We start from the raw sequence: 223790 nt of genomic DNA on the forward strand, positions 1-223790 counted from the left end.
AATAGATTTTTAACCCTCCAAAACTGACAACCAAAAAACGTACAAGACCCATTGTATAGCTTTTTTAGGACGGGTCATGCTGTTTCGAAATCGAACGTCAGCCCGTTCGCTTCTAACACATGTGGCTATTCAAGGACAATGTAACAATCTGTATATTAGGAAAATATGCTTTTGGCTCATTTATTGAGCCGATGTATTTGAGTTGAAACAATATACATTCCATATCACAATCTATGACCTGACTTTCGTCGCCCTGGTTTTTGTTGCACTCACAGTTGCAACCCAATTGTGGGTCAGTAAAAGCGACAGTAGGTCCCCTAACCGTTTTTTAGCATCAATATTAGGGATAGTTGTTTTGTGGATAGCACGACAATTGGCCATTGATATTGGGCTATCTGCTAATCTTCCTCAATGGAGTCGTTTACCCCTGGACTATTCTCTGGCTTTAGGTCCCCTTATTTACTTTTATGTGCGAAAAATAGCCCGCCCGGATTCAAGGTTTCAATATGTTGACCTATTGCATTTTGCTCCTTTACTGATGCAACTAACTGTTTTCGTCCTTGAAACTATTCAAGGTATAAAAACAGGCCGGGAGAATTTTGACACATCAGCATTTCAACGGTTAAACCCGGTATTACATTTATTAGTGTTCATTTCGGTGGCCATTTACTTATACCTCTCACGCGAACTTATTGCGAATTATTACCGGCAATTAAAGTTTATCGAAGGCGACCGGTACAGGAACGAGTTCCGGTCGCTTAGCAGGTTTCTGACAGGTCTTGGTCTTTTGTGGCTGTTATGGATACCATATTCCATTGTTGATTATTTTTTCTACAATTACCGGCTAAGAGCAGAGAGCAGCTATCCGTTATATATCCTTTTAACAACGATGTCCATCTGGATGGCCGCGCGCGGTTTTCTCAAGCATAGTATTGTCGTTACCAACGAGGCGATGAGGGTATCGAAACCTTCACTTCCGTCAGAGCTTCGGAAGAAAGCAGTTTGGCTCAGGAAAACCGTTAAAGAAAAACGATATTTTGAGGATCCCGGATTAAGTCTAGTAACCCTTGCCGAAAAACTAGAGCTGACTACGCACGAGCTATCAAGGATGCTCAATACCGCGCTCAAAAAAAGCTTTAACGATTTCATCAACGAATACCGCGTCGTGATAGTGGTCCAAAAAATGCAGGACCCCGCATTTGATCATTTAACGCTGCTTGGCATAGCTTACGACTCTGGGTTTAATTCCCAAAGCACGTTTCATCGTGCATTTAAAGAATTGATGGGCAAAACGCCGGCAGAATACAAAAAAGAACTCCCATCTTATAAATTGACAGTTGCTAAAAGCTTCTCAGCGGTAATTTCGAATCAAGAAACCATCCCGAGATGGTCTTTTGAGAAATTAAACCGCAATTATATGTTTAGAAATTATTTAAAGATCGCCTGGCGCAACCTGCTGCGTAACAAAGTTTACAGCGCACTGAATATTACCGGGCTGGCTTCAGGCATGGCCGTCGCCCTGCTCATTGGCTTATGGGTATACAGCCAGGTTTCCTACGACCGTTTTCTGCCCGGCTACGAACTGGCCTATAAAGTGCGGTATAATACGAATAACAATGGCGAGATCAATACGGGGGGGGCCACGAACCTGCCTTTGGCGGAGGTACTGAAAAAAGATTTCCCGGAGATCCGGTATGTCGCGCAAACCGATTGGATGGGCTCACATCCGCTCAGTGTCGGCGATAAGAGGATCAACGTGAACGGCACGATGGCTGGGGGAGACTTCCTGAAAATATTCCAGTATCCGCTCGTGCAGGGCAATCCAGGCGCCGTACTCCGTGATCCTTATTCCATCGTATTGTCCCAGGCTACCGCTACCGCTTTATTCGGCAGCGCTGACCCGATGGGCAAAATGGTGAAGATCGATAATTTTCATGACCTGCGGGTTACCGGTATCCTCCAGGACGTACCCGCCAATTCCACCCTCCAGTTCAGCTTTATCGTCCCTTTTGCCTATTATGCGGCAACGGATGATGAGGTTAAACGTTCGATGAACGACTGGAACAACAATTCCTTCCAGACCTTCGTCGGCTTACAGCCAAGCGCCTCTTATACCGAACTGGCGCCCAAGCTGAAAGGAACGCTGGTGAAATACAGCTCGAAATATTTTGCGCAGACCAAAGCAGAGCTGTTCCTGGAGCCCCTAAAAAACTGGCATTTGTATGCGGAGTACCGGAACGGCACCGTAGCTGGCGGCTTAATCGATTATGTGCGGTTGTTTGCCCTCATCGGCATCCTGATCCTGGTCATCGCCTGCATTAACTTTACCAACCTGGCTACCGCGCGTTCGGAGCAAAGGGCACGCGAAGTGGGTGTCCGTAAAGCCATCGGTTCCAGCCGTAAGGACCTGATCCTGCAGTTCCTGACCGAATCCATGGCCTTAACCAGCATCGCCTTTTTGCTTTCCCTGCTGCTGGTCATCCTGGCCCTTCCGGCCTTTAACAACCTGACCCATGCCGCGATCAGTATCCCTTTTGCCAGCGGCCTGTTCTGGCTGATCATGCTGAGCTTCGTCTTGTTTACCGGCCTTCTTTCCGGGAGCAGGCCCGCCTTTTACCTGTCTTCCTTTAACCCGGTGAAAGTCTTAAAAGGAACTTTTCAAACGGGGAAAACCGCCAACCGGCCCCGGGAGATCCTGGTCGTGCTGCAATTCAGTTGCTCGATCGCGCTGATCATCAGCACCATCGTTATTTACCAGCAGATACAGCATGCTAAGGACCGCCCGGTAGGCTACGATGCCAGCCGCCTGGTCATGAGCGACGCCACGGGCGACCTGACGCGCAACTACGACGCCTTTAAAAGCGAAATGGTGGCCACGGGCCTGGTGAGCAGTATCACCAAATCGTCCAGCCCGGTTACCGACCTTTGGGCCAGTAATAGCGTCACCAGCTGGTCAGGCCAGCTGCCCGGCGAAACGCTGAGCCTGGCCATCATCGGCGTATCCGATGCGGATTATTTCAGGACCCTGGGCATGCGAATGGCAGCAGGCCGAAACTTCACCGGTAATCTGGGGGCAGATTCCCTGAGCGTCGTCCTTAATGAAGCGGCCGTCAAACGCATGCGCTACAAAGACCCGATTGGCCAGGTGATCACCTGGCACACCGTGCAGCAGCGGGCCACCGTCGTTGGTGTGGTTAAAGACGCGCTCATGGCGTCCCCATTTTCCAGTTCTGTACCGACTATATTTATTTACCAGCCTAGCTGGTCAAGCGTCGTGACCTACCGCCTGTCGCCAAAGGTAAATACCCGGGCAGCGCTGGCCAAACTGGCGCCGATATTCACACGTTATAACCCGGCCATACCTTTTCAGTATCATTTTGTGGATGAAAGCTATGCCTCCAAATTCAACTTCGAATCCCTGATCGGCACATTGGCCGGATTGTTTGCTTCCCTCGCCATCATCATATCCTGCATCGGCCTGTTCGGATTAGCAGCTTACATGGCCGAAAAACGCACCAAAGAAATCGGCATACGAAAAGTATTAGGGGCCACCGTCCCGCAGGTCTGGTTACTACTGTCCAGGGAATTTGTGATCCTGGTTCTCATCAGCTGCCTGATCGCCAGCCCCGTTTCCTGGTACTATCTCCATGACTGGCTCTTAAAATATTCCTACCGGATCACAATCGGGCCGGGGGTGTTTGTAGCAGCCGGCGCGGGAGCTATAGCGCTGACCTTACTCACCGTCAGCTTCCAGGCGATCAAAGCGGCGCTGATCAATCCTGCGAAAAGTTTAAGGACGGAATAAACATTATCTATCTTTTAGAGCAAACAAGGTACTGTATAAGACGATTATCTTCCGAAATGTCTGGAGTGCAGCCGTCTTTGCATTTTTTACCATCGACAAGCTGTTTATGCAGGGCAAGCAGGTCAAATATTTTAACAACGAGTAACGAATGGTAAGACACGCAGGCGAATTTGTAAACAATAACTTATTGACAATAAATGCTGTATGATGATTCAGGAAACGGCTAAGTGTCATTTTAGGATATTTTTCACAAATTCTGTCAAAATCAATTTTAGGAATTTCCCAAATTTCACAATCTTCCAATGCTTCCAGTTTCGGGAACACTTTGACCATATTACTCCTTGTATGTAAATTGAGATTAGGGAATTATTTTTACCTTTGCATTCCACTTGTCACGAATGAAAAAAATACTAAACCTGTCATTATTCCTGGTGATCATAATGTCTGCTTGCAGTAAGCAACAGTCCGTCCAACCAAAAGATACACTGATGAACCGGGTGAAAATAGAGCGGCTGAACAGTGCTTATACCTGGGGACAAGAAGTAAAACTGACGATTGATTCTCTGAATGTTCGTGGCCCCGGCGATGTTACTATTGATTTTGGTTCCGGCTTGACCCTTCACCCCACACGCACCGATACAAACAGCGTTTATTTCAACGTGCCTTATACATTGGTGAACAACACAAATATCTTTAATGTGATCATTGGCGAGTTAAAGAGTAATGACGACTACTTAACTTTGATGCAACCCCATGTGTCTGCCGTAAATAGTTCTTCCGTGCAGCCTGGCAGGACAATGACTATAACGGGGCAATATTTTAACCCGGTGTTAGCCAATAACCAGGTACAAATCAATACTACTTTCGTCACGGTCGTTTCGGCTACACCGACCCAACTCGTAGTAAAAGCAGATAATTCAATCATTTCGGATCAGGGAAATCTGACGATCATTACAGGCAACGGGCTGCAAACCATGGCCTACGGCAATTATACAGTTTATCGGTACCTGACGCCCAGGAGTGATTTTCCAGGACCGGCACGTTTCGGCGCGACTGCCGTTACCATTAACGGAAATATTTACTTTGGTTTGGGTAAATCGAAGACAACGAACCTGGGACTGGACGACTGGTGGAAATATGACCCGAACGCAGATAAATGGACACAAATAGCCAATTGCCCGATGGCTACCTTTATTGCGAGCTCCTTTAGCATTGGTTCAAAAGTCTATGTCGGTGTAAGCGCGGGGCTTATGTACTACAATGCTTTCTTTTGTTACGACACTGTCACGGACACCTGGAAACCGGTGGCTTCATTCCCCGGTAAGTATGCCTTATTCCCAATGAGTTTCAGTTCAGGCCAATATGGTTACCTCGTAGGCGGGACCCAGGTGTCGTCCGGAAGCAATGGAGGAAATACAAACGATGTTTGGCGATACGATCCGGCAAGCGACAGTTGGCAGCAATTGGCGCCTTTTCCGGGTTTGGCGCGCGATGAAGCGATAGTATTTACATTGAACAACAAGGGCTATGTCATCGGCGGGGGCGCTGCAAACGGAGGGTCGAACCCTTATCAAGCAGATGCTTGGTCGTTTGACTTCGCGACAGAAACCTGGAGGCAGTTAGCTGCCCCGCCGCAGAACGTGCCCCGGAGCGAGGGTTTTGCATTTTCTCTTCAAAATAAAGCATATGTCGGCGGCGGAAAAATTAAAGACGGCAATGTTGAACCATATGTATATGAATATGATCCCATGACAGATACCTGGAGCATAAAGGAAAAAATATTTGACCCCATCAACCTTTTTTCTGCTGCTGCGAGTGTCAACGGTACCGGTTACGTGATCACCGGTGAAGGCTATTTCAACTTCGACTTTGCCGGCTCGCAGCGCTTTTTCCAATTTAAACCTTAAGCGAATCTATTTGAGCCAAAATAGGCCGTATTGACTAAGAAAAGATTTAAAATTATTCCCAACGGGAATCGAATTTTACGTCCATTCAATCGAAATCTAATCACCTGGTTTTTTTACTATCTTAACCTCACACCTCGGGTAATTCGAACACCCATAAAACTCCCTAAAACCACCTTTTCTCTTGACCATCACCCCCTGGCACTTCGGGCACCGCGGCGCTGATTCTTCCTCACTTTTACCATACCCGCAAACCTCCCGCAACTCGCTGAGAAACTTACCCGGCCGCGTCGAGCTATACATCAAATAATTCTTATGCCTGGCCCTGGTTATCGCCACATAAAAAACCCGCCGCTCCTCCGCATTCTCAAACGAATCCCCTTCATGCAAAAGACAATCCAGCAAAGGATCATCCGCGATCTCCGACGGGAAACCCATCGTCCCCGAATCCACATCAAGCAAAATCGCATAATCACAAGTCATCCCCTTTACCCGGTGAGCCGTATAATACGAAATCGACAGCCCCGGAAACTCCCTGCAAATTTCTTCCAGGCTGACCGGCACATTATGATGATACCGGCCAATCAAAAAAACACTTGCATCCGGCTGCTGGGACTCCACATCACGCAACAGCCGCCTGATATGATCTGCCTTCGCCTGCTGCATCGCCTCAAAACCACCCTGCACATCCAAAGCCACAAACTCGAAACTATTCGTAATTGCTACACGCCCAGCCGACAAACTCTTTCTAAGCTGGGCAGGATTCTTCTGAATAAACTCACTCGACACCCTTAATATCTCATCATTAAAACGATAAGTTTTCAGAATAGAGGTCTTATTGGTAAACCCAAAATGCTTTTCAAATTCCGTAATAATCGAAATATCGCTACCCGTAAACCTGAAAATAGATTGCCAGTCATCGCCAACGGCATACAACTTCACCCCTGGATTTTGCTTTCTGATACTTTTTAATAAAGCATAACGTCCCATCGACATGTCCTGGAACTCATCGACCAGGATATATTTATAAGGCTTTTTAAAATCGCCCTGCTCAAAATGCGCACCCGCATGATTGATCATATCATTATAATCGATCTCTGATTTCCCGGCAAGCTGCCTTTCATATTCCTGGTAGATCGGGGTAAAAACATCCATAAATACTTTGAACCGCTTTTTGTTCTGCCTCCCTGATACTTCCGCAGGCGTATTATTATTGGACTTCATCAGTGTAAGGAAAGTATGAATCAGGCCAATAAAGTCCTCGAACTGCTCCGATTTTTTAACCAAAGCGAGCACCTCCTCCGGACTACGCTGCGTTAACGTGACGCCATGTTCCACCAATTTCTTTTTCAGGTTTGACAGCAAGGTCCCATTCCGGTTTTCAAATGAATAAGTTTTGATCAGTGTCGTGTTATATTTCTTATGGATGCCGTCCTTCCACTGTATCCCGGCATGATAGGTCTCTTTTGCGCCTGCAAAACCATTTTTGGAGGAAAACCACTCCGGCACATTACCTTGTTGATCTATTCCATAATGCTCATGCCAGATATGATAGTCCGTTAGATAAAAGTCCGGGTGATAAGAAGCGTAATTCGGCGCACGATCTTCTGGCCTGAGCGGGTAATGTTTTTGATACTCATAATTCACGCTCCACAAACAAAAGAAATTCCCGATTTCCATTTCCTCCTTGCTATTCACCTTAATGCCATCGAGCGTGACATTCTTAAAACTCTCCTCATGCTTGATGTATTCGTCCCTGGTTTTAAAAGCGAATTCATCGCGCTCCGGCCGGTTAAAAAATGCCAGGAAATTGATTGCCTTCTTTTGAAAACCATCATCTTCTACAAACAATCTATAAAATGTCTCTTGAATAAATTTCTTTGCTGCCTGGTTATCCCCATCAAAAGCCAGATGCAATTCATCCTTAGAACAATCCCGTTTCACAAAATAACCAAAGCTATTGAAAGTCTTTACCTCCATCTTTTCGGCATCCGGGATCTCCTGGCAAAAGCGAAGACACCTTTCCCGCATTTCCTTTACCGCATTATTGGTAAAGGAGATGATCAAAAGATCCTCAGGCCTGGCCAATCCTTTTTTCAGCAGATAGGCCACCTTACCCGCAATTGTTGTAGTCTTACCTGTACCCGCGCCAGCGATAACCAGGTTGTTATCCTCATCCCGGATGATCGCCTCTACCTGGTCAGCCGATAGGGGATATTTTTCCAGCATATGAAAGAAATCAGCATACCGATCGCTTTCCAGTTTGACAAAATCATCGTTATATTTTTTTCGAATAGCTTTTATATCATCATACGTAGCAACGAAGCGTGCAATATGTCCCGTGAGCGCCTCTGTCAGTCCTAAACGATCAAAACCCGACGGAACAAGTTTTCTGAGTTCGCTATACTTAGTCGTAAATAGAATTTCATCGCGAAAAGAAAAGTAAAAATCATTGGAAAATAACTTGTCGATTTCATCGGCCGCCGCGATAAATTGCTCCTCCAGCAATGGGATTTGCTTCCTGAATTTTTTCCGGGCCTGCCAATCATAATAAACCTTCCAGATTCCCCATATTGACAGGCAAATCAGGAAAACCTCCCAGAGCATCATGATATCCAATTGGCTATGATGGGACATGGATTTGTGGGTGATGAAGTTTTGGTTGGGGTATTAGATATAAATATAAGAATTCTTGTTCGTATTGGTAACTGGGGGCCAGACGTAATTGTCCAAACAAGCTCTTGAAGGGACAATAAAAAATAATTCTATACCAAACTAAAAAATAGGGGTGTAGAAAACGCTAAGGACCGGTAGCGTGTATTATTTATTAATTAAAATCATTTCAATTTGTTTAGGATTTTCTTTAGAATAATAAATATTTATACTGCCGATTTTAAAACCTCCTACCGCGTCAATTGTATCTTAGAAAAAATCAGTATTTGATAACAGATGGAAAATAAAATTGCCGTTTGCAGCCGCCTGATAGCCGAAAAAGGTTTTACAATTTCATTTGCTGAAAGTGCGACAGCGGGCTGGCTTTGCTCCGAATTTGCCCTCACGGAACAATCGGGACAGGTATTAAAAGGAGGCATTGCCTGTTATGATGCAGATTTGAAAGTATCCCTGCTCGGGGTACCCCAAAGTCTCATTGACCAGTTCACACCGGAATCCATGGAAGTGACGCGTGAAATGGCATATCGTCTGGCGAAATTGATACCGGCTGATATTTATGTTACCGTTACCGGGCTAACGACTCCAGGAGGAAGCGAAACGCCTGACAAGCCGGTCGGTACAATGTTCGTTTTTGCTTTGATCAATGGTCACCCGGCAAGTTTTCGGAAAGTTTTTGCCGGCTCTTGCGAGGAAATCATCCGGCAGACCATCAGTGCTACTGCCGAGTTGCTGATCGGCGAATTAAGTTGATGAAATCGACGAATAAAAAACTAATATAGAGTAACTCCGCTTATTTAAGCAGCTGTTTGCTGATCAAGAAAAAAAAGGAGATGTAATATGAACGCAATTATTGTAACAAACAAGGATGCGGGATTGGCCGGAATGAAACTGGTGGAGGCCCCTCAGCCATCGCCGGCGATAAACGATGTTATCGTTCAAGTATTTGCAGCCAGTATTACCGGAGACGAGTTGTCGTGGCCGTCGACCTGGACAGATCGTGCAGGCGTTGACCGGACGCCGTCTATCCCCGGTCACGAACTGGCTGGTGTGGTAACCGCGTTGGGCTATGGCACAACGGGATTATTTGTTGGACAACGGGTGTTTGGTCTTCAGGATTGGTACCGCAATGGTTCCTTGGCAGAGTACGTGGCCATTGAGGCGCGTAATCTGGCCCCATTGCCGGACGATGCCGACTTCAATGATGGTAATGCGCTCGTGATGCCCGGCTTAACCGCCTGGCAGGGGCTTTTCGATCATGGTCAGCTCCAGGCAGGGCAAAGAGCCCTGGTGCACGGGGCGGCTGGCATTGTCGGTTCAATGGCCGTTCAACTCGCGCGTGATGCCGGGGCTCACGTGGTCGGCACCGGGCGCTCTAATCACCGCGAAGAGGCACTTGGTTTCGGCGCAAATGAATTCATTGACCTCGAAAGAGAAGCACTTGAAAATATTAGCCAGGTCGACCTGGTTTTTGATGTTATCGGCGGCGATGTCGCCAAGCGATCTTTAGCTTTAATTCGCCCCGGCGGAAAGTTCATTACTATCGCGGGACCCATTGAAGAGCAGGCCAGAGGCGTTCAGAATATCGACTTTGTTGTGGAAGCGGACCGATCTCAGTTAATTGAAATCGTGAAGAGGCTCCGGGAGGGGCGTTTGAAAACGAACGCGGGCAGCGTTGTTACACTCGAAGACGCAGTCGCAACTTATAACTCGGCTGGTCAGCTTAAGGGCAAAACAATAGTCCGCGTACGTCAATAAAAATCCGGGGAGGCCGAATATTTTATATTAAATGGTCCGACGTGGAATTCTTGGAGGATTATCTGACATAAAATGGGAGGGGAGCGGTTCGGATTTAGTCCGATTGGGGCTCTAATTCAGCGATGCTCCTTGCAATTCGTTCAAAGCTCATTTAATAGGACTTGCTTTTGGTTCGAGGGGGGCAATTTTCCGTTTAATCGCTTTTTTACAGCTATTCTCCTCGGCGTAGCGCTGCATCACGCCAGATTGCGTATGAGCTCGTCACGGAATATCAAATCAACAACCTCCCATACCGCCTTACTGCCTGCTAAATTCCAATTCAGCTGGTATCGGCCCGGCGTCCATGTGGGCGATTTTTGAAGGTGGTATATAACCGGTTTCCAGCCTGAAATCCTGCCGCTGGTGCAGGTATTCGATACGGAAGGGATAAAAGCCTTTTTTTAGCGGAACGATATAGGAAAAGGTTGGCTTATTATAGTCTCCATCCCATTCAATAACAGGCTTATTTGCGAGCAAGAGCCTGGAGCCTTTATCAGCGTTGATGAAGAAAATATAATACCCATCTTCTTTTGCCTCGAACATACCATCTATGGCCAAAGCGAAATGGGTTTTGCGCGGCAGGCTATCCAAATTAAAGTCTTTATTGAAGATGCCTGATTTTGCTGGCTTTATGGTTTTCAGATCCGGCCAGGCAGACCAGTTGCCCTCATAATAGGTGTAAGCAAACCCACCGCTATGCCAGTTTCCTGAAATCTTTGCAGGTACAGGCGGCTTTTCCTCAGTGAAGGTTCCGGTGGTAATCTTATCATAGCGCGGGCGGTTGCTCATGGCTCTGTAAGTAACAATACCAGGCCTGTTGATAACTTGTTGTTGTACAACCAACGGCGATCCGGCCGTCGGCATCGAAGCATCTAGCGTGTAATGCACACCGGTTGTGTCACCATCGATATATAACTTAATCGGCTTATCTTTTTCGACAATTCCATTCATCGGATGAAAAAGCAGCGTCGGGGTTAAGCCTTCGTAGGTATATTTTAAACCATCGTAAGTTGCCTTAAACCGCAAAGAGCTATGCGTCTCCCTGTCGTATGGCTGGACCTTCCACTTAAAGCCTGTTGGGGCATACTGTTTCAGAATGCTTTCAAGGGTGTCTATTTTCATTCCGTTCAAAGCTTCCCCGTTCCGGCCTGCCACGTATAGTGTACTATTGGTGAGTGGCAGCGATCCGAGTCTTGCGGCAGCCATTTTCGCTACCAGCGAATGATCCCACCACATACTTGGATCAACCGCAATAAACGATTTGAATAGCATTGGTTCATTCAGCATAGCATAAATTGCAAACATAGCGCTGAGCGAATGCCCCCATAATGTATTATCACCGTTCGACGGATAGTGCTGATTGATAAAGGGAATCAATTCGTTTTTTATGAACGCCAGGAACTGCGGTGCGCCCCCCGAACCTTTCCATTCAGCTAGGTGCGTTGGCGTGAGTTCCACATTCCGGTCAATCCCCATTATGCTTACAATAATGGTTTGCGGCATAAAACCCTGGTCCTGAACAAAACGTTGTACTTGCGATACAAGTCCTGTGTTCCAGTTACCGCCATCCAGCACATAAAGCACGTCATACTTTTTATTTTCCTCCGGTTTGAAGTCGTACGGCAAAAACACCTGGAACAATCGCACCTGGTTTAGTACGGTTGAATGCAGCGAATCCAGCTTACCGTGAATGGGTGAACGCAGTACCGTATCCTGCGCATGACTGGCATTAACTGACGTAAAAAGGGTAAGCAGAGCGAGAAAAAGTTTTTGTTTCATGGTGCCGATAAGACGTGGAATTTGCGTCTTCCGTTACAGTAATCGAGACAAAAGTACCCGCTGTCCAAAGTTTTAACAAGCTGATGGGATGGTTTCAATTTGATTTTGATGAATATTGATTCGACAATTTATATTTGCATCGATGTAAGGTTTAAGCCCCCGACGCGTAATGCAAATGGGGGTTTTTCGTTTATATTGAGGTATACCAAGAGGCGGCCTTGCGGGGGTAAATATTAACTATGAGAAGCAGGAATCCCGTAACTAAAAAACCCTTAAATAAGTTGTAAACAGAACATTAAACCTCGTAAAAAGAAATATAATCGCTGTTTTAATCCTATTCATACTCATTCACGCTGTTGTTATCAAGGCAGATGCCCAGATTGAAATCCGGGCACCAGGCGTGGAAAAGATATCATCGGGTGCCGCCGATCAATTTACACCATATCGTTTTTGCGAGAAATTGCCCTTTAGAGCTGCACTAGGTGAACTGCCGGCAGGCAAACTGCCATTTAAAATTAATGAGATCAAAATAAAAATAAATACCTGTTTTGCCTGCTGTTCCTTGGCTGCAATTGAACTTAATGTCAGCGATGGAATTGTATTGATTATAACGTCGAATCGAACGCACATTTTTGGAATGCGCATATTTTTTGCGGTTAATGTCACTTTCAACTACCACTTAAACCTAATATTCCCAATTTACCCCTCAAAAACAATGAATTTGCCCCTTGTTGAATAATTCATTAATGGTACTTTTATAAAAAACGAAGCAACTCAACCAGTTGCGCTGGTTGCTGACCCTATACTAATTATAACACCTATCCCTTTTTTATGAAAGACCATAAACTTAAAACATCATCAAAGTTTGCAAAACAATCAGGCGAATTTCTGATTCGAAAAGCCCTGGCAGGTAAACGAACTATCCTAGCAGTTGCAGTCGAACAATCCTCAACATTCCCTTACATTACCTCAATTGGAGATATCTGACGTTATTTAATGGGCGCGGTCTCCCTTACCTGAAATCCTGAAAAATAAACTATTTGCAATAAATAGTCAGTGCAATGAAATTGTCTCGCTAACAATAAGTTGCGTGTCTTCAGTAAAACCGGATAGGGAAAAGCCGCAACCCGAGACACTCATTTAAAAAAATTATAATGAAAAAGGTAAAATTAACTCTTGATGAAACAACCAAATGCTGACAAAGGAAAAAATGAAAAGTGTTTTGACCGAAGATCACAGCGTTGACGTAACATGGATATAGTCATAGAGATTATACCTAATCTTAACAAAGAGGTACATTAATTAAAAAAACGGATGCCTGTTCAGGCAATAGCCTAATGAAGACAATACCTATCCCAACTTTTATCATCAACTTAAAAAGCCGGGTCGATCGCAGGCATCACATTTTAAACGAGTTTGCCGGACATTCAGAGTTTAATGTAAATATTATTGAAGCTCACGAACATCAAATAGGCTCGGTTGGTTTATGGTACACTATAAAAAATATTTTGCAAAAGACAGCCGATAGTGACTGCGAATATGTCCTTATTTGTGAAGACGATCATCAGTTTACCCCATTTTATTCAAAGGAATTGCTTTTTAAAAGCATAAGCCAGGTAAAAGAACAAAATGCAGATATCCTGATAGGCGGCGTTAACTGGTTTGACGGAGTGGCGCCGGTGAGCGATAGCTTGCTTTGGTCGTATATCTTTAACGGCACCCAGTTTATAATTGTATTTAAGAAATTTTTCAACACCATATTACAGGCAGATTTTGATAACTACGATGCTGCAGATTTTAAAATATCCACGCTTACGCAAAATAAATTTATAATTTACCCTTTTGTTTCGGTACAAAAAGATTTTGGTTATTCGGATGCTACGCCACACAACAACTTGCCGGGCCGGGCTGATGAGTTATTTTCAAAAAGCTCAGAGTGGTTGCAAAACTTAAAAAACGTAGCGTCCCATTATAAAAACTTTCCTCAGCCCGACGAAGCGGATGTTGAATTATACAGCACCCTAACCATACCAACCTATATTATTAATTTACCGGAACGAGGAGAAAGGCTGGCCCATATAAAACAACAATTTGAAAACAAACCCGAATTTGATGTCACCATCGTCGAGGCCTGCAAACATGAAATTAATTCGGTTGGATTATGGCAAAGCATCCGGAAAATTATTCAGATGGCTATTGACGCGGATGATGATGTGATCATTATTTGTGAAGATAACCACGAGTTTACCGAACATTATTCAAAAGCATATTTATTGAAAAACATCATCAGTGCTCACGCAAGCGGGATAAATTACTTATCGGGTGGTAGTAGTTTTACCGAGAATGAAGTCTTGATTACACCTAACCGGTTTTGGATTGCCCGTTGCCTGTCCATCCAATTTATTGTTTTATATAAGCCGTTATTTCAACAAATATTAGATGAACCTTTTGACAATAATGTTATTGCGGATGACTTGCTTTCGGAAATGACCAGCCAAAAAACAGTTTTATACCCTTTTGTTTCTGTACAAAAATATTTTGACCATTCGGATACAGTTACTGTTCGCAGTGATCAGGACATAACAGCACAAAACGTATTTGCAGTTTCGGCAAAAAAATTAGAAAGTATTAAACAGGCATATATCAGGTTCAATGTTTAAGGAATATTAACAACAAAGAAATTGTCTCGCGAACAATAAGTTGCCTGTCTTCGGTAAAACAGGATAGGGAAATGCCGGAACCCGAAAATAGAGGCACCAGTTTTAATAAATTGTAATGAAAAAACTAAAGCTCAAAGCGTTTGAAATAAGCGCCACAGGTTTGCTTACAAGAGAACAGCTCAGAAATGTGATGGGAAAAGGCAGCATAGGCGCCAATTGCTATCCGGACGGCCCGAACAACCCCATTTGTGGTTCCGACATTTGCCTCAATGGTCATTGTGCTCCGGCTCCTGATAATTGCACTTACAACGGATGTCCCTGGAGTTATTATTGTCTCAACGGTGTTTGTGTAAGATAAAGTTGATGGAATCGACACGGATAAATTTCCCGTAGAACAGTAAACATCCTACGCAACCATCGTTTACTTGTGAATGCCAGACACTCTTATGGCTGCTTTTACTTGATAAACGATGGTTGCGTTACTAATGTTTGTCTACCTGAGCGGAAAGCGATTGGATGGATTTTATCGTTCCTGTTTCGCGAACCGCTGTAACCTGGCTAATTATTTTGACATCAATACTTGTATTATTGACATATATAAATTATGTTTGAAATAGCCAATTGGTATTCCTAAGTATCAGTTTTATCGGACCTTATTATGAAAAACAATCTGGATTACGTCTTAACCTGTCTTACACGGCAACTTGATTTACTTAATAGTATTGATATAGGATTAATGGAAACTTCCTGATCATTTAAGTTTGTCCCAGGGCAGATATTCAAGCAATACCCCGCCGAATTTATTAAAGGGCGCGGCTTCCGAACACTATAAACCAAATATTTCCATATAAAATATTAACAGCAAAGAAATTGTCTCGCGAACAATAAGTTGCCTGTCTACGGTAAAACAGGATAGGGAAAAGCCGCAACCCGATAATAGAGGCGCAATTTAAATAAATTATAATGAAAAAGCTGAAGCTAAAAGCGTTTGAAATTAGCGCTACAGGGGTGCTTACCAGAGAACAACTCAGAAATGTGATGGGAAAAGGTAGCATAGGCGCCAATTGCTATCCAGATGGCCCAAACAATCCTATTTGTGGTAATGATTACTGCACTAACGGTCATTGCACCTCGACTCCTCCTTGCCCACCGGGTTATTGGTATGGGGGAGGGTTTTGCCATCCCAATTAAACCTGCGAACACCCTACGCAGCCAAGATTATTTGTGAGTCGCCAAACATTTTTATGGCTGCATTTACTTGCTGAAACATGGTTGCATTACTAATGTCATTAACTTAAGCGGAGATCGACTGGCAAAACTTTGTACTGACAAGAAGGTTGTTGTATTTTTTATTTTGTTGATCACTCTCCCTAAAGTTAATGGCATTTTCTTACCCTCAATTTATTAGTAATTCTTTTATAACGATAGCATATGTTTAATCTCATTGAAAGACTATTTTATCCTAAAAGCAACGGACCCGAAACTGTAAAATTATTGACTGATATTTTGCAGGTAAAAATAACACAGACTACACTCACTAATGAATTAGAAACCCACCCGGACTATCCAAGTCTGCTAAGCATCAGCGACGTGTTGAATAATTACGGTATAGAAAACGTAGCTATTCAATTAGACCCGTCTAGACTTGCCGAAGCCCCCACTCCTTTTATCACAACAATTAAAAATGAAAATGACAGTGCTGAACTTTGTACTGTAGTTAAAGAAATAGCAAAAAATACTGTTTTATTTTTTGATCCCGTAAAACACCTATGGACCACGGTATCCAGGGAAGCTTTTTTGAGCATGTTGTCAGGCCCAATCCTGCTCGTCGAAGCTGACGAAGGGGCAGGTGAGAAGGATTACCATGAGAATGCTACACAAGAAAGGAAAAGACGCATAACGCTTCAACTTAGCCTGTTCTTTCTTCCCGGTGTCGCGCTCGGGTCCGGAGTTCTCGCTTTAATGCAAAACGGGGTAACATCTTTTTTGCCATTTTTATTTTTAATGCTCACAATTGTAGGGGTATTGCTCGGTGTGGTGCTTATCTGGCACGAGGTAGATCAGCACAACCCGGTTTTGTCGCAGATATGTAAGGCCGGAAAAAAAATTAACTGTAATGCTATTCTTCATTCAAAAGCAGCCAAAATAGCGGGGATTAGTTGGAGCGCGATTGGCTTAAGTTATTTTATAGGGCAATTGCTGTTATTGATGTTCACAGGAATTACAAACGCGAACACCCTATTTGCCTTAAGCTGGATTAGTGTTATAGCATTGCCCTATATCTTTTACTCGTTATATTACCAATACAGCATAGCTAAGCAATGGTGTGTGCTGTGCCTTTGCGTGCAGGGTGTATTGTTATTACAATTTTTAACAGTACTTGCAGCAGGTGGTCTAACACCCCTTAGCTCTTTATTACATAATTTGAGTTGGGCGTTAACTATATTAATTGCCTTTATTTCACCGCTTATTGCCACTGTATGGCTTATGCCGGTAATACTAAGGGCAAAAGAAAGCAAGAGTTCGCAAAACAAATTGCAACAGCTGAAACACAATCCTCAAATATTCGAGTCATTGCTTGCCAGGCAAAAAGCAGTCACCGAATCTACTGAAGGGCTTGGCATTACATTAGGCAATCCGGCAGCAAAATATAAACTGATAAAAGTTTGCAACCCTTATTGCGGCCCATGCGCAAAAGCGCATCGGCCAATAGAAGAATTACTGGCGAATAATCCCGACGTGCAGGTACAAATTATTTTTACGAGTACCAATAAAGACGGGGATTACAGAACACCTCCGGTGAAACACTTAATGGCCATAGCTGAGCAAAACGATACAGGATTGACAAAACAAGCCCTGGACGATTGGTATCTCGCCGAAAAAACCGACTACACGGTTTTTGCTGCTAAATATCCCGTAAACGGTGCCTTAAATAGACAGGATGCGCAGATAGAGGCAATGAGTAATTGGTGCAACAAAACCGGCATCAGTTTTACGCCTACATTTTTTGTATCACTTCAGCCCGTCAAAAACGGAGAATCCCAAACTATGGAAGAGGAGTTTTATCAATTGCCCGAAATATACAGTGTAACCGATTTGAAGTATTTTTTAAGTTATTAATGTTAAATCCATAAAACACCTATTCTCCGGCCGTTGAAATGCCTATGCTTAAGCACATTGGGCTTCACCGTCCGCACTCGCGATTTGAAACAACATTCATTCGCAGTACTGAGAGAGTTGACGGTTAATAGTCAAGCGGTGTAAAAAGAATAAGAGATTATCGATGCTCCTAAAATGACAGAAAAGTAAAATTTAATTAAGGCTTAATTTGAAAAAATTTATTAACTATAAACAGTTAGACGCTATGGACTGCGGCCCTTCCTGTTTAAGGATGATTGCCAAACATTATGGGCGTAGCTATAGCCTGCGTACCCTCAGCAGGCTCTGCGGATTTAACCGGGAAGGAGTATCGTTGTTAGGGTTGAGCGACGCCGCTGAAAAAATAGGATTCCGGTCCATTGGCGTTAAGTTAACCAGCGAACAATTAAAGGAAGTTGAGTTGCCTTGTATTTTACACTGGCGGCAATCTCATTTTGTGGTTTTATATAAGGTCAGGAAAAACAAATATTGGATAGCCGACCCTGCTGCTGGCCTGGTTGTTTTGGATGAACCCACTTTCAACAGCAGTTGGGCAAGTGATAGTGGCTCAGGCATCGCTTTATTGTTAAGTCCTACACCACAATTTTATGAGCAGGACGACGAAAAGGGAAGCGAGGTGCGATGGGCATTTCTTTTACGCTACCTGATCACCTACCGCAAACTGGTTGTCCAACTGCTGCTTGCTCTGGGTGTGGGAAGCATTCTCCAGCTTATTACCCCATTTTTAACCCAATCGGTGATTGATATCGGTATTAATACCCGGAACCTGAACTTCATCTATATCATTCTGATTGCCCAGGCTATGCTGATCGTCGGCCGGGTAAGCGTGGAGTTTATCCGGTCATGGATATTGCTCCATATAAGTACCAGGGTCAACATTTCCATTCTCACCGATTTTCTGATCAAGCTTATGAAATTGCCTATAAGCTTTTTCGATACGAAAATGACGGGAGATATCATGCAGCGCATGAGTGATCAGAAGAAGATCGAAAGTTTTTTGACCGGTTCAACTTTAAGTACATTGTTTTCGATGGTCAACCTTCTGGTTTTCTCGGCCGTGCTGGCCTACTATAACACGGCCATATTCTCTGTTTTCGTAATAAGCAGCATCCTGTATACAAGCTGGATAGTCATATTCCTGAAACGGCGCCGTATGCTTAATTACAAGAGTTTTGAGGTAGCATCCAAAAATCAAAGCAGCATAGTACAACTCGTAAACGGCATGCAGGAAATTAAGCTGAATAATTGTGAACAGCAAAAACGATGGGAATGGGAGCACATCCAGGCGCGTTTGTTTAAGTTTAATGTAAAAAACCTGGCCCTAAGCCAGTATCAGCAGGGCGGCTCGACCTTTATTAATGAAGGCACCAATCTTTTGATCACATTTTTAAGCGCCAAAGCTGTAATTGATGGGAATCTTACCCTGGGTGCAATGATGGCTGTGCAATATATTATCGGGCAATTGAATAGCCCGATACAGCAATTTTTAGGCTTTATTCAGGGTTATCAGGATGCCAAAATAAGCCTGGAGCGATTAAACGAGATTCACCAGATGGAGGATGAAGAGCCCGCAAGCAGAGATTGGAACCAAAGTTTACCTCAAAACAAAAGCATCTCCATTAATAATCTTACTTTCAGATATCCCGGTGCAGGAAACGAACCGGTGCTCGGGAAAATTGATTTGCACATTCCGCAGGGAAAAACGACCGCCATAGTGGGCATGAGCGGTAGCGGCAAAACAACCATTCTGAAGTTACTGCTCCGGTTTTACGAACCTGAAGAAGGAGAAATAAAAGTGGGTGATCAATTGCTGGATAATTTTAGTTTTAAAGTCTGGAGAAGTCAATGCGGTGTGGTCATGCAGGACGGTTTTATATTTTCGGACACTATAGAACGCAATATTGCCGTAGGTGATGATTACCCCGACAGGGAAAAACTAAAACACGCCATCAAGGTGGCCAACATCCAGGATTATATAGATGGGTTGCCTTTGGGCTTAAATACAAAAATAGGTGCCGAAGGCAACGGAATAAGCCAAGGACAGCGCCAACGGATGCTTATTGCAAGGGCCGTTTATAAAAATCCTCATTATATTTTCTTTGACGAGGCAACAAACGCTCTTGATGCCAACAATGAACAGACGATAATGAACAACCTGGACGAATTCTTCGCAGGACGTACGGTGGTAATTGTCGCACACCGGTTAAGCACGGTCAGTAATGCCGATAATATCGTTGTATTGGATAAGGGGCAAATCATCGAACAAGGTAGTCATTACGAGTTAACAGCCCTTAAAGGCGACTATTATCGTTTAGTTAAAAATCAATTGGAATTGGGAACATGAGCATGCCGGAAGTTTATATAAAACAGCCTGAAGAAATTCGTCATAGCGAAGAAATGGAGGATATTATAGCAGTTCCCCCATCGTGGATGCTACGATGGGGAGTTACGTTATTTATTGGAGTGCTGATTTTGATCATCGCTCTTTCTACCATCATTAAATATCCTGACGTTGTGGATACCACTTTAAAAATCGAGTCGCCCAATGCCCCTAAGCCGATAGTGACCAAGGTACAAGGCAAACTGGTTAAAATATTGGTGAAAGAAAACCAACAAGTTGATGCCGGTCAGCCGCTGGCTTATATTGAAAGTACAGCTAATCATAACGAAGTGCTGAAACTGATCAATCAACTTAAATACCTTCAGAAGATTGTATTATCAAATAAATCCGACAACGGGATTTCCCTGGATAAAACAGACAACTCGCAGTTGGGCGAGTTGCAAGCGTCTTTCCAATCTTTCTCACAGGAATATTTATCGTATCGTTCCGCTGTTGAAAACGGCTTTTATATCAAAAAGAAGGCATACCTGCAAAAGGACCTTATTGATCTGAATAAACAGGAAGTGCAATTAAAAGCACAGAAATCGATCCAGGAAAAAGATCTTAGCCTGGCTGAAGAAGAATACAGGATGCACCAGAAGCTGGCAAAGGAGAGAGTAGAAACATCAGCCGAACTGAGACAGGAAGAAAGTAAATACCTGGCCAAAAAGGCGCCATTGATCCAAACAGCCACATCGCTGGTTGCAGCGAGTACTAATTACTCGGCTAAGGAAAAGGAGATACTGGAACTGGACAACCAAATAAATGAAGAAAAATCTAAATTTTCACAGGCATTAAATAGCTTGATTAGTCAGGCTGACGATTGGGTAAGCAAGTATGTCCTAATCGCTTCCCAACCGGGCAAATTGGCCTACGTCGGCATCCTCCAGGAAAGTCAGGTTTTGAACACTAATCAGGAAGTGTTTTACGTCAACCCGGGTAATGAGGCTTTCTTCGGGGAAATGGCGATACCACAAAATAGTATGGGTAAGGTTAAAGAAGGGCAGGAAGTTTTAATAAGACTGAAAAGTTATCCGTTTGAGGAATATGGCATGCTAAAAGGGAAGCTCAGTCATATAGCTGAGGTTCCGTACAAAGACAGTGTTTTTTTATCTAAGGTTGATTTTAAGATAAGAAATGCATCTGATATGAAGCGCCCTATTCATCTGAAACAAGGTATGACAGCAGATGCAGAGATTATAACCCAGGACGCCACGCTTTTAGAGCGAATCGGCAGAAATATCGTTAAGTTGATTGACAGCAGATAATAATTTACGAATATCGGTCAAGAAGGACCAAGTTTATCAACTCGTATGGAGAAATTAGAGGAATAACTTAGGCGGGTGCAAGATTTGGTTCGTATTCTGTCCGGTCCGGGCGTAAAGAAGAATTAAATAGACAATTCGACTAAATAAATAATCGTAGTTTATGCTCATGAAATTACCTAAAGCGATCTTATTGCCCACTTTGTTGTTGTTGTCGAACCTTATTTACGCACAAAAAGATTCCATTGTGTTTAAGATCCCAACGGAGGGGGATAAAGTAGTGTATAGCGGAACGGTCCCTGTCAATAATAAAAACCGTTTCACACTCGAAGCAGCTTCAAAGGCATGGCTGGTCAACTATTTTAAATCTTACCGTTCTGCCGGCCCGGCCGATAGCCAGGACACCAGCAGCGTGTTTAGCCAGGGTTTGCTGGAGTATAAAGTGCGACCGGGCATGGTCAATATCCCTTTCTCCTGCCAAATAACACTGCGCATTACCTGCAAGGACGACACCTATGCCTACCGTATCTCTAACATCTTTTTCAGGCCGAAAAGTGATTTTCTCGATGCTGCAGGTTACCAGAACAGCCCGGATTATTTAGTGAAGGTTGGCAGGCGGAAACACCTGGGTTTTGGAACCGCCTGGAAGGTGAGCCGGGGCCAGATCAGGGAATATCTTACACAAATGAATACTGCAATACTAGCTTGTATCGCTTCCCTGAATAAAGCAATGATTGAGTAAAGGAAAAGCCAGCAACGCGATTAATTGGGTTCCAACCCCCCGGCTGGCTATTTTAAATTATACTTAATTAGCATCAAAATAGTCGAAAGAAACAGACTTTGAGACCCCAAAGTATTCAAATATTTTAATTATTTTTAGGTTAGTTCTCACCCGTCCATTCCGCTAAAAGGGTATCACTGCTAAATTTAACTTTTAGCACCAAGCATCGCGGACCTGACACGACAATTTTGGGTTTCCCTGAATTTTGGCAAGGGTGTCACTATTGTAATCCCCATTAATGAACCGTCTGCGCAAAATATCCGCTTTGCCGATTGAAAGTTGATAGCGATGCATGGCCAGCCAAAAAAGATATTTATAAAATTACAAATTGTCTTTTGCTCTTGATCGCCGGCCTGCGTTTATTCACAGTGGTGTATTGCAGTTAATTAATTAAAAATTAGTAAATTAGTTAGGTCGAAAAAACGCTCAAGCGCCGCCCTCAAATTGGATTATTCTATGATCGAAAAAACATTAAAAACCTTCGATGGGAGCTTAAGGGTGCGCATACCTACTATCCTCAACGAGATTACACTCGGCCAAATGATCGGGATGCAGGAAAAACATTACCTCAATGACCTCGATGCCATCAGCATTCTCTCCGGTGTATCGAAAGATGAACTCAACAACGTCATTAATTTTGACGAGTTTAACTTTTTCGGCGAATGTGTCCAATCACTGGTCCGGCAAATAAAATACCTGTATAATAGTGATGCGGTGCCGCATCATGTGACCTTTTTACTTGGCAAACGCAAAGTAGTCGTTAAAGTGTCCCATCACCTATCGATTGAACCTGCCGGTGCATTTCTGGCAGCCCGGGATCTTATTGCCGACGAGATCAATTACCACATCCTCCTGTATGGCGAAGAAAACTGGAAGGAGCATTTTCAGCCATCCCTCAAAGCCTGTTGCAACGTACTGGCACAATACTTTTTTTGCAGGGCAACAGGCAAAAAATACAATGAATACGAAGCCTACGATTTTAACGAAGAAGTTAAGAAATTACAGGTAACGGAGGTGTTACCCATAGCCAAGCATTTTTTTACCAGTTATCCCGACTTATTAAAACAGAACATCGGGTTCTTTCAGCGCCTGCACCTGTACTGGAGAAGAAGGCAGGTATTAAGGCGTTTGAAAAATCTAAATGGATAAACCAAACGATATTCTAATCATATGGCCGTACTAAAACAAAAATACAGCGCATCTTAATTATCCTATTGCGGGTGCCAATGAGGCATCTTGAAGACTTTCTGGATTTGTAATTTCCCGTCCTATAACAATTATCCCGGCCCAACGCTTTTACATAAAACAATAGTTACCTTGCCATTAATCGACTATATAAAAACCAATGCCCTGATTCTTGCCGTCCTGATCGGGTTATATCCAAATCAATGTTTCAAATTTTGTAAGCCGGTAATTTGCCTGTTTAAGCGATTTATCGCCTGCTGTATATTGTGCAGATAAACCGATGAATAAATCCTTGAATCGATACCAAGAGGCCCTGGATCTCCGGGATTGATATACAGCGGTGGCCGGAACCGATGGGCAATTTCCTGAAGAAGTTTGCAAATAGCTTCTTCTTTAGCCGCAAATCCTGGATAAATGCCAGTTAAATTAAAGGATCTGATTACCATATTACCCTCCAAGTCTGTTACCGTTACTGATAAGACTGTCGATTGCCCCGGCGGAGGAACATTGACTTGCACTCTCTTAGTTGTTGAAGTTGGCTGAACCACAAAAGTGGCAGTGCCCGCGTTCCATTGAAAAGTATAGGGAGGCACTCCATCTTTAGGCAAAATACGGAATGCCCAGACACTACCTGCAACCGGCCCGGGATTGCATTCATCGCCGTTCGGTTTTATGTAACTAAGTGTGGCATCCAACGTAACCGGCTTCTGATCTATCAGAGCGTCTATCAGGTTGATCCCGGCTAAACAGGCTGCACCGGATCATCGTTTCAGTTCCCGGAGTTGGGCCCACCACAGCGGCGCAAATTATCCTTTGCACCAATGAATTTCTGAATATTGATGATCCCAAAAAATTTCCCTCTTACTCTGGTGTCGCCCCTTTCTTACGGGAATCGGGCATGAAGTACAGGAAAGCAAGGTTTTCTAAACATGCCAATAAGCGGATGAAAGCGCTCTTGCGGCTTGGCACCTTACTGCTTTCTTTTATCATTCCAAAGATAGCCGTCACGGCGCTTCATACATTACATACTTATCGCTTAGCATAGAGCCGTACCAGCCTTTATAATTAGGGAAGCTTTTTAGGAGGAATTTTTCTTTTGGGCCGGCGTAATTATCGGGCAGAATAATATAGAGCGGACCCGCATGACCATCATATTGATAATCGTTCATATCGATTTTTAGATCCTCTCCGATTGGCTCCAAACCGAGAGTCCGGTTATGTTGGATTTCGAGTCCCAATTCTTTATTGACGAACACAAATGTTGCGTTACGCACCCGCTGATCAATTGCTATTACCTTGTTTAAAGCAGTTTGATCTATAGTTTGTTGCGCAATGCCCGATACGCCGTGTGCACTTTTATTCTTATTATATAAGTAACCCTTAACCAGGTAAAATATACTGGTAAATGCGATGCCTGCCCAAACGATGCATAAAAGATGGCGGTAAGGGCTTTTAAGCTGACTAAATAAATAGATAGCACCCGGTATCACCAGTAACCCGATGACCCTGAAATGCCTTGCCTCATAGGATATAGCTTTCTGCATCAGGTACACGTAACTGAAGAAGATAAACGATGCGGTATAAAAAATGATCATTAATAAACGGTAATTCTGATCCGGTATTTTTTTAAGGATACCCCGCACCAGCCACAAACTCGATATCGCCAAAAGTATTAAGATGACCGTTGCCTGCCAGTCATTAAAGATCGCCTTGCCGGTATGATAAATCAATCCGTGAGAAATATCGTCAATTGAAAAACCCGAAAGGAGGGGAGATGCGAGCGGAAAGGCAAATGTTTTCAAGGTCAGTTTAAGCCCAGCCGACGCAGATGCCGGATTTTGCCCTTTGGAAAGGAAGAATACATAAATAGTACCCATGGCTACTATTGCCGGTATAGCTATCCATATGCCGTTTTTTATCCAACCCGTTAATGCTGTAGCTGATGATAACCTGATCCACATAAATAGCAGACCTGCTGCATAAACCCACATCGTTGACGATTTGCAGAAGAAGCCAACCCAACCAGAAAGTAAAATAAAGAGAAGCATTTGCCATGAAGCCCCTTTGAAGGCTACACAGCCATAAAGAAACCAGCCTGTAAACGCGAATGACAAGATTTCGCCTCCGTTATAAAACACATACGGCACGACAAAAAACTGTTGACAGGCAATGAACAACATACTCAAAGCAGCAATAAAAGGGGTAAAGCCAACCTTTTTAAAAAAAACATAAAATCCGGCCAGACCCAATAGCTGACACAACAGAACCGTTAAGGCTGATGCTTGTCCGCTGTTTACGCTGAATAGTAATTTGAATGCATAAGGCACAAGATATTGCCCAGGCGACCACCACGTTAGAAATTCGGAAGTGTTTTTAGAAAAATCATCCTGGTCGGGGGTTACCATCATATTGAATTTTCCTCCCATTTCCATGGAGCGCATTACTAAAAAACCATTAGCGGGATCGGGAAACAACGATGGTGGAGCAACAAACGACAGGATACCCAAAATCACCACCAGGGTGAACAGACCACCGATGATAATTTTAGCAATATAGCGGTTGTTCGGCTTTATCATTTATTTGGCCACCAATATTATGTTTGAATTTAACAATGTATTTTTCGATCAGTAATTGTAAAAAAATAGAAAAAACAATAGTTAAAATTAAAGCGGTAAAGCCGATGCCAAATATCTTTGGAAATGCCTTTATCGAAATAATTCTTATAATCAGGAATTGGGATATGTATACGGGGTAGGCAATATCGCCAATAAGCCTGTCAAATCTGGAATTTTTTGTCAGATCAAAAATGAACGGAACAAACAGGGTCGTGGCTCCGAAAAGAATCAAGTTTTTATAATACGATTCTTTGAAAAATTGGAAATATAATAAAAGTAAACCGATGAACAAGACGTAAATGGCCCAATTGACTTTTTTGCTGATCCTTTGTCTTTTTAAATATAGATAACCACGGTAAGACAATATTCCAGCTATAAAGAACATGAACTGTGAGGGGAAAAACATGTAATTCCAGGGCGGCCCGTCAAAAAAAAATTGTGCGGTGATGATCCTTATAAGCACGCTAATTGTAAAAATCATGACAAGAACATATATTTTTCTTTTAGCAAGCCATGGTGCCGCTAAATAAAAGAGCAATTCGATACCTATCGTCCAGGCAATCGGATTAAAAGCAAAATTATATACATTAGGACTGGTTCTATTAAAATCGGGTGTAAAATATAGATTTCCATTCTTATGGATTGCTAACAGGAAAAGCGTTTCCAGCCCGAACAAAAATAAATTAACGATAATCAAGTAAATAATCGAGGTAGCAGAGGGAGACGCATATTTCGTGTAAAAATCAAGGGTACCGGGATAGTTCAAATGAAAGACGAGTAGCGCCCAGATGACTAAAAGGACCAACACTATTAAATAGGGAGGATAAATTTTTAAAGCTCTGTTGCGATAGAAGCTTTTTCGGCCGGTTTTGAAATTATATTTCTCTGTTAAAACCATCGCCATGTAAAAGCCGGAAATGACGTAGAACACCTGTACTGCAAGATTTCCATTGAGAGGAGTATAACCATAGATAGTGGAGGAATGCCCCAGGATTACACCGCATGCTAATAATAAACGAATCAGGCCCATTATAAAAATACTTAAATGATTCTAAAATTAACCTATATGTCTTGTCCGCGTTTTAACTGCGGGATTGCCCTGATATATGGTATACGCTTCCATGTCTCTCGTTGCCACCGAGCCACTGGTGAGTACAGCATGCGATGCAATTGTAATGCCCTGATTTACGATGGCTCCAGCGCCTATCCACACACCATCCTCTAAAGTTACCGGGGCAGTAATCAGGTCGAAGGTAGCCTTTTTATAATTGTGGCTGCCCGTGAGTATGGTTGCGCCCTGCGAGATACAGGCATTAGCACCAATGGTGATCATTTCCAAACTATCCAGCCAAACGTTTTCACCTATCCAAGCATTGTCGCCGATAGTAAGGTTCCAGGGGTATTTTATGTTGACATAAGGCTTTATGGTGACGCTTATGCCCAGTTTTGCACCGAACGTTCTTAGTAAAAATCGTTTTATCCCATAAACCGGCAATAGGCCCGATTTGAAAACAAGAAAGTTAGTATAATGCCACAAGAATCGCGTAAATGCGTTACCGCCGGGATGATACGGGTGGTTGTTATATAATGAAAGGTCAGTTTTTTGCACGGATAAATTTAAAGTATTCTACTTAATAGTTTAGATGCCATATATTTAAAGATTAAACCGACTTTATGTCCACATTTGCAAAGATCGCCAGCAGGATCAGGCATTCCTCGCTTCTTGAGAGCTCGGAATGGTTATGGAACTGTTTAAGAAAACCCTATCATTCGCTTTTGAATATTAAAGGTAACGGCGTCACCGTCCGAGTAAATGATCATATTTCTTACAAAATTCCGCCCTTGTATTATCATGTTGGACTGGAAGAGTATGAAAAATGCAATATCGAGCAACTTGCAGACTGGATTGTGGCTCATCCTGAGTGTCTCATTTTGGACATCGGTTGTTCGATCGGTATCATGACAACAGTCAGTTTGTTCGCCTCACCAAAAGCACAGGTAATCAGTTTCGATTCCGATCTTTCCAGCTTAAAATCTACATTAAACATGGCCAATTATGCCTCGGGAAACCGACTTCAGATTGTTTGGGGATTTATTAATGAACAATCTGATATAAAAAGAAGTATCGATGAGGTCATAAGTTATAGTTTTCAAACGCTCAATGCATCGAATGTTACCGGTCATCCCAGTACGACGAGGTACATCAATATTGATCACGGTGTAAAAAATATACCAACTTATTCGCTCGATGACTTATTCGAAGGAAAGCCGGCTTCGTCGCCGGTACTTTTAAAATGTGATATTGAGGGTGCTGAATTACTCGCCCTAAAAGGAAGCAAAAACTTTATTAAAGCGCACCGACCGGTAGTGCTTTTAAGTGTTCATCCGGAAATATTGCCTGTATTTAATGCTTCGGTAAAAAGCGTATATGACTTTTTCAGATCGGTAGACTACGAAGTGGAGGTTATTGGAACCGACCATGAGGAACATTGGTGGTGCTATCCCAGGTAATAGCTTTAATTTTGTATGCTTTTTCTTGCCTTAGGTTGTTTATCATCATGTTTTACCCAAAAGAATAGACCTATTGCAATAATCACGTAGATTACGATATTAAAAATGGTGTGGTGGTCGATAATCAAATGCGATTTTTTATCCCAAAATATGCCCAGTAATACAAAACGCAATACATTTAATACCTGGATACTAATTAACCCGGTAAACAAAAAGATCAATTTAGGCTTTGTGCTTTTAGGATAGGCAATCACAAATGCTGCAAAAAAGCTCATCACGCCTAAGCCCAGACAGGAATACACCACATCAAGCGTCCTGTGCCCCGCAACCAGTAACTGGAAGTCGTTGCTGATGGCCGTGTAACCAAACAAATTGATGATAAATTGAGACGTGAGGAGCAGTAGCCTCCGCAATAAACGGATATAGTTTAGATGCTCATCGAAAAATGCAAAATAATACTCGCCGTGCGAGGTTACGCTGAAGAAGAAAATATTAAAATAGTAAAAGAACAGGAAAAGTGCCAAAAACACCAATAAAAACCGTAATGGCGAATCTTTATGAAGTCTTTTCATGATTTTGCTGTTTAATAATCTCGTCTATTTTGATATCCACGATCAGCCTAAACCAAAAGCCCTGGAGGAAATGAAAAATGACTCCGCTTCGACCATCAAGGATACCCAGTTGAAAAATCATCCGTTGCGTAAAATAGATCATGGGCCGTACATAGCGAGGTAGTTTCCACCACAGTTGTTTGCGCCAGGCGGTCCGCTCATCCGGTGAGCCAAAGAATCGGGGTTTTATTGTTTGAGTGCGCATCAGCTTCATGCGCTCCACTTCTTCCTGTGCCACCAGGTCACTGTAACGGTTATGCTTCTCTATCCAGAAACGGATGTTATTCTCTTTCAGGTTCTCTTCCAGGATGATTCCGTCTTTCCATACCTCCAGCTTGCCAGGAACAATAAAACGGTGATCCATATTTTCATTGATATCCGAATAGCCGATCCCGTACCTGAACATCTTTAACAAGTAGAATGGGTAGTAGCCGCCGTGTTTAATCCAGCGTCCCTTAAAGAAATTTTTACGGTTAAAATAGATGCCGTTTATGCCTGCATGGTCTTCGGCGTTGAAGTTAATTAGCCGTGTTTTCAGTTCGGAGGTGACGGTTTGGTCAGCATCCAAACAAACTACCCATGGTGTCGTAATAGAAAAGTTTTTAAGTGCATAATCCCATTGCCTGGGATGATTTTCAAATTTGTGCTGTAAGAAGGAAGCACCATATTGTTCGCCAATGGCAAGGGTATTATCCGTACTGCCGGAGTCGAGGATAAATATAGGGGCGTTCAAATCGCTGATAGATTGGAGCAATCGGCCTAAGTGCAATTCCTCGTTAAAGGTTAGTATGATAAACGAAAACTGTGTATTCAAACCAATTTTGCTTTTATGATCATCGATTTCCAAAAATAAGGAGCCCGCCCGCAACCTTTAAATCCCTTAACTGTAAAACCTTTGTCGGTCAGAAGATTACTTAACGTATTCTTTGACCAGAATTTAATATGTCCCCCATGCCAGGTCGGATCATGATGCGAATCCCATTTGCCCAAAATTGCTAGTATCAGGTTTTTCCAGTAGCCATGGTAGGGAGTAGAAAGGATGAGTTCGCCACCTGTTGGAAGTAGATTTTTACAAAAATCGATGAAGCCTTCCGGGTCGTACAGATGCTCAATCACTTCCGTTGAAATTATCGTATCAAACTTCAAATTACCCAATTCCGCGGGTAGTTGGCCCGTCGACAGATCCTGAACGAAAAAGCGCTCGGGGTATTCTTTTTTTGCAATTGCAATGCCCTTTTCTGAAGCATCCGTTCCATACGCAAGGTATCCCTGTTGGATCAGGTAACTCACCAAATGCCCATTGCCGCAGCCAAGATCGAGTATACAGCGGTTATTAGCTTTATTCAACATAGATAACAACGCGTTATGCAAATAGAAAAAAGTGTGGCTTGGTTCGTTGGTGGTATAGCCATAATCTTTGTATTCAGCCATTATTGATAATTTGATTGTACATGCTGATATATTTTTCCGTCAAATTTTTTTCATCAAAATCATTACGGATAATGTCAGGTGCAGTCTTTCGTATTTCCATTAATTTATTCTTCTGATCAAATATGATGTTAATGTGGGCACTAATGTCGTTTTCATTCAATTCGCATACCCAGCCCAGACAATTTCCTGTCACATAATCGGCCAAGCCGACATTTCTGCTCACTAGGACGGGGGTGCCGACACTAAGGCATTCAATCACCACATTCCCAAAATTTTCATCATGGGAGGGAAGCACCATCAAGTCATGCTTTTGCATTATTTCAAATTTGTTTGGCCCCTGGAATCCTATCCAATCGACCACGCCGGATAGTCCGGTGTTTTTTGCGAGCTGTTTCAGCGAATCCAGGTAAATGGGGGCACCGTCCCCAGCGACAGTTAAGTGATAGGGGACTTGAACCATAGCCAGAGCTTTGAAGAGAATATCCAATCCCTTCTTTTCTTCTATTCTCGAAAAAAATAAAAGTTTCAGGATTTTGTCATTCGTTTCCGGCTTAGCCGTCATTTTTTTGGGGAAGTTAACAAAGTTGAAAATATTGATAATACGTTTATGAGAAATGATTTCCTCTACCGCCTGCTTTTCCCGTTTTGATGTCACGTGAAACCACGATCTTTCCAACAAATATTTCCCCAAAATTACATGGATGAGCCGCTTGGGTATACCATTCCGGTTACGAAACGAATAGGCGCTCAAAGTACCGCGCGGCGATATCACCACCGGTACCCCGCGTTTGACAGCTATCCAACAGGAAAGAACAGATACAAGGTTCCACCAGGCATGGATATGGACAACATCGTACTGCTTGATTTCTTTCCACAAACATTTTAATAATGCGGGCGAAAAATGGGTATGGTCCTTAGTCAATCTTTTAAAGTATGTTATCGGCACCCCTTCGACCATCACCGTTGCTCCCGGTGTCACATCAAGCTCATTGGCGCCGTTTGCAGTGGTAGTCAACACTTCTACCAGGATCCCGGCTCCGACTAACAGCTCGGAAAGTTTTGAGACGGACATCGTAGGTCCGCCGTAAATGAAAGCCGGCTTATACGATGCATTTATTTGGAGTATCTTCACTTTGGCTTCAGGACGTGGGCTGCTATTAGTATCTTTTGAAAGATAATCATAGTTATATAGCTCCAGAACATGGTGTTAATTATAAACTCGAAGCTGAGGCCTCTCCACATGATTTGAAACAAGCCGCTGAATATCAGCGCTGTTCCTAATATATAGCCACCAAACAGCTTTTCCGCTTTTACAGATATCCACTGAGCTGCAATCCCATACAGCAAAAGGAAAACAAATACGCCTACACCTCCATATGACAAATAGGCATCAACGATATATGCAGGTTTTGCTGAAACGGTCGAATTACGATTAACAACACCCGCTGCGTAAACACGCTCCATGACCATGTTTTCTGTTATTGGTTTTGACGGCCAAAAGACGCGGGGGACAATCGCTACTGCAGATTGCTTTAATAAATCGGCTCTGTAAAAATCTACTTTCTCAGGCGTCGATTGTACAAAACGGGTAAACATATCGATTTCACTTAAACGATAAGCCAAAAAGCTCCAATTACTATCGTCACTCCCGGGCACCTCATCCTTGTTTAATGTCGCATTTAAGGCCAGCTCTGTGGCATCGCCGGTATTCAGATCACCACTCCAGGCGTTTTCCCTGAAGATTCTGTTATAAGTCGGTAATACAACAAATAACAGGATTATTGCCGGGATGAAGGTGAGGAGTACTAGCTTTTTGTAGTATGGATACAGGAAAATGCCTAGAACCATTATGCTGATAATAATGGGCTCCTTAAAACCGGAAACCAGGCCCTGGTAAAAGTTAAACAAAAATAAAAGAATGCAGATCAGCGTATTCCATATCTTTTTTTTGGGAATCGCGAACGCGAGCGCCAGGGTGCCGGCGATAAAGTTTAATGCTGTAAACTGATTTGCAAATTGCGATAGGCCCGGTATCTTTATAAAGAGATAAGACAGTGGCAAAGTAATGATCGCGGTTATAAATAGGAGATTAGCGATTTTTTCTGAAGGGATATAATATTTGTGATCATTTTTGTCCGGGTAATTCATAAACATCAGTATTCCGGTTACGAATGCTGCATGCCCTAAACAATAATATCGCTGACATTCTGCCGTTCGCTGCAGCAAGTCATTATCGACCAAATAATAGTCGCTGGTTTTTTGAAAGTCAACATAACCTAAAACATCCAGATAAAAGAAGATGGTTGTCAGGCACATATAGCCGGCGAAAATGATTTGTACGAGCAATATCGGGCGCATCAATTGCTCGCCTAGTGAAAGATCGCGCGGCAGTGGTCTTATGGCCCCGCTTAAGGTCAAGTAAAAAATTAAAAATGAACCTAGCCAGGCAATCATATACGACAGCTGGGGGTCCGACTTGAATATCATCGCAAGTCCCCACGGGATATAAAGCAATAGGTAATTTTCGAGTGAGAAGTTTTTTTTCATTTAGCTCAAACGCCTTTCGGTCAACGTGTTTTCAATTGCTCCTGCAATTTTTGAAATGCTCCACTCGTCTATTATTATCTTACTGCAATGACCATATTCTTTCAGCATTTTTTTTGAGATACTTAGTTTTTTTAATTTGGCAGTTATGTCCAGTAAGTCATTGCTTTTGAATGTCATTCCGTTGCACCCTGACTTAACAAGATCGGGTCCGCACCCCACCATATCTGATATCAATACCGCCTTGCCACACGCCATCGCTTCGTTGACAGAGAGCCCCCATGTTTCGCTCAGCGAAGGCAGGCAGAAAATATCGGCCGCCTGGTACAAAACGGGCATATAGCTTTGATTCTTAAAATTTAAAAAATGGACCCGCTCTCCGTTTGCGCACGCTTCCGCCAGCTTTTTTAATTGCATTTCTTTAACGCCATTACCAGTTAGAAGTAAATGAACGTTTGTTTGTTCCAGCTGACCAAAGGAATGTAAAAGTAATTCTACATTTTTAACGTCCTCAAATTTCCCCGCATACAAGATCAGAATATCATTGTCGCTAATCTTCAACGAGGACCTGAGCGAACGGGCTTCTTCGCTGCAATCCTCTGAAAAACGGTCGTTATCGATGGCGTGTGGCGCAAATACCAATTGCCGATCTTTCATACCGAATCTTTTAAAATAAGCCTTATTATTGCTTCCGACATAGAAGGCAACATCCACATGACGGTAGACCCACCGTAAAAATAAAAGCCGGGCGATACTTTTCCAGCCTTTTTCGTGGTTTAATAGTGTTGAGTCACCCCGAAAATAAACAGGCACTTTTCCTTTAAAATGGCGGATAACGCTAAGGTGGCTGTGGTACGCCCAACCAAATACGAGTATCCCATCTGGACTCCATTCTTTTATCTCCCTGATCAAATTCGGATTAATGATTCCCTTATAATGGTGTGACCCCGGATCAGAAGATGTATTTTGCACAAACTCATAGGCGTATCCCGTTAACAACGGTATGTCCCAGTCTATAGTTTTATCAAACCCCGGATCAAACTTCCTTTGATCAACAGAACCCCAGGTATAAAAAACTTTAATCGCTATTTTCCTACGTTCAGTAAGCAACCTGAAAATGGGGGCATAATACTGTATAGGGTGCGTTGTAACGATAGCAAGTTTTTTCATTTTTTAATAACAACCTGGTCAAACAACATCGTTTGCCTGCGGGTTAACTCGAGTGCGTCAAACTGTCCGAAACTTTCCTGCAATGTCACCGGAATAAATTTTCTTTGTGCCCACTGAAACAGTAATGAAGCAAGTTCACTGACAGCCTTTTCGCGGTCCGGCGACGGAAAAATAGTGAGATGAACATTCTTGGTGTGTTGCTTTAAAACATCGATAATATTGCTGTCTTTATTAAAGATAACTGCCAACGGTTTCTGGGTCAGAAGGTATGGATATATTTTTGAAGCAGAATAGGCAGGGTCTTCCGAACCCGGTACTACAAGGGCGTCTGCGTGTTGAAGCGTTGCCAGCGCATGATAGTAACCGATCCGGTCCGTGATTTCAGTAATATATTCTTCCAATCCAAATTCCCGGGCAAGTGGCATTATCGATTGCTTACCTTGTCCTTTAGGCGCATAACTGGTTCCTGCAAAACATAATCGCATTCTGCTGACGGGCATTTCATTGTCTTGAAGTGCTCTTTTGAATGCTTCAAAAAGCAAGCGCAGTGCAGTATACAGGTCGTGCCCTCCGCGTCCTATATAAACAATATTTATAAAATGCGTATCCAATATAGGTTCGAATAAACCTGAATTTGCCGCGGCAATTTCCATGTCCGGATTAAATGCGCCAAACGTGATCGTTGCAGATGGAACGTGCTCGAGCCTCGGGTACCGGCTGGCAAGTACATCGATGTATTTTTGGGATACACTCACCAAGCCGCTCACCTTGCTCATGGCTAATGGTTCAAGGTATTTATTCAGGCGGTACGAAAACCAGTATTTCGGAGGACGCTCGCTTTTTTTCTTGGTCTTGTAATGATCGGAGTGCCATGGATCTTGCATATCGATCACATAAGGCACACCAAATTTAATTTTCCAGTAGGCGCCCAAAATGCACACGGGAAACATGGTTGTTGAAAAATAGATCAGGTCAAAATGCGATTTTTTCAGCAATCCATTGACCTTTTTACGGTAATACCACAAAGACCTGATTCCCAGATTGCCCAAACCCAGCTTGCCAGTCCATTTTTTTTTAAAAGCTTTAACTATGTGGAGACTGAGGTCAGGGGGAAGGCTTTTCACCAGAAGTTGGTCTTGGACCATTTCGGATTCCACTGGATCCACGGTGACAACTTCTACATCCCACCCAAAATCGTTGAAATATGGAAGACTCATTCTGATTCGTTGCATATCTGCCGCATTGGAAGGAGGAAAATAGGGCGATATGATCAGAAGTTTGCGGTTCATTTGGATTTCAAAGTTTGTTTGACCAACTGTAAATAAGTTTTACTTTCGTTTTCCCAGTTCAGTTCTTGTCTTGCCAATTGAAGCGCCTTTTTTTTAGCTTCCAACAGCTCGTATCTGTTCAGGTGATAGCTTAGCAACACATCTGCGAGCAAGGCTGCGTCACCCTTTTTGTACGCTTTTCCAACTGCCGGATAATCGTTCAAAAATTGCAACTGTGCATCCGTATCGCTTGCGACTACCGCCAACCCGCCCTGTAAATAGGTGAATATTTTATTGCTTAGAGCCATATTGTTGTTATTGCTGAAGGCCGGCTCTAAAGCAAGCCCAATATCGAACTGAGAGGAAAAAACTGCCAGATTATCGGAAGGGATGGGTTGATGAAGATGGATCTGATCCTCTTTGCCGCCAACAAGACCATCCACATAATTGGTTTTCGTTGCCTCTGAAAGATGACCAAGTAAATGAAGTTGGAACGGATATTCTTTGAGCAGTTCCAGCGCAGCAATAATATCTTCAAGCCCTCGATTTATTCCGATAGTTTGTGAAAACCAGAATAGCCGGATCGGCTGATCTAAGTTAGGAACGGCTTCGGGAACCCTTGCGTCAGCAGGAAATACGTTGAGTAAAACGGTAGGTTTAATATCCGGGAATATTTTTTGGTATGCCGACGCAATTAAAGGGCTGCTTGTAGATAAATAATCGAGCTGGGGGAAATAGCGGTTTTCAATATTTGTTTTCAAGATGACGTCTTGTACAGACTTGTTGTTGCTCATTTCATTCCGGTGAAAATCTTCGGCATCGAAACCACAAGGCTTTCTGTTTTTTTTGCTGGCTTTTATCACTGCCGGCAAAGCGCCTGGGTTGTGAGCGACATAAAGATCCGCATTAAGTCTTCTAGTTGCTTTGTTTAGAAAATAACTTGCACGGGCAATTGCAATATCTGTAAATAATTTTCCGCCCGATTTCCGATGAAAGATCAAGGCCAGATTATGAATAACTCTGCTTATGTAGTATAGCCGTGGCGACAATAACGGATCGCCGCCCACACAGATTGCCCTCCATTTTTTTTGGGGCAACAAAAGTTGGTCGTACTCATAGCCCCATTTGTTCCAGTAAGCATATATAACGGTGACCGTGTAACCAGCATCAGTCAAAGCATCCGCCTCCTTTACCAGCCTCGGATTTAAGGAAAGCTGCGTCGTAGTGACCAATAAGATGTTCTGATCACGGCTTGTCATTTGTTTCCGTCGCAACAAGGTGATAAATATCAAGGTAGGATCGCGCGCACTTTTCAAGCGTTAGGTTTTCGGTAATATAGGATCTGGGGTTGAACAAAGAAATCTGACTGAGAAAAGTCTTTAATTGTTTTGGAAAATCCGCGGTTCCCGTAAACTTCATACCGCATCGGTCGTCCCAATATGGCACTGCGCTTACCGGTTGGTATTTGATACCAGGGTAATAAGAAGGATCCTGCCAGTAGCCTCCTCGTTCCCAAGCAAGAATCGGTGTTCCTGTAGCCAGGATTTGCTGATATGCCAGTCCTTGCGTTTCATGTTCACATAAAAAAATCACAGCCTTTGCGCCACGCAGCATATTTTTTAGCTGATTCGGTTTGTAACTCCCATATTTTATAAATTCATAAGATTGCGCGTTCTCTTCTAAAGTACGACAGATCGGATCAATTAATGTCTTTTGATATTTTTCATGGTCCCATCGGACTTTGTCATAGATCAAAAAATCAACCTCGGGTACGCCTTTTATGGAACCAGACCAATCATCTGTATCGATTCCCACAGGCCAAGCCACCACCTTCTCGTGGTAATAAGGCTCAAACATGTCCCTGATCCACTCGCCGGGGACAAGTATTCTTTTTACATTTGGGTATTTGCTGAGCAACTCCGGGCAGTCGGCAGGGTGAGAATAAACCCCTGCGCCAAAGATAGTTGGGTTCCTCCACTCATGGTTAAATAGAACATGGGGTTTGCCGATGATACAGGCAATCTCTTCCGGATGGTTTCTAATGTATTTAAAATCATTTAACCGGTATGGTACCCCTAACAGATCAAGCCCCTTCATCAGGTTGATCGCAACCATCGCCACTCCACCCGGACGTTCCTTCCCCCGTAGGATACGCCGGATAAGTTTTCGCGGGTACCGGTCATATTTGAACCACCTGTCCGGATCCGGTTCCAGGTAAAAAAGATTCAAAAAGGGCTTATCTTGATTGCTGCTATTTAAAAAACTCAAGGCTGTACCTGATTCAAAAATGGTTTTTCCTCTTCTTTCGTCTTATAATGTAGTTTATGAGAAACATTGATCGACGGCTTTTCTATAAATCTGTAAAGTATATATGCACATAAAATGGAAAAAGTCAGCCCTGCGATCAATCTGATCGTTTCGGAACCACCTATGACCGGAAAACGCCTGCATACGGACACGACTGCTCTTCCCAGTTCCCAATGGGTTAAGTAAAGTGAGTAACTGATCGTTCCCAGCCAGAGCAATGCCCTGGGAACACCTGATCTAAATAGCTCGGGCTTTACAAAAAGAATAAACAGCACCGCAGCACTGCTTGCGATGGCCTCGGGTATTCCCGCAGTTTGGACAATAATAATTAAAATCGCAACCGAAAGCAGCAAAAAGAATATGGTCTTTAATCCGGTAAAATGTTTGTGATAGATTAGTATGCCTAAAGCGAAAAATGGAAAGAATGGGATGAAGGGCATATGCCTATTGATCAGCAAAAAGCTGAGCAGGATCATAATCAGAAGGATTGACCTGTAATTATTTATAAACAAATGCTGGAATAACAGCCCAAGCAATATATAAAACTGGAACTCCACAACCAACGTCCAGAATACAGGGGAAATGAATTTATAGCCAAACACATCATTTAAAAATAGGATATGCAGAGTTAATCCTTGCCATGGCATGACCGGGCTTCCGGCCATTAGCGTGACGACTATGCTGATTACAATCGCAACAATATAAGCCGGATAGATCCTCAGTATACGTTTAAATAGAAACGTTGGGAAGTCCTTCAACTGATATTGAGCCTTGTGCAGGCTATAGGGGAGGACGAAACCACTGATAACAAAAAAGACTTCAACCCCCAGGTAACCGTATTGCCCGAGGGCTGCGGTTTGCTTTAAGAGACCGGTATTTCCTGTGAGATGGAAAAAAGTCACCATTAGGGCGGCTATACCCCGTAATGCATCGATATGTCTAATCCGCATTTTTAAATGGATTGTGATATTGAAGTTGCCTCGCCACTTTCCAGCCAAATATGGTTTTGATCCATTCCAAAGCTCTCCCTCCCAGCACAGGAGCAATGCACGGTCCACCAATATCTATGATCCTTTGTTCGGCTTTGGCCGCGATTTCCGGCACCTCAGGGTATGCCCGGACCAGTAACTCGAAGAGCATGCGTTTGACTGCAAGGTCTATCCGTTTATCCTGTTGATAACACCTTAGGTGGTTCTCAATCAATTCGAGCGACAAAAGCTGACTTTCAAAAGCGTGCAGGCTCTTTTGTGCCGACAAGGAGCCGGAGTGATTCGGCTTGCGGTAGTAACAAAAGGTGTCCGGCCGGAATAGTATGCCGTCGGAGGCTAAAACCACCCGGCTGAAAAACTCTCCGTCGTCATTGATAGAAAGTTTTTCGTTCCATTCGCCTGCCTTTTTGATCACCGATGCCGGAACCAGCCAGGAATGTATAGTTATCATGCCTCCCTTATTATCTTCCCCCCCATATAATTTCATAAGGAATTCAAATGGGTTTTCGTTTCCTTGGTAAAAATGCCTATCGTAGGGGTCAGGCACCAAGTCCTTGATATCTTCGTCCGACTCAAAATAAATATTCATGCAGATTGATAGCTTTGACGGTAACCCGATCAATTGTATCACCTGTTTTTCTATTTTGTCTGGCATCAACAAGTCGTCCGCATCAAGAAACTGAATATATTCGCCTTTTGCGGCACGTAAGCCGGCGTTCCTTGCGGACGATGCGCCGCCGTTCGACTGATGTATGACGATTATTTCGGAATGAGCGGCAGCATGCTCCCGGGCAATATTCAGCGAATCGTCGGTCGAACCATCGTCGACCAAGATGATTTCTTTACTTGACCAGGATTGGGCCAGCGCTGAACGTATGGTCTTGTCCAGATATTTTTCAGCGTTATAAAGCGGTATGATGATCGAGACTAGTGGCTCCGTCATATTTTTTTTCCGTGGTTGAATATCTCAATCCAGCGGTCTCTAAGCGAGGTGCCTATTGGCGGCTGACCATTTTTGAACCACTGTCGTTCCAGCACTTCAGTATATTTTTCGGGACTCTCATCCAACTCGATGATCCGATCAATTAAAGGCGAAAAATCCAGGTTCCCGAACTGACGCCGCATCTTGAGCTCCCTGCCAATTGACTTTAGTTTGCGCTTGATTCGATGTTGCGGCGCGCGGTAAAAGGACGGACGCATATCCGTAAAATCAGGTTGTGCATGTTTTTCCAGCCAGTTCACCAGCGCCCCGTCATTTACATTCAGATAGTCGGCACTATTGATAAAGCTCCGGGTGTCAAAAATATCCCCGATCAGTGGGTCCCCACAGTAGACAGGCAAACTATCCGCCTGCATAGCATCATATAACTTTTCAGTTTGGTACCCGGGATAAACATAGTTCTCGAAAGCGATGGTAAATTTATAGGAGCTTAAAAAAAGCTTCTTCCTTTCCCAAATACCGCCGGAGTAGCGGGCATCAATACCAGGCATATTGTTCATAGATTTGCCCGGTGCGTCGACTTTTTTATATCGGGATAGCTGTTGGAAAAACTCTTCCCGGTAAGGGACCGGGTGGGAATATAAAAAATTGCAGAACAGGGTCTTACCCTCGGCAATTTTCTGTGCGTCATATTCTTGAGGCTTGATCAGTTTTTCTGGCTCCAGACCATGCCATTGAATTCTTTTATACTTAGGATGATTTACCGTGTTTTCATGAGGGACCCCAAAGGCCCAGTCACAAACCGACATCTCTGGCAAAAAATTTTCGCAGAAATAACCGATCCTCGAATAATCTCCCGCCGGGGGGATGTCATTTCCGTAAGGGCCGAAAATGATAAAATCAGGCTCCGTTGATTCTTCGAATAAGTAAAGTTCATCCAGGCGGTCTATATCGAAGACCTCTGTCTTAAAGTCCGTAAAATTAAGACCGTTCCGAAAACCGAGTTTTATTATTTTTTGTTTCAAAAATCAATCCTAAGCCTTCTCCTTGCGGATAAAGGTAAATTTTTCCGAGTCGTTTATCTCGTTAAGACGCTGGTAGTAGTGCTCATAGATCAGTGCAGCGTCCGGAATTAACTCCGGGCCGATCGTTTGGGAATTCTTTTTTTTCAGATGTTTACCAACAAATATTTTAATTCTTGACCATAGGCTTATTTCTGCCTGGTCGCCTTTATATTCATAAAACGCCGCGGCCCTTCTTCCTTGTTTTTCGATTTGCTTTTGGTCCTTAAGCGAACTCACCGTTTGCGAATGAAACACATTTAGGGCATTGTATCCTGTGTAAAAAACAATATTGGCGTTAAGGTAGCTGATGCGTAAAGCATATTCCCAGTCCATCATGGTGAAGGAGACATTATATAGGCCCAGGTATGCCAGGGAACTCTTCCTGATGAGCATATGTACGTCACCGAACGTAAACGACGGTACTATGCCTTTGCTCCATTTTTCAAATTGTGGATATCTGCTGTGCCGGTCTATTTTGCCATGATCGTTTAATGCACTGCTGAGGTCATTTGATATTAAGGCGTCGGCCTCCGGATGATCCAGCATATATTGCTTGCAACGTCGTATTGCATAATAGCAAAATACATCGTCATCCATGATCTTTTTTAGAATCTTTCCCCTGGCCATTAACATCGCCTTGTTCCAGGCATTGGCCTGGTTCCGGTCAGGTTCGGACAGGTATTGGTGTATCTTATTTTTTTCGAACAACTCCATCAGATATTCTTTCGATCCGTCACTGCTATCGCCATCCACTACCACAATTTCTTCGTCAGCATGAAGGCTACGGAGTAAATTTTCCAGGGTAATTTTAAGGAAGGAAAGCCTATTTCTCGTGGCGATGATATAGGAAAGATTAAATTGATCCACCAAGCTTATTTTATAAAGTTCCTTTTATAGAACTTTCGTTTTTTGATATAAAATAATGCCTCGAAGAAGGCCGAAAAGGCATTCTTAAGATCGAGAACATAACTTCCGATCTTGTATTTTGAATTGAGTAATCTGAATGACTTCTTATCTTTGGTATACAGGCAATCTTTGCCCTCCACTGTCTCACTGATAGCTTTTAGCAGGCGTGTATAAGGTCGATATACGCTATCGAGTACCCGTAGGGGGATATCATAACCGCCGGTAAACCAGGTACCGTCGGAGAAATATTGCAAGTCGTGAAAATGATAAAATATAATATTGTCAATATCATTTTGCGAAGGATAATTGCCCGCGTTCCAGGGTGCTGCTCCGGCGTTGATATCCCTGCATATATAAACACCTTCAAAAACGTAGGGCCAGCAGTCAAGGTATTTTTGGTCACCCATTTTACCATCTTCATACCGGGCGTAGCACCATTTTAAACAGGCTCGTGTCCACCAATCCAGCACCCGATTTCCATCCGGCGTATTCTTTATCGTCAAAAACTGGACACAGTATATACCAGCTATCGCGGATTGATCATATCCTTGACCATAGTTATGTGGGGTGATTAATACTGAATTTTCACCCATATCCTGGACTAGACGGGAAGGGTCCTTGTAAAAATACATATCGGCATCCAGGTAGGTACAATGATCCAGTTTAAAATGTTCCAGGCAATATTTTATCGTAAAAGATGTACAGGTCCAGCAATATTCACCAACAGACCTTTCTGTTTTGACCTTTAATAATTCTGGGGACTCGAATTCTCGGAGCGAAATAATCGTAGCATTTGCAAGATTTCTTGCAGTCAATTCAAGGTAACTGGCTTCGTCAAACGCAAAAATATAAAGGTGGAAATCTGGGCATACCTGAAGCAATGAGGCGTGCAAAGCCAGGCCTTTAGCCAGATAGTTGATATTGAATAGTGTGCTGAAAGTTAATCGCATTTATCTTTTCTAAACAGTCCTTTTTAAAATAAAACCTTTCCAATAGGCTGGAATTTGATTATCTAAGTTGATTGGGGTATCGATTTCACTGTTAAACTCATGAATAATTTCATAGTGTTTCTTGATAAAACTTTTAAAATGATCGTAGCAAAAAAACCATGCCGGATAACTTGCTTTATATATTGATTCAGGGACTGTTTGTGCAGTGATAAGGTCTTGTGGCCCATCTATAAATGCAGTTCTGTCAATTATAATATTTGTAAACCCATAGTTCAGTATTTCGTCCAAAAACTCATAAGGCTTTTCAAGATATTGCAATACGCTTGAAAGTAATATGGTGTCCGCCTGACTCTGTTCATATGCCTGATTGATGGAGCTGAAAAAATGTAACTGGTTATCAGCGATTTCTGCATTGCCGATCTTAACATATTCGTCCTGTTCGACAACATTCCATGATAAGATCACATTTGCTGGTATCATCGCTCTGTTTTGAAAGTAGGACGACCCCAGTGACCCGCCAAAATCGATAATTCTTAACCGGCCATTATTCTCTAAGATAATTTTTAACAAATGAGCGGTGACTGGCCAGACTTGCTGGACTTCTTCAAATAGAACGGAATCCCGTTCACCTTTCGCTTCGCCTTTTTTTACCTTTAATACAGCTTTCCTGGTTATTTCGAATATATTGGGATCATTATATCCGCCGGTTGCTTCTTTTGCCTCTTCCCAGGTTTGATAATTGCCTTGCCATTGGAGACGGACCAGTTTTGATGGCCTGAATTTGCGGTAGATACTAGCTAACACCGGCGGAAGGATAAAGAATAATTTTCTTTTGATTTGCGCTTTTATCTTGGTTTTTCGTTGTGGTTGAGTTACCTTGAAATACCCTTGCATCATTCTTTTTGTTATTTCCGGCCTTTCTTGCACGGGTATTTTTTCAACCTTGATCCGATGGGTTGCAAATCTTATAACATTCGAATACTTATCATCCCCACCATGAGTACCTTCTGAGTCAAATCCAATATTTTTCGTAACTGAGAATTTGGGGTACAATGTTAGCTTATTATATAAATAAGCGACAGCTTGCCATCTGATTGCCCACGAGCTTATGTTACCCCTTATTTGGTCGATAAGCATTTTCTCGAAATTGTAGGCGCCATACAAATTAAATTTTTCTATTAGACTACATTGGCGCAGTTTGTCCAATAATTTTTGTGGATTGGGTTCAAAAAGCGCCCATTGGTCTTTCCAGGTCGCCCAGCCCCAACAGTCTGGGATCGGAATAAAAAAAGTTTCACCGACTTCACTATCGGTTGCAAAAAAGTTAAACGCACCGATACTGAGAACTTTTTCGTCATGCTGGTAAATGTTAAGGGCATCGTTCATGAACTGAAGGAAATATTTAGATGGAATAATATCGTCTTCCAAAACGATCACCTTGCCATATTTATTTACAACTTCAGTCACTCCATCAATTACAGACGTAGCTAAACCCTTATTAACGGATGATTCCGAAATGTAAACATTTTTGCACCATTTTTTTTTCTTGATGATTTCCCGAGTTTTAACAATATTCTCGATGTCCCCTGATGGCGCATTATCTTTGGGACCATCACAGAAAATATATAGCTCCGATGCGTCCGCAAGAATATTCTCTGCAAGGGCAGTCAGGACCTTTTCGGTGTGAGTTGGTCTTTTGTAAACAAAAAGTATGATCGGCGCTGTTTGCATGCTATATTTCTAGACAATTGCTGCCTCTATAAAATAAAGTGGTGCATTTCAGATAGTTCACCGCTGGAGCCATTCCCCAGAAGTCAATTTTTTTAAATCCAGTATTTGTCAAAAAATTTATTCCTTCTAAATATTCAACCCTTTCGGAGTCATCCAGTACAATTATACCATCGGGTTTTAAAGCATAAATACTTTCTTTGCAGCAATTTACCCGGTCGCGGCCATCAACAATGATCATATCATAAGTCTTACCGGTCTTCTGTGAATACTTGCAATAATCGCCTCCGTATACTAGCTGCTTATAAAATAGATTTGCATTTGCCGGCATTTCATTTCTTATTTTATTATACCATAGCTGGTCATTTTCTACACTATCAACGCTTGCGACCCGTTCGCTGTAATAAAGAGTTGAATTACCGCTGCCATATTCAAATATCGCATGCCTTCGGTTAAGCTTACCTTCCATAAATGCTATGAATGGATAGGTGACCCATGGAATGGGGCGACCTGCATGATCGACGATATTATTTGTGCCAACCGACCGGATCCAGCCAATATCATTCAAATACCCAGAAGATTTAAGCCCAAGCAGTTCACGTTCAATTTTATCGGAAAATAAAAACAATAGTTTTTCCCTTTTTATGAAAAGGGTCATCAGGTGATACAATAGTTTTCTGAAAAAAGACTTCATGCGCTGATCCAGGTAACTTTCAAATTATCTGAGATCCCTTTCGGGTATTCGTCAGACTGGCCATAGCTCAACCAATTTTTAGGTGCATAAACAACCTTATTTGGATTAGCATTCAGCCAGGCACCCCACCAACTGAATGAACTATTTGATAATATACAGATATCGGCGTTTATCAAAAACTGCAGATCAATTATTTCATGTTGCATTGATATATATTTGTTAGGGATATGTTTGAATGTGTCTTCTACATATGTAGGGTCATCTGAAATAAAGATATAATCCACTTCTGAAGAATTTATAAATTCAATGGCTTTTTCGTAGTAACTTAACGGCAATGAGCAGTTTAAATTCACATAATCAGTTCTGCGAATATGTATCACGACCATTTTTCTTGATGAAAGCCGATGCTTTTGCATATCCTTGAACGCCTTCAAATGTTGCTTCCGGATTTGATAAAGGGCTCTGATTTCCCTCTCGAATTCTTTAAAATAACTTTCTGATTGAAAATAACCCTCATACTCGCAGTTGTTTTTGAGCACTTTGAGGACGTCTTCACTGCGCAGGTGGTTGCTGATCGTTGTTTTTTCACCGGATAACAATAGCCGGTTTAAAGTTGTATAAAAGGTTTGTCTTAAGTTTTTCCTAAAGAAATTTTTAAACCCTGGTATCGAGAATAATGTTTTGTCCAATAAAACGCTCCAATTATTTTTAACCTCGAAGTATTCTGGCAGTAGAAAATTGTCACTGCTTTTGTCCAGGTAAAAAGAGGTACGGAGTCTTCTTGCAGCGGCGTAAATAAAAGCATACTGAAATAGCTGGTTACCCAACCGTCCTTCTAGCTTAACTGCGATCATTTTTAAACACTTTGGTTAGCTTATTTATTCCTCTCTTGATCAGGGTAGGTTTCGGATAAAGGCGTTTAACTATTTTTTGATGAAGATTTTTATAAAAAAGATCTTTTGAACCCTTGCCCACAAGTCTGATAGGCCGGGCTTTCCTATTATGAAACCATGTATATTTTCCGGGACCTAATATGTAGTTGAGGTACTCCTCTTCAATCATATCATAAAAAGGAAACAGAGCATAAGAAGCTTTTAAAGATACGGACCACAGGTTGGCTTCCGCATCCCGCATCCAATAGGAAGTTTCGTGATCAACACGATGAAAATACCAGGTATCTTTTAACACAACCATCTTGGCACCAGTTATCGCTTGCCGAAGACCAAATGTCCAGGTATCAAGGGCCCCCGTTCCTTCAGCATATCCCTGTGCTTTCATCCAGCTCTCCTTGGTGAAAAGATAATTGCCATGTTGACCGGGTGCATTTTCACCGGTTAAATAGCAATCGATAGGCAATTCACCTGGCGGCAACTTCCAAATATCTACCGGAGATGACATATCTTCTTTAAATAGGCGCTGTTGTTCAAATGACGCGACGTCAGCGTTGAGCAACAATAAATATTCCTTCAAAGCGCCAATGCTGAAAGGAGCTAGAACGTTATCTGAATCGAGGCAAAACAGGAGCGGGTTTGTTGCACTTTCTACTGCTGTATTCCTTGCTGCCGCTCCGCCTTTATTCCTGATATGAGTGATAATGCGAATAACGGGATAGGTTTTTTGCACTTCCGACAGAACCTCACCAGTTTGATCCGAAGAGTGGTCATTCACTACAATCAATTCATCGCCTGGCACAAAATTGGTTTTCATTATGGAATCAACTGACTCAATGATCGTGCTGGCACAATTATACGCGGGGATGAAAAAGCTAATATTGGACAATGGGCGATAGTTTCTTAATAGGAACAGTTTTATATTTTAAAAATCGCTTTTCAAAGTATTGGTAGCTAAGGTGAGCAACAATAAGTGTGATAGCGATGTATATCATGTATGCGCAGATTTCTGGGAATGGGCGATTAGTTAGATTATACCAACCGCCCAATTTTGTATTTCCAATAAAAATCAAAATCGAAAGTATCGGGTAATGAAAAACATAAATACCGTACGAAATTTTACCCAAATAGGCGATCCCTTTATTTTGGAATATCAAAAGGAACAACGGCCGGCCCTTGATCGCCGGTAATATTAGTGAAACAGCTAACAGATTAACTATTGTATATTGGTAAAATGGTCGAATATTTATAAGCCAATATTTAGTTGATTCTAGAAACCAATTACTGGGAGGGTCATAACCTAAACTTTTAATTGCTGCTAAAGAATTCCAGCCCGCCTGCCGTATAAATACTAAACAAGTAACGCCGGTCAAAAGCCAAAGTAACAACACGATAACAAACGTAAGATAAGGTTTTATGATCTTGACATCAAAGATAGCTAAGCCAACTCCCATAAATAAGGCGTCGGCCTGACAGAAGATATTTGTATAAAAAGTTTCGCCCAGCCAATAATGGTCTGTAAAATGAGGTTCACCATATAAAACTCCCCACAGCCGTAACAATGGGCAAGAAATGAGTATAGAAATGGTCGTAATTTTTAAGTTTTTTAGCGATAGGAAATAAACCAGGAACGGGAAGATCAAATAAAATTGCTCTTCAAGGCATAGCGACCATAAGTGACCGTCGAGTTTATCTGAACTGGTTGGTACATGGATTAAAGGCGAAAGGTTAGCTCTTAAATTATAAGTGTACGTAAAACAATAGGGAAAATCATGTATTGTGCCCCAGTAAATATCTTTCCACTCGTTTAAACTTAATAAAAAAGGGGCAGAATACGTGATAAAAAGTACCAGCAATAAGGAGAGCGTCAAAAATCCATAGTATAAAGGGAATATTCTTAAAGCTCGTTTAAAATAGAAGCTGGAGATATATTTTTTAAAACTTTGTTGTCTATTATTGATCAAAATCCGCGCGATTAAAAAACCCGACAATACAAAAAATATATTTACACCAATCCAGCCAAAAGGCAAAGAAAGTAAACTGTTTGGCCAGTGCGATGAAATGACCAGGAAAGCGGAGAGCGCACGGATACCATCCAGACCTGGTATGTAGTTGAGGTTTTTACTTGTCATTAAGTTCCATCAGGGCATATCTGCACCATTTTTGATAGTATAATTCGTTTTTCCAATACTGGAAAGCTTTTTTGCCTTTTTCAAGCGCTTCTTCCTTATCAAAGGTATGAAGCAGTTCATCCAAGCTTTCTACAGACGATACGTAATAACTCATATCATCCCATGGAATATAATTTTTAAAGGGCCTAACATCCAAATCGCCAATAAGACACGGTGCGACTCCCAATTGCATGGCTTCGAAGAATCGGAATGAGTTGCAACTGGTCCCACGCGGGCATAGTGCGATATAAGACCTTAACGTGTTTAAGTTATAATTCTTTGCCCAAAACCATCTTTTCCAAAAACGCGTCGGTAAACCACCCTGGACTAAAATTTCGTCCGTGTTCGTGTATTTTTTTTTCATCTCAACACGTACCGGATGAGTGTCAAACGATCCGTTAAATGTTGCCAGATACTTTTTTTTAATCGGGAAAAGTGGTTTGCGGTGGCGGCTGCACAATATCGGTACATCAATGCCTTCGTTAATCGTCCGAGCAGCGGTAAATACCGTGGCTTTGCCGATGTTAACCAACGTTCCTCCGTCAAATTGTGATACGGTGAAGGTCTTTGCATCGTCTGAAATAAGGTCACCTGTACGATCTTGCAACTCCTCGAGTCCCTCGCCGTTTGCTGCAAAATTGTGGTTAATGTGCCAACGCGTCCAGTAAATAGGCAAATAATGCCAGTCAGCTTCTTCTGGATTCATGGTAAGTAAGTGCTTTTGCCGCTTTATCCAAATTAAGAAGTCCTGTTCTATACCATAGTCTTTGTTGTGTGCCGGGTATCTGAAGTTTTGTTTTTTAGGCTGAAGTACTGCAGGCGGCTCTAAAATATAAATTTTCACGTCGATGTGCTTTTATATAGGTGTCGCAGAGGTGAACTAGGGCCTCAAAATTCGAAAAATCCTTTTCGTTTATAGAAAACCGTGTTCCCTGTTTTCGCAAAAAAAACAAAGGAGTGACCGCTTAAAAAATTATGAACCTCGGTTTCAAGTACCTCTTTTATGTTAGTATCAATTATTTCCACTAGCAGTACGTCCGGCATATATTTTGTCCAATTATTGGATTTTAAGACCGCCATCTCTGCACCCTCCACATCAATACTCATGAAGTCTATTTTTCGATCATCAGCCAGATACTGATCCAATATTTTCTCCAAGGGCATCGCCATGACCAACTCAACTGATTTGAATGTACACCACTCGAACTTTTTATTCTGTTCTGCCTGATCTTTCGACATTGTGTTCATCAGGGAAGGTTCAAACATGTAAAATTCGGTTAAACCCTGATCCTCGCAAATAATCAATTCAAGGTTCGTGTCATTTGGTCTTTCCTCATCAAATTTTTTTTTGCTGCCCGGGATGGGTTCTACATTTATTCCCGTCCACCCCTTCAAATAAAAATACTTGGTGTTAGAAAATATAGTGGGATGGTGAGCGCCGATGTCAACATAAGTGCCAATTTGTTTATTAGAAAAGATCCTTCGCAAAACCATGTCTTCGCCTTCTTGCGAAAATGAGATGTTGCCGGCGACCGTTTTTTTATACTCTCTGTGATTGTAGTAGATAAGATCGGCAATAAAGTGAGGAATTGCCCTAAAAAAGATATTCTTGATCGTCTTTTTCATTTTTTTGGGCACCAATTAATTTTCTTCCATTTTTAGTATTAGGTATGTTGACCAATCCTTTATTATTAAAATCATAGATGGCACTCCATGCTTCCAGTATTTCAAAAGAACTCAGGTCCCTTGCAAAAAACCATTCAACAGTTCCAACCGAATAATTCGAATGGTTGGTGTTATGTCCGCCGACCGAGATCATATATGTCCCAGGTCTTAAAAAGTAAGCCGGAATTATGATCCTTGATTCATATCTGCCAGGTGCGATAGGAAGACATTCTTCCAAGTCCTGTACAGTCAAGACCGGAATCCCGTCTTTATGTAATGAGCACGATATTCTGAACTCGTTCATGTATTGAAGACATTCATAGGTGATACAAACTTCGACCCGATCATGCGGTAAGATTACGATATCAACCACACTGCCATTGATCGCGAGAGAGTTTAATTTGATTATATCTTTTAACGTTCCAACCGATGACAGTTCTCGTTGCTTCGAACTGACGGAGTTACTCATATATGTTTTTATACATGACTCTATTTCACCACTAAACGCAATTTGGCCGTTGTTTAACAACAAACCCCTATTACAGAGTTGGCGTACGCTGCCCATATTGTGGCTCACAAAGAGTATGGTGCGTCCTTCACCTTTTCCTACATCGCCCATCTTCCCGATGCATTTCTTTTGAAATTCCGCATCGCCTACGGCCAGGACCTCATCCACGATCAGTATCTCCGACTCCAAATGAGCAGCCACCGCGAAGGCCAGCCGCACGTACATTCCCGAAGAATAGCGTTTTACTGGAGTGTCGATATAACGCTCTACGCCTGCAAAGTCAACTATCTCATCGAATTTGCGCTTTATTTCCATCCTGCGCATACCCAGAATAGCGCCATTTAAAAAAATATTTTCTCTACCGGTTAGCTCCGGATGGAAACCTGTTCCCACTTCCAGTAGGCTGGCTACTCGGCCCTTTATTTTAACAGACCCTATTGTCGGCGATGTTACGCGGCTCAGTATTTTTAGCAAAGTGCTTTTACCTGCACCATTGCGTCCAATGATTCCCACAGCGTCTCCCTGTTCAATTTGAAAGTATAAGTCGTTTAGGCTCCAGACGATATCACTTTTGCTCTTGATTGTCCGGTCATTAACCTCACCGATCTTCAAAAATGGGTCCTCCTTTCCTCTCACCCTCGCCCAAAAACGCTCAAGGTCGCGCGAAATCGTTCCGGTACCAAAATCACCTAGCTGGTACGCCTTTGAAAGGTTTTGTACTTCGATCGCTTTAGCCATTATACAGTATCAACAAATGTTCTTTCAACCTTATTAAATATGATGGTCCCCAATAATAGGATAACAGCGGCGACGGCAGTACTATAGCCTAATAATCCCCAACTAAAGCTCCCTTTTCCTAAGAACCCATATCGGAAGGTCTCTATTATAGCAGTTATGGGATTGTATTTTATGATCCAACTGTATTGAGGATATTTATTTATAGCTTCAGAAAGAGGGTAGATAACCGTGGTGGTATACATTAACAGCGGCACACCAAAAGTTATTACAAAGGCCAGGTCGCGGTATTTAGTCGTGACCGCGGATATAATCATACCCAAACCTAATCCAAGTCCAGCGATAAGCAGGATTAACAGGGGGAAAAGAAAAACCACTGAATTGGGAGCTATAGCAAAACCTTTCATCCAAAAGAAGATCATCATAATAAAGAAGAGTGTAAACTGGACTGCAAATCTCACCAGGTTAGATAGGATAATGCTCAGCGGCATGATCAGTCTCGGAAAATAAACTTTGCCAAGCATAGCGGCATTATCTTTAAACACTGTGGATGTTTTAGTAAGGCATTCCGAAAAATAATTCCACATAATCGTGCCTGCCAGATAAAAAAGAGGCGCGGGCACATCGTCAGTAGGTATTCTGGCCAGATTATTGAAAACAAGGTTATAGATTACTATAGTGATAAGAGGTTGCAGAAAGAACCAGATTGGGCCCAAAACGGTTTGCTTGTAAAAAGAGACAAAATCACGCCTTACCAGCAACAATAATAGGTCGCGATAGTGCCAGGTTTCTTTCAGCCGAAGGTTAAATAATCTATGGCGGGGAGTTATCTCTATATCCCAGCTTTCGTCAGGCTGTTTGCTCATCAATTAATAATTTATGCAGTTTTTCCCGATAATGGTTTTCATCGAAATACAATAGGCATTCCGTCTGTAAATGTTTTCTTTTTTCAAATGTCAAGGGTTTATTTAAATACTCGACAATAGTGTTTTGCAATTCATTCAAATCATCGACATCTATAGCGGTGCCTAATTTCCCATCTTTAATAGCGTCCGTACTTCCATCGGCGTTCCCGCAAATCACAGGCAATCCACAAGCAAGCGCTTCAACAAACACAATTCCAAAGCCTTCCTTTTTGCTCGGCAAAACAAAAAGGTCAGCAAGCAAAAAATGATCAGATAACTCATTGTCGTCCAAGAATCCTGTCAATATAACTTCGTTATTTACATCATATTTCTCAATGAGTTTTCTGATTCTAATTTCTTCAATTGAATCGTATTGCCCCGAAAGGATGTATTTTATATTAGGGAACGCTTGTTTCAATCCGCTAACCGCTTTTATAACCTGTTCATGACCTTTATATTGCTCGGACGACGCCAATCTGGTCAACGTGAAAATCACCTGGCTTGAGTGCCTGAGTCCGTACCGGTTTAGTAAGTATTCTGGTTTATCGAATGTCTCAGGCAATTTTATGAACGGATCTATTGCATTATTCAATACTTTGCATTTATCAGGATGACATTGATGACGGGCCATCATTTGTTCCCGCGTAAAATTGCTTACGCAAATTATTTTATCGCAGTAGTCCCTTAAAAAGATTCTTTTTATGAAGCTTAACGGGCGCCATACTTCTATACCATGTGTTATCAGCCACATCTGGCACCGAGGATTTAGAAATTTAATTACAATGCCGATCAGTGAAAAATTGATATGGTTTAATATAACAATGTCTGAATTCGATGATTTGGTCATTGATGTCAGCCCTAATTTTATCCGATTATTGTTGAATGCGGTATAATTTTCGGACGGCAGGTACTCACTCATCAAATCGTATCTGGTATCATATAGCGAAAAAAGTCTGAAGTTCCAATTTTCATCCTTCGAAATATGAAACAACGCATGCGCCATTGTACGGGTCATCTTTTGTATACCACCGGTAGTACTGAATGTCTGCAAGCTAAATAAAAGAATATTCTTAGGCATTCTACTGGATTTGAAACAATGCAAATGCTTTCGACCAATGCACCGAATTGTTTTTAAAAGCCTTTATGATGTTTCTTGACCTTTTACGCTTGTACAGGCTTTCATTTGTGATCTCCTTGTTTTCTTTCATCCAATCCTGTAATGGGAATGTAAATCCCATTTTCGTTCTGTTCCAGATTGCTTCAGGTAAAATATCACCAAAACTGTCAATGAGTAGCTTTTTTGGCCGGCTTTTGTCGAATCTGATGGCAGCTTTAATGCGCTGAGCGGTTCGGACAAAGTCCTCATCTAAAAATGGCACCCTTACTTCAAGACCATGGCTCATTCCCATAACGTCCGTATCCCGTAATAGCTGATTTTGCATATAAAGATTTATCTCAAACCATGCGGCATCCTGTGTATCATAATTTAGGACGTAGGGCAGCTTCCTGTTTGCAAATAACACGTCCTCAACCTCCGTAATGTCAACATCTAGTATTGCTGAGATATCCGCGGGCGAGTAAAGCCCTCTTAAGAATAGGTAGTCAGCAATCGGGTGATTGTAGGTTAAGAAAGCGATTTTCCTATAGGCGTCAAATGCTGAGTAATTCGCAATCTTGAACAGTGAAGACGGATATTTCCTGGCAGTCTTAATATAGTTGATGCGTGTAAATGACGGGTAACCGCCAAATAGTTCGTCGGCTCCCAAACCAGATAATACAGCTTTTAGACCGTCGTCATGAGCAAATTTACTGATGCACCAAGTATTGATCCCATCAGTTGTGGGCAGGTCCATATCGCTGATTATCCGCGGCAAAAAATCCTCAAAATCGTTCTGCTTTACAAGGTGGCTAAATTTTTCGCCTCTAATCTGTTTTAATACTAAATTTTGGTACCTGCTCTCGTCGTATGTTTTTTCATTAAAATAAATCGATATTGTTTTTAGCTTTGTTTTTCTTTCTTTTTCTGCCAGCAGTGTCAATAAGCTGGAGTCGATCCCGCCGCTCAAAAATACCCCAATCGGTGCATCGGCTATTAGTTGACGATGTACAGCTAGTCCAAGGGCCTTTTTTATTGATTCTTTTGCCGTTATGGAGTCCTCGATAGTAGATTCATTAAAGATCACGTGATAAGAATGAATATCATACGAAGCTTTTCTGTGATTCCAGCACAAAAATTTACCTTTAGGCAGACTATAAACGTTTTTTAAGGTAGTGTAGGGCTCTGGTATGTGGCCGTACGCCAAAAATCTGATTTGCCAGGCGGGGTCGGTTTCAGCCGCGACGCCTCCTGCTTTCAATGCTTTTACTTCCGATGCAAAGCTTAGTTGGCCGTCCTCGGCATAATAATAGATAGGCTTTATTCCCGAACTATCACGTACAAGATAAGTCAATGCCTTTTCTTTGTCGTACAGCGCAAATGCAAATATGCCCCTCAATTTTGCAAAGGCAGCGATGCCCCACTGTAAATATGCTGCTATAATTACTTCTGTATCAGAGCTTGAGTTAAACCGGGCGCCAAACTTAAGCAACTCTTCTTTTAATTCAAGATAGTTGTATATCTCCCCATTGAACGTTATCCAAGCTTTTTGGTCGGAATCTGACATGGGCTGGTGGCCACTGGAACTAAGATCAATTATGGCCAATCTTCTATGTCCGAAAGTCAGACCGGCTTCGGCATCACTAAAAATACCTTCGTCGTCTGGGCCGCCATGCTGGAGTGCCCCACACATACATTTCACGACTGTGTTCCTGTAAGATAAGTCCTGAAAGTTGGATATCATTCCCGAGATTCGGCACATAATTATTGTACGGGTATTTCCATAGCTTCGCCTCGTAAGTCACATGGAAATTGTGTAACTAATTTATTTAAAACAACTTAATGCGTTTCAAAGACGCATTAATTAAAGGCCGCTGTCAAACTCTGTCTATTAGTGATGCGGACGCATGTATAATCAGCGACACTCCCAAGTTCTCTAATCGCAGGGCCAATTGTTTTTGCGAGCGGTAAGAAACGATCTCACCAACCATGCCCTTTAGCGGACCGGCCTTTAATTTTATTTTTTCTCCGGGCAATAGGTTCTGTTCTGTGATCTCCAGGTCAAGTGCACTTGCCAACAATAACTTAAGATCTTGAATCTGTTTATCAGGCATTGATGCAATCTTGCCGCCGAAATAGATAAAACGGCTAATCCCCCGGGTCATCAGCACATCAGTTTGTTGCTTTTGCGTAATATGCACGAACAAATATGATCTCATTAAAGGTTCATCAACCCATTTTTTCCGGTCACTCCATTGTTTTAACTGGCGCCTCAAAGGGAGGTAGGCCTCAATCCCTTTGCTTAACAGGGTCTGATGCGCTTTTTTTTCACCTTTGGGGTGTGTATAAACCGGATACCAGCTAAGCTTATCGGTTCCTGACTTTCCGTTCATGGAGTACCTGAGTATTATTTGATCCAACGCCTAATATCCCACCACTTATACTCTTTCTTATCGACATAATAATCTGAGCCCTCATAACCACTATAATCTGAATAATAATAATAGTGGGCGCCGTGATATTCACTTGTAAATTTAGTCGTGTAATATCTGGAATGTAACAAATCTTCTGCAAATGCATTTAAAATAATAACGGTATTATCCAAATGATATTCATTGGCGATTCGCTGCGGAACCGTTGCTGCGTAAAATTTAGATTTGCCTGCGCGAATAACAAAAATATTAATATCGCTCATACGGATAAGAGGGATCGAATCTGAAACCAAGCCGATAGGCGCGGTATCAACCATGATAATATCATATTTCTTTCTTAATTCAGTCAATAAGATCTTCATTTTCGGACTGTGAAGCAATTCCGCCGGGTTAGGGGGGACCGGTCCGGAGACGATGATATCAAAGTTGTTCTGAACATCACTAATTAAAATATCGTCCAACTCGCATTGGTTTGCAAGATAGTTGCTAAGGCCTCTATCATTGGAGACGTGGAAAGTTTTATGAAGACGGGAACGCCTCAAATCTGCTCCGATGAGGACTACTTTTTTATCAATCAGCGAGAGCGTACTCGACAAATTGACTGCGATAAACGATTTTCCTTCGCCCGCCACTTCTGATGTGATACAGATAACTTTGCTTTTTTTTTCGGATGAAATGAAGCTCAAATTCGTACGCACGGACCTTACTGACTCCGCGAAGACTGATTTGGGACGACTAATTGCCAGAACTTGTGTGTTGTTTTCATCGATCTCTCCCGGAAACTTTCGGATAACGCCAATTATAGGAATGGAAGTTAAACTCTCAACCGTTTCTTTATCATATATATAAGGGTTAATTACTCTTATAATAATAATCATGCCCAGTCCTATGGCAAGGCCGATAATTAAAGCAGTTCGGTGAATCGTATGTTCATCAGGCGAAATAGGTGCAAAGTTGGGTTGGGCAGTTTCGATAATGGTTGCACCTGGCAAAATCGCGGAACGGCTGATCTGTGCATCAAGCCTTTTTTCTGAAAGAAAAGAATAAACTTTGTCGTTAATATCAAAATCTCTTTTTAAACTGATCAGATCCCTTTCTTTGGCTGGCAATGCAGCTATTTTTTGATTCACAAGCACAATCTCACTATCTAGATAATCCGTGCTTTTATTTATCCGGTTTATCGTGGCAGCAATATTGTCAATAGCGGCATTTTTAATAATCAGAATTTGTTGATTAATATCTTTTATAGTTTGTGATTCGGCATTATAAGTCTTTAATAGTGAATGTTTTTCAACCAATAGGTTGTTCAAATTGGTGATCAGTCCTGTTAACAGCGCATCGATATTACCTTCCAGGTTCAGATTCAAATTGATATTGTCCTTTTCATTGGTAATCTGATTTTTTAACTGATTGATGGCAAGAAGCTGCAGTTTCAGCAGAGAACGTTGCGATTCCAGGTCTTTTATTTTATTATATTGAATTTCTGAAGCAGAGTTGATGTCCATCAAGTTTGCTTTCTGTTTATATTGTTCAATTTGTTTTTCCGAACCTTTGACCTGATCGGACAAAGACTCCAGTTGCTCGTCTATAAATTTAATTATCTGAGAGGCAGATTGTGTTTTTTGATTTTTATCATAATTCAGATACTCCCTCATTATTGCATTTAATATGTCTGCAGCAAATTGAGGGTTGGAGTCCGTTTCCTGGACGGAAACAATGTTTGAATTTTTAATCAGTTCGCTCGCGCGCAGACCACCCTTTACTCTTCCCACGAAATCTTCCGGAATATTGAATTTGAAAATAAAATTTGATGTCGCGGGTAATTCCCCTGGGTATTTTATACTAAAAGCTGTATTGTCGATGCTTATTGGTTGGTCATATTTGTATATCTTTTCAACATCTTTACCCTTTTGCTTATAATCAAGTTTAAACGAAGTTTTGTTAAGCGGCTGAAAAGTGATATTGGACCGATAAAAATTAAGGCTATCGAATTTAATGAGCTGAATATCGAGCATCTTCTGAGGATAAGCGTCCGTCGTACGGGCACGACCCGATATATAAAAACTTATCCGGTAATCGATATCCTTAATCGCGCTTAGGATTAATGCACGGCTTTGCAGTACGAAGATTTCACTTTGTATTTTTGAAGGCCCGCGATCGTTATAGCTGATAATAGACACCAAATCCGAAAATTCTGACTTCTTTTCCTCAATCTTCAGGGTAGCTACGGTCGAGTAGGTTTTTGGTTCATACCACAAATAAGTATAAGATATTAACATACAGGTTACAGCGGACCCGGCGATCCAATACCACCTGCTCAAAAGTATTCTGGCAATCTTAAAATAATCGATCTCCTGGTGAGGCAATTTTCGGGATATCTTCTCCGTCTCTTCCATTAGCGATGAATAAGCGTATAAATGATCAAGGCTGTGTTCAGAATGATCAGAGCCGGTTGTAACGTCGTATTTAAGTTTTGCAGCTGCTCGTTCTTGACTGCGCGTTTATTCTGGGCTATATAGATGATATCGTTATTCTGCAGGATCAGGCGGGGGTCCGCAAGCGTAGCAGTTCTACTCAGGTCAACCTCAGTAATCTGGGGGTTTTTAGGATCCCCGCGTATAATCTTAATATTTTTCTCATTTGCTTTGTCTGTAAGCCCTCCAGCTTCACCAATCATTTCAATCAAATTTGTTTTGTCTTTTATTAGCGGATAATTCCCCTGAGCACGTATTTCCCCAAGAACCGTTACCTTCAAGTTGATAATTTTCAATTCAATAATAGGGTCCTTCAGTACATCTTTACGATAAAGATCCTCAATCTGTTTCGTTGCTTCATTCCTGGTCATGCCCGCCACGTGAACGCGACCGATCACAGGTAAGGCTACAGTCCCGTCGTCTTCTACCTGATAGGTCATGCCCTGTGTAGAAACGCCCGAACCTCCGTTATTAGCTGCTGCGGGGGTTTCGTCGACCACATATTTAATATTTTGGAGGTTCCTGATCTGGAGGATATCTTGAGAGCGTATCCTGTAATCACTAGTCCCGTTGCCGTTACTTAGCGCAGCTAGTCTTAAAGTATCAGGAATGCTGCCGCGTTCCTTAAATAGTAATTGAGGCTGTTGCGTTGAACATGAGGCAAATGCAAAAGCAAACAGTACTCCGATAGAAATAATTAGGTTTTTAAAATAACGCATAGAACAGTCGGTCGTGCATAAAATAATCCTTTCTCACACGACATCCCCAAAAGTACCATAATTTGACAATTTAAAAAGTCTATTTTTTTTGAGATTTCCACTGTTTTGTTCACATAATAACAGATGGAGATCAGCGAACTTTTAAGTGGCAATAAGATTTGATCATGTGGCTTAACAAGATTCAAGCGTCAAAAATGCTTGATCTTTAAAAACAATTTTAGAAGCCGGGCATGAAGGCCCCAGAATGGTTGGTCAAGGCTAATCTTCTGATCTTACGAATCTCAACAATAAGTTCACGCTGCGGTGCTTTTAACATCTAATTTGGGCCTTCTTAGGTAAATGAAACTCTTGGAAAGTCTGATAGCGGGCCTTTCAAAGAATATGTAAAATAGCCATGCGAATAAAATTGCCACGACCAGCTCCATACTAAAGCACAAAAACTGAAGGTGTATAATTCCCATTCGCTTAAATATACCGTTGCAAATCTCAAATACCAAGAAGTGAGTCAAGTACAGTGAATAGGAGATGTTACCCAAAAAATATAACGCATTTAATCGAAAATTAACAAAAATGACGGCAACAGAAGAGATCAGTAATACGGCTGCAGTCGCAAATCCGTGCCGATATAAAATAAGCGTAATAAAAATAATGGGCAACACAATATTATGTAGCGTTCGATTGTTGTAAAATACCATAAACGAAATCCCTAAAGCAAATATGGAAGTGTAATTCAATATCAGGGCGTCGCCACCGAAGTGGAATAAATTTATCACGCCGAAGGCCAAGAGAAATATTACCTTGTAGGCTTTACTTTTAAACAGAAAATACAAAAGACCAATTAGTAGGTAGAATTGAAATTCTACGCATAGTGTCCAAAATATATGATTGTAAAACGAATACCGGGTAAACGGTACTGCATAAAATATATGTGCAATAAATTGGGCAAAATCGTACCGGAATACTACACCCCTGTAGGCCGACAGATGGTTCAAAGTAAATCCGAGCAGGATATAAAGGGCAATTACAACCCAATAAGGAGGATCGATACGAATTGACCTTTTTATAAGGAAAGTAAAAAAATGACTTGTTTTATATCCATTCTTTTCAAGTGAATAGGCGATAATAAAACCGCTAATAAAAAAGAAAACAGGGACACCGATCTGGCCCAAGTTAAAAACTGAAGATATGACTGGATAATTGGTCAATGCAAATCCAAAGTGACAAAATACCACGCCTAAAGCGGCTAGTCCGCGGAGATACTGAATGCTTAATAGTTTATAAGGTTCATTTAACATTGAATTGAATATAAGAACAAATAAATATGAAAGAAGAATATAAGACGAAAATTGAGCAGTTGCATTGAGCGTCACTTTCCAAATTGGATATTCCGAAACCATTGATCACCTCATTCCGAAAACCGCAAACAGGCATTTCCGGGACACTTTGACCATAGCAACTTCTTAGGTATCAAAAGCGATTTTCCTTCGTATCAAAGCGACTCGGTGTTCTAAAGGGCACGGAATAGCTTGGTCAAGCATGCCGTAATATTCACGGAATAGGCTGATCAAGGCTTCCGGAATATCGATTCAGTCGGTGAAACTTTTGGCCTTTCCATATCAACCGAAGAAAGGTTGTAAAAATTGGGCGCCTGCTTTGGTCATGAGCCGGCGATTCCTAAACAAATGCCTATCGTTAAAAAAAGTAACAGAAGAAAATGCGGGGCTAGTCTGGCTCTTAATATTTTTAAAGAGTTATTAACTTGCTTTCTAACCGTTAACGGACTTATTTCTAATTTCTCGGCAATTTCGTTATGAGACAAATTCGAATCCCTGCTCAATTCGAACACCAGTCTCATTTTTGGAGGAAGAGTGCTCACCTCAGCGTTGACCAGCGCAATAAGCTCTTTGTTTCTTAAATTTTCATCTGTTGTAGAGTGGCAGGTCTCCTCAAAATTAATGAACGAGGTGATGTAGTTGGACTTGACTTTCTCGTGCTTAAAGACATTTAAAACTTTATTTCTGATTGCAGTACATAAATAAGCCTGTAAGGTGCCTTTAATCTCAATTGATCTTCTTTGGTCCCAAAGATAAATGAAAAGCTCCTGTAGAATATCCTTGACCGTATCTCTGTCTGACAATCTTTTATAGGCATGCAGATATAAGACGCCGTAATAACGGGAATGAATCGCCGTAAATGCGGAAATATCATCTTGCCTTAATAGCCTTATTAAGTCATCGTCGCTATATTGGCTGTACAGGGTCATCAGGGTTTATATTGATTCTAAGTTTGTCTGTGAAATCTCTTATTTTTTAACCTGGTCGAATCTGAGATAAACGACTCGCCTGAAATTGGGCACGCGTTACCTCTTATATTTATAATTGTATATACAAATAAATAAGAACCTAATAATTTTGAACATTGGAGTTCAACACAAACGTTTGCGTTGAATATCGAAAAACCGGATTAAGTAAGGCATTAAAGGCAGTCGGCGAGCGCGCAAAAGACCTTTAACCTGCCGCTTGCAGGAATTACTTTTAATAGATTGGTTATGAATTTTCTGTGCAGGTAATTTTATTGCTGGCTTTCAATAATAATATTTATTTATGACCGAACGCAAAGAATATATTAACGGGCTTTACGACAGCAAACAAACGTTTGCGCATAATTTGCTGATGCTCAAAATGCTGTGTAATTAAAGCGCCGCATAGCAATCACACATTAGTGAGTTTTTTTGTTTTTTTAAATTTCATCTACTCCCTCCCCCCATTGTCAGTTGTATAGCAGATAATAAGGATAATATATCCTTTACATATCATGCAACCACAAGATATAGAAGATTTAATAGAACGGTATAACAAGGGCCTGACTACTCCTGAAGAGAATGCCTTGGTCGAATCCTGGTATTTAAAATATAGACACGATGATCCTTACCTGTCTCATTTTCAGTTGGAAGATGATCAAAAGGAGAGCCTCGGTAGACTGTTAAATGAAATAGGGGGCAGTTCGAAAAAGATCCGGGTATCACACTTTGCCATAGCAGCTTCAATACTTATTTTTCTGGTAGCAGGTATATATTTTCTGGTTACAAATAATAAACCCCCGCAACGTATAGCAATTAATAAGCCAAAGAAACAAGATGTGGCCCCGGGCGGGAACAAAGCCATATTAACTTTGGGAGACGGCAGCACTATCGCATTAAATAGCGCAAAAATTGGAAAACTAGCCCGTCAGGGTAATATAATTATAAAGAAGGCGGCTGACGGTCAAATCAGTTACCAGGATGTTGTTGTCACCTTCCACGGCTCCAAAGACATTATTTATAACACTGCCGCCACTCCGCAGGGCGGACAGTATCAATTTATTTTATCTGATGGCACCAAAGTATGGTTAAATGCGGCATCATCAATAAAATATCCGGTAGTGTTTGATGGCAGCGAGCGTAGGGTAGAGCTTACCGGTGAGGCTTATTTCGAAGTTGCGCACAACGCAAAAAAGCCATTCAAAGTAATTTCAAATGGTCAGACAGTAGAGGTATTGGGTACCCATTTTGATATCAATGCTTACAATGACGAGCAGGGCATCAAAACCACCTTGCTCGAAGGAAGTGTAAAAGTATCAGCCGAAGGAATGAGCAATATCATTAAACCGGGTGAACAGGCAAGATTTGAGCATGGCGCCATCAATGTGACAAATGTTGATTTGGATGCCGTTGTGGCCTGGAAAAATGGGTTCTTCTTTTTTGACGATAACAATATTCAGGAAGTAATGCGGCAGCTTGCCCGTTGGTATGGTGTGGAGATAAAATATGAGGGGCAATTACCTTCAAGGAGGTTCTCAGGCGAAATCTCCAGAAATGTCAATTTATCCCAAATACTAGATATTCTGAGCTTTAAAAAAATACATTACAAAATAGAAGGGAAGACAATAGTTGTAATGAATTAAAGCCGGTATTTAATCAATTATTCACTTAAAAAAAGAACGGAACCACATGGAAAAATAACTACTAATCCGGCCTCAAAATGCAGGCCCCATCCCATTATGGTTAGCTCAAAAAAAACGCACCCCGACGGTAATCGGAATGCGGAAATATATTGAGTTAACCCTCCCGAAAAACGGGAATAAGTTTAGTGTCTCTAACTATCTGTTAACCCAACACAACAAAAGTATGAAATTAAATGCTTTTTCAATGGTCATGCACTTTCCATGGCTACGCAAAATGTTATTAGTTATGAAATTGACTACCTTGATCATGTTAGTTGCCCTTCTGGAATGTAGCGCAAAAGGGTATAGTCAAAAAGTTAATCTGGATGAAACAAATTCATCATTAAAAAAAGTCCTTCACCAGATAAATAAACAAACAGGATATGTATTTTTTTATGACTCAAAAGATGTACTGAATAAAAGCGTAACTATTCATCTTAAAGGCGCCTCAGTAGATGAAGCCTTAAAAGAATGCCTGAAAGATCAGTCATTAACGTACAAAGTCATTAATAACAACATTGTTCTTCAACAAATTGACAAGGTTGCTAATAATATAGTGACCAAATCGGATTTAATTCCTGTGGCGATAAGCGGGCAGGTTTTTGATAACAAAAATGTCCCGTTAGCCGGAGTGACGATCAGGGTAAAGGGCAGCCCGGTCTTCACCATTTCCGATGCTAACGGAAAATTCAGCATAGATGTTCCGGATGATAAGACGATACTCGTTTTTTCCTTCGTTGGCTACGCTAAAAAGGAACTGCAGGTTACGCCGGGAAGCGCGATGCTGGTAAAACTGGAAACTGACGTAAGCGGGCTTGGCGAATTAGTGGTGGTTGGCTATGGCAATCAGAAAAAAGAAAATCTAACCGGTGCAGTAGGTGTAATTAAATCATCTGCACTTGAGGACCGCCCTACATCTTCACCGGCCAATTTGTTGCAAGGATTGTCTCCGGGTGTTACCGTTGTTACGCAAGGCAGCTACCCTGGTGCGAGTGCCAATATTAAAATCAGGGAATCCTCTACCTGGCAGGGTGGAACAGATCCATTGTTCGTGATCGATGGTTTTGTAAGGGATGCAGCAACATTTGCCACAATAAACCCAGCTGATATTGATAATATCAGTATCCTGAAAGATGCCGCATCAACCGCAATTTATGGGATCAGGGGCGGTAACGGCGTTGTTTTGGTCACAACAAAACATGGAGTTGCTAACAAGACATCCATATCCTACAACGCTTCTTATACAATGAACAACCGTGAAATTACACCACGCCGGATGAATGCTTTCGATGCGTATACTTTTGCCAATGAGGCATTTGCACAAAAAGACCTGCCGGCTACTGACCCCAGCTACTATACACCAGACGAGTTAGATTATTTCAAAACGCATTCTTACGACTGGTTAAAGGACACTTGGCATAATCCGTGGAATACTTCGCATAACTTATCAGTAAGTGGTGGTTCAGAAGCAGCCAGATATTATATATCAGCAGGATATTTTCACCAGGATGGGGCAACATCAAATTCCTTTGGTAAATACAATTTAACCGCAAAGCTGGACGGGCGCATTACAGACCGATGGAGTTATAGTTTGAATATCCTGAGCGAATGGGATAATGGCAGCCGTCCATTCTGGGCCTACGATGGTGGAGATTTTAATTTGTCTAACATGTACAACAGGCTCCTGATGGTAACCCCGGGCCGCCCATCTTTTATTAATGGCCTTCCTGTGGGCAATTTTGACAATACCAATACTGCTAACCTGGCAAAAGGAAACGGCGGTTACACCAAACCGACGAACAATAATATTACGCCAACTTTTCAATTGAAATATGATATTCCCGGGATAACCGGACTATCGGCAAAGGGTACTTTCGCCTACAATACGACCAATAACTACACCAAGGCGTGGCGAAATGCTCCTTATATTTATTATTTTCAGACAGCTGGTGCCCACAATCATATTGTTACCGATCAATTGGATCTAGCACGATCAGGTGGATACCAGGTACTGGACCAGGCTCAGATTTCAGGAGTAGGGGCCCCTACCGAATTGAAAGAATCATATTTACAGTCCTCCAACTACCAATTGGATTTAATGCTTAATTATGACCGTTCTTTTGGTCAGCATAACATTAACGCATTTGCCGGGTACGAGCAATCTGCATTTCGGGGCCATTTTTCAACTATTTGGGACGATAACTATAGTAACCCTAATTATCAGCAAATTAATGGAGGGTCAACCAACAGTACTGACTGGTACATCAGAGGCGACGAAAATCAGCCAACGGGTTTTGCCTCCTATTTTGGCAGGATCGATTACAACTATGCATCAAAATACCTGGTTGGCTTTACCATGAGGGCCGATGGGTCTTATATCTTCCCTGAAAATAAACGATGGGGATATTTCCCGGCTGTTTCAGCAGGTTGGAATATCGCTAAAGAAGATTTCTTTGCAGATTATACCAAGTATCTTGAGGTCCTTAAACTGCGGGTTTCTTATGGAATAACCGGCACAGATAATACTGCTCCATGGCAGTGGCAACAGACTTATAACTTTAATTCAAACTCCGGAATTTATCTCGGGTCTGCACTTCCCCCATCAACCACATTGGGTTCTACTATCAATCCGAACATTACATGGGAAAGGAATCACAATTACAACCTGGGTTTAGATTTTGGCATGCCGAAAAAATTACTTACAGGTACTGTTGATTTATGGTACAAAAAAACCACCGATATCCTCGGCGCGCGCACAGCCTCAGTTCCAAGCACCGTTGGAGCAAGCTTGCCGGCAGTTAATTATGGAATCGCCTCAGCACATGGTATTGAGTTATCTCTTAGTCACGAAAGACACATAAGTGATTTTTTCTATCGTGTGTCGGCTAACTGGGCATATTCTGATAATAAATATCTGAAGGTTGACCAGGCCGCGTCGGTACGTGGTTACCAGAACTTAATAGGACAACCAATTAACGGCCTTATATGGGGTTATGTATCCGATGGGATTATCAGGACGCAGCAGGATGTCGATAATATTTTAAGCACCCACGGAGCTAATTTCACCATATTCGGTAATAAGCCGCAACCCGGAATGTTGATGTACAAAGATATCCGCGGACCGTTAGGTACGGATTCTCCTGACGGAAAAATCGATGGGAACGACATGCAAATCATTTCAAAAAATGGAATACCACGTGTCAACTATGGTTTCAACTTAACATTTGGCTTGAAGGGGGTTAACCTTAGTGCCATATTCTCCGGCTTGGGCAAATATGACATCATGCCTACTGATGTATATTACAGGCGACCTCTGCCTGGCAACGATAATTTAACCATTTGGAAAAATGCATGGACGCCGCAAACGGCAGCTTCCGCTACGATGCCGAGCCCTATTATGACTGATTGGCAAGGCACAAGCAATAGCGAAGTGGCTTCCACCTTCTGGCTAAAGAATGGCGCTTTCCTGAAGTTGAAGTCCTTAATTGTTGATTATAGTTTGCCGGCCAGCGTGTTGGCAAAATCAAAGATCAAAGCTGTAAAAGTTTATCTAAGCGGCGAAAACCTGTTTGAATGGAACCATGTAACAGATTGGGATCCTGAATTGGGTGGCGACTTCAGAATGTACCCGGTATTAAGAGGCTTTACCTACGGCTTAAATGTAACATTTTAAAAAATTAAACTATTAGATCATGAAACTTAAATTCAATATACTATTGGTTTTACTTGGGGTAATTGTTTTATCAACGTCCTGTAAAAAGGTATTTGAGGTTGATCACCCGGGTGGCCCGATCACACCTCAGCAAGAATGGGGCAATCCGGATTTTGCAAAAGGATATGTAACCGATTTCTATAATATTTTACCTGCCTGGAACAGGAATGAAGAGCTCGCCGGAGAGGCTTTTTCCGGGGGCGGTGGCGCAAATAGCCTTAATTCTTTTCTTAAAGGCACCTATACAAGTCAAAGTGGTTATCCTGACAGGGTTTGGGACTGGGGAAAGGTAAGAGCAATTAATAATTTTTTTGCAAATATCGATAAAAGCAAATCTGCATTGTCCCCTGCTGATTACCAAAGTCTGAAAGGACAAGCCTACTTTTTTCGTGCCTATATCTACTACAGGATGGTAAAAGTATTGGGCGGGGTGCCGATTATTACCACCGTTCAGGACCCAACAGCCGATATGAATACCCTGCTGGTAAAAAGAAACTCATCGCTTGAGTGTTTTGATTTTATTGGCAAGCAGTTGGATAGTGCAATTAATTTGCTGCCTGTTACCTGGGGTTCAAACGATATTGGACGGGTTACCAAAGGGGCGGCCATGGCAGTAAAGGGAGAAGCCCTTTTATTAAAAGCAAGTCCGTTGTTTTGCAAAACACCCAATGCAACCTATTGGACTGATGCTTACAATGCCCTGCTGGCAGCCAAAAACGAGTTAGATGCCGACGGGTATGGTTTATACACCGACAATACCGCAAAGCCAAACGAAAATATGTGGTACGATAAAGCCGGGGCAGCTAAAGAAATGATTTTGAGTGTGCGGTACCATTATCCAGAAAAAACAAATGGCTTTCAGCAAGGCCAAAGGCCATTAACTGAAACTTCCGGTTTGGCTGGAGTCTGCGACCCAACCTGGGAAATGGTTAAGGCTTATCCGATGAACAATGGTCTTTCGATCTCAGATCCGGCTTCCGGGTATGATTCTACCCAATTCTGGAAGAATAGGGACCCGCGGTTTTATCAGGCCATTGTATATAATGGGGCCCGGTATGATTTTGCAGATATAACACCCCGTGTTCAATGGATATTAAATACAATAGCAGGCGATGACGCCTATAAAGCCACACCTAATTATAATATTACCGGCTTTTATTGTCGTAAAGGCATAGACACCACGCTGGGTTCAACCGTTTGGAGTCACCAGGCTTTTGATTGGCCGATCATCAGGTATGCTGAAGTTTTACTTAACCTTGCCGAGGCTGCCAATGAAGCAGGTCATTCTTCGGACGCAAGAAACTATATTATCCAGGTACGTCAAAGGGCTCATATCACGCCAGGTGCAGGAAATTATGGACTGGCAGCGTCAGTTGGTACGGATTATCAGGCTACTTTGAACGCTGTTATGACCGAAAGAGCAATAGAGTTTGCTTTTGAAGGAAAGCGGTTCTGGGACCTGAGGCGCAGGCGCATGTTTAGTGTATTGAACAATATGGTTACCCTGCATGCTTACGGACCTTACTTTAATAGTGCCGCAGCATCCTCTCAATATGGTATTGATGTTACACAAAGCAACAGCGGAATAGCTTCACAGCTTTCTAACCGCATTGTAAATTCACCGGCTTCGTTTGACCGTAATGCCTTTCTTAAGAACATTACTCACTATGTATATGAGCCAATAGATCCAAGCTCAACCAATAAGATCAATATACCGGATACTTATTACTTCGGCCCAATTGATCCGCAATATATTTTACAAAACAAAAATTTACAGCAAAATATAGGCTGGGATAATGGAACCTTTAATCCGGTGATTCAATAAGTCCTCGATTCGTTTTTATGTTGATATATCAGTGAATAAGAGAGTATTGTTATTAATAGTACAATTTGCAGTTTATGCAAAAAGAGCACTTCTGGTAGTGAGATCACCTGAGGTTTAGTTGATGAAGCGCCCTGTGCTGTACGGGGCGCTCTTTTATGATTTTTAGTAGAAGTAAGGCTTGAATAATAAAATGAATCTTAATAAAAAAAACTGTCTTATCGTATTTATTATATGGCAATCCTTGACGAGATTTACCTATGCGCAAGCACCTGAAAAGCTTATAATTTCAGACTTTTTAAAAGCGGTGTATGGCCATATGCGCGTAAATGCGATTCAATATGATGGTACTAAAGAACTGAATGAATTTGAGTTTAGGAAGAATATGCTGAAAACAGACAGCGCTCAGTGGTTGCTTAATTTAACTGCCAGGCAGAGCGCAAATCATGAAACGCTGGACATGACAGCAGATGTTATATTAAAGGAAGGACACGCTTCTTCCACCGCGTTGGCGGTATCTTTTGACTTCAGTAGCTGGAGCCGAAAAAATTATGTTCTGGTGCCTGCCAGTATGTACAACGGAAACCGGTATCCTGCTATTGGCAATGAATACAATCCGCCTTACACGAAGGACATGTATTATAACCCCAAAGTGCCGCTGACAATTTCTAACAACCCCAGGTTGTCGGCCGAGCTTAACAAAGCATCACTGGTGGAGTTGCAAACCGGAAATGCGGCAACGCCGGCAATGTGCTTTTTCTCACCAGGTGCAAAGAAAGGCTTTATCCTGTTGACTACCCAGCAGACAAAATTTGGCAATAGCGGCCTTACAATTGCAGAAAACGCAAAGCAGGACAGTTGCAGCTTCCGTATTTCGGCGCCCGCGGTGCGGAAATTGGCAGCCGGTTTTGGTGACTTTCATGAAAGTGGTGACAAAGGCTATGACTGGAAGCCTGGCGACCGGGTAGCCATAAACATGAGGTTATATGTATTTGATGCAAACAGCATTCCGGATTTACTGACGAGATTTATGCAGGTGCGCAAAGAGGTTACTGGGCCTAATCGGCCCCGTAATATAATGCCTATGAGCAAAGAACTTGCCGTTGAAACGGCTATATGCAGCAACAACTTTATACATGCCCCCGCCGGCAGTTATTATAAGCCCGAGAACAACGACGATTTTCAATTGGGCTGGGTGAGCGGGATGATGAATACCTACCCGATGCTGGCGCTTAATAACGCAAAGGAGCGTGAACGGGTGGCCGAAGAGATTGACTTTGTAGTGAATAAACTTCAGGGCAAAAGCGGCTTTTTTTATGGCGGAATAGAAGCAAATGGCAACCTCCGTTTTGAGAAAATGCATGCTGATTTTCCGCAAGGCCAGGCGATGGTACGTAAAAACAGTGACGCCTTGCTCTGGCTGATGAAACATCTCATGTTGTTGAAGGCTCAGGGTTATGGCAATATAATTAAGCCGGAATGGGAATTAGCAGCGGAGAAATTGGCTGATGCTTTTGCGATTACCTGGAAAAAATACGGCGAATTTGGGCAGTACATCGCGCCTGAAACAGGGCAGATCGCGGTGTTCAATTCTACGGCGGGAGCCGTAGCGCCTGGCGGACTCGCTATTGCTGCAAGCTATTTTAATCGTCCCGAGTGGCTCCGTACAGCCAGGGAAGCCGCCGATTATTATTACGAACGTGACGTCGTAAAGCAGGGGCTGACGGGCGGCGACTGCGGCGATATCAGCATGGATGCCAATTCGGAATCAGCATTTGGTTTCTTAGAATCGCTAATGGCCTTATACAATGTTACCGGCGACAGAGCCTGGTTGCAAAAGGCTCAGGAGGAAGCGGCGCTTTGTTCAACCTGGGTTTTGTCTTATGACCCTGTTTTTCCCGCCACCAGCCAAATTGCAAAATTGCAGAGCCACATGGCCGGCGCGGTCTGGGCGAGCATTCAAAATAAACATGCGGCACCGGGTATTTGTGATGCCTCGGGCGATTACCTGTTTAAGTTGTACCGGGCAACGGGTAATAAATTATATGCAAATTTAATCAGGGATATTCAACACGCGCATGCCGAGGCGGTAAATATGCCTGGCCATTTTACCACCAACAACCTTATCGGGTCAAGCATGGAACGAATTCAGCCCAGTGATGCCGAGGGCAAAGGCAGTATTGGCAATTTTATAAATACCCGCAATTCGTGGACAGAAACCAACGGCATGCTAATGGCGATTGAATTACCAGGTATTTACCTGCAAACAAATAAGAATGAGATTTATGTGTTTGATCACGTTGAAGCAAAAATTGTGAAACATGTTAAAGACGGTGTTGTACTGTCAATAACAAACCCCACAAAGTACGATGCTGAGGTGTCAATCCTGGCCGAAACATTGGCTCAAACGAACAAACCGCTTGGTTATACATCATTTTTGAAATGGCCGAAAGTGGACATAAAAGCGGGTAAGAGTGCCTTATTCCATATTAGCAGTGACGGGAAGACCATAAAAGGGTTGAGCAAATGATGCTAAACATTAATTGATACTAAACAGCATGAAAAAAACATCAATAATAAATGCAACATTGCTGGTATTATTATTACTGCTTGTGCGTCTCTCTGCAGAAGCACAATATAATTTTAGTACTAACTACTTAAAAATCCATCTGGATGGCAAAGGCTTTATTACCAGTATGAAAAACATTACGGTGAGACCAGGCCGTGAATACAGTTCAAGCGACAAGCCTTCACCATTACTATGTCTTTACGATAGCAAGAAAAAGGTTTATTACGAACCGCATAGGGCCAGTTACAATAGCGCGGGCAAAATCATCACCCTGAGCTTTCGTAATGGCTCAGTTGCTAAAGTAAGCCTGGTTCCGCATCAAAAATATCTTAAGCTAACGCTTCAATCGCTTTTTCCCCGCAACGGCGTTGATGACATTCAATGGGGACCGTATCGCACTAATATCAACAATCTATTTGGCGAAGTCATTGGTGTAGCACGAGATACCAGCGACGCCAATAATTATGCAATAGGCGTATTGGCTTTAAATGACATAACAACCGGGGGAACTTCAAACTTAGAGGGCGATGCTGCCCCTTTCCAATATGTCATTCATAGCCCCGATAAAGTCCGTTTCCCGCTGCCGTCCAATTTACATGAAGGGCAGGTATTTCCCATCGGGGGGGATGGTATAAGCGATGTTGCCTTTTATTCTCATCATGAGGAGTACTATCGCATTTTGTATGGAAATGCAGCCTCAATTGACGACCAGGGAGGGATTTTTCTTACCTATCATGCAAGGGATAGAAGGACAAAAAAGAATATCTCGTTTTCCCTTATCCCGCTAATGGCTGCTAATATACCAAACCATCAGGAAGTGCAACCGTTGCCGGGAGTCGACTTTACAGGCTCCTCCATTGCTGTGTGGGGAAGCCCGGACAGCACCGCTCTTATGGATGTGATTCAAAATATAGTCTTATCAGAAAAACTCCCTTATCCGAAAGTAAATGGCAAATGGATAAAGGACCCTGCGCGGTATATTCCCGATGTAACCACTTCCGGAAATTTATCAGATAGCACTATTGCCTATGTTTCCAAGTTAGGCTTTAAAGCTATTGAGGCAAATGACTTGCCTTACTTCAAAGTAGATCGTGGAAACCGTGGTTTTATTGACGGCCGAAATTTTGAAAAAAAACCTTTTCATTTCACCTCAGGAGATAAATCGCACAAAGAGTTTACCGACCTTTCAAACCCTCTCGGCATTTTGCTGGGAAGACACACGATTGCTACTTCACTCGCTCAGGGAACAAAGGACGCAAGTCCAATACCAGGCGATAGTTTATGTTACCAGCAAAAAAGGATCTTAACCAAAGGGGTAGGTGCCGCAGATACGGTAATTGAGGTTAATGATCCCACTTATTTGAATGAGATAGCAAGCTGGGAGGGGCACTGCGCCGATTTGAATATGATAAAAATCGGGAAAGAGCTCATTCACTATATTGGGGTTTCAACAACCAAACCTTATACCCTTCAAAAGGTGAAAAGGGGCTATTGGGGTACAAAGGCTGCCAGTCATCGGGCCAATGACACGATTTATAAATTGCAGGTTACCATCAATTATGGTTATGATGGGCTTATACCTGATATTTATTTACAGGATAAAATAGCGGAATATTATGCCGATGTTAGTCATATCAACGGGATCGGGTTTATGGACCTTGACGGCCAGGAATTTCTTTTTAACACCGGGCATGGTTATTACGGTGTAAAACGATTTTTCAGAAAGATGTTTGATAGAGCGGCGGTACTGCAAATCCCCTACCTGCGTGTATCCGGAGCCACTCTTTCCGAAGGCTCCTGGCATTATCAGAGCGTTTGGAATGTAGGCGGCGGCACAAACATGTACGATCTTAAAACCAGGCAATGGGGCAGCACAACAAGTGAAGGGAAAGATCTTAGAAACGTTGCCTTCGCTAACTATTTTCCGGCATCGTTTGGCGGTAATTTTCCAATAGGCTCAGCTTCAACGGTAGAACAATATGAACATATAGAGGCCATTTCAGTTGGAGTTGGTGCGACATATATCATGGAACTCAACCAAAAGTCAGTAGAGAGCTGCCCTCAAAAAGATGCGATATTCAAAACGATCCGAACATGGGAGGATGCCCGGGCTGCTAACGCCTTTCCAAGGGATGTAAAAAAACGGTTAGCCGACTCATCTAAAAACTGGACTTTGGAAAAAGGCGATAATAATGACAGCTGGAAACTATATGAAAAGACGAACGGCCTGAAAACTAATCCCATTACCCTTACAAGAGCCAAGGGTTATTAAGCTGCGCGAACGGGATTAAGGAGCGATATAAAAAAAGATTGCAAAGTAAACGCTAAATAAGTGCTAAATAACGGTAAAGAATGATGAACCTTAAATTACTATGTACCATGTGTGTGTTGCTGGCGGCCAGTACAGTGAATGCAACAGGCAGTAAACCTATTAAATTGTGGTATAAACAACCTGCAAACAAATGGGATGCAGAGGCTCTGCCTGTAGGAAATGGCAGGATGGGGGCGATGCTATTTGGCGGTATTAAGCATGAACGCATACAATTCAACGAACAAAGTCTTTGGAGTGGTGACAATAATTGGGATGGTGTTTATGAAACGGACGATCATGGCTTTGGTTCGTACCGCAACTTCGGCGAGGTTGCGGTTAACTTTGATCACGCCGACAAAGCGGCGACCTATCGGCGGGCGTTGAATATCTCTACGGGTGTTCATACCACGTCGTTTGTTATCAACGGGATACATTTTGAGCGGGACGCGTTCGCGAGTAACCCCGATCAAATGATGGTTTTCAGGTATACCGCCAGTAAAAAGGCAGCGCTGTCAGGCAGCATTGCTATGACCTCGGCTCAGGGAGCCATCAGTATTGCAAAAAATGGGGAGTTGAGTTTTAGTGGTGAGATGCCCAACCACCTGAAGTATGCGGCAAGCTTAATGGTTAAACACCAGGGTGGTTCGGTAACGAGCGAAGGCAATACTTTAATTTTTAAAAACTGCAGTTCGTTGCTGATTTTCCTGGATGCCCGAACAAATTATAAGCCTGACTATAGATTTGATTGGCGCGGTACTGATCCTATGCCATTAATTCAACAGGAACAAAAGATCGCATCTCAGGTTGGTTATAAAAAACTACTGAGCCGTCACATAAACGATGTAAGCCGTTTAACAGGAGCGGCCTCCATCGTAGTTGGCAAAACAAACCCTGTGCTGCTGTCGCTCCCTACGGATATCCGGTTAAAAAAATATGCATCCGGTGGTGATGATCCTGATTTGGAAGAAACCATGTTTCAGTATGGCCGATATTTGCTGATAAGTTGCTCCAGACCAGGCGGATTGCCGGCTAACCTCCAGGGATTGTGGAACGACAGCAACTCGCCGCCGTGGGCAGGTGATTACCACAATAATATAAATATCCAGATGAATTATTGGGCTGCTGAAACCACCAATCTTTCAGAATGCCATATCCCGCTTATCGATTTTATTGTTGCCGCCGAGGAGCCGTGCCGCGTTGCTACCCGTAAAGCTTTTGGAAAGGACATTCGCGGTTGGACAGCGCGGACCAGTCAGAATATTTTTGGTGGCAATGGCTGGGAATGGAATATCCCATCCAGCGCCTGGTATGCGAAACATGTTTTTGATCATTGGGATTTCACCCGTGATCATGACTATTTACGCAAGACGGCTTACCCTATGATTAAGGAGATATGTCAATTTTGGGAAGATCGACTCAAACAAATGCCAGATGGTTCGTTAATGGTACCTAATGGCTGGTCGCCCGAACATGGCCCGCGTGAAGATGGGGTGATGATGGATCAGCAGTTAGTTTGGGATCTTTTCCAAAATTATCTGGAAGCAGCCAAAGCGTTAAATATTGACACCGGCTATCAAATGAAAATTGCCGGTGAACAAGCTCGTTTGGCCCCCAATAAAATAGGTAGCTGGGGGCAGTTGCAGGAATGGCAGGCAGATCGGGACGATCCCAATGATGACCATCGCCACACCTCGCACCTATTCGCGGTATATCCGGGTCGTCAGATCAATTTAACCCAAACGCCAGCGCTTGCAGCTGCGGCGATTATTTCTTTGAGAAGCCGTAGCGGTAATTACGGAACTAAAATTAATACGCCTTTTACCGTTGAATCGACTGTTGGCGACAGCCGCCGCTCCTGGACATGGCCCTGGCGATGCGCAATTTGGGCACGTTTGGGTGAAGGCGAACGCGCGGGAGTTATGATCAGGGGATTGCTCACTTATAACACATTGCCCAATTTATTCTGCAGCCACCCGCCGTTTCAAATGGATGGCAATTTTGGAATAAGCGGGGCAATTGCCGAGATGCTTTTGCAGAGCCAGACAGGCGAGATACAACTGCTGCCTGCTGTTCCTAAAAGTTGGGCAGCCGAAGGAGCTTTTTATGGGCTTAAAGCACGCGGAGGATTTACGGTTGATTGCAAATGGCTCAATGGGAAAATAACCTCCTATCAAATTTATTCTGAAAAACCCATGAAAGTAAAGCTCCGTGTTAATAGTCAAATCAAAGAAGTTTTTTCAGCACGCCTAAAATGAAAATACTTTCCTACGTGTGCAGTTCTATACCAAAAACAATTTCACTAACAAACAGACTAAATTATGTTGCAAAAAAATCTATTGCTGTTCACTTTTATTCTGATGGCGAATTTTTTATTCGCCCAAAGCACATTTCAAACAAAGTGGTTAAAGATAAATATCAATAAAACCGGCTTTGTTACGGGCGTTTCCGCAATTAAAAGCCAAAAAGAATATTCTCCGAAAAATTATACATCGCCTTTCATGTCATTGTATGCGGGAAAGGAAAAAATATTTGAGCCGGTATCATTTTCCTATAATAAACAAAACAAGAAAATCAAACTTGCATTTTCCAATGGTTCGGTAGCAAGTATTGCAGTAGTTGACAAAAAGGACTATCTGCGATTCACTTTGCTTTCATTGACCAACCGCAGTCATATTACAAATATCGTTTGGGGGCCATATAAAACTACGATCTCGAGATACATCGGCGATATGCTTGGCGTGGTGCATGATGGCAATTTTGCTTTTGGCATTTTTTCATTGACCGATAATACTACCGGTGGCCTGCCTTGCGAGGGCGATTTGTCGCAGGGCTATTATTATGTCCATACCACAGATCCTGTTACAAATCCTTTGCCTGCGGGTTTACGCGAAGGGCAGCGTACCCGTTTTGGCGGCGACGGCATCAGCGATGTGGCGATGTCTTCGCATCCGGAAGATTATTATAAGACCAATAGCGGGATAGCGGCGCAACTTGCGCCGGAGTATGGCTCGTATGTGGCTTTGCAATCAAGGGACAGAAGAATCAGGCATCTGGATTTTTTCACCTTGTTGCCGGGGTACGAGCACATGAACCTGCCCCGCCATCAATGGGTGGACGCTATTCCCGTTGACTTTATCGGGTCATCTATTGCCATGTATGCCTGTCCTGATAGCGCGGTAATTGCCACGTTGGAAAAAATTACGAAAAATGAAAAGCTACCTTATATCACCACTTTGGATAATAAATGGATTCGCAACCCACAATCATTCAAGGCCGATTTGGCATGGGAAGGCAAGCACGATAGCCTGGTGAGTTATGCAAGACAGCTTGGTGTTTATGGCGTGCAGGACGAAGGTTTGGGAGAATATTATCCTAACCCCGCCGACCGCTGGGGCACAAAAAGAATTACCCTCAATGATCAAAAAATTCCCATTGCCGATTTTACAAAGCAAACCAACCGATACAATATTGCATATGGCCTGCATACCTTATGCGAATTTCTACAACCCAATTGCAGCGATGTTTCACCTGTTCCGAGCGATAGCTTAGAAACGTTATATTCAACCTACCTCGCAAAGAATATTTCTGCCGCCGATACAATTATCGTGGTAAGAGATACGACGTTCTTAAATGAGTATGGCGGCTGGGAAGGTAATCATACCAACGTGCTGAAATTGGGTAAAGAACTCATAGCGTACAATGGTGTAACCACTGCGCAGCCTTATACTTTGCTGCATGTACAACGCGGATTTTATAAAACATATGCTGCAGCCCATTCTGCGGGGGATAAGATCGATAAGCTGCAGCCCAATTGTTACCATGGTTTTGCGCCCAATATTCTTTTGCAGGATAAGTATGCTGAATACTATGCCAGGTTCCTGGTTGATGGCGGTATGAATTATATCGATTTTGACGGATTGGAAAGTTGTGTGTATCAGGCGCAGGGAACTTATTCTGAAAAACGTTTTTACAGAGAACTGTTCGATGCCTATCAACGTTTTGGTGGAAAATATCTAAGAGTAATGGGCTCTGGCATTTCAGAAGGCGGTTGGTTATTTATGAGTACAAATAATGTTGGGGGCAACAGTAATATGTACAACCCTGTCACCGACACCTGGGGCATTGAAGGGAAAGATATTCGCAACGGAAGCCAAAGCAATTATTTGCCCTGTACTTTTGGTATTCAGAATTTTTCTTCAGGCTGGACACATTTGCAGGCAGATAATCTGCAATCACGTGCTATTGGCTGGGATGCAATGTTTATGCTGGGCTTAACTGAGCATGATGTTGAAAAATGCAAAGACAAGGCGGCTTTCTTCGCTACTTTCAGTGCCTGGGAACATGCAAGAAATGCCGGTGTTTTTTCATCCGCCATAAAAAAAGAACTACGCAGCCCTGGCAAACATTGGCACTTGAGGGAACTGGATAAAAGCACCTGGTCATTGCAGGAGACGGGCATACAGGGAGAAAAGGTAGGCAAAGCAATAACGCTCAACAAAAGATGAACAAATTCAAAAGAAATAAATGAAAGGGAAACTGTTTTTTTCGGCGATTATTTTTTGGAGCATCCTCCATTCTGCCCGCTCACAAGAGCCGAATACCAAGCTACCTGCTTGGAAGGAAAGCAATAGGCCGGCATTTTCTCAGGATTGGTTAGTAAACCCTGTTGAACAAAAGGCAAATGTTTATGCTGATGGCAAGAATATTATCCTCAGTAATGGTTTAGTAAAAAGGGCCTTCCGTATTCAGCAAAATATCGCTTGCATTGATTACAGCAACCTGAGCAACGGCCAGCAATTGTTAAGGGCCGTAAAACCGGAAGCGCGGTTAACTATAGATGGCAAGGACTTCAATATCGGAGGCCTTTACGGACAAAAAGAGAACGCCTATCTGCTGCCGGAATGGGTGAGCGGATTTAAAGGCAATGACAATGATTTTCAGTATCAATCCTTTTCAGTAACAGATATTCCCCCATACATCCGTTGGAAACCGCGGGGTTGGGCTTTGAATACCGTTCCGGCTGCTGGAAAAATGCTCTCATTTGCCTACAAAAGCAATATTGATAACTTAAAGGACCTGCGTGTTACCGTGCATTATGAATTGTACAATAACATCCCGCTTATGGTGAAATGGCTTTCGGTTGAGAATAAAGGGAATAATACGATAACATTGAACAGGGTGGTAAATGAGCTACTGGCAACGGTAGAAGAAGAAAGCGCGGTAGTTGGATCCCCCGCTCAAATGGAAAAACAGCATGGGCTTTATCTGGAGACCAACTATGCCTTCAATAACTCCATGCGATATGATCTCAGTGACCAAACCACCCATTGGAAAGCCGATAGCAGTTATACGTCCCAGGTGAATTATGACTATAAGACGCCATGCTTGCTGGAAGTATACCCTGAAAAAGCTACCGGCATAGAATTAGGCAAGGGGCAAACTTTCAATTCGGTTCGCACCTATGAGTTGCTGATGGACAGTTATGACCGTGAAAGGCGCGGATTAGCCATTCGGAAAATGTACCGCACGGTAGCACCGTGGACAACAGAAAATCCCATTTTTATGCATTTGGTAAGCCGTAATGATCAAGATGTAAAAAGCGCTGTGGACCAATGCGCGGCAACAGGCTATGAAGCCTTGATCCTCAGCTTTGGCAGTCATTGCAATATGGAAGATAGCTCCGCCTCCAATATACAGCGGTGGAAAGCATTGTCTGATTACGCACATAGTAAACACATCATGATAGGAGGGTACTCCTTATTCAGTTCAAGGCGGATCAGTGACGAAGACGATGTGATCGATCCGGTAACAAAAAAACCGGACGCTGCAGCCTTTTTTGGCCACGCACCGTGTTTGGGCAGCAAATGGGGATTGGCTTACCTGGATAAATTAAAATACTTTATCAGCAAAACCGGGTTCGATATTTTCGAAAACGACGGGCCCTATCCTGGCGATGTTTGTTCGTCAACTACTCACCCCGGCCATAAAAACCTGGATGACAGCCAATGGCAGCAAATGGAATTGCAAAAGGGTTTATATCGTTGGTGCAACGAACATGGCGTTTATGTAAACGCGCCGGACTGGTATTTTCTGGATGGCACCAATAAAATTGCTTTAGGGTATAGGGAAGTTAATTTCTCTTTGCCGCGTGATCAGCAAATGATATTGAACCGTCAGAATATATTTGACGGCACATGGGAAAAGACCTCTGCTATGGGCTGGGGTTTCGTTCCGCTCACCCGGTACCAGGGCGGTGGTCCTGAAGCGGTGCTGGAACCTCTCTCAGACCATTTGAAAGACTATGAACAATTGATGATGCAATACTATGGAGCCGGTGTTCAGGCTTGTTACCGTGGACCACGGTTGTACGACACGGAGGTTACCCGAAAGAGGGTAGTAGGTGTCATCAATTGGTATAAAAACTACCGTGCTATCCTCAATTCTGATGTTATCCACCTTCGCCGGGCAGATGGCAGAGATTGGGATGGTTTACTGCATGTGAATCCACAGCTTAGTACAAAAGGCATGCTCATGCTGTATAATCCACTTAAAGTGGCTATTACAAGAACCATTAAAGTACCGCTCTACTATACGGGATTGACAAATTTGGCAACGGTTCGCCAGAAAGAGGGGATGGCAAAAAAGTATCTTATTGACAGAAAATATGAGATAGAATTAACCTTTACCATCGCTGCTGAGAGTTACACTTGGTTTTCCATTGAGTAATACGAGCTAAGCAAATATTAATCGTACCATAATTTCAAAATGAAAATTTTTCTATTAACCGGGGTAGCGCTGTTGGCTTGCATTGGGCGGGCCGAGACCGCCTTCGGACAGGTTAAAACAGCAAAGCAGTCGCCTGGCAATACTTCTGCTATTGCAACGATAGGGGCATCCGCTACCCGGTCATTTGATAACGATTGGCTTTTTTCAAGGTTTGGGTTACAGCCTGATGGAGCAACGAAACCCGAACCGCAGGGGTTGGAGCAGGTTGCCCTGGACGATGCATCCTGGCAAAAACTGGATTTACCACATGACTGGGCAATTCAGGGCCCATTTCGTATAGACCTGGCCGGTGAAACCGGCAAATTGCCGTGGAAAGGTATTGGCTGGTACCGCAAACATTTTATTATTCCGCAAACCGATCGTGGCAAAAGGATATTTATAGATTTTGACGGGGCAATGGCTTATGCGAAGGTTTGGCTTAATGGTCATTATCTGGGCACATGGCCCTACGGCTACAGCTCCTTCCGCATGGACTTGACCCCCTATTTGAAATTTGGCGGAAAGAATGTTTTGGCAGTTAGCCTGAATACGGAGAAATGGGACTCAAGGTGGTATCCAGGCGCCGGTATTTACAGACATGTTTGGTTGGTAAAAACCAACCAGGTGCACGTCGGGCATTGGGGAACTTCTATTACTACGCCTGAAATTACTAAAAAAGAAGCGAGAGTGAAGTTAGCCATCTCCGTGGATAACCAGGGAACAACACTGGTGAACGCACAGATCAGTACCAATATCTATGAACTCAGTGCCGGCAATAAACGGGGCGCGATGGTGGCCTCTGTAAAAGGAACAGCAATAAAAATAGGCAGCGCATCCAGCGTTACGATGAACTCGGAGACCCTTATATCCCATCCTAAACTATGGGATATCGTTTCTCCAAACCGGTATCTTGCTGAAACATCAGTAATGGTGAACGGGAAAGTGGTGGATTCTTATAATACCCCCTTTGGTATCCGCACCCTTGAGTTTACAGCAGACAAAGGCTTTCTGCTCAATGGCAGACGGGTAGCCGTACAAGGCACCTGCAACCATCATGACCTGGGGTCACTGGGGGCCGCCGTTAACACCAGTGCGTTAACACGCCAGCTTAAAATACTTAAAGAAATGGGTTGTAACACATTACGTACCTCCCACAACCCTCCCGCACCTGAATTACTCGAATTAGCAGATCAGATGGGCTTTCTGGTTTGGGACGAAGCCTTCGATTGCTGGAAACATGGGAAAAAGAAACTCGACTACAATCAACTTTATGATGAGTGGAACGAAAAGGACCTGCAAGCCATGGTCCATCGTGACCGGAACCACCCTTCTGTATTTATTTGGTCTATTGGTAATGAGGTAATGGATCAGCGGGATGTTGAAATGACTAAGCATCTTGCCGGGGTAGTGCGGGCGGAAGACTCTACGCGTCCAATTTCCAACGGCTACAACGACCCGGATGGGGGCCGCGAATCCGGCGCTGTTGTCGCATTAGATGTGATGGGGGTCAATTACTTTTTTAGTCAGCAGCCCAAATGGGACGCAGACCCGCGTTACAAGAACAAGCCTACTATCGGGAGTGAAACATCTTCCTGCGTGTCCTCAAGAGGGGAGTATTTTTGGGATAAGGCGTATCAGAACTGGCAGATATCCTCCTACGATACTGCAAAACCGGGCTGGGGATGCAGCCCCGATGAACAATTTCGTACCAATGCAAAATTTGCCAACCTTTTGGGCGAATTCGTCTGGACAGGCTTTGATTGCCTGGGCGAACCAACACCTTATGGCTCTGATGAAACAAACTTGCTAAACTTCAGGAATGATCCCTCAAAAAAGGCTGAATTGGAAAAGAAGCTGGAGGAAATGAGGAGTCACAACCCGCCTTCACGCAGCAGCTATTTCGGCATCGTTGACCTGGCCGGGTTTCCTAAAGACAGATTTTATCTGTATCAATCACACTGGAGGCCGGAATTGCCGATGGCACATATCCTGCCGCATTGGAACTGGGCAGAAAAAATCGGAGAAAATATACCGGTACACGTTTATACCTCCGGCAACGAGGCGGAGCTGTTTGTCAATGGTAAAAGCATGGGGCGCAGGAAAAAGAAACCTGACACTGATTTTCGCCTGATTTGGGATAGCGTAAAATATGAGCCGGGAATTGTTAAAGTCATTGCTTACAAAAACGGGAAGGTGTGGGCTACGGATAGGGTTAAAACTACCGGCGAGGCGGCAAAACTATCACTCTGTGCCGACAGGTCTGTTATTGGCTCCGATGGCTCCGACCTTGCTTACATCACTGTAAAGGTGGAAGACAAAGAAGGGTTAACCGTGCCGAGGTCTCATCCTCTGATAAAATTCTCGGTGGACGGGCCCGGCGAAATTGTCTCTACAGACAACGGCGATGCTACCAGTTTTGTATCCTTTCAAAGCCATGCTCGTCCGGCATTCAACGGTTTGGCATTGGTTGTTGTCCGTGCAAAAAAAGGAAGGAGAGGTAATTTCACCGTGAAGGCAAATAGCGATGGCTTGGAAAAAGGCAATGTTACAATCGAGTCAAAATAAAGCTAAAGCTTGACAATTACCCAATGGTTATTTAAAAATCAACACCTAAGTTCATTTCAATAATCGCCATGAAAAAAATAATTTCATACGTTACGCTCTTTTTTTTAATGCAATCTGCGCTGCATGCACAGGCGAATGATGTTGCTCCCAACATTATACCGGCCGTTCGTCAATGGCGGGCAGGTCGTGGCTATTTTATTATCAGTGCCTCAACGGAATTCCGGTTCAGGTCATCCGTTGCAACACAAAGGACCATTACCCTATTCCGCGAAGACTTAAATACATTGCAGGGCAGAAAACAACACGCCCGCACAAAATTAAAAGGAGCCAAAAATTACATCGTGATAAAGATCACACCTGAACACCAGGCATCCCAAGTACAAAAGGAATCTTATCAGCTGGAAATAAAACCAGGGCGAATTATTATAAAGGCGAATGATGATGCCGGCGTTTTTTATGCGACCAGGACATTGCTGCAATTAATTGAACAGGGCGTTGATAAACGGACTATTCCATGTTATACTATTTCTGACACCCCCGCTTATCGTTTCAGAGGATTTATGCTGGATGTTGGGCGCAAATTTTTCCCAATATCGCAATTGAAAGATTACATATGCCGCATGAGTTGGTATAAAATGAATCAATTACAACTGCATTTCAACGACCAGGCTTTTCACGGTGAACACTACTCGGCGTTTAGGATCGAAAGCAAAACGTACCCTCAACTAACAGCAAAGGATGGATTTTACACGCAGCGGGAAATTAAAGAATTAATACAATACGCTGCAGAACGGGGTATTAACATCATTCCGGAAATTGACGCGCCCGCCCATGCCATGAGCATTTTGGATATTGCCCCTGAATTAAAGAATGAGAAACTGCAAGACGGGCAATTAGATGTGTTAAACCCCCAAACCATCAATATGATGGAAAAGATATATGACGAATTTGTACCGTTGTTTCCATCGCCCTATTTTCACATTGGAACCGACGAATACAGATTTAAAAAAGCGGCAACAACGGAAGATCGCAAGGCTTTTGCGGCTGGCTTTTGTGATTATATCAACCATTTCAACAAATACATACGCGGTAAAGGAAAACAGGTGATGATATGGTCAGGATACAACCAAATGGCAGGGTTTACGCCTATTGACAGCAACATCGTAATTGATATGTGGTTGGGCAAGGACGCTAAAGAACAGATTAACGAAGGGCATCAAATAATCCACTCCACGGATGAATGGTTATATATTGTTCCGGGCGCAAATTATTATGGGGTGGACAACAAATTTTTATATGAAAAATGGATGCCTAATGATTTTGGGCCGAACCAGCAACTCAATCCAGGCGAATCTAATTTATTAGGCGCGAAGTTACATGTGTGGAATGATCTTGGGCCAATGGGTTTTACTTACCATGAAACGGCGGACGAGATTGCCATAACTTTACCGGTTATAGCCCAGAAATTGTGGGGCAACAAAATGTCACTTACTTTTAATGACTTTATAAAAAGGGCTGATCGCTTAAAAAATGTGCCACAGGTGCATGATGCAAGGTTATTGGAGAATTCAAAAAGTTCCGATCCCATCATAGACATTGATTTCAAAAAAAATAGTTTACCCGATGCCGTGGATAAGCAATTAATAAAGCTTTTGACGGGTGTTGACTCAAAACCGCTGTTGGCGCTTGACAAACATGATTTTGTTCAGTTAAATTTAAAAGCAGATGAACTGGAACAGCCATGGACATTGAGCTTTTGCGTTAAAAGAATGGACGATAGTGATACAACGATGGTGCTGTTCGAATCTCCCTATGGAACAATTTTCCTGAATCTCAGGGATAAGAAATCCTCAAACGCCGGATTTGGTATTGCCCGGACTGTTGGTTATAAAGAGTATGCAGGTGATGATGGGGATTTTTACTATCAAATATTTAATCGTGTTATTCCTGTAAATAAATGGACGCAAGTAACGTTAACCGGCGGCCACAATTCCTGCACCTTGTATATCAATGGCAGCGAAATACAATCTGTTGAAAAGCAGTTCGTATGTCCGCTAAAAACAATTGGAAGCAATAGCGGTCATCTTTCCGCTTCGGTGTTATTAGCTAATTTAAAGGTATACAGCCGGGTGTTAAATAAGGAAGAAATAAAAGCACTGTCTTTAAATTCTGCCCCATTTTTAACAGATTGATTATTGATGCGATAAACCAAAACTGCTTCTTGCTTTTAAAAGCTGTATGGAATGCATAGGAGCCAATAACAATAAAACGACTGCAATACGGTAAGCTGAATGGTCAAATCATTAAAAGAATAGTATTAAACAAGCTGGGCGTAAGCGACAATTAAATGGTACGATGAAACAAATTATATTAACAAGCATTGGCTGGCTCGGTGTGGTTTTGTGCACCACAGGCTATTTATTATTGAGTACAAAAGTGATAAGGGCAGAATCGCGGATTTTTCAGTTATTGAACATTCTGGGGGGGCTCTGCCTGGTGGCAGTAGCTGTTGATGCTAATGATATGCCAAATGCGGCAGCTAACCTGTTATGGATGTTTATTGGTGTATATGCATTGGGGCGTAGATTAAGAACGCAAAGGAATGTTAGAACTGATTGAACTATCGATCCCCAAAATCTCATAAGCTCTATTCTTATAATATTCAAGCCGTTCAGCATATGCCTTTTTGTCGCTTTCCAAAGAAAGGTAAAAATAAGCGCCATCTACCAGTACAAAAATCAAATCGGCCGCGGTTTTGGGGGCCGGAACATTTATAAGCTGTTTTTCATTACAGTGTTCTATCATTGATGTAAGCGCTTGACGAAGGGAATCGAGTATGAGCTTATATTTCGTTTTAATCTTTTTCTCTCTGAAAGCCAGAGCATAAAAAGTATAAAATAAGCCATCGTCAAATAACAGGTTCCATTTCTTCGAAAAAAGCATTTCAATCGTTTTCTGTAAGTCTGCAAGCGAAATGGCTTCGTTACTATTAATCGTGTAGATCAACAGATACCTTTCGAGAATATAATCTATCAGCGCATAGGTAAGATCTTCTTTTGTTTCAAAATAATGACTGATCAGGCTCGGGTTTATATCCATCACCTTCGCTATTTTGGCTATCGACGTGTTCTCATAACCCTCCTTTTTGGCAACAGTGTAAAAGGTTTTTATGATCTCTAGTTGTCTTTTTTCTTTAAGACTTTTTCTGCCCATGGTTTACGATATGAGGCGACCAAACTACGCAAAAGTACTTTCATAAAAAAATTAATAAATTGATTGGTCATTCAATTAATTTATTAATATTGTGCTAACCAATTAATAACATGCGAATCAGAGCTTTGCCGGGCCTCAGATAGCACGGCATGCGAAAATCAAACACGTTAAACCTTTATTCAATTATGAAAAGAAAACTACTATTGATCTGCTTCATTTTTTTTGCAGCAAAGGGTTTTGCCCAAAATATCACCGTAAGGGGTGAAGTTTTGGATGGCCAAACCAAAGGACCCATCCCCTCGGTAAACGTAAGGGTAAAGGGAACAGGCAAGGGTGTCACCACAAATGTAAATGGCGTTTACTCCCTTGCCAATGTGAATCCAAATGCGATTCTTGTCTTCTCTTTTACGGGGTACAAACAACAAGAGATTGATCTGAACGGGCGCACCCAATTGAATGTGACCCTTATGCCTGACTACGGTAACCTGAACGAGGTTGTCGTTGTTGGTTTTGGTACAAAGAAAAAAATTGACATCACCGGAGCAATTGATCAGATTTCAGGGAAACAGCTGGAGTCACGACCTATTGCCAACGTAGTGCAAGGGTTGCAGGGGCTTAGTCCGGGATTAAACATTACCTACCCCGGAGGCGCGCCAGGCACGGTGCCAACCATTAATATCAGGGGATTCACCTCTATTAACGGCGGCTCGCCGTTAATCGTAATTGACGGTATCCCGGCAGCCGGCAACGATGATATGTTGAGATTGAGCCCTTCAGATATCGCATCCATCTCCATCTTACGTGATGCTGCATCAGCAGCTATTTATGGAGCAAGGGCCTCGTTCGGCGTTATACTAATTACCACTAAACAGGGTGTTGCTGGTCATCAAACCATTAGCTACAATGCGCTTACATCGTGGGGAAAGCCAACCGTACTGCCGCAACCGGTCACGGATCCTTATATCTACACCAGGGTGCTCGAAACGTCTACAAATAACACACCCTGGACTTATGTGAATTATACCGATGAACAATTCCAATGGGCTAAAGACAGATCGGATAATCCATCCCTTGCAGACACCAGGCTAAACCCATCCGATCCAACCAAATGGGATTACATGGGAAGCAACAACTGGTACAAATACTTTTTTAATGATGCCAGTTTATCCCAAAACCATACGTTAGCTCTTACAGGTGGCGTCAATGTAAATCAAACACCTTTAACTTATTATTTGTCGGGAGATTATACCAAAGAAAACGGTCTGAATAAACTTTCACCCGACTACTGGGACCGGTATGGTCTGAGATCAAGGCTGGGATTTTCTCCTTTAAAATGGCTTAAAATAGATAACAACCTTAATATTTACCAAACCAAACGTGCGCAGCCGGCAGCCAGCATTACCGATATTTATTACCTGCAGCCAACTGATGTAGCCAAAAACCCGGATGGTACCTGGGCCAATACCGGCGCCGGAAGGCTGGCAGCCAGCTTGGTTGATGGTGGTGATAATCTTCAGACGATGTTTGGTTTTCAAAACATAGCCAGTGCAACTGCTACATTTTTAAATGGAGATTTACAGATAAAAGGCGATGCTTCTGTTAAAAGAGAGATGTGGAAGTATCACGCTGATACGAAGCCGTACAGTATTGGATATGGGCCAAATGACGTCAGGGATCAGGGCGGTATCGGAAGCGTAACCGAAAATAACAGCTATCTCTATAATAATGCATTCAACCTGTATACCACTTATCAGAAAACCATAGGCAAACATTTTATCAGCGCAATGATAGGGTATAACGCTGAAGATTATAATTATTCAACAATCGGCGCCTCCAATGGCGGGCTCATATCATCGTCATTGCCTTATCTTGCACTTACCAACGGTACTACCCCATCAATAAGTTCACAATATACAGCTTACGCTACTTCCAGTGTTTTTGGCAGGGTAAACTACACCTATAAAGGACGTTATATTTTGGAAGGCACAGGCAGGTACGATGGTTCATCACGTTTCCCTTCAGAGCGACGCTGGGGCTTTTTCCCATCGGCGTCAGCGGCATGGATAGCAAGTAATGAGGATTTTTTTAAACCCCTGACCCCAGCAGTATCTACATTAAAATTGCGCGCATCGTATGGCGATCTGGGTAATCAAAATGTGAGCGACTTTGGGTATATACAAACATTACACACCGGTGTGTCACCCTACTTAATAGGAGGGAACAATCAAAGCCCGATTATTAACGGCGCTCCGGCGTTAACCGTTGACCCTAATTCATATACCTGGGAAAGGGTCTCTACTTTTAACGTGGGTGGAGATATCGGTTTGTTTGATGACAGGTTCCTGGCAGGGTTTGATTATTATATCCGAAATACTAAGGGCATGCTTACCGCCGGGCAGACATGGCCGGGCGTGCTTGGAACTGCATCACCACAACAAAATGCGGCCGATGTAAGAACCAAAGGCTGGGAGTTATCAGTAACCTATCAGGACAAATTTATGCTGGCAGAAAAAACCTTTAGTTTTTCTGCCAAGGTGTCCCTGGCCAACTCTGATGCCGTAATCACCAAATTCAAAAATGATCAGAATCTTTTTTCTAACTATAGGGTAGGACAGAAGATCGGCGACATATGGGGATTGGTAAGCGATGGTTTTTTTCAGAATCAGGCGCAAATAAACGCGCTTGATGAATCGGCTATCGTTCCCTGGGGAGCCCTCAATATTGTCCCAGGCTGGCCCAGATATAAAGACCTGAACGGGGATGGCAAAATAGAAACAGGCTTAAGTTCGAACGATCCAAAAGATTTGAAAATTATTGGCAACAGTGCTGATCATTATAGCATCGGCACCAATTTGAATATGAATTGGAATGGCATTGATCTTTCAGTCTTCCTGCAGGGTGTATTAAAAAAGGCTTATTACCCACACCACTATTTGTTTTGGGGCCCCTATCAGCAGCCTTATGCCAATATATACCCATGGCTTCTTAATTATTATCGTCCAACAGCTGAGACAGCCGCGCAAAGAGCCCAGGATTCGAAATCTTATATTGCAGCAGGGCTCGCCGATGCCAATACCAATTCTTATTATCCTGTACTGCAGGCATGGCTGGCCGATGCCAATTATGGTGCCGGTTTGGATATCCCACAAACTAAGTACCTGTTAAATGCCGCTTATTTAAGAATTAAAAACGTTTCATTGGGTTATTCTTTCCCCGTCAATTTGACAAAACGAGCCGGTATCAGCCGTCTTCGCATTTTTGTAAGCGGCGACAATCTTTATGAGTTTTCGGCAATTAAGAAATATATAGATCCTGAGGCCGTCAATCAAGGTTACAGTGCCTGGGCCTATCCATTTCAGCGGAAATACGCTATTGGCTTAAACCTGGATCTTTAATTTTTAAGCGATTTAACAATTATAAAAAAATTAGTCATGAAGAAATATATTATATATATCCTGTTTATTGCAATCGCATTTACTGCCTGCAAGAAAAGTGATCTTGACCGTTTCCCGCAAACGTCCATTTCACCCAATCTTTTCTTTAATACTGAAAATGACCTGTCTTCATACGTTAATGGTCTGCTTTCAATGCCGGATAGATACAGCTATCTGAATGATCAAAGCAGTGATAATGTTTCAACTACCGCCAATTTAGAAGTAAAAAATGTGATGATAGGTAATGCAACCGCGCAAAATATTACATCCGGTTGGGATTGGGGCAGGCTACGTGATATTAACTACTTTTTAGAAAACTACAATAAGGCCAAAGTTAGTGCAGACATAAAAAACCATTACGCAGGATTGGCCAAATATTACAGGGCCATGTTTTACATGGATAAAATTAAACGTTTTTCGGATGTTCCCTGGTACTCTGGCACTTTAAATCCAGGAGATAAAGCACTATATAAGGCACGCGACCCCAGGGCTTTAGTTATAGATAGCGTAATGGCCGACCTGGATTTTGCCTATCGGCATGTAAATGAAAGCGTCCCTTCCGGAACACCCGGAAAATGGGCAGTAGCTGCATTTTATGTCCGCTCGGCATTATATGAGGGTACTTACCGTAAATATCACGCAGAACTAAATTTAGCAGCCAGCGCAAATGCTTTCCTGCAAACCGCCGTAAATATAGCCGGCGACATGATGACTTCGGGGAAATTCGCTATTTATAATACCGGAAATCCTAATCAGGATTATGCTGCTTTGTTCAGCAGCCAGGATTTAACTGCAAATTCGGAAGTTATTTTGGCTAATATTTTTGACATGAGCAAGAATAGGAGCGAAAACGTAAATGGGGTGGTTTTTGGCGATTATGAGCAGGCCCCTGCTAAAGACCTGATCCAGGCTTACCTGATGAAGGATGGCAGCCGTTTTACTGATCAGCCGAATTACGATACGACGGGTTTTGTACAGGAATTCAAAAATCGCGACCCGCGACTGCGCCAAACCATTGCTTACCCCGGATGGATCCAGGCTCCCAATACAACCCCGTACATTCAGAAGCTAAACAAAAATTTTACCGGCTACCATCAATTGAAAGGGTATGTGAACAGCACCGATCAAGCTACCTTAAATGGTGTTGATTTCCCGGTATACCGCTATGCAGAAGTATTGCTGAGCTATGCCGAAGCGCTTGCTGAACTGGGTACTTTAACTCAACAGCAACTTGATGCATCCGTAAACCTGATCAGAAGACGAGCTGGTATGCCGGATTTGAATCTGGCGCAGGCAAATTCATCTCCCGACCTAATCTTACAACAAAAATATGGTAATATCGGTTCAAACGCCGGGGTGATAATTGAGATCAGAAGAGAGCGCCGGGTGGAATTTGCATTTGAAAACCTGAGATATGATGACGTTATGAGATGGCATGCCGGAAAATTACTGGCTCAAAGCCCTCGAGGAATTTATTTCCCAGGCCTTGGAAAATATGATTTAACAGGCGATGGTATACCGGACATTATTTTGATTGATGAATCTCAAACTATCCCGCCTGCCGACCAAAAGGAAAAAAATTCTTTGGGAGTGCCTTTGATTTATTACCGTACGGGTACTGTTGGCTCTGATGCCACTGTATACTTACAAAATGTTAACACCGGTAGCGCTATCGTGACTGAATCGATCGTGCGTGATTTTAAGGAACCTAAATATTACTATCGCCCTATACCGCAACAACAGGTATTGTTAAATCCTAACCTTAAGCAAATATTCGGCTGGTAACGGACGATCAATAATTTCTATGGACAAAAAGATGAAACTAGACAGAAGATCTTTATTAAAAACAGCCGGGTTAGCCACCGGTCTAATGATGACCGGTGGCCTGCCGGCCCTGGCTTCTACAGATACACAGCAAGACAGCAAACGAAAAAAATTGGCACTTAAGGTGGCTCATATTACCGATGTGCACATTACAGACGGGAATAATGCACCAGAACGATTCAAAAATTGTTTAAAGCATATTATAGCCGAGCACAAGCCCGATTTTTTCTTAAACGGGGGGGACTCCATTATGGATGCATCCTACGATAATGTAAAATACGATCAGGTGATTCAGCAATGGCGTATTTGGGATGAATGCATAGCGCAGCTGGATAACTATGAAGTGCATAGCTGTATCGGTAACCATGATCCGTGGTGGAAGGCACCCTCTAAAGAGGATGAAATGTACGGGAAAGAATACGTCGTTAAACGATTGAAAATTCCGCATCGTTATTATAGCTTTCACAAAAAAAACTGGCACTTTATCGTGCTTGATGGGAATAATGGCAATATTTCACTTGATCCTGAACAGTTCAATTGGCTGCAGGATGAGCTGGAGAAATTACCGGCATCTACCCCCACATTGCTGATGTCTCATTTCCCAATTTTGGGCGCCACACAGGTGCTGGTTGGCGGCGGTCATTCTGATTGCAAGAAGTTAAAAGATTTGTTTTACAAACACCGCGACAAAGTGAAGATCTGTTTAAGCGGTCACAATCATTTGTCGGACCACACAGCATATAATAATGTTTTATATTGCTGCAATGGCGCTATGAGCGGTTTTTGGTGGGGTAAGGGCGATGCAGAATCGGCGGGCCCGGGTTGTTACCTGGAAACCCCGCCAGGTTATGCGCTATTAAATCTGTATGATGACGGAACCGTTGAAAATGAATATTTCCCCCATACTTTTTGATGAGATTCGCCTATTTGTGTCCGCCTTTTAGCGTTCGCAGTAGCTCTTTTATCATTAGTCCCCAAGGCAGGTTACAACTGTCCTGGGGATTTTATGCTACCAGGGCATTGTTTAGTTTTGATGACCAATTTCTAATTTTATAACATCCATTTATTAGCTATGAAAGTTCTACAATCAACAAGTATATTTTTGCCCTTTTTGCTCTTGGTTAGTCAAGTCATACAAGCCCAGGCACCCAAAGATCCTGAACGGAGAAAGGACGTTAAAGCCCCCGTTGATACTTCATGGTACCAGCGTTCCGCAGGTGACAAAATGTTTGTAAACAGCCAGATATACAGCCCTGCCGGGCAAAGTCTTGACCTGGCCAAAGGCACCAGGGTATTGAACCTGGCGTTGGCCCGGCAAAAGAAATTTCTCGTTTCAAAAAACCTCGATGGGCTGTCTGTTATCGATGCGGACGGCTTTAAGGTGCTTAACCAGTTCGAGTATGAAAAAGGCGAATCAGGTTCCATGTATGGCCTGACCCTTGACAGCAACGATTCCACCGTTTACTTTACCGGTGCAGAAAGAAACCTGTACATCGGAAATATTAGTCAATCGGGCGGATTCAAACTTGCAAAAAAGATTGATCTATCTGTTAATAAAAAAACATCAACACCTTTAGGTATAGGGCTGGTTGACAGGGACATTGCTTATGTGGCCCTTGCTATTGCTAACCAGGTAGCAGTTGTGGCTGTTACCAAAGGTAAAGTATTGAAAAAAATTCCGGTTGGCGTTTGCCCTTATGCTGTAATTATCAGCAAAGACAAAAGGTTCGCGTTTGTGAGTAATTTCGGCGGCCCCCAGGCAAAAAAGGGAGACAGAACAGAGGTATCTGCCGGAACAAAAGTCGCTGTGGACGACCGTTCTATAGCATTGCGCGGTTCGGTTACCGTAATCGATATTCAATCAGGGAAAGTGATTGATGAGATCCCAACCCGCATATACCCCGAATCAATGGCGCTGTCGCCCGACGGCAACCTGCTTTATGTCAGCGATGATAGCGGCGACGGTATCAGTGTGGTGGATACCAAAACTTTTAAAGTTGTACAAACCATTAATACAAAACCTGATCCGTCTCTGCCTTATGGAAGCCTTACCACAGCGGTAACATTTAGCCCGGACGGGAGCGTATTATATGCCGCCAACGCAGGCAATAATGCCATCGCGCTTATTGACCCTAAGCAACCGCAAAAAGGCCCATACGGCTTTATTGCGGGCGGCGGATTTCCCGGGGCAGTGTGCGCTGCCGGGCATGATCTGTTTATTGGTAACGTTACCCCGCTTAAGCAGGGGGCCTTACAAAAGGTGGTACTGCCCCGCACTAAATCACAACTGGATGCATATACTGCGGAAGCTGAAAAGGGATTTCATTTTATAGAGTTGCTCAGGGCGCAGGCCGAAGCGGATTTAAATGCCAGGCCTAAACCGGTTCCGGCAAATGTGGGTGAACCTTCCTCTATAAAACATGTTGTCTATATCATCAGGGAAAATAAAAAATTCGACCAGGAATTAGGCGATTTTGGAAAAGGAAATTGTGACTCTACGCTTGTTGAATATTCAAAACGGGTAACCCCCAATTCGCACAGCCTTGCCGCCCAATTTGTTTTACTGGACAATTATTATTGTAACGGCGTTAACTCAAGCGATGGGCACCAATGGGCGACCCAGGGCATTACTACGCCATACCACGAAAAAGACTTTTCAGCCGGACGTTGTGCTTATGATTTTGGCACAGATCCCTTATGCTATGCCGCATGCGGTTTTATTTGGGATCACCTGTTGCGCAAAGGTATTTCTTTCAGAAATTTTGGCGAGTTTGATTTAGCTGAAGTGACAAAAGGTAAAACCTGGAGAGATTTATACAATGCATGGAAAGACAAAAGCGATTCGATCTGGTACAAATGCAGTTATCAGGCAAAAAGCCTGGAAAAATATAGCGATTTGCGTTACCCGGGTTGGAATTTAACTATTCCGGAACAAATCAGAGCTGATTTATTTATTAAAGCACTACAGGAATATCAGGCAAAAGCTAGCTTCCCTGATTTTACTGTTATTTACCTGCCTAACGACCACACCAGCGGGTATGACGAAAATCTACCCTCTCCGCGCGCTTACGTGGCCGATAATGACCTGGCAACAGGTAGAGTAATCGAAGCGCTTTCGAAAAGCCCTTTTTGGAAAGATATGGTCATATTTGTGAATGAAGACGACGCGCAAAGCGGCGCAGATCATATTGATGGTCACCGGTCGGTTTGCTTTGTAGCAGGTCCTTACGTAAAGCGTAATGCCATAGTTAGCAAATTTTACAACCAGGCATCAGTGCTGCATACGATTTGCCAGATATTTGGCGTGCAGCCTATGAATCAAATAGTGGCAATGGCGCCTTTGATGACAGACTGTTTCAAGGAAGATCCCGATTATATGGGCTATTCGTCATTAACGCCTGGTGTCGCTATAAATGAAATGAACCCGCCAAAGAAAAAGATAGCCAATAAAACAACGGCAAGGCTGGCGCCTTTAACCCAGAAAATGGATTTTTCTAAGCCCGATCTGATCGATCGAGATGCTTTGATATTCAGTGAATATATTTGGTCCACAATTTATGGTGATAAACCTTTTCCCAAAGAATACTTTGGGGCGCATGGAAAAGGTTTAAAAGCGCTTGGCCTGAAAGCAGACCCTAAATTAAAGGATGACGATGACTAATATATTGGTTGCCTGGATTTGATCCTCAAGGCCGCTCAAAACTGCCTTGAGGATTTTATGCTACCGGAGAATGTTCCCGATAAACCGGCTTCCCCTATTCCGTTAGTCAGAATCGGGTGCGCAACGTAGCGCCATACACACGCGGATTGCCTAAATGCGAAGCGCCAAAATCATAAGCGTAATCTATATAATGCTTATCCGCTAAATTGCTTCCCCACAAAAACAGATCGAATCTTTTAGTACTTACGCCAAGCCGCGCATTAAATATACTGTACGCTTTTTGCTCAATTTGATTGGCCAGGTCGAAATACTGGTCGCCTAAATACCGCCATTCGCCCCGTACCACCAGTTTAACACCTTGGTTCAACGGACAGGAGTATTGTAATGCCAGCATAGAGGTTACGTCCGGCGTATAGATCTGGTGATTGCCTTTTAAGTTTACTGCTGCGCCGTTGTTTGGCAGTTCAAGTGAGGTGTACCGCGCATGGGTGTATCCAAAATTGTAGTAGACATCCAGCCCTTTCAAAAGGGTGGCTGCTACTTCCGCTTCGGCGCCCTTGCTGTTGAGTTTGCCCGCATTTTTTGTAACCGTAATAGCATCTGGCAATATTAGCGTAGGAACCTGGGCGTTATTAATCAATGTATAGAATATACAAAGATTTACCCGCAGCCTGTTATTGAAATAACTATTTTTTGACCCGATCTCGTAATTGTCACTATATTCAGGTTTGTAGGCAAACAAGGGTGGCTCGGAAGGATCCGAAGAGATCTGGCTGATGCCACCGGCTCTGAAGCCGCGGCTGTAGCTGGCGTAAACATTGTTGCGGTCAGTAACGTGATACGACAGGCTTATTTTGGGAGTAAATGCATGGAAGGTTGCAGTTGACGAGGTATCATTTTGTGTAAGCTCTGCAGCACCTCCGTCTGGTTGAAACTCTCCCTTCACCTCTTCTTTTTTATGCTCGTAATCATAACGTATACCCGCGGTGACGTCCCATTGCGCATTGAAGCTATAGGTCGCCTGGCCGTAAACAGCAGCACCATAATTACGTTCTACATTGGTATTTATACTGGTAAAGTCATTCATTGGCGAACCAACAGCAGCAGCATCGTCACCAAAGTGAGTGCCTACTTTAGTTGGGGCGTAACGATAGAACCCATATAACCCTGTAGCCCATTTGAAATTACTTTCAGACGCAGGTGACGAGAATTTGAATTCCTGCGTGCCCACCTTAACTTTATTAAATGCATGACCATAATTATTGATCACAGACACGGCGTCAAGAGGGGAGAAGTCACCGTCTATGGGCTTAGTGTAATACCGGTAGTTTTCCTGGTAGGTGCTTACCGAGGTGAAATTAAAAGCACGACCGGCGTAATTAGCCGCCAATGATGCATTGAAGATATTATCGATCATGGTGGTCGTCGCGTTCTGATCTAGCTTAAAAGGCTGGGATAATGCATCCGCCGGACTTCCGGCTAAAGTGAACGGCCCGTTGTTGCGGTTTATATAATTCTTTACGTTTAAAGTAAGAGAGAACTTTTCCGAAGCCAGGTATTTCAGATAATAATTACCCAAAATAGAATGCTGTTTATCCAGTTTGGTATTGTTGAAAAGGTTAGTATAAAATCCGCCAAGACTGTTATAAAGTCCTGCTGCACCGAAAAACAATTTATCTGTCACTAAGGGGCCGGTTATGCCGATTGTATAACGTTGCTGCCCGTAATTACCCGCGCTGGCTTCGGCAAATCCCCTAAACTCATTGGTGGGTTGCCTGGTGACCACATTGATCACCCCGCCCATGGCATTGCGGCCATACAACGTTCCCTGCGGCCCGCGCAAAACTTCCACCCGTTCTACGTCAAAAAGCTGCGGTATATAGGTGTCCAGGCTGAACTGGCTTACGCCATCTAGGTAGGTGGTAACAGCCGGGTCATACGATGTGGTTGTTATGCCACGGATGCCGGTTACATTGCGGTTATCACCGGGACTGGCCGAATACAGGTTGGGAACGATTGCGGTGATATCTTTTAGGTTCCAGACCCTGTAGTCCTGGATCTGTTTAGCCGATAAGGTAGAAATACCGACAGGCACATGCTGCACTTCTTCCTCTCTTTTTTGGGCGGTCACCACAACCTCATCCAGCCTCTTGCTACTTTCAATAAGCTGAATAGTAATTTCCTGGTCCCGGTCGCTTATCGTTACTTCTGTATTCACCTCAGCAAAATGTTGATCGATAATGTTTACGGTGTATTTACCCGCCGGTACCCGGGCAAAATGGAATTTTCCGTTTTTACCAGAACTGGAAATATAATTCGTGTTCAAAAGCTTCACAGTTGCGCCCGGCACAGGTTGCCCATGGATATCGGTAATAGTGCCCGACAGTTGATAGCCAGACTGTGCATATGCTGAACAAAAACAAGTCAGCGTTAAAATAAGAATGATTATTTTTTTCATTATAATAGAACCGGTGAAAACGGTGTGAACCGCATTCACCAGTGGGGATTTTAGTTATTTTATTTAAGAGAGTATATCCAGTTGATGATCTTTTTAGCGTCCTCGGGTTTTAAATTGGGATGAGCCGGCATATCTACATCCCCCCAGTTGCCGTGGCCGCCTTTAGCAATCTTTTGGGTTAGCTTCTCTGTTGTTGCATCGCTCTTGTTGTATTTTTTGGCTACATCGGAAAATGCCGGGCCGACGGACTTTTCGTTCACTTTGTGGCAAGCCTTGCAATCAAGCGACATCATCAGTGCCTGCCCCGCCCCATTTGCCTTTTCCATCGCAAGCTTGTTTTTTAGCAGTTCTGAATCACTGCCCGCCAGTACAGATACTATTTTACTTTTTGCGCTCGCTCCCTGCTCATCAGTCACCTCAACAGATATATTATATTTTGCTTTTTTAGTAAAGGTGTGCGCCAGGGCAGGCTTCAGCGTATGTTTTTTTACACCATTACCCAGGTCCCAGGTATACGTTAGTTTATCGTGTTCAGGGTCAGAGGCGAATACTTTAAATACCACCGGCAGCGGCAACTTTCCGTAAGCCTTACTGGCGGTGATATTGGTTATCTCAGGCGCCCGGTTTCCGGTGTTATAATCAATTCTGGCTAAACCCGCATCCTTATTTTTAGAAAACCAGCCTGAGCCATATTCCAGCACATATATCCTTCCGTCTGGCCCGGTCTCCATGTCAATTGCCGAATTAAACTTGGTCCCTGCCATAAAGGGTTCCATTTTGTCCAGGTCCCCATTAGGAAGCAAGGTCAATACTTTAATCCAACCGCGTATCCAGTCATAAAAGAAAACCTTTTTATCATAGTACCCCGGCAAACGGGTTGCTTTTGGATACATATCAGTGTAGTAAGCCGGACCGGCCATCGCTGTGCGGCCACCTGTGCCTACCTGTGGGAAATCATTGGATGGCCCGTAAGGATACCAGATAAGCGCAGACTGTGCTGGAGGGAGTTCCTTTAGCCCTGTATTGTTACGTGAATTATTAACAGGGTGCTGCGGGTCAAACGCTTCTCCGGATATGCCTGTTTCATAATCGTATCGGCGATAAGGGATGTTTGGTCCGATAAATAGTGGCCATCCGAAAAAGCCTGCAGCGCGTGCCTGATTAAATTCGTCGTATCCACGTGGACCGCGGGTATCAAGACTATCAGCATTGGCATCCGGGCCAACCTCGCCCCAATAAAGGAACCCATTCTTTCGGTCAACTGAAATTCTATAAGGGTTCCTGTCGCCCATCACATAGATTTCAGCGCGTGTGCCTGCTGTTCCGGGTTTAAACAAATTTCCCTCGGGGATGGTGTAGCTGCCATCCGTGTTCATTTTTATTCGTAATATTTTTCCGCGCAAGTCATTCGTATTACCTGCTGATCTCCGTGCGTCATACTGGAGATGACCAGGATGATCATCCAATGGAGCAAAGGCATGGGTATCATATCTGGCATGGTTGCCCTCATCAAAAGGCGTGGAATTATCACCCGTAGATAGAAAGAGCTGGCGATCATTGCCGAAGGCAATAGACCCGCCGGTGTGGCAGCAGATCTCCCGCTGCGAATAAAGCTGCAACACCACCTTTTCTGTCTTAACATCGACGGTATCGTTTACAAAAGTAAACCGCGACAGGCGATTGACCGACGTGTCTTCTGGGCTGTAATAAATATAAACGTAATGGTTGTTCTTGAAATCAGGATCGGCTTGTATTCCCATCACACCCTCTTCGGCATTAACACCAGGGGTATGCGATTTCCAGTACGCATCTAAATAGCCTACCTGTTTTACGGTCTTTGTATCGTTTTTGTAAAGTAATATCTCACCGCGGCGTTGCACCACCAGTATGTCAAAGTTGGGCAGGATCGTCATTTCTGTCGGCTCAAAAAAAGTGCCGGTTACCAGTTGCGTTTTTACAAACCGGTTCTCTTCCGGTACACGTAAAGTAGTGCAATTGGCATAATTTAACCTTTTCTGCGTACCCATTGCATACTGAATCCCCCCCAGTAAATGTTTTAAATAAGCCGGGTCGCTGTAGGATTCGTCGGTGTGGCCTAGTTCAGTATAAAAAGCACGGCCTCCCTCAAAATTATGGTACCAGGCCATCGGATGCCCGGCACCGTTAGTGCCGCCTTTATAACTGCTCTCATCGATGGTGATCAGCACATGAATATCTTTGCTGATATTCTTAAAATTATACCATTCGTCCGTTCTTTTCCACTCATCGGGCAGTGCCTGGGTTGAAGGGTGATTTTTATCGGTCACGTGTAATGTAGCGGGCTGAATGGCTGGGTGATTGTCAAAGTAAGCTCCAATAAGCCTGCCATACCAACGCCAGTCATATTCCGCATCGGCCGCAGCGTGTATGCCGACAAAACCGCCGCCCGCCTGAATATATCTTTCCAGGTCTGCCTGCTGGTAGTTGTTAAGCATATAACCAGTCGTATTCAGGAAAATAAGCGCATCATATTTTTTGAGATTGGTCTCAGTGATCTTTGCTGCATCTGAAGTGGTGTCCACCTCAAAATTATGGGCATTTCCTAACTGCAGGATGGCGGCAGCACCTGTAATGATGGAACTGTGGTGAAAGCCCTGGGTCTTGGTGAAAACCAATACGCGGCGTTTTGTAGCGGCATTACTAAAGTTAAACAAGGCCGGCAGGGCAACGAGTAACAGTAGGGTAAATTTTAATTTCATGAGCGATCTTTAAATAATTATATCATACTTTTTATCCATTATACAATTGAAAATGGGGGAGGGGGTAGATGAAAATATAAAAATAAGGGGAAAAGTGATAACACCAGGGAGCCGGTGATATTTTGGGTTGATTTGTTGCCTTATTTCCGTCATAAAAAGGTATAACTAAAAATAAAGTAATAGCAGGGCGATTTTTAATCTCATCAGTAGCGGGTACAGCTTAAATTGCAAAAATGATACAAGTTAATAACTGCTGTGAATCTATTGCAAATGAGACGCTAATTAGCTTTGGCCCACTGCTTCAACAATTCAATAGTCCGGGCTAATTCACCCGCCGAGCGCTTAAAGTCAGAATAGCCTCGGTTTTAAGTGATCTTTAGCAAAAAGAAACAAAGTGCCCCCTCCGGGCCCATGTTTTCGAGGCTTATTAATTCAGCACATTGATCATCATGTTTTCATGTTTCATTGTTTAAGCCCCAATGCAAACGTTTGCGCTTAGTATTCTTCCAATGACATTTTTTTTTGATAATGTTTTGTTGCTCTCCCGGGAGAAGAAAGGATTTAAGACAAAAAAAATTAATAATATGAAAAATATGTTGAAATGTACAGGTATGTTATGTGTTCAAATTGTCTCAAAGACAAACGTTTGCGTGGCTATTTGCTATTTAATAATTATCTACTCAATACTTGTAATGCTACATTTACGATAAACTGCCGATCACGCGTTGGCAGGTATAAATCTCAATAACGAACCTTTAGGATTATGATCATAAATGTCCCGATTGGCAGGATAAGATGGTTGATCAATGCCTTTATGTACCAGTAACAAAACATCCGGTAACTGGCCAGTGGGAGTAAATTAATTTGACGAACCTCTTAGATCAGATATAGGAAATAATAGATTATCAGATTTAATATAGTTAATGAAAAACATCGAAAATATAGCAGCTATCCTTGCACAATTCAAATGCAAGGCAGATGAACGGAGTGTGAGAGCCTACGGTTCCGGTCATATCAACGATACCTATTTTTTAAAAGGCCGGGACCGCGCTCATACTGACTATTTACTTCAGCGCATTAACCATAACGTTTTTAGGGATGTCGAAAAGCTGAGTGAAAATACATGCTTCGTAATAAATCACCTTAAAAACAAAGTGAAAAACAACGGGAAAGGCGACGCTGAAAAGGAGGTGGTAACGTTGGTACCGACCACCGGGGGGAAATACTTTTTTAAGGATCAATATGGCAATTTCTGGCGGATGTGCTATTTTCTTGTCAACACTAAAAGCTATGATGTCGTTCAAACAGCAAAGCAGGCTTATGAAGGCGGCAAAGCGTTTGGAAGGTTTCATGCCATGTTATCGGATGTATCGCCCCATGCTATTTACGATGTGATACCCAATTTTCATAATGTTCAAATAAGGTTGGAGCAATTGGCTAGCGCTGTATTTTTTGATAATTGCGGACGGGCAATATTGGTTGAGGAGGAGTTGATAGCCATAAAAAAATATGCCCAGTTTATGCAATACTTTCAGCAGCCCAAACAGTTACTGTCGCTTCCTAAGCGGGTAATTCACAATGACGCCAAATTCAACAATGTATTGCTTAGCCAAAATGATGAATCTCAGTGTGTGATTGATCTGGACACGGTAATGGCAGGTTATGTCGCTTTTGATTTTGGAGATGCTATTCGCACCATCATTAATAAGGCTCCCGAAGATGAAGCGGATATAAATAAAATAGGACTAAATATTCCGCTTTTTGCAGCTTACACTGAAGGATACTTCCACGAAGCAGGAGCTTTTTTAACAAGCAACGAAATAGATTCACTTTTGATGGGGGTTTTATTATTTCCTTATATGCAGGCGGTGAGGTTCCTTGCCGATCATATAAACGGTGATAAATATTATAAAACAGAGTTTGAAGGCCATAATCTCCAACGCGCCAGGGCGCAATTCAACCTTTTCGAAAAACTTTACAGTAATCAGCAATTATTGCAGGATATTATAACGGAAAAATCAGGTATGCTGAAACTGGGAGTGTCTAATTAAAAGCCATGAAAAAGCAACTAATCCTTTTGGTTATGTCATTTTTCACGACACTGCGGGCGGCAAGCCAGCTTTGGCGGAAACATCAAATTATGGTCAATAACTTAAATCGCCTCGATGTTAATTAAAAAGATTTGCGCTGTTTTCCTGCTATTATGCACACAGCATGCCTTGAGCCAAACTGTTGTTAAAGCTTCTGATTATGGAGTAAAATCAAACAGTTTTCAAGATGCCGCCTCGGGCATTCGCAAGGCCATTGAAACTTGTAATGCAAAAAAGAGTGCTGTTTTGTTATTGCCGGGCGGCCGAATAGATATATGGCCTGAAAAGGCAGTTAAACGCGAACTGTATATATCAAACTGTACTGAAAATGATACGTTGCCAAAAGTTAAAAGCATTGCATTCCTGTTTGAGCATTGCCGGAATTTAACCCTTGACGGCAACAATACCCTGGTGGTATTGCACGGCAAAATGGTGTCATTTGCCCTTCTGAATAGTGTGAATGTTAAACTTAAGGATATCAGCTTTGATTACGAGCGGCCGACCATGTCAGAGTTAACCATTCAATCGGTAACTGATACTGTGATTGAAGCAAAGATTCACCCTGATTCAAAATTTTCTATTGATAGCGGCCGCATCAGTTTTTATGGTGAGGGTTGGAAGGCCAGGGCATATCATGCTATTTTGTTTGATCCGCAAAATGAAACATTGTGTTATAGCAGCTTTAGCCCTTTTATGCGGGCCAGGGCTGTCCAAACCGGCCCTTTTCAGGTAAGGTTTGAAGGGAAGTTTGCTGGCACAGGTTTTCACGGAGGAGATGTGCTGACCGTAAGAGACCCCTACCGCGATAATTGCGGGGGTTTTATCTCGCTGAGTAAAAACATTGCGCTAGAAAATGTGAAAATGCATTATATGCACGGATTGGGTATTGTCTCCCAGTTTTCAGAAAATATTTCTCTGGTTAAAGTCAGGGTTGTGCCGCGCGAAAGCAGCGGCCGTGTCATAGCCTCTTTTGCTGATTGCTTTCATTTTTCCGGATGTAAGGGACTGGTAAAGATAGACAGTTGTGTGACTTCCGGCTCCCACGACGATCCGGTGAATGTGCATGGTACCCATTTGCAGATTATAGCCGTCGATTCAGCAAAAAAAATAAAAGTTCGCTTTATGCATGATCAAACGTACGGTTTTGAAGCATTCTTTGCAGGAGATAGCATAGCGTTTATTGATCCGAAAACTTTAATGCCTTTGGGTACAGCGAAGTTAAAAACTGCAAAATTGATCAGTCACAGAGAAATGGAAATTGAAGTGAAGGGGGACCTGGGTTGTTTCGTAAAAGCAGGGCTTTGCATTGAGAATCTTACCTGGACTCCGGAAGTGATCATTCGTAATAGTCGCTTTGAACGAACAGATACCCGGGGCTTGCTCATTACAACACGTGGCAAGGTATTAATTGAAAATAATGTTTTTTATCATACGGGTATGTTTCCAATATTAATTGCCGATGATGCATCCAGTTGGTACGAATCAGGAGCTGTTCAGGATGTTACCATTCGAAATAATTTATTTGAAAGCTGTGGTTATAATTCAGGCAGCGGAGCAATAAATATAGCTCCTGAGAACCATGAACTGGTTGTAGGCAATATGGTGCATCGGAATATCCGTATTATCAACAACACCTTTAATTTATGTACAGATGGGGTGCTTTCGGCCCGAAGCGTTGACCACCTCTTGTTTTCAGAAAATAAAATAAGAGGAGCTGATTTATCTGCAAAAGGGAATAATAAAGCAACAATAAAGTTAACGGCCTGTAAAAATGTGAGAGTGGACAAGAATCGGTTTTATTCGCTTGAAACACCATCGGTGGATGTTGTAAAAATGGGATATAGCGATGTCAAAACAGATTTGAAAGTGGATTTGGAAGAATAAAGGAAACGGAACCGCAAGTTAAACGCAACACCAAATAAATTAAAGAATGAAATATTTGACGTTTTGATACTATGGAAGCCCTTATCTATTATTCAACACTATTTACAGATGGCCTTCTTTATATTTCTGAAGAATTTAGAGCAATAGATATTATAGATAAGGTAGGTAGTGGTAGGCTCCTCTTGTCCTTTATGGATTAGATGATTCACGCAATCTGGCGCACTTTATAATTTATTAAAATTTGTTCACAATATAAAACCTACAGATGAAGGACAAGGAAAATACCAAAAGGAAGTTGGTTCTTGCAGTTGGCAAAATCATCAAAGAAGAGGGTTTTACCAATTTAAAAATCAGCCGAATCGCAAAAATTGCCGAAGTAGACCGTAAACTCATTTACCGGTATTTCGGCAGTTTAGATTATCTGGTGGAGGCCTATATCCTTGAGAACGATTATTGGATGGTATTTAGAGATCAGATGAAAGAGATGCTGCTTAATAAAGAATTTGCCGGGAGTGAAGATATGATTATTGAGATTTTGCAAAATCAATTCAAATTCTTTTCCTCCCAGAAAGATATGCAACGATTGATTCTTTGGGAACTTTCCGTGAAGAGCCCGCTAATGCGAAGTATCCATAATACAAGAGAGTCGATGGGGCAGGAGTTTTTGGAACTGGCGGATCCGCATTTTGCAGATGGCAAAGTTAACTTTCGGGCTATCGCCGCCCTCCTGGTCGGCGGCATTTATTATACTATCCTTCATACCCTTAACAATGGGGGCAACTTTGCCGGAATCGATTTGAATACAGAATCCGGCAAAGAAAATATATTAAAGGCCATAGGCCAGATCGTGGGTTGGGCCTACAAAGAAGCTTAATTGAAATAGCTTTACCCTTTTGATTTTCTCGCCGTCCTTCCGGGCAAAATTTAAATAACACAACGTGCACTAAAGTTGTCATTTCCTGATTCTGGCATTCACCAACTTCGAAGCCCGATAAATCAGATTGTTATGGATAAAACAACAGTACAACGGTCAAGGATGTCCGGCATTGTCCCATCAAGAGACCAGATTCTCACCCAGGGAGACCTGGTAGATTTCAAGGAAGATATACTGCTGGAGTTGAAGCGTATCATGAAAGAATGCATCAACGGCCAACCCGGAAAGAAGTGGCTCAAATCCGCCGAGGTCAAGAAACTACTCGGCATCTCCCATGGCTTCCTGCAATCCTTAAGAGATAGCGGTGTCCTCCCGTTTACCAAAATAGGCGGTTCTATTTATTATGATTATGAGGATATCACCTTTATGATGTCCGCCAACAACAGTCGGCCGCGGTCCAGGTAAAAACCCTCCGCAGCCGGATTATTTAAGATAACGAACATGAGTGAAAAGGAAGAAAACAGATCAATAGGGTACACTCTCCAGCTCAAACCGGACGAGTACCGATTGCTGAAAGCCAGGTTTCAAAAAACGCAATTCAGGAAAATGAGCGAGTATATGCGCAGTGTGCTCCTGGAAGAACCGGTGACGGTTAACTACCGGGATAAAGCCATGGATGATGTCCTGGAAGAACTGGTTTTATTGCGCCGGGAATTGAATGCCATCGGTAACAACCTGAACCAGGCGATGCACACTATCAAGGCAGCGCCTGACTGCGCGGATACACGTTTATGGATGAACTTAATGAGCATCATCAATAGCAAACTGGAGCCGTCTATCGCCCAGATCAAGGAACGGATGAACCAATACGCGGATATATGGTCGCAAAAATTAAGAGCGGTAAAAGCTTGATAGGGGCGCTCAACTACAACGAAAACAAAGTAAAACTCGGGAAAGCCGTATTGATAGCAGCGGCCGGCTATCCTAAGGACCCGGAGGATTTATCTTTTAACGACAAGCTTTTCAGGCTGACCGACCTGGCTGCGATGAACCAGCGCGCAAAAATCAATACGGTACATATCTCCCTGAATTTTCCGAACGGTGAATATTTACCCGACGAGACCTTACGCATGATCGTAAGTGATTACCTGGATGGTATTGGCTTCAAAACACAACCTCATCTGGTTTACCGGCATGAAGATGCCGGGCACCCTCATATTCATATTGTAACCACCAATATCAAGCGCGACGGCGAGCAGATCAGCCTGCACTACCTGGGGCAAAATGAATCTGAAAAAACACGCAAGGCTATCGAAATTAAATATGGTCTGATTAAAGCGGAACAACAACCCACACAAAAGCCCGATCTGAAAGCGGATATAGCTCCGGCGGAATATGGCAAGGCCGAAACCCAACGCGCGATCACCAATATCCTGGGCTTTACATTAAGAGCTTATAAGTTTACCAGCCTACCCGAGCTTAATGCGGTTTTACAACAATATCATATCCAGGCTGACCGGGGTTCCAAAGACTCCCGGATGTATGCCCGCGGAGGGTTGGTCTACCGGATAACAGATCAACAGGGCAATAAGGTTGGCGTGGCAATTAAAGCCAGTGCGATATATGGTAAGCCGACCTTAAAAGCTTTGGAAGAAAAATTCCGGCTGAACGAGCAACTGCGCAAACCTTTCAAAGCTGAGATGATTAAAATACTGGATGCCGTACTGGCCAAACCACAAAGCAAAAGCAGTTTTCAAAAAGTGCTTTACGAAAATGGTATCCAGGTTATCCTGCGGCAAAACGATGAAGGACGCCTTTTTGGCGTGACCTTTATCAATCATAAAAACAAGGCCGTTTTCAACGGCAGTGACCTTGGCAAAGCATACAGCGCCAATCTGCTCAGCGGCCGGTTCCTGCCCGAACCGCCGACTAAGACCTCCCGTCAGCAGCATGATCATGATGTTTTTCTCAATAAAACAACCGGCGAAATAGCTGCGCGCACTGATGAGCTGATCGACATTCTGTTTGCGGCGGAACGCGAAGACCTGGCGGCACTTCACAAATTCAAAAAGAAAAAACGGAAAGGACTGAATTTATAATTATGCAAACCGGAGAAAATGAACAGGCCTTGCGTAAGATCATTGATTTTACCCGGCTTTTAAGTATTACCCTGTTGGTCATTCACTGTTATCTATGCTGTTACCCGGCGTTCCGGGAATTAAAATTAACGCACAAGGTCCTTGACCATCTTTTATTGCCGCTTGCTAAAATGGCGGTCTTCAAAACGGTGTTCATCGCTAAATTAAGCGCTTTGCTTTTGCTGGTCGTTTCCCTTATCGGCAGCAGGGGTAAACGGGACGAAAAGATCAGGCCCAAAACGATCCTGACCTATTGCATGACCGGGTTGGTGGTTTATTTTATCAGCGGCTTGTTTTTGGCGTTGCCGTTGTCTTACACGATGATCGCGGCGGTTTATGTAGCAAGCACCGCCTTCGGATACCTTTTGTTTATGACCGGCGGCGGCATGTTGTTTCGGATGCTGAAACTCAAATTAGGTAGCGATATCTTTAATAAAGAGAATGAAACCTTCCCGCAGGAAGAAAGGCTGTTGGCAAATGAATATTCCGTCAATCTCCCTGCCAAATACCAGTTAAAAGGTAAAACAAGAGATAGCTGGATCAACATCATCAATCCTTTTCGCGGCACCTTGGTTGGCGGCAGCCCGGGAGCAGGGAAATCCTACTTTGTCATCCGGCACATCATTACACAGCATATCCGGAAGGGCTTCAGTATGCTGATTTATGATTTTAAATACGATGATCTTTCCAGGATCGCCTATAACGCATTGAGGGAAAACGGCGGGCGAGCGTTTTATGTGATCAATTTTGAAAATATCATGCATCGCAGCAATCCGCTGGAACCGGAAACCATGTTGGATATTACCGATGCCATCGAATCTGCCCGAACGATCATGCTCGGTTTGAACCGCGAATGGATCAAAAGGCAAGGCGATTTTTTCGTGGAATCGCCCATCAATTTTGTAACCGCCCTGATCTGGTTTCTTAAAAAATACGAAGGCGGTAAATACTGTACCTTACCACATGTCATCGAGTTATCCCTGGCCGACTACAAAGACTTGTTCGCGGTGTTAAGCACGGAACCAGAAATCGAAGTATTGATCAACCCGTTTATTTCGGCATGGAAGAATGAAGCTTATGAGCAATTGGAGGGACAGATCGCAAGCGCCAAGATCAGTTTGGCCAGGCTGTCCTCACCGCAGTTGTACTATGTACTCAGCGGAAACGATTTCTCACTGGACATCAACAATCCTGCCAATCCCAAAATTGTTTGCCTGGCGAATAACCCACAGAAGGCGCAGGTTTATGGTGCCGTGCTTTCCCTTTATGTCAATCGCATCAACAAACTGGTCAACCGGAAGCAGCAGCAGAAATGCAGCCTTATCTTTGACGAATTTCCGACGATCTATTTTAACGGTATTGACAACCTGATTGCTACGGCCCGTTCCAATAAGGTCGCCGTTACCTTAGTTGTTCAGGATTACAGCCAGCTCAAAAAAGACTATGGCCGGGAACAGGCGGAGGTGATTATCAATATTGTCGGCAATATCATTTGCGGGCAGGTTACCGGTGATACCGCTAAACAATTGTCTGAACGTTTCGGCAAGATCAACCAAGTCAAAGAAAGTATATCGGTCAATGCGATGGACACATCCGTCAGTCGTTCCACCCAACTTGATTACGCCATCCCGGCCTCGAGGATCGCTACGCTTTCTTCCGGCGAATTCGTCGGTATGGTAGCTGATGACCCCACCGATAAGATAGAACTTAAGGTTTTTCATAACGAAGTACAGAATGACCATAACGTCATCCGGCAGGAAGAAGACACTTATCAGCCTATACCTGAAGTCCGTAACGTAAGTACCAATGAAATAATGATCAATTACCAACGTATAAAAGCGAATATACTGGCGTTAATCTCAGCTGTAGTTGCCGATTAGTGCGTTCAGCAGGCAGCAAAGTGTATATTTGTATGTACAAAACATGAACGAGCCATTTAATTTACCTATAATTTACCAGGGCGCAGAACAGGAACTCAAAGCCCGTTTTGAGCGTTGGGGTTATACCCATCGCTTTGCAGTACTTATTGGTGAAACGACAGTAACTTTTGAACCTGATGAAGAAGGCTGCTACCGGGCACTTGCTGATCAGCCTGTACCAGCCGAGTTACTATGCATTGTGGCCAAAAAGCTCGCAACACTCAGTAAAAGAGCTTAATTTTAGATTTATTTACCAGGACAAGTCCGGGTTTTTCAGGGACGGCATTTTCATGAGAACATTTGCCCAGCCGGCTTTTCGAATATATTAACAGGGGCATTGACCCGGGTTTATGGGTAAGGTCAATTTCTATAAGTTTAAGGTAAACCATTTAACCATAAAAATGCCCGATCTTTTCGCCGATTTCGTGTATAATAGATTGAGGCAATATGATACCTGAGGCCTGCATCCACCTGCCGTGTCCGTTCATTTCTATTGCGGCTATCCAGTTCCCGTTAAACAGCACTTCATAATGGTTTTCGTGCATCACAACTTCACAATAAATCAGTTCTTCGTTGTACGATAGTCCGAACCCTTTAACGGGATTTTCTGCCATATCCCAAAAGTAAATAATATTTTCGGCCTTGACAATGCTAAAAATATTAGCAAATTTTGCAGGAATGAACAGTGGAGCTGAAGATAGGGGATTTATGCTTTATTGGGTTTGCGGTGAGCATCGTGTGCCACTCTGGGTTACCCAAATAGGGGGGGCAGGCGACAGTTGGCATGTGTACGGTGCCGGGTATAACATTTTGAATTTAATTCCCGATTGTAATGGTGGTATTTATTATTTCGGCAATGATTTTGACCTTGAAGATATTCAAGCTCTTGTTGGCGTTATCACAGAAATTACTTCGATCACCTATACAGAGGTTTATATCAAACATGATCCTTATCCTGGTAACATATGTCGTCTGCCGCCATACTTTGAACCGAAGTTTCGCAGCAAACTGCAGGAGGTGAGTTATTACCGGACAAAATTACGACAAGCAAAAGTGGAACTGGACTTACAATCAGAAAGGGAGCTCAAGGTTATTTGGCGGCGGTAATTTCTTTTTGTCAAAAGGGTCGTATTCCTCCCGTTTCATGCGACTATCCGGCCATGTTTGTAACAGGTCAAGATATTCTTGTGGTTGTAATTGCATACTTAGCCATTCATCACGCTGGTTTACATCCAAAATTGCCGGCATGCGCCCTTTCTCGTGTACTTCTCCCACCTGCTCATTTGAGGGAACAGTTATGATTGCGAAGGATCCGAATTTGTCTTTTGTATAAGGAGCATACCACCACGCATAAAGTCCTGCAAAGGTGATCAATTCCTGGCCGGGTACTGTAAAGCGATAGTGCTGGGTTTTCCCTTTAACTTTTTGCGGCTCGGTGAACCCGTCTGCCAGTACTAAGCATCGCATGTGGCCAAGAAATAACGGCGCCCAAAGCCTGCTGCTTAATAAGTTCTCCTTTTTTGCATTAAAGGTGGAGTATTCCGATTTAAACGTTGGCGACTGGGTCGCAACCAAACCAAAATGCATGTATTGAATCGTGTTCGGCTCATCTGCCGTGATCACCATCGTCTCTTCAGTGATCCGGACATTATTGCTTTGGCGCTGAGCACTGCCCCGGATTTCCTGTGCAAAATATTTTCCAACTAGCGAGGGATTAGTACTTACTGTATAGATCGAACACATGAAATAAAATTACAGTTATCCGGCGGATGTCCAAAACCCATTGTTTAATTTGCAACATAGAATTTGGTACCGTACACAGGAAGAATTGCCAGGAATCGATTTTACCCTACCGCCAGATGAGTAATGGAAGTACAAAATCGGGCGAAATAGGCTAACATGAAGAAATACGTAATTAATAATTTGTTAATGTCATCTATCGAAATGTTGGCAGCGACCTCAGACAATCAACGTGAATATTTAAAGAAACCGGGTTCATTTCCGTGCTTAGATGAATTGGCCCTTAAGTTCGATGATGTTTACCCAGCTTTTAAAGCTCAAACTCAAAATGATTCTTCAATACCAGAAAGCATTCGTGAAAAATTTGCCAGGATAGATTCGGCGTTGAATCTTTTGAGTAATTCAGGTGATAAAAGCGTCTGGGATGAACGAGCACTTGATACAGATCCTTGGACCGAGATAAGAAATATTGCGAATTCAGTCTTACAAGAAATTGAGTAATATAGCAATCCTGTTGCTCAGCAGCAGAAGTCAAGTCCAATCACTATGTTGGGCTTTACTTTTTATAGGCTTGCCTGATCTTAGCATGCTATGTGATGTTATCTATGGGGTTTGGACAGAACGTCTCGGCAATAGGCCACATCTATTACCAATAGGGTTGCCCATTATTCGGCCACAATGCGGTTCTTTATTGAGTAAATGACAGCGTCGATCAAATGTTGGGCCATTGCAAAATTATTTGAATGATGGTTCTCCCAGTTTTCGCCATTCTTAATTAATGTATACGGCGTGTTATACATCGTGATATTGATTTCATTGTCTCCTTGATTGGTGATGTAAAAGTAAAAAATACGGTTTTCCGTATGTGCAGCATATTTGTGAGTTGCCATTTCGCGCAAAGATATTATCGTACTTGTAATTGGCGTAAATAAAAATTAGGAAAATATCCTTGCTTTAGCTAGCTTAGTTTTAATCAAAAACCAAATTCATGAAAAAATTCTTAGCTATGGTAATGATTGCCGCAATGAGTTTCGGCGCTGTTACCTCTTCTTATGCTTTACCTCAACAAAAAGCCAAACACACCAAAAAAGATGGCACTCCTGACATGCGTTATAAGGAGAACAAGCAACATTTGAAAAAGGACGGTACACCGGACATGAGGTACAAAGAAAACAAGAAGAAGAAAACGAAATAGTGATCTTACACAACGCCAGGCCCTCCAGTTTGGCGTTGTTGTTTTGATCACGGTTCCAGTATGAATCCGTTAGGATCAGTGATCACAATTTCAGGTCTGCCTTTATATATCACGAGATGGCCGATAGCAGCCAGCGTTTTGTCTTTTAAATATTGCGAGGCGTTTTTACCTTGACCGTGCTGTTCAACCAAAGCGTTGAAAAACTGTAATGCCATGCCCTTTAGAACTACGGTTAGCTTCTGATTGGGGTATTCGGCGCCCAGATCGATCAGCATCATTCCGCCAATGTCCTTACTGCCATAAACTTTTTCGTTTACCTTGACGGTATCACCAATGTGTTTGCTTAGTTCGTCTAAACCGACAGCTCTGACATGATCGCCCCAATGATGGGCACCCGGGGGAGGTGTCAACACGACACGGGTAAGGACTACTTTCTTTGTTTGCACGCCATCAAAGAGCTTGTTTAACAGTCCGGCTAACCTGATACCGGCCCGATCTATACGTTCATGCACGATCCCTATATGAGTGCGATAGTATTCGTCGTCGAGTTTGTTTGTCTTTTCTGCTTCAGCATAAAGTTTGGTGCTGATCTGATAACTTTCCCATAGCCACTGAACCGGACTGTCGTTCTGCCAGGCTTTGATTTGTCCGGGGCTTGCCGTATCATATTCCTTTACCATCTGAGTATCACTTAAGCCCTCATGATCTATGAGCCTGCTATCCCAAATACTATGAAGGTTCGTGCCCTTGTCGTCAAACCTCACCTGGATGGTGTTACCACCTTTATCCTCAGCACGGCTAATATGCATGGGTTGGTGCGCATCACCTACCAAATGGATTAAAAATTTCAGCGCTTCTTGTTTTTTGTTTTGGTCCGGTTCGTGAACGTTAGCTATCACGGCCTCACAGTTCATTATGGCGGTATAGATATTAGGTTGCTGTTGGTTTATCACCGCCTGCTCAAATTGCTGTCGGTTCAAGCCCAAAGGCAGGTTCAGAAAGTGCCAGGACGCAGTATACTTATACTTTGGGTCATTTCGTACTTCATCCGCCCAGGAAGCGACATCCCCCATGGGCTGTTTGTCCAGGAGTACGTCAATAGCGTCTTTAACATTCTTGTTAAGGTGGTATTCAGCTATCGTTGCTACTGCTTTATGCCCCTTAAATCCCCAAGAGATAAGGGTCATACTCCATATTGCAGCAATGGATAAACAGATGTATCGTTTCATAAAAGTGAAAGTAGTAAGTCCCGGATGAACCTCAAATCTATTCTTTGGGTTGTAAAAAAAATGTCACTAAAGCTGACGCTGATTACTCATATAAGACCTGGCCCTCTGTGTAGTACGTTTTCCGCTTATCGATCTCGGCTGTTTTGATAGGCTCGCCCGACAACGTTTGTTTTTGCTTTGGCCGGTGCACCTGTAGAAAGTCACGTTCTTTTTCCGTAATCGTATCAGGGAATATGCTTGAAATATGGTTCTCTGCGTCTGTCAGAACAGTCGGTATTACTTTAATCAACATTTCAATCTTATCATCTGGAATTTTGTCGGCTTTGGAAAATGGTGATATTCCTGCCGCGTAAAGGATCTCATCGACATAAGCATTGCCGATACCCCGAACGACTTTTCCTTCTGTCAAAGCTGTTTTGATAGGATGAGATTTCCCCTTTAATGCGGTGACCAGGTAACCTTCCGGCATGGCCATGGCATCAGGCACCTTTGAGGGTTTCGGATCGAGCGTTAATATCACTGCTTTCTGCCAATCAGTTATAGCTAAACCGGTACCATCCGCGAAGAGGAGCTCAGCAATGGTAAATCTTTGCCCATTCTTTCCTTCATACCAGTACATCGTTCCGTGCAGCATTAAATGCACGCTCAGCACATGGCCGTTTTTAAAAATGAAATACAGTTCTTTACCTTCTCTGGTAATAGCCGTTAATTCTTGCCCTTCTAAGGCTTCTTTTAAGGCGGTTTCCGGCACTTTTAGCTTTCTGGGTATAACGACGTTGATTTCTGTCAACTTCTGGCCAACAAGTCGTTTTGATAGATTTCTACTGAAGATATTCAGGTCTGGTATTTCGGGCATGAACAAAGATAAATGAACGCCCCACTCTTGGCAAATATTTATGAAACACGGGTGCAGCGATGTCTTCTGCCGCCATGTCTTTTGAGTCCTATCTCTGAAAATTTAGGTGTTGATAATCAAGTGTAAGTTTTAAAGTCGGCGAGACCGGAATCATAAACATAATTGCAAGGTCCGCCCCGAAGGTATCAAAAACAGGCCTTCAAAAAACTTGAAGGCCTGTTCATTTTAAATCGTCATCTTATTGTTTCGGCCGCGCTTTTTTTTTGTGCCGTTATCGTCTGCCTCTTGTTCCTGCGTTTGTTTTTGATCCTTTTTATGGTCATTCTTAAACTCCGGCTTTTTATAATGTTCCAGTTGCTGCGCTTCGCCCTTCCAGTTCGTTAGGTTGACGCGGTGTTCCGCGGGATTGGCTTCTAAATACAATTTTACTTCCTTGCCATCTTTCATTGCCGTAACCTGGTGACGGTTACCTTTTTCCAGCGATTTCATCAACTTTTCACGGGCACCTTCCTCATCTATGCCGACAATGTCTAATTTATCAATAGTACGTTCAGGTTTGTAGTTCCAGCCTTCGGTAAATGGCCTGAGCTTATAATTGCCGTTTTCAGTTTTGTTTTCCTTGTCGATGACGATCCAGGCATGATACTTTTCTCCTTCGAGATTCTCTAACTGCTTATGAACCGCCCGCCCTTCCATGAGGTTATAAGCCTCTTTCGCGGTAATGCCGCTGCCTTTATTGATATAAAATGTTTGCTGCATCTGTTTATCCGGTAACGAGGCATCGTAGCTATTGAAAAAGTACATGTCATTTTGATCCCCTGCCTTAAAATGCAAGGTATAATCGACGTATTGCTTGTTGTACTCCTGGCCGGTGGCCAGCGTAAACTCTTTTTTGCCCGACTTAATGTTTTTCTCGAGGTCTTCATTTAGTTTCTCGCCGAACCCCAGGTTCAGCAATTGCTTTTGCAGGTAACTTAAATTTTCGGTGTTCATCTGATTTTGATTTATGTTTAAAAAATATGTTTCCATGGTTTGGCGCCTCATCGGCCAGTATAAGGTCAGATCAGGTTTCCCGCGCATCAGTTCGGTTCGCAATATTTTTAGCGTTGAATCGGTGAAGCCCAGGTCCGCGAGCTGGCTTTTGAGTTCGTAAAAATAAATGGCCGGAGGCCCGTCATAATCGTCTAAATAATCCGTTTCCCGGGGGGCTATATTCAGTTCGCCATCCATGATCGTCTATTGATTGATTTTTAATAACACAGGGTATTCATCACTCAACTTCACTTTGATCTTTCGGACTTTTTTGCTGAACAGGCCTTTCGCAGCATTAATGCCACCGGCAGCGGCCTGGGCTCCGAGACTTTGATCCATGGTCAGAAATTGCATGCTTTGGATGGCATTGTCGGCCCCGTTGCCCGCCGCACCACCGAGTTCGGCTTCAGGCGCCGGTATGCCGGGCATGCCGTCCAAACTGAAAACGGTTAAGTTTACAGGGATGATTTGCTTGTCTAGTCTGATATTTTGAATGGTTAATAGCAGTCTTTGGTTAGTCACCTGGCAAACCCCGAAGATTTCCTGTCCTTTGGATAACAATTGGTGTTGCAGGGTTGCCGTGTCAGTCAGTTTTAGCTTAACCGCGCCGCCGTCCATTACTTTTTGCTTACCGTCAATTACCGCAGGTATCGCACGGAATGGTTTGGGGGGCTCTGTAGCTGCTGGCTTTGGTTGGACTGATGCAGGATTTTGGATGGTCTGTATTTTATCCAGCATATTGTTCAATTGCTGCATTTCCGGATCGGGGGCATTATTACCGCTGTTCATGTTGCGCATCATTTTCTTAAGCTGCTTTACTTGCTGCGGTTCTGGTTCTTCATAACTATCTGACTGTCTGCTTACTGTCTGTGGTTGGTTAAGCTGTTTGTTTAATCGCGCCAGTTTTGCCTGTATCTTTTGTGCCTGGTCGTCCGTGGTAACTAAAGAATCGGCCTTTTGCGGCGATGTTTTGATCAGGCCCATGGATTTTAAAAAGGCCGGGCTTATGCCGTCCTGCGTAGAATCATCGTGTGCCGCCTCGTAAACGGCCATTTTATCGGTCTTATGTTTGTCCTTGAATTGTGCTTCCGGCAGGTCAGTGTCCAGGCCTTTTCTATTGCTTAAAGGCTTGCTCCCAGCGTTGCCTCCGCCCAATGCCCAAAAGGCCATCGTCAGGAACGGCAGGATAAGTAGCGGCAATACCAGCAGAAATTTTCGTTGCTTTTCCATATCAGTGTTTTTTAAGGGTTAATGAATCTTTGAATTGCAGGCCGGAAGGCTGGCCGATGTGCTGCGGCAGGCCAGTCGTATACACCTTTGTGTCGAAGCGGATATAATGTATACTCAGCCATAGCAGCCCGATGAACAGGAAGCAAAATGCAAAGTAGTAGTAGACTTGCCTGTCCCAATGGAGGTCGTTATACCAGCAGCTGAACCGGTCGATGATGTTTCGTATCATGGCTGGTTATTAATGGTTGTGTCACGGTTGGCCAAAGTTTCCCAATGCTCAATCAGGAATCCGTGCGGGTTATTATCTGACCTGCTGACATTACGCAGGTAGCCTTGCGTAACCAGCAGTTTATTGATCGTAGAACTCGCCCGGATCAGCTTTTCAGTCGCAAAGCATTTGAAAGCATACGGGTAGATGTTCATGTTCAACTGGATACTATCGACCGTTAAGGTCTGGCTGATGTTTCCCGAAATCAGGTTGTTGTAATAGCTCTTCTCCTTCAGATCATTGTACTGGTTGCGCGCGCTTTCATCTGCGAGGTATAAAGCTTTGCTGATATTGCCTTCAATGACTTTTTCATCAGGATCGAGCGTAAAGAAGTAATGATGAAACATTTTAATGTGGTCGCGCGCTTCGACGGGAATATTATCCTTGCGGTCAGCAGCAATAGCTTCCAGCGCTTTGCCGTTGGCTAATACATAGATATGCGCAGATGCATTCTGGTATGCAGAGAATGCAAAATAAATGGCGGCAACGGAAATAGCCGCGCTGGTTAAAATGACCAGCGCCACAATACGTTTATTCTGCTGGAAAACGGTTTCGATATTTTTAAGGTGCGTGAACATGATTATTGTTTTTTAGGGTTGCCATTCAGTTTTTCTGCCTGCACGTCATTTGAACCAGCCGAGCGGTCGCCATCGGCAATATGCCCGGGAGTGTTGACTATATTTTTGGCTCCTTCAGCCATCCGGCCGCCTGCCGCCATTCCGGCCGCATAGGAACTTGACTTGACCGAACTCAGGCTGATGGAGGTCAGGTTGGTGACTTTGTTTAATAATCCGTTACTGCCACCAGGATTGATGATATAACCTGCAACAGCGGGTACGGTGAAGTAACCGACGATACCGATCAGTAAAAAAATGAGATAGGCGGTATCGGTGGAACTAAAGAAAGTATCGCCAGCGCTTTGCACTTGCTGGATATCCAGCTTCAGCATATTTTCCTGTACTTTCCCGATGATGCTGCCGAAAATATTGGCTACCGGCAGCCATAAAAAAACGTTCAGGTATTTAGCCAGCCAGGTCGTCAGCGTATGCTGAAAGCCGTCAAAGACGGAAAGACCGAATACCAAGGGGCCAAGGATGGCCAGTACCACAAGATAAAACGTCCGGATCGTATTAATGCACAAAGCCGCAGCTTCGTAGACCACTTGCAGCACCTCACTCATCCACTGTTTCACGCTGTTGCGGAATTTGTAACTCGCTTTGTCCATTGCGAATTTCATATCATTGCCGAGGCCGGACAGAACCCCCTCGTTTTCGTGGTATGGGTCACCTAGATGGGTGTATTTATACCATTTATCGCGGTCACCTTCACCTGTATCGCCTACGTACATTTGCCAGGTATTCGTTTTTTCAATAGCAGCCTCTTTCTGTGCCAGGAGTTGGGCGATGGCAGCATCTGAATGTTTGACCATGCCGCCGGTAGTGGTCACAACCGGGTTCATGACACCGTTGATCACGGCAATGACTGTGGGAAATAAAAGAATCGCCATTCCTAACGCGAATGGCCGCATCAGCGGGTAAAAATCAACGGGTTCGGCATTGGCCAGCTGCCGCCAGACGCGGGCGGCGATGTACCAAAGCGCCCCGAATCCGGCGATGCCACGTGCGACACCGATCAGCTGGCTGCACATCGGCAGCATCTCGGAATACACTTTATCCAACACGCCTTGCAGCCCCTGAATATCACCCGCCAGCCCGTCAGCCCGGGAAAATAGAGGAATGAAGATCCCCGTCAGCGCCAAGGCGCCACTTAATAGCAGCTTCTTTTTCATAAAATTGGTTTAGTTTTTTCGCACTATATTGTTTTTTCAACGGTGCTCAAGAGCGTTTCACTGAGATATCCCGTAAAGTCGTTTAAGCGTTTTCGTATCATTCAGATCTTTACTCCGCTGCAGACTCAGCATAACTGCCTGCCGGTTAAAATAGCGCAGGAACTGCAACTGGTCAGAACTGCTGTTATAAATACGGTCGACGGCCCTTAAGCGGTCATCATCAGACATGCGCAGTTTTCCGGCAGTGGTGGCATTAGCCAGGTCATCCACGTTCGCATTGCTTTGTTTGACCAACTGGTTATAAACATTGTCCATATAACTGAGTTCAGCCAGACTGAATGAGCCGCTTTGCCGGAACAAACTGGCATAGCGTTTATATTCACTGATGATGTCACTTTGCTGGCTCATGATCTGGCCGACCCTGGGATTATTCAATACCACAGGATTAACCGCCATCAGCCCCGCCAGGTAAACATGGTGCAGATCGAAATTACCTTTTGATAAATTGGAAATGGTGCCGTAACCCTGCTGGTAGATCAGATAGCCCTTTTTCATGTCCGAAAGAATGGCCTTGAACTGGGTCAGCTTTTCGATGTTCAGCAATAATTGCTGCAATTCATCGCTTTGGGCATTGGCCCGCATGGCGAAGCATAACATCACCAACAATAGAACTGCCGGACGGCTGATTGTTTTAACGACTTGCATACAAATGATTTAAAGTGTTGATATCCCGAACCTGTTGTTGTTTATTGCGGACATAGAGTTGCAGCTGGGCCCGGAAACCGGCCGCGAAACGGTAATTGTCCTGCATAGCCTGGTGCAACCTTGCGATCTGACGGATACGCTCTTCGTCACTCATTTCGGTTTTTTGATCAGCCAGGACGGTTTGAAGATCGTTTAACCGGGCATCGCAATCGCTTAGCAAGGCATCACATACCTTACTGACATATAGGGCTTCATTGCCAGTGAGTCCTTTTTGAGTTTTTAGTTTATTAGTCTGCGTTAAAACATCCTGCTGCCAGCGAAGGATATCATCAACCTGCGGGCCGCTTTTAACCGGGGCGTTTACAGTTTTCCGGTGGGTATAATAACTGCTGTGCAAACTGTATTCATTCCCGATATAACCGCCGATAGAACCCAGTCCGCTTTTGGCGATGTGATAACCTTTCTGGAGGTAGCCGCCATAAATTTGCAGGGCGGCGATCTGCTGATAGAGGTACTTCTTTTGCGTACTCTTTTGGTTAAACCATTCTGCAAATGTTTGTGCCCGGACAGTAATGCCGAACAGCAGGAAAATACAGGTGAATTTAATGCAGGCCATAGTAGTTTTTGATGGTTTGTACTTCGTTCAGATCCTTGCTGCGGTGCAGGCTCAGGATCATGTTCTGGTTATTGTATTGTTTAAGATCAACGTAGTTCTCATCCAGCTGGTCACCGGCCTGATTGATCACTTCCAGTCTTTGCTGGTCGGTCATTTGGGTTTTTCCGGGGTTCAGCACCAACATGATTTGATCGAGGTTCCTAGAACTGGCATCAAGGATGCCCAGGTAAACGCGCTGCATTTCAGTGATTTCTTCAGGCTTGAAATGTTTGTCGGACTGGAAAAGCCGCCAGGCCCGCTGATATTCACCAACCATAGCCACCTGTTGTATGGTAAGGGCCTTGACGCGCTGATAATAGGTAATCGTCGATTTGACCTGCCACAATTCCTGATAGTATTCTTCATATAGTGACCGCTGCTTTTCAGACCAATTGGAGATTTCATTTAGCCTGAATCTGGATAATTCGTTTTCCAATGTTTTCTGTGCGTTTTGCAGCCAGATGGTTTTGTTTTGCATACGCTGCACCTTCAAATCAATAGCTTTGATTACCTTTTTGACGACTGTAGTAATGATCTGGTATTGGGCAAAACTTTGAGAACTGAATCCCAGTAACATTGTCAGTGTGATAATTCGGATCTTTTTCATGGCAGTGGAGTGTAAATGGTCGGGCCTAATTGCACAGTTCTATTCTTAAACTGTAGGACCGGCGCATCCGGGCTGTTCATTGTCCAAATGTGTGTTTCGAAGTTTTTTGGCAATGCTTTGCCATCCCTGATTATTTGATAGCCAGTTTTTTTTGTAATAACCGTATCCCTAATTATTAATGTATCATCGGCAGTGGAGTATTGGCCAACTTTATGATTTACATAAGTCCCATCATGATTCGCTTTTTGACAAGCTGCTAGTGACAAAATTGCCACCCCGAGTTTGATTGTTGTTTTCATGCGGCGTTATTTTTGGTTTGTTGTTCTTCCTGTACGATAACCGCGATGGCTTTGCGGATATCACCATATTTCTTTTTGTAGGCTTTCACTTTTGCTTTTTCAGCGGACTCGGTGGTGTATGTCCAGTATTCTTCGCGGCTCACTTCGGTACGGTAAACCCTGGATAACTGGCCATTCAGGCTGATAAACACTTCCTTGTATTTATACTGCTCATCGTTGGCCCGGTTCATGCTCATGATCAGCGCGGTTTCCTTGTCCGTAATGCCCAGGAGTTGCTGTATTTTTGGAAAGTCGTTCTGGTATTTGCGCTGGTCAAGCAGGATCTTACAATCGCTGTTATTGATGATAGCTTGCTTGACCACAGGTGAACTGATGATGTCTTCAATGTCCTGGGTAACGACCAGCGCTTCTCCGAAATATTTTCTGACCGTCTTGAAAAGGTATTTGATGTACTCCGCCATACCTTCCCGTGCAATGGCTTTCCAGGCTTCTTCGATCAGGATCATTTTACGGGTCTCCTTCGGCAACTTCCTCATTTTACTCACGAATGTTTCCATGATAATGAGCGTCACCACCGGGAACAGGATCGGATGGTCTTTGATATTGTCCAGCTCAAAAACAATAAAGCGGCGGTGCAGCAGGTCGAGATTTTCAGTGGCATTGAGCAGGTAATCGTACTCACCGCCTTTATAATAAGGCCGTAAAACAAATAGCAAATTGTCAATATCAAAGTGCAGGTCTTTGACCTTGCTTTGTTTCATTATTTCGTAGAAATCGCCTTTCAGGAATTCATAGAAAGTATCAAAGCAGGCAAAGCCGTCGAGATGCTCGTAGTAATGGTATAGGGCGTCTGATATCGCGATATATTCCGAACGCTGCACGCCTTCATCTTCCTTCTTCCAAAGTGCGAGGATCATCGCCTTGATGCTTTCGCGTTTTTCGGTATCCAGCGTATCTCCTTCACCCACATAAAAGGGATTAAAACTGATCGGCTTGTCTTCAGAATAGGTAAAATAGTAGCCGTCCACAAATTCGCACAGCCCTTCATAACTATGCCCCACATCAACCAATACGATATGGGAACCCTGTTCATAATAGCTGCGCAACAGGTGGTTAGTAAAAAAAGACTTGCCGCTGCCCGAGGGGCCTAAAATAAACTTGTTGCGATTGGTGGTAATGCCGCTTTTCATGGGTTCGTCGCTCAGATCGACGTGCAGCGGCTTGCCCGATAACCGGTCGCCTAAGCGGATGCCACAGGGCGACAAAGAGGACCGGTAATTGGTTTCCAGATTGAAAAAGCAGGCAGCATGTTCGGCGAACGTATCGAAAGTATCGTTCATCGGGAAGTTACCGCTGTTGCCGGGCAGGCCGGCCCACCAAATCTGCGGGGCGCCATCCGTTTCCTGTTTGGGTTGCGCGTCTAAAGCGGCCAGCGCCGAACTGACTTTATTTTTCACATCCTTGAGTTGGGCTTTATCGTCCGTCCAGGCCAGGATATTAAAATGTGCCTTAACCGGAAGCCGCTGCTGGCTGATCGCTTCGTCAACAAACGCCGCCGTGGCATCACGGCCGATTGCGTTTTCGCGGGAGTAGGCCGACAACGATTGCAGGCGCAGCTTCTTGGCTTCCAGTTTTTTAAGGGTTTTGGCACTATCTTCAATAAATAAATACTGGTTATAGATATGGTTGCAGTTCAGCAGCGCGCCAACGGGGCTGGCAAAACCAGTACTGAATTTCGTTTTCTCCGTGCTGTACTGGTCATAGGTAATGCGCGGTCCGCAAAGTGCGGGTAAGTGTTCGGCATCCGCCAATGTATACAACTGGCAGTGATTATCGCCGATCCGTAATTCGTCTTTTAAATGAATGTCTTTCAATGCGGGCGCATCATCTTTACTAATCAGAAAGCAGTATTGTTCCAGGATGCCTGGTGTGACCAGTGTCCCGGCAATTTCGTTATCCGGTAACCGGCGCATGGCGACCAGGCCACTGTCCTCCATTACCCGTTTGAACTGTCCTGCGTTGTCCAGGAACTCCCGGAACAGCTCCCCGTCGGTCGTTTGCGCCGGGACAAGGTGCTTACGCATCAGTCCGCTAACGGCGCTGGTGACCGGCCTGAAGTTTTCCGGCCGCTTGGTCAGGATGACCAGGCAATGGTGCGCCAGGTAGGGCCGTTCGTTGAAAAAGCGTTCGCTGGCATGGCTCAAAAATGTTTGCTCACCGAATGCTGCCTGATAGCGTGCTTCTACGAACCAGTCCTGTTTATGAAAGATGCTATTCTTTGGCAGGAGCTTAATGGCTTTTACCCAGGCCTGGTGAAAGGCCATATACTCGTCATTCGACAACGTGAACAATTCAGGCAGCCGGATCTCATAGGCAACGCTCAACTCTCCCTGTGCCGATAGTAAGGTATTGTGCTCAACCTTATAGATCGGGAATACCTGTTCAGCGTTTTTCATAAAATAGCCTCCTTGACTTGAATTTTAAATAGGTTGGCAGGTACCTCCGGGCGTTCCTTTTCATCAGGCCGTGCTCGCCATACTTGTGGCTCAGGCCAAAGACTTTGTAAAACAGGGTGCTGCCTAAACCTGCAATGATGAGCAGGCACAGGTATATCGCCATTCCGATCAGGTATAGGATGGCGAACAGCACCAGCAGTGCAACAAGGCCTGCTCCTAAATAGCCAATGTATTGTGCCTTCAGACCCTTGAACTCGACCGGACGGTTAATGCCTTTGTTGATGATATAACTCATATCTTTTCTTATTTGCGCCCTCCATTCCCGGCAGGGCAGGGCTTCATACGCCGAAAAATGATTTAAGGACAGTAGCCACAACGACCAGGAAAATACAGCTGCCAAACCAACTGGAGGCGACCTTGCCGGTATCATGCTCTCCGTCATTCCACTTTTTATAAACCTTGATAGCGCCGACCAGGCCGACGATGGCACCGATGGCATACATCAGGTTGGTGCCGGTAGAAAAATAACTTTTGACCTGGGTGGTAGCCTGGTTAATGCCGGCGTTGCCGTCCTGGGCGTAGGCGCCGATGGCCAGCAACATGATGCCTGTTATTAATTGGACTTGTTTTTTCATGACGTTGCGTTTAAAATGTTAATGGCCATTCCGTTTCATCTACAGCGAAAGGAAGCCGGGAGTCTGCGAATTCGCGCAATGACCGGATAATTACAGGCAGGCTGATCTCGTCCCTGAACACTTCATAATTGTCCAGTAATAGCTTAAACAGCGAAAGGAATTCAGATTTGTTATCACTGCAGGCGTAGGCCGCTATTAATACTTTTCCTTCTGCCAGCAGGTCATCTGCGGGGCCCGGGGGCAGGGTCTGCTCGCCGACCTCGTCGGGTTCAGCAACAGAAAATAACAGTTCTTCTGCGGCGTACAGCCCGGTGTCTGCTTCGGGTTTGGCTTCGCCCATAATCACCGGTAATTTATTGTTTACCGGGGGTACTACCGTTTGAACTGCGGGCCTGATCTTTAACAGCACAGCGAGTTCGGTACGGTAATAGCGCAGGCCGACATAAATATACCAAGTAACGCTAAGTAAAAGGGTGGCAGTCCGGTATTGCTGCCAGGAGATCACATTTAACATATCTCTTCAAGTTTAAACCGGCGGCACCATGCCGCCGGACAAAACAAATGTGGTGGCGTTCTTATTTTTTATTTCACCATATCGCCGCACGTTGTGTATTTTCTGCTGAATCATAGACTGTTATGGTCTTAGATAGATTGCTATACTAAAGCAACAAGAGCAGTCCGATGACGATAGAAAGGCTCAGCTTGTCGTTTAAATACCGGAGCAATCCCTCCGTAAGCTTATTAAGGAAAATGGGAATTGTCTTCTTTCTTCTTCCGATATCAATGATTTTATGGTAAGACTCTTTGATCTCCATCCCAAAGACAAACTCAAAGATCCCGACCAGTTCGCTCACCTCGATATTGCCATTGTTTACAGAACCTGATGCTTTAAGGGAATAGATCAATTCAATAGCGTCGGTCGGGCTGGCGGTCCAGTTCGGGTGCGAAAATGTGAAGATGTCCGCTCCTGCAGCCGGTAAAACCTGCTCTGTTCCGATCTTAAGGTATTCGAGCTGGAGATAATCCTGGAATTTTTCATTCGCTATGATCTTTGATAATTTGTAGTCATGGCTGGTGCTGTATTGTTCATCTTCTTCAAAATCTTCCAGTTCCATCTGGACATCAAAGGCGCCACGGGTAAAATAAACCTGGTCCATCAGTGAGCTGCCCGACCGGTAGTATTGATAAAATGCTTTGTTATGGTCGAAAAACCGTTGCAAATCGGTCAGGTGGAAGTTGATATAAGCGCGGACGGCATCTTCTCCGCCGGGTGGCAACTGCATCAGGAAGTTGTAGACATTGATAAAGTAGATATACTTGCTGTAAATAAGCGGTTTTACCTCTTTGAAAAAGTGAATTTCTTCGGCAATGTCCCGGAAGGCATAATTGGAAATATAACGCTTCATTTTGTTCATCGCTTTTTTGCAGATCAGTATGGAACACCGGTATTGTTCCATCGCCGACTGGCCATTTAGCGTAATTGCTGCCAGCTGGCTCTCCAAAGCCGTATGAAAACGCGCTGCTTTGCTATTCATGGTCTTTAGAGATTTTTAGTTTAGCGTCAATGTGCGCAAATGCATTAAGTACCTTATCCAGATGCTGAAAAGAATGGGTGGCCATGACGTTCATGCGGATGCGGGCATTCTTTTTAGATACTGCCGGATACATGATCGGGTTGGTATATATCCCCGCCCTCAATAGTAGTTTCCCTGCCTCCAGCGTCTTGGAGATATCGCCGACTTTGACGGGAATCACGGCAGATTCGGTGGTTCCTATATCGAACCCCAAACCTAAAAGTCCATTTTTCAGGTACGTTATATTCTCCCAGAGTTTATCCCGCCAATGCGGCTCCTCGTCAACCAACTCAATTGCCCGGATGATCCCCATAATCGCCGGGGTAGCCGTGGTCGAGAACAAGTGTTGTTTGGATTGGTACTTCAGGTAGTTGATAAGCTCCGGATGAGCGATCACATAGCCGCCGATATTACCCAGCGCCTTGCTGAAAGTTCCGGTAATGATGTCGACCTCTTCGAACGCGTCATGCAGTTCAATTACGCCTCTGCCGGTCTTTCCCACGACGCCGATGCCATGGGCATCGTCAACAACCAGGTAACCGCCATAACGGTGGGTCAATTCAGCAATTCGTCTTATCGGGGCAAGATCACCGTCCTGACTGTACACGCCGTCAATGATGACCATTTTCGTGCGGTATTGGTGCTGCGCCATTTTGAGCACCTGCTCCAGCATTTCCAGGTTATTGTGCAGAAATGTTTTGACGTTCGTCGTTAACACACCTTCATAAACGCTGGCGTGAACGGCCATATCCAGGATAGCCAGGTCTTCCTTGTGGAGCAGGCATTGCAGCGTGGCGCTGTTGGCGGTATAGCCGGTAGTGTAAAGGATGGCGCCCTTACGCCGGTAGAATTCTGCGATCCTTTTTTCCAGCTGGCGATGATAAACGAAATGCCCGCCGATAGCAGGCGAGGCGCCGGAACCGGTGCCGAACAGTTCGGTTCCCCTAACAACGGCCTCCTTGACCTTTCCGTGCTGGCTGAATCCCAGATAGTCATTGGAAACCAGGCACACCGCCCAGGTAGGGTGGGCGTCGCCGGGTAATATCAGGTTCATTTCAGGCCCTGCCGGGGATAAGGATTCGATCCGGTAATTGAGGTGACCATTGCTTTTAAGGAAATTTAAATAGCGTTGAAATTCAGCGGCAGTAGCAAAGGCATCCTGCCCGGCAATGTTTTCAAAATCTTTGAAACTTGCATTGTTATAGTCGATGTTCATACAAGGTAGGGGGTTAGTTTCCCTAAAAGTATGTCTCAAAAAAATCTAAAGTTGGGACATGATGGTTTAGGTTAAACAATTTATTAACTGTTAAGAAATATATCTCCATGTCCCATTTTTCCCGAAAATGTCCACTTAATTTTGCATCCCTGAATCTCGCCCGCTCAAAATTAACGGTCAAAGCAACCCTTTCTAGCGGACTGGATGGATGGATCACCCAATTTATCGCCAATGAAATCAGAAATTTTAATGAAGCTTCTGGAAGAAAAGACAAAGCTATCCTGCGGGTTTATGGAAGCACTGGAAGCAAAATTGCAATTGGAACGCTATAAGCCCCATCAAATCCTGAATGCTGCCGGACATATAGAGAACAGATTATATTTTATGGAAGCAGGCTTTGCAAGGAGCTATTTTTATGACCAGCATGGCCAGCAGCACATTGTTAAGTTTTGGGATAAAGGGAACATCCTGTTTTCTTTTGAGGGTTATTACAAAGTGCCTTCGCATTATTATATAGAAATCATGGCGGAAAGCGAGGTGATCACGATGAGCTATGCCAGCCTTTATGAATTAGAGGTTGTTTTTCCGGAAACTTCACTGCTGATTAAAACCCTGCTGCTCCAATACCTGGAAGAAGAATTTCAGAGACAACTGCTTATTTCCCTGCCAGCGGAAGAACGCTATATTTTTATCCGGAAAAATTATAATTCCCTTTTTACCAAAGTGCCTTCTAAAATGATTGCCTCCTACCTGCACATGTCCCGTGAAACCCTGGGCCGTTACATGGCCAGGCGGTGACTACCCAAAAACATTAGGCACAGGTTACCTTAAGATCGCTTTCTGCGTGGTCAATTGACCTGTAAAAACGCATTAAAAGCGGGTCTATCCGGTGGTTATGCATCATCGTCCCTCAGCTGCCGCGCGCTACCTTTATCCCATTATTCTACTGATATGAAAAGCAACCGTTGGAAGGAAATCATCACGTTCCTGTTAATCATACTGTTTGCCTACACGGCAACAAGTAAATTTCTCGACTATTACAGGTTTGTTTTCCAGATGCGCTTAGCACCATTTCCACTGATAAAAATGTTTGCCCCGGCAATCGGCTGGATAATGCCCTTATTGGAATGGATGCTCGTTATTGCCTTGGGGATCGGCATCATCTATCCGCGGCGCCTCCTAAGACCTCTCTGGATGTCGCTCTTCCTGTTCTTATTATTTGAAGTATACATTTCCGTTATGCTTTTGTCAGGCTTACGGCTTCCCTGTACCTGCGGTGGAGTTATTTCGGAAATGAGTTGGAGCGGGCATCTGATTTTCAATGCAGTATTTCTGTTGCTAAATGGCATAGCCCTATGGCTTCATAAAAAAGATATCCAACACGACCTTTCTTCTGAAAAAAGGTAATCAGGCAAGATTTTCACGCGCGTAGAAACAGGCGAGCCGTTGCCTGTCTATAAAACGGATGGTAAAACACTTTAATTTTTAATCTTATGAAAAAAGTAAAATTGGGCTTTATCGCCGCTGCACTGACTTTAAGCGTCGGCGTGGCCTTTGCAACCAGTAAAGAAGCTGCCGGGAACCGTGCAAATTTTAACTGGCAGACTTCGGATGCTTCGGGAAATATCGTCACCGTTGCGAATGGCGGGGTATATGACCCGAACAGAACCGTAGGGCAGGCAAAAAGTGATTACGGCTGTTCAGGTACCGCCGCAGATTGCGCGGTAACTGTGCCCAGCCAGGATACGCCTCCAGGTCCCGGGGCGACTTATATCCATCACAATTAAGTAATTAAGGAATGACGCCATCGCAATGGCGTCATTCCTTAATTATACTGCTCGGGGGCTCAAGCCTAAACCTTACCAATTAAAAATTTAAAAGCTGTAAGGCATTCGTATATTAGTTTACTTTGTTAGTAAAACGACAGCACCTTTAATATTTGCAAGTGAAAATTACCCTAATATTATGGTTAGCGTTAGTCCCCGTTTCCGGCTTCTGCCAGCATAAAATACCTGTTATTCATGCCACCTCAAACCAGGCTAAGATCTACGAACAGCATAATGTATTATCAGATTGGCATATCAACCCCAAACTCAAACCGGATATCTTTTTAACCGGAAAATTGACCCGGTCGGAAACTATAAAGTTCAGAACGGATGTAGATTCTCTCAGCTTTCGTATCGGACCTGGGCAGCATAAGGATTTTGTTGTGCTGCTCAATGGTAAAGATTCCTGTTTGACCAGGATTGAATGTCCGGAGTTGAAAGATCTCAGCAAATTATCGGTGGAGGTTCACGATACCATTGCCTTTTTTATTAATAAATTTAACACTAACTATTTGCCTGTTGTACTTAACGGCACCGACTCCTTAATCCTGAATTTCGATAGCGGTGCAACTGAAATTTGTATTACCAATGACGCCTTAAAGCAAAAGGTAAAATCACACCGTAAGCTTTACAATACAGCCTATGATATTAAAGTTGGGAACCAAACTTTTAAAAGCAAGCTTTATGATATAGCGATAGCAGGTAACGAAGTTGACGGGCTGTTGGGTTGGAACCTGTTTGATGGAATGATAGTAGAGCTGGACTATGATCACAACAGGATGATTGTTCATTCTAAAATGCCGGGACTACTGTTGCATGATGTCGGTTATTCCAGATTCAAACTGACTTTTATCAAAAACAAACCTTTTATCGAAAGTACCATCAACCAGGGCAACCACACGGACAAAAGCCTGTTCTTTTTTGACTTAGGCTATCAACGGACCGTGATGCTGGATAATGATGTACTGACGGCGTCAAAATTTCCGACCGGGAAAATGCGGGTTATTAAAAAAATAATCATGCACGGCACCAAGGGGAATGAGGTACCGGTGATAACAGCCAACTTGGAAAGTCTGAAGATTGGAAAATTCGAGCTCAAAGATGTTCCGGCACAGATTATGACACAGGGTAAGCCAATGGCAGGGGTGAAGGTTCATTATTTAGGAACCGATGTATTAAAAAGATTCAACACCGTGTTAGATTTTCAGAAAAATGTGATCTACCTGAAACCGAATAAGCTTTATGATACTGAATATGCCGACCAGAAGAAGGACGGTGCTTAAATAATGGCTGAAGTTTACTGATAAACAGATTTTATATCATATCATCGACCGCTTTTCTTATCCAAAGTAAACCGTTATCAAAAGTAGCACCTCTTTGCAATATGTAAATATTTGTAAATCATATTTTACTTGTGATAATATCGTTGTGATAACATTTTTGCTATCTTTTTTATTGGGTGTAATACTGCATCTATAAAAAATATTCGATAGTCAATTTATGATGCGGTATCGGCAGACACCTCTCTACCCTTGCCTCAGAATAGGGGGCCTTAAACCCTCCATTCCACTGTCAGACCATCGGTCTGCACATTAAATTTTCTGCCCGGCAAACCATTCAATATACTGCGGCAGTGCGGTGCCTGCATAATAAGGTAAATTCATGAGCAGGTATGGCTTTTTATTTGGAGTGACAGCTTTCTCTACCTTAAAAGCACCGCCGTACATTCGGACGGCGTATGGATGGTCAGCAGCCTCAATGAACTGATGAAGCGATTTTAAAGTGCCGGTACTTCCTGATTTTATTTCGATAGGAATAACCAGTTTATTATAAACATAAAGTAAATCGACTTCTGCATCGGACTGGGCTTTTTCCCTTACCCAAAAATTCGGCGTATGCGCTGAAATACTTTGTAGGGATATCAACTCCTGCGTCACCAAATGGGGTATAACCGCCCCTTTGTAGGCGCTGCTCAAATCATCCATAGCCAGCATCTCTGCCTGGATTCCTAGTGAATAATTGACCAGGCCGGTATCCAGGAACTGTAGGTGCGGTGATTTCTTTAAATCAGCCTTCAAGGGGGGGTGCAAATCTGTCGTAGGGTAGATCAAACGTACAATCTTCGTATCGTCAAGAGTTCTGAATGCTTCTCCTACCTCTCTTGACCGGTAGCTGGAATTTCCAAAGCCTTGAAACTTGATGCGTTCATCCAGGTACTGCGGTGCGGTATCCATTAAATGTTTGATGATCTTCCTTTCTGTGTCGTTGGATGTATATTTTTCTACATCGTTCTTATAAGTACTCCAAATACTTTCATAGATGATAGACAAATCAGAAAGGCAATGTTGCTGAACGTCGGTTTTTACTACTTCAGGCATCCCACCGATAATCGCATAACGATGAAAGGCATCCATTAAGGTTTGATGCGCAAACGCTTTTAACGGGACCTGCAGTAATTGCTTTAGCAACGCTTGTTTTCCTGTGGCTTCCAGGTATTCCTGAAAATTCAATGGGTGGAGATATAAAAATTCCACCCTGCCTACCGGGAAGCTATGTACTTTCTGCATGGCAAATTCCAATAAGGAACCTGCGCTGATGACATGAAGCGCTGGTATTTCTTCATAAAAATAGCGCAGTAGTTGGATGGCTTTAGGGCTCTCCTGTATTTCATCGATGAACAAAAGAGTATTTGAGACAGCAGATGAAGGAATATCATGCGTTAAAAACAAAGCTTCAAAAATCGTTTGGACGTCATCAAAATCATCAAAATAACGACGGTCAGCTGGTTTCTCCAGGTTGAGCGCAATGGTATGTGCATACGTTCCGGCAAAATCACGTATTAGGGTTGTTTTACCAACCTGACGCGCGCCTCTTATAATAAGCGGCTTACGAACGGTACTTAATTTCCAGCGATTAAGATAATTTTCAATACTTCTTTTAAAGGCCATGATAACGAATATCGCAGTAAATGTAACAGAATAAAGGCAAATTTACATTATTTATGTAACAAAATAAACCCTGTTGTTGCATTATTTTGTAACAAAATAAAGGCAGTTAAAAAATATCAATCCGAAATATTTAAAGATGAGTTGATAGTCTCAGGGACAGTATGGCTATTCAAGGTTTGGATAAAAATCGTTAAAATAAATTTGCGCAAGTAAAACCTTGCGCATATATTTGCAAGCAATTACTTGCGCATTATGATGCAAACAAGAGACATCTTTCAAGCAATAGCAGATCCGACTCGTAGACAAATTATAGGTATGCTGGCTCAGAAGTCACTCAATGTTAATGCTATTGCCCAGGAGTTTGATATCACCCGGCAAGCAGTTTCATTACATGTCCAATACCTTGATGATTGCGGTCTTATTGTGATCAAAAAGCAAGGCAGGGAAAGATATTGCGAAGCTAAACTCGAAAAATTAAGTGAAGTCACGGATTGGGTAGATCAATACCGAAAATTTTGTGACAATAAACTGGACTCATTGGAAAGCTATCTGGCTAAAATTAAACAGAAGGGTTAAGGCCATTGAAGGCGCCAAGCAGACTTTAGATCGACTTGAAAACTAAATTAAAATATTAGCAAGTAACAAACCCAGTAATAACCAAAAAAAATAGAAAATATGAGAAAGATAATTTCATTTATGCACATATCGCTTGACGGTTTTGTGGCAGGACCGAACGGAGAAATGAACTGGATCAAACTTGGTCAAGATATTTTTGATCATGTCGGTAAGCGGATAGGCGAAACCGATACGGCATTATATGGACGCGTGACTTACCAGATGATGGAAAATTACTGGCCCACAGCGGCAGACAAACCGGATGCGAGCAGGCACGACATGGAACATTCAAAGTGGTATAACAAAGCTCACAAGGTTGTTTTATCGAAAACAATGAAAGACGCGGGATTGACCGATACAACAATTATCAGCGGCAACGTTTCGGATAAAATAAACGAAATAAAACAACAGGGAGGTGGAGAAATTCTGCTTTTTGGCAGCCCGGCAGCCACACATGCACTTATGCAACAGAACTTAATTGATGGCTACTGGCTATTTGTTAATTCAATTATTCTTGGACAAGGGATTCCATTGTTTACTGACATCAAAGACAAAATAAAACTAAACCTGTTGACTACCCGACAATTTACTTGCGGGGTAACTGAACTGAATTACACAGTGGACAGGCAATAACAACGAACCGCTGACAGGATGTTAACGGTCACCGAAACTGACGAATTAAGTTTTTGAAATTTCCTTAACAAATCATCAATAGATTAATGATCCGGGACGATATATAAAAGCTGAGGGTCGGCAAATTCAAATCCACTATATGAAAAGTGTAACAATCATTATGTTATTTATAACACAGGCTTTCTCTGTAAAATCGCAGTCAGTCCCGGATTCCGTAAGGCAACTAAATTCAAATGAATTCAGAAATTACATGGCTATACGCCAGTTAGTTGACAGTTTTGCCTATTATGCGGACAGGACCAATGCTCAGCGGCAGGCGGCACTTTTTGTTGAAAATGGTACGCTGGAAATTTATAGGTCAGAGCCCGATACAAGTAAGCCTATTTTTGTGTTGAAAGGGCGCAAACAATTAGAAGAAGTGTTCAATGGCCTAAAAAAATATGATATGACGTTTCATCTTAACGGACAGAACTCGATCAAATTCGGGGATGATACAACCGGGACCGTCCAATGTCTTGCCCATCATATCTTTTTTGAAGACGGGAAAAGGAAATTACAAACAGAAGCTATCCGCTATTATGATACTTATACCCGTCAAAATAACCGATGGCTGTTCGTAAAAAGAAAACTGGTTATTTATTGGGAAGACAAAAGATTGTCAACGTCGTAAATCCCCTGTTTAGATGAGATACATTGAGTGAATTACCCAGGCTAGCTAACGACCCGAAAGGAAATAACTCTGAATCGGCGATGGGTCAGTTTAATGTACAGTAATCGAAAGCACCCGAAATACAACAAACTGGGATTTAGTGTCCGATATTTGTCCGAAATGAAACAATAAACGCTGTAAGCATCTGACTTACAGTGTTTATTGTTAAAATTGAGAAGCCGTAGGGGAAGCTTTTCGAGCCCCTTTTTGGCCGAGTTAAGGTTATTGGTAGCCTGGTAAATTATAAACAGATTTAAGCAATAACCATTTAATATTTTCGCATGTTTGGTCACCTTTAATTTATTCAACATAATAGTCCGATTTAAAGATCTTTTCACACTTGTTATTTCAAGTTGCCTGATGGTTATGCGAACCTCAGGTGCGCTGAACAATCAAGCTTCAAAATGTCGCCTTTAGGAGCGAATATGTCTAATTCGGTATTATTTCACTGATTGTGTGGAGCCTCTTCAGATACTTTTGATCAAATCATAGATCAAAAAGTAATGAATATTATGAAAATTTCAGCAATCAGCGCCTTCGCAGCAATCCTCCTTTCTTCGGTCATATGGGTAAGCCAATGCTCAGCCTCTAATAGAAAGACTTTTCGTTTGAATGAAGGCCCGGGTTTTGCAGTACTCGAGTTATTTACATCCGAAGGCTGTTCCAGTTGCCCGCCGGCTGACGAGTTGATAGCCCGTATCCAAAAAGAAGCAGGTAGTAAACCAGTGTATGTATTAGCCTTCCATGTAGATTATTGGAATCGCTTGGGATGGAAAGACGTATTCAGTCAACCCGAGTTTTCCAAAAGGCAATATCAATATCAGCGTTTGTTTTCCAGCCAGGTTTATACGCCGCAGTTGATCATCAATGGTAACAGCGAGTTTGTAGGATCGGATGAGCATGAGATCAGGGATGCAGTGAAGCAAAACCTTAACGGAACGCCGTCAACTACTTTGCGCATAAAAGCACAACAACAGAATGGCGGTCTTAAACTGGATTACGAGGTAAAAGGCAAAACCAGCGGCAATCAGTTAGTAATTGCGATAGTGCAAAAACATGCCACAAGTAAAGTGAACGCTGGTGAAAATGAAGGCCGTGTTTTGTCTCATGTACAAATAGTGCGCAGCCTGCAAACTGTTGAATTGAAGCAAAACGGCACCCAAAACATACAACTTCCGGCAGGTTTTAATCCAGATGGCTGGGAAATCATCGGATTAATTCAGAACGCTGAGACAGGCATCATATCTGCAGCAACAAGGGCTACATCAACCTCAACTTCTTTATAAACAACACATCAACCTTTAAATCAATAGACTCATGAAAACACAATTGAATTTTTTAAATGGCTTTAAAATGATAGCCATAATCGCACTGTTTATTATCTCACAATTTATGCTGAATGTGAGATCAGCGAATGCCCAGCAGAAACCTGTAAGAAATATTGTATTGGTACACGGCGCTTTTGCTGATGGCTCCGGTTGGAAAGCAGTATATGACATCCTAGTCAAAAAAGGGTATCATGTCAGCATCGTGCAAAACCCACTCACTTCACTAGATGATGACGTTAATTCAACCAACAGTGTGATTAACGCGCAGGATGGCCCGGTTATCCTTGTAGGGCACTCATGGGGTGGTACAGTGATCACCCAAGCCGGTGTAAATCCGAAAGTAGTAGGGCTGGTTTATGTTGCCGCTTTTATTCCGGACAAGGGCGAAAATACTGTTAAATGGGTTGCCGCCGCTCCGCCGGCACCAGAAGCAGGGTTTACCAAACCTGATCAGTTTGGCTTTGTTTACTTTGATCCTGCAAAATTTCATGGTGGATTTGCAGGCGATCTTAGCCAGGTGCAAAGCGACTTTATGCGCGACTCGCAAGTACCTATTATCGCTAAATGTTTTGATGAACTGGTAACCGAAGTCGCATGGAAAAATAAACCAAGCTACGCCATAGTACCCACCGAAGATAAAGCACTTAACCCTGAAACGGAACGCGCCATGTACAAACGAGCAGGCGCCAAAGTAACCGAGATAAAAGGAAGCCATGTGATCTTTATTTCTCAACCCGAAGCTGTTGCCCGTGTAATTATGGATGCAACAGAGCTGAAATAAATTAACTTTATAAACAAGATAGGAGATGGTGTAAGAATGCATATGCTTTCTTACACCATCTCGCATTTCATTAAAATGAACCCTATGAAAAAGCTATTGCCCACGATAGTCATAGCCTCCTTTATGATCAAGGCTAACGCGCAAATCCCACTAACAAAAGAATTAACCTGTACTGAAGAAGCATTTACAGTGAGATTGAACCTGCACTCAGGACGGCATCCGGGTATGGTAAGAATAGGGAACGCTCAATTAGCGAGTTATGCTGTGACGCCCGCAATTGATTATCTCCCCATCAACGACAATATTTCAAAATCTAAAATGTTAGGATCATCTTTCTTTCATTCAGATAGCAAGCCGGCTTTAGAGATGCATAGTTTATTATTCGATGAAAAACTACTATCGGACTTTGGTTTATTTACCAAACCCGTTTATAAATATCGCGACAGCACGAGCTTCCTCCATAACTACAAATAAAAACCCTCTGTTTTTAGTTTTTATGCCAAGGCCTTTCAGAAATGAAGGGCCTTGGTTTTATAGCCTTATACCGCCCAACACTGTTATTGTCTAATTCCCCCATCTATATGTCCGGTTTAGCTATTATTCACTCAGCCAAGGGGCGTTTTTGAGGCAAATTTGTGTCATCAAATAAAAACAACAACGCCATGAACACAAAAACAACAAAAGTAATTTACTGGACCGGAGCCGCATTAACATCATTATGGTTTGGAGCAAGCAGCTTTGGTGAATTGACTAAAAGCCCTATTGTATGGGATATCACTCTGAAACTGGGTTACCCTCCACACTTTATCTATTTGCTCGGTGTTGCCAAGCTTTTAGGAGTAGCTGTGCTTTTAACTCCAAACAAGCTGCTGAGATTAAAAGAATGGGTTTTTGCTGGTCTTTTTTTCGACATCATTTTCGCTTTCTTTTCTAAACTGGCAGTATTAAACTTCGCCGCAGGTATCGACGCAATTGTAGCATCAATCATGGTAGGCGTAACCTACGTTATGTTCAGAAAGCTTTATGCTGCAAAATACGGGAACGGTGCTACAGCTGAAGTAAGCCAGATACTGGTTAAAGCTTGATATTTCCTGCTCTGTGAAGAAAAGATGGTGAAAACAGATTATCTCAATGATCATGGAAAACAATGCAACTCCCGACCGGCTCATCTTTTTGCAACTTGCCGCCCTTACCGACGCAACGATAGAATTCGGGGGATTGAGTAGTTATGCCACCGACCGTGTAGATATTGTGATGTACAGTTTTCGCCGGCGCATAGCTATTGCCGGGATTAAAGCAAATAACAATAAGCACGGGGAACAGCTGGCAGTTTCCGCAGAAACAGTTACCTCTGGAATGACCGATTATTAATTAAAAAACATCGCACAAACACATTAACTTTTAATATAATACAATGAGAATAAACAGAAAAACCATGGCAGGCGCTATCATAACCGGGGTGCTCGCATTATGGTCCATCCAGGGATTTTCCCAAACCAAAGCGTTCGATTCGAAATCTTCAGAACAGATCAAGCCTTTTAAAATACATATACCACAGCCTCAACTGAACGATCTGCGCCACCGCATCAATGAAACCCGTTGGCCTGATAAAGAGACCGTCACTGACGGCTCCCAGGGGATCAAACTTGCTAACCTGCAGGAACTGGTGCGTTATTGGGGAACAGATTATGACTGGCGCAAAGCAGAAGCTAAACTTAACGCCTTGCCACAGTATGTAACCAATATCGAAGGCGTTGACATCCATTTTATTTGGGTGCGTTCAAAAAGCCCTAATGCACTGCCATTGATCATGACCCATGGCTGGCCGGGGTCAATACTTGAATTTGTCAAGACGATTGGCCCGCTTACAGATCCTGCAGCCTATGGAGGAAAAGCCGAAGATTCCTTTGATGTGGTAATACCTTCCATTCCGGGCTTCGGTTTTTCGGGTAAACCAACTGAAACCGGCTGGGACCCAGACCACATTGCGCGGGTATGGGCGATATTAATGAAGCGCCTTGGCTATACACGCTACGTTGCCCAGGGTGGTGACTTCGGGGCCCCGATATCCCAGTCATTGGCTCGTCAAAAGCCAGCTGGCTTATTGGGTATCCACCTCAATTTGCCTGCCGTAGTACCTCCAGATGTAGCAACTGCACTCGCTGCGGGCGGGTCTGCGCCTGCAGGATTATCCGACCAGGAACATGCTGTATTTGATGCACTGTCCACAAACTTAAAAAAGGGAAATTTGGCCTATTTATCGCTGATGTCGGCAAGGCCACAAGCTGTTGGTTATGGATTGACTGACTCTCCTGTCGGTCTCGTCGGCTGGATGCTTCAGCACCCAGGTTTTGCAAAGTGGAATTATGCATCCGACGCTGAAAGGGATCCTGGGAAAGATGAAGTACTTGATGACTTTACTTTATATTGGCTTACCAACACTGCAACATCTGCAGCCAGGTTGTACTGGGAGAACATGGGACGGGGTGTTACCAGTTCTGCTGCGCAGAAAACTACCGAGATAACCCTTCCTGTAGCTATTACAGTTTTCCCGGAAGACGTTTATAAGGCACCTGAATCATGGGCACGCCGGGCTTATCCTAACCTTACCTACTTCCACGAAGTGGATAAAGGCGGGCACTTTGCCGCATGGGAGCAACCACAACTTTTTGTTGAAGAAATGAGAGCTGCTTTTAAATCATTGCGCTAATTAAAAACGGAATACTCGTTGAAAATTTAAGAAGATGAAAACGACAAAGAATATCCTGACCGGCATCTTAGCTATTATCGGATTTGTAGCAAATATTAACCCGGTTGCTGCACAATCTGCGGCAAGCGGAAGGACCGAACTACAGCGCCATAATCTTAGTATACCGGGCCGCGAGGTAGTACAGGTACGCGTTGAGATCAACTCGGGAGCTGGTTACCCGAAACATACACATCCTGGAGAAGAGATTATATATATACTTGAAGGTGTGCTGGAATACACCGTGGGCGATCAACCACCGGTGACGCTTAAGCCAGGTAACGTATTATTTATACCAGCCGGAACGGTTCACTCAGTAAGAAATGTCGGCGGTACTAAGGGGGCCGAATTAGCTACTTATATACTCGAAAAAGCAAAACAACAAGTGACCCTCGTTAAATAACCCGATATCTGATAGTCATGGAATGCTTAATCCTTCCCTGAATCTCAATACTTAAAATAATTAAAAGAATACTTAAAAATTAAAAAAATGGAAATGCTAACTGCAATTAATAGCACAAACAACGCACAAATAACTATTAATAAAATACTATATACCGGTAAAGTACATGTTACCGGCGGCCGTGATGGCGCTGCCAAAAGCGAGGACGGACGTTTAAATATTAATCTGTCTTTACCCGCAGGTCCCGGTGCAGGCACTAATCCTGAGCAATTATTTGCCGCCGGATGGTCAGCCTGTTTTACCAGTGCCATGAGGCATAATGCTGGCGCTTTACAAATTCCGCTACCAGCCGACACTGCGATCGATGCTGAAGTAGACCTTGGCACGGGCGAAGGCGGTTTCTACCTGCAGGCGCGTCTTAATGTGAACCTTCCGGGCTTAACAGCTGAGCAGGCTAAGAAAGTAGTAGAAGCAGCTCACCAAACCTGCCCATACTCAAAAGCTACACGCGGTAATATAAACGTTGCCATAAATGTAGCTGTGTAATGTCCCTTAACAATAATAATCAAGAAGCAAAGGCAATGCGTGGTAAAGCGTTGCCTTTGCTTTGCATTAAAGAACGCACTACAGCATGGTTGATTCGGTAGTACGAGTATTTTAAATAGCTTTGCTATGCCGTTGTTCCGAACAATGAAAGGAACTATTATCAATGAAAAACTCTCAATTAAAAATATCCCACGCAACCATCTGGATCAGTTCCATTATTCTGGGATTACTGTCTTCGATACCACAACTGGCTTCGCGCCAGTTCGTTCTTGCTGAGGCTGTGGTTAACGCCGCACTGACGGGTACGTTTGCGCTGTTAATGTGGTATTTTAATATTTTCATATTACGGCGTAAACCCACAAAGAGACGCAGACAAACCATATCCTACTCCGAATTGCTAAGCTCTTTACTTTTCGGTTTGGTCGTAATGTTTGGGCTTTCATGGGTGCAACAGCTGATATTGTCGCATATCAACTTTGGACCCACCATGCTGATGGTGGAAGTACGCGGTATATTGATCAACCTGGTGTTTTATATGTTCCTTAATCTGCTGCAGCAGAATTACGAGAATCAGCATGTGAACATGGAGCTGGAACGCATTAAAAATGATAACCTGGCAGCGCAATACGAAATGCTTAAACAACAAATCAACCCGCATTTCCTTTTCAATAGTCTTAATACATTAAAGGCAATGGTCGAATCTGGTGAGCCGGAAGCGGTGGATTTTATCATCAAACTCTCTAATTTTTACCGCTTCACGCTCGAAAGCCGCAAGCTTGACCTTATTCATGTTAACGAAGAAATGGAAATTGTCAATGCCTATTTGTTTCTTCAAAAAGCCCGCTTTGAGGACGGGATCACTTTTGCCAATAGACTTACGGAGAAAACCCTAACAACGCTGGTGCCACCATTCACCCTGCAATTGCTTGTCGAAAATTGTATTAAACATAACGTAATATCGTTGCAGCGACCGTTGCATATCAGCATTTATGAAGAGAGGGAGTTTATTATTATTGAAAATCAGATACAGCTAAAAACCGGCGATAATGGTTCCCTGGGAGTTGGGCTAAAGAATATCGATCTCCGTTATAGGCATCTTCTTGAGAAACATGTGGAGATCATCGACGACCAGAAAAACTTTAAAGTAAAACTTCCGCTTATTTATGAACATCATCATCATTGAAGACGAACTTAAGACAGCCAAATCACTTGAAAATATCATCATAAGTCTTAGGCCCGAAGCCAAACTGATCGGCCAGTACCAGGGTATTGAAGATTCTGTAGCTGCCCTGACAGAGGGTCCGCAGCCAGATCTTATTTTTATGGATATTCAGCTTGCTGATGGTCTTTGCTTTGAGATCTTCAAATCAGTGAAAATAACCTGTCCGGTAGTATTCTGTACTGCCTATGATGAATATTCATTGGAGGCATTTAAAAGTAACGGTGTGGATTATATTCTGAAGCCATTCTCAAAGGATGATATCAAAGTAGCACTTAGAAAGGTAGATGAACTCAAAAATTTCTTTCAGCAAAAAACATCTTCCGATCTCGATGCTTTGCTGTCGCGGCTCAATCCTTCAAGCGGAAAAACCAGCTTCCTCGTTTTCAAAAATCAAAAATATACTACGATACAAACCGATAATATTGCCTTCTTTTACATTCGTAATGATGCCACATCGATCATGGCTTTTGATAAGCAGGAGTTTGCGTTAAGCCAGTCACTTGATCAGATTGCTGCTTCAGTTTCATCAAAACAATTCTTTCGGGTTAACAGGCAGTACCTGGTAAACTTTAAGGCTATAAAAGAAGTTGAACATTATTTTCTTCGCAAACTTTATGTAAAACTTATCATCGAAACACCGGATAAACTCCTTATTAACAAAGAAAAATCACATAGCTTTTTAAGTTGGATGGAGGATCGTTAAACAGTTGAAAATTGTGAATGAATTTCATGTAACAAATTGTCCGGTTTGAACTCACGCTTGTCCGGTTTACACTAAAATATGTTCTCATTGCTTGTCTGATGGGGTACTTTTGTTATGTCTGATGGGAGAAGAACATCAGGAAAATCAACTGATTGACAATTTATCCAAACTACAATGAAAAGTAACAAAAGAATGAGCCGTCACCTGATGAGTGTCGCCCTTTTAATTTTTGCCGTAATACCACTTACCAATGTTAGTCCTGTAAAAGCCGCTGATCTTATTAGTGGCGATAACAAAATTGATACTCCGGCTCATGTACAGTTTAACCAGATCAAACAAATCAATGCAGGTGTTTTGAATGTGGGTTACGCCGAACAAGGTCCGGCAGATGGTCAGGCAGTCATCCTCCTGCATGGCTGGCCATACGATATTAACAGCTATACCGAAGTATCTGCATTGCTTGCCGCTAAAGGATACCACGTTATTATACCATATCTGAGAGGTTATGGAACTACAAGATTCCTGTCTGACAAAACTCCACGAAATGGTCAGCAATCTGTTTTCGCTGTAGATATAATAGCTTTAATGGACGCCCTGAAGATTAAAAAAGCCATCATTGGTGGATTTGACTGGGGCGCCCGCACTGCCGATATCATTGCTGCCTTGTGGCCCGACCGTTGCGAAGCCCTTGTATCTGTAAGTGGTTATCTCATTGGCAATCAACAAGCCAATAAAGCACCGTTGCCTCCAAAAGCTGAGCAAGCCTGGTGGTATCAGTTCTATTTTGCTACTGAACGTGGCCGGATAGGCTATCAATCCAATACACACGATTTTAACAAACTTATCTGGCAAACGGCATCGCCTCAATGGCATTTTGAAGACGCTACTTACGAACAATCAGCCAAATCATTTAATAATCCCGATCATGTTGCTATAGTGATAGACAATTATCGCTGGCGTCTCGGCCTTGTTGATGGCGAAGAAAAATACAATGAACTTGAAAAAAGACTGGCAGCAGGTCCTGTTATAACCGTTCCGACAGTTACCCTTGAAGGTGAAGCCAATGGTGCACCACATCCTGATCCATCTGTCTATGCCGCAAAATTTAAAGGTAAATATGCGCACCATACTATTACAGGTGATGTAGGTCATAACCTACCGCAGGAGGCACCAAAAGCGTTTGCCGACGCCATTGTTGAGGCGGCCAGCTTTACAAAATAATATAATAAAAAGCCCAAGTAAAAACCAGCGACTTTCTGGGTAGGCTTTGTGTTTCAGAATATCGAGACCTTTTGTTTTATGCTACTTTTATTGACAGTATAATCAAAAAACCCTCGTAAGTTCCACACTTACAAGGGTTTTTTGATAATTCAGTAGTAGGAGAAGCTTTTCAAACCCCTTTTTGCAAGAGTTGCAACTACCGGCCTTCTAATTAAATGCCTTAAATCATCAAGCTATATGTCGATAATTAGCCAACAAAAACAGTAATTGTTTCTGCAACGAGGGCTTCAGTTAGCTGGTTAATTGTGTCAACTTTGTTCGATGTGATTATTGAATCGACAAACGGGATGGGCATTAGGAACAAATATATATTGTTACAGCCACGTCGATGCTTTAGAGTTGGAGATTAACAGATGGCGCCTTTATTTTAAGAGTTACTTCTTTGCACGGGAAAATATCCTGCTGGATACGGGAAATATCCCGTACCAAATACGGGATTTTCAACATGAGACAACATGCTGTACCTCAATAGCTTTGGCTAACAAAAAAATCAAAGCCATGGAACCACTACGCATTTGTACCATCGTCGCAGTCGCCATTATTATTTTCATCCTTTACCTGGTGCGCGACCATCTCTCGGGACTTTTGAAGGATCAAAGCTCCCAATCGGCCGATCTGAAGCCCTACAGCCTTTCAAGAGTGCTGTTTTCCTTTTGGACACTCCTCGTATTTTTTTCGATCTGCTACATCATTTTCGTAACCGGCGAATTGCCTGATATTAAATCAAGTACCCTGGCGCTGATGGGAATCGCGGCAGGCACTACGGTAGCCGGGAGGGCCATTGACAATATCCAGGCCGGAAACCCAAACCTCGTCCGGATACAGGACTTAAAAGATGAGGGTTTTTTGACCGATATCTTGTCCGATGCCAACGGCGTAAGCATATCGCGATTTCAAACTTTATGCTTTAACCTCATTTATGGGGGCTTTTTCTTGAGCACAGTATTTGCGAAAAATGAACTTTTCAACTTCAAGCCCGAAACGTTGACCTTGCTTGGCCTGAGCTCTGGAGCCTATGCATTATTGAAGATCCCGGAAAGCCAGCCTAAACCATCAAAATAATTCACTTTAAAATCTTTTCAATCATGAACGTAAAAACTAAGATCGCAGATCCTGTTGACATCGCCGTATCAGATGAGGACGAGGTTAAATTAACAGTAGTCATCGGTAACGCGCAAAATGGCGGTAGTATCGTCCGCTTCGACGGCAACCCAAAGATCATCGCAAAAGGTCAGGTTGAGGGCCTTGCATTAGGACAAGGTGGCCAACTGAAGGGTAAAAAACTTCTTGTTACAACCAACGTGCTGGACCATAATCCGGCCACCATGCGAATCACCATAAAACATCAATTCGAAAATGGAACACCGCCCGAAACGCGGCTGAGTGATAAAGTTGATAATCCCGGCGATATTTTCTCCTGGGTAACTACTTACAATTTCAAATAAGCATAGCCATGAAAAGAGTTATCATTATCCTTTTGATGCTTGTGGCATCTCGGGCATTCGCGCAGGACGCGCCATCCTTGTCTGATCTGACTATCTCCAACGCTCCGGGCCTGATTTTGGCCGGCAAATCTACAATCTCTGTAGATAAACCGACAACGCCGAGAGCTTTCGCCATAAGCCTTGTCAACCTGCAACAGGGCGGTGCAGTTGAGATTAGCCCGTACTGGTGGTTTGACCGGCCCAATTTGACTTACGAAGCATTTATCAGGAGGAAGTTTTTGGTCCTGGAGACCTTTAGTTTGTCATTGGCCAACGTTAAATCGGATAGCTCCTCTACATTCGCACCGGGATTCCGTACACAGGTCCTCCGGATCTATTCAAAGAGCAGGCTCAAAGCAATGATTGCCAAAAATAAAGAGCTGGCTGCGGTACTCGCAGTTGATCCGGCATCTAAAATTAATTTGGACAGCGTAAAACTCCTCAGCGGTCAGCTGGATAAACTGGCTATGACAGGAAAGGTATCCCTTGAGCTGGCCGGAGCGCTCCTGACCGACCCCACCGGGAGCCGGCTGAAAAACTTGGATATCAATAAATCGGGTGTTTGGGCGAACCTTAGCTGGGCCCCCACAAAGTTCCCCCTGGAGTTTGTTGGCTTAGCCCGTTATGCATGGACAAATAACACCGTTAATAACATAAAAACTTCGTCTAGGTTTGCTGAATTCGGAGCGCAGACAAATTACACGACAACAAAATTTTCGATAGAGGCTGAATACCTGAACAGGAGGGATCTGTACGCGGCTCAGAATTATTCGCACCTGTCGGCATCGCTGACTTATCACATAACCGACAATTTAGCAGCAGTCGCGGCTTATGGAAAGGACCTCAAAGTAGGCGAAGCCCTCACGGCCCTGTTCGGGATAAATTTCGGATTTGAGCGCAGTAAATAAATTTTGAAACGCATTGAAAATTACCGGTTTAATATATTTAAATTTAACCATGCAAGTTGGTTGATCCCCATAAACCGGTGATTTACCGAAGCCTTATTAAAGAAACCCATTCATTCATTCACTATTTAAATCACCAGTATTATGAACAAGAATCAGATCATGAAGCTAAAGGGATACGACAAAGACAGTACCCTTTGTGAATTACAGAGAGATCAGCCATTCTCAGATCTCACCGATGGTAAACATTTCGGTATGCCGATCTCGACCTGCAAATTCCTGCAAATGCTTTACCTCTTTTGGCTGCAGAATAAACCGACCGCCGATAATCCGTTTAAAGACGTTTGGTGGGTTAACTTTAGCAAGGCATCGATCTTCCGTATACTCGCCCAGGAGGATTGCGAATATATCAGGTTTTATTTTGCCATCCCTGATAAGGACTTTTTCCAGGCCAGCCTGGCCCTGGAGGGTATAAAATCTGATGGCAGCCCCATTAAATTAACAGAAATACTTGCTGTGGCAAACACGATGACGGGAAAGGATGACGTGGACAGAGAATCGCCTGGTAAGGATGTTTTCGCCGTAACCAGCGGAGCGGCTACTCCAAGTAATGAGGAAAAAGGAAATGGAGGGCCTCCGCTAGAAAATCAGATCCCGAATATTTCATCCCTCAAAATGTTCGCTGATCAGTTGGAAAAGGACCTTTCCCAGAAAACTTTTAAACAATTTATAGCGGAATATTACCTGCACGCTCAAAAGGAATTTTAGCTGATGTGAAGTTAACCTACATTTATTACGCCTTATTGGTTGCCTGCTTTATCTATAGCCTTTACTTTTTACAGGATTACAAAGTAAAAGTACTGGCTATTTTGCTGTTTCTATCCATAGCAACTGAAATATTGGCGGAGATAAATATCTATAAAAAGGTTAATTATTATGTCTACTATCATGGATTTACCATTGTTGAATATGGCTTGATATCCGGCATCCTTTATCAGTGCATACGCGATAAGCTGACTAAAATAATATTGCTGATATCCATACCGGTTTTCAGCATTGTTTGTGCCCTGATCATGATATATGTGCAAAACATCAGCGAATCGCCCAGTATCAGCGGGGGACTGGAGGGGACGTTGCTGATCATCTGGTGCCTGCGGGCATTTTATGATTTAGATCCTGTAAAGCATGGCACTATTTTTCAGCAGCCGCCCTTTTGGTTTATTATGGCGTTCTACAGCTATTACTGCATAGTAACGCCATTTAATTGTTTTTTTAACACCCTGCAGGCCGACCCGCATTACCTGGCTCTGTCCACCAAGGCGTTTGCGGTAATCAATAATGCTGCAAATTATTTATTATATATCCTATGTATGATTGGATTATCATGTTTAAAACAAGTGAAGTATACTCGGCAGTCATCCTCATCACGGTAATTTTTATTGTGCTGTCCACTGGTTTTGTGATCTTTATCATCCGATTTAAATTGAGGCAGGGATTACATCACCAAGAGAAGATGAAAATGGCGGAAGAGTTTTCAAAACAGCTCATGCAGTCTCAGATCGAGGTGCAGGAGGCCACCATGAGCATGCTCGGTCAAGAATTGCACGACAATATTTGCCAGCAAATCAGCAGCATTAAGCTACTGCCGGCCATCGTGCGTTCAAACCCTGCTAGGGCGGAACAAACACTGGAAGAAATGGAGCAATATTTAGGGGAAACTATTAATGATATCCGTAACCTAACGAAGGCCATGGACAAAGAGTGGCTCGAGCAATTCGACTTGGTAGCCAACCTGGAAACCGAGATCAAGCGTATTAACGCCGCTAACCGGTTGACAATTCGGATGGAGACGCCTAAGGCACTACCGCTCGAGGCAGATAAACAGCTGATGCTGTTCCGCATCGTGCAGGAAGCACTTCAAAATGCGGTCAGGCATTCCGGTGCAAGCGAGATTGGGATTGCGGTCTCCACCGGCACTACCGGCATCGACCTTTCCATCATGGATAATGGCAAAGGATTTAAGAATAATCTTAAATCCGAGGGGCTTGGAATACGAAATATGAAGCACCGGACAAGCCTTTTAAAGGGAACGATAGAATGGACTTCAAACGATAGCGGCTCAGCCGTTAGGATTTCTATACCATTAACTGACACTGCTCATGAAAACTAAATTAGGCATCATAGACGATCACCAATTGTTCTTAAAGTCCCTGGGCATGTTATTGCAAAGCTTTGGCGACTATGAACTGGTCATAGAAGCAGTCAACGGACAGGATTTACAAGACAAAATGAAACGCCCGGATCAGATTCCGGACATCATGCTAGTGGATGTCAACATGCCGGTGATGGACGGGCCTGAAATAGTGAGATGGCTGAAACAGCAACACCCTGTGATGAAGCTCGTTGCCCTATCGGTGAATAACACGGACAAAGCGGTGATCGAAATGATCAAAGCGGGTTGTTGCGCCTACGTTCTCAAGGACACTCATCCCAATGACCTCAAGGCCGCGCTCATAGAAATTGGAGAAAAAGGCTATTATAACGGGGATTTCAGCAATATTAACTTTCGCCGTCTTCTTCAATATGAACACGACAAAATTAACCTGAACGACAGGGAGAAGCTATTCCTGCAATACGCCTGCAGCGATCTCACGTACAAGCAGATCGCTGAAAAGATGTTCCTAAGCGAAAGGACAATCGACGGTTACAGGGAAGCCCTCTTTGAAAAATTAAATGTAGAAAGCCGGGTCGGTATGGTGCTCGAAGCTATAAAAAAAGAGTTGGTTAGCATAGAATCTATTAATTTGAAATAAGCGTGAAGCTTTTACATCTTTTTACTTTGATTCACGCAATCAAAAACCGTCCAGTATTTTTCGCACAACCGATAAATTGATAATCTGAATTCAAATCTTTACATTGGCAAAGTACTGGTTGTCATGGCAAGAAGCGATTATAGTTGTTAAGGGACAGCCACAGATTGTGTGGTAACTGTGCCGAGCCAGGATACCCCGCCGAATCCGGGTGCAACTGATATACACCGCAATTAAATAGAAGTAAAAAGGGAAGCCATTTTTGGGCCTCCCTTTGGTCATTTAATCCCTTTCTGAAACCACGTATACAGGTATTTTACGCCTTGCTGGTGTTATAACTAAGCCAAATTGAGCCAGTATAGAATTGATCTTATCAACAGATAAGCCATAAAGATAGACGTTTAATCTGAACTGATTGCTTAAAGGCAATCCCGACTCATTTACAATATACCCCTCGTTTATGTGTTGGTTTAACAAATCGGTTAACTGGTTTATATTTAGATTTTCTATTTTCTGTTTGTCATAATAGATCGAGCTGATTTCCTTAGCGGACAAGGGCACCTGTTCCTTCGTTTGCTTTTTCTTCAGCACATAGCAATCCATTTCCCTTTGTTCAAACCTTCCGTTCAAGTTCAGATAACGGTTCAGATCGGACAGCATATAGTCATACAAGACATCGTATGGCACTTTGTGCGGCATCACCAAATCATAGCAGTAAAGGTTTTCACTTTCCCACTCACTATAGCTTTTGTATTTCGAACGCTTAAAACTTTCCGGCGCTAATTGGGGCATCATGTATTTCAGGGAATCTTTAACTTCAAAGATCAATCTGCTGTTATTTTGACCGCTCAGTTTGTGATGAAAGGCGGCGATCCAATATAATTGTTTGAAGGTCAGATTCCCTATAAATGCCCGGTTGAATTTTAGTCCGGTTGAGTCCTCGCCCTGGAGGCCCTCAAAAGAAAGCCAACCCGGAACGGTCCTGGTAAATATGGACCGGGCCATAAAATTGGTATCCATTATATGGAAGGGCTTGTATATATCTTCAAGGCCTAAGCTCATGTTATCAATTTTAGGCCTGACAATTATAGGCTGGTTGGCTAACGCGCTCTTGATATTTGCCTCCGTCACGTCTTCTCCCTCGGAGATCATGACAACCTTGCCGCTGGAATTGATCCAAACTAGGTGCGGCAATGTTTTGTGCGGAAACATTTTCCTTGTAAGTACACTGTCTTTGGTAAGCACCAGGCAGTTTGGAGAATTCAGCTCCGGATGTCGCTTAAAAAAGCTGTTGATTTTTTGATAGCTTTCATAGCCCACGGAAACGACCGCTATCTGTTCCCCGAATTTTTTCTTCAGTTCGATCAGTTTAGGGAATTCGATTATACAGGATCCGCACCAACTGCCCCAAAAGTCGAGCAGCAGCAATTTGTTTTGATACAGATCCTTTAGAGTGGTCACCTTCGTGCTGTCGTTATAAAAACCACTCAATTTGATATCGGGAACCTGCTCGCCAATATGGACTTCTTTGATCTGCTGGCTTTTCACACGGCTGGACAATAGCATCACCATGGTGATACAAACGATATATTTTAATTTATTTTTCATTTTCATAAGGATTAATAACCTGGGTTTTGAACAAGATTGGGGTCGGATAATACCTCCGCCTGGGGGATAGGGAACAGTTGTGCCGTCGGCTTCCAGAAGGGTTTAAGCGGCTGCATAACGGCATTAATAGTTCCCGTCCTTTTCAGATCGAAGAAACGGTTTCCGCCTTCGTAAAACAGTTCGACTTGCCGCTCGTGCATAATGGCTGACAGTAATTCGGTTTGTGTGGCAGCGTTCGCATCGGACAATCCGGCCCTGATTCTGATCGTATTAAGATCGGCGGCAGCGCCGGTTAGGTCTCCCTGTTGCGCCCTGGCTTCGGCCCGGACAAGGTACGTTTCTGCCAGCCTGAGGTACGTGCTGTATTCTGCAAGCGGGCCGGCTACCGGGCTTCGTTGTTTGTACTTATAGGGATAGTAAAAAGTAGTGCCCGACACAACTATTGAATTGACCCATGCGGTTTCCCGGAGATCGTTTGGTTCAAACGCCGCCAATAAGTGAGGAGAAACCTGGTAGGCAGGTACGCCGGAAGCGGGCACCAGGCATAACGATGTTGAGCCTGTTGCATTCCATAACTGCAATATGGCTTCATTATTATTGGCCGTAAATACACTGTTTAAGTCGTCCAATAGCGTGTAGCTTCCCGAGTTGATCACCGAACTTGCCTGCAATTCTGCATTGGCATAGTCTTTTGCATATAAATAAGCTTTGGCCAGTAAGGCGGCAGCGGCCCATTTATTGGCTTCCACTTTTTCACCCGAAAATGGATAACTATCGGCCATCAATTGGGTACCGTCATTTAAGTCTGCGATCACCTGGGCCATCACACTATTGGCCGGTGACCTGGCAATCCTGGTATTGACCGTTACATCTGTGGTGGTGACCAGCGGGACATCTCCATAAATATTAACCAACTGGTACAGGCAGTAAGCCCGGACAAATTTGGCTTCCCCCAAACATTGATCTTTGAGGGACGATGAAATGCCTCTTGATGTCTTTAATCCTTCAATAATAGCATTGGCCTTATAAATAGTGGCGTACAGATTTTGCCAGATGCTTAAAACGCTGGTGTTGGCAACGGTGAGTGATCCGTTCGAAAATTCAGTAGCCACTGCGGTGACGTTGGTCGTAACCAGTTCGTCCGTATAGCTGCCCGCATTTCTGAGGAAATTGGCATCTGCACTCCCGAGCGACGTATACATATTGGCGGTAGCCGCCACGACGGAACTGCTGTCAGTGAAAACCTTATCCGGCGTTAGCTGATTCGGCGGCGGATCGATTCCGGCCATTTTTTTACAGGCGGAACAAGTCGATAATATGAAGATGATAACTATAGATGAATATTTCATTTTCTTAAGTTTTAAAATGTTGCCTTTAACCCGGCTGTTACTGTTTTTAAGGGCGGAATGCCGGTACTTCCGCCGCTGATTTCCGGATCAAACCTGTTTTTATTGGCTAGGACAAACAGGTTCTCACCAATCACATAGATCTTTAAACTGCTAACGCCCATCCGGCTTAAAAGCCCGGGTTTAACCGTGTAGGAGAGGGCGAGATTCTTCAGCCGCACATAAGAGGCGTCGGGTAACTGCGTGGAATTATATTGTGCCGAACTGATGTTTACCGAGGCCCGCGGAATAGTGGTGATGTCCCCCGGCTTTTCCCAGCGGCCGAGAACGGATAATGGATCATTATATGGATAGGCGCCTAAGAGCGGCTGATAGCCGGGATATCTCCTTTTGACAAATTCCGCAGTCAGGGCTAATTCAAAACCCTTATAGGTGAAATCATTATTCCAGCCGCCAAAGAAATCGGGGCTTGTCTTTCCCAGCGCGACCAGGTCGCCGGGAGAGGATATCTTTCCGTCATGGTTGATATCCGCATATTGTGCCAGGCCTGTCTGCGGATCGACACCCAATAGCTTGTACCCTTTGACCACACTTAAATCCTGGCCCATGATATAGGTATTGGCATAACTCGATGAGGCTAAGCCGGGAAAGCTAACCAGTTTGTTTTTGGGTATAGTAAAGTTCAGTGAACTGTGCCAGTTAAAGCCAGTGCCCTTGATAACCTGGATATTTAAGTCAAGTTCCAGCCCTGTATTTTGAATAACCGCAGGAAAATTGGCCTGGTAGGAGGGGAAACCCGCAAGGAATGGGATTTTATAGGCGATCAGCTGATTACCGCTGGTATGCTTATACCATGCCGAGGTAAATAAAATACGGTCGTTTAAAAAACCTAACTCTAATGCCGCCTCCAGTTTTTGGGTGGTTTCCCAGCTATAATTGGGATTGGCCAACCTTGACGGCGATAAAGTGGAAATGCCGTTATAAACAAGGCCCGAACCATAGCTTGACAAATATTGATAATCGCTGATCTGGTCATTTCCGGTTGTTCCATAACTGCTTCTCAGTTTCCCGTAGCTTAACCAGGGGAGGGAGTTTTTAATAAAATTCTCTTCCGAAAAAATCCATGCGCCGCCAATCGCGTAAAAATTACCAAATTGCTTTCCCGGGCCGAAGCGGCTGGAAGCATCCCTTCGGAAATTAAGGTCTATTAAATACTTTTTCTTCCAGTTATAATTAACCCGGCTAAACAGGGATGCATATTTATAAAGGGTGTAAGTGTTTGCTTGATTAACAATATTATTGGCAGCACTGATGTTCCCCAATAACGAGGGGCTGCTGACATCATCTCCTTCCAACGACCAGCCTTCGTCTTGCTCACGCTGGTAGGTTCCTCCGATCAAAGCGGTGAGCGTACCCTGGCCAATATTTTTTACATAGTCCAGTTGCGGCTCGATGATATATTTCTGGCTCGTATTATTTGCGAAAAAAGCGGTCGCAACAGGGTCAATACCGGGATCTTGCGACTCGAAGGGTAGGGTAGCGACCTGGTTTAATGAAAAGTTGTTATATCCGGCGCTGATCTTGGCGTCAAACCCGGGGAATAACCGGTAGCTAATGGTATTATTTACATTTAAATAAGCAGTTGCACTATGTTGCCGCTGCTCCAGCGCGGCGACCGGGTTACTGATCTCCCAATTAAAAGTTCCGTCGGTATGATAAACGGGGAAATCCGGTGGGGTGATAAAGGCACCATTATTGATGGAGGAATACAGCGTGTGATTATCATCCTTATTATAGTTCACCGATAAGGAGTAATTGAACCGCTGGTCAGCGCTGTGGTGGTTGAAATTAAAATACCCGCCACTTTTTTTATAATTTTCATTGCCGGGGAGGATACTTCCTTCATTTCTGTAATTGAGGCTGAACAGGTACTGATTATGGTCATCGCCCCCCGATAAACTGGTTTGGACCGAGGTGAGGTGCGCCGTTCCTCCATAAAAGTATTTTTGCCAATCAGTTGATTTGGTCGTATCCCATGATAGCAGATCGGGCGCATTGTATACGTCGGGTGTTACCTGGTCATTGCCAAAGGCATCGTGCCTTTCTTTCAGGTACTGCTGTAAATTGAGCACGGGGTTAAGTCTAGAAATCTTACTGATCCCCTGACTGACATCAACAGTAAAGCGATCCTGGCCTTTCTTGCCTTTTTTAGTCGTGATCAAAACGACGCCATTGGCACCCCTTGACCCGTAAATAGAGGTGGCATCGGCATCCTTTAACAGGTCAATGCTTTCGATATCACCGGGGTTGATGACGCTTAAGGGACTGATGATGCCATTGGCGCCGTTCAAGATTCCGCTCCCATAAGGCGATGCGGATAAAAAAGGCACGCCGTCAATGATATACAGCGGGTCGGTGCCTGATGCCAAAGACCCTTGCCCGCGAATCTGGATTTTAATGCCTCCGCCCGGCAGACCATTTTGCGTTTGTACCAATACGCCGGAAACCTGACCTTGCAGGGCTGCCAGCGGGTTGCTTACCGACTGGTTTTCTATTGTTTTTGCACTGACGGTGGCTACGCTGCCCGTATTTAACCGCTTGGTGGTTTTGCCATAACCGATAACCTGAATTCCATTTAAGGAATTTGCATCAGTTCTCAATCGAATAGTTAAGTTCTTGTCATGGAGGTCATCGTAAGCCACCTGCGTGCTTTGATAACCAATAAAGGTGACGAGCAGGCTCCCTTTTTTAATAGAAGTATAGATCGTAAACTGACCATCCTGGTTGGAAGCCGTATATATTTTACTGCCAGCAATTTGCAGGGTAGCCCCCGGTAAGGGGTTGTCATGTTCATCGGTGATTTTCCCGGTTAGGGTAATACCGGGGTTGTCGTTTGGTGTGCTTTGTGCTGCCGCTCTGAAAATCAGGCAAAGCGAAGCCAGGACACCAAGTAGTATCTTTTTTTTCATGTTAGTTTAATGAGTTTGGAATGAAAGAAATTAGAATTTAGACGCGGATAATGGCAGCACTGCAAGTATTAACTATTAACTGACGCAGCGCCGCCATTACCCCATAATCACTCAGGAGGGCAAATGACTACCAGCCAAACTTTAAACTTGATTGTCATTACGCTCATCGGATGGGGATTGGTCGTTCAACAATAGCTTTAGTTCAGCATCGTGATAAATAAAGCTTACCAGTTCGGGTAAGTTGGCAAACCCCTTATCCTGTAATTGTTGAAGATCGATCCCTTTTTCCGAAAGCGAAGTGTAAAACCAGTCATGAAGTTCCTGCTGGAACTGCTCGTATGGGATCTGAGCAAAACGTTCCATTATCCCGGTAAGGGTACCGAAATCAGGTGTGCTTCTATTTGGCTTTAAGTCATCCATTACAATGAGTTTTTTGTCATCAGTAAGGAGTCCGCGGAAGGGGATGGTCTGTGAATACTACAGGCATGGGTCCCAACTTATCGCTCTGGAAGGGTTTGCACGCCCTATAGCACCAACAAGAAGGGATACCCATACCTGTAGTATGGGCATTCCGGCTTCTCATCTTGGGCTCATTTGAAAGTGCAAATTTTCCAGAGCAAGACTCAAAGCGAATGCTTCAATTTTTTTTAGTGAAGATTCGCAAAAATAACATTAGCGATTTAATCCGCCTATTTATTTCACTTTATACATTTATATCATTCTCAAATGTAATTATATATAATTACAATACGTAAAATTTTACGTAATTTTTAACGAAAATTCACTATCTCTTTGAAGGCATGGGCAGCCAATATAGAGATCAAGATTTTATAGATAAAATTCGTAAGAGGATTATAGAAATCCGAAAAAGTAAGGGCATTGTTCAAGAAGATTTAGTTGATCGAACTGGTTTCAACTTAAAACAAATTGGTAATATAGAAAGAGGGATAAGTAATACATCCATTAGCAATATTGCTGCCATAGCAAAAGCTTTGGAGGTACACCCTCAGGAATTATTAGATTTTGATTTTGACATTCCAAAATATCCTCCGCTAAGAAAAGACAGAAAGGGGAAGTAACATTTAGTTGTGCGATGCCTGCGGCTCGGGCTCTCCACTATATCTGCCGCGCAGGATGTCTCTGCGATCTCTATTCGCATATCATTCTAATTCCGGTAAACTCAAAAGGTTGAAATTAATATCAGGCTCGGTATTCTTGTATATATCTGTAAAAATTTGACTATCACCCGATTGTCGTCACGCCAGGGCCACGCTATATTTTCTAACCCTATCGATGATACTGTGAACAAAATACTTTTCATAGGGCGAATAATTTCCTATTCAAAAACAGAAATGTGCTATCGCCTTGATTGCCAAATTCAATGATTTTGCTTGTTCTATGTTCGAGGTAAACGAAAATCCTGGGCAGAATCTCCATAACCGTCACCATTGAGAAAAACAACCTTAAAGATTTCGAGCCTTTGTTCAGGAGTATAAGTGATATTATAGTCTGATTCACCGATATTTAAATAAATCTCCCAATCGTCGATGCTGAGTTTGTCCTGGTTATCAAATAATAGTTTTCCGAGTTCGAGTTCGGCAGTGCTGGCTTTCAGCATATCCGTCCATTTGTAAAAGCCGGCAAGCTGGGCGATAACATGCTGCGCTTTCATCAGCGTAAAGTTTTCTTCGTCAAGATCGGTGAACGCTAAAAAAATACCAAGTATATCAAAATAAGTCGGATGGTATTCATAATAGTCGTCTTCGCTGGTTGGCGGGGTTTGCGTTTTGTAATCTTTAAAAAGATTTTTCGCCTGGAGTTTGAAATAATCGATAGGTTCCATAATACATACCTTTTTGTATCAGGTTTATTATCTGTAATCTGACGTTCGTAAATTGGTTAGATAATAAGCCTGAAAGGTTTGCATTATTAACTATTGGCTGATGAAATCTTTGCACGAACGGGCCGGCTTGCCAACAAGCACACACAATTATAATCATAAAATTTAAATTCCAAAAATTTTCCTGGAAGTGCCCTGGTTACACCGTGGCCCGCGCTTTCCGCTGTATCTTTTTTTAAAAGGATGCCGCTGCAATCGCTACTTCAGCCTTGCCCGGAAATAAGGTTCGTCATTCCCGCCGGGCTTCATTCCTCACCCCGTTTCCGGGCCGCGCAGCAACAGCCCGGCGCCATTCCGCCTCCCGGTTTCCCGTTCCGTTTCACTCACAGGCAAACACGTACAGCGTCCTGTCAGCGGGCACTTGCTTGTATCCATGATTTGCTGATACAAAATCCGATGATAAGCTTTTTTCAAAAAACGAAAAAAAGAGCCGCAAAGGTTGTGTCCCCGGCGCGTACGAGCGCATAATGGTTTGACGCCTGCGGTTTCCGTCAAACCACCCTGCGGGACTTATAGCTCTCCCGCGCCTTTACGGACACACTGAATTGGGCTTTCTTTTTTTCCTTTTTCTTTGAAAAAAAGCTCTCAGGGGACAGGGACGAAAGAGAAAAGGAATTAACAAAATTTTTTAACTCTTTAATTTTTTTGAAAATGCAAACCGCAGAAAAAAATGCAAAAACCGCACAAGGTGCAAATGCAAAAAACAACAGTTCAGTTAAAACCCAAATCCGCCCAAGCCTGACAGGCAAAGAAGCAAAAGATGAAAGCACAAAAAATGAGCCTGCCAAAGGTGAGGAAACCGGGGCGGCAACTCCCGCAGCGGCTACGGCCGGTGGTGCCGTTACAGTGGATAACCAACGCGCAAACGCTGAACAGCCCGCAGCAGCCGAAGTAAAGGAGGAGCCAAAAGTGGAGGTTGAATCCGTGTTGTCGTTGGACGCAAAATTAAAAGCGGTTGACGACCTGCACCGGAAAAGCTTGCAGCGTTTGGCGCTTATCGGGCGTATCAAAACTTTGGAAGCCTTCGAGGTGAAACTGATTGAGGAACAGGACGAACTCGAAGCCAGCCCGTACCAGGGCTGTAAACTGATTATCATGGATGACAAAAACCGTGAATTTGTGACCAACACCCCGAATTTAATCCGCATGGTTACACAGTACATCTTTGATGCCTGCAACGCCAAACTGGAGGAAATCGAAGCTACCATCAATTTCCCGCAAGCCTAAAGAATTATGCCCCTGCCGTGCGCGGGGGCATTTTTTATGTTTCACCAAAAAATAAGAAATAAGATGTACGAAATATTTATCGAGCTGATGAACCAAATTTTTTGGGAAGGCTACGCAGAGCAATTGGCACAGGATAATCCGGCAGAATTCCAGTTTGAGTTTAACGAATTCCTTAACGCTTATTGCCTTTAATTATGGAAGACAAAATCTATTTACTGGTAAAGGTTACAGTCAGAACTTCTTACAAGCACATTCACGATGCGATTGCTGAATTGCAATCTAAAACGGAAATGCAAATCAGCAGCACCAAAAATGTCAAAGTGCTTAAACACGAGATCATGCAACTAAACACAAGGACACACTAAAATTTTAACATCATGGCACATCAAATAAATTTTAACGAAAAAACACAGAAACATAGCTTTTTCAGTACCAAAGAAAAGGCATGGCACAACTTAGGTCAAGTAATTGACCGTTACCCGACAAGCGCAGAGGCGATACAATTTGCGGGTTTGGATTATATTGTCGAGAAACGCCCTTTATTTACCTACGATACGGAAAACCATATCGGAAACCCGGACACCGATATTATCATTCCTGAAATATTCGTACCGAATTACTTTGCAACGGTTAGGGCAGATACAGACAGGGTTTTAGGGGTAGTCGGTAACGATTACGAGGTTGTACAAAACCGGGATGCCTTTACTTTTTTCGATGCAATCGTAGGGGGTGGGGACGGCATTTTATATGAGACCGCCGGGGCATTGGGTAACGGCGAGCGTATTTTTATTACCGCCAAACTGCCGGGCTATATCCGGGTAGGTAAAGACGACCTGATCGAAAAATATCTTTTCCTTACTACCTCACATGACGGTTACGGCAGTATTACCGCCGCGTTTACGCCTATACGCATTGTATGTAACAATACTTTACACGCTGCTTTGGGCAATATGACCAACTCCGTAAAGATACGCCACACGCAAAGCGTAAAGGAGCGCTTATTACAGGCGCACCAAGTCATGGGCATAACCAACACCATGACCGAACAGCTAAACGGCATTTTTAACAAGTGGGCGCAGGTGCGTATTACTGATAAGGAATTGCTGAAACTGGTACAGCAGGCAATGGCGCCAAGTAAAGAGGTATTGCAGAAGGTATTGGATGATGAAAATTTAGACGAGTATTCCAGCCGCTTTTTAAATACCGTAGAGCGGGTTTGCGAATATGGTTTTACCAACGAAACGCAGCAAATGCCAACTACTAAAGGCACATTGTTTGGCGCGTACAATACCATAACCGGCTATTTTCAAAATGTGATGCAATACAAGAACGACGAGGCTAAACTAAAATCCATCCTGTTTGGCAATGGCTTTAATAAAACGCAGTCGGCATTTAACCTGTGCAAACTATTTGAAAAGGAGGGGACACGTATTTTAAATTAATCGCTATGAGCTATATCGTAATTGAAACGTTTGGTGGCGCGGAATATGCCATCATTGTTACCGACGAAGAGGGCAATAATTTAGTATTCGATACGCTTGAGGAAGCGCAGGACGAAGCGGATGAATGCCAGGGCGGATTGGTCGTCGAAATAGATTGAATGCAATAGGAGGGGTGTAAGCCCCTTTTTTTAAATTATTTGGTACAACTATTATTTATAAATTTGAATATGGAAAATATAATAATTCCTACACAGTCAGGGCAGATTTGTAAAACTCTCATTCCGCTTGAAAATGAGCGGGAAGGTGACGTTTATATTTTAACAGGTGATCCTGATTTAATTACTGACGGAGTAACTATAGAAGCCGTAAGTCTGAATGATTTACAGCGAAACGTAAAAGACCCTTCAAAAGCTGAGCGAAAAAGAATTCCTATAAATAACCTTACAGTAATAGGCGAAGATTTAGAGGATTACGTTGCCTCGTGGAACAAGGCTTAAAACCTCCCCGAAAAATCCTGCGCACGCAGGATTTTTCGGTTTAAAATACTTTTCGCTTAAAACACACTGCGCAAATAGGTTGCGCAGGAACTTCTTTATTTTGTCTTATGGAATTAACTAATAAGGATCTTGAATTGCTTGTGAATGAGCAGAATAAAGTATTATATGACACTGTGTATGATATTATTCTCAAAGAATTTGAAAATGCCATATCCTTTACTGATCTAACGGATATGACCGAGATTAAAAATAAAACTCTAGGTACCTGTGGTATTTATTTAAGCTCAATCGTCGAACTTTTGCACGGCGTCCGTTATCTTATAGCGCAAGGATTTGTTGAAAGCGGCGGTATTTTAGCGGCTTCTGCGTGGGAACGTGCTTTGACTTTCCGGAAAATATTACTAGAACCGGAAAAGAATGCGCAGATTCATACTGAGCATGAAAAGGCTAAAAAAACACCATGGACGGTTTGGGACATGGTTAACGAGGTGATCAAAAATGAAAGGGCTAGAACAGGAACTGCTATCAGGGCACATGAGGCCAGGATATTCTATCTCCAATATACATTTCTATGCAGTATAAAGCATGGCAATCCTTACACTGTTTCTTATTTAAACAGGCCGGATCGTAGTACAAACGAAAAACTCTTTCAGCTTAAATCTAACGATAGTGATGTTGATAGGGATTTAAAAATATATATTAAAATGCTTGCAGCCGATAATGCCCTGGATGCGTTAATCGATTACAGTCGGGAATTCCGTACAAGAGTGAATTGGTTGTTGGATTTACGGCAACAGGTAGATCAGTTGACCATGCGGGTACCAATCCTGGTTCCGCAAATTTTTATAACCGACCCATCCGAAATGGGAGAAGATTTCTGGCAATATTTACTCCAATTAGAAGAACAGCGCCGGCGTGAATCCAATAGCTGATTTATTTGGTTTCCCAATAGTACGTTTGCCATCGTTCTTTTAATTTTTCGTTGTCAGGTTGTTTACTGTCGGCACGCGTTAGTAAATGCCTTCCCGCTAGCTCTTGGTAAACTGTTCCGGCAAGGCATGGATGAATGACAACTTTTAAAGTGAATGGTTCAATCAGGACTAACCCGTCGTCAAACAAATCATGTATATCGGAACGGAGTAACAATGCGTTAGTTGAATGATTGTTTCCTTTTTTAAAATGCGGCTCTATGTGGGCAGCTTGTAATACATTCTCCGGCCCGGTCATACTTATACAACATTGATTTGAATACACGCTTAACAGTTTACGACGTAACGCCGCTTGACCTTTACGAATTTTACGTGCATATGGCTGGTATGCTGGATCGTCGTTTTGTGCTTCTGCTATTTCTTTAATAACGGCAAGCTTTTCTTCATTCCCCTGTCTTTTAACAATAATCCTTTCAAAATTTGCATCCCAAGACAAATTCGGGTGCAAATGCACAATAGACGATTCCTTAGCCACCACGTTTATCATGGCGCGCCTCCCTAATATTCCACCTGCTGCATTGAGTGAAATGAACGACCGTAGAACATCCGATTGTGAAAGTTTTTCAATAGTCGACGCCCTGTGTCGGAAAATGAGTATTTTTTTGTCTTCAAATCCTTCAACTCGATAAGCTTGGTTGTTGACCGGTGAATTCCAGGTAGACTGGTCATTGTAGGCTTTTTTTGCAGCGTCCCTAATAGTTCGCCATGCTGATTCTGGTTCAATAAAAGTTTCCTGGTTTGGCGTTGGTTGCCGCCAGAATGAAGGAGACGAATTGACGATTTGCCCTCTGTTTTTCAAACCTTGTAAACAGTTCCTGAGATTACGCTTCCAAGCTGGTTCACCGGTTTCTTCATTGCGTAATATTGTGGACGCCAGGTCATGTCGGTCAAATTGCAAGTTTGCGTCAGCAAGTTCATAAAATCTGTCTATGAGGACTGGTTCACAATTGGAGTCGTTAATCGCGTCAAAAATAATTTTTTTGAATACAGAATTTGCAGTTGGCATTGTTCGAGATATTTACCGAAAATAATGTATTTATCTTATTATTGGACCGAAGCAGCTGACTTACTGGTCAATTCCCTTACCAAATAAGCTTTTAGATCATACCCGGAAAACCCGGCGGTGAGCACCGTTTACCATATGTTGACGGCAATTTACCTCATTAGTAATAGCGAAATTATTTGATAATTTTGTATAGGTAAAACCTTGGTTTCCCGTTCGGCTGTAATTAGGAAGTATTAGCAACCCAATAGATATATATTTATAAAACCTGAAATAAAATTATAGATTTGACAAACCCTTATCGCAAATGAAATTCAGTTATAATGCACGCATAATTAAACATCTAGGTTATGAACTGATAACCTCGGATGAAGTTGCAATAACTGAATTAATCAAAAATTCCTACGACGCCAAAGCAACTGTTGTAAACATTCAGTTTTTATCCTCGATTAGTCTGTTAATCAACACAAAGGGACTGCAACCCATCCCTCAAAAAATATTCGACTTATTAAATAATATTAAACCCTTTGGAATTATTGTCCTCGAAGACAATGGTAAAGGCATGGACTATAATACTCTCACTGAAGGTTTTTTTGAAGTCGGTAGTACATTAAAAGTTGACGAAAAAGTAAAAGCGGGGGAAAGTGACCCTATAATCTTAGGTGATAAAGGGATCGGCAGATTGGCGGCTCAAAGGATAAGTCCAGTCCTGTTGGTTGAAACAAAGATAGAGGGTTCTAACGAGATTAATATCGTACAAGTTGAGTGGGATGATTTTTTTAAATCAAAGGAAGCTGAGGCCCCGGAATTTAAGATTGAGAGCCCGCTGAAAAATTCTTATACCAGGTTGTGGTTACTCGGTAGCGCTAAAAGACCGCTGATATTCAACAAATTTTTTGAAGAAAAAGAGACGTATGATTTCGATATTTTTAATAATCCGGTTAAAAGTTTAGGTAAGAAATTATTTGTTAACGACGAATTGCACGCTGCACTTGGGTTCCTTTATTCTCCTTTTGAAAGCAATAAAAGTGTTCTGACTCTTAACCTCTCGTACAACAACCGCCCAATAATATTCGAATTCAATCAAGGTGCAATAAATATAGCCGAATCTATTCATTTGATGGACTCCCGAATCCTCTATGATGAGGAAGGCAATCCAGACGACCTTGAGATCACCTTGACAATGCAAATAAAACCTTGGTTCTTAGAACGGATACATTTCGCAGAGTTAGGGAAGGTGTTGTATCAGGACTGGAAGCAGCCGCACGAATTCTACGCTACCCTCCTGGAAAAATACAAGGATTACTATGACAAAAGTCTTAAGGAAATTTTTACTCTGTCAAGCGTTTTTAATAAATGGAACAAAAAATACAATAGCAATTTAACGGACGAATTTATCCCGGCCCTATTAAAATTATCTCCAATTGAAGGCAGGATATATTCGTTTAAACGGGATAAATCACTTATCTCCATGGCAATAGCTTCCGCAATTGACAATCATTTCATTGATAAAAACTCCGATGGTATAAAAACAGATTTCAGCTCGTATCTTTCAACAAATAATGGTATCAAGCTTTACAGGAATTCTTTCCGCATCGGTACGATAGGCAACAAGGACAACGACTGGTTAAAGCTTCAACAAAAACGGACCACTGGCCAGCAATTTTATCGTTTTGAACTTGGCAACGTGATAGGTTTTATCAAGATAAACGATAAAAAGCAAGAATATATTTATGAGACAAGTTCCCGTGAGGATTTAAATGATAACGTCTACGTGCACTCATTACAGATTGCATTAAGCGAAATTATAGAGATTTTTTCACCTGGCTTCATAAAAAGGGCAGTTGAGATAACCAAATTCATTCTCGAAAATGAAGACCTTATTCCTGAAAATAACACCGAAGAGATAGAAGACGAAGTAAATAAATCAAGACTTATTGTAGAGGCTGCCAAACGTAATATGCAAGCCATAAATGCCGCTATCACATCGATTAAAGGAAATATTGATTTGGATAACGAGACGAAAATAAATGCGGTCAGGAAAGTATTTTTAGAACTAGAGCCAATAGCGCTGGATTTTGAACAAAATATTGCCGATACAAACCGCTCCTTCCTAAGTGCAAATACCTTATTGGAAGTTGCCAAACAACAGCAAATAAGAATTAAAACGGAGGCATACAATAACTATAAATTGATGGCTAATGGTTTGGTAACCGAAGTTATCACGCATGAGTTACATTCACTTTTGACTTATTCGGAAGACGAGGAGGAAAAATACGACACCCATTTAAAGGCATTGCAGCAGTACTTACTTGATAATAGGCTGTATGATCTTAACAACGACCATCTTATCCCCGTTCAAAAAAAATTCAAACATCTGTATTCGAGAATGGGGGACCTGGATAAATTTTATTCTTTTCTCGAACGTACATTTATTTATAAGGGTAATAGTGAAGACTTTGTGCCTGTGAACCTTGCAGATGAATTGAAAGCGATTTTTGAAAGGTTCAAATTCCGTTTAGTGAAACACAAAATAGACGTTGACATTTCTTCGGTAACCAACTTATGGGAAGTGCCGAAGGGATCGTTAATGCACGTGTTCTATAACCTGATTGACAATTCCATTTATTGGATAGATCGCCGGCAAAATCTCGCAAAAACCAATTCAACCTACGCAAGAGCTGAAAAGGATGAAATAGTTATCAGAACTGTGAATGCAAACACTGTGCAGTATTTTGATACAGGGACGGGCGTTTTTGAAAAATATCAGCATACTTTATTTAATGAAATGGAATCGGGAAAAGAAAACGGCCGGGGGATGGGGCTTTACATAGTACGGCAATTCTTGAAATCATTTGGTGGAGAAATTGAATTACTCGATGCGCTAAATGATCATGGTAACCGTTACATTTTTGAAATTCGCATGAAAAATAGTTTGGAGGAAGACGATGAGTAGACTTCCCGTGCTGATGCGAGCGTTAAGAGCTTTTACTGTAGTCATTATTGAGAATGCATTGCAATATGAGACCGATCCAGGGATAATTCTTGGCAAGTTTTCCCTTAAAAGATGCAACCGGGCAAAAATATGTTCAACGCTCTGCGATTTAGGACATAAAGATTGCGCTGACTTGCTTCAAAAATTCTATGTGGCATTTGAGCAGTCCGCTAGAAAGCCGGAAATAGAAGCTAAGGGGGCGGAAAACTTCTTCAAGCATTATATCACAAAAGATTGTGGTATAACCGATTTAAACGAAGATGAGGTTATGAGTTGCCTAGGTAAGCTGATAGCGGCCGATGAGAGCGACGAGGTGAAATCGGCGCTTATGAAATATGGGCTCTTCAGCATCGAAGAAGCCGACTATAATGAGATTATTAGCGAAATCCACCAAGTAGAGGAAAGTGAAATTCTGTTTTACAAAGGAGATCCGCCAGCGCATGCTATTGAAACATTTTTTTTAGAACTAGATGAAGCTTCTCAGCGGACAGGAAGTGAATTTTGCTTGGCCATTGTAGATAAGAAATTGGGTACAGGAGGAGCTGACGAGGAAGGCCGGAATTTTATTATCAACCAGGTAGTTCCTGAAAACGAAAAGCGTGATAAGAAAATTATATGTTGCCTTTATACAAGTTCACCTGTAGAACTCATACCAACAGAGTTTACTGACTATTTCATCCAAGAGGTAGGAAAAACCTCAGCTGAGAAGTTGGACGTTATAAGCAGAACCTTAGCCCGGTCTGCATACGCACAGGTTTTCAATATTTTGATGTTGCAATGTCAGCGAAGTGCTGCAAATGCACGTGAGATGGTATTAAAAAACCAAAAAAATATTAAATACGTTCTGCAACACTCTATTCGCGAAGGTATTCCTGGTTTTGAGGCTATAAAATATTGGTTTAATTTGGCCCAACAATATCAACTTGAACAAGTAGAACTTGTCTCATTACCCCTTATTGCAGGTATAATCAATTTTTTTGATAACCAGCATCTCGAAGACCACCCGCACATTGGGAAAATAGGACCGGAGCTAAAAGAACTTAATTCGTTCGAACTATTCGACAAAAACGTTAATCAAAAATTCCAGCCGGTAACTCCAGGGGATATTTTTCAAATTGGCACCGAACATTATATTTTAATGGGTCAGTTATGCGATATTTCTTTAAGGAGTACTAATACACGGAAAGCAAAATTAGGCGAGCTTTTAAAATTAAGTTTTATCGAAATACCAGGTGATGATGAAAAATATAGTATTACTGTCGATGATGGCAGAAAATCTATAACAATTCAAAATTTCCCAATGGAAGATGGAACATATACTAATATTGTTATAGACGTTTCAACCGATACTACAGAATTTGCCGAGTTGGCTGCGTTGGATACTGTGATGTTCAACGAAAAAGGCGAAGCCAGGCTATCTATTGATAAAAGCAAACAAATTGATGCTCTCAAAATTATGCCTGAACATCTATCTCAATATTATTTGATTCTTCAAGACAAATATATTTTACTTAAGTCTGTAAAAGATGCAGCACAAACAGATTTGACGGCCCTGATTAATAGCGATGTCAGGTTTTCAACCCTCAATTTTGCTGCTGCGGGCGACACGGTTAATCTAGGTTTTAAACGCATCGCTAGGCTTAAGGGTCGGTATTTTGATTCTGTTTACAACAATTTTTTGAACAATAAAGGGCGTATCGATTTAAACCTAATTGACAATTCTCCCGAATACGCTTCGACTGTAAAACTTACCTGCTCGTTTTTGCCGGACCATAACCCATTGCAAGTTATTGAAAACGCAAATCTTTGGTTTTCAAAGGGAAACTATTACTTCAAAACGGACGAATTAATTTCGTTATTGCCAGAAGGCTTTAGGCCATTGTTAAATCTGTATGGTACTGAAACTATCTCCACTGGTTCCCATATGTATGATTTAACCAAAAATGAGGATGGATCTTACAATTTGGACCTAAAATATTATATCCATAAAAATTTATATCAGGGTAAGTCCGTTTATAGTTACAAGACCCTTTTTAATGAAAACAAACCAGTAAACGACCCGCTATTCCGGGTCGACGGCGAGGATATCGATCAAAATTTTTTGAACGAGGCTGGCCATCCAGCAAACCCGTTATCGCTCGAGCAGCTAAAAAAAGGGGTGACGGTGAACGAAAAAAAAGTGCACCTGCAATTGGTGAACGGAATTTTAATTAGAAAAGACCTTGAAGAACAAGATTGATATCATTTCTCTTTTTTCCGGCGGCGGATTCCTCGATCTGGGTTTTATGAACCAAGGATTTCAGGTAAATGCAGCAGTGGAATTTCATGAGGCATTTGTTAATGCATACAACCATGGCGTAAAGGCCTATGTAAAAAAATCACAAAAGGAAGTTTACAAAAATGGAATAATTAACCATGCTGATATCGCTAGTCCTTTAGATGCAACGGATTCGGCGGTACAAAATAAGCTTATTGCGGATTTCCGGGGGGTTGCGGGCATTATTGGAGGTCCGCCATGTCAGGATTTCAGTGTTGGCGGAAAGAATCTTGGTACGGAAGGCAAACGCGGCAAATTGATTTTCACCTATAGGGATATTGTGAAACAAATTAATCCGTTATTTATATTTTTTGAAAATGTCGCCGGCCTTTACCGAACGAAAACCCATCAAAACGAATTTTTCAATCTGAAAAATGAATTGGAAAAGGACTATACGCTCTGGTACGAAATAATTAACGCGCTGGATTACGGTATACCACAAGATCGGCCAAGGCTTGCACTCGTTGGTTTCAGGAAAGATGTTGTTCAAAAAATGATTGACGGAGGTTACAAATTCATAACAGAACCATTTGAAGGGCATCAAAATGAACTTGTTTTTAAATGGCCAACTAAGACTTTTGTAAATGCGAAAAGTATTAATTGGCCTAAGTTATGGGAATTTGGTTCTGGTGTAGACGAGGATGAAATAAAGTCAATTCCAGCACGTTATGCCCCATTATTTATTAATACCGCATTTAATGGGCTGGATTCCTCTATTCCAAATCAAAACGAACATTTCAATCCGTACTCAGACAAATTTTTACGAATTAGCGAGGGTGATACTACAAAAAAGTCGTTTAAACGTTTACATAGGTACCGTTATAGTCCGACGGTAGCATATGGCAACAATGAAGTACATTTACATCCCACCGAAGCCAGGCGTCTTTCGGTAAGGGAAGCCTTGCGCATTCAAAGCGTTCCAGATCAATATATTCTTCCTCCCGAAATTAGTTTGACCGATAAGTTCAAGTTAATCAGTAATGGAGTGCCTACTAAAAAAGCCGAATTGATTGCCAAAGAAATTCGACGGACAATAGAAAATTACATGGCTTTATTATAATGGACATATGGAGCCCACAAAAACGCAGTATTGTCATGTCGAAGATTCGTTCGAAGGACACAAAGCCAGAGTTGTTCTTACGATCCTGGTTGCATTCAAATGGATTAAGGTTCAGACTTCACCGGAAAGATTTGCCCGGAAAGCCCGATATTGTATTACCCAAGTATAAAACAGCCCTTTTTGTTCATGGGTGCTTTTGGCATTATCATGCCGATTGCAATGAAGGCCGTATACCTAGTTCCAACACAAACTTCTGGAAAGAAAAACTATCTAAGAATATCGAGAGGGATGCGGCCAACCAGCAACGGTTGGCTGGTGCCGGTTGGCGAGTGCTTGTTGTTTGGGAATGTCAGCTTCAGGGAAAGCAAAGATCACAAGTTTTTTTGGCTGCGCTCTTGCATAAAATTACCAAAACCAAATAGGATGACACCGGCAGAAAAATTGAAGGCACTTGTTGATAAGGAGTTTGAAGAAGTTCTTGCTGTTATGAGTTCCCGGACTGCCTATATGGAGTTGCTTGAAATAATCCGGCAAATTGAGACAGCATATATCGCGGGCGGTTCATCCGAAGACAGTTTCGCGGAACAAAAGTTATTTGAAAGCGTGCGCATGGGATGGATGCGGCCATTGTCATTTTATTTAAAAAACTTACAGGCCAATTTACAACCGTTGACTTTTGCATCAAAGTTGGAAGGGAAAATTTGGGCACTAAATTTATTAAAAGAGACCGGGAGTTTGGAGTTGGTGGATCGCTGGATAACAGCGGAGAAAGCAGGCATTGTGGAGATTTCGGAGCCTGACGAAAATAAATTCAAAGTCACGCCGCTTCATGAAATCGTCGAAAAGGAACATTATGACAGGGAAAGTATTGCGTATGTTAACAGGCAAATAGAGTTAAAAAACCAGAATGCATTTCAACGTCATACGGTTAAATTCAAAAATATCGAAAAGCAAATGTTGGGAACGCTGCAAATCGTTGATGACACGTTCATTAAATATAGCACCACCCCTGATATTGATCGCTACTATTCCCAATTAGGATATTTTCACTTATCAAATAATCTTGCATTCGATGATTTCGGAGGCGACGATGTGTTCGGAGGCATACCATACAAACTTTATCTTCGAGTTCTTGAAGAAGTATGCGGTGTTGCTTTAAAACACTTCGATTATTGCAAAATTGCAGTCCGCAAGAACGGCAATGTTGACTTTTTTAATATCCTTCCTTATAGCTTTTATGAAGACAAAACATTACTAGATTTTTCCCAGTACCTAAAGATATCATTGCCTGAGACCAGTCAGATTTTTGGGTGCCTGACCTTGGATACCGGGAATATATCTTATCATGAACTTTTCAAGGGCAATATTTTGGCGCCGTACGTGAGGACAGGCCCCAACCAGTTAACAAGAACCTTTTTTGGAGCCTGGGAAGGCGGCATAGATTTCTTAAAAAGGGAGCTAAAAAGACGATTTGAGGACGATTATTTTAAAGCCGTAAATAAACGCGAAGCACGCTTCAGGGATGATATATATCGATTTTTTAAGGGTAATCGGTTTGTGACTACATCTGAAGAGATTGAGATTAAATTGCCAGGACTGCATACTGATATTGATGGCGTCGTTTTCGACAAGAAAACGCGGTCGTTGGGTATTTTTCAGTTGAAATGGCAAGATATGTTCTATGCGTCATTACAAGAGCGGAGAAGCAGGATCAGTAACTTATATCCTAAAGCATCAGAATGGATCGATAAAATCGAGAGATGGACAACTTCTTATCCTAAAAAAGAGATAATGACCAAATTGAAATTCAATTTAACTAACGAAGCCGGTGAATTCGAAAATGTGTATTTATTTGTAATAACCCGGAATCAGGTTCATTTCACAGGTATTGAACCTGACGAACGGGCTGCTTGGGCCACCATGTTTCAGTTAATTGAAAGTTATGATTTTTACAAACTAGGATTGAATGACCCTGTAAAAGAGCTTTACCATCAAATAAAGATGGGACTGCCGTCAAATCGTGTGAAAGAAGAGGGGTATCCACAAATGCCTTCGTATACTGTTATGCATCAAACATTTGAGTTGCAACTTTAAATGTTCTATAAATAGATGATTAGAGCTGGCTAGTTCGTCAAAATCATATCTTTAGGATATTATTCAGCAACAAATCTCAAATTAAAATATCTACGATGGCAAGCAAAATCGTAACTATTAAAAAGAATCCAAAATTAGATTGGGCTATCGCATTATTAGGCGGGCCGGCAATACCAACTAAACAAGATAAGTTCAAGCCGCTGATCGGAATGCAAGGTATACTTCAAGACGGCGATAGTGAACAAATCTTTGATAATCTTTATATCAAGAAACCTGACAAACCCGCAATTGAAGCATTCGAAAAAAAACTATCGAGTTTCCTGAAAGAAAACGTCGACAAAGAAATGCCATACAAGATGCCAGTCGAAGTAATTTTAAACTTTGACATCAACCGGAAAAGGCTTTTCGAGGTCGACGTCGACAATTTATCGAAAACAATTTTGGACTCGATGAAAGGAGTTGTATTCGAAGATGACAACCAAGTTGTTCGGCTTCTTGCGATCAAGGATACACATCCACTTAATATAAATGGATTAATGATTGCCGTCAATAAAGTCGAGAAACCTGAACAAGGCTGGTTCGCAAATATTAAATTGTTTTACATAGAGGAGGCGGCCGAAGTCGCCGAAGCGGAAATTGATAAAGATAAAATGAAGACGAAGTAATTCGACATTGAACTGCCAATGCTAAACGTTTACAAATACTTTACATCGAAATTTTGATTAACGATTTTTATCAGTCACCCATGGTTCTAACTAATTCTTTGACAAACTAATGCCAGGGCGATTATTTATTGAAATAGATTAAATACAATAGGAGGGCTTATCCCGGTAATAAATCGAATAAGTAAGTACAGGGGAAACTGGAGGGGCATGATTAACCATTTAGATTAGCTATCCATCACTGTGAAATCCATCGAATTAAACAGTGTTTTAACTGAAATACCGTTGGCTTTAGCCCAATCTACCACCTCGTTAATGGTTTCATAGTACAACGTAGCAAAATGATACAACCGATCATTAATATCATCCTCTCCCCAGTAAATAAGTTTTGCATCCAGTAAGATCAATAATTCTGCTTCTATTTCCTTTAAATCCACACGCAATAGATTTGCAAGCGTTTTCGGAAAAATGCCCCATTCTTCCCTAGTATGGTTGAATCGGCGCTTGGTTCCTCTTTCGGCGATGATAGCTAACAATTCCCTGGTCACACGGGGAATACGCTGCATTGTTTTATAGAGGTTTTTTATCGAGCTTAACGATACATCATCGTCAAAGCGGTCTGCCAGCATGTTGGCGTTTAACGGTGGTTGATTGGGGATTTTTTCCAATTGTTTGTAAAGGGAAGATTCAAAGTTGCCTTTGCTATCCATTATTTCGAAGTCGATTTTTAAGATCCTGAACTCACGAACAAATTGCGAATATAATACATCCAGTTTCTCGATGGGCAGCACCATGATATCTTTTAACATATCATCGAGATCAACAATATCTCGCTTCGGATCGAAATTTGTCTTTATTTTCAGCGTCCGTGGAATAGTGTATTTGGTTTGTTTTTCATTTACAATAAATACCTTAATTGAGGTATACGTGGTTGTTTGCACTTGCGTTAACACCTCCAAAGTATCCTTTACTTTGCCAGTACTCTTGGTTGAGGTGATTTGGTAAGCAATTTTTTTGCCTTCGTCGCCCAAGTCTATCCCCGGATTGTTGCTGCGGTCAGCATTCAGATTGATCAAATCAAGATCGTATATGGTGTTAAGCGTCTCTTTAAAAAAGTCTTCGGTGAACTTTGTCAGGTCAAACATGCCCAGCTTATTCCTCGTTTGTACCTGATATTTCAGACTGGCAATATCATCTACAATCTTTCCAATAATAAATCCTCGTGTCAGCATAAGTTGTGATTTGGTTTTGTTATACTTCAAATTACGTAATAAGAAATGAAATATTAAGTTTTGATCTACTCGGATAATATTTTCCCGGAGGCATAGTATAAAGCCTTATCATTGATTATGTGTTCTACTACATTAGGGATGTGTTCACCTCCGCTGATGACTCAGGAAAGGATAACTGAACATTATTTTCTGTTTGAAAGAGTTCACAGTATCCATAAATGTCAAACAACTTGTGGTTCGACCTTGCACCATTAACGTCCTCAAATTCGAGCAATTTTTTTTAAATCAGCTATAAAGTTATTTGAAAATAGACCCATGATCGACCCCAAAGCCTTTTATGAAAATGAGAGGCTTTTTTATTGACTGATAATCAGGTGTTTAGAGATGTAAATATACCAAGTTCAAGCAACTTGGTATATTTATTAAAATTAACTAAAGACTTAAAAGTCAATAGATTAGATCGTTTTTTTGGTTCGAGCCCCATTACCCTACTTGATGGGGCAAAATTTAAAATTAAATTTAATAGCTATTTAAATAACTGGATATAAGTATGTTATATCATATTTGCTGGTTCGATGTTAAAAATGGAAACAAAAATATTTTTGCATTTTTAAAAGCATACTAAGTCTTATGTTAATCGATCAATTATTCATGTTTTGGTCTATTCTCATCCAAGAGTACTTCCAGTGTAATCCTTGCGAACTTGTACATGAAATCAAGCACTAATTGTGCCTGTTCAATAGTAATTATTTCGCCCTCTTTTTTCATTAGTTCGACAACTTCCTCTGGCGTAACTTCTCTTTTTTCCATCAGATAGTTATACCGATTTCGGCGAATTAATGCCTCTTAGGGTTTTTAGGAAACAGCGAACGGTTTAATGTCAATACATCTTCATGCGTAGGTAGCGCTGAGAATTCCATGAATTTCCCAATAGCATAGTCCCGCAGGTGTGCAGCTTCTTGTTTTTCACCATCTGCAAGGGCTTGCTTAAGTTCTGCCACAACAAGTTCTGTACAATAAGCCGGAGTGCCTGGTTGATGCCTCCAGGAATCAGCCAGTGTACCTGCATCCACAGCGTCGAACCCCATATCTTTGATCAAGGTGGATACGATCTCTTTGGCCTGTTGATCGTCGCCTGACATCGCCATCGCTATCCGGTCTTTGGCACCTTCAGGCTTGCCGCCATATTCAAGGCTATGCGCCAGTAAATTGTTAAAAGCTTTGATCACGGGTCTTCCCAGGGTTTCCGAAACCCATACACTCTCGACTTTGCCATTCTTTAAGTCTTCGATCTCGCCATCCCTGAACGGATAATAGTTTGACGTATCGATCACGACCACCTTATCAGAAACTTTTGCGATAAGCACTGATAATTCCGGGATAGCTATTGTGGGAATGGATACGATAAGTACCTCGACATCCGCTATGATCTGGTCTTTGGTGGATGGCTTAACCCCCAGTTCCCGAGCCCGTTCTTCCAATTTTTGCTGACCTCCCGAGCTGTAAACCTTTACCTCGTGACCGGTTGCAGCTAATTTCTTTGCGATGATGCCGCCGATTACGCCGGTGCCTATAATTCCTATTTTCATTTCGCCTGTTTTTAAATTCTCAATAAATTCCTTAGCAAAATTGGTGAATTTATACTTTCCTTTGTATAGTGCTTTCCCAAAGGAAAGTGGAATAGTTTTAAATGAGGTTTTATGGCAGCTAAAAAAGCATATTGTGATTGCATCGAAACGATAAAGCCTGTGAGGGATGCACTGGACGTGATCAATGGTAAATGGAAACTACCCATTATTATTTCCGTAGGCGTTGGAAATGACCGGTTCACCGATATACAGGAAAGTATCCCCGGTATTACGCCCAAAGTTTTGGCGAAAGAACTGAAAGACCTGGAACAGCACCGTTTGGTCGTCAGGACCGTGATAGATGGTTACCCGGTGAAGATCACCTATCAATTGGCTCAATATGCTGATACGCTGACGCCCATCATATATTCCCTGAAAAACTGGGGCTTGAATCACCGTAAAAAGGTCACAGACCGCGCATAATGATTGGCTTAGTCTATACTCGCATTTCGTAAAAACGTTTCATTATTGCCTACTTTTGTATCAGAATAGCTGTATTAATTGGCAGAACTTTGTCCTTATAAATATTAAAAATAAGATAATGGCAAAAACAATTTTATAACTGGCGCATCCCGCGGATTCGGCAGGATCTGGGCAGAAGCGTTTTTACAACGTGGCGATAATGTAGTTGCGGCTGTTCGTAACCCTGAAACATTAACCGAACTTACAAAAGAATATTCTTCAAATCTATTGGTACTAAAACTTGATGTAACCGATAAAAAAGCAAGCTTTGAAGCAATTGCAGCTGCAAAAACTCACTTTGGCCGCATCGATGTATTAATAAACAATGCCGGTTACGGGCATATTGGAGCTGTAGAGGAATTAAACGAGCAAGATGTCAGGACGCAGTTTGAAACGAATGTACTGGGTTCATTATGGACTATACAAGCGGTCGTGCCCATCATGCGTCAGCAAAAGTCAGGGCAAATCATTCAACTTTCAAGCGCTTTGGGTTTGAATACAGTATCATTAATGGGATTGTACAGTGCATCCAAGTTCGCCGTTGAGGGTCTTACTGAAACACTGGCTGGAGAAGTAAGTGGTTTTGGCATTAAAGTAACCATACTGGAGCCAGGTGGTTTCTCTACTGATTTCTTCGGAACGACTTCTCTTGCCTTAAGTGAATCACTTCCTGCTTATGACGATGTACGTAAAACCTTTTACGAACTTGCAGAAGGACAAGATTCCGGTAACCCAGCAGCCACTGCCAATGCACTTCTTACCCTGGTTGATTCAGAAAATCCGCCATTAAGATTACTTTTGGGTAAAACCACTTACCCATGGGTGAAATACACTTACGAAGAACGGCTGAAAACGTGGGAATCATGGCAGGATGTTTCTGTGGCAGCACATGGTTAATAGATTAACATTAACGGGATCCGGATTTGCCGGATCCTGTTTTTATAATTGCGAAAAATATGAAGCATTTTAAAAAAATCAGCGATCTGCATGAAGTTCTTGGCGTTAAGCCGCCTGAGCACCCCCTTTTCAGTGTGGCTTACGGTGAACGGGATAATTGCACCAGCATCAGCGAACTTGAATTTACTTCAGCATTTTACATCATCGGATTCAAGAAGCTGAAATCAGGGCAAATGCTTTACGGGAAAACCAAGTACGACCATGACCTCGGCTCCATGTCATTTATCAAACCGCAGCAAAAAGTATCTTTCCGAAATATGGAATTGGAGGAAAAAGGGTTTATGATCATCATCCATGAGGACTTCTTACCAGGAACATCCCTCTACAGTGAAATTAAAAAATACAGCTATTTTGATTATGAGGTGAATGAGGCACTGCACCTTTCTCCTGCCGAAGAAAATATTATCTGGAACCTATATTTCAGCATAGAAAAGGAATATAACAACAATACAGATGAACATAGCAAAACGATCATCATCAGTCATATTGATTCGATGCTCAAATATGCACAGCGGTTTTATAAGAGGCAATTTATTCACCGGACAGAATTAACCGGGGCGACGCTAACCAAATTCAATACATTACTCGCTGCAAATTTCGAAGAAAGGAAATTGAAGGATATGGGGTTGCCTACAGTAGCTTCCCTGGCAGAAAAGATGCATATATCTCCCCGTTATTTAACTGATCTGCTTAAAGAAGAAACGGGTAAAACAGCCTTAGAACTTATTCACCTTTTTTTGATTGGTGAGGCAAAAAATATGCTGACAGCGGGCGATATGAATATTTCGGAGATATCGTCTTCACTTGGTTTCGATAACGCAACTTATTTTTCCCGTCTTTTTAAAAAAGAAGTGGGCACTACTCCAAATAAATTCAAAGACCGCTTCTTAAATTAAAGAGGGTAATTCTTACTACCTATTTTGATTGACTCTTTAGGTGGACATTCCGGGGCTGTTGACTACCCCCCGTTCCAGAAAAGCAAACAGTTTATTCCGACGCACTTTGACCATTTTACTTTATTGATTATTAATTGCGATTTTCCTATTTACCTACAAAACTCGGTGCTCCAAAGTGCACGGACGGTTTGGTCAAGCCTCACGGAATATCTAGGGAACGGTGCAGATCTCATGTGTTTTTTATACCAGCTCAATCCAAAATCGGCGGCGGCGATGATCACCAAACAGATGTGTAAAATATTCTCATAGTAGTTAAGACGGTTCGACCTTGCACCATCAACATCCTCATATTCGAGCTATTTTCTTTAAATCAGCTATAAAGTTATTTGAAAACAGCCCTGCCATCGACCCTTCATCGGACAGTTCAAAAATGTAGATCCGGTATGTTTTTTTTGCAGACGCATGTTTGTCAATTTAGAAATTCCAATGCGATTGACCACCGTGTTCGTGAACTGTAATTAAGGTAGCTCCGGAACGCTTTGACCATGGTAATTTATTGATTATTAATTGGGGGCTCCGATAACTTTTGCTTCGATTACTGTAACGAAAGGCGCAAATCCCACGTCTTATCGGCACCATGAAACAAAAACTTTTTCTCGCACTGCTTACCCTTTTTACGTCAGTTAATGCCAGTCATGCGCAGGATACAGTACTGCGTTCACCCATTCACGGTAAGCTGGATTCGCTGCATTCAACTGTACTAAACCAGGAGCGATTGTTCCAGGTGTTTTTGCCGTACGACTTCAAACCGGAGGAAAATAAAAAGTATGACGTGCTCTATGTGCTGGATGGCGGTAACTGGAACACCGGACTGGTATCGCAAGTACAGCGTTTTACTCAGGACCAGGGTTTTATGCCGCAAACCATTATTGTAAGTATAATGGGAATTGACCGAAATGTGGAACTTATTCAATATCAAAAGGTTTGAGAATTACGGCATCGCAACCCAATTTTTTAACATCCACATCTTTGAGGAAATACGCGGAAAATAGTATAACCGGTATATGTTTAAGTTTTGGGTGTGTTTTCAAAAGTCGACACAAATCAGCGCCATTGCCGTCATTTAACCGGTAATCTAAAAGCACCACATCCGGCAAAAAATTTAAAGCTTCATCCAAAAAGCCGGCACAATATGAAAAAGTTTTTACGGTAAAATGCTCATAGGTTAATACCTCTTGAACAATATCAAGAATATCGGCGTTGTCATCGAGCACCAAAATTTTTTTCATGGTACACTTTGCCGTTTAAATCATTTGGGATGTAGCCGCTAACTCGACACTTCGCCGCTACCGATTATAATCAGGAATTGACAATCAAAAAGCAAATATATGTTATTAATGCCTGATAGTCAATAGTTTTAGATATTTTTTTTGCCGAGAAAAATCATAAATCAACCGGTGTTGGAATAATGTGAAAAATCGAAATAAGGTGGACATTCCGAAACCATTGATTACCTCATTCCGAAAACCACAAACAGGCATTTCCGGGACACTTTGACCATATCACTTCTAAGTATCAACAGCCGTTTTCCTTCTTATCAACACAACTCGGTGTTCTAAAGGGCACGGAATAGCCTGGTCAAGCATGCCGTAATATCCATCTGGCCGACAAGGCTCTCCATTTTCGCATTTTGATCAGCCGATTATAAGGACTATCATTTTAATCGTTAACATATTTTCAGCAGTAATCTTAGAACCTACAAAGGCAGCCCCATCATGCAACGGGGCTTGCCTTTCAAGCAAATTTATCCCCAAGCATGGATATCTTTATTTTCTTATTAGAACAGGCTAATGCTAGTTTTGTCCCAGGGGTGGAGGAAGCGTCCCCGTTTTACCGGGGACGAACTCAACTAAAAACTCCAAATGATCTCATGAAATGAAGCTCCTTCAGTTTGGCAATAACCGGGTTAACGTAACATTTTGGTTATAAAGTCAACTAATCCGCTTTTGCCATCTGCTCCTTGTAAATCCCAAAGGTGTGAATAGCCACGCAGGCTTTTCCCGATGTTATCCTCAACCGAACTTTGGAGGCTGTAATTGGATGAAATTTAACCAACCACTTATAACCAACGCACTGTTTTCCCGTCGCTTCCGGGATTGGTGTCCAGTCTTTGCCATTAACAGAATAATCTACAGACCAGCCTGTAGTCCGATGTCCGAGTTCAATTACCTCTTGTATCTTGATTACATCGAATGTTTTGTTTGAGTGAAGATCAAAAGTGATTGTATCGGTTCTATTCGCGTCTTTGGTCGCACAATAAGTGCTCTCAAGGTCATCCACCATATTTTGCGGTTTAAAGTTTGGTCCGCGGGCATGAAGTGATTTTATGGTAGCGTTTTTCAAAAGATTGGTTTTAAAAGTTCCTTCTATTAAACGATGCAGGCTGTCAGCTTTTTGCGCATCGATGGCAGGAACGAGCCCATTTTTATCGGGCGGAAAATTTAATAACATCACGCTGTTGCGGCCTACTGAGTTGAAATAAATATTCCAAAGTTCAGAAACAGTTTTCACATGAGTATCTTCTTCCGGATGATAAAACCAGCTCGGACGGATGGAAACATCAACTTCAGCAGGTATATAGGCAGTACCGTTTATTTCTCCGTGATTGAGTTGCGATATATGCTCAGACTCGTCACGGATAGACGTAGACTCAATGGTCGACCAGCAAGGATCTCCTGACATTCCGGACTCATTTCCAGCCCATCGGCAATCCGCGAAGCGGTAAGAGTTCTTTGTTCCAAAAATAACGCAGTTGGGCTGCAGCTTGCGTACAGTATCTGCCCAGCGGGTATAAAAAGCCTGGGTAAGCTTATCAGCGCCCGCGCCGTCCCACCATATTTCCCAAATAGGTCCATAATTTCTTAACAGCTCCGACAATTGGTCAGCGTAGTAATCGCTGTAGCCCCGGGTTCCGTATCTTGAATCATGCCGGTCATGCGGCCCCAGGTAGATGGCTGCTTTTATACCCGAAGCTTTACATGCATCTGTAAATTCTTTAACAACGTCTCCCTGACCGTTTTTCCATGGGCTATTCTTCACCGAATAATTGCTGTGTGCGGTTGGCCAATTGCAAAAGCCATCAGCGTGCTTAGCTACCAAAATGGCTGCCGGGATGCCTGCTCGTTTGAGCACGCTTGCCCACTGATTACAGTCGAGTGCAGTAGGATTAAATAGTTTTGGGCTTGCTGTTCCGTCGCCCTCGTTGTCGTTGGTGAACGTGTTCATGCCAAAGTGAAAAAAAGCTATTATTTCACGATGGTACCATTCGATCTGCCTGGCGTTTGGCACCGGGCCCACAGGGACTGGCGCTTTTTGTGCGGTCGCCTGAAGAGGAGCAAATAACCCGGTTAAGCCAATACAAATAAGGCACGTAAATTTCATTAACGTTTGTATTCGTTTCATATCTAGTTTTTATTGGTGTTAGTAAATCGAGTAACTGGTCATCTTTTTTGTTGCATATCGAGTATTAATCGCTTCCATTAAAAATTTATCATTGGCCCCATTTCATATTCGGATGTGGCCCCATAACAAGCTCAAGGGTATCGCCGTTTGCAATCTGTTTGTAGTCAATGTAGCATTTGTTATAAACCTTGCCATTCAGTTTGGCCGATTGTATATAGCAATTTTGTGGAGAGTTGTTTTGGGCGATTATTGTAAAAGTCTTACCCGTTGTCCCGACGTGTATTGATATCTTATTAAAAATCGGGCTAAAAATTTCATAGCGGTTATCGCCGGGGCACTCCTGATGAATACCGCTGGCAGCCAGCACATACCAAGCTGACATTTGGCCGACATCCTCATTTCCCACCAGCCCTTCAATTGAATTGTGATAGGCATTTTCACATATTCGGCGAACCCATTTTTGAGTCAGCCAGGGCGCGCCAAGGCGATTAAATAGGAATGGGGCCAGATGTACAGGCTCGTTCGCATGATTGTAGTAATTGTTCCACTGAAAATTTGTGGGAGTGTGTTCAAATAATGTATTCAAATCGGCTATTGCTTTTTCGCGGCCTCCCATCAAAATTGCCACGCCGTTAACATCATGCGGCACGAACCAGCCTTGTTGATATCCGTTACTTTCAGCTGTTCCATAGTCCTGCCGTAAGCGGCCGTCCTTTGGCCAGGGGGCCCAAACTCCATCTTTATTCTTGGGTCTGAACCAACCCACACTATCATCAAATATTTGTTTATAGGTCTCCGAACGCTTCAGGTACTTATTCACATCTTCAGGATGATGCAGCCAAACGGCTAATTGGGCAAGACACCATTCGTCAAAACAAAACTCCAAAGTACCCGAAATGTCCATATCGTGTGGTTCTGGCGTATTGCCAAATTTCTCGCAGGAATTACGGGAAAACTGATAGGCTTTTTGAAGGTCAAAGGTTCGTATTCCTTTGTTATAAGCATCGGCAATCACGGTGACCGCAGGATTTCCTATCATGCACCCCGAGTAAGCATTCAAAAATTCCCATCTTTCAAGATAACCTTTGCCGCTCCGATCCGCCAGATCATCCAATGAATTGATCATGTCGCTAACCACAGCAGGATTGATGAGGGCTTGTAATGGAAACTGGCTCCTGAAGACGTCCCATCCGCTGAAAATGGATCGCTTTATGAATTTATCTGTTTGGTGAATTTTAGAATCGCCGCCGGGATATTCACCATTTAGGTCGGTGATACTGCGGGGGTCGATCATTGTGTGATATAGGGCAGTGTAGAATACAATTTTTTGATCCCTGGTTCCTCCTTGTATGCTGATCTTTGACAAGGCTTTATTCCATAAAGCATGCGCTTGCCTCCTTGTTTTATTAAAATCCCATCCAGGTATTTCGTTAGATAAATTAAACTTGGCGCCCTCAATGCTTGAGAACGAAATACCCGTTTTTAGCAAAACCACTTCATTTGACCCGGTTTCAAAATCGGTGTAAAAACCCAGGTGCTTGCCCTGTTTTTCAGTGCATCCACTAAGGATATCAGCTTTAGCGATGAGTGAGTCGTACTTCAGGCTTTCGATATCCTCACGATATCTAGACTGTCCGGCCGGAATATGTGCGCTCCAAACCCCGTACTTTTTTAATGGCTTACTTAATTCCGCGTAAAAGTATACTGTATAGTTTGGATCGCCCCCGCCATTTCCCCAGCCGCCGCCATCGGGAGTACATCGCATCCATCCCTGAATAGTATGGTCATCAACCACCTTAACATATTGTTCAACGGATGTGCCGCCTATCCTGCGTGCCAGATCTATTTGGATTCGCGATTCTTTGTTTTTTGGAAATGTAAAACGCAGGACCCCACTGTGAGGAGCAGCTGTCATTTCACTTCTAACGTGATAATCCGTGAGCGTGACAGCATAATACCCGGCTTTGGCTATTTCATCGCTTTTTCTGTACCTGGACCGGTAACCGGGTAATTCGGGGTGTCTTCCCGCAACAACGCGTAAAGCCCCCGTCGTCGGTGTGACAAGGAAGTTGCCTAGGTCGCCATACCAGCCTACGCCAGTCATTTGGGTAAATGCGAACCCCTCGATATATTTATTCTCGTAGCTGTACCCGCTGCCATTGTCGCCGCCCGTAATCGTATTCGGGTTTACTTGCACCATGCCGAATGGCGTTGCGGCCCCTGGGAATGTCTTACCAAGTCCGGAAGCATCGCCGGCTTTGGCCGCACTTGTGCTGGCTCCGATAAATGGATTAACATAATCTGCGGGACCTTTGCTTTGTGCAACTATGATTTTTACGAATAGTATAAGTACAAAAGATGTAGTTAGGCTTTTTTTCATCGATGAAAGTTGAGAGGTCTGTTTATCATTCAAAAAGATGTATTTTTCTCAAATGCATGAATAGTGCATGTGGTGTTTCAAGTTGCATTTAATGGTTAATAAGTTGTATTTGATAACTAAACGTAGTTGGTTTGGCATAAACCCGGTATTGCTCCAGCGGTCTCGGACCACAACCCCAGGATCCCACACCCAATGTTTTATGGCTGACAACAAGCACGGTACCTTTGCTCTTCGGTAAATCTATCTTGTATTCAACCGGTTCCATTTCTTCGTCGCTATATGGCAGTGCCGACACCTGCATCAAAGATGAATCGGCTTTAACAGAGAGTGTTAACCCTTTCTCAGAAGTAAGATTGGCCCAGCGTACATCCTCATGGTTACCACATTCCATCGGTTTTTCATACCCGGTCATCTGTTGGTCAACACGGCTGAAATAATGGGCAATATCTGATCCTTGTTTCCTATCAGCGTAATTTTCCATCGGTCCACGGCCCAGGTAATCGAACCGGTCGAGCCCTTTATTCAGCAAGATACGGACACCGATCCGGGCAAGCACCAGTTTTGGATCATTGAAGTTTACGTCGTTTTTCGCATTGATTATCCCGTTTGCATAAATGGTATATACAACATGATGGTAAACACTAAAACCTTGTCTGCCTGAGCCTGTTAAGTTCACGTCGATCTCAACAACACCCGGAGAAACCTGGGAATACTTTAAGCCGCTTGCGGTCCAGCTCAATTCTTTCAAACCCTTACGGTCCCAATCCTCGTAAGCCCACATGTCATCCTTTTGGTGAGGAGCTCTCCACAGGTGCAGTGCCGGCCCTCCATTTTCTCTGAGCAGGTTTTCGCCATTTTCTTCTATTCTGTAAAAGCTCCCTTTTGCTTTATCAAACTCCAGGCTAAACTTGTCGCCTTTCACTTTGATCAACCCGGTTGAATCAATCAGGGTTAGACGACCACCCGGAGTCTTGTTATTTGCAACAGCTTTTGCCACCGGAATTTCAATTTGCTGTGCAGCCACTTCGTAACCTTTAGGCGCCCATATCTGATCCGAAGCCAGGTCAAAGGATATACGCAGAAAATATTCTGCACCTGCTTTAGCTTTAAGTGAATAAGGAATTTTTACATTCTTTTCTTCTCCTGGGTTGATATTACCTGGATTGAAATTACCTGAGGCGATATCAGTACCATTTTCGCTTAAAGCCCATTTAGCACTGAGGCCATTCAGACTTATAAACTGGTACCTGTTTTTGATACTAAATATTTTATTCGGAATATCTTTTGCCTTGATGGTGATCCATTGATAGGCATGTTTTAGTTCAGGATAGTGTGGCTTAGGCGATCGATCAGAAAAAACAACGCCCTTATGAATAAAATAACGGTCATTAGGATACTCACCGAAGCCACCACCGTAAGCCGTTATGTGGTGGTTAGGGTCGCGGTCGTTATAAACTCCCTGGTCCTGCCATTCCCATATTGCGCCGCCAAGTAATGTTGGGTACTTATCAAAAAGCTCATTGTATATATCAACAGAGCCCATTGAGTTAAACATAGCGTGTGCGTACTCGCATAAATAAAAGGGCTTGGTCAACTCATTGCTTTTAGCGTTCCTTTCCACGTCATCCACAGACGTGTACATTTCGCTATCCAGGTCTGCCGGATTATCAGTACCAATGCCAAAACCCTGATAATGCGTAGGGCGGGTATTGTCAATACCTTTGATGACTTTTAAAATAGCCCTGAAATTTGAACCTCCGCTTCCGCATTCGTTTCCTAAGGACCAAATAATTACTGACGGATGGTTCTTGAAATTTTCGACATTCGCCACATTTCTTTCAATCAAAGCTGCCTTTATTCTTGGCTCCTCGTTGAACTCGTCCCAGGCGCCATGGCTTTCAAGGTTGGCTTCTGCAACCAGGTATATTCCATATTCATCACATAATTCATACCAGCGCGGGTCGTCTGAGTAATGGCAGGTTCGAACATGATTGCAATTTGCCTGTTTAATGAGTATGATATCCCGGATCATCTGCTCTTCGGTGATCGCATGCCCGTCATCCGGCCAGTTCTCGTGCCTGTTAACCCCTTTCAATTTAACCGGCACGCCATTAACTAAAAATACACGTCCCTTTATTTCTATCTGACGGAACCCAGTTTTTGACGATAAGGTTTCCAGCTTATTGCTCCCGTCATTTATCGTCAATACGGTTGTATAAAGTTTAGGCGTTTCTGCGGTCCATTTCTCAGGATTTTTTACTGGAATATCCACATCAATAGTCACTTCTTCATTTGGCTGTAAAGCGGGTATCTGCTTTTTTACTGAAGCTCCTGAAACCATAGCTTCACCATTAAACAGGGATATTTCCAGCTCTCTGGATTTGACTGCCACATCGCTGTAGTTTTTCACCTTTGCGGCAACGGTTAGGTGTGCATCATGAAAGTCTTTGTCAAAAGTTGTTTTTATAAAGTAATCCCTGATATGTTCCTGTGGTGAGCTCCATAAGGTGACATTTCTGATAATCCCGCTTAAACGCCACATGTCCTGGTCTTCCAGGTAACTGGCGGTTGTAAAACGGTACACCTCAACTGCAATTAGGTTATTGCCAGGTTTTACATATTTGGTTATATCAAACTCTGCTGCATTGCGGCTGTTTACACTATAGCCAACTTTCTTACCATTTATCCAAAGAAAAAAGCCGGCGTCAACCCCATCAAATGTCACAAATATGCGCCTGCCATCCCAATCCGATGGAACTTCAAAATTACGGCGGTAGCTACCTACCGGGTTTCGCTCCTGGTAGGCGGTATAAGTTACCGATGGTGCGCTCATCACCCGCGGAAAGTCTTTCTGAAAGATATAAGTATAGTTGCTGTAATATGGTGTGCCATATCCTTGCAACTGCCAACAGGAAGGAACTTTAATTTCTTTCCAGGCTGATACATCGTAATCGGCCTTATAGAAATTTACCGGACGTTTCTGCGGCCAGTCAACCCAATTGAATTTCCATTGACCATTGAGGCTCCTGCTATACGATGACGCATGCCGGTTAGCCGCCAGCGCCTCTTTCAATGAAGCGTATGGCATTAAAGTAGCGTGATTGGGTTCTTTATTTATGCCTATGCATTCAGGATCTTCAATTTCCGTTGGGACGAACGCTGTATCTTGTTTGGAGAACAGGTGGTTTTCTGAAACCTGCTGCGCCAATACAGTAAGACAGTTAAAACTTAAAAATATCGATAAGAAAAAGCATAAAATTCCTTTTGTAAATAAAATTCTTCGCATAAATGGTTATAATAAAAATTAATTAGATGAGCAGAGATCAACCTTAAAACGCCGGGTTGAAACAAATTTCAAAGGAGGTCAAAAACTTGCAAATGGCGTTGTCAATACGTACATTTTTCTTGACAATAAATTCATTTAATGGTGGAATGCTTTTAAGTTTGAATCGAGAGTTCCATTTTTGATTTTCCGACAGTCATGATTGAATGAGCGGCGAATCAGGAAGCTGGTTATTAACCGGCCAACTTCAATGTCTTTTATGTAAAGTTTAGGAGTTAAATGAAATTAGGAAGACTTCTTTTTCGCCGTTTCCATTTTGCCATTCTGCAATTATTGCTTTTCGTCGCGGTAACTTATGTTACAAGCATACCTGCTTTCGCGCAATCGCAGTCTGCCCCTTATAAGATCAAGTATCTTACCGTTGACGAAGGTTTATCACATACCGATGCAAATGACATTGCGCAGGATAAGCAGGGGTTTATATGGATAGGTACCAATTTCGGTCTCGACCGGTACGATGGCTACAAGGTCCGCAAATATTATAATAGTAACGAACCATTAAATAATGCTTATAAAAATCGCGTCGTGTGCCTTTATCCGGACAATGAGGGAAATATCTGGCTAAGCACAGAAGGCGGTTTGCAGCGCTTCGATATGCGGACGGAACGGTATATTGACTACAAAGCACAAAAGAACCCAATACCAAATTTTGATAAGCTACTTAAGCCAGTCGGCAATTTGATTTATGGCCGGACAGGAAACAAGATTAGGCGGTACGCAATTCGCGGCGACTCTATTAAAGAAAGGGCACTAAACTTACCTCCAAACGTAGATTTTACTGACATAATTGATGGGCCGGATGGTAAGCTATACCTGGCAAGCAGCAAAGACTTATGGAGGCTTAATCAAACCGGTAAATTTGAACGGTTGATTATAGAAGGATTGCCGGAGAACAATATAAATAGAGTCTTTTTTAACCATGACCACAACCTGCTTATTTCTTCTTCAAATCAATTACTCCTTACGGCGCCGGAACACAATATCCATGGGGGCAGGCTTCGGATTGTTAAGGAATATGTTTGCCCGAATAATGCCTCTGTCCAAAATGTTTTGCAGGATAACGGGCTTAATTATTGGGTAAATGACGGCTCCGGGATATTGAAACTTGACTCCAATTTTAATCTCATCCAAACTATTGATACTCACCACGGATTAAATTCAAACTGGTTAGCAAAGATATTTATGGACAGGTCCGCATGTCTGTGGGTCTGCACTTCGGGAGGCGGAGTTAACTACTTTGATCTGAACGAGAAACCTTTTTATACTTTACAACATAACCCGGAAATAACAAATACGCTGTCAGGAAACTATGTCAGATCAGTCATTGCATCAGGAGATGACATTTGGGTCGGTACCTCGGCTAATGGGTTAAATCGTTACAATATCAAGTCACACACCTGGGAGTACTATAACGCGAATAACTCGCGGGTCAGGCTTAGGAGTAATGCGATCAACGCTTTAATATTCGATAACGATCATAACTTATGGATCGGGAGCTCACTTGGAATCGAAGTTTTAAATGCCGGCGGGGGAGGGTTGATAAAACCAAAAGGGCTCCACAATTTTCCGGCCCGCGACATCGACGCGTTTGCAAAAGACTGTTTCGGGAATATATGGTTCGGCAATCACGCAAACGGCTTTGGCGTTATTTGGAAAGATGACGCAAACTACTGCCATGTAAAATACTACGACGAAGGGTTTTTCATATTTGCAGATCAAAAAAAGCCAGAATTATTCGTTGCCAGCACCCATGGGCTTAAGCGGCTTACCATCGACCGCAACGGAAATGTCACCCCAGTATTTACCTGGCGGGCTTCAAAAAAAGCAAACGCTCTAAGCTCTAATTATACCTATCCTATTGCGAAAGGAAACGATACAACGTATTGGATCGGCACAATTGGCGGTGGTCTCAACCGGCTTTCTTTCGGAAAAAATGGCTCCTATACTATTAAAACCTATGCCGGTAAATACGGGATATTCAATGATGTGGAAAGTCTTGAGATTGACAACAGCGGTAATATTTGGATGGGAGGAAATGGCCTTGAATGTTTTAACCCTAAAACCCTCAAGCTGACAAGGTATGACAAGAACGATGGGTTGCAGGGTAACAGCTTTAAAGTAGGCTCGTCATACAAGGCACCGGGTGGAGCGTTGTTCTTTGGAGGTATAAACGGGCTTAATTTCTTTTATCCTGATCAAATATCCAGCAATGCCATTCCCGCCCGACCGGTTATAACGGATATCATCATTAATAATCAACAGCACCGGCCTGGAACTAATGATTCTGTTGGCAATTCAATACATGAAGCAATCAGTTATTGCAATCAAATAAAGATTGATTACCGTCAAAATAACTTTATCCTGTTTTTTTCATCGATGCATTTTGCCAATCCGCTTAAATGTAAATACCGGTATAAGTTGGTTGGGCTGGATAAAGACTGGCGATATACCGACGGAACAAACCCCAGCGCCGCCTATAGTAATCTTGATTACAACAGTTACAACTTTATTGTCCAGGCCACTAATAATGACGGGATTTGGGGAAAAAGTGAAGCGAGACTTAACATTATCATTACTCCGCCGTGGTGGAAATCGTTTATTGCAAAATGCTTTTATGTCCTGATGGCACTATCGGTGCTTTCAGGTATTTACATTTATCAGGCCAGGTGGTATAAGCTTAAAAGGGATATCGAAGTCCGGAAGTTAAACGACATCAGGAAAGAGGAAATACACAGGAAACATGAAGAGCTTTATCAGCAGCAGTTAACGTTTTTTACAAATATATCGCATGAATTCCGGACCCCGCTTACATTGATTCTGGGCCCGCTTGAAAATTTGATCAAAGAAAACAAGGATGCCGGGCTGGCCAATTCTTACCAGGTGATGCTGAGAAATGCTAAAAGACTGATTAATCTCATCAGTGACCTGATGAATTTTAAAAAGGTGGCGGATAGCATTATCAAACTCCAGGTAAAGCCATTAAACGTCAGGCAGTTCTGCAATGGCTTAGTCGCCGACTTTGAAAATATTGCCATTAGCAAAGACATCGATTTTAAATTTATTGACAATACTTCAAGCACTATCGGGGCATTAACCGGCTATTTTGATCCTCAAGTCCTTGAAAAGATATTGTTTAACCTGCTAAATAACTCGTTTAAGTATACTGGTGCCAATGGAAAAGTAACATTCGAGCTCTTTTTTGATCTGGAAGAATTTACTCCTTCTTATGAGAATGGACTTAGGCTATTGAATACGGATTACGATAGTAAAAGAAATATTTTTTTCCGCGTTGCCGATTCAGGTATCGGTATTTCCGAGGAATCCATAACCAAAATATTTGACCGTTACTACCGGGTAAGTAAAGATCACCTGGGTTCCGGCGTTGGCTTAGCATTGGTTAAAAGTCTTACCCAACTGCATAAAGGGAGTATCTATGTATACAGTGAACGGAACAAAGGGACCGAAATAATTATCGGGATTCCGTGGGCGGAAGATAGCTACAACGAAGCTGAAAAAGTCCGGGATGGATCAGAGGCTGAACAACAACTGGAGATGGTTGATAATTCTATTTTACAGCCTTTGCAGCAAAATGAAGATACACCTGCCGACTTAGACGCGAAAAAGCAAAAACATATTTTGATAGTAGAGGATAACCAGGAATTGAGGTTGTTTTTAAGAAAGATCTTTGAAAAAAATTACCTGATTTCTGAAGCAAAGGATGGAAATGAGGGACTTAAAGCTGCTGTCGAGAAAGCTCCGGACTTAATAATTAGCGATGTGATGATGCCTAATATGACGGGAATTGAGTTCTGTAAACTGGTAAAGGAAAAATTCGAAACCAGGCATATTCCATTCATTATTTTGTCGGCAAAAGATGCTTTGGATGCTAAGATTGAAGGCATGGAGTCGGGCGCCGATTTTTATTTTGCTAAGCCGTTAAGTATTGAATTACTCTTGTTGACCGCTCATAACATTTTTGAACAACGGGAAGCGCTAAAATTACGGTACGCAAATAATTACCTGGCGAGTGCAACCGAACTGGTACAATCTGAAAAAGACCAGGAGTTTTTCAAACGGTTAATCGAGCTGATTGAAAACAACATTCAGGCCACCGAACTTGATGTTGACTTCTTGTGCCGGCACCTGTATCTGAGTCGGACAAAACTATATCAAAAGATCAAAAGCATTTCGGACCAATCTGTGGGTGAGTTTATCAGAACCACCCGGTTAAAAAAATCAATTCATATTATGACCCATGAGGACATCTCCATGGGCGAGGTGGCAGACCGGGTAGGTTTGCAAAGCACCTCTAACTTTTCAAGGGTTTTTAAAAAGGAATATGGGAAATCGCCTCTGCAGTTTATGCAAGCGATACGAAATCAGGCTAAACCAATCGCATAAATGATCTAACAACAACTCAATGAAAAAAATTTTACACGTATTATGTACCATAACAGTCATTGCGGCAACTGGCTGGTCACAAACAAAACAAACGTCCGGGGACGATTCATTTTTTTTGCCCCAACGATTATCCCTCGACTTTGGATGGAAGTTCAGGCTTGGTGACGATTTGAATTTTGAAGAAAACCTGATCAACGCCGGCGTCAACAAAGGCCCCGCGGGCTTCAACTTCAACGACAACGGGTGGCGGTCGGTGAATATTCCACATGACTGGGCGGTTGAGCTACCGTTTGACAAAAACGCCGATGCGTCACATGGATATAAACCCATAGGCCCGGGATATCATTCAAACAGTATCGGCTGGTACCGCCGCTCATTCACCTTATCACAAACCGACAAAGAGAAACGGCTTTGGCTGCAATTTGATGGTGTGTATCGCAAGTGCCAGGTTTTTCTGAACGGCTACAAGCTGACCCATCACGAGGGTGGCTATAATGGTTTTCGCTGCGACATCTCCGACGTTGCCAACTATAATGGAAAGAACGTGCTTGCTGTGCGCGTTGATGCTTCCGAATTTGAAGGTTGGTTTTATGAAGGTGCAGGCATTTACCGTCACGTTTGGCTATTAAAAACCGCACCATTGGCAGCAGCGCCCGACGGGATTTTTGTTTACAGCTCATTCCCGAATAATGTTCTCCGGGGGCCGGCGACTATACACTTCAAAACCAAGCTCCTCAACTCGCAAGATCTTCCTGCCGGCGCTAAAGTGGATTGGCGGATACTTGGCCCTGACGGAAAGTTTATCGGCGAAACGGGTAAACAGGAAACAATGGCTGCCTGGGACACCAAGGAAATCACCGCTGATATGAAGGTACCCTCGCCCGCGCTGTGGTCTCCCGAATCTCCGAAATTATACAAACTCGTTACAACAATTGAAAGCCAGGGGAATGTAGTTTATCGCAAGGAGACTGAATTTGGTATCAGGACGATTAAGTTTGACCCCAACCTTGGTTTGCTGTTGAATGGTAAGCGCTATGAAGTTCGCGGCACATGCGACCACCAGGATCATGCGGGCGTTGGTGTGGCAGTGCCTGATGCATTATGGGATTTCCGCGTTCGTAAACTGAAGGAGATGGGTAGCAATGCTATCCGCACATCGCACAATGAGCCTGCCGAAGAATTGGTGGAAGCCTGCGACCGCCTGGGTATGCTTATCATGGATGAAACCAGGTATTTCAGCAGCGACCCGCAAAGCCTGGCCCATCTGGAACAGCAGGTATGCCGTGATCGCAATCATCCAAGCGTTTTTCTGTGGTCACTGGGCAACGAAGAACCACTCCATAAGTCGGACCAGGACCAGGCTATTACTGTCGCTATGAGAAGGCTGGTCCACGAGTTAGACCCGACACGTGTATGCACTGTTGCGGTTTACGATTGGCCAACCGGTAAGCTTTATGGTATCTCCGCAGCTACTGATGTGCAGGGTTTTAATTATTTTGATCAGGGTGAGACAGATGTTTTTCATAAAAACAATCCCCAAAAGCCGTCTATTGGTACCGAAGAAGGTATGGCGCAGTACACCCGCGGCGTTTACGAAAACACCAGCACTTCCCTGTCGGCTTATGACATTCAAAAACCTGACTGCCGTCATACGGCCGAAGCTTCTATAAAATACTATGCTGCGCGTCCATGGATCTCCGGCATGTTCTTTTGGACGGGATTTGATTACCGCGGCGAAGAGGCGCCCTTTGGTTGGCCAAATGTCAGCTCAGACTTTGGCATCATGGACGTTTGCGGTTTCCCTAAGGACGTTTTTTATTACCTGCAATCCTGTTGGACCGTCAAACCAATGGTGCACATACTACCACACTGGAACTGGCCGGGTAAGGAAGGAAAAGACATCGATGTTTGGGCTTTTAGCAACTGCAAGGAAGTGGAGTTGTTCCTCAACGGGCTAAGCCTTGGTAAAAAGGTAACACCCCAAAATTCACACGTGCAATGGACCGTAAAATATCAGCCGGGCACATTACTGGCCAAAGGTTATACAGATGGCAAAATGGTTGCCGAAGAAAAAGTGGAAACAACGGGTGCACCTGCCCGTATAAAACTCACACCTGATCGGGCAGTGATTCACGCTGATGGTAAAGATTTAAGCATTGTTACCGTTGCAGTCACTGATGAAAACGGTCGGACAGTTCCGAATGTGGCAAACCGGATTGATTTTGATTTACAGGGCCCGGGCAAAATCGTCGGCATTGGCAACGGCGACGCGATCTCCCATGAACCGGATGTAATGTTAGATACTCCGGCCACCAGGCTTATCCCGCTGGACAATTGGCGTATAAAAGAAGTTTCTTCGATTGATGGCCTTTCTGAGGTTTCAGTAAATTACGATGATGCCCAATGGCAACAAGTAGACGTTCGCAATGAAGCAGGAACGTTGAAGGAAGGTGCTGTTGCGGTTTATCGTGCACATGTCGTCTTAAAACCGGAAGACCTTGAAGCAGAACACCACACGATCAATTTCGCGATGATTGATGACGAAGGATGGGTGTATGTAAATGGCAAATTGGCTGGAAAAGCTCATGATTGGCGGTCGGGTCAATCATTTGAAGTAGCGAAATTCCTTAAGTTAGGCGACAATACGATTGCTGTCGTTGTCAAAAATCAAAGCGGACCGGGCGGCATAAGTAAAGGCGTTAGCATGGAATTAATAAAAAAGCACCAGCCTGTAATCTGGCATAGAAGCGTTTTTAACGGTTATGCCCAGGTGATCGTGCAATCAGATAAAACCGGAGGAAAAATGCGGCTTACTGCTAGTGGTAACGGTTTGCGAGGGCAAGATATTATTATTGGGACAAGCGCCGACGCAGGTCATTCTGGAGTTGGGCAATAAATAGGGTCAACCGATTGATCTGTTCACATCAATCCAGTCCCAAATCGGTACAAAAGTTGCCTATTATGGCACTTGGTCATTTACTCCATTATACTTCTTAACCCTGGGCGCTAATAATCTAAATACGACTTCCGAATATGTGGAGAGTGACCATAATATTACCATTAACTGGGATAATACCGCTACCTACACGCACTCATACGGATTACATAATTTCTCTTTATTAGTAGGAACTAATTTGCAGAATGAGGATGGTCATGGCCTTAACGGGAATTTTTACGGTGAACCGGTAAACTCTTTTTCGCAGGCTTCTGCTAATTTTATGACGGTCTGCGGTCTGCGTTCAGCCCGCCGAGGGGCGCCCTATTCTTTTGCTGTTTCCATTTGATGTGCGGATTGCTCTATTTAACCCGCCTCCGCCGGCTGAAGCCTCCAGTGGCTTTTTGTAAGCACCGCACCTGAACAAGCCGTGCAGAACAGCAAGGCTTTGCCGAAAAAAAATACATCGCGAGCGCAGTGAGCAGTGAAGATTTTTTTTAGGCAAACCCAAAGGGCGCCGGCATTGACGATCTGTCCAGGCTTATCAGAAATTTGCTTGCGAAAAAGCCAATGGAGTGAATGGGAAAGGATAAACTGGCATTAAGAAAACTGAACAACAGGAAACCGGAAATATGGGCCGAAGGCCCGAGGACACGAGGCCCATTTTCCCAATGCGGTGAACCGGCAGAGCGAAGACGAGGCGGCTGAAACTGCTGGCCTGTAAAAGCCGCTAATTATTTAATGGAGAGCCAAAGGCGCTTTTCTTCCGCTATCAGTTCAGCCTGCGTCGTCGCCGAGATAATCGATGAAGATTTGGCGTGGCACAAACCCTTAAATAAAGCGGCACAGGTCTTCGATAGCTAATTCAAGACCTAAGTTAAACGTTTTCCCGCCCCGAATTTTAAATTACCATTACAATGGGCTCTGTACTTCGACCAGGTTGGATTTATCCGTGATCGAGTTAATGACCTCGTCCAGTTCATCCGCCGAACGTAAAAGATAATCCAGCATTTTTTCTTTTTCAATGATCGTTTCCTTTCCGTCTTTCATCAGTGGGATCAAACCCTTGATCTTGGCAAGTGGCGCGCGGATAACGTGCGATTGCAGCCAGGCGATTTCTTTCAGCTTTTTGTTCTGCGCTTCAACGGCGTTGATATAATTTAGCCGTTCGGTAATGTCATTGGCCAGCACCACCTTGGATGGGCTGCCGTTATACATGATGGCTGTACTCTGAATGTCCACATAAATGACCTTGCCATCTTTTGTGCGATGTTTGAAAACCTGTTCGTGGTGGATTTGTTTTTCCGTTTTCCCGCGGCTGACGATCTGCTCCACTACAGGAACCTCATCCGGGGGCCGAATGTCTCTGATCGTCATATCCAGAAATTCGGGCCTCGAATAACCGTAATGCCGGACAGCCGCTTCGTTTACATCCAGGAACTGCATCGTTTCAATCTCGAACACCCACATCGGCTGCGGGCTTAAATGGAATAATTCACTGTAACGTTTTTCCGATTCTGTCAGGCGTATCTCGGATAGTTTACGATCCGTAACATCCTTAAAATAAACCGACAGGCCGTTTGCCGAGGGATAGGCGCTGATATCGTACCATTTTTCCAGCACCGGGTAAAAATCATGGAAATGAACCACCTGGCGCGTTTTCATCGCCAACTGGTATTGCCGGTAAGATTCGGAATCGATGGAGCCCACAAATACTTTCCAGAGATGCTGATTGAGCACTTTATGCCGCGCCACACCCAGTTCCTTCTCCGCCATCGCATTCCAGTACAAAACCAGCCAGTTATGGTCTACCGCGAAAAAAGCGTCGGTGATACTCTCCAGGATGGTATTGCGCTCTTCCAGCGCGTCAGCGATCTTGGCCCGCTCCACGGATAACTCAGCTTCTTTTTCCAACTCGCCCATCTTCATGGTTTGAATGATCTGCCGTTCATTGTATTTGCGGAGCTGGAATGCCCAGAGACCGCAAACAAAAAAGACAATGGCCGCTAATATCACATGAATGACGAAGGTTTGGACATCGAAATAGTTCAGCTGCGTAAAATAGACCTGCGAGTAACCGATGTCCTGCAGGTAACCCAGCAAGCCATGATGAACCACCACCACCAGGGTCAGCGGTATCTGTAATTTCCATTGCTGGTAAGTGATCAGCAGCGCGCTGCCGATAAAGGCAAAGAAGTGCATTTCGAACATACCATGCATCTGGTAGATGAACTGCGCCATAAAAATGCCCAGCACGACGCTCAGGACATATTGGTATAAATTTGAATCCGGCAACGCGATCTTGGCCGAATAATAGGCGATCAGCGAAATACTGCCAACCCCAATAGCGATCAGCCAGGTACCGTAAAAACTGGCCAGTGCCAGCCCGATCAGGAAGTGACAGGCCAGGAAAAAGTTCATCAGCTTGTCGGACCGCTCTTTTACTTCTGACTGAAATATATGTGTTTGACTAGTTATAGCACTCATCTCATTTTTGGCAATTCGGCAGGCTGCAGCCGTAAGAACGCAGCGCCAGTGGATCAAATCGTAATTTATAGTGTGCGGCCAGCAGACCCGTTATCGCCATGTTAGCATAATTGGTCCGTTCGTCCGTGCAATAACGGCTGCGGTTATAGTTCCCCCTGTAATAGAGTTTATGCTGCGTGTCGATCAAAACAGCCTGCGGTGTAGAATACACCCCGCACGCTTCCGCGATGGATTGGTCAAACAGCACCGGAACATCGAGTTTAAATTTCTGTTGTACTTCTTTAGCTGTGTAACGGTCATTGTTCATCACGACAATAACAAAATTGACCTGGCTGCCATATCGCCGGACGATTGATTGGAAATTGGGGATATTGAAACGGGAGCACGGGCAATCCGGATTAAAGAAATGCAGGAAAAGCGGTTTGGCAGGGTTCATCTCTCCCGGCCAGTTCAATGCGACCGGCGTGCCCTGGCCGACTGGTTTATAGCCATCAGGAACAGGCGTCGGTAAATGATACCGCCATTCATTATACCAGAACAAGGCCCCGGTGCCGGAAAACAGGAACATCAGCCAGCCAATGATCAATAATCGTCTCAAATCTTTTCCTGTTTTTTACGTAGCCCCGTTGGAAAAGTTGCTGCATCCCACCTGTTTAACTGTAATGCTGACAATTTTCGCCAGATGGAAGAAAATTATATCGCCACATGAGCAACATACGACCGCTATTGCCGTAAAAGGAAGGGTGAAATGAAATTATGAGTGAGTTGAATACCGCCGTCCTGATAATAGATGACGAAGAAATCGTAAGAAACAGCGTAGAAGATATCTTGGTGCCCAAAGAGGCCTCTACGGATTCGGATAGTATCAACCAGGCTTTTAGTGTTCTGTTTGAAACATCTCAGGCTTTAACCGCAGCCCGACCGCGCATTATACCTAATTTTGCCGTGGATAAAGCATCCAACGGCGCCGAAGGCATTCGCAAAGTGCGCGAGGCAGTTGAACGGGACCGTCCGTACGCAGTCATTTTCGTGGACATGCGCATGCCCGGCCTGGATGGCCTGGAAGCGGCAACAGAGATCCGGAAATACGATTGCAAGGCGGAAATTATCTTTTTAACTGCTTATAGCGATCACTCCATCGAGGAAATCATCGAACAGGCCGGGCAGAACGTTGGCTACCATTGTAAACCTTATGCACCGGAAGAGATCATTCAGTTAGCCACCAAGGCCGTAACCGATTATGATAAGCTGCGTAATCTGGAAAGCCTGATCGAATCGATCTCTTCCATTGGGTTAAACCAGAACCAGCTGATGTCGTTGCTGAAAAACATTCTGAACCAGGTTACCGGATCGCTTAAAACCGATATGGCTTTGATCGGGAAAATTCACGACAATTCGGGTTATGAAAAAGTGATTTCTACGGGTGCATTTGACGATCATATCGACCTCGACGAACTCATCGCGCGCGTTAAAAATATCCGGATCGAAAAAGACGAGGTCAAACAGATCGACAACCTGGTATTGGCGCGTATGGACAGTTATTCGGTTTTTGCCCTGCTAAAAAAGCAGGAAAGCCTTAAAACCGAAAAGATGTACCTGTTAAAGCTGTTCATGCAACATGCCGCACAGGCTATCCGCAACGCGGAATTGAACGCGCAACTGATCCAAAAGGAAAAACTTTCCGCCGTCGGGCAGGTTATAGGAATGGTTATCCATGATCTCCGGTCACCTATCAGTAATATTAAGCAAACAGCCGGCTTGATGCGCGAAGTAGATCAGCCGGGCGACTTAATCGGTATGATCGATCAATCGGTTGAGCATACTCTGCTGATCTTTGACGATTTGCTTGACTTTATCAAAGAAAACCCGGTCAAAAAAGTACCGGTAGACCTGAACAAAATTATCGAAGCGGCTATCCGGCAAGCATCCGCCAAGCAAGGTTTTTCGCGGATCACCATGATCAAGGACATTCCCGAAACCTTAATGATACCGGGCGATGAAAATAAACTCGAAAGAGTGATGGTCAACCTGCTGAACAATGCCGTCGACGCCGTTTCCAATAACACAGGAGAAAAAGGAACCATCCGCATCCGGGCAGAGGTTCAGGATGACAATCTGATATTGCATATCGCGGACAACGGGCCCGGCATTCCTGCGGAAATAGGCCAAACGCTTTTTGAACCTTTTGTCACCCTGCACAAGGCAAACGGAACCGGACTGGGCCTGGCTATTGTCAGACGATTTATAGCGATGCACGGAGGGGATGTCAGTGTGGCCTGCAACCCCGGCGCGGACTTCCGCATCAGTCTCCCGTTAAATTGAGATTGTCAAAGTGCTGATTAGCTAAACTCAGTTGTTTAAGAAGACGAGTTTGCCGGTTTTTCGAACAAATGTAACTAATGAGATTATGACGCACCACTTCTTGTAGCTTTTGGTTTTATATTTTTCCTAGCACTTATTGTCTTCTAATATGCATTTCACTAGCTACTTTCCTCTAAAGATTGATGCGCCTATCAGTACTTTTGAGCCTTAGTTAAGTATTAGGGTTTCAGCGGTCCTACTTGTCGATAAGCGTTGATAAGCAAACCTGTGGGTGTGGTTTTCGAGTCAACAAAAGCAAGTTCCCGAGCATCAATACAGTCGGAGAATAAGCGCTTACCCCGGCCAAGCAAAATTGGATAGGTGATGAGCACAACCTCATCAGCCAGTCCCTGGTCAAGCAACACAGACGTTAGCGTCGAACTTCCCACGACGATCAGATCGGGGCCGTCCGTTGACTTGAGACCGTGAATCGCCTCTATAACGTCGCCTTCCAAATGCTTTACCGGACCCCATTCCAGGCTGCCGGGCCTATGGGTTGCGATGTATTTCGTTGCAGCGTTTATGGCATTTGCCATTGGGAAATCTCCGGCATTAGGCCAAAAGTCACTAAATATATCATAAGTGTGCCGGCCAAGCAGCAGATCGAATCTCGTGCCGTATGCTTCAAGGAGCATCGCCGCCCCATCAGGGCTTCTATATGGTACTGTCCACGCTCCATATGCGTAATCGTCGTCGTGTTCAATCACGCCATCGAGCGAGATATGTTCAAAAATTCTGATTTTTCTCATTTGTTTATAATTAGTTTATAGATAAATCTGACATTAATAAATATCAACCGGTTTAGTAGCGTGTAATATGAATCTATTTCCTGATGGTTGTATTTTAAATAACAATTATTGCGATTGTTGTTCCTTTTGTTATTTTATTTGAAAATATTAATCCGGCAACTATCGAATACCAGGTGCGATTTCGTTACTTTAAAAAGTCATCCAGATACCCTAATATTGTTTTAGTCTGCATCATCAGGCTGACATGACTTTGCGAAGGAACAACGGCTAAATGCGATTTTGGCATCGGTCCCAAATCAGCAGATACTCCTCCTCCCAGTAATTGGTACGTTTTCATCAACTCCACTTTGTCCAGACCATCATTGTCACCTGATATAAGCAATACAGGCGAAGTAATTTTCGCAATATTGGCTTCACCCACATCAAAGGGCTCCCCGGCAAAAACAATCATTTGTTCAACAAACTTTATCCATTTAGTTTTGTCAGGAGCTACGGCATCATATGCCGTTTTTATAGGGGTATTGTTAAAAAATTCGGGCTTAAAACCTTTAAACCCATTATTTATAACGGGCAGCCACCCATTGGTTTTGTAGGTTGAAGAAATGATCACTAATTTTCTGACCCGTTTGGGGTTTCTTGCTGCCAACTGGTAAGCTATGGAACCACCCATACTATATCCTGCAACATCAGCACTATCAACTCTTAAATAATTCATCACGCCTTCCACATCACTTGCCAGGGCAGCAATGTCTAATTTTCTGTCAGAATACGGGGTATGCCCATGTCCCTGCATTTCAATGGCAATTACTTTTCTTGTCTTTGACAATTCAGGTATTAATTGCCCCCAATTCATCTCAATGGTATAAAAAGCACCGTGCAATAAAACGAGAGGCCTGCCCGCCCCGTATACTTCGTAATAAACTTTAATGCCATTAACAGGTGCGTAGCCACTGGCGGAAGGTTTAAGCTGTTGCCCATTTGATTGCGATGCGGTAAAAACAATGATTGCAATTAGCAGTACTGATCTAAGTAAATTTTTCATAACGCCGTTAGATTTAGTTTGAATTTTATTGACATTACAAAGTTCGCAAGCATTTCGGGATTAACGCTGTGTAAAATCGACATTCTGAGGGGTGGATCGCGACAAATAACTAATGTAATAAAAAGCCGGATGTTTTGAAAAGGGGCCATATTATGAAGGTGTCAAAAAGCCGGGAATAGACGGAGGAGCAAATGTGATAAGTTTTCTAAGCTATTGATCCTGTTAACTTCTTTAGGTGGTCTTTATGAAATCAACGACATCATAAACATGCTTAAAAAGATTTCCTCTTGCGACGGGTTCGCCCTTAGGTAGTGCTCTAAATGATACGAGTTTTACCTATTTCATTTATTTAAGCCTTTTGGAAACCGGTCAGCTATTAAATTAAGTTCGATATGATGTTCCAGGTAAGCCTTAAGCCCTGCTAAAACCAATGTAAAACCTTCTGTTGATCCTCGCACCTGCGAAATAAGCTTTTCGGTATCGCCTTGAAATCCACCATCCTCAATGCTGACAAATGTTTCATCATGGCCTAAATCCTTAAAAGTCCATGCTACGGTAGTAACCGTATCATCATTGCCCCATTCGATCACAATTTTTTTATTGACCTCAATTTTTTTGGTCAAAACTGATATCGTATGATGATACATTTCCCAGGTCCATTCCGTCCGTTTCCCTTCTTCGAGTTTTCCTGAACTTTTGGTAAACCAGAATTTAGTGGTGATTCCAGGATCAATAAATGCTTGAAAAACCTGTCCGATCGGTTTCCTGATGAGCATTTCAGCTTTTGCAAAGTGATTCGTATTCATAATCGGTTTTTAAGGATTATCCTGTTTAGCGATATGTTGCTGCAATAACCGGTAAAGCAACTCCAAATTGAAGGGCTTTTCAATATTATAATTGCAACTCAGTGCCGGCCCTTTCAGGAAAGCGGCAGACCTGTATTAATGTGATCGATCTTCTGACCGATTTCTTTGAGCAGCCGGCGGTCCAGGCTATCTTCGTTCCGCTGGAACCATTCCGTCCCGCATTTAAAGAGTATCGCTTCTTCTCCATCCTGGAACCGGATTTTCCAGACCTTTAAATTTTTAAAAGTACCGGCCATCACTTGCAATACCTGTTTGCTACCATTCCGCGATAACACGATCTCATGCTTCATCTTTTTTTGATTTGACAGCTAAAAACAACAGATGAATTTTTTCAATGACCATGACAAAGTTGAATTTTAAATCGTTTATTTCAAAGATGATTTCAAACTCTTATCAGCAAATAAAAAGCGATTCGGAAACGTTCACACGATACAGTCAGGTGTAACTTACACGGCGGCCACCCTCATTGTGACGGATGGTCCTGATCCTGCCAGTAGATAAGCTCCGTGTACAGACCATGGGCAATTGCCAGTTCGTCCCGCTTTTCCTCCAGCTTCGCCTGCCGCTCTTCGTCACCGATATTCGCCGGCAGCGACAGGTAGGCGAGTACGTTCCCGGTCTCGGAGTTGACAAATTGGTAGTGAATTTCTTTCTGTTCCATGAGCTATTCGTTTTTCAACACCAGTGCAGTGATCACCACCAGGAGGAGCCCGATAACCAGACCGGCGATAACCATCCCGGCGAATTCGCTCATTGCGCCATGCGCAGCAGTTTTCCAATAAATCAACGCAGATACCAGCGCCAGCAGGCCCGCTACAAGGGCGATCCTTGAACCGGCAGCTAAGGCGGCACGAAAGGTGATCTTTCCACCCTGGATGCGCTTGTAATTCCGCAAACCGAAATATAAACCTGCAGCGGGGATCCATAACACAGCAACCGCCAGCAAAAGAGCGGGCCCGGGCGGTTTGGCCAGCGTAAACCATGAAACCAGATCGGTCAGGAAAGTGAGATACCCCATGAGGTAAAGCAACAGGAGCCACAGGCCGCTGAGCAGCCCAATAATACAGCCGGTCAACAATATATGCTTCATGACTCCGGGCCCAGGCGGTCTTCAGTGTCCATATCGTTATTCATCCCGGGCATGTTGACGGCTTGTTCTTTGACGAAATGTTCCTCCAATGCCAGGCCGATGTTGACCAATAACTCAGGTTCGACATGACGATTATCCATAACGCCCCAGGCGTCCGAACGGTTCGCGATAAAAAAACCGGGGTGATTGGGCTGCCGGATACCGAACGCATGCACCCCATGCCGTTGCTCGGGTTTCGCCTGCAGCGGCAGTAACACGCTAGTTTCTGGGTCTTTCACGTTGATCTCCCTAACCTTTAATTTTCCGGTTCCTCTTTTCTTCTTTCACAACAACAGGGAACATGACTAGTTTCTCCTATTTCCCATTTTGTTCCTAACCAACTATTGAAACATTTGTTCACTGTCCTTCCATCCGAGGCTCAGACATTGTCCGGTGATTTTTCATCATGGTACTGATCGTCTTCCGGTTTGAGTTCGGACTGGATGATCTCCTGCTCAAAGCTTTTTTCGTCCTTGCGGTTGCGCCTGATCAGCCAGATAATCAATACGATAATAAGGACAATAAATACGCCGCTCCACCAATAATTAATAGCCATAGTCTTGTGTTTTAAACCGGTTCGCCGACTTGGTGGCGCTTTCTTCGCCCAGACAGGAATTTACGAATCACCCGGTAAAGCGCTTCCAGATCAAACGGTTTTTTCAGATAACCGTCAAAACCAAGTTCGCGATATCCCTGTTCAATCCGATTGTCGCAGCTAAAAGCGATCACCGGTAAACGTGGGAAATGCGCCTTGATCCAATGAATAATTTCTTTGCCTGTATAGTGGCTGAGCCAGCAATCTAGGAAAATGAGCCTGGGGTGATGCCGCTGAATCATTTCCAGTATGTTTTCGCGCCGGTCGGTGAGGTTGTAAACCCGAAAACCCCTCCTTTGTAAAGCGGTGCCGACCACATCCAGTGTGGCAGCATCCGTTTCCTGTATCAGGATCGTTTCCATAAATCTTTAATTTAGCAGAAGTAAAGGACAGGACACAATAAACGGTATAAAATAACAACGCAGGCTTTCATTGGGTAGTATCTCCGGATGTTTATATTAACGATTTATCGCATTTTAAATGTGAGGGTAGCCCGGGATTCCGTGAAACCAAAGTTGTCTTACTTTTTACGGTTCAGATAAGCTTCAACTACTTTTGCGGATGGGCCAACGGCGTTGATTGCTGCCTTTAGTTTGACCTTTGTTACGCCGAATTTATCAGCCCATATTCGTAATTCCACATCATCGCCGTTATCGATTGTTTGCTGATCGGGAATGGCGGCTTGTTGCTGGTTATCCATTTCGTTTTCTGAAACGTAAATATCTGGAATTACCGGGGAAAAATCAATCGGGCACGGTTAGGGGCCGGTTTGGGAATATGTTCCCGCAGAATGCGGTACAACAAATCTAGGTCAAAGGGTTTTTTTATGTAGCCGTCAAAACCAAGCCGGCTGTATTCCTGGTGAATGTTGTTGTTACAACTGGAGGCTATTACCGGCAGGTGGGGATATTTTGCTTTAATGCTCCGGCAAACCTCTAAACATCTTTCACCATGCCACGTGTAATCCATCATGACCACATGCGGGCGGTATTTATCGATCATGCCCATAAAATCGTCATCGAAATCTATCAATGGGTAGACCTTGAAATTTCCCAGTTCCAATGCGATGATCAGCATTTCCAGAACGTTCTGGTCGGTATCCTGTACAATGATCGTTTCCATACCTTTTCTGTTTTCGAAATCCAAAAAGGTAAGAAACTTTAAACGACGAGTTTGATGCGATTTCTGGTGTTCAGCACAAAGATATAAATTAAGGCAATGACATACAATCTTACAGTATTTAGTTACGTAACGACAAGTTAGGACAAGGTTATTTTTTTGATCGAAGTTAATTAAACATTAGCTTTACGTTATGCCTCCTGAAGAACTTGACAAACGTTTAAATGAACTGATAAAGCATGCGAAGGCATTAGAATCGGCCATTGATAAATTAATTCTCGATTATCAAATAAGGCGTTCTAAGCGACTCCAGGATTTACAGACTATTCAGCTTAATTAGCAGTCATATTACCGTTTAAGATGGGCTTGTTTTTACCGGTCCGGACATTTACAATGTTATTAGCCTTACTACTCCTTAATTGGTAATGAAACAAAGAAGGTAGAGCCTACAGCTTTTTCACTTTCCGCCCAGATACGGCCACCGTGGTGTTTGATAATCTCAGCACTGAGATAAAGCCCAACCCCGAAACCGGCGATATGCCTGGTATGGGTGCTGCTCGCACGGTAATACCGATCAAATATCTTTGGCAGATCCGCTGAATGGATACCCATCCCCTGGTCCTGCACGCTAAACCAGGCCCGGCCGTTTTCGATACTTGACCGGATCGTCACCATTTCACCGCGGGGCGAATATTTTACCGCGTTCGACAATAGGTTGGAAATCACCGAGCCGAGCTTTTCGCGGTCAGCATTTACCATAATCGCTTCATTCCGTTCAAAAACAAAAATGTGGCTGGCGACGGTCAGCCGGGCTTCATCGATCATTTCACTGATCAGCGCATTCAGCTCGAAGTTTTGTTTTTCAATGACCAGTTTCCCCGATTCAAGCCGTGAGATATTCAGAAATCCGTTGATAAGCGCGGCCATTTTACGGGTCTGTAACCTGGATTTTTCCAACGCCTGGGGGATGAAAGGATCGTCGCTGCTGCGCAACTTTTGTTCCAGTACCTGGATTAGCGCAGTCAGGGAAGTCAGCGGTGTTTTCAGTTCATGGCTGGCCATACCGATAAAATCGTTCTTCCGTTGCTCGTCGCTTTTTTGTTCGGAAATATCCCGGGCAATCTTTGAAACGCCGGTGATATGCCCTTGCTTATCCAGTATGGGCGATATGGTGAGGGAAACATCGATCAGTCGTCCGTCACGTGTCAGGCGCTGGGTTTCATAATGGTCCACCCGTTGGCCGGCCTCTATCTGCGCGATGATCGCCGGTTCTTCCTGCTGGCGGTTTTCGGGGATGAGCTTGAGGATTGACTGCCCGACGATTTCGCTTTCCGGGTAGCCGAACATTCGTTCGGCGCCCTGGTTCCAACTGGTGACGATGCCTTCCAGTGTCTTCCCTATGATCGCATCATCTGAGGTCTCAACGATCGCCGCCAGTTTAGCGCTGCGTTCTTCAGCCTGGCGTAGTTCCTCGTTTATAGAGACCAGTTCCTCGTTGGCTGCCGCAAGTTCTTCATTACTTGCCGTCAATTCTTCATTGAGCGCTTGTGTCTCCTCCTCGCTTTCCTGCAAAGCTTTAGTCCGTTCGGTTACCCTTTGTTCCAGGATAGCATTGGCCGAAGCCAGTTGTTCGCGCGTTTCCAGTACTTCCTCATTAATGGCTGTCAGTTCCTCGTTCGCCGCTGTGATCTCTTCATTGGCCGCCGTCAATTCCTCATTAAGCGCTGTCGTTTCTTCTGCATTGCCCACTACTTCCGCGCGCAAACGATCTTTTTCGCCGACATCACTTATCACTTTGAGGTAGGAATACACCGAAATAATCACTGCCAGAATTATTGCAGTCAATATCGTTACAGGTGTCCATTGCGTGTAACGGCCCAGGACAAGCGTGCCTTCCTGGAGCAGATGTTGTTCGTAGCGTTCCGCCTGGTCAACATCGCGTCGCAGTTCATCCATGGCGGATTTTCCTGCATGAAAATCTGCAGGTATCAGGATTTGCCCACGTTGTTTTTTGTCGATCAGTACTTTCAGAATTGCCAGCCTGTGTTCGAGTACGTCGCGGATATCCCGGATATTTTGTTGTTGCCGGGCATTGTCACTGGTGAGCGACTCTAATTCGCCTGTGACAGCCATGGCCTGGCTGTAACTTCCCCGGTAAGATTCCAGAAACTCCGGGCGTCCCGTTAACAGGAAGCCCCGCTGCCCGGTTTCTGCATCTTTCATGATAGGAAGCACCTTTTCCAGCTTGGCTATGACCAAATTGCTATGCGTCACTGCGCGGTTGCTGACCAGCAGATTGTGAAACGTCAAATAGGCGAGTAAACCCACCGTGGCCAGCATGAGCACAGAAAATCCGTATCCAAATTGTAAAAGACGGTTCAGTTTGCGGGGCATATTAAGCTTTAATCGTAAAATTAACTAATAATACACCAAATTACTTGATAGGGCGAAGATTTGTACTTTCTGGCGGATATAAAAACAAATTTATCAATCGTGAAAAACACGGCATTTTTTTCTGTATTCCTGTTTAATAAATGTCAGGAATGTATTCAAGTCACAGATGCCGGGCAAGTTGAGACCATTCGGATCATTAGAACGGCCATTTTTAAAATGTTTCCGTTTTTTGTAATTTCAAGGACGGTAAACAACGAACGGTGGTAGTAAAAAATTATATACCTTATCCTGGTTTGCAATGTTTTATTAAAAACATTGCGCTGACGCATTATCAGTTAGATAAATCTTCACCTGTACCTGTAAATCCGTTTCCGCCTCAGCCATATCACACGCTGTATTTCTATCCGTATGATAAGATCACTTCCTATAGTTATTCAGACGGCTCAACTTCAAAATTAGCTGCCAGTAGCATTGTAGGGCCGCAGCTAAACAGGGTCGACCTTCAAATGGATTATAATATATTGGTCATCATTGTGAATTTTAAACCCTGCGCGTTGTACAGGCTGTTAAAAATCCCGATGCATGAATTGATAGATACGCCTTTAGATGCTGCGCAATTTTTGGATAAGGAATTAGAAACGATCAATGAACAACTCAGCCTGTCGAAAAATTACGACGAGATGGTTAGTCTCATCCAAAAATATTTATTAAAAAAAGTAGATCGCTTAAAGGACGCGCTGCCAGTCGACCTGGCCTTGCAATCACTTGAGCAGAACGATAGAATAATAAATATCGACCGGTTGGCAAATCTTTCCTGCGTGAGTATAAGACAACTGGAAAGACAATTTAATGAGCGGATTGGGATGCCGCCAAAATTATATTTCCGGTTGGAAAGGTTTTCCAAAGCCTGGAATTTACGGGAAACATATCCGCAGATTTCCTGGTCGACCATAGCGCATCAGTGCGGCTATGCAGATCAAATGCATATGATACGCGATTTTAAGGAATTTGCGGGTGTTACTCCTGGCTTTCTTCAAACAGAATTGGAAAAAACGCCATTGCGGTTACAACGGGATGGGTTCGATATTTTATAGTACGATGTCGCATTTGTTCTATGCCGCGGCCTGACTCAGAGGGTAATTTTGAACAATTATTTATTAAAAATTTTGTTCATGAAAACCTTTTTTACATTCGCTTTTTTTATTTGCATCATTGGCACGACTCACGCCCAATCCCCCGACCTGATACTTTATAACGGTAACATTTTCACTTCGGATAGTTCAAAACTTTATGTACAGGCCCTGGCTATCAAAAAGAGGATCGTTCTTTCAACCGGCACTAATAAGGAAGTGCTGAAATTAGCAACGCCCAAAACAAGGAAAATAAACTTATGGGGCAAAACCGTTATTCCGGGTATTAACGATGCTCACGATCACCTGGGAGCTTTTATTGGCGGCAAAGGCTATATTTATATGGAAAGGCAGATCCCGGGCCCGTCCCCTGCCGCTGTATTGGATTCGGTCAGCAGGATAGTTAAAACCGCCAAACCCGGTGAATGGATCAATGGCCTGATTGGGCAAACGATCTTGACCGACATGGATTTCCGGCAAAAACTGGATAGCGTTGCGCCTGATAACCCGGTTTTTTTATTTGCCTGGTGGGGGCATGGGGTGGTGTTTAATTCCAGGGCTCTAAAACTTGCCGGGATAAAGGACTCAGATAAGGACCCTGTTGGCGGCTGGTACGAAAGAAATCATTCTACCGGAAAAATAAACACTTTGAAAGAGTATGCTGGTTGGAACGCAGCAGAAAGCTATTATTCCTCTATTCCCGATGCGATAAAAGCAGCGGGTTTAAAAAGGTATACCGATATGCAAGTTCAATACGGTATCACCACAACCCAATTCATGACGACGTTTGCCATGATACCCGCCATTGTAAAGGAAAACCCGGCAATTCGCACGAGGATCATACCTTTTATAAAAACCACAAATACGAGCCGGAACCTGGCAATTTGGAATAAACCAGGCAAAACCCCCACACCAATGGTTTATGTGTCTGGCATAAAATATGTGATCGACGGCACTCCATATGATGAAAGTGCTCTTTCAACCCAATCATACCCTGATCAACCGGGATGGTTTGGCCGCCTTGATTTTCAACCAGATACTATAAAGCAAATTCTAAAAGATGCTCTGAACGGGAAGAATCAATTAATGATGCATGTAGTTGGAGACAGCACTTTGAACCTGGTTCTATCAATGATGAAAAGCACAGGAAATAGCGCCGACTGGAAATTGAAACGGGTGCGAATTGAACATAATGCGGGTTATTCGGTAAATATTGGAGCGCAATTAAATGATATAAAGAATTTGGGCCTTATCATGATGCACACACCAATGTATGTTCGTCAAAGTCCCTTACGGAGCCTCGTCAAGAAAGGAATAAAAGTTGGCATCGCACCCGATGGCCTGACCAACCCTTTTGTTAATATTATGATCGTGAGCAGCCAGCAAGCAAACCCCGATGAGAATATCACCAGGGAGGAAGCGGTAATTGCGTATACCAAAAACAATGCATACGCTGAGTTTGCAGAAGATCAAAAGGGCACATTAACAGTAGGGAAACTGGCAGATCTTGCTGTACTGTCACAAAACATTTTTACTATCCCCACCGATAAATTGCCGGAAACTAAAAGCTTGCTAACTATGGTGGGCGGAAAAGTAATTTATTCGTCCAAAGAAATGGACGTTCGATATCTATCAAAATAGCTGTATTGCACGTGCAAGCAAAAAACTATTTGATTTAGATCAATAGAATTTCTTTTGTGATAACGGCAGGCAGGACGTAAAATATGGTTGCCTTGTGGTATACCCAGCTCCTGGTCGAAGTTTATCTCAAACACCTGAGGGACTAAGCAAATAACCCACAAATGATCTTGTACCTACAATAATTTGCAGGTGCAAGATCATAAAGGAATTCGGGGAAATACAAAATAGCGCTCACGAAATCTGAACTGAAATATTTAGTCACCTATATGGATACCAGCAGGCTGGTCAATCCATCGATATCCGGCTGGTGGTCCAGCTGTTGCACGGTTTCGATGAACTGGTCCTGGGTTGCAACGGAAAAGATCCCGGTTCTGAGGCGACGGAATTTTCGAATGGTATCGTCCCAACTGTACGACCGGGTAAAAAAGTCGTGGTAATCTTCCTGCTCGCGCCTCAGCGTATGCCCTTGCTTGAACTATGTCAGAGATATGGCGCCAAACTCCTGGTGAACGATGCCCACAGCAGGTTTACGAAGCTAATATTTACTTCACCTCTTGCAATATTACCAACTAACTTCGTTGAATTTTAAACTTATAATCTTGGCTGATTTTGTGATGATCCTTTAACTCCAAGTTGCCTTCCTCTCAAGCGTTTCGGGGTTAGCGCGCGTAGCACTACAAAAGAACCAATACAGTCCTGGTAACAATTTAAGAAAGTTTCATGGTCATAGCCGGCCTAAGTGCATTCTTCGTTTTGCTGGTGTGACCTTTTATGTACCTCAAGAGCAAATGCCACCATGGTTCAAATTATTAAATAATCTTCTGTTTATAAATCAATGGATTTTGTTCATTGTTATCCAGGGCATCGCCCAGCCTGATAGCTTTCAGGTATTGTTGAGGTAGAATGTTTTCTGTGCCATTATAAATGTTACCGTCGGGCATGTAGGCGCAGGTCATGGCGCGGCGCGACGCCGGCGTCATGTTGGCATTGGCGCCGTGTATAGTTAACCCGTTATGAAACGAACAGCTTCCGGCTTTCATTGGGGCGGCTACCGCGGAACGTTGGCGCATCGACGGATAAATATTAAATACGGCGTCCATGTTTTTGCCGATGCCGGGATTTTCGAAACCGGTTTGCAAATGTGATCCGGGTATAAAAAAAAGGCACCCGTTTTCGAGTGTCGTATCGTCGAGGGCAACCCAGATCGAAAGCGCATTTCTGTCCGTGAATGACCAAAAGGGCGTGTCCAGGTGCCATGAAGTTGGATTGGCCCATGGTCTTTTAAACAAGGCTTGGTCATGCCAGATCCGTATTCCATCAACCTGCGCCAAAGCTGCAGCCATACGGCCGATTCTTTCATCCAGCATAATATCTTTTACTTTTTGATTGGTTTGCCAGAGATTGATCATTTGGTCGAATACCTTACTATGATATTCGGCATCCTCGTTTATGCCGTCACTGTCCGTGATACTAATGTCTTTGCCCGGCATTTTTTGACCATTGCGTTCTGCAATAGCTTCCGTTATCGCCTCCTTCCAAATCTCCAATTCGTCTGATGTGAGAAAGTTATCGATCACGATAAATCCATTGGTTTGATAAAAATTAATCTGCTCCTTGCTGATTTGTGTATGCATTTGCCGGATATAATGGTAAGTTTTAGCAAACCTAAATAATAGCAGCCTTGTTGCGCTTTACTAAAACCGGCAATTATTGGTGTTTTTTGATAAAAAAGTTAAACACAACGCGATCAGAACGGCTCCGGTAGAAACGCATATCTTTCTTTTAACAGGTTTTTAATATAGCAGTTAATTTCAAACTGGTTCGCTATGGGGGAGTTACTGAATGGAATGGTCGGCATGTAGGGTGGGGGACCGAACTCGGTAGTGAATGTCAAATGATCACGCCCAAGCTGTAGGTTCAGGTTGACAATTCTGTCCCACCACTTGAGAAAGATATTCAACGCATAAGACCACTCCGGGGCTCTTGGGTCAGGTACCTGCGGGCCGTTTTCATAGCCCACTCGTGCATGGACGTACCTTGTGCGCCGAATCGCCTGCTCGACTACCGGTTCATAGTTTTCAAGCATGCTTTCTGTTACACATGTCCAATGGGAAAGGTCTGCCGTGATTAAATAATGTTCACGCCTTTGGAAAAGCTCATTGGCGATTTGCGGCGCAAAGCCCAATCGTCCGCGATGAGTTTCATGCACGACTGTTATGCCGGTTTTTTCCGAGAAATCCAGCGCAACATCGATCAGCTCGAGTTGTTGCTCTAGGGTGAACCAGTCACGTCCGGTGTGCGAATTGATATGCATAGGACCAGGTTCCGCACATTCACGGAGATTTTTTAAAAACGAGGCTTTGAACTGCCTGAATGTACTGCCCTGCGTTCGGTATTGATGGACGACAAGGGCCATTCCGGAAGATTGTACGTAATCAAATAACTTTTTTTTGTCCTTGTAATTTTCGGGTATCCAGGTGTCGAAACCATCATATCCGGCATCCTTTACCCGATCGAGAAATAAATGAATCGGTAAATGTTCATAACCCCATAGCGAACTCAATAGCTTAATTTGCATTCGAAACAGATGATTGGTGCTCGCGAAAGTTTTTCGGCGATAAGCCCGTTTTCTTTTTGAAAACTCTTGAAAAATAAAATATGGAATCAAAACCGGTCTGATCGGCAATTTCGTTGACGGACAAATTTGTTGTTATCATCATTTCTTTTGCTTTGTCTAAACGAAGATTGAGATGATATTGATTTGGCGATACGCCACACTCGCTTTTAAATAGTTTTCGAAATTTAGAATAGCCCATAGGAAGTTCTCTTACGAATTCTTCCATGTTTAAAGGGCGATCAATTGTTTCCTGCAACATGAATTTGGCTTTTGACATGAGCCTGGATTCGCTCGTAACAGACAACGAACGGTATTTTGATGCGGCATGAATTATTCCCAGCATTTGTAAGGTAATACCGGCAGCTATTTGCTGGTAGCCGGGTTCGATTGACGACACGGTTTTAATGAGCAGATGAAACAATGATAACAAATCCTCATTAAGCCCTACTTCAACAAAGGGATTGTCGGGGTTAAGAATTCCGCTGTTTACTAAGCATGTTGGGAAATTTCCATTAAATCCAACCCAATATTCTTCCCAACCGCTCCGCGCGTTAGGTTTGTAACGATGCCAGATACCAGGAAATAAAAAAAAACATGTGCCTGCTTTAATTGTGACGGATTCGGTCCGGGCGGTTTCAAGTACACCTTCGCCGCGACTAATGAAGACAATGTAGTATCCATTCAATATGCGGCCTTTATCCCATGTTAGTAAATGATCGACCGGATGGGCGCGGTTATTTGGATAATCCTTGTTAGGACTCACAGAAGCAGACCCAATGGTATTAACATAAAAATTCCATTTTCTGTCATGGTCATTCACATTCAAATATTTGCGGTAATTAATCATGGTCAACGAAATGAAGGTCAATTGTAATCTCTACTAGATACAAATTAATAATAATAAGATTGCTAATAGCGTAATTGTTCCAAACGACGCTCATGGCCAATTTTAGATGTTATTTAACATTTTGATAGGTTAAGATGGAATTTTTGAATTTTTATTGAAAAATCCAATGTTCTGTTTTGATTATAACAATTGCAGGCGCGCTTTTCATCGATTTTAAATATCAAAAAGTGCAAAATATTCATGCATAATGTTAAGTCGCGAATATCTTACCTGGATTTATCGACATGTTCTGTAGGCATATCAAACCCATTATTTAAAGCAAGATTTTCACTTTCCGGGCCGGAGAAATATTCAGCTTATTACAGTTAATTCAATTTCCTGGTCGGCATATACAGATCAATCTTCTGTATTTTCCTAATATATATCAAAAAGGTCAAACAATCGCCACTTTCGTGTAAATGCTGCAACACCCCTGCAGTATACTTTTGAATCCAAAGCGCTGTAGCGGCGCAAGCCAAGTTGCCAGGAACTGAATAGCGCTCGTCTTTACCCGCAATGAAATGCAATTGTTAAAGATTTTTTGGTTCCGGCCGGCACTTATAAACCAATTAAATTCTTAAAGTATGAACAAAAAAATTCTACACAAATCTACGCGGGGTGCCGTAATGGTCTCCCTTGCGGGCGGACTGCTGTTTGGGGCGGTCGCAGCCGCCCCTGCAACACCATCGGCTGGACACCACCAGGCCAATAGCAAACCTGGAGCCAGTTATTTGGCAGCCTTTAAAAGGGGTAAATTTTTAACGGAAGTCCGGGGTTATGTCACCGACGAACAGGGACAGCGTTTGCCGGGTGTGACGGTAAAAGTGAAAGGAACGAACCTGGCCACTTCTACTAATGCAGATGGAAACTATACTCTGCAGGTTCCGGAAGAAGCGATAACCCTGGTTTTTTCTTTTATTGGCTACCAGACCAAAGAAGTCACCATTGGGGCCAGCCGCGTCATTAATGTTGCATTGGCAGCCAGTCCCGGCAGCCTCAATGAGGTCGTGGTTGTAGGCTATGGTACACAAAAGAAAGCAACATTAACAGGCTCTGTTGTTGAAGTTAAGGGGGCCGATATTGTTAAAAGCCCCGCAATTAATGTGGCAAGTTCACTTGCCGGCCAATTGCCTGGAGTTATTATAAATTCTCCAACAGGTGAGCCCGGAAGAAGTGATCCGTCAATTTATATCAGGGGCATGAGCACAACAGGTAATACCTCCGTACTGGTCATTATTGACGGCGTTGAAAGAGGGGGCTTAGGTGAACTAAACCCTAATGATATAGAAAGCATATCTGTATTAAAGGATGCATCTGCAGCAATTTATGGGGCACAGGCCGCAAACGGAGTAATTTTGGTAACGACCAAAAAAGGAAGTCTTGGTTCCGCCCCTAAAATTGATTTTTCGTATAATGAAGGCTTAAGCCAGCCTGCAAGAAATCCGGTCATGGCTGACTCCTATACTTTTGGTCAGGTATCCAATGAAATTAACGCTCAGCAAGGCCTGGCTCCGGCTTATTCAGCCTCAGATTTGGAAAAATACAAAGCCGGGAATGATCCTGATTTTCCAAATACAGACTGGTATAAATTTATTGTTAAAAATTGGACCCCTCAACATCGGGCCAATGTATCTGTTTCGGGTGGTAACAGTGGTACAACTTATTTTTTATCGTTGGGCCAGGTTTACCAGGACGGGCAATACAATTTCGGCACTGAAAATATAAAACAATATAATCTTCGCGCAAATGTGGAGGTTCAGGTAACAAAATACCTGAAGGTGGGATTGAATTTATCAGGCAGGGTAGATAATAATCATTTCCCTTATAATAGCGCGAACCAACTGAATAGTCATATTTTCCTGTATCAGCCGAACTGGCTGCCTTACTGGCCTGGCACAAAGGATCTTCAGCCCCTAAGGGGCAGTGAGAATATTGTCAACTGGGTAAGTGATAATGCTGGTTATCAAACACAAACCGTAAATACCTTTCAAAGCACAGGGTATATCAATTGGGAATTGCCCTGGGTAAAAGGCTTATCGATCGAAAGTAGCGGCAGTTATGATCCCAATAGTACTTTTGTAAAAACTTTCCAGGAGCCGGACTTTGTTTATTACAAGGATGCTGCTACCGGCGCATTAACAAAAGGCCGTACAGGGATGGGAACGGACCTGGCGACATTGGACGATAACGTATCACTTGGTTCTTTGCTTTATCTAACCACAAAGATCCATTATGAGCGAAAATTCGGACCGCATCATATAAAAGTATTGCTGGGTTATGAGCAAACGACAACAAACAGCAATTTCGATGAGGCTTACAGAAGTAATTTTCCGTCAACTGTGCTGCCACAGATTTTTGCAGGGAGCAGTGACCCTACCCAACAGGCCAACAACGGTTCCGCCACACAAACGGCCCGGCAAAACGAATTTGGAAGGGTAAATTATGATTATGCCGGAAAATATCTGGCTGAATTTACCATGAGGCGCGACGGGTCTCCAAATTTTCCTGCCAATAAAAGGTGGGGCTATTTTCCAAGTGCGTCTGCCGGTTGGCGAATATCGGAGGAACAGTTTATGAAAAAGTACACTTTTGTCGACGAACTTAAACTCCGCGGCTCCTACGGCGTAATGGGTAACGACCTGGTAAACCCATTCCAGTATTTAACTAATTACGGATATGGGAATAACTATGTGATAGGCGGAAGCAATGTTATTGGCCTGGTGCAAACCGGAGTTCCCAATCCCAACATCACCTGGGAAACGGCAAAAACATGGGACATTGGATTAGACGCAACACTATGGAACGGCCTTTTAGGGGTTACATTCGACTATTTCAAAACAAGACGATCTGATATTTTAACTACAGCGGCATCAACGGTCCCGGGTTATACAGGGCTAACGTTGCCGGATGAAAATATTGGAATTGTTGATAATAAAGGGTTTGAATTGGTTTTGAGCCATACCAATAATCAACACAAATTCCAATACAGCTTTTCCGGAAATATTGCGTTTGCCAGGAATACGGTTATTTATGGAAATGCACAACCCGGATTAGAGCCCTACCAATTGGCGGTAGGACATCCGATAGGGGCTGGCCTTTATTATAATGCTATCGGAATTTTTAAAAGTCAGGCAGACATTAATGCCTATCCGCACCTGCCGGGTGCCGTACCCGGGGATATTAAATACGCCGATATAAATCATGACGGAAGTATTGACTCACGCGACCAGGTACTCGAAAATCAAACAAATGTTCCGCAGATGACCTTTGGGTTAAATACCAACTTTAAATACAAAGGATTTAATCTGTCCATTCTCCTGCAGGGACAGGCAGATGCCAAACAGTATTTTGGCGGTTATTTCCCCGTAATGAGTTACTCCCTGGGGAACTTTTTAAACTGGAGAGCAACCAACCGCTGGACACCCGATAATACCAATGCGACCATGCCAAGGGCAAGCTATGAAAACTTTAATAACAATACAATAAACTCCACCCAATGGCTTATCAATAGTGGTTTTTTAAGGGTTAAGAATGTATCCTTCGGTTATAACTTACCTCAGGACATGATCAAAAGCATCGGGATGAAAAACTTACGGTTTTCTGTCAGCGCGAGCAATTTATTCCTGATCTATGATCATATGAAGGCCCTGGGATTTGATCCGGAAACTACAGATTACTGGTATTACCCGCCCCAGCGTGTAATCAGTTTTGGAATTAATGCAACCTTTTAATATTAAAGACATGAAAAAAATTATTTATCTATTAATTATTGTTTTTACGGCAACGTCCTGTAATAAACTTGAATTAACGCCCCTGAATACAATATCTGATGCCAATACATGGAGTAATCAGAACCTTATCCAGCTTTATGTGAATGCACAATATACGGTGTTGTTGCATGGATACCAGCAAGACCTGCTGCCTGCGGCAGATGACGAAGCCTTCAATATCCATCAATACGGCAACTTGTATATGATACAAACCGGGCAATTGACGCAAGACAATGTGACCAATTTTTCAAACAAGATTAATTACTGGGACTTTGCTTATAGCTATATCTATAATATCAACGTTTTCTTCTCAAAGATAGATGCCGCTCCTGTTGACGCTACCTTTAAAACAGGGGCGATAGCGGAAATGAAATTTCTGAGAGCCTATATCTATGCCAATCTGATCTGGCGTTATGGAGGGGTGCCCATTATTACTAAAGTTTTCAACCTGCATGATAATTTTCAGGCTACGCAATCGTCATACGACGACTGTGTAAAGTTTATCGATTCGGAATTGGATGCCGCTGCTGCCCAACTGCCGCCCGATCAGTCGGCAAATCAGGAAGGAAGAGCTTCCGCAAACGCCTGCCTGGCACTTAAAGCACGTGTGCTGCTTTATGACGCCAGCGCGCTGAATAATCCAAGCCATGATAACACGAAATGGCAAGCTGCTGCCGATGCATCGGCAGCATTGCTAAACCTCGGCTATTCGCTAAATCCGGATTATCAGGGCACCTTCCTGGGAGACAATAAGGAGATTATTTTTGCACGGTATTTTACCCAGGCGAACTCTTCCAATTTTTCATTGGAGGAAGGTCGCAATGGTTCCAATGGGTGGACCTCCCAAAATCCATCTCAAAATCAGGTTAACGCTTATGAAATGGCAGCCACAGGTATGCGGCCATACACTGAACAACCCGATGGCAGCCTTGTGCTGATGCCCGGATCAGGTTATGACCCTAATAATCCTTATGCCGGCCGCGACCCAAGGTTTGACGCCTCCATATTGCATGATGGTTCAGTTTGGCAAGGACGGGTAACTGAAACATTTGACGGTGGATTAGACTCTCCTGAAAGTAGCATCCAGCCATGGAATGCGTCGTTAACTTCTTATGCTTATAAAAAGGGGGTTGTTGAGAGTATCCCACCTTCTGGTTCAACATTAAAACCTACTAACCCCTGGATATTTTTCCGCTATGGAGAAGTGCTTCTTAACTATGCTGAAGCAGAATTTGAATTAGGCAATGAAGCTGTTGCCCGTCAATATATTAACCTGGTCCGCGCACGCCCCAGCGTAAATATGCCCCCGGTAACAGATGCAGGAGGAGCTTTGAGGGTAAGAATTCAAAATGAGCGCCGGGTTGAATTGGCATTTGAAGAACTTCGCTTCTTTGATGTGCGCCGCTGGAAAATAGCAGATGTTACTGAAAATATTCCTATACTCCGCATGCACATAACCAGGCAGGCTAATGGAAGCAAGGTTTACCAGATACAAACGCTTGAAGCCAGGTCCTTTCTGCCGCAACATTACCTGGTGCCAATACCGCGTTCTGAAGTTGCTAAAAGTGCAGGTTCGTTAAAACAAAACCCGGGCTACTGAGAAATTTCACGATATGAATAGGTAACTCGATCCCGCAATTGTTCGGTATGCAAGGTAGCTGTAATTATAGCTACCTTGCTATTTGATCGATCACCATCGGAAAGGGTTCATTTCTGAGAAACTGATAAAAAATTGAAATGGATTATATTTTAAGTAACCCCCTTAACCAAATAAAAAAATACATTTTTCTGCTTCCTCTTTTTTTAGGGCTAAATGCTAATGCCCAGGAAGTCAAACCAGGTACAATCAATCGTGAAGCGTTGGTGAGCAGGCATAATCCCAGGATCACCGATGCGCAATCGGCTGGCCCAACCCAGGTTGGAAACGGGACTTTTGCCTACGGGTTTGATATTACCGGGATGCAGACTTTTAACGATCAGTTTACCACGATGTCGCACTGGAGTTGGCACAGTACGAAACCACCCAAAGGATTAAGCCCGGCAGATTTTAAACAGACAGCCGTCAACACCCATGGAAGAATGGTAGATTATCCGCTGCCTAACACTAATCAGCCCGGATTAACACAATGGCTCGCCAGCAATCCCCACCGTTTCAACTTAGGAAGGATAGGATTGTTGTTGAAAAAGGAAGACGGCAGTATGGCCAAGATAAGTGACCTTCAAAACCCGGTTCAATATTTAAACCTGTGGACAGGTGTAGCAGAAAGCAATTTTACAATTGATGGGCAAAAGGTAAAAGTCACAACGATATGTGATCCTGATAAAGACATCATTGGGTTCAGGATTGAATCTGTAATGGCTCAAAAGGGCCGGTTAGGTATTTTTATAGAGTTCCCTTATGCCAGCCTTGACTATTTTAGCAACGGTTCTGATTATAATAAGCCTGCATTACATCAAACGCAATTAAATACAATCAATAAAAATTCAGTCATATTTAACCGGAAATTGGATAGCACCAGTTACCAGGTAGCCTGTAAATGGGCTGGAAACGGTGACTTAAAAAAACAAAAGGATCACCGGTATATTTTCTATCCCGGAAAAAATGAAACTTCCGTAGAATGTGTTTTTGCTTTTTCGCCATCAAAAATTAATTACACCTTACCTGCCTTTTCCCTGATAAAAGCAAGAAGCATAGTTCACTGGCCTGCTTTTTGGAAAAGCGGAGGAGCCATCGATCTTTCTGAAAGTAAAGATCCCCGATGGTTCGAACTGGAAAGACGAATTGTTTTGTCGCAATATGTAATGGCGATAAATGCTGCGGGCAATTACCCGCCGCAGGAAACGGGCCTTGTGAATAATAGCTGGTACGGCAGGTTTCACTATGAAATGTATTGGTGGCACGCTGCCCACTATGCGTTGTGGGATCGCTGGTCCTTGTTAAATAATAGCCTTCACGTTTATGCCGATAATTTGACATCGTCATTAAAACGGGCGAAACGACAAGGCTATGTGGGGGCTAGATGGCCAAAATGTACCGGTCCGGACGGACGGGAATGGCCCGATGTCACGCATGCCTTCCTGATCTGGCAGCAGCCGCACCCTATTTTTTTTGCGGAGCTGGATTATCGCGTTCATCCGACCTTACAAACACTAAAAAAATGGGATCAGATTGTTGAACATACAGCAGATTTTTTAGCATCTTACGCTTTTCTGGATCGTAGCCGGGATGAATACATTTTGGGCCCGCCTATAAAAACAGTTCCGGAAAATAACGATCCGCTAGTTACACAAAACCCTGCATTGGAGTTGGCTTATTGGCGGTTCGGTTTGCAAACTGCTCAGCAATGGCGCAAAAAACTTAAATTGGCCCCTAACCCTAAGTGGGATAATGTACTGAAAAAACTTGCGCCCTTACCGGTGAAGGACAGCTTGTACCAGCAGTGGGAAAATATTGACGGTATGTGGACAAAATATAACTACGAGCACCCGGCTATGACCGGAGTTTTAGGAATGCTGCCGGGCAATGGCGCCGATTTGAAAATCATGGAAAAAACCTACCAAAAGGTCCGGTCCGTTTGGGAATATGACAAATGCTGGGGCTGGGATTTCCCGATGGTAGCCATGTGCGCTGCCCGGCTCGGTCATCCAACTGACGCGGTGGATATGCTTTTACATCGATCCAAAAGATTTGGTTTTGATGAGCATGGTTTCGTTGGTGGGGGGAACCCCTATCCTTATATTCCTTCAAATGGAGGCCTGTTATACGCTATAGCCCTAATGACGGCGGGCTGGGATGGCGATAAAAACGCACCGGAACCCGGTTGGCCAAAAGACGGTTCGTGGGTAGTTAAATGGGAGGACTTAAAAAAGGCGCCTTAAATAAGTTGTTATATAAAACATTAAACTTCGTATGAAAAAAAAAGTAATCCGTGTCTTAACCATATTCATACTCATTCACGCTGGTTTTATCAAAGCAGATGCCCAGGTTGAAAGCCTGGCACCAGGTGTGGAAAAGATATCATCGGGTATCGTCGATAAATTTACACCTTATAGTTTTTGTGAGGAATTGCCCTTAAAAACTGCGCTGGGCGAACTGCCTGCAGGCAAACTGCCATTTAACATTAACGACATCAAAATAAATATAAATAACAGGGGAGTAGTAGTTGAAATTCCGCTGGATGATAAAGAACAATTGTATGGTTTTGGCTTGCAGTTGGGCTCATTCAATCAACGGGGATTAAAGATAAGGCCTATCGTCAATGATAACCCGTTGAATGACCTTGGATATACTCACGGGCCTGCGACTTTTTATGTGTCCAATAGAGGTTACGGCATTTTAATCAATACAGCCCGTTACGCCACGTTTTATTGTGGCAATACTGAGAAGTTAAGCGACCACAATAACGCTATTCCCTCAACACGTAAAGATGGTAATTCTGTGCAGGATCTCTATCAAAATGATAACCAAACATCCAGCAATGTGACTGTTGATATCCCGGGAGCAAAGGGAATAGAAGTATTTGTTTTTGAAGGCCCCGATCTGAAAAATGCCATACAGCGATATAATTTATTTGCCGGTGGGGGAGCCTTACCTGCTATATGGGGCCTTGGCATTAAATACCGCGTAAAGGCCGACTTTAATCAACAAGAAGCAGAAAAAATGGCCGCCTATTTTCGAAATAACCATATTCCTTGCGACGTATTGGGTATTGAACCGAAATGGCAAACTGCAGCCTATTCCTGCTCCTATGTGTGGAGTAAAGATTATTTCCCATCGCCGGATGCCTTCATTGACAGTATGACCCATCAGGGCTTTCATATAAATCTATGGGAGCATGCCTTTGTATCCCCCAAATCCCCGCTATATCAGCCCCTTAAGAATAAAGCAGGCAATTACCTGGTATGGAACGGGTTGGTGCCTGATTTTGCCGACACAGCGGCGCGTAAAATTTTTGCCGGTTATCATGAGCATACATTTGTAAAAGAAGGGATTTCCGGCTTTAAATTGGATGAATGCGATAACTCTAATATTGCCTTCGGCAGCAACGCCTGGAGTTTTCCTGAACTCAGCCAATTTCCTTCGGGCATTGACGGAGAAAAGATGCACCAGTTATTTGGGGTGCTTTATCAGAAAACTATTTACGGCATTTACAAGAAATTGAATTTACGTACCTACCTTGACGTACGGGCATCAAATGACTTCGCGTCTTCCTATCCGGCCGCTTTATACAGCGATACTTACGATCATAACCAATACATCAAAATGATATTGAATTCGGGGTTCTCGGGAATGATCTGGTCGCCGGAAGTAAGGGAGTCAAATTCAATAAAAGATTTTATACGCCGAAGCCAGACAGCCGTATTATCGGCGCAAAGCCTGTTTAATTCATGGTACCTAAGGAACCCGCCATGGCTGCAGATCAATAGAAAAATGAACAATGATGGCCAGTTGATGGACAATGCCAGGGAAGTGGAAGCTGACATACGCAAGTTGTTTGAATTCAGGATGAGCCTGATTCCCTACCTTTATAATGCTTTTGCGATGTATCATTTTAAAGGCATACCACCTTTCAGGGCTTTGGTAATGGATTATCCGGATGATAAAAATACCTTCAATCTGTCAGATGAATATATGATAGGCGATGGCCTGTTAGCAGCTCCATTAACCGAAAAACAAGACGAAAGGACAGTTTATCTGCCGGCGGGATACTGGTATGATTATAATACCAATCAAAAATACCAGGGCGGTAAGCAATACAGCATTAAACCGGCATTAAACCAGCTGCCCCTATTTATTAAAGAAGGAACAATTTTACCATTGGCCAAGCCCGTTGAGCATGTAACAGCTGGAGAGGTATTTGAAATCACCTGTTACGTTTATGGTCAGGGGCCGGCGTCAGCTACCCTTTTTGAAGATGATGGTAATACATTTAATTATGATGCAGGCGCGTTTAATACGGTTCAGCTCAATTGGGATGGTAGAAAAGGTAAGGTTGTCCGCAGTGGAAAATTCAAACATTACAACTATTTAGTAAAAAGCTGGCAACTTATACGTTAACAATTTATTGCCTCTAATCCAGTTTATCTTCCCAACTCGCTAATTTGAATCAGTTATCAGAAATATCGCTAAATGATAAAAAAATAATAATAAATGAAGGTAAGAATATTTAAAAGAAGCTACTAACGTATTTGGATATGCTATGAGTTTCCAACGTAAAATCTCTAACAAAAAATAAACTTAAAATATCATACAAATAGCTGAAAATCAATGCCTGAATGGTCTATTATTTGTGTCAAAATACCATTTTATGCGCCAAATCGCAGCAGACAGGGGCTTTAAAGTTTGCAATTATTACAAAAGCTTGGGTTGGGTATTGTTTCCAAACCGATAAGTTAATGTGATCTCGTGTATGGAAGAATTTAACCCGCCCAGGTTAACGGAAGCTGTGTTAAATTGATAGCTATATCCTAATTTGAATGAATTCATGTTGACAGATAAAATTCCGGCGGCTTCATTATCCGTTCGATAGTTAATTCCAACACCCAGCATGTCTTTTAGAAAAATGACACTGGAAAGGTTAGCTGTTACGGGTACTCCCCTTGTATAAGCCACCATTGCAGCTGGTTTTAGCTTAATGCCTTCGGCCAATTCAGTTATAAATGCACCCGAAAAATAATAATGATTTCTGTCGTTAACATTACTCTGTAAAGATGCAGTTCCTAACCCTGTTATTGTTAGTTCCGGCATAGATACTCCAATGTAATAATTGTCACTATAGTACAGCACCCCAAATCCGATATTGGGCCGGGTTTGCCTGACATCATCCCTGAATTGTGGATCCGATGCGTCAAGACTGGAGAAGTTGGCTACATAGTTTTTCAAACCGACACTCATAGAGACTCCAAGATACTCTGAGTCGGTTAACTGAATCCCCTTGGAAAGGAATGCACTAAATTGTGTATTGTGTTCAACCGCGAACTGGTCACTCATAACCAAGATCCCCGCAGAGCCGCCTAAAGATTCAACAGGCACGTTGCCGTTTAGTATAAATGTACGCGGCGCTCCTTGTATCCCCACAAACTGATTCCTTACCAGGGCGCTTACCGAGCCTGTTTTATCCAGCAAAGAATAAGCCTGGTTAAATGGCGTGAGGTTATCCATATACTGTGTATAACCAAATTGTTGTTGTGCGCTAAGCACGGTTGCAAACCCTATTAATATAAAGCAAAGCATCCATTGTTTAAACCTTTTCATTTTACTCCTCCCTGGGTTTATTAATATTTAATAACAAAATAACCTGTTTTACGCTTTAAGACCCCTTCCACCTTGTATTCAAGCAGATAGAAATAAGAGCCCGGCTGCTGCATTGCTTTGTTGATATTTGAATGGCCATCAAAGACTTTGTTGACATTGTCATAACCTGATATATCAAATATTTGGGCACCGCTTCTATTCATGAGTATTACCCTATTATCAGGATAGTATTCAATATTATTGATAATAAGAACATCATTGATACCATCACCGTTGGGTGACATAGCCTGCTTAACTACAGGTTCGCTCTTCAGGAGTGAACTGGCGATATCATTCCTGGTATTAGATATTTCCGCCATCGTTAATACTTTAGCTGAGTTGCAGGTTGGCGCAGCGGTATTTGCATCTGAATGCACCTGCAGGTTACCGCCTCCAAGAGATTGCTTCACCGTTTTATTGGTCGCCGCATTCCAATTATTGGAATAAAGCAAATTACCCTTGCTGTCCGTTAAAGTTATTGCAATTAAATCGCCCGACGTATTGCTGCCCGGTCCCGGCTCACAGTTATCGGTCATTTCAACGGTAAGGTTATTGTTTCCGACCGTACTTATAAGTGCCCCGGTTGTTGCATTAAAAATGTTTATAGTAGCGTTACCAGATGTGAACGCCGCAGTAGCAGGCGCGTTTGAGGTCGCAGGTATAACAGTAAGCGTGAGCACTTTAGGTGCGCTTATTTGGTAGATAAAGTTTCCATTACGTATGGTTCCATTAAATCCTCCACCCTGAATATTAGTCAGCGTCTTGTTCCATTTAACGTTAAAGCCAAAATTAGTCTTGGTATTTGGCGCCCCTGCGTAGGTGCCCGCGCTTGGATACCCGCCGGCACCCATCACCACAAATCCGCCGCCGGTCAGGAAGTCAGATGTTCTGCTCGACACGGTAACCTCTGTGTTTGCCTCGCTACAAGCGGTTGAGTTTAAAAAGTTTCCGTCTATGGTCCAGGCTACAAGTGTGGTCTTGGACAGATTGGTGCCAATATCGTCCAGCATACTATAGTTGTATATCGCCAGGGCAGCGGTTGAACTTGGATCCAAAACGGCTGTGTAAGGCCCGCCGTTGTTGTCAGTCGTGAATTTGACTGTAGCAGTCCTTGCATCAGCTCCACCTGCTGCATTGATTACTATACTCAGATTGACATGAGTCGAGCTTAATGAAACATCAGTATTGGCAAACATCACGCCATTGTAAGCAGCACATACGGCAAGCTTATTGATGGATAAGGTACCTGGCACATAACTGATACTATAGTTGGGGTTCACTGCCCCGGATGCTGTTATCGAATAATTTCCCACAGGTGACGATAAGGTACCTGTTGTACTAATCGTAGGCTGCGTGGTTAGGCTGGATGAGTTATCCCCATTCACAAAACCGGTATAGCTAACTGTCAGCACCGGAAGTCCAGCACCGTAATCCTTGCTCTTGTTATCCGCCGTAATGGTCAACCCTACTTTATTTACTGTTAAGGTACCGGCCACGTAGCTGATTGTATAGTTGGGATTCACCGCACCTGACGCGGTGATGGGGTAGGTGTTAACCGGCGATGCGGCGGTGGCTGTTGTACTGATCGTCGGCTGTGTGGTTAGACTGGAGGAGTTATCCCCGTTGACAAAACCGGTATAGCTAGCTGTCAGCGCCGGAAGGGCGGCACCGTAGTTCTTGCTCTTGTTATCCGAAGTAATGATCAACCCTACTTTGTTCACCGTTAAGGTACCCGCCACATAGCTGATTGTATAGTTGGGGTTCACTGCACCTGAAGCTGTGATAGGGTAGGTGTTCACCGGCGATGCGGCGGTTGCTGTTGTACTGATCGTTGGCTGCGTAGTCAGACTTGCAGCGCCATCACCATTCACAAAACCGTTATAGCTAACTGTCAGCGCCGGAAGAGCCGCACCATAATTCTTGCTTTTGTTGTCAACCGTAATGGTTAATGGCGCGGATGCCACTGTGAGTAACTGGTATTGCGTACTGCTTCCATTAAAGGCCTTTATATTGGTTGTACCTGCGGCTTTAATATGAATCTTACCATTGACAATAGTTGCGACCGCTGGATTGCTACTCGTATATGTTACCGTTGCAAGGTTATTGAAACTTGATGCTCCCGGATCAAAATCAGCAGTTCCATATACCTGGCCCGGAATAGGGTTAAACGTGATCGGTACAGCGTTAACCATTAGTGCACCATCTTTGTAGTTTATTGTATAATTCGGACTTATCGCTCCTGAAGCAGTGATGGTGTACGTACCAACTGGTGAGTTGATAGTAGCTAAAGTCGTGATGCTTGGCTGGGTAGCTAAACTTGACGAATTTTCGTTATTTACGAAGCCCGAATAGGTTACTGTTAATGGTGGGTTGTCAAAACCGAAATATCTGCTTTTGTTATCAGCAGTTATAGTCAGTGCTGCCGGATTAACAGTTATGGTGCCGGCATTATAACTAATTGAGTAATTATTTGCGTTAAATGTTCCGCCTATTGGCGCTGATGCGTATACTGCTCCTGGATAACTACCGGCGCGGTCTAGTGCCGAAGAACCTGACCCATAATCAATAGTTACACTACCAATGGCCTCTCCATTTTTTAAACCCGTTGAAGTGAAAGCGGTTGATCCGGTCATTTCTGTTAATTTAGCACCATATGTCTTAGTAACATCTTTAGCAGTGATAGTCAGGCTAGCCGGGATGATGGAAAAGTTTGTCCCAATATAGCTCAGGGTATAATTTGTGCCCAATGCCACTGTGCCCTGGCCGATCGGGTAGCTGCCCACGGCTTCTCCCGATGTGCGGCTTAGCGCGCC

At 43.2% G+C, this 223790-nt stretch carries 182 protein-coding genes and 2 pseudogenes; 92 read left to right on the forward strand and 92 right to left on the reverse strand.

Features of this window, described 5'->3' with window-relative positions; all coding sequences use genetic code 11:
- Positions 1-202 precede the first annotated feature (202 nt).
- Positions 203-3805, forward strand: coding sequence for an ABC transporter permease (locus tag Q3A68_RS14655; protein ID WP_302901853.1), 3603 nt, complete (start codon positions 203-205; stop codon positions 3803-3805).
- Positions 3806-4203: 398 nt separating this feature from the next.
- Entirely contained in the window at positions 4204-5712 is a 1509-nt protein-coding gene (locus tag Q3A68_RS14660) for a Kelch repeat-containing protein (protein ID WP_302901854.1), read from the forward strand.
- A gap of 96 nt (positions 5713-5808) precedes the next feature.
- Here the strand turns inward: Q3A68_RS14660 and Q3A68_RS14665 are convergent, their stop codons facing one another.
- Positions 5809-8346 carry a UvrD-helicase domain-containing protein gene (locus tag Q3A68_RS14665; RefSeq protein ID WP_302901855.1) on the reverse strand — a complete coding sequence of 846 codons (2538 nt, stop codon included), beginning with the start codon at positions 8344-8346 and terminating at the stop codon, positions 5809-5811.
- Positions 8347-8658: 312 nt separating this feature from the next.
- Between Q3A68_RS14665 and Q3A68_RS14670 the strand changes: the two genes are divergently transcribed.
- Both Q3A68_RS14670 and Q3A68_RS14675 read left to right on the forward strand, forming a co-directional pair.
- Positions 8659-9132, forward strand: coding sequence for a CinA family protein (locus tag Q3A68_RS14670; protein WP_302901856.1), 474 nt, complete (start codon positions 8659-8661; stop codon positions 9130-9132).
- A gap of 87 nt (positions 9133-9219) precedes the next feature.
- Positions 9220-10137: an NADP-dependent oxidoreductase gene (locus tag Q3A68_RS14675; protein ID WP_302901857.1), complete on the forward strand. Its 918-nt coding sequence runs from the start codon at positions 9220-9222 to the stop codon at positions 10135-10137.
- 297 nt (positions 10138-10434) lie between these two features.
- Here Q3A68_RS14675 and Q3A68_RS14680 read toward each other — a convergent pair whose 3' ends face one another.
- Positions 10435-11955, reverse strand: a complete 1521-nt coding sequence (locus tag Q3A68_RS14680) for an alpha/beta hydrolase-fold protein (protein ID WP_302901858.1) — start codon at positions 11953-11955, stop codon at positions 10435-10437.
- 1337 nt (positions 11956-13292) lie between these two features.
- On the opposite strand from Q3A68_RS14680, the gene Q3A68_RS14685 reads away from it, so the two are divergent.
- The 7 genes from Q3A68_RS14685 to Q3A68_RS14715 all read left to right on the forward strand — a co-directional run bounded on the left by Q3A68_RS14685 (position 13293) and on the right by Q3A68_RS14715 (position 23349).
- Complete coding sequence (locus tag Q3A68_RS14685; protein WP_302901859.1) at positions 13293-14615, forward strand: glycosyltransferase family 25 protein; 1323 nt, start codon at positions 13293-13295, stop codon at positions 14613-14615.
- 115 nt (positions 14616-14730) lie between these two features.
- Positions 14731-14973, forward strand: a complete 243-nt coding sequence (locus Q3A68_RS14690; protein ID WP_302901860.1) for a hypothetical protein — start codon at positions 14731-14733, stop codon at positions 14971-14973.
- A gap of 1073 nt (positions 14974-16046) precedes the next feature.
- Entirely contained in the window at positions 16047-17735 is a 1689-nt protein-coding gene (locus Q3A68_RS14695) for a vitamin K epoxide reductase family protein (protein WP_302901861.1), read from the forward strand.
- Positions 17736-17943: 208 nt separating this feature from the next.
- Positions 17944-20118, forward strand: a complete 2175-nt coding sequence (locus tag Q3A68_RS14700; protein WP_302901862.1) for a peptidase domain-containing ABC transporter — start codon at positions 17944-17946, stop codon at positions 20116-20118.
- A complete protein-coding gene (locus tag Q3A68_RS14705; RefSeq protein ID WP_302901863.1) occupies positions 20115-21422 on the forward strand; it encodes an HlyD family secretion protein in 1308 nt (435 codons plus the stop codon). Before Q3A68_RS14700 ends, Q3A68_RS14705 begins: the two co-directional genes overlap by 4 nt.
- Positions 21423-21582: 160 nt before the next feature.
- Positions 21583-22161 (forward strand): DUF4468 domain-containing protein, encoded by a 579-nt coding sequence (locus Q3A68_RS14710; RefSeq protein WP_302901864.1) that lies wholly within the window; start codon positions 21583-21585, stop codon positions 22159-22161.
- A 495-nt stretch (positions 22162-22656) separates the two neighbouring features.
- Positions 22657-23349: a hypothetical protein gene (locus Q3A68_RS14715; protein ID WP_302901865.1), complete on the forward strand. Its 693-nt coding sequence runs from the start codon at positions 22657-22659 to the stop codon at positions 23347-23349.
- Between the two features lie 236 nt (positions 23350-23585).
- Here Q3A68_RS14715 and Q3A68_RS14720 read toward each other — a convergent pair whose 3' ends face one another.
- The gene (locus Q3A68_RS14720) at positions 23586-24080 is read right to left on the reverse strand and encodes a hypothetical protein (RefSeq protein WP_302901866.1); all 495 of its coding nucleotides are present in this window, start codon (positions 24078-24080) and stop codon (positions 23586-23588) included.
- Between the two features lie 68 nt (positions 24081-24148).
- Between Q3A68_RS14720 and Q3A68_RS23190 the strand changes: the two genes are divergently transcribed.
- The gene (locus tag Q3A68_RS23190) at positions 24149-24430 is read left to right on the forward strand and encodes a transposase (RefSeq protein WP_368045684.1); all 282 of its coding nucleotides are present in this window, start codon (positions 24149-24151) and stop codon (positions 24428-24430) included.
- On the opposite strand, the gene Q3A68_RS14725 is transcribed toward Q3A68_RS23190, so the two are convergent.
- From Q3A68_RS14725 to Q3A68_RS14735, 3 genes are read right to left on the reverse strand one after another with little or no spacing between them, the layout of a single operon-like run.
- Positions 24390-25961 carry a hypothetical protein gene (locus Q3A68_RS14725; protein ID WP_302901867.1) on the reverse strand — a complete coding sequence of 524 codons (1572 nt, stop codon included), beginning with the start codon at positions 25959-25961 and terminating at the stop codon, positions 24390-24392. The genes Q3A68_RS23190 and Q3A68_RS14725 overlap by 41 nt on opposite strands.
- The gene (locus Q3A68_RS14730; protein WP_302901868.1) at positions 25930-27030 is read right to left on the reverse strand and encodes an acyltransferase family protein; all 1101 of its coding nucleotides are present in this window, start codon (positions 27028-27030) and stop codon (positions 25930-25932) included. Before Q3A68_RS14730 ends, Q3A68_RS14725 begins: the two co-directional genes overlap by 32 nt.
- Positions 27031-27057: 27 nt before the next feature.
- Positions 27058-27609 (reverse strand): WcaF family extracellular polysaccharide biosynthesis acetyltransferase, encoded by a 552-nt coding sequence (locus Q3A68_RS14735; protein WP_302901869.1) that lies wholly within the window; start codon positions 27607-27609, stop codon positions 27058-27060.
- A 65-nt stretch (positions 27610-27674) separates the two neighbouring features.
- Here Q3A68_RS14735 and Q3A68_RS14740 point away from each other — a divergent pair, with 65 nt between their 5' ends.
- Positions 27675-28511 (forward strand): FkbM family methyltransferase, encoded by an 837-nt coding sequence (locus Q3A68_RS14740; protein WP_302901870.1) that lies wholly within the window; start codon positions 27675-27677, stop codon positions 28509-28511.
- Positions 28512-28516: 5 nt separating this feature from the next.
- On the opposite strand, the pseudogene xrtY reads toward Q3A68_RS14740, so the two are convergent.
- From xrtY to Q3A68_RS14890, 30 genes and pseudogenes are all read right to left on the reverse strand, one after another.
- A pseudogene (xrtY, locus tag Q3A68_RS23235) lies at positions 28517-29936 on the reverse strand (exosortase Y).
- Positions 29933-30553, reverse strand: a complete 621-nt coding sequence (locus Q3A68_RS14755; RefSeq protein ID WP_302901873.1) for a class I SAM-dependent methyltransferase — start codon at positions 30551-30553, stop codon at positions 29933-29935. The pseudogene xrtY and the gene Q3A68_RS14755 overlap by 4 nt, the downstream one beginning before the upstream one ends.
- Positions 30546-31685 carry an XrtY-associated glycosyltransferase XYAG1 gene (locus tag Q3A68_RS14760; protein ID WP_302901874.1) on the reverse strand — a complete coding sequence of 380 codons (1140 nt, stop codon included), beginning with the start codon at positions 31683-31685 and terminating at the stop codon, positions 30546-30548. The genes Q3A68_RS14755 and Q3A68_RS14760 overlap by 8 nt, the downstream gene beginning before the upstream one ends.
- Positions 31682-33100 (reverse strand): exosortase Y-associated Wzy-like protein, encoded by a 1419-nt coding sequence (locus tag Q3A68_RS14765; protein ID WP_302901875.1) that lies wholly within the window; start codon positions 33098-33100, stop codon positions 31682-31684. The genes Q3A68_RS14760 and Q3A68_RS14765 overlap by 4 nt, the downstream gene beginning before the upstream one ends.
- Positions 33101-34267, reverse strand: coding sequence for a glycosyltransferase family 4 protein (locus Q3A68_RS14770; protein ID WP_302901876.1), 1167 nt, complete (start codon positions 34265-34267; stop codon positions 33101-33103).
- Positions 34264-35556, reverse strand: coding sequence for a glycosyltransferase family protein (locus tag Q3A68_RS14775; protein ID WP_302901877.1), 1293 nt, complete (start codon positions 35554-35556; stop codon positions 34264-34266). Before Q3A68_RS14775 ends, Q3A68_RS14770 begins: the two co-directional genes overlap by 4 nt.
- Entirely contained in the window at positions 35553-36851 is a 1299-nt protein-coding gene (locus Q3A68_RS14780; RefSeq protein ID WP_302901878.1) for a glycosyltransferase family protein, read from the reverse strand. The genes Q3A68_RS14775 and Q3A68_RS14780 overlap by 4 nt, the downstream gene beginning before the upstream one ends.
- A complete protein-coding gene (locus Q3A68_RS14785; protein ID WP_302901879.1) occupies positions 36781-37764 on the reverse strand; it encodes a glycosyltransferase family protein in 984 nt (327 codons plus the stop codon). Before Q3A68_RS14785 ends, Q3A68_RS14780 begins: the two co-directional genes overlap by 71 nt.
- A gap of 35 nt (positions 37765-37799) precedes the next feature.
- Positions 37800-38792, reverse strand: a complete 993-nt coding sequence (locus Q3A68_RS14790) for an acyltransferase family protein (RefSeq protein ID WP_302901880.1) — start codon at positions 38790-38792, stop codon at positions 37800-37802.
- Positions 38782-39774, reverse strand: a complete 993-nt coding sequence (locus Q3A68_RS14795; protein ID WP_302901881.1) for a glycosyltransferase family 2 protein — start codon at positions 39772-39774, stop codon at positions 38782-38784. The genes Q3A68_RS14790 and Q3A68_RS14795 overlap by 11 nt, the downstream gene beginning before the upstream one ends.
- Entirely contained in the window at positions 39771-40796 is a 1026-nt protein-coding gene (locus Q3A68_RS14800; protein WP_302901882.1) for a glycosyltransferase family 10 domain-containing protein, read from the reverse strand. Before Q3A68_RS14800 ends, Q3A68_RS14795 begins: the two co-directional genes overlap by 4 nt.
- A 9-nt stretch (positions 40797-40805) precedes the next feature.
- Complete coding sequence (locus Q3A68_RS14805; RefSeq protein ID WP_302901883.1) at positions 40806-41702, reverse strand: glycosyltransferase; 897 nt, start codon at positions 41700-41702, stop codon at positions 40806-40808.
- A 5-nt stretch (positions 41703-41707) separates the two neighbouring features.
- Positions 41708-42691 carry a glycosyl transferase gene (locus Q3A68_RS14810; protein ID WP_302901884.1) on the reverse strand — a complete coding sequence of 328 codons (984 nt, stop codon included), beginning with the start codon at positions 42689-42691 and terminating at the stop codon, positions 41708-41710.
- Between the two features lie 9 nt (positions 42692-42700).
- Positions 42701-44422: a methyltransferase, TIGR04325 family gene (locus Q3A68_RS14815; RefSeq protein ID WP_302901885.1), complete on the reverse strand. Its 1722-nt coding sequence runs from the start codon at positions 44420-44422 to the stop codon at positions 42701-42703.
- A 1-nt stretch (position 44423) separates the two neighbouring features.
- Positions 44424-45113, reverse strand: a complete 690-nt coding sequence (locus Q3A68_RS14820) for an FkbM family methyltransferase (protein ID WP_302901886.1) — start codon at positions 45111-45113, stop codon at positions 44424-44426.
- Positions 45110-45967, reverse strand: coding sequence for an alpha-1,2-fucosyltransferase (locus tag Q3A68_RS14825; RefSeq protein ID WP_302901887.1), 858 nt, complete (start codon positions 45965-45967; stop codon positions 45110-45112). Before Q3A68_RS14825 ends, Q3A68_RS14820 begins: the two co-directional genes overlap by 4 nt.
- Positions 45954-46892 carry a glycosyltransferase family 2 protein gene (locus Q3A68_RS14830; RefSeq protein ID WP_302901888.1) on the reverse strand — a complete coding sequence of 313 codons (939 nt, stop codon included), beginning with the start codon at positions 46890-46892 and terminating at the stop codon, positions 45954-45956. The genes Q3A68_RS14825 and Q3A68_RS14830 overlap by 14 nt, the downstream gene beginning before the upstream one ends.
- Entirely contained in the window at positions 46879-48135 is a 1257-nt protein-coding gene (locus Q3A68_RS14835) for an acyltransferase family protein (RefSeq protein ID WP_302901889.1), read from the reverse strand. Before Q3A68_RS14835 ends, Q3A68_RS14830 begins: the two co-directional genes overlap by 14 nt.
- Complete coding sequence (locus Q3A68_RS14840; RefSeq protein ID WP_302901890.1) at positions 48125-49018, reverse strand: exostosin domain-containing protein; 894 nt, start codon at positions 49016-49018, stop codon at positions 48125-48127. Before Q3A68_RS14840 ends, Q3A68_RS14835 begins: the two co-directional genes overlap by 11 nt.
- Positions 49019-49062: 44 nt before the next feature.
- On the reverse strand, positions 49063-49800 hold the full coding sequence (locus tag Q3A68_RS14845; RefSeq protein WP_302901891.1) for an FkbM family methyltransferase: 738 nt from the start codon (positions 49798-49800) through the stop codon (positions 49063-49065).
- On the reverse strand, positions 49769-51085 hold the full coding sequence (locus tag Q3A68_RS14850) for an ABC transporter ATP-binding protein (protein ID WP_302901892.1): 1317 nt from the start codon (positions 51083-51085) through the stop codon (positions 49769-49771). Before Q3A68_RS14850 ends, Q3A68_RS14845 begins: the two co-directional genes overlap by 32 nt.
- Entirely contained in the window at positions 51085-51948 is an 864-nt protein-coding gene (locus Q3A68_RS14855; RefSeq protein WP_302901893.1) for an ABC transporter permease, read from the reverse strand. The genes Q3A68_RS14850 and Q3A68_RS14855 overlap by 1 nt, the downstream gene beginning before the upstream one ends.
- Positions 51932-53065: a glycosyltransferase family 4 protein gene (locus Q3A68_RS14860; protein WP_302901894.1), complete on the reverse strand. Its 1134-nt coding sequence runs from the start codon at positions 53063-53065 to the stop codon at positions 51932-51934. Before Q3A68_RS14860 ends, Q3A68_RS14855 begins: the two co-directional genes overlap by 17 nt.
- A gap of 1 nt (position 53066) precedes the next feature.
- Complete coding sequence (gene asnB / locus Q3A68_RS14865) at positions 53067-54845, reverse strand: asparagine synthase (glutamine-hydrolyzing) (protein ID WP_302901895.1); 1779 nt, start codon at positions 54843-54845, stop codon at positions 53067-53069.
- Positions 54846-54960: 115 nt separating this feature from the next.
- Positions 54961-55476 (reverse strand): UpxY family transcription antiterminator, encoded by a 516-nt coding sequence (locus Q3A68_RS14870; protein WP_302901896.1) that lies wholly within the window; start codon positions 55474-55476, stop codon positions 54961-54963.
- A 14-nt stretch (positions 55477-55490) separates the two neighbouring features.
- Positions 55491-57287 carry a GumC family protein gene (locus Q3A68_RS14875; protein WP_302902032.1) on the reverse strand — a complete coding sequence of 599 codons (1797 nt, stop codon included), beginning with the start codon at positions 57285-57287 and terminating at the stop codon, positions 55491-55493.
- Positions 57288-57608: 321 nt separating this feature from the next.
- A pseudogene (locus Q3A68_RS14880) lies at positions 57609-57911 on the reverse strand (Wzz/FepE/Etk N-terminal domain-containing protein); the annotation flags it as partial.
- A complete protein-coding gene (locus tag Q3A68_RS14885; protein WP_302901897.1) occupies positions 57911-58708 on the reverse strand; it encodes a polysaccharide biosynthesis/export family protein in 798 nt (265 codons plus the stop codon). The pseudogene Q3A68_RS14880 and the gene Q3A68_RS14885, both read right to left, overlap by 1 nt.
- A 293-nt stretch (positions 58709-59001) precedes the next feature.
- Positions 59002-60105: an acyltransferase family protein gene (locus Q3A68_RS23195; RefSeq protein ID WP_368045683.1), complete on the reverse strand. Its 1104-nt coding sequence runs from the start codon at positions 60103-60105 to the stop codon at positions 59002-59004.
- Positions 60106-60365: 260 nt separating this feature from the next.
- Positions 60366-60971, reverse strand: coding sequence for an RNA polymerase sigma-70 factor (locus Q3A68_RS14890; RefSeq protein WP_302901898.1), 606 nt, complete (start codon positions 60969-60971; stop codon positions 60366-60368).
- Positions 60972-61522: 551 nt separating this feature from the next.
- Here Q3A68_RS14890 and Q3A68_RS14895 point away from each other — a divergent pair.
- The 11 genes from Q3A68_RS14895 to Q3A68_RS14945 all read left to right on the forward strand — a co-directional run bounded on the left by Q3A68_RS14895 (position 61523) and on the right by Q3A68_RS14945 (position 85052).
- Positions 61523-62650, forward strand: coding sequence for a FecR family protein (locus Q3A68_RS14895; protein WP_302901899.1), 1128 nt, complete (start codon positions 61523-61525; stop codon positions 62648-62650).
- 286 nt (positions 62651-62936) lie between these two features.
- The gene (locus Q3A68_RS14900; protein WP_302901900.1) at positions 62937-66362 is read left to right on the forward strand and encodes a SusC/RagA family TonB-linked outer membrane protein; all 3426 of its coding nucleotides are present in this window, start codon (positions 62937-62939) and stop codon (positions 66360-66362) included.
- Positions 66363-66381: 19 nt separating this feature from the next.
- Positions 66382-68226, forward strand: a complete 1845-nt coding sequence (locus Q3A68_RS14905; protein WP_302901901.1) for a RagB/SusD family nutrient uptake outer membrane protein — start codon at positions 66382-66384, stop codon at positions 68224-68226.
- A 241-nt stretch (positions 68227-68467) separates the two neighbouring features.
- The gene (locus tag Q3A68_RS14910) at positions 68468-70753 is read left to right on the forward strand and encodes a hypothetical protein (protein ID WP_302901902.1); all 2286 of its coding nucleotides are present in this window, start codon (positions 68468-68470) and stop codon (positions 70751-70753) included.
- A gap of 28 nt (positions 70754-70781) precedes the next feature.
- Positions 70782-73064 carry a hypothetical protein gene (locus Q3A68_RS14915; protein WP_302901903.1) on the forward strand — a complete coding sequence of 761 codons (2283 nt, stop codon included), beginning with the start codon at positions 70782-70784 and terminating at the stop codon, positions 73062-73064.
- Between the two features lie 80 nt (positions 73065-73144).
- Positions 73145-75358, forward strand: a complete 2214-nt coding sequence (locus tag Q3A68_RS14920) for a glycoside hydrolase family 95 protein (protein WP_302901904.1) — start codon at positions 73145-73147, stop codon at positions 75356-75358.
- Positions 75359-75421: 63 nt separating this feature from the next.
- Complete coding sequence (locus tag Q3A68_RS14925; protein WP_302901905.1) at positions 75422-77608, forward strand: hypothetical protein; 2187 nt, start codon at positions 75422-75424, stop codon at positions 77606-77608.
- A 19-nt stretch (positions 77609-77627) separates the two neighbouring features.
- Positions 77628-79829, forward strand: a complete 2202-nt coding sequence (locus Q3A68_RS14930; protein WP_302901906.1) for an alpha-galactosidase — start codon at positions 77628-77630, stop codon at positions 79827-79829.
- A gap of 39 nt (positions 79830-79868) precedes the next feature.
- Positions 79869-82433, forward strand: a complete 2565-nt coding sequence (galB, locus tag Q3A68_RS14935; RefSeq protein ID WP_302901907.1) for a beta-galactosidase GalB — start codon at positions 79869-79871, stop codon at positions 82431-82433.
- A 68-nt stretch (positions 82434-82501) separates the two neighbouring features.
- Positions 82502-84625 (forward strand): family 20 glycosylhydrolase, encoded by a 2124-nt coding sequence (locus tag Q3A68_RS14940; protein WP_302901908.1) that lies wholly within the window; start codon positions 82502-82504, stop codon positions 84623-84625.
- 163 nt (positions 84626-84788) lie between these two features.
- On the forward strand, positions 84789-85052 hold the full coding sequence (locus tag Q3A68_RS14945) for a CBU_0592 family membrane protein (protein ID WP_302901909.1): 264 nt from the start codon (positions 84789-84791) through the stop codon (positions 85050-85052).
- Here the strand turns inward: Q3A68_RS14945 and Q3A68_RS14950 are convergent.
- Positions 85020-85646 (reverse strand): TetR family transcriptional regulator, encoded by a 627-nt coding sequence (locus Q3A68_RS14950; protein ID WP_302901910.1) that lies wholly within the window; start codon positions 85644-85646, stop codon positions 85020-85022. The genes Q3A68_RS14945 and Q3A68_RS14950 overlap by 33 nt on opposite strands.
- Positions 85647-85831: 185 nt before the next feature.
- Between Q3A68_RS14950 and Q3A68_RS14955 the strand changes: the two genes are divergently transcribed.
- The 4 genes from Q3A68_RS14955 (at position 85832) to Q3A68_RS14970 (ending at position 94565) form a co-directional block, all read left to right on the forward strand.
- On the forward strand, positions 85832-89041 hold the full coding sequence (locus tag Q3A68_RS14955; protein WP_302901911.1) for a SusC/RagA family TonB-linked outer membrane protein: 3210 nt from the start codon (positions 85832-85834) through the stop codon (positions 89039-89041).
- A 36-nt stretch (positions 89042-89077) separates the two neighbouring features.
- Positions 89078-90865, forward strand: coding sequence for a RagB/SusD family nutrient uptake outer membrane protein (locus Q3A68_RS14960; RefSeq protein WP_302901912.1), 1788 nt, complete (start codon positions 89078-89080; stop codon positions 90863-90865).
- Positions 90866-90896: 31 nt separating this feature from the next.
- Complete coding sequence (locus Q3A68_RS14965; RefSeq protein WP_302901913.1) at positions 90897-91817, forward strand: metallophosphoesterase family protein; 921 nt, start codon at positions 90897-90899, stop codon at positions 91815-91817.
- 159 nt (positions 91818-91976) lie between these two features.
- Positions 91977-94565 (forward strand): bifunctional YncE family protein/alkaline phosphatase family protein, encoded by a 2589-nt coding sequence (locus tag Q3A68_RS14970; protein WP_302901914.1) that lies wholly within the window; start codon positions 91977-91979, stop codon positions 94563-94565.
- 106 nt (positions 94566-94671) lie between these two features.
- On the opposite strand, the gene Q3A68_RS14975 is transcribed toward Q3A68_RS14970, so the two are convergent.
- Positions 94672-97023, reverse strand: coding sequence for a TonB-dependent receptor (locus tag Q3A68_RS14975; RefSeq protein WP_302901915.1), 2352 nt, complete (start codon positions 97021-97023; stop codon positions 94672-94674).
- A 59-nt stretch (positions 97024-97082) separates the two neighbouring features.
- Complete coding sequence (locus Q3A68_RS14980) at positions 97083-99761, reverse strand: ThuA domain-containing protein (protein ID WP_302901916.1); 2679 nt, start codon at positions 99759-99761, stop codon at positions 97083-97085.
- A gap of 923 nt (positions 99762-100684) precedes the next feature.
- On the opposite strand from Q3A68_RS14980, the gene Q3A68_RS14985 reads away from it, so the two are divergent.
- The 8 genes from Q3A68_RS14985 (at position 100685) to Q3A68_RS15020 (ending at position 108904) form a co-directional block, all read left to right on the forward strand.
- Complete coding sequence (locus tag Q3A68_RS14985; RefSeq protein ID WP_302901917.1) at positions 100685-101812, forward strand: phosphotransferase enzyme family protein; 1128 nt, start codon at positions 100685-100687, stop codon at positions 101810-101812.
- A gap of 114 nt (positions 101813-101926) precedes the next feature.
- Entirely contained in the window at positions 101927-103735 is a 1809-nt protein-coding gene (locus Q3A68_RS14990; RefSeq protein WP_302901918.1) for a right-handed parallel beta-helix repeat-containing protein, read from the forward strand.
- A 265-nt stretch (positions 103736-104000) separates the two neighbouring features.
- Positions 104001-104609, forward strand: coding sequence for a TetR/AcrR family transcriptional regulator (locus Q3A68_RS14995; protein WP_302901919.1), 609 nt, complete (start codon positions 104001-104003; stop codon positions 104607-104609).
- 132 nt (positions 104610-104741) lie between these two features.
- A complete protein-coding gene (locus Q3A68_RS15000) occupies positions 104742-105074 on the forward strand; it encodes a helix-turn-helix domain-containing protein (protein ID WP_302901920.1) in 333 nt (110 codons plus the stop codon).
- A gap of 36 nt (positions 105075-105110) precedes the next feature.
- Positions 105111-105521 (forward strand): plasmid mobilization protein, encoded by a 411-nt coding sequence (locus tag Q3A68_RS15005; protein WP_302901921.1) that lies wholly within the window; start codon positions 105111-105113, stop codon positions 105519-105521.
- Positions 105488-106708: a relaxase/mobilization nuclease domain-containing protein gene (locus Q3A68_RS15010; protein WP_302901922.1), complete on the forward strand. Its 1221-nt coding sequence runs from the start codon at positions 105488-105490 to the stop codon at positions 106706-106708. The genes Q3A68_RS15005 and Q3A68_RS15010 overlap by 34 nt, the downstream gene beginning before the upstream one ends.
- A 2-nt stretch (positions 106709-106710) precedes the next feature.
- Positions 106711-108627: a conjugal transfer protein MobC gene (gene mobC, locus Q3A68_RS15015; RefSeq protein ID WP_302901923.1), complete on the forward strand. Its 1917-nt coding sequence runs from the start codon at positions 106711-106713 to the stop codon at positions 108625-108627.
- 43 nt (positions 108628-108670) lie between these two features.
- Complete coding sequence (locus Q3A68_RS15020) at positions 108671-108904, forward strand: hypothetical protein (RefSeq protein ID WP_302901924.1); 234 nt, start codon at positions 108671-108673, stop codon at positions 108902-108904.
- Between the two features lie 151 nt (positions 108905-109055).
- Here Q3A68_RS15020 and Q3A68_RS15025 read toward each other — a convergent pair whose 3' ends face one another.
- On the reverse strand, positions 109056-109280 hold the full coding sequence (locus Q3A68_RS15025) for a hypothetical protein (protein WP_302901925.1): 225 nt from the start codon (positions 109278-109280) through the stop codon (positions 109056-109058).
- Positions 109281-109314: 34 nt separating this feature from the next.
- On the opposite strand from Q3A68_RS15025, the gene Q3A68_RS15030 reads away from it, so the two are divergent.
- A complete protein-coding gene (locus tag Q3A68_RS15030) occupies positions 109315-109773 on the forward strand; it encodes a hypothetical protein (protein WP_302901926.1) in 459 nt (152 codons plus the stop codon).
- On the opposite strand, the gene Q3A68_RS15035 is transcribed toward Q3A68_RS15030, so the two are convergent.
- Entirely contained in the window at positions 109738-110409 is a 672-nt protein-coding gene (locus tag Q3A68_RS15035; RefSeq protein WP_302901927.1) for an SOS response-associated peptidase, read from the reverse strand. The genes Q3A68_RS15030 and Q3A68_RS15035 overlap by 36 nt on opposite strands.
- 156 nt (positions 110410-110565) lie before the next feature.
- On the opposite strand from Q3A68_RS15035, the gene Q3A68_RS15040 reads away from it, so the two are divergent.
- Positions 110566-110907 (forward strand): hypothetical protein, encoded by a 342-nt coding sequence (locus tag Q3A68_RS15040; RefSeq protein ID WP_302901928.1) that lies wholly within the window; start codon positions 110566-110568, stop codon positions 110905-110907.
- A 164-nt stretch (positions 110908-111071) separates the two neighbouring features.
- Here Q3A68_RS15040 and Q3A68_RS15045 read toward each other — a convergent pair whose 3' ends face one another.
- Positions 111072-111296 (reverse strand): hypothetical protein, encoded by a 225-nt coding sequence (locus Q3A68_RS15045; protein ID WP_302901929.1) that lies wholly within the window; start codon positions 111294-111296, stop codon positions 111072-111074.
- A 98-nt stretch (positions 111297-111394) separates the two neighbouring features.
- Between Q3A68_RS15045 and Q3A68_RS15050 the strand changes: the two genes are divergently transcribed.
- Positions 111395-111601 carry a hypothetical protein gene (locus tag Q3A68_RS15050; RefSeq protein ID WP_302901930.1) on the forward strand — a complete coding sequence of 69 codons (207 nt, stop codon included), beginning with the start codon at positions 111395-111397 and terminating at the stop codon, positions 111599-111601.
- Positions 111602-111648: 47 nt separating this feature from the next.
- Here Q3A68_RS15050 and Q3A68_RS15055 read toward each other — a convergent pair whose 3' ends face one another.
- From Q3A68_RS15055 to Q3A68_RS15135, 17 genes are all read right to left on the reverse strand, one after another.
- The gene (locus Q3A68_RS15055) at positions 111649-112830 is read right to left on the reverse strand and encodes a S1/P1 nuclease (RefSeq protein ID WP_302901931.1); all 1182 of its coding nucleotides are present in this window, start codon (positions 112828-112830) and stop codon (positions 111649-111651) included.
- A gap of 82 nt (positions 112831-112912) precedes the next feature.
- The gene (locus Q3A68_RS15060) at positions 112913-113686 is read right to left on the reverse strand and encodes a DNA-formamidopyrimidine glycosylase family protein (protein ID WP_302901932.1); all 774 of its coding nucleotides are present in this window, start codon (positions 113684-113686) and stop codon (positions 112913-112915) included.
- A 225-nt stretch (positions 113687-113911) separates the two neighbouring features.
- Complete coding sequence (locus Q3A68_RS15065; RefSeq protein ID WP_302901933.1) at positions 113912-114916, reverse strand: hypothetical protein; 1005 nt, start codon at positions 114914-114916, stop codon at positions 113912-113914.
- A gap of 6 nt (positions 114917-114922) precedes the next feature.
- On the reverse strand, positions 114923-115948 hold the full coding sequence (locus Q3A68_RS15070) for a conjugative transposon protein TraM (protein WP_302901934.1): 1026 nt from the start codon (positions 115946-115948) through the stop codon (positions 114923-114925).
- A 1-nt stretch (position 115949) separates the two neighbouring features.
- A complete protein-coding gene (locus Q3A68_RS15075) occupies positions 115950-116177 on the reverse strand; it encodes a hypothetical protein (protein WP_302901935.1) in 228 nt (75 codons plus the stop codon).
- The gene (traK, locus tag Q3A68_RS15080) at positions 116174-116794 is read right to left on the reverse strand and encodes a conjugative transposon protein TraK (RefSeq protein ID WP_302901936.1); all 621 of its coding nucleotides are present in this window, start codon (positions 116792-116794) and stop codon (positions 116174-116176) included. The genes Q3A68_RS15075 and traK overlap by 4 nt, the downstream gene beginning before the upstream one ends.
- A 2-nt stretch (positions 116795-116796) precedes the next feature.
- Positions 116797-118005: a conjugative transposon protein TraJ gene (traJ, locus tag Q3A68_RS15085; RefSeq protein WP_302901937.1), complete on the reverse strand. Its 1209-nt coding sequence runs from the start codon at positions 118003-118005 to the stop codon at positions 116797-116799.
- Between the two features lie 57 nt (positions 118006-118062).
- Positions 118063-118710, reverse strand: a complete 648-nt coding sequence (locus Q3A68_RS15090) for a TerB family tellurite resistance protein (protein WP_302901938.1) — start codon at positions 118708-118710, stop codon at positions 118063-118065.
- Positions 118697-119326 carry a hypothetical protein gene (locus Q3A68_RS15095; protein ID WP_302901939.1) on the reverse strand — a complete coding sequence of 210 codons (630 nt, stop codon included), beginning with the start codon at positions 119324-119326 and terminating at the stop codon, positions 118697-118699. Before Q3A68_RS15095 ends, Q3A68_RS15090 begins: the two co-directional genes overlap by 14 nt.
- Positions 119313-119972 carry a conjugal transfer protein TraI gene (locus Q3A68_RS15100; RefSeq protein ID WP_302901940.1) on the reverse strand — a complete coding sequence of 220 codons (660 nt, stop codon included), beginning with the start codon at positions 119970-119972 and terminating at the stop codon, positions 119313-119315. Before Q3A68_RS15100 ends, Q3A68_RS15095 begins: the two co-directional genes overlap by 14 nt.
- Positions 119969-120271 carry a hypothetical protein gene (locus Q3A68_RS15105; protein ID WP_302901941.1) on the reverse strand — a complete coding sequence of 101 codons (303 nt, stop codon included), beginning with the start codon at positions 120269-120271 and terminating at the stop codon, positions 119969-119971. The genes Q3A68_RS15100 and Q3A68_RS15105 overlap by 4 nt, the downstream gene beginning before the upstream one ends.
- Positions 120268-122727: a TraG family conjugative transposon ATPase gene (locus tag Q3A68_RS15110; RefSeq protein WP_302901942.1), complete on the reverse strand. Its 2460-nt coding sequence runs from the start codon at positions 122725-122727 to the stop codon at positions 120268-120270. The genes Q3A68_RS15105 and Q3A68_RS15110 overlap by 4 nt, the downstream gene beginning before the upstream one ends.
- Positions 122714-123022 carry a DUF4133 domain-containing protein gene (locus tag Q3A68_RS15115; RefSeq protein ID WP_302901943.1) on the reverse strand — a complete coding sequence of 103 codons (309 nt, stop codon included), beginning with the start codon at positions 123020-123022 and terminating at the stop codon, positions 122714-122716. The genes Q3A68_RS15110 and Q3A68_RS15115 overlap by 14 nt, the downstream gene beginning before the upstream one ends.
- A 43-nt stretch (positions 123023-123065) precedes the next feature.
- Positions 123066-123362, reverse strand: coding sequence for a DUF4134 domain-containing protein (locus Q3A68_RS15120; protein WP_302901944.1), 297 nt, complete (start codon positions 123360-123362; stop codon positions 123066-123068).
- Between the two features lie 10 nt (positions 123363-123372).
- Positions 123373-123876, reverse strand: a complete 504-nt coding sequence (locus tag Q3A68_RS15125; RefSeq protein WP_302901945.1) for a hypothetical protein — start codon at positions 123874-123876, stop codon at positions 123373-123375.
- A 145-nt stretch (positions 123877-124021) separates the two neighbouring features.
- Positions 124022-124897, reverse strand: a complete 876-nt coding sequence (locus Q3A68_RS15130; protein WP_302901946.1) for an RteC domain-containing protein — start codon at positions 124895-124897, stop codon at positions 124022-124024.
- Positions 124890-126191 (reverse strand): aminotransferase class I/II-fold pyridoxal phosphate-dependent enzyme, encoded by a 1302-nt coding sequence (locus Q3A68_RS15135; protein ID WP_302901947.1) that lies wholly within the window; start codon positions 126189-126191, stop codon positions 124890-124892. Before Q3A68_RS15135 ends, Q3A68_RS15130 begins: the two co-directional genes overlap by 8 nt.
- Positions 126192-126383: 192 nt before the next feature.
- Between Q3A68_RS15135 and Q3A68_RS15140 the strand changes: the two genes are divergently transcribed.
- The 4 genes from Q3A68_RS15140 to Q3A68_RS15155 all read left to right on the forward strand — a co-directional run bounded on the left by Q3A68_RS15140 (position 126384) and on the right by Q3A68_RS15155 (position 129261).
- Positions 126384-126950, forward strand: a complete 567-nt coding sequence (locus Q3A68_RS15140; protein ID WP_302901948.1) for a Crp/Fnr family transcriptional regulator — start codon at positions 126384-126386, stop codon at positions 126948-126950.
- 153 nt (positions 126951-127103) lie between these two features.
- The gene (locus Q3A68_RS15145) at positions 127104-127559 is read left to right on the forward strand and encodes a MauE/DoxX family redox-associated membrane protein (protein WP_302901949.1); all 456 of its coding nucleotides are present in this window, start codon (positions 127104-127106) and stop codon (positions 127557-127559) included.
- Between the two features lie 86 nt (positions 127560-127645).
- The gene (locus Q3A68_RS15150; RefSeq protein ID WP_302901950.1) at positions 127646-127939 is read left to right on the forward strand and encodes a DUF6520 family protein; all 294 of its coding nucleotides are present in this window, start codon (positions 127646-127648) and stop codon (positions 127937-127939) included.
- A 158-nt stretch (positions 127940-128097) separates the two neighbouring features.
- Positions 128098-129261, forward strand: coding sequence for a pepsin/retropepsin-like aspartic protease family protein (locus Q3A68_RS15155; RefSeq protein WP_302901951.1), 1164 nt, complete (start codon positions 128098-128100; stop codon positions 129259-129261).
- A gap of 309 nt (positions 129262-129570) precedes the next feature.
- On the opposite strand, the gene Q3A68_RS15160 is transcribed toward Q3A68_RS15155, so the two are convergent.
- Positions 129571-130926 (reverse strand): ATP-binding protein, encoded by a 1356-nt coding sequence (locus tag Q3A68_RS15160; protein ID WP_302901952.1) that lies wholly within the window; start codon positions 130924-130926, stop codon positions 129571-129573.
- 252 nt (positions 130927-131178) lie between these two features.
- Here Q3A68_RS15160 and Q3A68_RS15165 point away from each other — a divergent pair, with 252 nt between their 5' ends.
- The 21 genes from Q3A68_RS15165 (at position 131179) to Q3A68_RS15265 (ending at position 147095) form a co-directional block, all read left to right on the forward strand.
- The gene (locus tag Q3A68_RS15165) at positions 131179-131502 is read left to right on the forward strand and encodes an ArsR/SmtB family transcription factor (protein ID WP_302901953.1); all 324 of its coding nucleotides are present in this window, start codon (positions 131179-131181) and stop codon (positions 131500-131502) included.
- Between the two features lie 99 nt (positions 131503-131601).
- On the forward strand, positions 131602-132174 hold the full coding sequence (locus Q3A68_RS15170; protein ID WP_302901954.1) for a dihydrofolate reductase family protein: 573 nt from the start codon (positions 131602-131604) through the stop codon (positions 132172-132174).
- A gap of 139 nt (positions 132175-132313) precedes the next feature.
- Positions 132314-132844 carry a nuclear transport factor 2 family protein gene (locus tag Q3A68_RS15175; RefSeq protein ID WP_302901955.1) on the forward strand — a complete coding sequence of 177 codons (531 nt, stop codon included), beginning with the start codon at positions 132314-132316 and terminating at the stop codon, positions 132842-132844.
- A 551-nt stretch (positions 132845-133395) separates the two neighbouring features.
- Positions 133396-134169, forward strand: coding sequence for a DUF1223 domain-containing protein (locus tag Q3A68_RS15180; RefSeq protein ID WP_302901956.1), 774 nt, complete (start codon positions 133396-133398; stop codon positions 134167-134169).
- 31 nt (positions 134170-134200) lie between these two features.
- Entirely contained in the window at positions 134201-134992 is a 792-nt protein-coding gene (locus Q3A68_RS15185; protein ID WP_302901957.1) for an alpha/beta hydrolase, read from the forward strand.
- Positions 134993-135076: 84 nt separating this feature from the next.
- Complete coding sequence (locus Q3A68_RS15190; RefSeq protein ID WP_302901958.1) at positions 135077-135466, forward strand: hypothetical protein; 390 nt, start codon at positions 135077-135079, stop codon at positions 135464-135466.
- 188 nt (positions 135467-135654) lie between these two features.
- Complete coding sequence (locus Q3A68_RS15195) at positions 135655-136077, forward strand: DoxX family protein (RefSeq protein WP_302901959.1); 423 nt, start codon at positions 135655-135657, stop codon at positions 136075-136077.
- Between the two features lie 52 nt (positions 136078-136129).
- On the forward strand, positions 136130-136363 hold the full coding sequence (locus Q3A68_RS15200; RefSeq protein ID WP_302901960.1) for a hypothetical protein: 234 nt from the start codon (positions 136130-136132) through the stop codon (positions 136361-136363).
- 43 nt (positions 136364-136406) lie between these two features.
- A complete protein-coding gene (locus Q3A68_RS15205) occupies positions 136407-137702 on the forward strand; it encodes an epoxide hydrolase family protein (protein WP_302901961.1) in 1296 nt (431 codons plus the stop codon).
- A 34-nt stretch (positions 137703-137736) separates the two neighbouring features.
- The gene (locus Q3A68_RS15210; RefSeq protein ID WP_302901962.1) at positions 137737-138141 is read left to right on the forward strand and encodes a cupin domain-containing protein; all 405 of its coding nucleotides are present in this window, start codon (positions 137737-137739) and stop codon (positions 138139-138141) included.
- A gap of 93 nt (positions 138142-138234) precedes the next feature.
- On the forward strand, positions 138235-138687 hold the full coding sequence (locus Q3A68_RS15215; protein ID WP_302901963.1) for an organic hydroperoxide resistance protein: 453 nt from the start codon (positions 138235-138237) through the stop codon (positions 138685-138687).
- A gap of 163 nt (positions 138688-138850) precedes the next feature.
- Positions 138851-139870, forward strand: coding sequence for a sensor histidine kinase (locus tag Q3A68_RS15220; RefSeq protein WP_302901964.1), 1020 nt, complete (start codon positions 138851-138853; stop codon positions 139868-139870).
- Entirely contained in the window at positions 139851-140612 is a 762-nt protein-coding gene (locus Q3A68_RS15225) for a LytR/AlgR family response regulator transcription factor (protein WP_302901965.1), read from the forward strand. The genes Q3A68_RS15220 and Q3A68_RS15225 overlap by 20 nt, the downstream gene beginning before the upstream one ends.
- A 174-nt stretch (positions 140613-140786) precedes the next feature.
- Positions 140787-141833: an alpha/beta fold hydrolase gene (locus Q3A68_RS15230; protein WP_302901966.1), complete on the forward strand. Its 1047-nt coding sequence runs from the start codon at positions 140787-140789 to the stop codon at positions 141831-141833.
- A gap of 558 nt (positions 141834-142391) precedes the next feature.
- A complete protein-coding gene (locus tag Q3A68_RS15235; RefSeq protein WP_302901967.1) occupies positions 142392-142955 on the forward strand; it encodes a hypothetical protein in 564 nt (187 codons plus the stop codon).
- Positions 142956-142978: 23 nt separating this feature from the next.
- Positions 142979-143338, forward strand: a complete 360-nt coding sequence (locus Q3A68_RS15240) for a hypothetical protein (protein WP_302901968.1) — start codon at positions 142979-142981, stop codon at positions 143336-143338.
- A gap of 8 nt (positions 143339-143346) precedes the next feature.
- A complete protein-coding gene (locus Q3A68_RS15245) occupies positions 143347-144285 on the forward strand; it encodes a hypothetical protein (protein WP_302901969.1) in 939 nt (312 codons plus the stop codon).
- Between the two features lie 141 nt (positions 144286-144426).
- Positions 144427-145050: a hypothetical protein gene (locus Q3A68_RS15250; RefSeq protein WP_302901970.1), complete on the forward strand. Its 624-nt coding sequence runs from the start codon at positions 144427-144429 to the stop codon at positions 145048-145050.
- 5 nt (positions 145051-145055) lie between these two features.
- Positions 145056-145715 carry a hypothetical protein gene (locus Q3A68_RS15255; RefSeq protein ID WP_302901971.1) on the forward strand — a complete coding sequence of 220 codons (660 nt, stop codon included), beginning with the start codon at positions 145056-145058 and terminating at the stop codon, positions 145713-145715.
- 113 nt (positions 145716-145828) lie between these two features.
- Positions 145829-146452 carry a sensor histidine kinase gene (locus tag Q3A68_RS15260; RefSeq protein ID WP_302901972.1) on the forward strand — a complete coding sequence of 208 codons (624 nt, stop codon included), beginning with the start codon at positions 145829-145831 and terminating at the stop codon, positions 146450-146452.
- Complete coding sequence (locus tag Q3A68_RS15265; RefSeq protein ID WP_302901973.1) at positions 146442-147095, forward strand: response regulator transcription factor; 654 nt, start codon at positions 146442-146444, stop codon at positions 147093-147095. The genes Q3A68_RS15260 and Q3A68_RS15265 overlap by 11 nt, the downstream gene beginning before the upstream one ends.
- 279 nt (positions 147096-147374) lie before the next feature.
- On the opposite strand, the gene Q3A68_RS15270 is transcribed toward Q3A68_RS15265, so the two are convergent.
- From Q3A68_RS15270 to Q3A68_RS15285, 4 genes are all read right to left on the reverse strand, one after another.
- A complete protein-coding gene (locus Q3A68_RS15270) occupies positions 147375-148700 on the reverse strand; it encodes a TlpA family protein disulfide reductase (protein WP_302901974.1) in 1326 nt (441 codons plus the stop codon).
- 11 nt (positions 148701-148711) lie between these two features.
- Entirely contained in the window at positions 148712-150049 is a 1338-nt protein-coding gene (locus tag Q3A68_RS15275; RefSeq protein WP_302901975.1) for a RagB/SusD family nutrient uptake outer membrane protein, read from the reverse strand.
- An 11-nt stretch (positions 150050-150060) separates the two neighbouring features.
- Positions 150061-153015, reverse strand: a complete 2955-nt coding sequence (locus tag Q3A68_RS15280; RefSeq protein ID WP_302901976.1) for a SusC/RagA family TonB-linked outer membrane protein — start codon at positions 153013-153015, stop codon at positions 150061-150063.
- Positions 153016-153156: 141 nt separating this feature from the next.
- Entirely contained in the window at positions 153157-153435 is a 279-nt protein-coding gene (locus Q3A68_RS15285; protein ID WP_302901977.1) for a hypothetical protein, read from the reverse strand.
- Between the two features lie 380 nt (positions 153436-153815).
- On the opposite strand from Q3A68_RS15285, the gene Q3A68_RS15290 reads away from it, so the two are divergent.
- Positions 153816-154094 carry a helix-turn-helix domain-containing protein gene (locus Q3A68_RS15290; protein ID WP_302901978.1) on the forward strand — a complete coding sequence of 93 codons (279 nt, stop codon included), beginning with the start codon at positions 153816-153818 and terminating at the stop codon, positions 154092-154094.
- 317 nt (positions 154095-154411) lie between these two features.
- Here the strand turns inward: Q3A68_RS15290 and Q3A68_RS15295 are convergent, their stop codons facing one another.
- Positions 154412-154858 (reverse strand): hypothetical protein, encoded by a 447-nt coding sequence (locus Q3A68_RS15295; RefSeq protein ID WP_302901979.1) that lies wholly within the window; start codon positions 154856-154858, stop codon positions 154412-154414.
- Positions 154859-155566: 708 nt separating this feature from the next.
- Between Q3A68_RS15295 and Q3A68_RS15300 the strand changes: the two genes are divergently transcribed.
- From Q3A68_RS15300 to Q3A68_RS15330, 7 genes are all read left to right on the forward strand, one after another.
- Positions 155567-156142, forward strand: a complete 576-nt coding sequence (locus Q3A68_RS15300) for a hypothetical protein (protein WP_302901980.1) — start codon at positions 155567-155569, stop codon at positions 156140-156142.
- A gap of 63 nt (positions 156143-156205) precedes the next feature.
- A complete protein-coding gene (locus Q3A68_RS15305) occupies positions 156206-156334 on the forward strand; it encodes a hypothetical protein (protein WP_302901981.1) in 129 nt (42 codons plus the stop codon).
- 2 nt (positions 156335-156336) lie between these two features.
- Positions 156337-156507, forward strand: coding sequence for a hypothetical protein (locus Q3A68_RS15310; RefSeq protein WP_302901982.1), 171 nt, complete (start codon positions 156337-156339; stop codon positions 156505-156507).
- Positions 156508-156519: 12 nt separating this feature from the next.
- Positions 156520-157584, forward strand: coding sequence for a DUF932 domain-containing protein (locus tag Q3A68_RS15315; protein ID WP_302901983.1), 1065 nt, complete (start codon positions 156520-156522; stop codon positions 157582-157584).
- 5 nt (positions 157585-157589) lie between these two features.
- Positions 157590-157742 carry a hypothetical protein gene (locus Q3A68_RS15320; RefSeq protein WP_302901984.1) on the forward strand — a complete coding sequence of 51 codons (153 nt, stop codon included), beginning with the start codon at positions 157590-157592 and terminating at the stop codon, positions 157740-157742.
- A gap of 69 nt (positions 157743-157811) precedes the next feature.
- Positions 157812-158081, forward strand: a complete 270-nt coding sequence (locus tag Q3A68_RS15325; RefSeq protein ID WP_302901985.1) for a hypothetical protein — start codon at positions 157812-157814, stop codon at positions 158079-158081.
- 107 nt (positions 158082-158188) lie between these two features.
- Complete coding sequence (locus Q3A68_RS15330; protein WP_302901986.1) at positions 158189-159013, forward strand: hypothetical protein; 825 nt, start codon at positions 158189-158191, stop codon at positions 159011-159013.
- 1 nt (position 159014) lies between these two features.
- On the opposite strand, the gene Q3A68_RS15335 is transcribed toward Q3A68_RS15330, so the two are convergent.
- On the reverse strand, positions 159015-160076 hold the full coding sequence (locus tag Q3A68_RS15335) for an HNH endonuclease signature motif containing protein (RefSeq protein ID WP_302901987.1): 1062 nt from the start codon (positions 160074-160076) through the stop codon (positions 159015-159017).
- A 304-nt stretch (positions 160077-160380) separates the two neighbouring features.
- Between Q3A68_RS15335 and Q3A68_RS15340 the strand changes: the two genes are divergently transcribed.
- The 6 genes from Q3A68_RS15340 to Q3A68_RS15365 all read left to right on the forward strand — a co-directional run bounded on the left by Q3A68_RS15340 (position 160381) and on the right by Q3A68_RS15365 (position 169204).
- Positions 160381-163029: an ATP-binding protein gene (locus Q3A68_RS15340; protein WP_302901988.1), complete on the forward strand. Its 2649-nt coding sequence runs from the start codon at positions 160381-160383 to the stop codon at positions 163027-163029.
- Complete coding sequence (locus tag Q3A68_RS15345) at positions 163022-165307, forward strand: hypothetical protein (protein WP_302901989.1); 2286 nt, start codon at positions 163022-163024, stop codon at positions 165305-165307. Before Q3A68_RS15340 ends, Q3A68_RS15345 begins: the two co-directional genes overlap by 8 nt.
- Positions 165291-166445 carry a DNA cytosine methyltransferase gene (locus tag Q3A68_RS15350; protein WP_302901990.1) on the forward strand — a complete coding sequence of 385 codons (1155 nt, stop codon included), beginning with the start codon at positions 165291-165293 and terminating at the stop codon, positions 166443-166445. The genes Q3A68_RS15345 and Q3A68_RS15350 overlap by 17 nt, the downstream gene beginning before the upstream one ends.
- A 35-nt stretch (positions 166446-166480) precedes the next feature.
- Entirely contained in the window at positions 166481-166867 is a 387-nt protein-coding gene (locus Q3A68_RS15355) for a very short patch repair endonuclease (RefSeq protein WP_302901991.1), read from the forward strand.
- 1 nt (position 166868) lies between these two features.
- Positions 166869-168539 (forward strand): hypothetical protein, encoded by a 1671-nt coding sequence (locus tag Q3A68_RS15360; protein ID WP_302901992.1) that lies wholly within the window; start codon positions 166869-166871, stop codon positions 168537-168539.
- A 95-nt stretch (positions 168540-168634) separates the two neighbouring features.
- Positions 168635-169204, forward strand: a complete 570-nt coding sequence (locus Q3A68_RS15365) for a RusA family crossover junction endodeoxyribonuclease (RefSeq protein WP_302901993.1) — start codon at positions 168635-168637, stop codon at positions 169202-169204.
- Positions 169205-169428: 224 nt separating this feature from the next.
- Here Q3A68_RS15365 and Q3A68_RS15370 read toward each other — a convergent pair whose 3' ends face one another.
- From Q3A68_RS15370 to Q3A68_RS15380, 3 genes are all read right to left on the reverse strand, one after another.
- Entirely contained in the window at positions 169429-170433 is a 1005-nt protein-coding gene (locus Q3A68_RS15370; protein WP_302901994.1) for an SMEK domain-containing protein, read from the reverse strand.
- Between the two features lie 645 nt (positions 170434-171078).
- Positions 171079-171243: a hypothetical protein gene (locus Q3A68_RS15375; RefSeq protein ID WP_302901995.1), complete on the reverse strand. Its 165-nt coding sequence runs from the start codon at positions 171241-171243 to the stop codon at positions 171079-171081.
- A 26-nt stretch (positions 171244-171269) separates the two neighbouring features.
- Positions 171270-172208 (reverse strand): NADPH-dependent F420 reductase, encoded by a 939-nt coding sequence (locus tag Q3A68_RS15380; RefSeq protein ID WP_368045685.1) that lies wholly within the window; start codon positions 172206-172208, stop codon positions 171270-171272.
- On the opposite strand from Q3A68_RS15380, the gene Q3A68_RS15385 reads away from it, so the two are divergent.
- The 4 genes from Q3A68_RS15385 to Q3A68_RS15400 all read left to right on the forward strand — a co-directional run bounded on the left by Q3A68_RS15385 (position 172134) and on the right by Q3A68_RS15400 (position 175364).
- Complete coding sequence (locus tag Q3A68_RS15385) at positions 172134-172484, forward strand: winged helix-turn-helix transcriptional regulator (RefSeq protein WP_302901996.1); 351 nt, start codon at positions 172134-172136, stop codon at positions 172482-172484. The genes Q3A68_RS15380 and Q3A68_RS15385 overlap by 75 nt on opposite strands.
- A gap of 135 nt (positions 172485-172619) precedes the next feature.
- On the forward strand, positions 172620-173420 hold the full coding sequence (locus Q3A68_RS15390) for an SDR family NAD(P)-dependent oxidoreductase (protein ID WP_302902034.1): 801 nt from the start codon (positions 172620-172622) through the stop codon (positions 173418-173420).
- 59 nt (positions 173421-173479) lie between these two features.
- A complete protein-coding gene (locus Q3A68_RS15395) occupies positions 173480-174376 on the forward strand; it encodes a helix-turn-helix domain-containing protein (RefSeq protein WP_302901997.1) in 897 nt (298 codons plus the stop codon).
- A gap of 637 nt (positions 174377-175013) precedes the next feature.
- Positions 175014-175364, forward strand: coding sequence for an alpha/beta hydrolase-fold protein (locus Q3A68_RS15400; protein WP_302901998.1), 351 nt, complete (start codon positions 175014-175016; stop codon positions 175362-175364).
- Here the strand turns inward: Q3A68_RS15400 and Q3A68_RS15405 are convergent.
- From Q3A68_RS15405 to Q3A68_RS15420, 4 genes are all read right to left on the reverse strand, one after another.
- Positions 175342-175665, reverse strand: a complete 324-nt coding sequence (locus Q3A68_RS15405) for a response regulator (RefSeq protein WP_302901999.1) — start codon at positions 175663-175665, stop codon at positions 175342-175344. The two genes, Q3A68_RS15400 and Q3A68_RS15405, sit on opposite strands and share 23 nt — an antisense overlap.
- Before the next feature lie 706 nt (positions 175666-176371).
- Entirely contained in the window at positions 176372-177838 is a 1467-nt protein-coding gene (locus Q3A68_RS15410; protein ID WP_302902000.1) for an alpha-L-fucosidase, read from the reverse strand.
- A gap of 88 nt (positions 177839-177926) precedes the next feature.
- Positions 177927-180218 carry a GH92 family glycosyl hydrolase gene (locus Q3A68_RS15415; protein WP_302902001.1) on the reverse strand — a complete coding sequence of 764 codons (2292 nt, stop codon included), beginning with the start codon at positions 180216-180218 and terminating at the stop codon, positions 177927-177929.
- An 88-nt stretch (positions 180219-180306) separates the two neighbouring features.
- On the reverse strand, positions 180307-183504 hold the full coding sequence (locus Q3A68_RS15420) for a glycoside hydrolase family 2 TIM barrel-domain containing protein (protein WP_302902002.1): 3198 nt from the start codon (positions 183502-183504) through the stop codon (positions 180307-180309).
- Between the two features lie 276 nt (positions 183505-183780).
- On the opposite strand from Q3A68_RS15420, the gene Q3A68_RS15425 reads away from it, so the two are divergent.
- The 3 genes from Q3A68_RS15425 to Q3A68_RS15435 all read left to right on the forward strand — a co-directional run bounded on the left by Q3A68_RS15425 (position 183781) and on the right by Q3A68_RS15435 (position 191246).
- Positions 183781-187962: a hybrid sensor histidine kinase/response regulator transcription factor gene (locus Q3A68_RS15425; protein WP_302902003.1), complete on the forward strand. Its 4182-nt coding sequence runs from the start codon at positions 183781-183783 to the stop codon at positions 187960-187962.
- A gap of 19 nt (positions 187963-187981) precedes the next feature.
- A complete protein-coding gene (gene galA, locus Q3A68_RS15430) occupies positions 187982-190858 on the forward strand; it encodes a beta-galactosidase GalA (RefSeq protein ID WP_302902004.1) in 2877 nt (958 codons plus the stop codon).
- A 139-nt stretch (positions 190859-190997) separates the two neighbouring features.
- The gene (locus tag Q3A68_RS15435; protein ID WP_302902005.1) at positions 190998-191246 is read left to right on the forward strand and encodes a hypothetical protein; all 249 of its coding nucleotides are present in this window, start codon (positions 190998-191000) and stop codon (positions 191244-191246) included.
- A 563-nt stretch (positions 191247-191809) separates the two neighbouring features.
- Here Q3A68_RS15435 and Q3A68_RS15440 read toward each other — a convergent pair.
- Positions 191810-193384, reverse strand: coding sequence for a PAS domain S-box protein (locus tag Q3A68_RS15440; RefSeq protein WP_302902006.1), 1575 nt, complete (start codon positions 193382-193384; stop codon positions 191810-191812).
- A 1-nt stretch (position 193385) separates the two neighbouring features.
- Positions 193386-193982: a TlpA family protein disulfide reductase gene (locus tag Q3A68_RS15445; protein WP_302902007.1), complete on the reverse strand. Its 597-nt coding sequence runs from the start codon at positions 193980-193982 to the stop codon at positions 193386-193388.
- Between the two features lie 158 nt (positions 193983-194140).
- On the opposite strand from Q3A68_RS15445, the gene Q3A68_RS15450 reads away from it, so the two are divergent.
- A complete protein-coding gene (locus Q3A68_RS15450) occupies positions 194141-195706 on the forward strand; it encodes a sensor histidine kinase (RefSeq protein WP_302902008.1) in 1566 nt (521 codons plus the stop codon).
- Between the two features lie 218 nt (positions 195707-195924).
- On the opposite strand, the gene Q3A68_RS15455 is transcribed toward Q3A68_RS15450, so the two are convergent.
- The 12 genes from Q3A68_RS15455 to Q3A68_RS15510 all read right to left on the reverse strand — a co-directional run bounded on the left by Q3A68_RS15455 (position 195925) and on the right by Q3A68_RS15510 (position 203639).
- Positions 195925-196494 carry a dihydrofolate reductase family protein gene (locus Q3A68_RS15455; protein WP_302902009.1) on the reverse strand — a complete coding sequence of 190 codons (570 nt, stop codon included), beginning with the start codon at positions 196492-196494 and terminating at the stop codon, positions 195925-195927.
- A gap of 184 nt (positions 196495-196678) precedes the next feature.
- A complete protein-coding gene (locus Q3A68_RS15460) occupies positions 196679-197536 on the reverse strand; it encodes an alpha/beta fold hydrolase (protein ID WP_302902010.1) in 858 nt (285 codons plus the stop codon).
- A gap of 341 nt (positions 197537-197877) precedes the next feature.
- The gene (locus Q3A68_RS15465) at positions 197878-198342 is read right to left on the reverse strand and encodes an SRPBCC family protein (RefSeq protein ID WP_302902011.1); all 465 of its coding nucleotides are present in this window, start codon (positions 198340-198342) and stop codon (positions 197878-197880) included.
- A 113-nt stretch (positions 198343-198455) separates the two neighbouring features.
- Entirely contained in the window at positions 198456-198692 is a 237-nt protein-coding gene (locus Q3A68_RS15470) for a hypothetical protein (protein WP_302902012.1), read from the reverse strand.
- A 173-nt stretch (positions 198693-198865) separates the two neighbouring features.
- A complete protein-coding gene (locus Q3A68_RS15475) occupies positions 198866-199063 on the reverse strand; it encodes a hypothetical protein (protein WP_302902013.1) in 198 nt (65 codons plus the stop codon).
- A 3-nt stretch (positions 199064-199066) separates the two neighbouring features.
- Positions 199067-199492: a DUF4199 family protein gene (locus Q3A68_RS15480; RefSeq protein ID WP_302902014.1), complete on the reverse strand. Its 426-nt coding sequence runs from the start codon at positions 199490-199492 to the stop codon at positions 199067-199069.
- Entirely contained in the window at positions 199489-199770 is a 282-nt protein-coding gene (locus tag Q3A68_RS15485) for a hypothetical protein (RefSeq protein ID WP_302902015.1), read from the reverse strand. The genes Q3A68_RS15480 and Q3A68_RS15485 overlap by 4 nt, the downstream gene beginning before the upstream one ends.
- A 140-nt stretch (positions 199771-199910) precedes the next feature.
- Positions 199911-200087 carry a hypothetical protein gene (locus tag Q3A68_RS15490; protein WP_302902016.1) on the reverse strand — a complete coding sequence of 59 codons (177 nt, stop codon included), beginning with the start codon at positions 200085-200087 and terminating at the stop codon, positions 199911-199913.
- An 11-nt stretch (positions 200088-200098) separates the two neighbouring features.
- Positions 200099-200488: a response regulator gene (locus Q3A68_RS15495; RefSeq protein WP_302902017.1), complete on the reverse strand. Its 390-nt coding sequence runs from the start codon at positions 200486-200488 to the stop codon at positions 200099-200101.
- Positions 200489-200646: 158 nt separating this feature from the next.
- Positions 200647-200826: a DUF3606 domain-containing protein gene (locus Q3A68_RS15500; protein WP_302902018.1), complete on the reverse strand. Its 180-nt coding sequence runs from the start codon at positions 200824-200826 to the stop codon at positions 200647-200649.
- 29 nt (positions 200827-200855) lie between these two features.
- The gene (locus tag Q3A68_RS15505; protein ID WP_302902019.1) at positions 200856-201248 is read right to left on the reverse strand and encodes a response regulator; all 393 of its coding nucleotides are present in this window, start codon (positions 201246-201248) and stop codon (positions 200856-200858) included.
- A 405-nt stretch (positions 201249-201653) separates the two neighbouring features.
- Positions 201654-203639: a sensor histidine kinase gene (locus Q3A68_RS15510; protein ID WP_302902020.1), complete on the reverse strand. Its 1986-nt coding sequence runs from the start codon at positions 203637-203639 to the stop codon at positions 201654-201656.
- A 260-nt stretch (positions 203640-203899) separates the two neighbouring features.
- Between Q3A68_RS15510 and Q3A68_RS15515 the strand changes: the two genes are divergently transcribed.
- Entirely contained in the window at positions 203900-204733 is an 834-nt protein-coding gene (locus Q3A68_RS15515) for a helix-turn-helix transcriptional regulator (RefSeq protein ID WP_302902021.1), read from the forward strand.
- Between the two features lie 78 nt (positions 204734-204811).
- A complete protein-coding gene (locus tag Q3A68_RS15520) occupies positions 204812-206410 on the forward strand; it encodes an amidohydrolase (protein ID WP_302902022.1) in 1599 nt (532 codons plus the stop codon).
- An 809-nt stretch (positions 206411-207219) separates the two neighbouring features.
- On the opposite strand, the gene Q3A68_RS15525 is transcribed toward Q3A68_RS15520, so the two are convergent.
- The 3 genes from Q3A68_RS15525 to Q3A68_RS15535 all read right to left on the reverse strand — a co-directional run bounded on the left by Q3A68_RS15525 (position 207220) and on the right by Q3A68_RS15535 (position 209874).
- Entirely contained in the window at positions 207220-208044 is an 825-nt protein-coding gene (locus Q3A68_RS15525) for a phytanoyl-CoA dioxygenase family protein (protein WP_302902023.1), read from the reverse strand.
- A gap of 113 nt (positions 208045-208157) precedes the next feature.
- Entirely contained in the window at positions 208158-208988 is an 831-nt protein-coding gene (locus Q3A68_RS15530; RefSeq protein WP_302902024.1) for a sugar phosphate isomerase/epimerase family protein, read from the reverse strand.
- The gene (locus Q3A68_RS15535; RefSeq protein ID WP_302902025.1) at positions 208978-209874 is read right to left on the reverse strand and encodes an AraC family transcriptional regulator; all 897 of its coding nucleotides are present in this window, start codon (positions 209872-209874) and stop codon (positions 208978-208980) included. Before Q3A68_RS15535 ends, Q3A68_RS15530 begins: the two co-directional genes overlap by 11 nt.
- Before the next feature lie 623 nt (positions 209875-210497).
- On the opposite strand from Q3A68_RS15535, the gene Q3A68_RS15540 reads away from it, so the two are divergent.
- From Q3A68_RS15540 to Q3A68_RS15555, 4 genes are all read left to right on the forward strand, one after another.
- Entirely contained in the window at positions 210498-213644 is a 3147-nt protein-coding gene (locus tag Q3A68_RS15540) for a SusC/RagA family TonB-linked outer membrane protein (RefSeq protein ID WP_302902026.1), read from the forward strand.
- Between the two features lie 10 nt (positions 213645-213654).
- Entirely contained in the window at positions 213655-215283 is a 1629-nt protein-coding gene (locus Q3A68_RS15545) for a RagB/SusD family nutrient uptake outer membrane protein (protein ID WP_302902027.1), read from the forward strand.
- A 137-nt stretch (positions 215284-215420) separates the two neighbouring features.
- The gene (locus Q3A68_RS15550; protein ID WP_302902028.1) at positions 215421-217562 is read left to right on the forward strand and encodes a hypothetical protein; all 2142 of its coding nucleotides are present in this window, start codon (positions 215421-215423) and stop codon (positions 217560-217562) included.
- A gap of 31 nt (positions 217563-217593) precedes the next feature.
- On the forward strand, positions 217594-219741 hold the full coding sequence (locus Q3A68_RS15555) for a glycoside hydrolase family 31 protein (protein WP_302902029.1): 2148 nt from the start codon (positions 217594-217596) through the stop codon (positions 219739-219741).
- Between the two features lie 294 nt (positions 219742-220035).
- Here Q3A68_RS15555 and Q3A68_RS15560 read toward each other — a convergent pair whose 3' ends face one another.
- Both Q3A68_RS15560 and Q3A68_RS15565 read right to left on the reverse strand, forming a co-directional pair.
- Complete coding sequence (locus Q3A68_RS15560) at positions 220036-220938, reverse strand: PorP/SprF family type IX secretion system membrane protein (RefSeq protein WP_302902030.1); 903 nt, start codon at positions 220936-220938, stop codon at positions 220036-220038.
- Positions 220939-220958: 20 nt separating this feature from the next.
- Positions 220959-223790 (reverse strand): MBG domain-containing protein (locus Q3A68_RS15565; protein WP_302902031.1); only part of this gene is annotated, 2832 nt, incomplete at its 5' end.

This window comes from Mucilaginibacter tolerans (assembly GCF_030519375.1).
In the GTDB taxonomy this organism is placed as follows: Bacteria; Bacteroidota; Bacteroidia; order Sphingobacteriales; family Sphingobacteriaceae; genus Mucilaginibacter.

Bases quoted from the DNA above. Each gene is read 5' to 3' on its own strand.
- Q3A68_RS15395 (WP_302901997.1), top strand. From the start codon at position 173,480: ATGAAGCATTTTAAAAAAATCAGCGATCTGCATGAAGTTCTTGGCGTT.
- Q3A68_RS15210 (WP_302901962.1), top strand. From the start codon at position 137,737: ATGAAAACGACAAAGAATATCCTGACCGGCATCTTAGCTATTATCGGA.
- Q3A68_RS15270 (WP_302901974.1), bottom strand. From the start codon at position 148,700: ATGAAAAATAAATTAAAATATATCGTTTGTATCACCATGGTGATGCTA.
- Q3A68_RS14775 (WP_302901877.1), bottom strand. From the start codon at position 35,556: ATGAACCGCAAACTTCTGATCATATCGCCCTATTTTCCTCCTTCCAAT.
- Q3A68_RS14930 (WP_302901906.1), top strand. From the start codon at position 77,628: ATGAAAGGGAAACTGTTTTTTTCGGCGATTATTTTTTGGAGCATCCTC.
- Q3A68_RS15480 (WP_302902014.1), bottom strand. From the start codon at position 199,492: ATGAAGCATATATTGTTGACCGGCTGTATTATTGGGCTGCTCAGCGGC.
- Q3A68_RS15065 (WP_302901933.1), bottom strand. From the start codon at position 114,916: ATGGATGGCGAACTGAATATAGCCCCCCGGGAAACGGATTATTTAGAC.
- Q3A68_RS15405 (WP_302901999.1), bottom strand. From the start codon at position 175,665: ATGAAAAAAATTTTGGTGCTCGATGACAACGCCGATATTCTTGATATT.
- Q3A68_RS14705 (WP_302901863.1), top strand. From the start codon at position 20,115: ATGAGCATGCCGGAAGTTTATATAAAACAGCCTGAAGAAATTCGTCAT.
- Q3A68_RS14915 (WP_302901903.1), top strand. From the start codon at position 70,782: ATGAAAAAAACATCAATAATAAATGCAACATTGCTGGTATTATTATTA.
- Q3A68_RS14980 (WP_302901916.1), bottom strand. From the start codon at position 99,761: ATGAAATTAAAATTTACCCTACTGTTACTCGTTGCCCTGCCGGCCTTG.
- Q3A68_RS15345 (WP_302901989.1), top strand. From the start codon at position 163,022: ATGAGTAGACTTCCCGTGCTGATGCGAGCGTTAAGAGCTTTTACTGTA.
- Q3A68_RS15370 (WP_302901994.1), bottom strand. From the start codon at position 170,433: ATGCTGACACGAGGATTTATTATTGGAAAGATTGTAGATGATATTGCC.
- Q3A68_RS15410 (WP_302902000.1), bottom strand. From the start codon at position 177,838: ATGAAACGAATACAAACGTTAATGAAATTTACGTGCCTTATTTGTATT.
- Q3A68_RS15140 (WP_302901948.1), top strand. From the start codon at position 126,384: ATGAAATCAGAAATTTTAATGAAGCTTCTGGAAGAAAAGACAAAGCTA.
- Q3A68_RS14680 (WP_302901858.1), bottom strand. From the start codon at position 11,955: ATGAAACAAAAACTTTTTCTCGCTCTGCTTACCCTTTTTACGTCAGTT.
- Q3A68_RS15525 (WP_302902023.1), bottom strand. From the start codon at position 208,044: ATGCATACACAAATCAGCAAGGAGCAGATTAATTTTTATCAAACCAAT.
- Q3A68_RS15145 (WP_302901949.1), top strand. From the start codon at position 127,104: ATGAAAAGCAACCGTTGGAAGGAAATCATCACGTTCCTGTTAATCATA.
- Q3A68_RS15560 (WP_302902030.1), bottom strand. From the start codon at position 220,938: ATGAAAAGGTTTAAACAATGGATGCTTTGCTTTATATTAATAGGGTTT.
- Q3A68_RS15540 (WP_302902026.1), top strand. From the start codon at position 210,498: ATGAACAAAAAAATTCTACACAAATCTACGCGGGGTGCCGTAATGGTC.
- Q3A68_RS14990 (WP_302901918.1), top strand. From the start codon at position 101,927: ATGTTAATTAAAAAGATTTGCGCTGTTTTCCTGCTATTATGCACACAG.
- Q3A68_RS15185 (WP_302901957.1), top strand. From the start codon at position 134,201: ATGAAAACACAATTGAATTTTTTAAATGGCTTTAAAATGATAGCCATA.
- Q3A68_RS15450 (WP_302902008.1), top strand. From the start codon at position 194,141: ATGAGTGAGTTGAATACCGCCGTCCTGATAATAGATGACGAAGAAATC.
- Q3A68_RS14660 (WP_302901854.1), top strand. From the start codon at position 4,204: ATGAAAAAAATACTAAACCTGTCATTATTCCTGGTGATCATAATGTCT.
- Q3A68_RS14925 (WP_302901905.1), top strand. From the start codon at position 75,422: ATGTTGCAAAAAAATCTATTGCTGTTCACTTTTATTCTGATGGCGAAT.
- Q3A68_RS15325 (WP_302901985.1), top strand. From the start codon at position 157,812: ATGGAAAATATAATAATTCCTACACAGTCAGGGCAGATTTGTAAAACT.
- Q3A68_RS15330 (WP_302901986.1), top strand. From the start codon at position 158,189: ATGGAATTAACTAATAAGGATCTTGAATTGCTTGTGAATGAGCAGAAT.
- Q3A68_RS15030 (WP_302901926.1), top strand. From the start codon at position 109,315: ATGCTAAAAATATTAGCAAATTTTGCAGGAATGAACAGTGGAGCTGAA.
- Q3A68_RS14690 (WP_302901860.1), top strand. From the start codon at position 14,731: ATGAAAAAACTAAAGCTCAAAGCGTTTGAAATAAGCGCCACAGGTTTG.
- asnB (WP_302901895.1), bottom strand. From the start codon at position 54,845: ATGTGCCGAATCTCGGGAATGATATCCAACTTTCAGGACTTATCTTAC.
- Q3A68_RS15200 (WP_302901960.1), top strand. From the start codon at position 136,130: ATGGAAAACAATGCAACTCCCGACCGGCTCATCTTTTTGCAACTTGCC.
- Q3A68_RS14940 (WP_302901908.1), top strand. From the start codon at position 82,502: ATGAAAAAAATAATTTCATACGTTACGCTCTTTTTTTTAATGCAATCT.
- Q3A68_RS15105 (WP_302901941.1), bottom strand. From the start codon at position 120,271: ATGAAAACAACAATCAAACTCGGGGTGGCAATTTTGTCACTAGCAGCT.
- Q3A68_RS14730 (WP_302901868.1), bottom strand. From the start codon at position 27,030: ATGGGCCTGATTCGTTTATTATTAGCATGCGGTGTAATCCTGGGGCAT.
- Q3A68_RS14685 (WP_302901859.1), top strand. From the start codon at position 13,293: ATGAAGACAATACCTATCCCAACTTTTATCATCAACTTAAAAAGCCGG.
- traK (WP_302901936.1), bottom strand. From the start codon at position 116,794: ATGTTCACGCACCTTAAAAATATCGAAACCGTTTTCCAGCAGAATAAA.
- Q3A68_RS14710 (WP_302901864.1), top strand. From the start codon at position 21,583: ATGCTCATGAAATTACCTAAAGCGATCTTATTGCCCACTTTGTTGTTG.
- Q3A68_RS14715 (WP_302901865.1), top strand. From the start codon at position 22,657: ATGATCGAAAAAACATTAAAAACCTTCGATGGGAGCTTAAGGGTGCGC.
- Q3A68_RS14740 (WP_302901870.1), top strand. From the start codon at position 27,675: ATGTCCACATTTGCAAAGATCGCCAGCAGGATCAGGCATTCCTCGCTT.
- Q3A68_RS15130 (WP_302901946.1), bottom strand. From the start codon at position 124,897: ATGAATAGCAAAGCAGCGCGTTTTCATACGGCTTTGGAGAGCCAGCTG.
- Q3A68_RS15555 (WP_302902029.1), top strand. From the start codon at position 217,594: ATGAAAAAAAAAGTAATCCGTGTCTTAACCATATTCATACTCATTCAC.
- Q3A68_RS15060 (WP_302901932.1), bottom strand. From the start codon at position 113,686: ATGCCCGAAATACCAGACCTGAATATCTTCAGTAGAAATCTATCAAAA.
- Q3A68_RS15385 (WP_302901996.1), top strand. From the start codon at position 172,134: ATGGCAGCTAAAAAAGCATATTGTGATTGCATCGAAACGATAAAGCCT.
- Q3A68_RS15290 (WP_302901978.1), top strand. From the start codon at position 153,816: ATGGGCAGCCAATATAGAGATCAAGATTTTATAGATAAAATTCGTAAG.
- Q3A68_RS15175 (WP_302901955.1), top strand. From the start codon at position 132,314: ATGAAAAGTGTAACAATCATTATGTTATTTATAACACAGGCTTTCTCT.
- Q3A68_RS14885 (WP_302901897.1), bottom strand. From the start codon at position 58,708: ATGCGTTATTTTAAAAACCTAATTATTTCTATCGGAGTACTGTTTGCT.
- Q3A68_RS15230 (WP_302901966.1), top strand. From the start codon at position 140,787: ATGAAAAGTAACAAAAGAATGAGCCGTCACCTGATGAGTGTCGCCCTT.
- Q3A68_RS14920 (WP_302901904.1), top strand. From the start codon at position 73,145: ATGATGAACCTTAAATTACTATGTACCATGTGTGTGTTGCTGGCGGCC.
- Q3A68_RS15075 (WP_302901935.1), bottom strand. From the start codon at position 116,177: ATGATACGAAACATCATCGACCGGTTCAGCTGCTGGTATAACGACCTC.
- Q3A68_RS15455 (WP_302902009.1), bottom strand. From the start codon at position 196,494: ATGAGAAAAATCAGAATTTTTGAACATATCTCGCTCGATGGCGTGATT.
- Q3A68_RS14905 (WP_302901901.1), top strand. From the start codon at position 66,382: ATGAAACTTAAATTCAATATACTATTGGTTTTACTTGGGGTAATTGTT.
- Q3A68_RS15550 (WP_302902028.1), top strand. From the start codon at position 215,421: ATGGATTATATTTTAAGTAACCCCCTTAACCAAATAAAAAAATACATT.
- galB (WP_302901907.1), top strand. From the start codon at position 79,869: ATGAAAATTTTTCTATTAACCGGGGTAGCGCTGTTGGCTTGCATTGGG.
- Q3A68_RS14825 (WP_302901887.1), bottom strand. From the start codon at position 45,967: ATGATCGCAGTTAAGCTAGAAGGACGGTTGGGTAACCAGCTATTTCAG.
- Q3A68_RS15275 (WP_302901975.1), bottom strand. From the start codon at position 150,049: ATGAAATATTCATCTATAGTTATCATCTTCATATTATCGACTTGTTCC.
- Q3A68_RS15400 (WP_302901998.1), top strand. From the start codon at position 175,014: ATGAAACAAAAACTTTTTCTCGCACTGCTTACCCTTTTTACGTCAGTT.
- Q3A68_RS14850 (WP_302901892.1), bottom strand. From the start codon at position 51,085: ATGGCTAAAGCGATCGAAGTACAAAACCTTTCAAAGGCGTACCAGCTA.
- Q3A68_RS15500 (WP_302902018.1), bottom strand. From the start codon at position 200,826: ATGGATAACCAGCAACAAGCCGCCATTCCCGATCAGCAAACAATCGAT.
- Q3A68_RS14945 (WP_302901909.1), top strand. From the start codon at position 84,789: ATGAAACAAATTATATTAACAAGCATTGGCTGGCTCGGTGTGGTTTTG.
- Q3A68_RS15360 (WP_302901992.1), top strand. From the start codon at position 166,869: ATGACACCGGCAGAAAAATTGAAGGCACTTGTTGATAAGGAGTTTGAA.
- Q3A68_RS15070 (WP_302901934.1), bottom strand. From the start codon at position 115,948: ATGGAAAAGCAACGAAAATTTCTGCTGGTATTGCCGCTACTTATCCTG.
- Q3A68_RS15260 (WP_302901972.1), top strand. From the start codon at position 145,829: ATGCAGTCTCAGATCGAGGTGCAGGAGGCCACCATGAGCATGCTCGGT.
- Q3A68_RS15195 (WP_302901959.1), top strand. From the start codon at position 135,655: ATGAACACAAAAACAACAAAAGTAATTTACTGGACCGGAGCCGCATTA.
- Q3A68_RS15420 (WP_302902002.1), bottom strand. From the start codon at position 183,504: ATGCGAAGAATTTTATTTACAAAAGGAATTTTATGCTTTTTCTTATCG.
- Q3A68_RS15305 (WP_302901981.1), top strand. From the start codon at position 156,206: ATGTACGAAATATTTATCGAGCTGATGAACCAAATTTTTTGGGAAGGC.
- Q3A68_RS15535 (WP_302902025.1), bottom strand. From the start codon at position 209,874: ATGATTAATTACCGCAAATATTTGAATGTGAATGACCATGACAGAAAA.
- Q3A68_RS15355 (WP_302901991.1), top strand. From the start codon at position 166,481: ATGTCGAAGATTCGTTCGAAGGACACAAAGCCAGAGTTGTTCTTACGA.
- Q3A68_RS14815 (WP_302901885.1), bottom strand. From the start codon at position 44,422: ATGCAAACAGCGCCGATCATACTTTTTGTTTACAAAAGACCAACTCAC.
- Q3A68_RS15035 (WP_302901927.1), bottom strand. From the start codon at position 110,409: ATGTGTTCGATCTATACAGTAAGTACTAATCCCTCGCTAGTTGGAAAA.
- Q3A68_RS15505 (WP_302902019.1), bottom strand. From the start codon at position 201,248: ATGGAAACGATCATTGTACAGGATACCGACCAGAACGTTCTGGAAATG.
- Q3A68_RS15545 (WP_302902027.1), top strand. From the start codon at position 213,655: ATGAAAAAAATTATTTATCTATTAATTATTGTTTTTACGGCAACGTCC.
- Q3A68_RS15190 (WP_302901958.1), top strand. From the start codon at position 135,077: ATGAAAAAGCTATTGCCCACGATAGTCATAGCCTCCTTTATGATCAAG.
- Q3A68_RS15265 (WP_302901973.1), top strand. From the start codon at position 146,442: ATGAAAACTAAATTAGGCATCATAGACGATCACCAATTGTTCTTAAAG.
- Q3A68_RS15095 (WP_302901939.1), bottom strand. From the start codon at position 119,326: ATGGCCTGCATTAAATTCACCTGTATTTTCCTGCTGTTCGGCATTACT.
- Q3A68_RS14835 (WP_302901889.1), bottom strand. From the start codon at position 48,135: ATGACAAGTAAAAACCTCAACTACATACCAGGTCTGGATGGTATCCGT.
- Q3A68_RS15180 (WP_302901956.1), top strand. From the start codon at position 133,396: ATGAAAATTTCAGCAATCAGCGCCTTCGCAGCAATCCTCCTTTCTTCG.
- Q3A68_RS15250 (WP_302901970.1), top strand. From the start codon at position 144,427: ATGAACAAGAATCAGATCATGAAGCTAAAGGGATACGACAAAGACAGT.
- Q3A68_RS14810 (WP_302901884.1), bottom strand. From the start codon at position 42,691: ATGCGATTAACTTTCAGCACACTATTCAATATCAACTATCTGGCTAAA.
- Q3A68_RS15315 (WP_302901983.1), top strand. From the start codon at position 156,520: ATGGCACATCAAATAAATTTTAACGAAAAAACACAGAAACATAGCTTT.
- Q3A68_RS14695 (WP_302901861.1), top strand. From the start codon at position 16,047: ATGTTTAATCTCATTGAAAGACTATTTTATCCTAAAAGCAACGGACCC.
- Q3A68_RS14765 (WP_302901875.1), bottom strand. From the start codon at position 33,100: ATGAAAAAAAACTTCTCACTCGAAAATTACCTATTGCTTTATATCCCG.
- Q3A68_RS15020 (WP_302901924.1), top strand. From the start codon at position 108,671: ATGAACGAGCCATTTAATTTACCTATAATTTACCAGGGCGCAGAACAG.
- Q3A68_RS15220 (WP_302901964.1), top strand. From the start codon at position 138,851: ATGAAAAACTCTCAATTAAAAATATCCCACGCAACCATCTGGATCAGT.
- Q3A68_RS15125 (WP_302901945.1), bottom strand. From the start codon at position 123,876: ATGTTAAATGTGATCTCCTGGCAGCAATACCGGACTGCCACCCTTTTA.
- Q3A68_RS14790 (WP_302901880.1), bottom strand. From the start codon at position 38,792: ATGCGGATTAGACATATCGATGCATTACGGGGTATAGCCGCCCTAATG.
- Q3A68_RS15365 (WP_302901993.1), top strand. From the start codon at position 168,635: ATGGCAAGCAAAATCGTAACTATTAAAAAGAATCCAAAATTAGATTGG.
- traJ (WP_302901937.1), bottom strand. From the start codon at position 118,005: ATGAAAAAGAAGCTGCTATTAAGTGGCGCCTTGGCGCTGACGGGGATC.
- Q3A68_RS15320 (WP_302901984.1), top strand. From the start codon at position 157,590: ATGAGCTATATCGTAATTGAAACGTTTGGTGGCGCGGAATATGCCATC.
- Q3A68_RS15495 (WP_302902017.1), bottom strand. From the start codon at position 200,488: ATGGAAACGATCCTGATACAGGAAACGGATGCTGCCACACTGGATGTG.
- Q3A68_RS14955 (WP_302901911.1), top strand. From the start codon at position 85,832: ATGAAAAGAAAACTACTATTGATCTGCTTCATTTTTTTTGCAGCAAAG.
- Q3A68_RS15415 (WP_302902001.1), bottom strand. From the start codon at position 180,218: ATGAAAAAAAGCCTAACTACATCTTTTGTACTTATACTATTCGTAAAA.
- Q3A68_RS15110 (WP_302901942.1), bottom strand. From the start codon at position 122,727: ATGAAAAACGCTGAACAGGTATTCCCGATCTATAAGGTTGAGCACAAT.
- Q3A68_RS14770 (WP_302901876.1), bottom strand. From the start codon at position 34,267: ATGAAAAAACTTGCTATCGTTACAACGCACCCTATACAGTATTATGCC.
- Q3A68_RS15160 (WP_302901952.1), bottom strand. From the start codon at position 130,926: ATGGCCTTTAAAAGAAGTATTGAAAATTATCTTAATCGCTGGAAATTA.
- Q3A68_RS15165 (WP_302901953.1), top strand. From the start codon at position 131,179: ATGATGCAAACAAGAGACATCTTTCAAGCAATAGCAGATCCGACTCGT.
- Q3A68_RS15120 (WP_302901944.1), bottom strand. From the start codon at position 123,362: ATGAAAAAACAAGTCCAATTAATAACAGGCATCATGTTGCTGGCCATC.
- Q3A68_RS15510 (WP_302902020.1), bottom strand. From the start codon at position 203,639: ATGCCCCGCAAACTGAACCGTCTTTTACAATTTGGATACGGATTTTCT.
- Q3A68_RS14960 (WP_302901912.1), top strand. From the start codon at position 89,078: ATGAAGAAATATATTATATATATCCTGTTTATTGCAATCGCATTTACT.
- Q3A68_RS15460 (WP_302902010.1), bottom strand. From the start codon at position 197,536: ATGAAAAATTTACTTAGATCAGTACTGCTAATTGCAATCATTGTTTTT.
- Q3A68_RS15045 (WP_302901929.1), bottom strand. From the start codon at position 111,296: ATGGCAACTCACAAATATGCTGCACATACGGAAAACCGTATTTTTTAC.
- Q3A68_RS15215 (WP_302901963.1), top strand. From the start codon at position 138,235: ATGCTAACTGCAATTAATAGCACAAACAACGCACAAATAACTATTAAT.
- Q3A68_RS15225 (WP_302901965.1), top strand. From the start codon at position 139,851: ATGAACATCATCATCATTGAAGACGAACTTAAGACAGCCAAATCACTT.
- Q3A68_RS15100 (WP_302901940.1), bottom strand. From the start codon at position 119,972: ATGAAAAAGATCCGAATTATCACACTGACAATGTTACTGGGATTCAGT.
- Q3A68_RS15465 (WP_302902011.1), bottom strand. From the start codon at position 198,342: ATGAATACGAATCACTTTGCAAAAGCTGAAATGCTCATCAGGAAACCG.
- Q3A68_RS14725 (WP_302901867.1), bottom strand. From the start codon at position 25,961: ATGATAAAGCCGAACAACCGCTATATTGCTAAAATTATCATCGGTGGT.
- Q3A68_RS15055 (WP_302901931.1), bottom strand. From the start codon at position 112,830: ATGAAACGATACATCTGTTTATCCATTGCTGCAATATGGAGTATGACC.
- Q3A68_RS15280 (WP_302901976.1), bottom strand. From the start codon at position 153,015: ATGAAAAAAAAGATACTACTTGGTGTCCTGGCTTCGCTTTGCCTGATT.
- Q3A68_RS15245 (WP_302901969.1), top strand. From the start codon at position 143,347: ATGAAAAGAGTTATCATTATCCTTTTGATGCTTGTGGCATCTCGGGCA.
- Q3A68_RS15025 (WP_302901925.1), bottom strand. From the start codon at position 109,280: ATGGCAGAAAATCCCGTTAAAGGGTTCGGACTATCGTACAACGAAGAA.
- Q3A68_RS15470 (WP_302902012.1), bottom strand. From the start codon at position 198,692: ATGAAGCATGAGATCGTGTTATCGCGGAATGGTAGCAAACAGGTATTG.
- Q3A68_RS14870 (WP_302901896.1), bottom strand. From the start codon at position 55,476: ATGAACGGAAAGTCAGGAACCGATAAGCTTAGCTGGTATCCGGTTTAT.
- Q3A68_RS14950 (WP_302901910.1), bottom strand. From the start codon at position 85,646: ATGGGCAGAAAAAGTCTTAAAGAAAAAAGACAACTAGAGATCATAAAA.
- Q3A68_RS15240 (WP_302901968.1), top strand. From the start codon at position 142,979: ATGAACGTAAAAACTAAGATCGCAGATCCTGTTGACATCGCCGTATCA.
- Q3A68_RS15150 (WP_302901950.1), top strand. From the start codon at position 127,646: ATGAAAAAAGTAAAATTGGGCTTTATCGCCGCTGCACTGACTTTAAGC.
- Q3A68_RS15300 (WP_302901980.1), top strand. From the start codon at position 155,567: ATGCAAACCGCAGAAAAAAATGCAAAAACCGCACAAGGTGCAAATGCA.
- Q3A68_RS14855 (WP_302901893.1), bottom strand. From the start codon at position 51,948: ATGAGCAAACAGCCTGACGAAAGCTGGGATATAGAGATAACTCCCCGC.
- galA (WP_302902004.1), top strand. From the start codon at position 187,982: ATGAAAAAAATTTTACACGTATTATGTACCATAACAGTCATTGCGGCA.
- Q3A68_RS15335 (WP_302901987.1), bottom strand. From the start codon at position 160,076: ATGCCAACTGCAAATTCTGTATTCAAAAAAATTATTTTTGACGCGATT.
- Q3A68_RS15205 (WP_302901961.1), top strand. From the start codon at position 136,407: ATGAGAATAAACAGAAAAACCATGGCAGGCGCTATCATAACCGGGGTG.
- Q3A68_RS14890 (WP_302901898.1), bottom strand. From the start codon at position 60,971: ATGACCCTGTACAGCCAATATAGCGACGATGACTTAATAAGGCTATTA.
- Q3A68_RS15310 (WP_302901982.1), top strand. From the start codon at position 156,337: ATGGAAGACAAAATCTATTTACTGGTAAAGGTTACAGTCAGAACTTCT.
- Q3A68_RS15170 (WP_302901954.1), top strand. From the start codon at position 131,602: ATGAGAAAGATAATTTCATTTATGCACATATCGCTTGACGGTTTTGTG.
- Q3A68_RS14895 (WP_302901899.1), top strand. From the start codon at position 61,523: ATGCAACCACAAGATATAGAAGATTTAATAGAACGGTATAACAAGGGC.
- Q3A68_RS15440 (WP_302902006.1), bottom strand. From the start codon at position 193,384: ATGAGTGCTATAACTAGTCAAACACATATATTTCAGTCAGAAGTAAAA.
- Q3A68_RS14665 (WP_302901855.1), bottom strand. From the start codon at position 8,346: ATGTCCCATCATAGCCAATTGGATATCATGATGCTCTGGGAGGTTTTC.
- Q3A68_RS14820 (WP_302901886.1), bottom strand. From the start codon at position 45,113: ATGAAGTCTTTTTTCAGAAAACTATTGTATCACCTGATGACCCTTTTC.
- Q3A68_RS14970 (WP_302901914.1), top strand. From the start codon at position 91,977: ATGAAAGTTCTACAATCAACAAGTATATTTTTGCCCTTTTTGCTCTTG.
- Q3A68_RS14995 (WP_302901919.1), top strand. From the start codon at position 104,001: ATGAAGGACAAGGAAAATACCAAAAGGAAGTTGGTTCTTGCAGTTGGC.
- Q3A68_RS15425 (WP_302902003.1), top strand. From the start codon at position 183,781: ATGAAATTAGGAAGACTTCTTTTTCGCCGTTTCCATTTTGCCATTCTG.
- Q3A68_RS14755 (WP_302901873.1), bottom strand. From the start codon at position 30,553: ATGGCTGAATACAAAGATTATGGCTATACCACCAACGAACCAAGCCAC.
- Q3A68_RS15475 (WP_302902013.1), bottom strand. From the start codon at position 199,063: ATGGAACAGAAAGAAATTCACTACCAATTTGTCAACTCCGAGACCGGG.
- Q3A68_RS15340 (WP_302901988.1), top strand. From the start codon at position 160,381: ATGAAATTCAGTTATAATGCACGCATAATTAAACATCTAGGTTATGAA.
- Q3A68_RS15235 (WP_302901967.1), top strand. From the start codon at position 142,392: ATGGAACCACTACGCATTTGTACCATCGTCGCAGTCGCCATTATTATT.
- Q3A68_RS14795 (WP_302901881.1), bottom strand. From the start codon at position 39,774: ATGACGGAGCCACTAGTCTCGATCATCATACCGCTTTATAACGCTGAA.
- Q3A68_RS14675 (WP_302901857.1), top strand. From the start codon at position 9,220: ATGAACGCAATTATTGTAACAAACAAGGATGCGGGATTGGCCGGAATG.
- Q3A68_RS15090 (WP_302901938.1), bottom strand. From the start codon at position 118,710: ATGCAAGTCGTTAAAACAATCAGCCGTCCGGCAGTTCTATTGTTGGTG.
- Q3A68_RS15005 (WP_302901921.1), top strand. From the start codon at position 105,111: ATGAGTGAAAAGGAAGAAAACAGATCAATAGGGTACACTCTCCAGCTC.
- Q3A68_RS15530 (WP_302902024.1), bottom strand. From the start codon at position 208,988: ATGCAAATTAAGCTATTGAGTTCGCTATGGGGTTATGAACATTTACCG.
- Q3A68_RS15115 (WP_302901943.1), bottom strand. From the start codon at position 123,022: ATGAGTTATATCATCAACAAAGGCATTAACCGTCCGGTCGAGTTCAAG.
- Q3A68_RS15000 (WP_302901920.1), top strand. From the start codon at position 104,742: ATGGATAAAACAACAGTACAACGGTCAAGGATGTCCGGCATTGTCCCA.
- Q3A68_RS14985 (WP_302901917.1), top strand. From the start codon at position 100,685: ATGAAAAACATCGAAAATATAGCAGCTATCCTTGCACAATTCAAATGC.
- Q3A68_RS14975 (WP_302901915.1), bottom strand. From the start codon at position 97,023: ATGAAAAAAATAATCATTCTTATTTTAACGCTGACTTGTTTTTGTTCA.
- Q3A68_RS15375 (WP_302901995.1), bottom strand. From the start codon at position 171,243: ATGGAAAAAAGAGAAGTTACGCCAGAGGAAGTTGTCGAACTAATGAAA.
- Q3A68_RS23195 (WP_368045683.1), bottom strand. From the start codon at position 60,105: ATGGTTTCGGAATATCCAATTTGGAAAGTGACGCTCAATGCAACTGCT.
- Q3A68_RS15285 (WP_302901977.1), bottom strand. From the start codon at position 153,435: ATGGATGACTTAAAGCCAAATAGAAGCACACCTGATTTCGGTACCCTT.
- Q3A68_RS14845 (WP_302901891.1), bottom strand. From the start codon at position 49,800: ATGAAAAAGACGATCAAGAATATCTTTTTTAGGGCAATTCCTCACTTT.
- Q3A68_RS15490 (WP_302902016.1), bottom strand. From the start codon at position 200,087: ATGGCTATTAATTATTGGTGGAGCGGCGTATTTATTGTCCTTATTATC.
- Q3A68_RS15050 (WP_302901930.1), top strand. From the start codon at position 111,395: ATGAAAAAATTCTTAGCTATGGTAATGATTGCCGCAATGAGTTTCGGC.
- Q3A68_RS14670 (WP_302901856.1), top strand. From the start codon at position 8,659: ATGGAAAATAAAATTGCCGTTTGCAGCCGCCTGATAGCCGAAAAAGGT.
- Q3A68_RS15295 (WP_302901979.1), bottom strand. From the start codon at position 154,858: ATGGAACCTATCGATTATTTCAAACTCCAGGCGAAAAATCTTTTTAAA.
- Q3A68_RS14860 (WP_302901894.1), bottom strand. From the start codon at position 53,065: ATGCCTAAGAATATTCTTTTATTTAGCTTGCAGACATTCAGTACTACC.
- mobC (WP_302901923.1), top strand. From the start codon at position 106,711: ATGCAAACCGGAGAAAATGAACAGGCCTTGCGTAAGATCATTGATTTT.
- Q3A68_RS15520 (WP_302902022.1), top strand. From the start codon at position 204,812: ATGAAAACCTTTTTTACATTCGCTTTTTTTATTTGCATCATTGGCACG.
- Q3A68_RS14900 (WP_302901900.1), top strand. From the start codon at position 62,937: ATGAAATTGACTACCTTGATCATGTTAGTTGCCCTTCTGGAATGTAGC.
- Q3A68_RS14965 (WP_302901913.1), top strand. From the start codon at position 90,897: ATGAAACTAGACAGAAGATCTTTATTAAAAACAGCCGGGTTAGCCACC.
- Q3A68_RS15010 (WP_302901922.1), top strand. From the start codon at position 105,488: ATGGTCGCAAAAATTAAGAGCGGTAAAAGCTTGATAGGGGCGCTCAAC.
- Q3A68_RS15040 (WP_302901928.1), top strand. From the start codon at position 110,566: ATGAAGAAATACGTAATTAATAATTTGTTAATGTCATCTATCGAAATG.